At 65.5% G+C, this 220,773-nt stretch carries 218 protein-coding genes, 5 pseudogenes and 1 riboswitch (2 of these 224 only partly in view); of the genes and pseudogenes, 107 read left to right on the forward strand and 116 right to left on the reverse strand.

What is annotated here, in order from left to right; all coding sequences use genetic code 11:
- A protein-coding gene (locus ACG10_RS11910; protein WP_089168380.1) for a glycosyltransferase family 2 protein crosses the window boundary here: on the forward strand, window positions 1-13 show its end. Its footprint begins 974 nt before the window's first position; the window shows 13 of its 987 coding nt (coding positions 975-987); its start codon lies beyond the left edge, outside the window; the stop codon is at window positions 11-13.
- Between the two features lie 38 nt (window positions 14-51).
- Here the strand turns inward: ACG10_RS11910 and tnpB are convergent, their stop codons facing one another.
- Window positions 52-237 (reverse strand): IS66 family insertion sequence element accessory protein TnpB, encoded by a 186-nt coding sequence (tnpB, locus tag ACG10_RS24895; RefSeq protein ID WP_408608414.1) that lies wholly within the window; start codon window positions 235-237, stop codon window positions 52-54.
- A 385-nt stretch (window positions 238-622) separates the two neighbouring features.
- Between tnpB and ACG10_RS23715 the strand changes: the two genes are divergently transcribed.
- A complete protein-coding gene (locus ACG10_RS23715) occupies window positions 623-1,882 on the forward strand; it encodes a hypothetical protein (RefSeq protein ID WP_157731440.1) in 1,260 nt (419 codons plus the stop codon).
- A 56-nt stretch (window positions 1,883-1,938) separates the two neighbouring features.
- Here ACG10_RS23715 and ACG10_RS11925 read toward each other — a convergent pair whose 3' ends face one another.
- The gene (locus tag ACG10_RS11925) at window positions 1,939-3,300 is read right to left on the reverse strand and encodes an IS701 family transposase (protein ID WP_089168382.1); all 1,362 of its coding nucleotides are present in this window, start codon (window positions 3,298-3,300) and stop codon (window positions 1,939-1,941) included.
- A 271-nt stretch (window positions 3,301-3,571) separates the two neighbouring features.
- Between ACG10_RS11925 and ACG10_RS11930 the strand changes: the two genes are divergently transcribed.
- The 20 genes and pseudogenes from ACG10_RS11930 (at window position 3,572) to galU (ending at window position 30,225) form a co-directional block, all read left to right on the forward strand.
- A complete protein-coding gene (locus ACG10_RS11930; protein ID WP_089168383.1) occupies window positions 3,572-4,321 on the forward strand; it encodes a class I SAM-dependent methyltransferase in 750 nt (249 codons plus the stop codon).
- 355 nt (window positions 4,322-4,676) lie between these two features.
- Window positions 4,677-5,828, forward strand: coding sequence for a polysaccharide biosynthesis/export family protein (locus ACG10_RS11935; protein WP_089168384.1), 1,152 nt, complete (start codon window positions 4,677-4,679; stop codon window positions 5,826-5,828).
- A 1,085-nt stretch (window positions 5,829-6,913) separates the two neighbouring features.
- Window positions 6,914-8,125 (forward strand): outer membrane beta-barrel protein, encoded by a 1,212-nt coding sequence (locus tag ACG10_RS11940; protein ID WP_232487095.1) that lies wholly within the window; start codon window positions 6,914-6,916, stop codon window positions 8,123-8,125.
- Between the two features lie 68 nt (window positions 8,126-8,193).
- The gene (locus ACG10_RS11945; RefSeq protein WP_089168385.1) at window positions 8,194-8,733 is read left to right on the forward strand and encodes a polysaccharide biosynthesis/export family protein; all 540 of its coding nucleotides are present in this window, start codon (window positions 8,194-8,196) and stop codon (window positions 8,731-8,733) included.
- A gap of 93 nt (window positions 8,734-8,826) precedes the next feature.
- The gene (locus tag ACG10_RS11950) at window positions 8,827-11,061 is read left to right on the forward strand and encodes a GumC family protein (protein ID WP_089168386.1); all 2,235 of its coding nucleotides are present in this window, start codon (window positions 8,827-8,829) and stop codon (window positions 11,059-11,061) included.
- Window positions 11,062-11,137: 76 nt separating this feature from the next.
- A complete protein-coding gene (locus tag ACG10_RS11955) occupies window positions 11,138-11,863 on the forward strand; it encodes a tyrosine-protein phosphatase (RefSeq protein WP_089168387.1) in 726 nt (241 codons plus the stop codon).
- 117 nt (window positions 11,864-11,980) lie between these two features.
- Window positions 11,981-13,528, forward strand: coding sequence for an undecaprenyl-phosphate glucose phosphotransferase (locus ACG10_RS11960; RefSeq protein WP_089168388.1), 1,548 nt, complete (start codon window positions 11,981-11,983; stop codon window positions 13,526-13,528).
- Between the two features lie 90 nt (window positions 13,529-13,618).
- Window positions 13,619-15,097, forward strand: coding sequence for a hypothetical protein (locus tag ACG10_RS11965; RefSeq protein ID WP_198318934.1), 1,479 nt, complete (start codon window positions 13,619-13,621; stop codon window positions 15,095-15,097).
- Complete coding sequence (locus ACG10_RS11970; RefSeq protein WP_089168389.1) at window positions 15,094-16,356, forward strand: oligosaccharide flippase family protein; 1,263 nt, start codon at window positions 15,094-15,096, stop codon at window positions 16,354-16,356. The genes ACG10_RS11965 and ACG10_RS11970 overlap by 4 nt, the downstream gene beginning before the upstream one ends.
- Before the next feature lie 14 nt (window positions 16,357-16,370).
- Entirely contained in the window at window positions 16,371-17,288 is a 918-nt protein-coding gene (locus ACG10_RS11975) for a glycosyltransferase family 2 protein (protein ID WP_089168390.1), read from the forward strand.
- 124 nt (window positions 17,289-17,412) lie between these two features.
- Window positions 17,413-18,549 (forward strand): glycosyltransferase family 4 protein, encoded by a 1,137-nt coding sequence (locus ACG10_RS11980; protein WP_089168391.1) that lies wholly within the window; start codon window positions 17,413-17,415, stop codon window positions 18,547-18,549.
- A gap of 88 nt (window positions 18,550-18,637) precedes the next feature.
- A complete protein-coding gene (locus tag ACG10_RS11985) occupies window positions 18,638-19,693 on the forward strand; it encodes an acyltransferase family protein (RefSeq protein ID WP_157731441.1) in 1,056 nt (351 codons plus the stop codon).
- 119 nt (window positions 19,694-19,812) lie between these two features.
- Complete coding sequence (locus ACG10_RS11990) at window positions 19,813-20,964, forward strand: glycosyltransferase (RefSeq protein WP_089168393.1); 1,152 nt, start codon at window positions 19,813-19,815, stop codon at window positions 20,962-20,964.
- 163 nt (window positions 20,965-21,127) lie between these two features.
- On the forward strand, window positions 21,128-22,537 hold the full coding sequence (locus tag ACG10_RS11995; RefSeq protein WP_089168394.1) for a mannose-1-phosphate guanylyltransferase/mannose-6-phosphate isomerase: 1,410 nt from the start codon (window positions 21,128-21,130) through the stop codon (window positions 22,535-22,537).
- Between the two features lie 83 nt (window positions 22,538-22,620).
- Window positions 22,621-23,640 carry an NAD-dependent epimerase/dehydratase family protein gene (locus ACG10_RS12000; RefSeq protein WP_089168395.1) on the forward strand — a complete coding sequence of 340 codons (1,020 nt, stop codon included), beginning with the start codon at window positions 22,621-22,623 and terminating at the stop codon, window positions 23,638-23,640.
- A 101-nt stretch (window positions 23,641-23,741) separates the two neighbouring features.
- Window positions 23,742-24,854 carry an acyltransferase family protein gene (locus ACG10_RS12005; protein ID WP_157731442.1) on the forward strand — a complete coding sequence of 371 codons (1,113 nt, stop codon included), beginning with the start codon at window positions 23,742-23,744 and terminating at the stop codon, window positions 24,852-24,854.
- 152 nt (window positions 24,855-25,006) lie between these two features.
- A pseudogene (locus ACG10_RS24980) lies at window positions 25,007-25,986 on the forward strand (glycosyltransferase family 4 protein).
- 79 nt (window positions 25,987-26,065) lie between these two features.
- A complete protein-coding gene (locus ACG10_RS12015) occupies window positions 26,066-28,123 on the forward strand; it encodes an acyltransferase family protein (protein ID WP_089168397.1) in 2,058 nt (685 codons plus the stop codon).
- A 134-nt stretch (window positions 28,124-28,257) separates the two neighbouring features.
- Complete coding sequence (gene galE / locus ACG10_RS12020; RefSeq protein ID WP_232487096.1) at window positions 28,258-29,280, forward strand: UDP-glucose 4-epimerase GalE; 1,023 nt, start codon at window positions 28,258-28,260, stop codon at window positions 29,278-29,280.
- 111 nt (window positions 29,281-29,391) lie between these two features.
- A complete protein-coding gene (gene galU, locus ACG10_RS12025; protein WP_089168398.1) occupies window positions 29,392-30,225 on the forward strand; it encodes a UTP--glucose-1-phosphate uridylyltransferase GalU in 834 nt (277 codons plus the stop codon).
- A 65-nt stretch (window positions 30,226-30,290) separates the two neighbouring features.
- Here the strand turns inward: galU and ACG10_RS12030 are convergent, their stop codons facing one another.
- On the reverse strand, window positions 30,291-32,024 hold the full coding sequence (locus ACG10_RS12030; protein WP_232487097.1) for an endo-1,4-beta-xylanase: 1,734 nt from the start codon (window positions 32,022-32,024) through the stop codon (window positions 30,291-30,293).
- 255 nt (window positions 32,025-32,279) lie between these two features.
- Window positions 32,280-33,959, reverse strand: coding sequence for a long-chain fatty acid--CoA ligase (locus ACG10_RS12035; protein ID WP_089169870.1), 1,680 nt, complete (start codon window positions 33,957-33,959; stop codon window positions 32,280-32,282).
- A gap of 307 nt (window positions 33,960-34,266) precedes the next feature.
- Between ACG10_RS12035 and ACG10_RS12045 the strand changes: the two genes are divergently transcribed.
- Window positions 34,267-34,737, forward strand: a complete 471-nt coding sequence (locus ACG10_RS12045) for a MaoC family dehydratase (RefSeq protein ID WP_039803644.1) — start codon at window positions 34,267-34,269, stop codon at window positions 34,735-34,737.
- Window positions 34,738-34,914: 177 nt separating this feature from the next.
- Here ACG10_RS12045 and ACG10_RS12050 read toward each other — a convergent pair whose 3' ends face one another.
- Complete coding sequence (locus tag ACG10_RS12050) at window positions 34,915-36,060, reverse strand: RNA-guided endonuclease InsQ/TnpB family protein (protein ID WP_089168400.1); 1,146 nt, start codon at window positions 36,058-36,060, stop codon at window positions 34,915-34,917.
- A 131-nt stretch (window positions 36,061-36,191) separates the two neighbouring features.
- On the opposite strand from ACG10_RS12050, the gene codA reads away from it, so the two are divergent.
- Window positions 36,192-37,430: a cytosine deaminase gene (codA, locus tag ACG10_RS12055; protein WP_089168401.1), complete on the forward strand. Its 1,239-nt coding sequence runs from the start codon at window positions 36,192-36,194 to the stop codon at window positions 37,428-37,430.
- A gap of 373 nt (window positions 37,431-37,803) precedes the next feature.
- Window positions 37,804-38,712 carry a response regulator transcription factor gene (locus ACG10_RS12060; RefSeq protein ID WP_089168402.1) on the forward strand — a complete coding sequence of 303 codons (909 nt, stop codon included), beginning with the start codon at window positions 37,804-37,806 and terminating at the stop codon, window positions 38,710-38,712.
- Window positions 38,713-38,767: 55 nt separating this feature from the next.
- Here ACG10_RS12060 and ACG10_RS12065 read toward each other — a convergent pair whose 3' ends face one another.
- Window positions 38,768-39,556 (reverse strand): hydroxypyruvate isomerase family protein, encoded by a 789-nt coding sequence (locus ACG10_RS12065; RefSeq protein ID WP_089168403.1) that lies wholly within the window; start codon window positions 39,554-39,556, stop codon window positions 38,768-38,770.
- Between the two features lie 170 nt (window positions 39,557-39,726).
- Between ACG10_RS12065 and ACG10_RS12070 the strand changes: the two genes are divergently transcribed.
- From ACG10_RS12070 to phnE, 5 genes are all read left to right on the forward strand, one after another.
- Complete coding sequence (locus tag ACG10_RS12070) at window positions 39,727-40,113, forward strand: diacylglycerol kinase (RefSeq protein ID WP_039803636.1); 387 nt, start codon at window positions 39,727-39,729, stop codon at window positions 40,111-40,113.
- Between the two features lie 291 nt (window positions 40,114-40,404).
- Window positions 40,405-41,256, forward strand: a complete 852-nt coding sequence (locus ACG10_RS12075; RefSeq protein WP_089168404.1) for a putative selenate ABC transporter substrate-binding protein — start codon at window positions 40,405-40,407, stop codon at window positions 41,254-41,256.
- Window positions 41,253-42,053 (forward strand): phosphonate ABC transporter ATP-binding protein, encoded by an 801-nt coding sequence (locus ACG10_RS12080; protein ID WP_089168405.1) that lies wholly within the window; start codon window positions 41,253-41,255, stop codon window positions 42,051-42,053. The genes ACG10_RS12075 and ACG10_RS12080 overlap by 4 nt, the downstream gene beginning before the upstream one ends.
- Window positions 42,047-42,877: a PhnE/PtxC family ABC transporter permease gene (locus ACG10_RS12085; RefSeq protein WP_089168406.1), complete on the forward strand. Its 831-nt coding sequence runs from the start codon at window positions 42,047-42,049 to the stop codon at window positions 42,875-42,877. Before ACG10_RS12080 ends, ACG10_RS12085 begins: the two co-directional genes overlap by 7 nt.
- Window positions 42,874-43,641 (forward strand): phosphonate ABC transporter, permease protein PhnE, encoded by a 768-nt coding sequence (gene phnE / locus ACG10_RS12090; RefSeq protein ID WP_089168407.1) that lies wholly within the window; start codon window positions 42,874-42,876, stop codon window positions 43,639-43,641. Before ACG10_RS12085 ends, phnE begins: the two co-directional genes overlap by 4 nt.
- Window positions 43,642-43,744: 103 nt before the next feature.
- Here phnE and ACG10_RS12095 read toward each other — a convergent pair whose 3' ends face one another.
- Window positions 43,745-44,062 (reverse strand): DUF2288 domain-containing protein, encoded by a 318-nt coding sequence (locus ACG10_RS12095; protein ID WP_039803627.1) that lies wholly within the window; start codon window positions 44,060-44,062, stop codon window positions 43,745-43,747.
- Window positions 44,063-44,236: 174 nt separating this feature from the next.
- Here ACG10_RS12095 and ACG10_RS12100 point away from each other — a divergent pair, with 174 nt between their 5' ends.
- The 5 genes from ACG10_RS12100 (at window position 44,237) to ACG10_RS12120 (ending at window position 49,134) form a co-directional block, all read left to right on the forward strand.
- Window positions 44,237-45,358: a branched-chain amino acid ABC transporter substrate-binding protein gene (locus ACG10_RS12100; RefSeq protein ID WP_089168408.1), complete on the forward strand. Its 1,122-nt coding sequence runs from the start codon at window positions 44,237-44,239 to the stop codon at window positions 45,356-45,358.
- A gap of 137 nt (window positions 45,359-45,495) precedes the next feature.
- Window positions 45,496-46,419, forward strand: coding sequence for a high-affinity branched-chain amino acid ABC transporter permease LivH (livH, locus tag ACG10_RS12105; RefSeq protein ID WP_089168409.1), 924 nt, complete (start codon window positions 45,496-45,498; stop codon window positions 46,417-46,419).
- A complete protein-coding gene (locus ACG10_RS12110) occupies window positions 46,416-47,672 on the forward strand; it encodes a high-affinity branched-chain amino acid ABC transporter permease LivM (protein ID WP_089168410.1) in 1,257 nt (418 codons plus the stop codon). Before livH ends, ACG10_RS12110 begins: the two co-directional genes overlap by 4 nt.
- Window positions 47,669-48,433 carry a high-affinity branched-chain amino acid ABC transporter ATP-binding protein LivG gene (gene livG, locus ACG10_RS12115; RefSeq protein WP_408608415.1) on the forward strand — a complete coding sequence of 255 codons (765 nt, stop codon included), beginning with the start codon at window positions 47,669-47,671 and terminating at the stop codon, window positions 48,431-48,433. Before ACG10_RS12110 ends, livG begins: the two co-directional genes overlap by 4 nt.
- Complete coding sequence (locus ACG10_RS12120) at window positions 48,433-49,134, forward strand: ABC transporter ATP-binding protein (RefSeq protein ID WP_039803621.1); 702 nt, start codon at window positions 48,433-48,435, stop codon at window positions 49,132-49,134. The genes livG and ACG10_RS12120 overlap by 1 nt, the downstream gene beginning before the upstream one ends.
- A 14-nt stretch (window positions 49,135-49,148) precedes the next feature.
- Here the strand turns inward: ACG10_RS12120 and ACG10_RS12125 are convergent, their stop codons facing one another.
- Complete coding sequence (locus ACG10_RS12125; RefSeq protein ID WP_039803620.1) at window positions 49,149-49,511, reverse strand: DUF5064 family protein; 363 nt, start codon at window positions 49,509-49,511, stop codon at window positions 49,149-49,151.
- 148 nt (window positions 49,512-49,659) lie between these two features.
- Here ACG10_RS12125 and ACG10_RS12130 point away from each other — a divergent pair, with 148 nt between their 5' ends.
- Window positions 49,660-50,331, forward strand: coding sequence for a COG3650 family protein (locus ACG10_RS12130; RefSeq protein WP_198318937.1), 672 nt, complete (start codon window positions 49,660-49,662; stop codon window positions 50,329-50,331).
- 1 nt (window position 50,332) lies between these two features.
- Here the strand turns inward: ACG10_RS12130 and ACG10_RS12135 are convergent, their stop codons facing one another.
- The 7 genes from ACG10_RS12135 to ACG10_RS12165 all read right to left on the reverse strand — a co-directional run bounded on the left by ACG10_RS12135 (window position 50,333) and on the right by ACG10_RS12165 (window position 56,853).
- A complete protein-coding gene (locus ACG10_RS12135; RefSeq protein WP_039803617.1) occupies window positions 50,333-50,659 on the reverse strand; it encodes a Na+/H+ antiporter subunit G in 327 nt (108 codons plus the stop codon).
- Window positions 50,660-50,672: 13 nt separating this feature from the next.
- Window positions 50,673-50,942: a K+/H+ antiporter subunit F gene (locus tag ACG10_RS12140; protein ID WP_039803615.1), complete on the reverse strand. Its 270-nt coding sequence runs from the start codon at window positions 50,940-50,942 to the stop codon at window positions 50,673-50,675.
- Complete coding sequence (locus tag ACG10_RS12145; RefSeq protein ID WP_089168411.1) at window positions 50,927-51,430, reverse strand: Na+/H+ antiporter subunit E; 504 nt, start codon at window positions 51,428-51,430, stop codon at window positions 50,927-50,929. Before ACG10_RS12145 ends, ACG10_RS12140 begins: the two co-directional genes overlap by 16 nt.
- Window positions 51,427-52,929, reverse strand: a complete 1,503-nt coding sequence (locus ACG10_RS12150) for a monovalent cation/H+ antiporter subunit D (RefSeq protein ID WP_089168412.1) — start codon at window positions 52,927-52,929, stop codon at window positions 51,427-51,429. Before ACG10_RS12150 ends, ACG10_RS12145 begins: the two co-directional genes overlap by 4 nt.
- Entirely contained in the window at window positions 52,926-53,255 is a 330-nt protein-coding gene (locus tag ACG10_RS12155) for a Na+/H+ antiporter subunit C (RefSeq protein ID WP_039803610.1), read from the reverse strand. The genes ACG10_RS12150 and ACG10_RS12155 overlap by 4 nt, the downstream gene beginning before the upstream one ends.
- 1 nt (window position 53,256) lies before the next feature.
- Window positions 53,257-56,049 carry a monovalent cation/H+ antiporter subunit A gene (locus tag ACG10_RS12160; RefSeq protein WP_039803609.1) on the reverse strand — a complete coding sequence of 931 codons (2,793 nt, stop codon included), beginning with the start codon at window positions 56,047-56,049 and terminating at the stop codon, window positions 53,257-53,259.
- A 339-nt stretch (window positions 56,050-56,388) separates the two neighbouring features.
- Complete coding sequence (locus ACG10_RS12165) at window positions 56,389-56,853, reverse strand: outer membrane lipoprotein (RefSeq protein ID WP_039803608.1); 465 nt, start codon at window positions 56,851-56,853, stop codon at window positions 56,389-56,391.
- Between the two features lie 153 nt (window positions 56,854-57,006).
- Here ACG10_RS12165 and ACG10_RS12170 point away from each other — a divergent pair, with 153 nt between their 5' ends.
- Entirely contained in the window at window positions 57,007-57,243 is a 237-nt protein-coding gene (locus ACG10_RS12170) for a hypothetical protein (protein ID WP_089168413.1), read from the forward strand.
- 3 nt (window positions 57,244-57,246) lie between these two features.
- Here ACG10_RS12170 and ACG10_RS12175 read toward each other — a convergent pair whose 3' ends face one another.
- The 9 genes from ACG10_RS12175 to ACG10_RS12215 form a co-directional block, all read right to left on the reverse strand.
- Window positions 57,247-58,263, reverse strand: coding sequence for an ABC transporter substrate-binding protein (locus ACG10_RS12175; protein WP_089168414.1), 1,017 nt, complete (start codon window positions 58,261-58,263; stop codon window positions 57,247-57,249).
- Between the two features lie 62 nt (window positions 58,264-58,325).
- Window positions 58,326-59,084 (reverse strand): SDR family NAD(P)-dependent oxidoreductase, encoded by a 759-nt coding sequence (locus tag ACG10_RS12180; RefSeq protein WP_089168415.1) that lies wholly within the window; start codon window positions 59,082-59,084, stop codon window positions 58,326-58,328.
- Window positions 59,085-59,197: 113 nt separating this feature from the next.
- Window positions 59,198-60,064, reverse strand: coding sequence for an ABC transporter permease (locus tag ACG10_RS12185; protein WP_089168416.1), 867 nt, complete (start codon window positions 60,062-60,064; stop codon window positions 59,198-59,200).
- Window positions 60,065-60,226: 162 nt separating this feature from the next.
- Window positions 60,227-61,057, reverse strand: coding sequence for an ABC transporter ATP-binding protein (locus tag ACG10_RS12190; RefSeq protein WP_089168417.1), 831 nt, complete (start codon window positions 61,055-61,057; stop codon window positions 60,227-60,229).
- A 4-nt stretch (window positions 61,058-61,061) separates the two neighbouring features.
- Window positions 61,062-62,093: an ABC transporter substrate-binding protein gene (locus ACG10_RS12195; RefSeq protein WP_089168418.1), complete on the reverse strand. Its 1,032-nt coding sequence runs from the start codon at window positions 62,091-62,093 to the stop codon at window positions 61,062-61,064.
- Between the two features lie 119 nt (window positions 62,094-62,212).
- A complete protein-coding gene (locus ACG10_RS12200) occupies window positions 62,213-63,100 on the reverse strand; it encodes a TauD/TfdA dioxygenase family protein (RefSeq protein WP_089168419.1) in 888 nt (295 codons plus the stop codon).
- A gap of 273 nt (window positions 63,101-63,373) precedes the next feature.
- A complete protein-coding gene (locus ACG10_RS12205) occupies window positions 63,374-63,796 on the reverse strand; it encodes a hypothetical protein (protein WP_089168420.1) in 423 nt (140 codons plus the stop codon).
- Window positions 63,797-64,120: 324 nt separating this feature from the next.
- Entirely contained in the window at window positions 64,121-65,704 is a 1,584-nt protein-coding gene (locus tag ACG10_RS12210) for a rhodanese homology domain-containing protein (RefSeq protein ID WP_089168421.1), read from the reverse strand.
- Window positions 65,701-66,309 (reverse strand): cysteine dioxygenase family protein, encoded by a 609-nt coding sequence (locus ACG10_RS12215; protein WP_089168422.1) that lies wholly within the window; start codon window positions 66,307-66,309, stop codon window positions 65,701-65,703. The genes ACG10_RS12210 and ACG10_RS12215 overlap by 4 nt, the downstream gene beginning before the upstream one ends.
- Window positions 66,310-66,407: 98 nt before the next feature.
- Between ACG10_RS12215 and ACG10_RS12220 the strand changes: the two genes are divergently transcribed.
- Window positions 66,408-67,319, forward strand: a complete 912-nt coding sequence (locus tag ACG10_RS12220) for a LysR family transcriptional regulator (protein ID WP_089168423.1) — start codon at window positions 66,408-66,410, stop codon at window positions 67,317-67,319.
- A 339-nt stretch (window positions 67,320-67,658) separates the two neighbouring features.
- On the opposite strand, the gene ACG10_RS12225 is transcribed toward ACG10_RS12220, so the two are convergent.
- The 4 genes from ACG10_RS12225 to ACG10_RS23720 form a co-directional block, all read right to left on the reverse strand.
- Window positions 67,659-68,786, reverse strand: coding sequence for an HNH endonuclease (locus ACG10_RS12225; protein WP_089168424.1), 1,128 nt, complete (start codon window positions 68,784-68,786; stop codon window positions 67,659-67,661).
- Between the two features lie 33 nt (window positions 68,787-68,819).
- Window positions 68,820-69,959, reverse strand: a complete 1,140-nt coding sequence (locus ACG10_RS12230) for a PDDEXK-like family protein (RefSeq protein ID WP_089168425.1) — start codon at window positions 69,957-69,959, stop codon at window positions 68,820-68,822.
- 187 nt (window positions 69,960-70,146) lie between these two features.
- The gene (locus tag ACG10_RS12235) at window positions 70,147-70,425 is read right to left on the reverse strand and encodes a helix-turn-helix domain-containing protein (RefSeq protein WP_089168426.1); all 279 of its coding nucleotides are present in this window, start codon (window positions 70,423-70,425) and stop codon (window positions 70,147-70,149) included.
- Complete coding sequence (locus ACG10_RS23720) at window positions 70,422-70,562, reverse strand: hypothetical protein (RefSeq protein WP_157731444.1); 141 nt, start codon at window positions 70,560-70,562, stop codon at window positions 70,422-70,424. Before ACG10_RS23720 ends, ACG10_RS12235 begins: the two co-directional genes overlap by 4 nt.
- A 250-nt stretch (window positions 70,563-70,812) precedes the next feature.
- Here ACG10_RS23720 and ACG10_RS12240 point away from each other — a divergent pair, with 250 nt between their 5' ends.
- The 12 genes from ACG10_RS12240 (at window position 70,813) to ACG10_RS12295 (ending at window position 83,459) form a co-directional block, all read left to right on the forward strand.
- Window positions 70,813-72,003: an acyl-CoA dehydrogenase family protein gene (locus ACG10_RS12240; RefSeq protein WP_089168427.1), complete on the forward strand. Its 1,191-nt coding sequence runs from the start codon at window positions 70,813-70,815 to the stop codon at window positions 72,001-72,003.
- 51 nt (window positions 72,004-72,054) lie between these two features.
- On the forward strand, window positions 72,055-73,119 hold the full coding sequence (locus tag ACG10_RS12245; protein ID WP_089168428.1) for an ABC transporter substrate-binding protein: 1,065 nt from the start codon (window positions 72,055-72,057) through the stop codon (window positions 73,117-73,119).
- The gene (locus ACG10_RS12250; protein WP_089168429.1) at window positions 73,100-74,095 is read left to right on the forward strand and encodes an ABC transporter permease; all 996 of its coding nucleotides are present in this window, start codon (window positions 73,100-73,102) and stop codon (window positions 74,093-74,095) included. Before ACG10_RS12245 ends, ACG10_RS12250 begins: the two co-directional genes overlap by 20 nt.
- Window positions 74,089-74,880 (forward strand): ABC transporter ATP-binding protein, encoded by a 792-nt coding sequence (locus ACG10_RS12255; protein ID WP_089168430.1) that lies wholly within the window; start codon window positions 74,089-74,091, stop codon window positions 74,878-74,880. Before ACG10_RS12250 ends, ACG10_RS12255 begins: the two co-directional genes overlap by 7 nt.
- A gap of 167 nt (window positions 74,881-75,047) precedes the next feature.
- Window positions 75,048-75,308 carry a hypothetical protein gene (locus ACG10_RS12260; protein ID WP_089168431.1) on the forward strand — a complete coding sequence of 87 codons (261 nt, stop codon included), beginning with the start codon at window positions 75,048-75,050 and terminating at the stop codon, window positions 75,306-75,308.
- Between the two features lie 424 nt (window positions 75,309-75,732).
- Window positions 75,733-76,824 (forward strand): LLM class flavin-dependent oxidoreductase, encoded by a 1,092-nt coding sequence (locus tag ACG10_RS12265; protein WP_089168432.1) that lies wholly within the window; start codon window positions 75,733-75,735, stop codon window positions 76,822-76,824.
- Window positions 76,825-76,960: 136 nt separating this feature from the next.
- Window positions 76,961-78,286, forward strand: coding sequence for an LLM class flavin-dependent oxidoreductase (locus tag ACG10_RS12270; protein ID WP_089168433.1), 1,326 nt, complete (start codon window positions 76,961-76,963; stop codon window positions 78,284-78,286).
- On the forward strand, window positions 78,287-79,465 hold the full coding sequence (locus tag ACG10_RS12275) for an acyl-CoA dehydrogenase family protein (protein WP_089168434.1): 1,179 nt from the start codon (window positions 78,287-78,289) through the stop codon (window positions 79,463-79,465).
- A gap of 9 nt (window positions 79,466-79,474) precedes the next feature.
- A complete protein-coding gene (locus ACG10_RS12280; protein WP_089168435.1) occupies window positions 79,475-80,446 on the forward strand; it encodes an ABC transporter substrate-binding protein in 972 nt (323 codons plus the stop codon).
- Between the two features lie 11 nt (window positions 80,447-80,457).
- On the forward strand, window positions 80,458-81,231 hold the full coding sequence (locus ACG10_RS12285; RefSeq protein WP_089168436.1) for a class II aldolase/adducin family protein: 774 nt from the start codon (window positions 80,458-80,460) through the stop codon (window positions 81,229-81,231).
- A 16-nt stretch (window positions 81,232-81,247) separates the two neighbouring features.
- Window positions 81,248-82,231 carry an ABC transporter substrate-binding protein gene (locus tag ACG10_RS12290; RefSeq protein ID WP_089168437.1) on the forward strand — a complete coding sequence of 328 codons (984 nt, stop codon included), beginning with the start codon at window positions 81,248-81,250 and terminating at the stop codon, window positions 82,229-82,231.
- Window positions 82,232-82,514: 283 nt separating this feature from the next.
- Window positions 82,515-83,459: an ABC transporter substrate-binding protein gene (locus ACG10_RS12295; protein ID WP_089168438.1), complete on the forward strand. Its 945-nt coding sequence runs from the start codon at window positions 82,515-82,517 to the stop codon at window positions 83,457-83,459.
- A 150-nt stretch (window positions 83,460-83,609) separates the two neighbouring features.
- Here the strand turns inward: ACG10_RS12295 and ACG10_RS12300 are convergent, their stop codons facing one another.
- Complete coding sequence (locus tag ACG10_RS12300) at window positions 83,610-84,704, reverse strand: NADH:flavin oxidoreductase/NADH oxidase (RefSeq protein ID WP_089168439.1); 1,095 nt, start codon at window positions 84,702-84,704, stop codon at window positions 83,610-83,612.
- An 89-nt stretch (window positions 84,705-84,793) separates the two neighbouring features.
- On the opposite strand from ACG10_RS12300, the gene ACG10_RS12305 reads away from it, so the two are divergent.
- The gene (locus ACG10_RS12305; protein ID WP_089168440.1) at window positions 84,794-85,096 is read left to right on the forward strand and encodes an ArsR/SmtB family transcription factor; all 303 of its coding nucleotides are present in this window, start codon (window positions 84,794-84,796) and stop codon (window positions 85,094-85,096) included.
- Window positions 85,097-85,162: 66 nt separating this feature from the next.
- Here ACG10_RS12305 and ACG10_RS12310 read toward each other — a convergent pair whose 3' ends face one another.
- The 5 genes and pseudogenes from ACG10_RS12310 to ACG10_RS12330 all read right to left on the reverse strand — a co-directional run bounded on the left by ACG10_RS12310 (window position 85,163) and on the right by ACG10_RS12330 (window position 90,591).
- Complete coding sequence (locus tag ACG10_RS12310) at window positions 85,163-86,389, reverse strand: MFS transporter (protein WP_232487098.1); 1,227 nt, start codon at window positions 86,387-86,389, stop codon at window positions 85,163-85,165.
- Window positions 86,390-86,607: 218 nt separating this feature from the next.
- Window positions 86,608-87,501: a LysR family transcriptional regulator gene (locus ACG10_RS12315; RefSeq protein ID WP_089168441.1), complete on the reverse strand. Its 894-nt coding sequence runs from the start codon at window positions 87,499-87,501 to the stop codon at window positions 86,608-86,610.
- A 287-nt stretch (window positions 87,502-87,788) separates the two neighbouring features.
- Window positions 87,789-88,409 (reverse strand): isochorismate family cysteine hydrolase YcaC, encoded by a 621-nt coding sequence (gene ycaC / locus ACG10_RS12320; protein ID WP_039803561.1) that lies wholly within the window; start codon window positions 88,407-88,409, stop codon window positions 87,789-87,791.
- Between the two features lie 320 nt (window positions 88,410-88,729).
- A pseudogene (locus ACG10_RS12325) lies at window positions 88,730-89,005 on the reverse strand (hypothetical protein); the annotation flags it as partial.
- Between the two features lie 149 nt (window positions 89,006-89,154).
- Window positions 89,155-90,591, reverse strand: coding sequence for a purple acid phosphatase family protein (locus ACG10_RS12330; protein WP_232487100.1), 1,437 nt, complete (start codon window positions 90,589-90,591; stop codon window positions 89,155-89,157).
- 344 nt (window positions 90,592-90,935) lie between these two features.
- On the opposite strand from ACG10_RS12330, the gene ACG10_RS12335 reads away from it, so the two are divergent.
- The 7 genes from ACG10_RS12335 (at window position 90,936) to ACG10_RS12365 (ending at window position 98,608) form a co-directional block, all read left to right on the forward strand.
- Window positions 90,936-92,210, forward strand: coding sequence for an SfnB family sulfur acquisition oxidoreductase (locus ACG10_RS12335; protein WP_089168442.1), 1,275 nt, complete (start codon window positions 90,936-90,938; stop codon window positions 92,208-92,210).
- A gap of 7 nt (window positions 92,211-92,217) precedes the next feature.
- Window positions 92,218-93,426, forward strand: a complete 1,209-nt coding sequence (locus tag ACG10_RS12340; RefSeq protein WP_089168443.1) for an SfnB family sulfur acquisition oxidoreductase — start codon at window positions 92,218-92,220, stop codon at window positions 93,424-93,426.
- Window positions 93,426-94,817: an LLM class flavin-dependent oxidoreductase gene (locus ACG10_RS12345; protein ID WP_089168444.1), complete on the forward strand. Its 1,392-nt coding sequence runs from the start codon at window positions 93,426-93,428 to the stop codon at window positions 94,815-94,817. The genes ACG10_RS12340 and ACG10_RS12345 overlap by 1 nt, the downstream gene beginning before the upstream one ends.
- Before the next feature lie 33 nt (window positions 94,818-94,850).
- Window positions 94,851-95,669, forward strand: a complete 819-nt coding sequence (locus tag ACG10_RS12350) for a MetQ/NlpA family ABC transporter substrate-binding protein (RefSeq protein WP_089168445.1) — start codon at window positions 94,851-94,853, stop codon at window positions 95,667-95,669.
- Complete coding sequence (locus tag ACG10_RS12355) at window positions 95,666-96,823, forward strand: methionine ABC transporter ATP-binding protein (RefSeq protein WP_089168446.1); 1,158 nt, start codon at window positions 95,666-95,668, stop codon at window positions 96,821-96,823. The genes ACG10_RS12350 and ACG10_RS12355 overlap by 4 nt, the downstream gene beginning before the upstream one ends.
- Complete coding sequence (locus ACG10_RS12360; RefSeq protein WP_089168447.1) at window positions 96,807-97,457, forward strand: methionine ABC transporter permease; 651 nt, start codon at window positions 96,807-96,809, stop codon at window positions 97,455-97,457. The genes ACG10_RS12355 and ACG10_RS12360 overlap by 17 nt, the downstream gene beginning before the upstream one ends.
- 116 nt (window positions 97,458-97,573) lie before the next feature.
- Entirely contained in the window at window positions 97,574-98,608 is a 1,035-nt protein-coding gene (locus ACG10_RS12365) for an IS630 family transposase (protein WP_089168448.1), read from the forward strand.
- 17 nt (window positions 98,609-98,625) lie between these two features.
- Here ACG10_RS12365 and ACG10_RS12370 read toward each other — a convergent pair whose 3' ends face one another.
- The 3 genes from ACG10_RS12370 to ACG10_RS12380 all read right to left on the reverse strand — a co-directional run bounded on the left by ACG10_RS12370 (window position 98,626) and on the right by ACG10_RS12380 (window position 101,853).
- Window positions 98,626-98,916: a DUF2790 domain-containing protein gene (locus ACG10_RS12370; protein ID WP_089168449.1), complete on the reverse strand. Its 291-nt coding sequence runs from the start codon at window positions 98,914-98,916 to the stop codon at window positions 98,626-98,628.
- 322 nt (window positions 98,917-99,238) lie between these two features.
- Window positions 99,239-100,219, reverse strand: a complete 981-nt coding sequence (locus ACG10_RS12375) for an IS5 family transposase (RefSeq protein ID WP_089168450.1) — start codon at window positions 100,217-100,219, stop codon at window positions 99,239-99,241.
- 212 nt (window positions 100,220-100,431) lie between these two features.
- Window positions 100,432-101,853, reverse strand: coding sequence for an OprD family outer membrane porin (locus ACG10_RS12380; RefSeq protein WP_089168451.1), 1,422 nt, complete (start codon window positions 101,851-101,853; stop codon window positions 100,432-100,434).
- Between the two features lie 425 nt (window positions 101,854-102,278).
- On the opposite strand from ACG10_RS12380, the gene ACG10_RS23725 reads away from it, so the two are divergent.
- Window positions 102,279-102,416 carry a hypothetical protein gene (locus ACG10_RS23725; RefSeq protein WP_157731445.1) on the forward strand — a complete coding sequence of 46 codons (138 nt, stop codon included), beginning with the start codon at window positions 102,279-102,281 and terminating at the stop codon, window positions 102,414-102,416.
- Window positions 102,417-102,530: 114 nt separating this feature from the next.
- Here ACG10_RS23725 and ACG10_RS12385 read toward each other — a convergent pair whose 3' ends face one another.
- Window positions 102,531-103,868 (reverse strand): OprD family porin, encoded by a 1,338-nt coding sequence (locus ACG10_RS12385; protein WP_039803545.1) that lies wholly within the window; start codon window positions 103,866-103,868, stop codon window positions 102,531-102,533.
- A gap of 369 nt (window positions 103,869-104,237) precedes the next feature.
- Here ACG10_RS12385 and ACG10_RS12390 point away from each other — a divergent pair, with 369 nt between their 5' ends.
- On the forward strand, window positions 104,238-105,212 hold the full coding sequence (locus tag ACG10_RS12390) for an aliphatic sulfonate ABC transporter substrate-binding protein (protein ID WP_089168452.1): 975 nt from the start codon (window positions 104,238-104,240) through the stop codon (window positions 105,210-105,212).
- Between the two features lie 55 nt (window positions 105,213-105,267).
- On the opposite strand, the gene ACG10_RS12395 is transcribed toward ACG10_RS12390, so the two are convergent.
- Both ACG10_RS12395 and ACG10_RS12400 read right to left on the reverse strand, forming a co-directional pair.
- On the reverse strand, window positions 105,268-106,197 hold the full coding sequence (locus ACG10_RS12395; RefSeq protein ID WP_089168453.1) for a sigma 54-interacting transcriptional regulator: 930 nt from the start codon (window positions 106,195-106,197) through the stop codon (window positions 105,268-105,270).
- A gap of 114 nt (window positions 106,198-106,311) precedes the next feature.
- The gene (locus ACG10_RS12400; RefSeq protein WP_089168454.1) at window positions 106,312-106,893 is read right to left on the reverse strand and encodes an RBBP9/YdeN family alpha/beta hydrolase; all 582 of its coding nucleotides are present in this window, start codon (window positions 106,891-106,893) and stop codon (window positions 106,312-106,314) included.
- Window positions 106,894-107,136: 243 nt separating this feature from the next.
- On the opposite strand from ACG10_RS12400, the gene oscA reads away from it, so the two are divergent.
- From oscA to ACG10_RS12425, 5 genes are all read left to right on the forward strand, one after another.
- Complete coding sequence (gene oscA / locus ACG10_RS12405) at window positions 107,137-107,322, forward strand: sulfur starvation response protein OscA (protein ID WP_039803539.1); 186 nt, start codon at window positions 107,137-107,139, stop codon at window positions 107,320-107,322.
- A 170-nt stretch (window positions 107,323-107,492) separates the two neighbouring features.
- Window positions 107,493-108,491 carry a sulfate ABC transporter substrate-binding protein gene (locus tag ACG10_RS12410; RefSeq protein ID WP_039803537.1) on the forward strand — a complete coding sequence of 333 codons (999 nt, stop codon included), beginning with the start codon at window positions 107,493-107,495 and terminating at the stop codon, window positions 108,489-108,491.
- Window positions 108,492-108,582: 91 nt separating this feature from the next.
- Window positions 108,583-109,401 (forward strand): sulfate ABC transporter permease subunit CysT, encoded by an 819-nt coding sequence (gene cysT, locus ACG10_RS12415; protein WP_039803535.1) that lies wholly within the window; start codon window positions 108,583-108,585, stop codon window positions 109,399-109,401.
- Window positions 109,402-109,411: 10 nt separating this feature from the next.
- Complete coding sequence (gene cysW / locus ACG10_RS12420; protein ID WP_089168455.1) at window positions 109,412-110,284, forward strand: sulfate ABC transporter permease subunit CysW; 873 nt, start codon at window positions 109,412-109,414, stop codon at window positions 110,282-110,284.
- 3 nt (window positions 110,285-110,287) lie between these two features.
- On the forward strand, window positions 110,288-111,259 hold the full coding sequence (locus ACG10_RS12425) for a sulfate/molybdate ABC transporter ATP-binding protein (RefSeq protein WP_089168456.1): 972 nt from the start codon (window positions 110,288-110,290) through the stop codon (window positions 111,257-111,259).
- 126 nt (window positions 111,260-111,385) lie between these two features.
- On the opposite strand, the gene ACG10_RS12430 is transcribed toward ACG10_RS12425, so the two are convergent.
- A complete protein-coding gene (locus tag ACG10_RS12430) occupies window positions 111,386-112,306 on the reverse strand; it encodes a bestrophin family protein (RefSeq protein WP_039803531.1) in 921 nt (306 codons plus the stop codon).
- A gap of 955 nt (window positions 112,307-113,261) precedes the next feature.
- Here ACG10_RS12430 and ACG10_RS12435 point away from each other — a divergent pair.
- The 3 genes from ACG10_RS12435 (at window position 113,262) to ACG10_RS24445 (ending at window position 114,405) form a co-directional block, all read left to right on the forward strand.
- On the forward strand, window positions 113,262-113,501 hold the full coding sequence (locus ACG10_RS12435; RefSeq protein WP_089168457.1) for a hypothetical protein: 240 nt from the start codon (window positions 113,262-113,264) through the stop codon (window positions 113,499-113,501).
- Between the two features lie 21 nt (window positions 113,502-113,522).
- Complete coding sequence (locus ACG10_RS24130) at window positions 113,523-113,894, forward strand: hypothetical protein (RefSeq protein WP_198318938.1); 372 nt, start codon at window positions 113,523-113,525, stop codon at window positions 113,892-113,894.
- 97 nt (window positions 113,895-113,991) lie between these two features.
- Window positions 113,992-114,405, forward strand: coding sequence for a YgaP family membrane protein (locus tag ACG10_RS24445; RefSeq protein ID WP_232487101.1), 414 nt, complete (start codon window positions 113,992-113,994; stop codon window positions 114,403-114,405).
- A 476-nt stretch (window positions 114,406-114,881) separates the two neighbouring features.
- Here ACG10_RS24445 and ACG10_RS12450 read toward each other — a convergent pair whose 3' ends face one another.
- From ACG10_RS12450 to ACG10_RS12460, 3 genes are all read right to left on the reverse strand, one after another.
- Window positions 114,882-115,268, reverse strand: coding sequence for a hypothetical protein (locus ACG10_RS12450; protein WP_157731446.1), 387 nt, complete (start codon window positions 115,266-115,268; stop codon window positions 114,882-114,884).
- 509 nt (window positions 115,269-115,777) lie between these two features.
- On the reverse strand, window positions 115,778-116,392 hold the full coding sequence (locus ACG10_RS12455; protein WP_089168459.1) for an alpha/beta fold hydrolase: 615 nt from the start codon (window positions 116,390-116,392) through the stop codon (window positions 115,778-115,780).
- A gap of 332 nt (window positions 116,393-116,724) precedes the next feature.
- Window positions 116,725-117,501, reverse strand: coding sequence for a polysaccharide lyase family 7 protein (locus ACG10_RS12460; RefSeq protein WP_089168460.1), 777 nt, complete (start codon window positions 117,499-117,501; stop codon window positions 116,725-116,727).
- 351 nt (window positions 117,502-117,852) lie between these two features.
- On the opposite strand from ACG10_RS12460, the gene ACG10_RS12465 reads away from it, so the two are divergent.
- The 3 genes from ACG10_RS12465 to ACG10_RS12485 all read left to right on the forward strand — a co-directional run bounded on the left by ACG10_RS12465 (window position 117,853) and on the right by ACG10_RS12485 (window position 120,917).
- Window positions 117,853-118,263, forward strand: coding sequence for a hypothetical protein (locus ACG10_RS12465; protein WP_039803525.1), 411 nt, complete (start codon window positions 117,853-117,855; stop codon window positions 118,261-118,263).
- 35 nt (window positions 118,264-118,298) lie between these two features.
- Window positions 118,299-119,570, forward strand: a complete 1,272-nt coding sequence (locus tag ACG10_RS12470; RefSeq protein ID WP_089168461.1) for a cation:proton antiporter — start codon at window positions 118,299-118,301, stop codon at window positions 119,568-119,570.
- Between the two features lie 951 nt (window positions 119,571-120,521).
- Window positions 120,522-120,917: a hypothetical protein gene (locus tag ACG10_RS12485; RefSeq protein WP_089168462.1), complete on the forward strand. Its 396-nt coding sequence runs from the start codon at window positions 120,522-120,524 to the stop codon at window positions 120,915-120,917.
- A 162-nt stretch (window positions 120,918-121,079) separates the two neighbouring features.
- On the opposite strand, the gene ACG10_RS24740 is transcribed toward ACG10_RS12485, so the two are convergent.
- From ACG10_RS24740 to ACG10_RS24825, 3 genes and pseudogenes are all read right to left on the reverse strand, one after another.
- Window positions 121,080-121,202 (reverse strand): hypothetical protein, encoded by a 123-nt coding sequence (locus ACG10_RS24740; RefSeq protein ID WP_269768793.1) that lies wholly within the window; start codon window positions 121,200-121,202, stop codon window positions 121,080-121,082.
- 11 nt (window positions 121,203-121,213) lie between these two features.
- Window positions 121,214-121,501 carry a NadS family protein gene (gene nadS, locus ACG10_RS12495; RefSeq protein WP_012701743.1) on the reverse strand — a complete coding sequence of 96 codons (288 nt, stop codon included), beginning with the start codon at window positions 121,499-121,501 and terminating at the stop codon, window positions 121,214-121,216.
- 5 nt (window positions 121,502-121,506) lie between these two features.
- Window positions 121,507-121,614: pseudogene (locus ACG10_RS24825) on the reverse strand (type II toxin-antitoxin system RelE/ParE family toxin); the annotation flags it as partial.
- On the opposite strand from ACG10_RS24825, the gene ACG10_RS12500 reads away from it, so the two are divergent.
- Genes ACG10_RS12500 through ACG10_RS23735 form a run of 3 tightly spaced genes read left to right on the forward strand, consistent with a single transcriptional unit; the run spans window position 121,586 to window position 122,267 of the window.
- Window positions 121,586-121,798, forward strand: coding sequence for a type II toxin-antitoxin system HicA family toxin (locus ACG10_RS12500; RefSeq protein WP_232487272.1), 213 nt, complete (start codon window positions 121,586-121,588; stop codon window positions 121,796-121,798). The pseudogene ACG10_RS24825 and the gene ACG10_RS12500 overlap by 29 nt on opposite strands.
- Window positions 121,795-122,127 carry a type II toxin-antitoxin system HicB family antitoxin gene (locus ACG10_RS12505; protein ID WP_089168464.1) on the forward strand — a complete coding sequence of 111 codons (333 nt, stop codon included), beginning with the start codon at window positions 121,795-121,797 and terminating at the stop codon, window positions 122,125-122,127. Before ACG10_RS12500 ends, ACG10_RS12505 begins: the two co-directional genes overlap by 4 nt.
- Window positions 122,124-122,267, forward strand: a complete 144-nt coding sequence (locus ACG10_RS23735) for a hypothetical protein (protein ID WP_157731448.1) — start codon at window positions 122,124-122,126, stop codon at window positions 122,265-122,267. The genes ACG10_RS12505 and ACG10_RS23735 overlap by 4 nt, the downstream gene beginning before the upstream one ends.
- 287 nt (window positions 122,268-122,554) lie before the next feature.
- Here ACG10_RS23735 and ACG10_RS23740 read toward each other — a convergent pair whose 3' ends face one another.
- The 4 genes from ACG10_RS23740 to ACG10_RS12520 all read right to left on the reverse strand — a co-directional run bounded on the left by ACG10_RS23740 (window position 122,555) and on the right by ACG10_RS12520 (window position 124,902).
- The gene (locus tag ACG10_RS23740; protein WP_131252938.1) at window positions 122,555-122,797 is read right to left on the reverse strand and encodes a hypothetical protein; all 243 of its coding nucleotides are present in this window, start codon (window positions 122,795-122,797) and stop codon (window positions 122,555-122,557) included.
- 864 nt (window positions 122,798-123,661) lie between these two features.
- The gene (locus ACG10_RS12510; RefSeq protein ID WP_089168465.1) at window positions 123,662-124,120 is read right to left on the reverse strand and encodes a holin family protein; all 459 of its coding nucleotides are present in this window, start codon (window positions 124,118-124,120) and stop codon (window positions 123,662-123,664) included.
- A complete protein-coding gene (locus tag ACG10_RS12515) occupies window positions 124,117-124,605 on the reverse strand; it encodes a hypothetical protein (protein WP_089168466.1) in 489 nt (162 codons plus the stop codon). The genes ACG10_RS12510 and ACG10_RS12515 overlap by 4 nt, the downstream gene beginning before the upstream one ends.
- 60 nt (window positions 124,606-124,665) lie before the next feature.
- On the reverse strand, window positions 124,666-124,902 hold the full coding sequence (locus tag ACG10_RS12520) for a hypothetical protein (RefSeq protein WP_089168467.1): 237 nt from the start codon (window positions 124,900-124,902) through the stop codon (window positions 124,666-124,668).
- A 304-nt stretch (window positions 124,903-125,206) separates the two neighbouring features.
- Between ACG10_RS12520 and ACG10_RS23745 the strand changes: the two genes are divergently transcribed.
- Window positions 125,207-126,652: a hypothetical protein gene (locus ACG10_RS23745; RefSeq protein WP_157731449.1), complete on the forward strand. Its 1,446-nt coding sequence runs from the start codon at window positions 125,207-125,209 to the stop codon at window positions 126,650-126,652.
- Here the strand turns inward: ACG10_RS23745 and ACG10_RS12525 are convergent.
- The 5 genes from ACG10_RS12525 to ACG10_RS12545 all read right to left on the reverse strand — a co-directional run bounded on the left by ACG10_RS12525 (window position 126,646) and on the right by ACG10_RS12545 (window position 133,857).
- Complete coding sequence (locus tag ACG10_RS12525; protein ID WP_089168468.1) at window positions 126,646-128,394, reverse strand: hypothetical protein; 1,749 nt, start codon at window positions 128,392-128,394, stop codon at window positions 126,646-126,648. The genes ACG10_RS23745 and ACG10_RS12525 overlap by 7 nt on opposite strands.
- Window positions 128,394-129,080, reverse strand: coding sequence for a hypothetical protein (locus tag ACG10_RS12530; RefSeq protein WP_157731450.1), 687 nt, complete (start codon window positions 129,078-129,080; stop codon window positions 128,394-128,396). Before ACG10_RS12530 ends, ACG10_RS12525 begins: the two co-directional genes overlap by 1 nt.
- A 66-nt stretch (window positions 129,081-129,146) precedes the next feature.
- Window positions 129,147-130,127: a hypothetical protein gene (locus ACG10_RS12535; RefSeq protein ID WP_089168470.1), complete on the reverse strand. Its 981-nt coding sequence runs from the start codon at window positions 130,125-130,127 to the stop codon at window positions 129,147-129,149.
- Window positions 130,127-133,669, reverse strand: coding sequence for a hypothetical protein (locus ACG10_RS12540; RefSeq protein ID WP_089168471.1), 3,543 nt, complete (start codon window positions 133,667-133,669; stop codon window positions 130,127-130,129). The genes ACG10_RS12535 and ACG10_RS12540 overlap by 1 nt, the downstream gene beginning before the upstream one ends.
- 86 nt (window positions 133,670-133,755) lie before the next feature.
- The gene (locus ACG10_RS12545; protein WP_089168472.1) at window positions 133,756-133,857 is read right to left on the reverse strand and encodes a PAAR domain-containing protein; all 102 of its coding nucleotides are present in this window, start codon (window positions 133,855-133,857) and stop codon (window positions 133,756-133,758) included.
- Window positions 133,858-134,018: 161 nt separating this feature from the next.
- Here ACG10_RS12545 and ACG10_RS12550 point away from each other — a divergent pair.
- Window positions 134,019-134,767 (forward strand): IS5 family transposase gene (locus ACG10_RS12550; protein WP_232487102.1). Its coding sequence is split into 2 segments (ribosomal slippage): window positions 134,019-134,739 and window positions 134,739-134,767, totalling 750 coding nucleotides; the frame shifts between segments, so codons are not numbered across the junction.
- Window positions 134,768-134,931: 164 nt separating this feature from the next.
- Here the strand turns inward: ACG10_RS12550 and ACG10_RS12555 are convergent.
- Both ACG10_RS12555 and ACG10_RS12570 read right to left on the reverse strand, forming a co-directional pair.
- The gene (locus ACG10_RS12555) at window positions 134,932-137,064 is read right to left on the reverse strand and encodes a TonB-dependent siderophore receptor (RefSeq protein ID WP_089168473.1); all 2,133 of its coding nucleotides are present in this window, start codon (window positions 137,062-137,064) and stop codon (window positions 134,932-134,934) included.
- A gap of 660 nt (window positions 137,065-137,724) precedes the next feature.
- On the reverse strand, window positions 137,725-138,966 hold the full coding sequence (locus tag ACG10_RS12570; protein WP_089168474.1) for a BRO-N domain-containing protein: 1,242 nt from the start codon (window positions 138,964-138,966) through the stop codon (window positions 137,725-137,727).
- A 487-nt stretch (window positions 138,967-139,453) separates the two neighbouring features.
- On the opposite strand from ACG10_RS12570, the gene ACG10_RS23750 reads away from it, so the two are divergent.
- The 3 genes from ACG10_RS23750 to ACG10_RS12580 all read left to right on the forward strand — a co-directional run bounded on the left by ACG10_RS23750 (window position 139,454) and on the right by ACG10_RS12580 (window position 141,252).
- Window positions 139,454-140,551, forward strand: a complete 1,098-nt coding sequence (locus ACG10_RS23750; RefSeq protein ID WP_157731452.1) for a hypothetical protein — start codon at window positions 139,454-139,456, stop codon at window positions 140,549-140,551.
- A 184-nt stretch (window positions 140,552-140,735) separates the two neighbouring features.
- On the forward strand, window positions 140,736-140,981 hold the full coding sequence (locus ACG10_RS12575) for a type II toxin-antitoxin system Phd/YefM family antitoxin (RefSeq protein ID WP_089168475.1): 246 nt from the start codon (window positions 140,736-140,738) through the stop codon (window positions 140,979-140,981).
- Window positions 140,971-141,252 carry a type II toxin-antitoxin system RelE family toxin gene (locus tag ACG10_RS12580; RefSeq protein WP_089168476.1) on the forward strand — a complete coding sequence of 94 codons (282 nt, stop codon included), beginning with the start codon at window positions 140,971-140,973 and terminating at the stop codon, window positions 141,250-141,252. Before ACG10_RS12575 ends, ACG10_RS12580 begins: the two co-directional genes overlap by 11 nt.
- Window positions 141,253-141,313: 61 nt before the next feature.
- Here the strand turns inward: ACG10_RS12580 and ACG10_RS12585 are convergent, their stop codons facing one another.
- From ACG10_RS12585 to ACG10_RS12655, 15 genes are all read right to left on the reverse strand, one after another.
- Window positions 141,314-141,706: a hypothetical protein gene (locus ACG10_RS12585; RefSeq protein WP_089168477.1), complete on the reverse strand. Its 393-nt coding sequence runs from the start codon at window positions 141,704-141,706 to the stop codon at window positions 141,314-141,316.
- On the reverse strand, window positions 141,707-144,997 hold the full coding sequence (locus tag ACG10_RS12590; RefSeq protein WP_089168478.1) for a tape measure protein: 3,291 nt from the start codon (window positions 144,995-144,997) through the stop codon (window positions 141,707-141,709).
- Between the two features lie 143 nt (window positions 144,998-145,140).
- The gene (locus ACG10_RS12595) at window positions 145,141-145,446 is read right to left on the reverse strand and encodes a hypothetical protein (RefSeq protein ID WP_089168479.1); all 306 of its coding nucleotides are present in this window, start codon (window positions 145,444-145,446) and stop codon (window positions 145,141-145,143) included.
- A 242-nt stretch (window positions 145,447-145,688) separates the two neighbouring features.
- Window positions 145,689-146,441: a phage tail tube protein gene (locus ACG10_RS12600; protein WP_089168480.1), complete on the reverse strand. Its 753-nt coding sequence runs from the start codon at window positions 146,439-146,441 to the stop codon at window positions 145,689-145,691.
- Between the two features lie 15 nt (window positions 146,442-146,456).
- Complete coding sequence (locus ACG10_RS12605; protein WP_089168481.1) at window positions 146,457-146,894, reverse strand: hypothetical protein; 438 nt, start codon at window positions 146,892-146,894, stop codon at window positions 146,457-146,459.
- Window position 146,895: 1 nt separating this feature from the next.
- On the reverse strand, window positions 146,896-147,165 hold the full coding sequence (locus ACG10_RS12610) for a hypothetical protein (RefSeq protein WP_232487103.1): 270 nt from the start codon (window positions 147,163-147,165) through the stop codon (window positions 146,896-146,898).
- Between the two features lie 31 nt (window positions 147,166-147,196).
- A complete protein-coding gene (locus ACG10_RS12615) occupies window positions 147,197-148,204 on the reverse strand; it encodes a major capsid protein (protein ID WP_089168482.1) in 1,008 nt (335 codons plus the stop codon).
- Window positions 148,205-148,262: 58 nt separating this feature from the next.
- Window positions 148,263-148,610, reverse strand: a complete 348-nt coding sequence (locus ACG10_RS12620) for a head decoration protein (RefSeq protein WP_089168483.1) — start codon at window positions 148,608-148,610, stop codon at window positions 148,263-148,265.
- A 3-nt stretch (window positions 148,611-148,613) separates the two neighbouring features.
- Window positions 148,614-149,738, reverse strand: coding sequence for a S49 family peptidase (locus tag ACG10_RS12625; RefSeq protein WP_089168484.1), 1,125 nt, complete (start codon window positions 149,736-149,738; stop codon window positions 148,614-148,616).
- A gap of 2 nt (window positions 149,739-149,740) precedes the next feature.
- Window positions 149,741-151,324, reverse strand: a complete 1,584-nt coding sequence (locus tag ACG10_RS12630; RefSeq protein WP_089168485.1) for a phage portal protein — start codon at window positions 151,322-151,324, stop codon at window positions 149,741-149,743.
- 2 nt (window positions 151,325-151,326) lie between these two features.
- Complete coding sequence (locus ACG10_RS12635; protein WP_089168486.1) at window positions 151,327-151,539, reverse strand: hypothetical protein; 213 nt, start codon at window positions 151,537-151,539, stop codon at window positions 151,327-151,329.
- Window positions 151,540-151,547: 8 nt separating this feature from the next.
- Window positions 151,548-153,494 carry a phage terminase large subunit family protein gene (locus tag ACG10_RS12640; RefSeq protein WP_089168487.1) on the reverse strand — a complete coding sequence of 649 codons (1,947 nt, stop codon included), beginning with the start codon at window positions 153,492-153,494 and terminating at the stop codon, window positions 151,548-151,550.
- Between the two features lie 4 nt (window positions 153,495-153,498).
- Window positions 153,499-154,077 (reverse strand): terminase small subunit, encoded by a 579-nt coding sequence (locus tag ACG10_RS12645; protein WP_089168488.1) that lies wholly within the window; start codon window positions 154,075-154,077, stop codon window positions 153,499-153,501.
- 137 nt (window positions 154,078-154,214) lie between these two features.
- Window positions 154,215-154,988, reverse strand: a complete 774-nt coding sequence (locus tag ACG10_RS12650) for a hypothetical protein (protein ID WP_089168489.1) — start codon at window positions 154,986-154,988, stop codon at window positions 154,215-154,217.
- Window positions 154,989-154,991: 3 nt separating this feature from the next.
- Complete coding sequence (locus ACG10_RS12655; protein WP_089168490.1) at window positions 154,992-155,330, reverse strand: phage holin family protein; 339 nt, start codon at window positions 155,328-155,330, stop codon at window positions 154,992-154,994.
- 147 nt (window positions 155,331-155,477) lie between these two features.
- Between ACG10_RS12655 and ACG10_RS12660 the strand changes: the two genes are divergently transcribed.
- A complete protein-coding gene (locus ACG10_RS12660; RefSeq protein ID WP_089168491.1) occupies window positions 155,478-156,365 on the forward strand; it encodes an EamA family transporter in 888 nt (295 codons plus the stop codon).
- A 618-nt stretch (window positions 156,366-156,983) separates the two neighbouring features.
- Here ACG10_RS12660 and ACG10_RS12665 read toward each other — a convergent pair.
- The 4 genes from ACG10_RS12665 to ACG10_RS12680 form a co-directional block, all read right to left on the reverse strand.
- The gene (locus ACG10_RS12665) at window positions 156,984-157,355 is read right to left on the reverse strand and encodes a PA0613 family protein (RefSeq protein WP_089168492.1); all 372 of its coding nucleotides are present in this window, start codon (window positions 157,353-157,355) and stop codon (window positions 156,984-156,986) included.
- The gene (locus ACG10_RS12670; RefSeq protein WP_232487104.1) at window positions 157,352-159,586 is read right to left on the reverse strand and encodes a VapE domain-containing protein; all 2,235 of its coding nucleotides are present in this window, start codon (window positions 159,584-159,586) and stop codon (window positions 157,352-157,354) included. The genes ACG10_RS12665 and ACG10_RS12670 overlap by 4 nt, the downstream gene beginning before the upstream one ends.
- Complete coding sequence (locus ACG10_RS12675) at window positions 159,579-160,100, reverse strand: phage regulatory CII family protein (RefSeq protein WP_169531069.1); 522 nt, start codon at window positions 160,098-160,100, stop codon at window positions 159,579-159,581. The genes ACG10_RS12670 and ACG10_RS12675 overlap by 8 nt, the downstream gene beginning before the upstream one ends.
- Before the next feature lie 339 nt (window positions 160,101-160,439).
- Window positions 160,440-160,679, reverse strand: a complete 240-nt coding sequence (locus ACG10_RS12680; RefSeq protein WP_332460659.1) for a transcriptional regulator — start codon at window positions 160,677-160,679, stop codon at window positions 160,440-160,442.
- A 75-nt stretch (window positions 160,680-160,754) separates the two neighbouring features.
- Here ACG10_RS12680 and ACG10_RS12685 point away from each other — a divergent pair, with 75 nt between their 5' ends.
- The 12 genes from ACG10_RS12685 to ACG10_RS12735 all read left to right on the forward strand — a co-directional run bounded on the left by ACG10_RS12685 (window position 160,755) and on the right by ACG10_RS12735 (window position 167,957).
- Window positions 160,755-161,750, forward strand: a complete 996-nt coding sequence (locus tag ACG10_RS12685; protein ID WP_269768823.1) for a LexA family transcriptional regulator — start codon at window positions 160,755-160,757, stop codon at window positions 161,748-161,750.
- 267 nt (window positions 161,751-162,017) lie between these two features.
- Window positions 162,018-162,755, forward strand: a complete 738-nt coding sequence (locus ACG10_RS12690; RefSeq protein ID WP_089168494.1) for a DUF4145 domain-containing protein — start codon at window positions 162,018-162,020, stop codon at window positions 162,753-162,755.
- Between the two features lie 78 nt (window positions 162,756-162,833).
- Entirely contained in the window at window positions 162,834-164,492 is a 1,659-nt protein-coding gene (locus tag ACG10_RS12695; RefSeq protein ID WP_089168495.1) for an RNA-directed DNA polymerase, read from the forward strand.
- Between the two features lie 290 nt (window positions 164,493-164,782).
- Window positions 164,783-164,965, forward strand: a complete 183-nt coding sequence (locus tag ACG10_RS12700; protein WP_089168496.1) for a hypothetical protein — start codon at window positions 164,783-164,785, stop codon at window positions 164,963-164,965.
- Entirely contained in the window at window positions 164,965-165,564 is a 600-nt protein-coding gene (locus ACG10_RS12705) for a hypothetical protein (protein WP_089168497.1), read from the forward strand. The genes ACG10_RS12700 and ACG10_RS12705 overlap by 1 nt, the downstream gene beginning before the upstream one ends.
- A 10-nt stretch (window positions 165,565-165,574) precedes the next feature.
- Entirely contained in the window at window positions 165,575-165,865 is a 291-nt protein-coding gene (locus ACG10_RS12710) for a phage antirepressor KilAC domain-containing protein (protein WP_089168498.1), read from the forward strand.
- On the forward strand, window positions 165,855-166,010 hold the full coding sequence (locus tag ACG10_RS24135) for a hypothetical protein (protein ID WP_165494357.1): 156 nt from the start codon (window positions 165,855-165,857) through the stop codon (window positions 166,008-166,010). The genes ACG10_RS12710 and ACG10_RS24135 overlap by 11 nt, the downstream gene beginning before the upstream one ends.
- Window positions 166,007-166,345 (forward strand): pyocin activator PrtN family protein, encoded by a 339-nt coding sequence (locus ACG10_RS12715; protein WP_089168499.1) that lies wholly within the window; start codon window positions 166,007-166,009, stop codon window positions 166,343-166,345. The genes ACG10_RS24135 and ACG10_RS12715 overlap by 4 nt, the downstream gene beginning before the upstream one ends.
- A gap of 45 nt (window positions 166,346-166,390) precedes the next feature.
- Window positions 166,391-166,882: a hypothetical protein gene (locus ACG10_RS12720; protein WP_089168500.1), complete on the forward strand. Its 492-nt coding sequence runs from the start codon at window positions 166,391-166,393 to the stop codon at window positions 166,880-166,882.
- Window positions 166,879-167,319, forward strand: a complete 441-nt coding sequence (locus tag ACG10_RS12725) for a hypothetical protein (RefSeq protein ID WP_232487105.1) — start codon at window positions 166,879-166,881, stop codon at window positions 167,317-167,319. The genes ACG10_RS12720 and ACG10_RS12725 overlap by 4 nt, the downstream gene beginning before the upstream one ends.
- Window positions 167,312-167,659, forward strand: a complete 348-nt coding sequence (locus ACG10_RS12730; protein WP_089168501.1) for a hypothetical protein — start codon at window positions 167,312-167,314, stop codon at window positions 167,657-167,659. Before ACG10_RS12725 ends, ACG10_RS12730 begins: the two co-directional genes overlap by 8 nt.
- Window positions 167,660-167,690: 31 nt before the next feature.
- Window positions 167,691-167,957, forward strand: a complete 267-nt coding sequence (locus ACG10_RS12735; RefSeq protein ID WP_089168502.1) for a pyocin activator PrtN family protein — start codon at window positions 167,691-167,693, stop codon at window positions 167,955-167,957.
- Here the strand turns inward: ACG10_RS12735 and ACG10_RS12740 are convergent.
- Window positions 167,937-169,091 carry a site-specific integrase gene (locus tag ACG10_RS12740; protein ID WP_198318940.1) on the reverse strand — a complete coding sequence of 385 codons (1,155 nt, stop codon included), beginning with the start codon at window positions 169,089-169,091 and terminating at the stop codon, window positions 167,937-167,939. The two genes, ACG10_RS12735 and ACG10_RS12740, sit on opposite strands and share 21 nt — an antisense overlap.
- Before the next feature lie 190 nt (window positions 169,092-169,281).
- Between ACG10_RS12740 and dusA the strand changes: the two genes are divergently transcribed.
- Window positions 169,282-170,220 carry a tRNA dihydrouridine(20/20a) synthase DusA gene (gene dusA / locus ACG10_RS12745; RefSeq protein ID WP_232487273.1) on the forward strand — a complete coding sequence of 313 codons (939 nt, stop codon included), beginning with the start codon at window positions 169,282-169,284 and terminating at the stop codon, window positions 170,218-170,220.
- A gap of 142 nt (window positions 170,221-170,362) precedes the next feature.
- Window positions 170,363-171,289 (forward strand): transaldolase, encoded by a 927-nt coding sequence (tal, locus tag ACG10_RS12750; protein ID WP_089168504.1) that lies wholly within the window; start codon window positions 170,363-170,365, stop codon window positions 171,287-171,289.
- 55 nt (window positions 171,290-171,344) lie between these two features.
- Here the strand turns inward: tal and rssC are convergent, their stop codons facing one another.
- The 3 genes from rssC to ACG10_RS12765 form a co-directional block, all read right to left on the reverse strand.
- Entirely contained in the window at window positions 171,345-171,827 is a 483-nt protein-coding gene (gene rssC, locus ACG10_RS12755) for an anti-sigma factor antagonist RssC (protein ID WP_089168505.1), read from the reverse strand.
- On the reverse strand, window positions 171,824-173,008 hold the full coding sequence (gene rssB / locus ACG10_RS12760) for a two-component system response regulator RssB (protein WP_089168506.1): 1,185 nt from the start codon (window positions 173,006-173,008) through the stop codon (window positions 171,824-171,826). The genes rssC and rssB overlap by 4 nt, the downstream gene beginning before the upstream one ends.
- Window positions 173,009-173,290: 282 nt before the next feature.
- Window positions 173,291-173,995: an MlaA family lipoprotein gene (locus tag ACG10_RS12765; protein ID WP_089168507.1), complete on the reverse strand. Its 705-nt coding sequence runs from the start codon at window positions 173,993-173,995 to the stop codon at window positions 173,291-173,293.
- A 462-nt stretch (window positions 173,996-174,457) separates the two neighbouring features.
- On the opposite strand from ACG10_RS12765, the gene ACG10_RS12770 reads away from it, so the two are divergent.
- The gene (locus ACG10_RS12770) at window positions 174,458-174,721 is read left to right on the forward strand and encodes a DUF4404 family protein (RefSeq protein WP_089168508.1); all 264 of its coding nucleotides are present in this window, start codon (window positions 174,458-174,460) and stop codon (window positions 174,719-174,721) included.
- Window positions 174,722-174,887: 166 nt separating this feature from the next.
- The gene (locus tag ACG10_RS12775) at window positions 174,888-176,282 is read left to right on the forward strand and encodes an adenylate/guanylate cyclase domain-containing protein (RefSeq protein WP_089168509.1); all 1,395 of its coding nucleotides are present in this window, start codon (window positions 174,888-174,890) and stop codon (window positions 176,280-176,282) included.
- A 264-nt stretch (window positions 176,283-176,546) separates the two neighbouring features.
- On the opposite strand, the gene ACG10_RS12780 is transcribed toward ACG10_RS12775, so the two are convergent.
- From ACG10_RS12780 to recQ, 5 genes are all read right to left on the reverse strand, one after another.
- On the reverse strand, window positions 176,547-177,602 hold the full coding sequence (locus tag ACG10_RS12780; RefSeq protein ID WP_089168510.1) for a glycosyltransferase family 4 protein: 1,056 nt from the start codon (window positions 177,600-177,602) through the stop codon (window positions 176,547-176,549).
- The gene (locus ACG10_RS12785; protein ID WP_089168511.1) at window positions 177,599-178,420 is read right to left on the reverse strand and encodes a UDP-2,3-diacylglucosamine diphosphatase; all 822 of its coding nucleotides are present in this window, start codon (window positions 178,418-178,420) and stop codon (window positions 177,599-177,601) included. Before ACG10_RS12785 ends, ACG10_RS12780 begins: the two co-directional genes overlap by 4 nt.
- A gap of 106 nt (window positions 178,421-178,526) precedes the next feature.
- Window positions 178,527-178,811 carry a SelT/SelW/SelH family protein gene (locus ACG10_RS12790; protein ID WP_089168512.1) on the reverse strand — a complete coding sequence of 95 codons (285 nt, stop codon included), beginning with the start codon at window positions 178,809-178,811 and terminating at the stop codon, window positions 178,527-178,529.
- Window positions 178,812-178,907: 96 nt separating this feature from the next.
- Complete coding sequence (locus ACG10_RS12795) at window positions 178,908-179,354, reverse strand: MarR family transcriptional regulator (protein WP_089168513.1); 447 nt, start codon at window positions 179,352-179,354, stop codon at window positions 178,908-178,910.
- A 127-nt stretch (window positions 179,355-179,481) separates the two neighbouring features.
- Window positions 179,482-181,605: a DNA helicase RecQ gene (gene recQ / locus ACG10_RS12800; RefSeq protein WP_089168514.1), complete on the reverse strand. Its 2,124-nt coding sequence runs from the start codon at window positions 181,603-181,605 to the stop codon at window positions 179,482-179,484.
- 237 nt (window positions 181,606-181,842) lie between these two features.
- On the opposite strand from recQ, the gene ACG10_RS12805 reads away from it, so the two are divergent.
- Together ACG10_RS12805 and ACG10_RS12810 are read left to right on the forward strand one after the other, a co-directional pair.
- Window positions 181,843-182,430: a UPF0149 family protein gene (locus ACG10_RS12805; protein ID WP_089168515.1), complete on the forward strand. Its 588-nt coding sequence runs from the start codon at window positions 181,843-181,845 to the stop codon at window positions 182,428-182,430.
- A 9-nt stretch (window positions 182,431-182,439) separates the two neighbouring features.
- The gene (locus tag ACG10_RS12810; RefSeq protein ID WP_089168516.1) at window positions 182,440-182,844 is read left to right on the forward strand and encodes a YbaN family protein; all 405 of its coding nucleotides are present in this window, start codon (window positions 182,440-182,442) and stop codon (window positions 182,842-182,844) included.
- Window position 182,845: 1 nt separating this feature from the next.
- Here ACG10_RS12810 and ACG10_RS12815 read toward each other — a convergent pair whose 3' ends face one another.
- From ACG10_RS12815 to cysK, 3 genes are all read right to left on the reverse strand, one after another.
- Entirely contained in the window at window positions 182,846-183,451 is a 606-nt protein-coding gene (locus tag ACG10_RS12815; protein WP_089168517.1) for a tRNA-uridine aminocarboxypropyltransferase, read from the reverse strand.
- A gap of 80 nt (window positions 183,452-183,531) precedes the next feature.
- Window positions 183,532-183,669 carry a PA1414 family protein gene (locus tag ACG10_RS24140; protein WP_165493812.1) on the reverse strand — a complete coding sequence of 46 codons (138 nt, stop codon included), beginning with the start codon at window positions 183,667-183,669 and terminating at the stop codon, window positions 183,532-183,534.
- A gap of 195 nt (window positions 183,670-183,864) precedes the next feature.
- On the reverse strand, window positions 183,865-184,842 hold the full coding sequence (cysK, locus tag ACG10_RS12820; protein ID WP_089168518.1) for a cysteine synthase A: 978 nt from the start codon (window positions 184,840-184,842) through the stop codon (window positions 183,865-183,867).
- Between the two features lie 169 nt (window positions 184,843-185,011).
- On the opposite strand from cysK, the gene ACG10_RS12825 reads away from it, so the two are divergent.
- Both ACG10_RS12825 and ACG10_RS12830 read left to right on the forward strand, forming a co-directional pair.
- Complete coding sequence (locus ACG10_RS12825) at window positions 185,012-185,857, forward strand: AAA family ATPase (protein ID WP_039803479.1); 846 nt, start codon at window positions 185,012-185,014, stop codon at window positions 185,855-185,857.
- 25 nt (window positions 185,858-185,882) lie between these two features.
- Window positions 185,883-187,061, forward strand: coding sequence for a vWA domain-containing protein (locus ACG10_RS12830; protein ID WP_039803477.1), 1,179 nt, complete (start codon window positions 185,883-185,885; stop codon window positions 187,059-187,061).
- Window positions 187,062-187,091: 30 nt separating this feature from the next.
- Here the strand turns inward: ACG10_RS12830 and ACG10_RS12835 are convergent, their stop codons facing one another.
- Both ACG10_RS12835 and ACG10_RS12840 read right to left on the reverse strand, forming a co-directional pair.
- Window positions 187,092-187,865: a class II glutamine amidotransferase gene (locus ACG10_RS12835; RefSeq protein WP_089168519.1), complete on the reverse strand. Its 774-nt coding sequence runs from the start codon at window positions 187,863-187,865 to the stop codon at window positions 187,092-187,094.
- A 33-nt stretch (window positions 187,866-187,898) separates the two neighbouring features.
- Window positions 187,899-188,345, reverse strand: coding sequence for a hypothetical protein (locus ACG10_RS12840; RefSeq protein WP_089168520.1), 447 nt, complete (start codon window positions 188,343-188,345; stop codon window positions 187,899-187,901).
- Between the two features lie 107 nt (window positions 188,346-188,452).
- Here ACG10_RS12840 and ACG10_RS12845 point away from each other — a divergent pair, with 107 nt between their 5' ends.
- Window positions 188,453-190,483, forward strand: a complete 2,031-nt coding sequence (locus ACG10_RS12845; protein WP_089168521.1) for a S9 family peptidase — start codon at window positions 188,453-188,455, stop codon at window positions 190,481-190,483.
- Between the two features lie 3 nt (window positions 190,484-190,486).
- Here ACG10_RS12845 and ACG10_RS12850 read toward each other — a convergent pair whose 3' ends face one another.
- The 8 genes and pseudogenes from ACG10_RS12850 to rnd form a co-directional block, all read right to left on the reverse strand.
- A complete protein-coding gene (locus ACG10_RS12850) occupies window positions 190,487-191,356 on the reverse strand; it encodes a YihY/virulence factor BrkB family protein (protein WP_039803466.1) in 870 nt (289 codons plus the stop codon).
- A gap of 94 nt (window positions 191,357-191,450) precedes the next feature.
- Window positions 191,451-191,900 carry a bacteriohemerythrin gene (locus tag ACG10_RS12855; protein WP_039803464.1) on the reverse strand — a complete coding sequence of 150 codons (450 nt, stop codon included), beginning with the start codon at window positions 191,898-191,900 and terminating at the stop codon, window positions 191,451-191,453.
- A 218-nt stretch (window positions 191,901-192,118) separates the two neighbouring features.
- The gene (locus ACG10_RS12860; RefSeq protein WP_089168522.1) at window positions 192,119-193,357 is read right to left on the reverse strand and encodes a hypothetical protein; all 1,239 of its coding nucleotides are present in this window, start codon (window positions 193,355-193,357) and stop codon (window positions 192,119-192,121) included.
- A 74-nt stretch (window positions 193,358-193,431) separates the two neighbouring features.
- Window positions 193,432-193,881, reverse strand: a complete 450-nt coding sequence (locus tag ACG10_RS12865; protein ID WP_039803460.1) for a YcgN family cysteine cluster protein — start codon at window positions 193,879-193,881, stop codon at window positions 193,432-193,434.
- 161 nt (window positions 193,882-194,042) lie between these two features.
- The gene (gudD, locus tag ACG10_RS12870) at window positions 194,043-195,395 is read right to left on the reverse strand and encodes a glucarate dehydratase (RefSeq protein WP_089168523.1); all 1,353 of its coding nucleotides are present in this window, start codon (window positions 195,393-195,395) and stop codon (window positions 194,043-194,045) included.
- Window positions 195,396-195,471: 76 nt separating this feature from the next.
- Window positions 195,472-196,671 (reverse strand): annotated as a pseudogene (locus ACG10_RS12875) (MFS transporter); the annotation flags it as partial.
- 101 nt (window positions 196,672-196,772) lie between these two features.
- The gene (locus tag ACG10_RS12880; RefSeq protein ID WP_089168525.1) at window positions 196,773-197,072 is read right to left on the reverse strand and encodes a YcgL domain-containing protein; all 300 of its coding nucleotides are present in this window, start codon (window positions 197,070-197,072) and stop codon (window positions 196,773-196,775) included.
- The gene (gene rnd, locus ACG10_RS12885; RefSeq protein ID WP_089168526.1) at window positions 197,069-198,196 is read right to left on the reverse strand and encodes a ribonuclease D; all 1,128 of its coding nucleotides are present in this window, start codon (window positions 198,194-198,196) and stop codon (window positions 197,069-197,071) included. Before rnd ends, ACG10_RS12880 begins: the two co-directional genes overlap by 4 nt.
- Before the next feature lie 704 nt (window positions 198,197-198,900).
- On the opposite strand from rnd, the gene ACG10_RS12890 reads away from it, so the two are divergent.
- Complete coding sequence (locus ACG10_RS12890) at window positions 198,901-200,592, forward strand: glycoside hydrolase family 32 protein (RefSeq protein ID WP_198318941.1); 1,692 nt, start codon at window positions 198,901-198,903, stop codon at window positions 200,590-200,592.
- A gap of 283 nt (window positions 200,593-200,875) precedes the next feature.
- On the opposite strand, the gene ACG10_RS12895 is transcribed toward ACG10_RS12890, so the two are convergent.
- A complete protein-coding gene (locus tag ACG10_RS12895) occupies window positions 200,876-202,462 on the reverse strand; it encodes a glycoside hydrolase family 68 protein (RefSeq protein WP_198318942.1) in 1,587 nt (528 codons plus the stop codon).
- 132 nt (window positions 202,463-202,594) lie between these two features.
- Between ACG10_RS12895 and ACG10_RS23755 the strand changes: the two are divergent.
- The 4 genes and pseudogenes from ACG10_RS23755 to ACG10_RS12915 form a co-directional block, all read left to right on the forward strand.
- A pseudogene (locus tag ACG10_RS23755) lies at window positions 202,595-202,696 on the forward strand (IS5/IS1182 family transposase); the annotation flags it as partial.
- A gap of 150 nt (window positions 202,697-202,846) precedes the next feature.
- The gene (locus ACG10_RS12905) at window positions 202,847-203,701 is read left to right on the forward strand and encodes a sulfurtransferase (RefSeq protein WP_089168528.1); all 855 of its coding nucleotides are present in this window, start codon (window positions 202,847-202,849) and stop codon (window positions 203,699-203,701) included.
- Between the two features lie 241 nt (window positions 203,702-203,942).
- Complete coding sequence (locus ACG10_RS12910) at window positions 203,943-204,422, forward strand: hypothetical protein (RefSeq protein WP_039803444.1); 480 nt, start codon at window positions 203,943-203,945, stop codon at window positions 204,420-204,422.
- Between the two features lie 83 nt (window positions 204,423-204,505).
- Complete coding sequence (locus tag ACG10_RS12915) at window positions 204,506-204,841, forward strand: four-helix bundle copper-binding protein (protein ID WP_089168529.1); 336 nt, start codon at window positions 204,506-204,508, stop codon at window positions 204,839-204,841.
- Between the two features lie 12 nt (window positions 204,842-204,853).
- Here the strand turns inward: ACG10_RS12915 and ACG10_RS12920 are convergent, their stop codons facing one another.
- The 13 genes from ACG10_RS12920 to ACG10_RS12980 all read right to left on the reverse strand — a co-directional run bounded on the left by ACG10_RS12920 (window position 204,854) and on the right by ACG10_RS12980 (window position 217,726).
- Window positions 204,854-205,585, reverse strand: coding sequence for an adenosylcobinamide-GDP ribazoletransferase (locus ACG10_RS12920; RefSeq protein ID WP_089168530.1), 732 nt, complete (start codon window positions 205,583-205,585; stop codon window positions 204,854-204,856).
- 2 nt (window positions 205,586-205,587) lie between these two features.
- Window positions 205,588-206,157 (reverse strand): alpha-ribazole phosphatase family protein, encoded by a 570-nt coding sequence (gene cobC / locus ACG10_RS12925; RefSeq protein ID WP_089168531.1) that lies wholly within the window; start codon window positions 206,155-206,157, stop codon window positions 205,588-205,590.
- The gene (gene cobT / locus ACG10_RS12930; protein WP_089168532.1) at window positions 206,154-207,212 is read right to left on the reverse strand and encodes a nicotinate-nucleotide--dimethylbenzimidazole phosphoribosyltransferase; all 1,059 of its coding nucleotides are present in this window, start codon (window positions 207,210-207,212) and stop codon (window positions 206,154-206,156) included. Before cobT ends, cobC begins: the two co-directional genes overlap by 4 nt.
- Window positions 207,209-207,730, reverse strand: a complete 522-nt coding sequence (gene cobU / locus ACG10_RS12935) for a bifunctional adenosylcobinamide kinase/adenosylcobinamide-phosphate guanylyltransferase (protein WP_089168533.1) — start codon at window positions 207,728-207,730, stop codon at window positions 207,209-207,211. The genes cobT and cobU overlap by 4 nt, the downstream gene beginning before the upstream one ends.
- Window positions 207,731-207,958: 228 nt before the next feature.
- Entirely contained in the window at window positions 207,959-209,416 is a 1,458-nt protein-coding gene (locus tag ACG10_RS12940) for a cobyric acid synthase (RefSeq protein ID WP_089168534.1), read from the reverse strand.
- On the reverse strand, window positions 209,413-210,480 hold the full coding sequence (gene cobD, locus ACG10_RS12945; protein ID WP_089168535.1) for a threonine-phosphate decarboxylase CobD: 1,068 nt from the start codon (window positions 210,478-210,480) through the stop codon (window positions 209,413-209,415). Before cobD ends, ACG10_RS12940 begins: the two co-directional genes overlap by 4 nt.
- Window positions 210,473-211,381 (reverse strand): adenosylcobinamide-phosphate synthase CbiB, encoded by a 909-nt coding sequence (gene cbiB, locus ACG10_RS12950; protein ID WP_089168536.1) that lies wholly within the window; start codon window positions 211,379-211,381, stop codon window positions 210,473-210,475. The genes cobD and cbiB overlap by 8 nt, the downstream gene beginning before the upstream one ends.
- On the reverse strand, window positions 211,378-212,028 hold the full coding sequence (gene bluB, locus ACG10_RS12955) for a 5,6-dimethylbenzimidazole synthase (protein WP_089168537.1): 651 nt from the start codon (window positions 212,026-212,028) through the stop codon (window positions 211,378-211,380). Before bluB ends, cbiB begins: the two co-directional genes overlap by 4 nt.
- Before the next feature lie 27 nt (window positions 212,029-212,055).
- Entirely contained in the window at window positions 212,056-213,348 is a 1,293-nt protein-coding gene (locus tag ACG10_RS12960) for a cobyrinate a,c-diamide synthase (protein WP_089168538.1), read from the reverse strand.
- Between the two features lie 145 nt (window positions 213,349-213,493).
- Window positions 213,494-214,105 (reverse strand): cob(I)yrinic acid a,c-diamide adenosyltransferase, encoded by a 612-nt coding sequence (gene cobO / locus ACG10_RS12965; protein ID WP_039803421.1) that lies wholly within the window; start codon window positions 214,103-214,105, stop codon window positions 213,494-213,496.
- Window positions 214,102-214,686: a hypothetical protein gene (locus ACG10_RS12970; RefSeq protein WP_089168539.1), complete on the reverse strand. Its 585-nt coding sequence runs from the start codon at window positions 214,684-214,686 to the stop codon at window positions 214,102-214,104. The genes cobO and ACG10_RS12970 overlap by 4 nt, the downstream gene beginning before the upstream one ends.
- Before the next feature lie 47 nt (window positions 214,687-214,733).
- The gene (gene btuB / locus ACG10_RS12975) at window positions 214,734-216,587 is read right to left on the reverse strand and encodes a TonB-dependent vitamin B12 receptor (protein ID WP_089168540.1); all 1,854 of its coding nucleotides are present in this window, start codon (window positions 216,585-216,587) and stop codon (window positions 214,734-214,736) included.
- Window positions 216,588-216,681: 94 nt separating this feature from the next.
- A riboswitch (cobalamin riboswitch) is annotated at window positions 216,682-216,912 on the reverse strand.
- A 79-nt stretch (window positions 216,913-216,991) separates the two neighbouring features.
- On the reverse strand, window positions 216,992-217,726 hold the full coding sequence (locus ACG10_RS12980; RefSeq protein WP_089168541.1) for an SIR2 family NAD-dependent protein deacylase: 735 nt from the start codon (window positions 217,724-217,726) through the stop codon (window positions 216,992-216,994).
- 104 nt (window positions 217,727-217,830) lie between these two features.
- Here ACG10_RS12980 and ACG10_RS12985 point away from each other — a divergent pair, with 104 nt between their 5' ends.
- The gene (locus tag ACG10_RS12985; protein WP_089168542.1) at window positions 217,831-218,538 is read left to right on the forward strand and encodes a glutamine amidotransferase; all 708 of its coding nucleotides are present in this window, start codon (window positions 217,831-217,833) and stop codon (window positions 218,536-218,538) included.
- A gap of 11 nt (window positions 218,539-218,549) precedes the next feature.
- On the opposite strand, the gene ACG10_RS12990 is transcribed toward ACG10_RS12985, so the two are convergent.
- The 3 genes from ACG10_RS12990 to ACG10_RS13000 form a co-directional block, all read right to left on the reverse strand.
- Window positions 218,550-219,065, reverse strand: coding sequence for a C40 family peptidase (locus ACG10_RS12990; RefSeq protein WP_089168543.1), 516 nt, complete (start codon window positions 219,063-219,065; stop codon window positions 218,550-218,552).
- A 139-nt stretch (window positions 219,066-219,204) separates the two neighbouring features.
- Entirely contained in the window at window positions 219,205-219,822 is a 618-nt protein-coding gene (locus ACG10_RS12995; RefSeq protein ID WP_089168544.1) for a C40 family peptidase, read from the reverse strand.
- Between the two features lie 348 nt (window positions 219,823-220,170).
- Window positions 220,171-220,773, reverse strand: partial view of an NAD-dependent deacylase gene (locus tag ACG10_RS13000; protein ID WP_089168545.1) — the 3' portion only. 165 nt of this gene lie beyond the right edge of the window; 603 of the gene's 768 nt are visible here — the last part of the coding sequence; its start codon lies beyond the right edge, outside the window; the stop codon is at window positions 220,171-220,173.

Below are 220,773 nucleotides of genomic sequence, written 5' to 3' on the forward strand. Positions count from 1 at the left end.
TCTGCGCATGTAGCGGGGCCCGAAATGCCCACCAACCCACGCCCTGCGCTGTCAACGCGACTGACGAACACGTACGCTTCGGAGCCGATCTGGACCACTCTGGATGGTCCTGCTCTGGTCGCGATAATTCAACTCCTGAGTCGTCAGGACAATGGCTTTGCCGCCGGGTTCGGGCAATGTTTTGAACCGTTCGGATTCGAGGCGCTTGAGCCAAAGGCAAAAGCCGTTGCGCTCCAATACAATATCTTCACTCGATTACGCTGGCGATTAGAGGTGGCTTTCTGGCAAGGAAATAAGTTTAGCAGCTTGGCGTAAATAATTGACCACCAATAACAAAAGCCATGATAAGACTTAGTAGAGCCTATCAATATTCTTGAAATAACGACAAGCATAGGCATGGTCTCGGCAAGCATTCGTGGAGCATTTTCAAGTACTATCCTGGCTTCGAAGATTTTCAGGCCAGGAGCCACATCCATAGTCATCCCGTAATTGCCCCACTGAATAGCAACAATTGTGGACATTTCGCCCCACCTGAAACCCCTTCAACTTTATTCTACTTCTACTCAGCATCAACTGACAGAGACAAACACTAGCAGAACATCTTGAACCTTGAGAGGGTTTCATGAAAAAACTTTCCAAAAGGGAATTTTCACTTCTGTACTTATTGACATATGCAACAGTAGCAATGTTTTTCTTCGTGTTCGATCCTCAAGGAACGAGCTCTACATATTATGGATCAGGCGGTGGACGCTATGCCGACAGGGTAGACTCATTTTCTGAATACATTGTAAGGAACACTATAAAAAGAAACGTCTTGAACAACGATGAACTCAGCCTCCTACCGATCCTTACTAAAGGCTATAACAACAAAGACTACAATTATTATCCCGATGGCTATCAAAAATATTATTCCAACCCTATCTTGCAAACCATTCCCGCGACTTTTATTGCCAAAATTCTCAAACTCAACACCGAAAAAAAGCTCGATATTTTCTTTAATTTGCTACGACTGACTAATGCCTTTCTGCTTGCCATCTCAGTGACCTGCTTATATTTTATTTTTTGTAGAGCTCACGGATTGAACATGGAATTTATGGCCCCGCTACTGGCTGGCTGCAGTTCAGGATTTATATTATTCTCTCAGAATCTATATTTCGCTTCTTTTTTAATTATTGCTCCTGCCCTGCTAGCCGCCACACAACTAACGACCCGAGGCAACTTCAATAAATCAATGATTGCCTTTCTAGGAGTTCTTTATTTCTTGAGAGGGTATGAGTTCGCAACAATATTAGCTCTTCTGACAGCATTTTCCATCGCCATATTCACCCCAGGCGACATTCAGACGAAAGCAAAATCCTCTGCCTTGGGGTTTATGATGATCTGTCTAGCATTTCTTATTTCCATAATGTTACATATGGCTTTCGTTTGGGCAGACGATCGATCTTGGTCATTAATTGATGTAGCCAGACAGACTTTTGCCAATGTCCGCCATAGAACCGCCAGCACCTCTGGAGTTCCCTTTCCATTTAGCACCAAGTTCTTGGCGACCATGAACGAAAGATGGGAGCACTCGGCTTTTTCAATAAGCTCTGGCGGACTCATAATTAGCGAATTTACTATAATCATGCTCATGATGACAGGGCTAATCATTCGCCTTGGAAAATTGAGCATCACTGAGAAGTTAATATATCTATATGGCTTTTTAGGATATGCATCATGGTATATATGTGCATACCAGCATATAATGTGGCATCACATGTACGACTGGTACATATTTTCCTTGACAATAGGCATCTCATTTAGCCTGCTCCTGCTCCTTTATGGGTCCTTCGTGACCCAGCACATCCATTCCATGTATTTAAGCTTTCAGAAGAAAGGCTAATCTTACTGTGTCATAAGCGTGGATGCCCCAGACCTCCATACAAGTCCCGGCAATACTCAAGCATCAGGAAGACACCCAGTTGGTGACGCAACGTCGTGATCGAGTCCGCCACGTGCCGCTGCGCTCGCTGGCCGACCGCGGGGGCGGTAATCCGCGGGAATCGCAGGCACCGTGCAGGCCATGAGGTTTTTTTTTCCTTGGCCATCCGGTCCGGACATAGCCCCACAGCGCAGGCGCTGCCCGAGCAGAAAACCGTAGGCGGCGATGCTCAGGCTGGCATGGTGGTGGAATCCCCGCCAACCGCGTCCCTCGTAATGTCCCAGCCCCAGGTCCTGCTTGAGATCCTGATAGTCGCGCTCGATACGCCAACGCAGGTGGGCGATGCGCACCAGTTCCGATAGCGGCGTGTCCTCCTCGAGGGTGGACAACCAGTAACGGGTCGGCTCGGCCTGCGTGGGGGGCCATTCGATCAGCAGCCATTGCTGCGGGTGCAGCCGCTGTTTTGCCGACATGCTGCCGGCAATGCGTACCCGTACGGCAGCGAAACGCCCACTCAGCGGCTCGTTGGTTCCCTGGCGCCAGGTGAGCTCCATGAACACCTCGGGCGGCAGCGACTGGGCCAGCTTCTTCACCGACAGTGGTCGATGCTCCGGCGAGCGCCGCGTGGCTACCGGCGGACGCCCCTTGCCCGTCCAGGGCTTGGGCGGCAGCGGCTGCTGGCCGGGTGGCCATACCCGCACGACCGAGGTTATCCCAACCACATAGGGCAGCCCCATGGCCGTCAACCCCTGGCGAAAAGCGCTGTCCACGCCGTAACCGGCATCGGCCACCACACAATGATGCGGCTCCCCGGCTTCGAGCAATGCCCGCAACTGCGAAAGCGCTATCTGGGGCTTGGTGGCAAAGCGGACGTCCTCGGGTACGCCGGCTTTGCGGCGCCGCCCGGCATCTTCGGCCCATTCCCGGGGCAGGTACAGGCGCCAGGCCACCGGCAGGCTGGCCTGTTCGCAGGCCAGCGAGACGCTGACCGCCACCTGGCAGTTGTCCTGTTTGCCCAGCACCCCGCAGTACTGGCGCGCCACGCCCACCGAGTGCCGCCCCTTCTTCGGGAAACCGGTGTCGTCCACGAGCCAGTAGCCGCCTGCGGACAGATCCACTGTCGGCAGGACCCAGCGGGCCACGCGGCGCAGCAGTTCGGTATCCGACCAGTCGGCCTTGGCCACGAAATGATGTAAGGCCTGGTGCCGGGCGCTGGCATGCAGGGGGTCGAGGTGTGCCGCCATGGGTTCCACGCTCTTGCGCGCCAGGGGCAGCATCAGGCCGGAGCAATAGCCGCGCAGCCCGGCTTCCCGGTCGGCATGCCCCAGACCTGCCGCCAGATGCGCCAGGTACTCGTCGAAGCGGATCATGGAGTCCATCGTCGATCTTCCTCGAACTGCAGAAGATCTACTCACAATAGCTCAATTTAATGACACAGTAAGACTAAGGATGGTCTGAAAAAGACTTTTTCTGAAAGTCACAAGCCAGTAACTATGCGGCTTACAGGGCATGCGGCCTTGTGAACATGGGGCTTTTTCAGTGTTCCCTTAAGCGCGTGATGCCCAACAAGTCATTCCAGCGGACCGTTAAAAAGCTGCGCTTTTTGCCGTCCGCTGAATTTCAACGTTAGCCATACATAAGGAGCCAAACATGAGAATGCTTCTGCCCAAGCTGACAAGGTGGGCCAAAACCCCTCTGCGACGCACAAGAAATATTATAAAAGCATTGTCGCATTATGGAAAAGGAAGATACTGCCCAGTGTGCGGCAAGTCATCGCGCCGATTCAAACCATTTGGAAGAGTGGTGCGTGAAGATGCTCAATGCGCTCACTGCGGCGCTCTCGAACGCCATCGGTTTGTATGGCTTTTTTTTCAAAAAAACACGAACATATTTGATGACAAGCCCAAGAAAATACTCCACGTAGCACCAGAGCCGTGCTTTGAGTCAATATTCAAGGATCGGCTGGGCAGCAATTACTTGACCGCTGACTTATTCAATCCCCGCGCCATGATTAAAATGGATATTTGCGATATTCAATACCCCGACAGGTCATTTGATGTTATTTATTGCAGCCATGTGTTGGAACATGTCCTCGATGACAAACGGGCGATGAGGGAGCTCTTTCGAGTTCTCAATAGTAATGGCTGGGCGATACTAAACGTTCCGATAAGTAGCGAAAAAACATTTGAGGACCCATTAATAGTTGACCCTAAAGAACGACTAAAAGCTTTTGGCCAGGAAGATCATGTTAGGCATTATGGGCCAGATTATGTTGAGCGGCTTCGTGATTCAGGATTTACTGTAGAAATCACCAAAGTAGCTGATTTGGCCAGTAGCGACGACGCAGTAAGAATGGGTTTAACTCAAGCTAGTGGCGAAATTTACTATTGCACAAAATAATCTAGGAGCCTGTCCGGGCGCCAGAAGAAAAACCGCTTTCCGGTTTGCAGCCCTCTGCGACACCGCCTAGCCTTTCGTAGCCCACGTTGTGTGAAGGGCTCTCCTTTTCCTGCGATGGAGCCTGAAGCATGAAAGCACTCCCCCCCAGCCTGTTGCCGAGTCTTCCCGGCCAGGCCATTGCCGGCAAGGCAGCCGCTGCAACCCTCGGCCGCCAGGGCTCGACGGACACCGGGAGCCCCCCATAGCGGGAGCGACCAGGCCGGTCGGTTGTGGCATCCGCGTGTGCCGGTCGCCCGGCTCCACATTTCCCCATCGATCATCCGAAACAGGTCTTCATCCCCGCGCACCACGGCCCATGGAGGGATTTGCCTTGTCCGTCCTGCATACCGGCAGCTCGCCGGCGCACCGCACACTCGCCGTCATACTGGCCGCTACCGTCGGCCTCCAGGGCTGCATGTTCTCCCCCGGGCAGCACCTCGACACTTCCGACCTTCCGCACAAAGGCCCGCCGGACAGCCCCCGCTTCGAGCTGGTGCCCATCACCCCGAGGCTGGTGGCGACCCAGAAGGCGGCCCGCATCGTCGAGACACTGCCTGCCGAACTGACCAGCTACGCCCCCGGCCCCTACGTGATCGGGGTCGGCGACGTGCTCAGCATCACCGTCTGGGAGCACCCGGAACTGACCACTCCGGCCGGCGCGCAGCAGGCACCCGACGCCAACGGACGCCCGGTGCGCCCCGACGGCCGGCTGTTCTATCCCTACATCGGCGAGATCGAGGCTGCCGGCCTGACCATCGAGGAACTGCGCAACAGCATCGCCGAGCGGCTGGCCCGCTATATCGAAAGCCCGCAGGTGGACGTCGCGGTGATCCGCTTCGGCGGCCGCCGGGTGATTCTCACCGGCGCCTTCGGCACCACCGGCCCGTTTCCCCTGACCACCGTCCCCATGACGCTGCCGGCGGCCGTCGGCCAGGCCGGCGTAGGGGGGGGAGCCGACATTGCCAGACTGATCTTCAAGCGTGACGGCCAGGAGTACCGCCTCGACCTCGACGCCCTCAACCGCGGCGGCGCGGAGCTGGACCGCATCTACCTCAAGGACGGCGACCAGCTGCACCTGCCCAGCAGCGACAGCCGGCGGGTCTTCGTCCTGGGCGAGGTCAACTCGCCCGGACCGCTATCCTTCAGGAGCCGCAACATGAACCTGACCGAAGTGATCGGTTTGGTCAGGGGCCTGCGCCAGGAAACCTCCGACCCACAGGCCGTCTACGTGATCCGCGGCGTGCAGGATCCCGAACGGGACACGGCTCAGATCTTCCAGCTGGATGCCGACTCGCCGGTCTCCATGGTGCTGGCCGCGCACTTCCAGATCGAGCCCCAGGACGTGGTCTACGTCGGTGCGGCCGGCATCACTCGCTGGAACCGCTTCATCAGCCAGCTGTTCCCCTCGGCCAGCTTCCTCAGCACAGGAGTAGGCGTGAGAGACGACATCGATGCGATAAACGAATGATTCCGCCCGGCAAGCATGGCGGCCAGCCGGGTACGCCTGCGGGCCGAATCGCGAATCGCCGACCGCCTCCGGGGGGGTGCCGGCCTCGGTACGCGCCCCTCCTCCGTCCCCGTTTCCAGCGGCAGCCGGACGCGGGACAGCCGGCAGTTCAGGGTCGCCTCCACGGCCACCCGACCCTCCCTCTCCGTGGCCAGCCACGGACATATCCCCGCCTTTTCGCCCCCCATGCCCGGCATCCCTGCAGCCGGAGCAATGCCGCCCGACCACCACCCTCTCCAGATCCATCCCTTCGCCATGACGGTCCGTCCGGGTGCGATTTTCCGACAAACGGTGCCATCAGATGTCATTTTGCCGCACCCCTATAGGGTCCGGCATCTCTAAACCACCAATAACAACTTGATTTTATTGAATTTTTATTAAAGCCACGGCACTCGTAGCGAGCTCCAGAATCCAGGCTCCCGCAAAAAACAATGGGCCCAGAGCATAAAAACTCGATTTTTCAACGGAACTTTAAAGCCCCTCGCAAATCCCTATGCTCCTTCATGTTTTTTGACACTCCAGACGCAAGAGAAAGAGATTCGTCAAAAAACCGGCATAAAAAAGCGCCAGAAGCTTCAAGAAAAGCGAAGGACCGCGTAGTTCGAAGTAGAGCCTGCCCGACAGGCCCATGAGCCCAGACTCCCCGAAACAAGCCCCCTTCTTCCTTGTGGCATCCGGATGCAGCTCCTCTCCAGGGAGCCACTGCAGGCTCTCGCCTGCGCGAAAAACAGTGTTTCCACGTCCTCAGGATCGAACGCCAAATCCTGGGGCGGTAGCGTGCCTGAAGGCCCGTCCATGCCATTCAACGAGGATGTTCGACATGCAAACCCTTTCCAGCCTGTTCCCCGCGCAGCGCCCGGCCCTCGCGGCCGGTACCGCTGCCGAGCCGAGCCAGCGCGACCAGCGACGCGCCGGGCAGCGCTGGAGGCGGTGAGGCCGCAACGACCTGAAGCACTCGACCGAACCGCATTGCAGCAGTGCATTTTCCGCCCGAAGCCATGCATCTCCTTCCCCGGCACCAACCAAGGAAAGGCCACAGGGTCCCCATGAGCCAAAGACATCACTTCCACGGACTGGCGGTCGCCATCTCGGCAGCGACCAGTGTCTGTACCGCCTGGGCCGTCGAATCGCCCAGCATCGAACTGGCCGATGGCGTGCGTTTCACGCCCAGCCTGCAAATCCACGAAAGGTATGACGACAACTTTCGCGCCGTCGAAGATCACGTGGAGTCTTCCTGGATCACCACCGTCAGCCCCACGTTCATCCTGAAGGCGGAAGGCCACAAAAGCCATTTCGAGCTGAAGTACCGCTCGGACAGCGAGATCGTTCATTCCAGCCATGACGACGACAACACCGACCACTACCTGACGGCCGAGGCGGCCCTGCAGTTCGACGTCCGCCATCGCCTGAAGCTGAATGCCGGCTACCAGCGGATCGAGCAGATCGACTCCGAGAACTCGGACAACTACGCAGGCGACCGCTCCAGCAACACCTCGAACGACGAGAACGACAAGTACAGCATCATCAGCGCCGGCGCCCTGTACAGCTTCGGCGCCCGTGGCGCGCGGGGCCAGATCGATCTGGGCGCCAAGCACGAGAGGCTGCGCTACCAAAACCGCAATCACGTCAACGACGATCTGGAGCGCGAGTCGACCACCCTGAACAGCGTCTTCTACGTCCGGGTGGCGCCGAAGACCCGCGCCCTGATGGAGGCCCGCTACACGGACCACAACTACCTCTCCTACGACGCGCGCAACAGCGAGAACCTCGCCCTGCTCGGCGGCCTGACCTGGGAGGCCACGGCCAAGACCACCGGCACCGTCAAGATCGGCGGCGAGAAGAAGCGCTTCGAGGAGTCCGGCATCGACGACATGTCGACCTCCATGTGGGAAGTCGGCATCGACTGGAAACCGCGCAGCCGCTCGACCTTCAGCCTGGCCACCCGCCAGGCCATCGACGAGAACTACGAGTCGGGCATCGGCGCTTCCGCGGTCAAGAGCACCAGCACCACCTTGGACTGGAAGCACGACTGGAGCGCGCGCCTGTCCTCCAAAACCGCCTACACCCGCAGCGAACGCGAGTACCAGGACTACGATCGCGACGACGACTTCGACGCCTTCGAGCTCGGCCTGACCTACAAGCTGCGCCGCTGGCTGAACGTCGGCATCGGCTACAAGTACGCCAGCAACGACTCCAGCCGCGTGGGCGAAAGCTACGACCGCAACATCTACCTGTTCAGCATCACGGCCGGCCTCTGACAGCCTGCCGCACGCCACCGCAGGCGCGTGCGGCATCCGCCGGCACAACTCGAGAGAAACCAAGCTTTATGGTCATCCGCCACTTCCTCTATCCGATACTGGGTTTTCTGCTGCTCAATGGCAGCCTGGCCCTGGCCGAAGGCAACGCCACCTACCGGCTGGCCTCGGGCGATGTCATCCGCATCAACGTGTTCGGCGAACAGGACCTCAGCATCGAGGAAATCCGCCTGACCGACGCCGGCTCCTTCTCCTATCCCTTCATCGGCGAGGTCCAGGCCAGGGGCAAGACCGCCGCCGAACTCGAACAACTGCTGACGGCCAAACTCAAGGGCGACTATCTGATCGACCCGCGCGTCTCGGTCAGCGTCCTGAAATATCGCGAGTTCTACATCAGCGGCGAGGTCAAGCTGCCCGGCGGCTACCCCTACCAGCCCGGCCTCACCCTGCGCCGGGCGATCGCCCTGTCCGGCGGCCTCACCGAGCTGGCCTCGACCGGACGCATCAGCATCATCCGCGAGCAGGACCCGAGCCGCACCCCGGAAAAGGCCAGCCTGGACACCCCGGTCCATCCCGGCGACAGCATCACCATCGATCAGGGGTTCTTCTAGGCCGCTTCCCGGCCGGGAAAAGCGACAGCAGCCGCCAGAGCGCTCCTCGGAAGCCGCTCCCGGCCTGCCCACTATCTTCAAGAGTTTTCAAGCATGGACATGAACGCCCAGATCCCCGCACGGCCCTGGCTCGCCCGGAGCCAGGCCGACGACGACGAAACCGATCTGCAGCAACTCTGGCGGACCCTCTGGCGCCGCAAATGGAGCATTCTCTCGCTGGTCGTGGTGGCCGTGACGCTTGCGATATTCGCCGCCCTGGGCATCACCCCCGTCTACCGTGCCGGCGCCACCCTGATGATCGAGGAGAAACAGGCCAAGGTGGTCTCCATCGAACAGATCTACGGCCTGGATGGCACCGGCAGCGGCTACCTGCAGACCCAGTTCGAGCTGCTCAAGTCGCGCGCCCTGGCCGAACGTGTGGTGCGGGAACTCAGCCTGACCAGCCATCCGGAGTTCGATCCGCGCCAACAGCCCGAGCCGCTGCTCGACATCCGCGGCCTGCTCGCCGGTGTCCTCGGCAAGATCGCTCCCGGGCCCCAGCCGGAAGACCAGGAAGAAAGCCCCGAGTCGGCAGAACTGCGGATCTTCAGCGAGGTCACCCGGGCCCTCATGGCACGCATCAACATCGAGCCGATGGGCAAGAGCCAGATGGTCAGGGTCCAGGTCGACATGGCCGACGCCCGCCTGGCCGCCCGCGCCGCCAATGCCCTGGCCACCGGCTTCATCGAGAGCCAGATGGAGGCGACCATGAAAATGTCCGCGACCGCCACTGCCTGGATGAACAGCCGCCTCGGCGAACTGCACAACGAGCTGAAGGAGGCCGAGGAGCGCCTGCAGGCCTTCCGCGAGAAGGAGAACCTGGTGGACGTGGGCGGCGTGGCCACCATCAGCGCCGCGGAACTGTCGGCCACCAGCGACCGCATGATCGACGCCCGCCGCCAGCGCGCCGAGGCCGAAAGCCTCTATCGCCAGGTCCAGGCCAGCCGCGGCGCCGGCTGGGAACACCTGGCCAGCATTCCGGCGGTCCTCGGCGACCCGCTGATCCAGCAGTTCAAGGCCAACGAAGCCCAGGCACGGGCCAAGGTCGAGGAGCTGGCCAAGCGCTACGGCCCCCGCCATCCGACCATGGAGGCCGCCCAGACCGAACTCGCTGCCGCCTCCGCCAGCCTGCACGGCCAGGTGGAACAGGTGGTCGCCGGCATCCAGCGCAACTACCAGATAGCCATCGCCAACGAAGGCTCGCTGCGCGCCTCGGTGGAGACCAACAAGGCGCAGATCCAGAACATCTCGCGCAAGGAGTTCAGGGTGCGCGAACTGCAGCGCGAAGTGGAAGCCAACCGCGCCCTCTACGAAACCTTCAGGACCCGTCTGAAGGAAACCACCGCCACCGCCGACCTGGAAACCGCCAACGCACGCGTGGTCGACCTGGCCTCCGTGCCGAGCATCCCGATCAAGCCGAAGAAATCCCTGATCGTCGCCATGGCCGGTCTGCTTGCCCTGTTCGCCGGCATCGGCATCACCCTGCTGCTGGATGCGCTGAACAACACCTTCAAGTCCACCGAGGACGTCGAGAACAAGCTCTACATGCCGGTACTGGGCATCCTGCCGCTGATCAGGAACAAGCAGCGCAGCCAGCTGGCCCACCTGTACGGCGACAACGAGGAGAAAACCTTCTCCGAAGCGATCCGCACCATCCGCACCGGGGTGATCCTGTCCGGCATGGACCGGCCGCACCGGGTCCTGGTCATCACCTCCTCCATCCCCAATGAAGGCAAGAGCACCGTGGCCAGCAACCTGGCCTTCGCTCTCGGCCAGATGGAGAGAATCCTGCTGATCGATGCCGACCTGCGCCGCCCGACCCTGGCGAAGAACTTCGCCTTCCCGGTCGGCACGCCCGGCCTGGCCAACCTGATCGCCGGCACCGCCCGACTCGATGAATGCATCCGCCACGTGGAGGGCATCGACATGATCGCTGCCGGCGCCGTCCCGCCCAATCCGCTGGAACTGCTCTCCTCGCCGCGCTTCGCCAAGGTCATCGAGGTGCTGAAGAGCAAGTACGAGCGCATCGTCATCGACTCGCCGCCGACCCAGGCGGTCAGCGATGCCACCATCCTCGCCACCCAGGCCAACGCGCTGATCTACGTGATCAAGTCCGAAGCCACGCCGATCCCCCTGGCGCAGAAAGGTATCGGCCAGCTGCTGCAGAGCAACACGCCGATCACCGGCGTGGTGCTCAACCAGGTCGATGTGCAGAAGGCGCACCGGCACGGCTACAGCTACGGCGGCTACTACGACTACTACGGCTACAGCAAGAACCAGCAAGCCTGAGCCGACCGGTTTTCCCCTCTGATCGCTCCCTCGCTTCCGCGCGGGAGCGCAACTTGCCCATACCCTGACCACCGACATGATCGACCTGCACAATCACCTGCTGCCCGGCCTCGACGACGGCGCAACGGACCTGGAAAGCGCCCTGCAACTGGCTCGCCTCGCCGTGCAGGATGGCATCAGCCACGTCGTCTGCACCCCGCACATCCATCCCGGCCGCTACGACAACAGCCCGGCCGGCATCGAAACCGCGCGGGCGGGACTGGCTGCGGCCCTGGAGCAGGCTGGCCTGACCCTGCGGCTGGCTGCAGCCGCGGAAGTCCGTTTCGGCCTGGAAGTGATGGACAGCTTCAGCCGCGGCACCCTGCCATTCCTCGGCGAATGGCAGGGCAACCGGGTCCTGCTCCTCGAGTTTCCCCCCGGCGAATTTCCCTTCGCCGCCGAACGCCTCACCCAGTGGCTGCTGGAGCGCAAGGTCGTGCCCATGATCGCCCACCCCGAACGCAACAAGGCCCTGATGCGCAGCCCGGCCAAGCTCAAGCCCCTGCTGCAACAGGGCTGCCTGTTGCAGGTCACGGCGGACTCCGTCGCCGGACGCTTCGGTCCCGCCGTCCAGGCGTTTTCCCATGCCCTGCTGGAGCAGGACCTGATCAGCGTCCTTGCCAGCGACGCCCACGACCCGCGGCACCGCCCGCCGCGGCTGGGCGAAGGCCTGGAGCACGCCGCCCGCCTCGTCGGAGAGGCCCGGGCCGAACGCCTGGTGAAGCACATCCCCTGGCAGATCGCCCAGAGCCACTTCGCATGAGCGGCGGCCTCGCAAGCCAGCCGACCCGGGCCGCGTAGAAGCGCCCCCACAGATTCGCAGCCCGGCAGTACTCCGTCGCAGACGGAACGCCCTTACCCAGAAAAGGCAGGTTTCAGGATGACAGCCGACAACTTCACAGCAGCCCCCGCAACCGGCAAGGCATACCCCCACAGGACCGCCTCCGGCGAACCCCATGCGCGCACCACGGCCAGCGTCTCGCTCCGGCGCGCCCAGGGAAGCGCCGGCGCGGGCGGCCGCCCGCTCGGTGCCCGCCACATCGCCAGCCACCCCGATCTCGCCCTGCCCGGCGGCCGCGGCCTGACCTTCTGGGGACAATGGCTGGTGGCCGCCACCCTCGCCACACTGCTGCTGTGCAGCCTCGCCCAGCTCAAGAACGGCGAACTCGACACCCCGTACCGGATCCTCGCGGTCATTGCGGTGCTGGCCTCGGTGCCGATCTACTCGCTGCTCGGCGTCTACCACAAGCAGCACGGCTACCTGAGCGGCCTCGCCCGCCTGTGCGCCGGCTGGCTGCTGCTGCTCGCCGCCCTCACGCTGCTCGCCTTCGTCACCAAGACCAGCGAACTCTATTCCCGCGAGGTCATCGTGACCTGGGCCCTGGCCGGCCTCGCCCTGCAGGCCGGCACCTTCCTGCCGCTGCATCGCCTTTCCCGCCGCTACCACCGCAGGCTGCAGGGCGAGCGCACCTCGCTGATCGTCGGCACCAGCGAACTGGCCCTCGACCTGGCCGAGCGGCTGAGAATCAACAACGAGCCGCTGCTCGGCCTGGTCGCCCCGATCGGCAGCGCGCGGCCGGGCCACAGCCTCCATCCGATCATCGGCGACACGACCCAGCTGCGCGAGCTGATCGCCGAGCACGACATCCGCCGTCTCTATATAGCCCTGCCGCTGGCCGAGGCCGAGCAGATCAAGACGCTGTACATCGACCTGCTCGACGCCAGCGTCGACGTGGTGTGGATACCCGACCTGGCCAGCCTGATGCTGCTCAACCACTCGGTCGGCGAGATCGACGGCCTGCCGGCCATCCACCTCAACGAAAGTCCGCTGACCGCCTACCCGACCGCGGCCCTGACCAAGGCGGTGATGGACCGCACCCTGGCCCTGCTGGCGATCCTTGCCTTCAGTCCGCTGATGCTGGTCATCGCCATTCTGGTCAAACGCTCCTCGCCGGGGCCGATCCTCTTCAAGCAGCAGCGCCACGGCTGGAACGGCCAGATCATCAAGGTCTACAAGTTCCGCTCGATGCGCCTGCACGCCGACGCGCAGGTCAGGCAGGCGACCCGCGAGGACCCGCGCATCACTCCGATCGGCCGCTTCATCCGCCGCACCTCGATCGACGAGCTGCCGCAGTTCTTCAACGTGCTGCAGGGGCGCATGTCGCTGGTCGGCCCGCGCCCCCACGCGGTGGCGCACAACGACTACTACACCGGCAAGATCGACGCCTACATGGCCCGCCACCGCATCAAGCCCGGCATCACCGGACTGGCGCAGATCAGCGGCTGCCGGGGCGAGACCGAGACGCTGGACAAGATGCAGCAGCGCGTCGAGCTGGACCTCGCCTACATCAACAACTGGTCGCTGTGGCTGGACATCAGGATCCTGATCAAGACGCCCCTAAGCCTGCTCTCCAAGGACATCTACTGAGCACGCCGCAGGGCGCTGGCGAGCCAACGGCCAGCCAGCAACCGAAAAGCGCCAAAGCATTCGCACCCCACGGTAAAGATCCTCGAAATCATGGAAGCCATCCCTATCGCGCTGTTCTGGGGACTCGCCCTCCTGGGCCTGTCCGGCAAGAGCCATGTGCTGCTGTATCTGTTCTTCGGCACCATGCCATTCGGCGCCTTTGCGGTAATACCGCCGGCGCTGACCGGTGGCCTGACCCTGACGCCGACCCCCATGCTGGCGCTGCTCATCATCATCCGCAGCCTGTGCAGCTGGGGCGGCCTGAAGTTCTTCGCCGCGGCGGCATATTCACGAAAACGCCTGCTGCTGCTGTTTCTCTTCTGGCTGGTGGCGATAGTGACCACGATCTTCATGCCGCGCTTTTTCGCAGGCGAGGTCTCGATCATCCCGGTGCGCCTGGAGCAACTGGTGGTCGCCACCACCGGCGAGCCGCTCAAGCCGACCACCCAGAACTTCTCGCAGCTCGCCTACCTGACGATCTCGATTTTCGCGGTGTTCGCCTTCGCCCGCATGCTGCGTGATCCCGTCCAGCGCCAGCACGCCCTGTCCGCCATGTACCTCGGGGCGGCGCTGACGGTGTTTACCGGCCTTCTGGATTTTCTGTCCCAATATGTAGCGCTCGATGGCCTGCTGAGCCCCTTCCGTACCGCGACCTACGCGCTGATGACGGAGGCGCAGACGCTCGGCGGCAAGCGGGTCGTCGGACTCATGCCGGAAGCCTCCGCCTATGGCGGACTGTGCATTTCCTTCCTGTGCCTCATTTATTTCCTCCGCTATGCCATGACGGACCGCTGGCTGCGCGAGCGCGCCTCTCCGGCACTCGCTGCGCTTCTGGTGCTGTTCATCTGGCTGTCGACCTCCTCCGGCGCCTATGTGGGGCTGGCCGTGTTCGGCCTGATTGCGGCGATGGAGTGGGCGTGGCGGAAAAATTCGAAGTCTGCGGATACCTTCGCGCGCAGGAGGCTCGGTTTCGAATTCTGGACGGCCTTTTCGGCGCTACTGGGTTTGAGCCTCGTACTCCTGGTCAATCCGTCCCTGCTCGATCCCATCGTCGGGAAGATCGATGAGATGGTGCTCAGCAAAAGCCAGACCCGCTCCTATGAAGAGCGCAGCATGTGGACCGCCGTAGGCTGGCAGGCGCTTGCCGATACCTGGGGCCTGGGCGTGGGCATCGGCAGTACCCGGACCTCGAACTTCGCCGCCGCGGTGTTCAGCAATACCGGCGTGATCGGCGGCCTGCTGTATTTCGCCTTCGTATTGCAGACGCTGCTGAGCAGGCTGCCTTCGGGCGCCGACGGAGTCAGCCGGGCGATGCTCAGGGGCGTTCATCTCGCCTATATCCCGGCGTTCATCATAGGGCTTCTGGCCGGCACCACCGCGGACTTCGGCAGCTACAACGCCTTTCTCTACGGCGTTTCCCTGGCGCTCACGATAAGCGCCGCCAAACAAGGCAATCGCCACCTCGAGAACCCAGGCAGCGCCACAGCCATCAACCCGCCCTTCAACCTGCGCTACAGACTACAAAAATGAGCAGCCTGGAACTCACCGACAGCCGGCAGTCGCGCGCCGACTTTGTCTTCGTCTATATCGCCTACGCGCTCCGCTACCTCTATCTCCTGCTGCTGATCCCGTTTTACGGGCGAGTGCTGGGTGTCGAGGGGTACGGATTGGTGCTCGCCGCCATGTCCCTGATGAACATGGTCTGGCTCTTCGTCAACTGGGGTTTCTCGACGACGGGTACACGCGCCATCGCCACCGCGGCTCCTGCACGCTATGCGGAACTGTTCGGCGAGCATTTCATGGCGCGCGCGATCCTTGGCGTCATTGCCGTGCTCGGCGCTGCCATCGCCATCGCCTTGTCCCCCGTCCTGTCGGCGGACCCGCTGACCGCCGTCCTGGCCCTGGCGCTGGGAATAGTGTCGGCCTTCAACCTGGGATGGTATTTCACCGGCAGTGGCCGCCCGCGCAGCTCGGTGAAGCTGGAGGTCCTGGGATTCGCCATCAGTCTTCTGCTGATATTGACGCTGGTGCGAAACCAGGACGATGCCGATCTGGTCCTCGCCTCGCTGCTGTGCTCGGGGCTCGCGGCGCTTGCCGTTGCGCACTGGTGGATAAGGGACGAGATCGCACGGCCGCCGTTCGAGCTGAAAGCGGGTCTTGAGCTGATCCGCTCCTCCAGCACGATCTTTCTCTACAGCGGCAGCTCCGTGCTGCTGATCGCCTCTTCGACCTATCTGCTCAGCATCCTCTCCACCCAGGCGGAGGTCGGGGCTTTCGGTGCGGCAGAACGCCTGGTCGCGGTCGGCTTGAGCATGATGGGACCCGCGGGTCAGATCTTCGTCCCGCGCATCACGGCCATGTTCCTCCAGGATGCGAATGCCGCCTATGGCCTGGTCAGAAAGGCCATGTTCCTTCTGGTCGGCATAGGGCTTTGCGGTCTGGCCTGCAGCCTTCTGCTCGGCCACTGGATCGTGCCGCTGATCTTCGGGGCAGGCTTCGAGAGAAGCGTGCCGATCCTTCAATACCTGGCCTTCGTATTCCCGCTGAGCGCCATTAGCCTAGTATTGAGCAGTTATGTACTGATTCCGCTTCACAAGGAAAACATGCTGGCCAAAGTTGCTCTTTTTGGCGCAGCCGTGAACTTGCTATGTGCGATCCCGCTGGGCATTGCTCATGGCGCCCTGGGCATGGCCATCGCCCGGATAGCCGGGGAGCTGGTCGTCCTGGTCGGCCTGATCTACTCATGCCGGAAAATGGGCATCCTCGCCCGCCTCTTCGACTTCAGATAAATGGACGTTCTCCAATGAAAGCATTCGTCATCGTCGCCACCAAAGGGCGCGCCAGGGAAACCTATGTCCTGCTCGACTATCTGGCCCGCCAGACGCTCATGCCCTCGCATATCATCGTGGTCGGCAGCGAACCCAGCGACATTCAAGGCCTGGATAACCATCCGCTGACCGCCGATGGGCAAGTGAGCCTGCTGCTGGCGCGCGCCAGTGCGACCACCCAGCGCAATGCCGGACTGGATGCCCTGCTGCCCCATGTGGATGCCCTGGCGCCGAACGACTGGCTCGTGGCGTTCTTCGACGACGATTTCCGGCCCGCGCCGAACTGGCTGGAAACTGCCGCGACGGCGATGCAGGACTGGAAGGAGCTGGTCGGCCTCACCGGCCATGTGCTGGCCGACGGCATCAAGACCGAGCGCGGGATTCCGGAACAGGATGTGCCGCACTATCTCGGCGGAACCAGACAGCCGGAGCCGCACTGGTCCAACTCGACCGAAACCCGGGTTCTCGAGGGGCTCTATGGCTGCAACATGGCCTTTCGCGGAATCGTGGCCCGTGACACGCGATTCGACGAAAACCTTCCGCTTTATGGCTGGCAGGAGGACTACGACTTCGCCAATCGAGCGCGGCGCCATGGCGTAGTGGCGCTGGTACCTGCCTGCAAGGGGGTTCACATGGGCGCCAGCTCCGGCCGCACGAGCGGAGTGCGCTTCGGATACTCGCAGATCTCCAATCCGATCTATCTCGCCAGAAAAGGCACCATGTCCTGGCGCACGGCGGTCACGCTCATGGCGAAGAACATGCTCTCCAATCTGCTGAAAACCCTGACGGGGGTGCGCATCAAGGACTTCCCCGGACGCCTGCGGGGCAACCTGCGTGCCTGCCTCCATCTCCTCTCGGGAAAACTCGATCCGCTGCGCGTGCTGGAGATATGAAAACCGCAGGTTGCGCATCGAACCCGAACCTTTGCAATGCCGGTATGGAACGCCAATTCCGGGTTTCGCCCACAACACACGAAGGACAAGCAAATTGCATCAGCGTCTGACCGCTGGCGGAAACATGTCCGCCGCCACAGCATCGCGTCGATCGCTGCCCCTGAGCAGAGTGGGGATCGATGGCGATGCCCTGCGCACGCCGCTCTCCGGGGTTGGCCAGTATGTGTTCAACCTGTGTCGTGAACTGGATCGCCTGTTGCCGGACGTACAGTTCTTCGTCTACACGCGCCTTGCCCCCGAACAGATCGCCCTGCCCGCCGCGCGCTGGATAGTGCGCCGCGAGCCTTCGCCGCTCGCCCGCAAGCTGCCCTCATTCCTCTGGCTGAAAACCCGCGGAGCCGAAATGGCGCGCCGGGACCGGCTGGACGTGTTCTGGGCCGGCCGGACCATTCATCCGGGGCGGCGAGTCGCCCGCCGCGTGGTGGCGACCGTGCACGACCTCAATCACCGCCTCGTGCCGGAAACCATGGAATGGGCGACCCGCTTGTCGCACATGGTCTGGTTCGACCGCGACGTGCGCAGCGCCGATGCCATCCTGGCGAATTCCCAGGGCACTTCGAATCGCCTGCTGCGCTGGGCCGGCAGGTCGGCGGACGGCATCGTACGCCCGGGCGTCCGGGCGGAGTTCCGGCCGCTGGACGCAGCCGAACGCCAGGCGGCGCAGATCGCCCTGGCGCCGCTGGGCATCGAGCCGCCCTACGTGCTGGCGGTATCGACGCTGGAGCCGCGCAAGAATATCGGTGCGCTGGTGGACGCCTTCGTGCAGCTCAAGCAGCACGGCAGACTGGCCGGCCACAAGCTGGTGCTGGTCGGCGCCCGCGGCTGGCAGAACCGGGAGCTGGCGCGCCGGATCGCCGAAAATCCGGCAAACGACATCGTTCTGCCGGGCTATGTACCGGACGAACTGATGCCGGGCGTGTTCGCCCTGGCCGACGTGCTGGTCATGCCCTCCCTGTACGAAGGCTTCGGCATGCCGGTTCTCGAGGCCCGCGCCGTGGGCACGCCGGTGATCGTCTCCAATGTGCCCGAGCTGAAGGAAGCCGCTGCCGGCCAGGGCCAGGTAGTGGCTCCGAATGCCGAAGAAATCGCCAGGGCACTGGTGCAGATCTTGGCAGTTTCGCCCAACGAGCGGCCGAGCACTCCGGGCAAGGTCCAGAGCTGGTGCATGTCGGCTCAGCTCATGGCGAAAGCCCTGAGCTAGGGCCGCTTTCGTGAGAGGCTGCCGATCAGCCAATTGCATTTTCATGGCCCCCGCCCAGGCAACGAAAAATACTTCGCAGGAATAAATAGTGACTTCCAGTCCCCCCTCGGCACGCATCGAGTGGCTGGATGCTGCCAAAGGCGCATGCCTGATATTGGTAGTGCTCTACCACACGGTCGTTTATATCTTTCTGAACTCCCCCCTGTCCGACACAATCAGCTTTCAGGCGTGGAAAACGCTTGTTGTCGGACTGGGCTGGCTGCGTATGCCGCTGTTCTTTCTTATTTCCGGCTTTCTGGCGCACTCGGCCGTCTTCAATCGCAACTGGCGCGATGTCTTTCAGCCACGTATCGCCACCTTTCTGTGGATCTATCTGCTGTGGATGTCGATTGAACTGGGCTTTCGCGCCTTTTTGATAGCGAACTTCGATCCGGCCCTGGTTCCCGGCAATGTTCCCTTTCCACTGGGGCTCGATGACATCGTCCGGCACGCCCTCGTCGGGGATACTCCCATTTGGTATCTCTATGCCCTGGTCATCTACTTCGTGGTCTGCAAGCTCGGCAGTCGCCATATCGGGCTGACGTTCGCGCTCATCGCCCTGCTGGCCGTCTTCTATAAGCAAGTCATTCCGACGCAACACTGGAACCTGCTGAGCCTTGCCGGCAACGCCATATTCTTCGCCGCCGGATGCTACGGCAAAGCCTATGTCGAACGGCTTGCCAGCCAGTTCAACGGGATGCGTTTCTCGCTGGCCTGCGTGAGCGCCATAGGGCTATTGGCACTTGGCCGCCACTACGATGCGATGGGCCTGCCCGGCGCCAATCTTGTGCTCGCCGCCTGTCTGGTAATCGCCGCCATCGACTTCTTCACGCTGCTGGCGCGGCGTTACCAGCTGAAGCTGTTGTGCACGCTGGGTCGCCATACGCTGTCCATTTACCTGCTCAGCTTTTTCATCATCAATATTGCCGCCCAGCTTATTTCACCCTTGCAACTTCCTGTACTTTTCGCGGAAGCCTTTGTCCTCTTTGCGCCACCGGCACTTGTCGCGCTGAATGCAGTGTTGTGCATCCAGATTTACTCCCTGCTGAACTGTCATCTTGGACGCATCCTGTTCAGCCTGCCGTCGCGCGCCCTGACAAAATAAAAACAGCCCCGCTCGTTCCAGAGCGCCTTCAAACACTTGAAGAAAAGCGCTGCACAAACATCAATCTTTACAACCGATCGATATTTATCACCCCCTGTTCACTCAATAAGGAAATCCCCATGAAAGTCGCAATTGTCCACTACTGGTGGCTCAGCAATCGTGGCGGCGAGGCCGTTTGCTCTGCGCTTGTCGAACTGTTCCCGGAAGCAGACCTCTTCATCCATGTCTGCAATGAAAAGATGGTACGCCAGTCACTTCCTGCAAACTTCCGGGGACAGATCCACACGTCCTTCATCTCGCGCCTGCCAGGCGCCAGAAAGCACTACCAGAAGTACTTGCCCTTGATGCCGCTTGCTTTGGAGCAACTTGATCTCAGCGAGTACGACCTGGTGCTCAGCAGCGAGTCCGGTCCGGCCAAGGGCGTCATCACCCGTCCGGACGCCCTGCACATCTGCTATTGCCACTCGCCCATGCGTTATGTGTGGGACATGTACCATGAGTATCAAGCTGGCGCCGGGCGGATCGTTCGCATGCTCTTTCCGTGGATCGCCCATTGGCTGCGGGCCTGGGACAGGCTTTCGGCAGATCGCGTGGACCACTTCATCGCCAACTCGGAATTCGTCGCCTCGCGCATCAAGAAGTTCTACCACCGCGAGGCCGAGGTCATTTACCCGCCGGTCAATACCTCCGACTTCAGCCCTGACGCCCAGCGTGGCGACTTCTACCTGTGCCTTGGGCAACTGGTCGCCTACAAGCGTGCGGACCTGGCCGTCGAGGCCTTCAACAGGCTCGGCCTGCCGCTGATCGTGATTGGCGAGGGCGAACTCTTCGACAAGCTCAAGGCCCAGGCCCAGCCCAATGTGAGACTGATGGGACGCCAGCCTTTCCCGGTCATCAAGGACCTGCTGCAACGCTGCCGGGGCCTGGTCTTCCCGGGGATGGAAGACTTCGGGATCGTTCCCGTCGAGGCCATGGCGGCGGGCGCTCCGGTCATCGCCTACGGCAAGGGTGGTGCGCTGGAGACGGTCATCCACGGCAAGACCGGCATCCTGTTCAAGGAGCAGAGCGTGGAGGCCCTGGTGCAGGCCGTGCAGCAGCTGGAAAACGGCGAATACAAATTCGCCCCGGCGCTCCTGCATGAACATGCCGCCACCTTCGACAAGAGCGTTTTCAAGCAACGGATCAAGAACTTCATCTTTCGCCAGGAGTACTTCCAGACCACCACTCAGGACTCCCAGAACAGCCGCCTGAAGGATCTGAGCCTGGTATAGGAGCGGATTCATCCGCTCCCAAAACAACAAACCCCGCTATTGGCCTTCCTTCAGCTTCACGCACCTGCCCTGACTTTATCGATAGCCCCGCTCGCTAAACCAACTCCATTTTTCAGCCTTGCACAGTCAGTCCGCTGACTGCCGAATACAGGATGTGTTCTCCATGCTTTTTCCCGTCATCATGGCCGGGGGCTCAGGCTCGCGCCTGTGGCCGCTGTCCCGCCAGCTCAACCCCAAGCAGTTCCTCGCCCTGGCCGACGCCCAGCTGTCCATGCTGCAGGCCACCCTCCTGCGTCTGCAGGGCCTGCAGGTGGCCGCACCCTGCCTGATCTGCAACGAGCAGCACCGTTTTCTCGTCGTCGAACAGTTGCGCCGGCTCGGCCTGGAACAGGCGCCCCTCCTGCTCGAGCCGGTCGGCCGCAACACCGCCCCGGCGATCGCCCTGGCGGCGCTTCAGGCCCTTGGCCAGGCGGACGACCCGATCCTCTTGGTGCTGGCCGCCGATCACCTGATCCAGGACGTGGAAGCCTTCCATGCCAGCATCCGCACCGCCCTGCCGCTGGCCGAAGCGGGCCGGCTGGTGACCTTCGGCATCGTCCCCACCCATCCGGAGACCGGCTACGGCTATATCGAGCGCGGCGCGGCGCTGGAGGCGGGCGGCTTCGCGGTCGGCCGCTTCGTCGAAAAGCCCGACCCGGCCACCGCCCACAGCTACCTGATCTGCGGCGACTACTTCTGGAACAGCGGCATGTTCCTGTTCCGCGCCAGCCGCTACCTCGAAGAGCTGGAACGCTTCCGTCCGGACATCCTGGCGGCCTGCCGCGCGGCGCTGGACGTCGCCCCGCAGGATCCGTGCTTCGTTCGGGTCGATCCCGGAGCCTTCGCCGCCTGCCCGGAAGACTCCATCGACTATGCGGTGATGGAGAAGACCGCCGATGCGGCCATGGTGCCGCTGGACGCCGGCTGGAGCGACATCGGCTCCTGGTCGGCGCTCTGGGAAGTCAGCGCCAAGGATGCCGAGGGCAACGTGTTCCGCGGCGACGTGCTCATCCAGGACAGCCGCAACACCTACGTGCACGCCGACAGCCGCCTGGTCGCCACCCTGGGGGTCGAGGACCTGGTGATCGTCGAAACCAAGGACGCCCTGCTGGTGGCGCACAAGGACCGGGTCCAGGACGTGAAGAAGATCGTCGAAAGGATCAGGGAGTCCGGGCGCCAGGAGCACCTCAACCACCGCGAGGTGTACCGGCCCTGGGGCGTCTACGACTCCATCGACAACGGCCAGCGCTACCAGGTCAAGCGCATCACCGTGCAGCCCGGCGCCAAGCTCTCGGTACAGATGCACCACCACCGCGCCGAGCACTGGATCGTGGTCAGCGGCACGGCGAAGGTCACCAACGGCGAAAACACCTACCTGGTGGCGGAGAACCAGTCCACCTACATCCCCGTCGGCCAGATCCACGCCCTGGAAAACCCCGGCGTCATCCCCCTGGAGCTGATCGAGGTGCAGTCCGGCTCCTACCTGGGCGAGGACGACATCGTGCGCTTCGAGGATGTGTACGGGCGGATCTGACCTCCCGACTTTCGGGGCCTGAACGGCCATCGACCACGGAACCCGAGTCGCAAGACTCCCTTCATGCTTGAGGAATTTATCGGATGAGCTGCGCTGTCATTTTCGGAGGCTCCGGCTTCATTGGCGTCTTCTTCGCTAAACAACTGCTCGCCACCGGCGATTTTGCAAAGGTCTACCTGTTCGACAAGGAACAGGTGGCCGGCAAGCCCTTCCCCTATCGCACCCGGCTGGTCCGCGAAGAGGCGGGGATCGTCGAGGTCAAGGGCGATGTCCGTCAGGAAATCGCCTGGCAGCCCGAGGAGCCGGTTGCCCTGATCGCCAACTTCGCCGCGGTGCACCGCGAGCCGGGTCACGAGGATTTCGAGTACTACGAGACCAACCTGCTCGGCGCCGAGCACGTCTGCGCCTGGGCCGAGCGCGTGGGCTGCCGCGACCTCGTCTTCACCAGCTCCATTTCGCCCTATGGCCCGAGCGAGCAGCAGAAGGACGAGCGTTCCCTGCCGGTTCCGGTGACCGCCTACGGCGGCTCCAAGCTGGCCGCGGAGAAGATCCACCAGGCCTGGCTGGCCGCCGACCAGGCGCAGCGTCATCTGGTCATCGTCCGTCCCGGCGTGGTCTTCGGCCCGGGCGAGGGTGGCAATGTCTCGCGCCTGATCAAGGCGGTGCTCAAGCGCTACTTCTTCTATATGGGCAACCGCGACACCCGCAAGGCCGGCACCTATGTGAAGGAGCTGTGCGCGGCCATGTGGTGGGCCCTGCAGCGCCAGAAAGAGCGGGGCGAGCATTTCACGCTGTTCAACATGTCGATGAACCCCGGCCCGTCGATCCAGGAATACGTGGAGGCCGTCTGCAAGGTGGCCGGCGTCCGCCGCAAGGTACCGGCCATTCCCTACCCGCTGCTGCTGAGCGCGGCCTACGGCATCGAACTGATCGCCCGGCCGCTCGGCATCAGGCACCCGTTCAGCCCGGTGCGGATTCGCAAGCTGGTGCGCTCGAACAACATTCTCCCCGGCTTCCTGGTAGAGCACGGCTATCCGTACCAGTACCCCCTGGAGTCGGCATTCGCCGACTGGAAAGTCGACTGTCCGGAAGAGTGGCGCTGATTTCGCGCCATTCATTCGGCACGGTCGTCGATCATTTTGCTTTGGGCCACTCCAACCTCATCAGGCAAAACCCAACCATGCTTCACACGGAAAGATTTCATGTGCTGGACAGCTTCAGAGGCCTGTGCGCCCTGTCCGTTGTCCTCTATCACCTGCACGTTCCGCAAAGTCTCACGGAACTTGTCTTCTTTCGTAACGCGGAACTTTTCGTCGACTTCTTTTTCGTGCTCAGTGGCTTTGTCCTGGCACACAGATATGGCACGAAGCACAATATCGACCTCAAGAAGTTCCTCATCTCGAGAACCTTCAGGATATTCCCTCTGCATATAGCGATGCTGCTGGTCTTCATCCTCCTGGAGCTGGCAAAACTGCTTGCCTACCGCAATGGGGTCTCTTTCGGCGAGGCCCCATTCACGGAGAACAGGGCCGTCTCGGAAATCCTGCCCAACCTCCTGCTCGTCCAGGCCTGGACCGATGCAACGAACAAGCTGTCCTTCAACTACCCCTCCTGGAGCATAAGCATCGAATACTACATGTACTTATTCTTTGCCGCCCTGACGCTCTGTGGAACAAGGCCGAGATACATTGCCTGGACAATTATCTCCGCATCGATGTTTCTCGCCCTGTATGCGGGCAGCGAAATCTTCACCGAAGCGGCCATGCGGGGATTGTCCAGCTTCTTCGCAGGCGCCCTCGCCTATCTGGTCTTCGTTTTCGTCAAGAACAACGCCCCACCGGGCAGGGCACTGACAATGGCGCTCGAACCGCTCCTGCTGGTCGCTGCCTGCTGGCTCGTCACGGCGGACATCGACCACAAATCGATCCTGACCAGCCTGGTGTTCTGCTGCATCACGGTCATCTTCGCCTTCGAGCAGGGAAGAATATCCGACCTGCTGAGAACTCCGCTTCTGACCACGCTGGGCAAACTGTCCTACTCCATCTACATGACCCATATTGCCGTTATTTTCTGCGTCATAGCATTCTCCATCGTCCTGCAGAAACTCCTCGGAAAAGAGTTTTCCTACATGGTGGGCGATGCACGCTATCTGGACTTTGGAAACCTCGTCCTGAACAACCTCCTCGTGTTCGCCGTCCTGGCGGCAGTCATCCTCTGCTCGACCTTTACATATAAATACATAGAGGCGACCGGGCAGGACATCGGCAAGCGCATCCTCAAAGCAAGGCCATCGCCCGAGAGAAACCTTGCCCTGTAACACATGAGCATCGAAAGCAATCATTCGGCTTTTCCCGAACCGATCAAGAAAGGACCTTCAGATTGGTATATGTAAACGCCCGCTTCCTGACGCAGCCCATAACCGGCGTGCAGCGTTATGCATTGGAGATCAGCAGGCAACTGGTCGAGCTAATGCCATCCATCAAATTCGTGGCCCCGCAGAACATTCTGCATCAGGAAACTGCCAGAGCCCTGGGCGTCGAAGTGATCGGCAGCCGTACCGGACACGCCTGGGAGCAGATCGACCTTCCGGCATTCCTGAAAACCCGGAATTCGCCATTGCTGATAAACCTGGCGAACACCGCTCCGCTTCTGTACCGGAACAAGGTATCGACGCTGCACGACATAGCCTTCGAGAAATTCCCGGAAAACTTTTCCTGGCAATTCCGCACGGCCTATCGACTGGCCATACCCTGGATGATGAAAACCTCACTGAAAGTCCTGACCGTCAGCGAATTCTCCAAAAGCGAAATCTGCACGGCCTACCAGCTCCGTCCCGAAAAGGTTTCCGTCGTCCCCAACGCTGTTTCCAGCGCATTTCGGGAAACGCCGGCACCCGCCAGCGAGCGCTACATACTGGCGGTTTCCTCGATAAGCCGGCAGAAGAACTTTCACGGTCTTGTCGAGGCATTCGGCCTGCTCAGGCAGGACACCCACAAGCTCTACATTGCCGGAGCGATGAACAAGATCTTTGCGGACTCCGAGCTGGCCAGAAAAATCGAATCGAACCCCCGAATAAGACTGCTCGGCAGGGTTTCCGACGACGAGCTGGCCAACCTGTACAGCGGGGCCGACGCCTTTGTATTTCCGTCCTTCTACGAAGGCTTCGGCATTCCCCCCTGGAAGCGCAGGCCTGTGGCTGCCCGGTCATCGTATCGGATGCGGCAAGCCTTCCGGAGGTCTGTGGAGACTCGGCCCTGTATTGCTCGCCATACGACGTCAACGACATCGCCGAAAAGATAGGCCTGCTCATTTCAACACCGGAGCTGGCCAGAACACTCCGGGAAAAGGGCCGTGCAAATACTGGGCGCTACAACTGGAGAACATCCGCCATGCGACTGCTGGAAGCGATAGGAAAACTTCAATGCCAGCCACAGGCATCCACAGCGTAGCGCTGATGCACGCTCCTCCTCGGCAGGCAGAGGACAACCTTACGGCATTCCTACAATTTTCGTAGCAAGCGACCATCACATGACCATCACGGGCAAGAGTTTCAGAGAAGACATAAACGGTCTGCGCGCCTGGGCCGTACTGGCGGTGATCCTCTATCACTTCGGGATCACAGAATTCTCCGGCGGATTCATCGGCGTTGACGTTTTCTTCGTCATCTCCGGCTTTCTAATGACTGGAATCATCGTAAGCGGCCTGGAAACATCCGCAAAACAGGGAGGAGCCCGCCCGGCATTTTCCCTGGTCGGTTTCTACCTGTCGCGCGCCAGGCGAATCATCCCGGCCCTGCTTTTTCTGGCCAGCGTCCTGATGATTGCAGGATGGTTTTTCCTGTCCGATCTCGAGTACAAGGAGCTCGGCACACACATCATCAGCGCGCTCGGCTTCTTCTCGAACATTAAACTCTGGCGTGAGGTGGGCTACTTCGACGCGGCATCCCACGAGAAACTGCTGCTGCATACCTGGTCGCTGTCGGTCGAGTGGCAGTTCTATCTGATCCTCCCGCTGGTTCTGATTGCGATCTGGAGGATTCGTCCCGGTCGAGTGCCTCTAACCGCGACGCTCGCCCTGGGTCTGCTGCTGTCCCTGTTGCTTTCCGTCCTCGTTTCGCCCGTCGAGCCGACGTTCGCCTTCTATCTGTTGCCGACACGGGCCTGGGAAATGCTGGCCGGCGGCCTGGTCTATCTGCTCGCCAATCCGCTACGGCTTTCTGCGCGGACACAAATCGCCCTCGAAACGGGCGGCTTCAGCCTGATCATCGCCGCCATCCTGCTGTTCGATGCCAGCAGCAACTGGCCAGGCTGGCGAGCCCTGGTTCCAGTCACGGGCACCCTGCTGGTGCTGATCGCCGCTCGCCAGGGCTCGCCCTGGACCGGCAGCCGGATCGCCCAATGGCTGGGCGACTGCTCCTATTCGCTGTACCTGTGGCACTGGCCATTCGCCGTCGCACTGTCCTATCTGCATCTGCAGGATCATGCGGGCGCCATCATCCTGGGATTGGCGCTGACCCTGGTATGCGGCTGGCTGTCCTATCGGCTGGTCGAAACGCCGGCCCGCACCACGCTGACCCGCATGCCGCAGTGGGCGGGTGCAGGAGCCTTGCTGGCGGCCATTTGCGTCGTGGCGCTTCCAAGCCTGCTGGTTCGCTTGCAGCAAGGCATCCCTGGACGCCTGCCCGCCCAGATCAGCGCGGTGTTCAACGAGGCTGAAAACAAGAATCCCCGAATAAAGGAATGCCTCGCCTTCAGCCTCCCTGTCCCCGAGTGCACTTATGGCGGCGACAAGCTGGGGGTCATCGTGATCGGCGACAGTCATGCCGGAGCCATGATCCGCTCGGTCGAAAAGGCACTCCCCGATCGGGCGCTGAATGTTCTGGATTGGACGCTGGCCAGTTGCCCAACGATTCTGGGCATAAAGAAAGCCGGGGAACGCGACTATCGCTGTGACGAGTTCCTGACTCAGGCGGTGAACAAGCAGAAAAGCCTGCCGGGTGACGTTCCCATGCTAATCATCAATCGGTCCGCCGCTTACATCAGCGGCCCGAACGAGCCCGATCGAACGGACGAAGCCAAAGTGCCGCTTTTTTACATTGGCTCACCCGAACAATCCCGCACGCGGGAGTTCTTTCAGGCCATGCGCGATGGAATGATAGAAGCAGCCTGCGAGTTCGCCAAAACCCGGCCCGTCTATATGGTGCGTCCGACACCGGAACTGAAGATCGACGTCCCCAAGACCATGGGGCGTGCGCTGATGCTGGGCCGGCCAGCCGAGGTTTCGATCTCTCTGAAAGAGTACCGGCAGCGCAATGCCTTCGTCTTCGAAACCCAGGATATGGCGGCCGAACGCTGCGGCGTGAAGATACTCGACCCCATTCCCTATCTATGCAGCGATAGCCGTTGCCGGGGTGATGTAGGGGGTCAGCCCATCTACTTCGACGACGACCACCTGAGCGAACGTGGCGGGAGTCTGCTGATTCCGATGTTCCGCAAGGTTTTCGAGGACACCTCCAGGCCAAACGAAGCGATTGTCCGGCAAGGGCTGACAGAGGCGAAGGAAAAACAGGCCTCCAGCTCTCCCTGACCATTACCTCTCGCGGCCCGGCTTCCAGGCCTGCCGCACTTCATCAGCGACGCCTCATCACACACTCAACACTGGACCGTCCGCGCACAGCCCAGCGTAAGGGCCTGTGCTCTGGATCTGGAGAGGGAACTCCTGTGACCGAGAAAATTCTGGTAACCGGTGGAGCCGGCTATATCGGCTCGCACACCACCCTTGCGCTGCTCGAGAGCGGTTTCGAGATGGTGGTGCTGGACAATCTTTGCAACAGCTCGCCCAGCTCTCTGCGGCAGCTCGAGGCCATTTGCGGCAAACGCCCCTTGTTCGTCGAGGGCGACATTCGCGACCGCGATCTGCTGGACGGGCTTTTTCATCAGCACCGCATATCCGCAGTGCTGCATTTTGCCGGTCTCAAGGCCGTGGGCGAGAGCGTGCAAAAGCCGCTGGAATACTACGAGCACAACGTGGCCGGCAGCCTCGCGCTGTGCCAGGCCATGGCCCGCGCCGAAGTGTTCCGCCTGGTATTCAGCTCCTCCGCCACGGTGTACGGCGAACCGGCGCAGATGCCGATCCGCGAAGACTTTCCGACCGGTACGCCGACCAATCCCTATGGCCGCTCGAAGCTGATCGTCGAGCAGATCCTGCACGACCTGGCCGCCTCCGATCCGCGCTGGAGCATCGCCCTGCTGCGCTATTTCAACCCGGTGGGAGCTCACGAAAGCGGGCTGATCGGCGAAGACCCCAACGGCGTGCCCAACAACCTGCTGCCCTATATCAGCCAGGTGGCCATCGGCAAGCTGAAGGCGTTGTCGGTATTCGGCGACGACTACCCGACCCGCGACGGCACCGGCGTGCGCGACTACATCCATGTGGTCGATCTGGCCAAGGGGCATCTCAAGGCGCTGAATGCCCTCGTACGGCAACATGCCGTGCACGTCTGGAACCTCGGCACCGGTTGTGGCTACAGCGTGCTGGAGATGGTGCGGGCCTTCGAGGAGGCTTCCGGCCAGCCGGTTCCCTACCGCATCGCCCCCCGCCGTCCCGGCGATATCGCCGAATGCTGGGCCGACCCGGCCAAGGCCGCCCGCGAACTGGGCTGGAGGGCCGAACGCGGCCTGCAGGCCATGATGCGCGACACCTGGCACTGGCAGTCGAAGAATCCGCAAGGCTATGCGGAGTAAGGCGACAGCCCGTTTCATCCTGCGGGCCAGCGGCCCGTACTTCCACCCACAGGGCTCTCGCTTCCAGAGCCAGAACCTTCAATAACACCTGATCCACTTGCAAGGACGTCCATGATCCGCAAATGCCTGTTCCCCGCTGCCGGCTACGGCACCCGTTTTCTCCCGGCCACCAAGGCGATGCCCAAGGAGATGCTGCCCATCGTCAACAAGCCGCTGATCCAGTACGGCGTCGAGGAGGCGCGCGATGCCGGGCTGCAGCACATGGCCATCGTCACCGGCCGCGGCAAGCGCGCGCTGGAGGACCATTTCGACATCAGCTACGAGCTGGAGCATCAGATCCGCGGCACCGACAAGGAGAAGTATCTGGCCGGCACGCGCGAACTGATCGACCAGTGCACCTTCTCCTACATCCGCCAGGTGGAAATGAAGGGCCTGGGTCACGCCATCCTCACTGGCCGGCCGCTGATCGGCGACGAGCCCTTCGCGGTGGTCCTGGCCGATGACCTGTGCCTGAACCTCGGGGACGACGGGGTGCTGGCGCAGATGGTCAAGCTGTATCGCCAGTTCCGCTGCTCGATCGTCGCCATCCAGGAAGTGCCGCGCGACCAGACCAACAAGTACGGGGTGATCGCCGGCGAGATGATCCGCGACGACATCTACCGGGTCACCTCCATGGTCGAGAAACCCAAGCCGGAGGACGCGCCGTCGAACCTGGCGATCATCGGCCGCTACATCCTGACCCCGGACATCTTCGAGCTGATCGCCGATACCGAGCCGGGCAAGGGCGGCGAAATCCAGATCACCGACGCGCTGATGAAACAGGCCCAGAGCGGCTGCGTGCTGGCCTACCGCTTCAAGGGCCGGCGCTTCGACTGCGGCAGCGCCGAGGGCTTCGTCGAGGCGACCAACTTCTGCTTCGGGCATCTGTACCAGCAGGGGCTGTAACCCGCCCCATCCCTGGCGGAATGCCGGACAAGGAATGTCCGGCTCCAGCACCCAAGGCCATTGCGCTATTTGAATGGCTGGGTGCTGACCTCGACCTTGCCCAGGACGAAGGGGACCGACTGTTCCGGCCGGATGCTGAAGTCGTAGCCCCACATCTTCGAGAAGGACGCATCGCTGACATGCCAGGTGTATGTCTGCCAGCCGCTGTCCTGCGAGGCACCGAACCATTTCCCCCGGTTCACGTAGGGCGTGCGCCCCTGACTGTCGGCGACCTCGTAGAGCAGGTTCATGCCGACATTGCCCGAGCCCAGGCGGCGGACCGCGACGCGGATGTAGTAGTCCCGGGTCTGCGGCGAGGCGAACGAGGGATGGACGTAGAAGTTCGCCGGATGCTCGATATCGCCCTCCATCTCGACGCCCGACGAGCCGTCCGCGAAATCGAACCGGCGTCGCTCGCCCTCGCCGAGCAGGAAGACCCCCTTGTCCGCATCCGCCGTTCCGGGCCGGATGCTCACCGTAGTGGCATCCGCATGATCGCCCCCCCAGGGAAAGCGCTTGCCGGCATTGAGCCTGGCCTGATCGCGCAGCTCGGTCGGCAAGCCGGCCACCAGGACAGGAGCCTCGGTCAACTCCAGAGCCTGATTGGCCTTGAGCGTTCTGCTCGTGCCGTTCGACGGATCGATCACCTTCACATCGCTGGCGAACGAGAGCGACTTGTCGGTCAGCCCTTTCGGCATCCAGGCGACCAGTACGGGATAGCTATGCCCCTGGAAGACGAAGCCATAACCCCGGCCATTGCCGCCCAGGGTCAGCCAGCCCTGGTACGCCGGCTTCGCGCCGAGCGCTTTCTTCAGTAAGGCCAGCGTCTGGTAGGCGTCGCGGGCCGTGCCGTCCTGCTCCAGCAAGCCGAATCCCTGATCCTCCCCCTGCGGGGCCTGCGCCTCGAACCACTGGACCCGCGCGATGCCCTGGGCGATGGACATCGTGTAGATCTTGACGAGTGCCTTCGCGGCATCCGCCTCGCTGACGGTGCGCTCGTTGCGCGTGCCGATCCAGCGGCCCACCTCGGTGATCCAGATCTCGGCGTCGCTGTGCTCCGGTGCGCTGTCCTTCAGCATGTCGCGCAGAAGATGGCTCATCCACAGGAAAGGAATCTCGCCGTCGACGTCGTTGGAGATGCCATCCGCCACCTCGTAGGGGTGGACGCATAGATAGTCGAAACTGTCCGGCTTGCCCGCCTTGGCCATGGCCAGGATCGCCTGGTTGAGATAGGGAAGGTCGAAGCTGGCGACCGTCAGACCGACCTGCGCCTGCGAGTTGGCCCGCTTGGCCGCCTCGTAGCTGGCGATGGCGAGCTTCGCATAGTCTGACGTGGTGTTGCCGCCATCATTGAAGGAGCCGTTGCCCTCGTTCCACACTTCCCAGTAGCGGATCTGCTCGCGGTAACGGCCGGCGACCGCCGAGACGTACTCGGACCAGTCGTCCAGATCGTCCATCGGGAAGGCATGGGCGGTTTCCGCTCCCGGCGAGGAGCCCAGCAGGAGTCCGCTGATCTTGAGACCGTTCTGGGTGGCGGTGCCGACCAGCGAGTCGGCGGCATCCCATTGCCAGGTTCCGTCCTCCGGCTCTATCGCCCGCCACTCGGGGAACAGCCGAACCGTGGCGACGCCCGCCTCCGCCATTTTCGGGAACCACTGCGGGTGGCTCCGGAACGAGCTCCCCGACGAACTGGCGCCCCAGGGGCTGGCGGGCGCATCTGCCGCCCGGGCCGTGGCGGAATGAAGGCCGGCGGCTGTCATGCCCGCCAAGCATACGGTGGTGCAGAACAGGATCCGGACTCTGTCCATGAAGCGTCTCCCGAATGGAAATTGTCGGTGGGATTGCGGGGAGACATCCTGCTGGCGCAGGAAACGCCCGAACGGAACGTCTTTCCCTGGACCAGACAGCCGGACTGGTATGTGGCGCAACCTGTGCATCGACCGCCGGCAGGCGCAGAGGTTCCGCGCTGGCGGGCTCGGCGGCAGGCGCTGCCGCCTGCCAGCGGCCGCACCGGCTCAGGAGCCGGCCCGCTCCTGGTCACGCAGCTCACGGCGCAGGATCTTGCCGACGTTGGTGGTCGGCAGGCGGTCGCGGAACTCGATGTGTTTCGGACGCTTGTAGCCAGTGAGGTTGTCGTGCATGTGGCGCATCACCTGCTCCTCGGTCAGGGTCGCGCCAGGCTTGACCACCACGAAGACCTTGATGGCCTCGCCGGTGCGCTCGTCGGGCACGCCGATGACGGCGCACTGCAACACCCCCGGCAGGCTGGCGAGGACCTCCTCCAGCTCGTTCGGATAGACGTTGAAGCCGGACACCAGAATCATGTCCTTCTTGCGGTCGACGATGCGCAGGTAGCCGTCGGGCTCGATCAGCGCGATGTCGCCGGTGCGCAGCCAGCCGTCGGCGTCGAGCACCGCGGCGGTGGCCTCGGGGTTCTGCCAGTAGCCCTTCATCACCTGCGGGCCCTTCACCCAGAGCTCGCCACGGCTGCCGGGCGGCAGCTCGTTGCCCTCATCGTCGCGCACCTGGCAGAGGGTCGAGGCCAGCGGCAGGCCGATGGTGCCGGGGCGGATGTGCCCGCAGGGGTTGCCGGTCACCACCGGGCTGGTTTCGGTGAGGCCATAGCCTTCGAGGATCTCGCAGCCGGTGGTGGCCTTCCAGCAGTCGGCGACGGCCTGCTGCAGGGCCATGCCGCCGGACAGGGTCAGCTTCAGCGCGGAGAAGTCCAGGCGGCGGAAGCCCTCGTCGTGGCACAGCGCGGCGAACAGGGTGTTGAGGCCGACGAAGCCGCTGAACTTCCACTTCGACAGCTCGCGGACCATGCCCGGCAGGTCGCGCGGATCGCTGATCAGCAGGTTGTGGTTGCCGAGGAGCATCATCGCCATGCAGTGCAGGGTGAAGGCGTAGATGTGATAGAGCGGCAGCGGCGCGACCAGGGTCTCGCAGCCCTCGCCGAGGACGCCGGCGACCAGCGCCCGGCACTGCAGCATGTTGGCCACCAGGTTGCGGTGGGTGAGCATGGCGCCCTTGGGCGTGCCGGTGGTGCCGCCGGTGTACTGCAGCACGGCGACATCGCCGGGCGCCGCCTCGACCTCCTGCAGCGTCCGGCCGCGGCCTGCGGCCAGGGCGGCGCTGAACTTCAGCGCCTGCGGCAGGTGGTAGGCCGGAACCATGCGCTTGACGTAGCGCACCACGCCGTTGACCAGCACGCGCCTGAGCGGCGGCAGCAGGTCGCCGACCTCGGTGACCACCACGTGCCGGATGCCGCTGCGCGGCAGCACCTCCTCGGCCAGATGGGCCTTGTTGGCCAAGCAGACCAGGGCCTTGGCCCCGGAATCCTCGAACTGCTGGAGCATCTCCCGGGCGGTGTACAGCGGGTTGGTGTTGACCACGATCAGCCCGGCGCGCAGGGCGCCGAACACCACCACCGGGTACTGCAGAAGGTTGGGCAGCTGCACGGCGATGCGGTCGCCCGGCTGCAGGCCCTCGAGCCCTTGCAGGAAGGCGGCGAAGGCGCCGGACAGCGCGTACAGCTCGCCATAGCTGAGGGTATGGCCGAGGTTGCTGAACGCCGGCCGGTCGGCGAAGCGCTGGCAGGAGGCCTTCAGCACGGCGGGAATGTTGGGGTACAGGTCGGGATCGATGTCGCGGACGAGGCCGGCGGGGTGATGGTCCTTCCAGGGGGTCTCGGTCATGCAATGCCACTCCACTTCATGCATCGGCACAGGTTGAATTCTTGTTGTCCGCTGGCAGGCAGGCGGCCCGAGAGTAGCAGGCAGGCCCGGCGCCCGGAAGGCTCGCACGCCGCGGGCTTGCCCCCGCCAGACGGGCGCGCTCGGTGCGCGAAGTTCAAGCCTGTGCGAATCGGCCTTCCTTTCCGTGAAAACCACGGCGCCCGGCACTACAATGCGGACTTTTCGCAACGAATCCGAATCTCCCCCTCTCCCATCGCCCCGATGGGGATTCCTTTTCCCCTTATAGACAGAACACCAAGGAAACTGCATGAGCCAGGTTACCAACGTCCCCTATGGCGATCTCGAGGTCGGCCAGCAAGCCAGCTACAGCAAGACCGTGGAGGAAAAGGACATCCAGCTGTTCGCCGCCCTCTCCGGCGACCACAACCCGGTACACCTGGATGCCGAGTTCGCCGCCCGCAGCCCGTACAAGGAGCGCATCGCCCACGGCATGTTCAGCGGCGCGCTGATCAGCGCCGCGGTGGCCTGCACCATGCCCGGCCCGGGCACCATCTACCTCGGCCAGACCATGCAGTTCACCCGCGCGGTGAAGCTTGGCGACACCCTCACCGTGCGCCTGGAAATCCTCGAGAAGCTGCCGAAGTTCCGCGTGCGCATCGCCACCCGCGTCTACAACCAGCACGACGAACTGGTGGTCGACGGCGAAGCGGAAATCCTCGCCCCGCGCCGCCAGCAGAGCGTCGAACTGACCCAGCTGCCGCCGATCAGCATCGGCTGATCGCCTCTCCCCGGCCCCCCGCCCCCACGGCGGGGCCGCACCTCCAGCCCGCCCCTCGCCAGATCCGCTGCCAGCTGCTTGAATGGTCCGGCCCGCCGGACCGGCGGCCATCTCCGCACAAGCAGAAGGAAGCTTCGCCTTGACTGCTCCCCTCCCTAAAAGAAGGGGACTCCCAATTCACCGAGGACAGGACACGGATACTTGACCCATGCCGCTTACGTTCTCTCCAAGGGCTAACACCGCCAGCCCGGCGGCTTTAATGTTGATCGCCGCATTCACATCGCGATCGTGTTCGGTTGCGCATTCCGGGCAGGTCCAACTGCGGACCTCCAGGGGCAGGCGCCCGAGGATATGCCCGCAGCAGGAGCAACGCTTCGAGCTGGGGTACCAGCGGTCGATCTGGACGATCTGCCGACCGGCCCACCCGCCCTTGTATTCCAGCTGGCGAACGAATTCGCTCCAGCCTGCATCGGCGATGGCTTTGCTCAACTTCGGATTGCGCAGCATGTTCTTCACGGCGAGGGACTCGATACAGACGACTTGGTTCTCGTTGATCAGCCTGCGGGACAGCTTGTGGAATCTGTCCATCCGGCAATCGGAAATCTTGGCGTGAATACGGGCCACTTTCCGTCGAGCCTTGGCGCGGTTCTTCGAGCCGAGCTGCCTCTTGCTCAGCCGGCGTTGGGCCAGGGCCAGACGGGAGGCGTATTTCGCGGTGTGGCGGGGATTGCCGAATCGTTCGCCCTCGCTGGTGACGAACAGGTCTTTCAGCCCCAGGTCGATACCGAGGGTCTTCGGCACGACCGGAAGGGTTTCGGGCTCGAACTCGCACAGGCAGGACACGAAGTACCGCCCTGCGGAGTCCCGGGAAATCGTGACCGTGGAGGGCTCGCTCGGAAGCGGACGACTCCAGCGGATGTCCAGCGGCGCATCGCACTTGGCCAGGAACAGTCTCCCGCCCCGGTAGCGGAACGCCGAGCGGGAGAACTCTGCCGACTGCCGGTGCTTCTTGCTCTTGAAGGATGGATAGCGGGCTCGCCCCTCGAAGAAGTTCTTGAAGGCCGCCTGCTGGTGGCGAAGGCATTGCTGCAGCGGTACGCAGGAGACTTCGTTAAGGAAGGCCAGCTCCGGCTGCTTCTTGATCGCCGTCAGCCGGGCACTCGCCTGCACGTAGCCCACCTTCTCCTGCCGCTGAAAGAACGCATCGGTTCTCCAGCGCAGCACCGCGTTGTAGACAAACCGCACGCAGCCGAACGTCCGAGCCAGAAGTTCCACCTGCTCGGACGTCGGGTAAAAGCGGTATTTGTACGAACGGCTAGCCATACGTCACACTTTGACTCAATCAATGTGAAGATAGCCGCCGCCCAAAGGAGAAGCGAGAGACAGGGGCGCTCTACGAGCGCCGCGCTATCCCTCCCCGCACTAAAAGCACGGGGTTTCTCGCGCAAAATCAGATGAAGATCGTCAACGCCCGCCTGCGCGGCCGCGAAGGCCTCCACCGCATCGAACTGGACGGCGCGCGCATCGCCGCGATCGTCGCCCAGCCGGCGCCCGCCGACGCCGGCGGCGACGAGCTGGACGCCACCGGCAACCTGGTGGTGCCGCCCTTCGTCGAGCCGCATATCCACCTGGACGCCACCCTCACCGCCGGCGAGCCGGCCTGGAACATGAGCGGCACCCTGTTCGAGGGCATCGAGCTCTGGGCCGAGCGCAAGGCGCTGGTCACCCACGAGGACACCAAGACCCGGGCGAAGAAGGCCATCGACATGCTGGTCGAGCATGGCATCCAGCACGTGCGCACCCACGTCGACGTCACCGACCCGACGCTCGCCGCGCTCAAGGCGATGCTCGAGGTGCGCGAGGAAACCCGCCGGCTGATCGACCTGCAGATCGTCGCCTTCCCGCAGGAAGGCATCGAGTCCTACCCGGGCGGCCGCGAACTGATGGCCGAGGCCATCGCGCTGGGCGCCGACGTGGTCGGCGGCATCCCGCACTTCGAGAACACCCGCGAACAGGGGGTCAGCTCGATCAAATTTCTCATGGACCTGGCCGAGCGCACCGGCTGCCTGGTCGACGTGCACTGCGACGAGACCGACGACCCGCAGTCGCGCTTTCTCGAGGTGCTCGCCGAGGAGGCGCGGGTGCGCGAGATGGGCGAGCGGGTCACCGCCAGCCACACCACGGCCATGGGCTCCTGGGACAACGCCTACTGCTCCAAGCTGTTCCGCCTGCTCAAGCTGTCGCGGATCAACTTCGTCTCCTGCCCCACCGAGAGCATCCACCTGCAGGGGCGCTTCGACACCTATCCCAAGCGCCGCGGCCTGACCCGGGTCGCCGAACTGGACCGCGCCGGGCTGAACGTCTGCTTCGGCCAGGACTCCATCGTCGACCCCTGGTACCCGCTGGGCAACGGCAACATCCTGCGCATCCTCGAAGCCGGCCTGCACATCTGCCACATGCTCGGCTATGCCGACCTGCAGCGCGCCCTCGACCTGGTCACCGGGCACAGCGCCAGGACCCTGCAGCTGGGCGAGCGCTATGGCCTGGAGGTCGGGCGGCCGGCCAACCTGCTGATCCTCTCGGCGGCCAGCGACTACGAGCTGCTGCGCAGCCAGGGCCATGCGCTGGTCTCCATCCGCCACGGGGAGATCCTGATGCGCCGCACCCCGGCGCGGATCGAGCGCCGCTCCTGAATCGGCACGCCGGCGCCCGCCCCGGCACAGGGGCGGCGACCGGGCGCCGCGGAAGACGCAACGGAGAGGTGGCAGCCTTGGCCGGCCCGATCCGGCGCCTGCGGCAACAGGCCCGGCAGCGCGCTACCGTCGCGGCCCGCGCCGACCAATGGCGCAATTTGCCACTATCCGCTCATGGCAAATTGCCAAGCATTTCGCTATAAAGCCGCCCGCCGATTGCCGAACGCCTTTCTTCGCTTTTGTCTTCGAACGCGACCCATTTCATGGAAACAGGACTTATTCCCTTAAAAAAGCATGCTTATAAGGAAATAATCCCGCCCACAATAGCCATTGGCTACCATCAAGACAGAAAAGGACGTACCGGGCGATTTTCATGATGAATGCCTGCTCTCCCATCCCTCACCTGCTGTGGTTCGACCTCACGCAGGAAGACTCCAGCGACGATATCCCCGGACAGTTCGCCGACAGCTGCCGGATCAGCAGGGCGCCGGGTGTCAGCCTGACCGGACTGGACCTGCGACTGCGCCCCGACATGATCTGCCTGCAATACGACAGCCCCGATGCCCTCGGCCTGAACCGGCTGCTGGCGATCAAGCGGCAGGCACCGTCCATTCCCGTCACCATGCTGACCGTGCAGCACTCCGAGGAGCTGGCGATCTGGGCCTTCCGCTCCGGCGCCTGGGACTATCTGGTGCTGCCGCTGGCCAACGCGGAGCGCCAGCGCTACCTGCGGGCCCTGCGCCAGCTCTGCGAGCTGCGCCGCAACCCGCCGAGCGGCCGGCAGAAGCGCCCCCTGGAGCGCTCCCAGGAGTTGCCGGAAAGCGTGCGCCTGACCGCCAGGGCGCAGAAGCAGCAGCCGCTGGAGCGGGTCATGCAGCACATCCAGCAGCATTTCCACGAGCCGCTCGACCAGAAGTCCATGGCCGACCTCTGCAACATGACGCCGATCCGCTTCAGCCGCGCATTCAAGGACGTCTATGGGGTCGGCTTTCTCGAGTTCGTCCAGAGCAAGCGCATGGAACATGCCCATGACCTGCTGCTGAACAGCCAGATGCCGGTTTCCAGCATCGCCTATGCCAGCGGCTTCAAGGACCCGTCCTATTTCACCCGCGCCTTCCGGCAGCACTACGGCCTCAGCCCCAGCGAGTTTCGCAGCCGGAATTCGATCGCCGGCCTGAAGCTGCCGGTGCTGCCCAAGACCCGGGAGGCGGAACGGGGCTGGAGCGAGCGGCTGGCTCTCCCGATCCTGGACATGACGGGACTTGCACTGCCGATCGAATAGCCTCTCTCCAGCGGGGCGCCTGTCGCCCCGCGCCCAGGCCTACGCCCTCCGCGCCTTACCGATAATCGCCGGCCCGCCAGCGCGCCAGCCAGCCCAGGCTGTCGCGGGTCGCGCCGGCCGGACGGTATTCGGCGCCGAGCCAGCCCCGATAGCCACTCGCCCGCAAGGCCGCCAGCGCCGCGGCGAAATCCACCCCGCCGCTGCCCGGCTCGCCCCGTCCCGGACAATCGGCGAACTGCACGTGGCCGATGCGCCCGGCCAGGCGCGCGATGCAGGCCGGAAGATCCAGCCCCTGGCGGGCCATGTGGTAGAAGTCCAGCTGCGCCAGGCAGTTGGGGTGATCCACGCGGCGCAGCAGCGCGTCCAGCTGTTCGGCGTCGCTGATCAGAAAGCCCGGCATGTCCAGCGGGTTGATCGCCTCGCAGACCACGCTGATCCCCAGCACCGCGAAGGCCTCGGCGGCCCTGGCCAGGTTGGCCTCAAGGGTCGCCAGCGCCTGCTCCCGGGTCACGCCCTCGGCGAGCCGGCCCGGCAGGACGTTGACGCAGTCCGGCCGAACCATCGCGGCATAACTCAGCGCCAGCTGCAGCGCGGCATCGAATTCGGCCTGGCGCTGCGGTACCGCCGCCAGTCCGGGGCCGCCCTGCAGAAAATCGGCGGCCGGCAGGTTGATCAGCGCCAGCGGCAGCCCGGCGCGCTCCAGTTCCTCCTTGAGGCGGATGGCCGGAACCTCGTAGGGAAACTGGATCTCCACGCCGTCGAAGCCTGCCGCGGCAGCGGCGACGATGCGCTCGATCAGTGGTTTTTCGCTGAACAGCAGGGAAAGGTTGGCGGCGATCTGCATGGGTCGGCTCCTTGGGTCGAAGTCCGAAGACTATAACCAGCCATCGTTTTCCGAATTGAAACAATTGATGACGGCCCCCCTGGAACTACGCTTTTTTCACCCCATTCTGAGTACCATCGTCCATCGCAACGGCCGTGCAGCGCTCCCCCATTCGCCACAGAGACATCCCCATGCCATCCAATCTGCTTGACAGTCGGGCCCTCAAGGGGCAGCGAGGATTCCGCCGGATCCTCAATGCCACCAGCTATTCGCTCGCCGGCCTCAAGGCGGCCTTCGTCGGCGAGGCTGCCTTCCGCCAGCTGGTGATGCTGAATCTGCTGCTGATCCCCGTCGCCTGCCTGCTCGACGTGAGCCGGATCGAACGCGCCCTGCTGATCGCCGTGGTGCTGCTGGCGCCGATCATCGAGCTGCTCAACTCGGCCATCGAAGCCACCGTCGACCGCATCTCGCTGGAGCTGCACCCCCTCTCCAAGCGGGCCAAGGACATGGGCAGCGCCGCCCAGCTGCTGGCCCTGGTGCTGATCGCCGCGGTCTGGGCGACGATCCTGCTGTCATAATCGGCCGGATAATAGCCCCATGAGACCCGGCCAGACGCCCGGGCATCTTCGGGTGGAAAATCGCTGCGCGAGTTTTCCACGGGGTGGCCATCCACCCTACGCGCACAGTCGGGCTCCGTAGGGCGGGTGAAACCCGCCAATTCCGGTGCAGGCCTCTGCCACGCCTGGCGGGTTTCACCCGCCCTACAAGGCTCTCGCTCGCCTCCGATTCGCTATCACGCCCCCTTCGCAGCCGGCGCGCTTCCTCTATAATCCGCCCGCCTTTTTTCCGCTATTGAACCGGAGAACCCCATGCTCAAGCGTACCCTGGCGCTCGCCGCCGGCTTTGCCCTGTCCCTGTCCAGCGTTTTCTCCCAGGCTGCCGACGTGCTCAATGTCTCGGCGATTCCCGACGAGGCGCCCACCGAGCTGCTGCGCAAGTTCAAGCCGCTCGGCGCCTACCTGGAAAAAGAGCTGGGCATGCCGGTGAAGTTCGTGCCGGTAGCCGACTATGCCGCGGTGGTCGAGGCGCTGGCCGCCGACCGTGTGGACCTGGCCTGGCTGGGCGGCTTCACCTTCGTGCAGACCCGCCTGAAGACCGGCAACGCCATTCCACTGGTGCAGCGCGAGCAGGACGAGAAGTTCACCAGCAAGTTCATCAGCGCCGACGCCAACGTGAAATCCCTACAGGACCTCAAGGGCAAGACCTTCGCCTTCGGCTCGGTGTCCTCCACCTCCGGCAGCCTGATGCCGCGCTACTTCATGCTCAAGGACGGCATCAAGCCCGAGGAGTTCTTCAGCCGCGTGGCCTATTCCGGCGCCCACGACGCCACCGTCGCCTGGGTGCAGTCCGGCAAGGTCGACGCCGGCGTGCTCAACGCCTCGGTATGGGACAAGCTGGTCACCGCCGGCAAGGTCGATACCGCCAAGGTCAAGGTGTTCGCCACCACGCCGACCTACTACGACTACAACTGGACGGTGCGCGGCACCCTGGATCCCGAGCTGACCGCGAAGATCAAGAAGGCCTTCCTCGCCCTCGACCCGGCCAAGCCGGAGCACAAGGCGATCCTCGACCTGCAGGCAGCCAGCCGCTTCATCGAGACCAAGCCGGAAAACTACCAGGGCATCGAGGAAGCGGCGCGCGCCGCCGGCCTGCTGAAGTGACCCTGAACCTGTCCGGCGTGGGCCTGACCCACGCCAACGGCCAGGTTGCGCTGAGCGATATCGAGCTGCAAATCGCCCCCGGCGAACGGGTGGCGATCATCGGGCCGTCCGGGGCCGGTAAGACCAGCCTGCTGCGCCTGCTCGCCACCGCCCAGCAGCCCAGCGCCGGCCGCATCGAGGTGCTCGGCGCCGATCCCTGGCGCCTGTCCGCCGCGGCCCGCCAGCGGCTGCGCGCGCGCATCGGCCTGATCCACCAGGCGCCGCCCCTGCCGCCGCGCCAGCGGGTGGTCACCGCAGTGCTGGCCGGCAAGCTCGGCCGCTGGTCCCTGGGCCGCAGCCTGCTCAACCTGCTGCATCCGCTGGACACTGCCGGGGCGGCCGCCGCCCTGGCGCGCCTGGACCTGGCCGAGAAGCTGTTCGAGCACTGCGACCAGCTTTCCGGCGGCCAGCTGCAGCGGGTCGGCATCGCCCGCGTGCTCTACCAGGAGCCGGAGCTGATCCTCGCCGACGAGCCGGTTTCGGCCATGGACCCGGTGCTCGCCGGCCACACCCTGGGCGTCTTGAGCGAGGAAGCCGGGCGCCGCGGCATCACCCTGCTCGCCAGCCTGCATGCGGTGGACCTGGCGCTGGCGCACTTCCCGCGCATCCTCGGCGTGCGCGCCGGACGCCTGGTCTTCGACCGCCCGGCCGCCGCCCTGACCCGGGCCGAGCTGGACGCGCTCTACGCCAACGAACAGCTGCAACAGCCGGCCATGCCGCCGGCTGCGCCCCACGTACTGCACATTCCCCGATGCTGACCCTCGCCGTCCCCCGCGATCCCGCCGCCCTGCCGCGCCTGCTGCTCACTGTGTTGGCGCTGACCCTGCTGTGGCCGGGGCTGTCGCTCAGCGAGCTGGACCTGGGCGTGCTGCTGCACGGCGACAGCGCCGCGACCATGGGCAATTTCGTCGCCGCCTTCTGGCCCCCGGAACACGGCCGCGAGTTTCTCGACCTGCTCGGCCGGGCGACCCTGGAAACCCTGGCCATCGCCACCGCCGGCATGAGCCTGGCGCTGCTCGTCGCCCTGCCCGCCGCGCTGCTCGCCAGCCGCGCCCTGTCGCTCTCCGCGCTGCACCGCGGCGGCCGGCCGGCCTGGTGGGGCGCCCTGCTGCGCTGGCCGGTGCGCGGCCTTTTGATCGTCCTGCGCAGCGTGCCGGAGATCGTCTGGGCGCTGCTCTTCGTGCGCGCCGTGGGCCTCGGCCCGAGCGCCGGGGTGCTGGCCATCGCCATCACCTACGCCGGCATGCTCGGCAAGGTCTACGCGGAGATCTTCGAGTCGGTCGACCCGCGCCCGGCGCGCGCCCTGCTCGGCAGCGGCAGCCCGCGGCTGGTCGCCTTCCTCTACGGCATCCTGCCCAACGCCGCGGCGGAGATGCTCTCCTACACCGTCTACCGCTGGGAATGCGCGATCCGCGCCTCGGTGGTGATGGGCTTCGTCGGTGCCGGCGGGCTGGGCCAGCAGATCGATCTGTCGATGCGCATGTTCGCCGGCGGCGAGGTGGCCAGCATGCTGCTGACCTTCTTCCTGCTGGTGCTGCTGGCCGACCAGCTGAGCCGCCTGCTGCGCGGGAGGCTGACATGAGGCGCCCGGGCAACGCCCTGCTCCTGCTGGGCCTGCTGGCGGCCGTCGCGGCCTCCTTCATTTGGCTGGAGATCGACCTCGGCGCGCTGTTCGGCGCGGACAGCCTGCGGCAGATGGGCGACTACGCCGGCGGCTTCCTCAGCCCCGACCTCTCCCCGGCGCACCTGCAGGCCACCGGCCGCGGCGCCCTGGAGACCCTGGCCATGTCGGCCATCGGCACCCTGCTCGCCGCCGGCCTCGGCCTGCTGCTGGCGCTGCCCGCCAGTGGCCGCTGCGGGCTGCTGGCGACCAGCGTCGCACGCCTGCTGCTCAATGCCCTGCGAGCGATTCCGGAACTGGTCTGGGCCGCGCTGATGGTGCTGGCCGCCGGCCTTGGCCCGAACGCCGGCACCCTGGCGCTGGCCCTGCACACCGCCGGGGTGCTCGGCCGGCTGTTCGCCGAGGCGCTGGAAAACACTCCCGGCGAACCCGCCGAAGCCGTGCGCCTGGCCGGCGGCGGACGGATCGCGGCGTTCTGCTACGGCACCCTGCCGGGGGTCTGGCCGCAGCTCCTGGCCTACACGCTGTACCGCTGGGAGAACAACATCCGCATGGCCAGCGTGCTGGGCTTCGTCGGCGCCGGCGGGCTGGGGCAGATGCTCTACCTGAGCCTCAGCCTGTTCCAGGAGGCCCAGGCTTCCACGGTGATCCTCGCCATGCTGCTGCTGGTGCTGGGCGTCGATGCGCTGAGCGGCTGGGGCCGCCAGCGCTGGGTAAGCGCCTAGCGCGGGACGTTTGGGTAGGAGCGAATTCATTCGCGATAGCAGTGCCTGGCCATACGCCCGCGGCCAATCGCAGATGAATCTGCTCCCACCCAGGCGTTGCCGGTCAGTGCAACGGCGCCCCCTCGGCACGCTCCTGCACCAGCACCCAGGGCGCCACCACCACCGCCCAGAGTTCCGGATCGCGGGCGAGCAGATCCTCGGCGCGGGTCTCCTCCAGCTTGGCCAGCTGGCCGCCGGTCAGCCAGGCGGCCACGCTGGCCTGATCGTCCTCGGCGACGGCCAGCGCCACCGCCACCAGATCCGCCTCGGCGGCGACCCAGAGCAGGGCGCCGCGGGCGAAGAAGGGCTGCAGCTCTTCCCAGCTGATCCGGGCCGTTTCGCCGAGCAGTTTGGCGTAGAGGGGATTGGTAGTGTCTGTCATGGCAAATTCACCGGGCGGAAGGGGCGCCATCATAGCGGCGCGGCCGGGCCAGGCAAGTGCCGCCCGGCAAGGTTCCCAAGCGGCGAAGCAGCCCCTTAAACTGTGCCCAAACGCCCTGCGCAGAAGAGGGCCGGGCCGAGCGCCCCCCGCAACGACAGAACAATGAGGAGTACCATGCACAAGGCCACCCGACATCTCTCCCGGCTGTTCGCCGCCCTGGCGCTCGCCGGAGCCACCTTCCACGCGGCCGCCGCCGAGCCGGTCCGCATCGCCCTGGCCGGACCGGTCACCGGGCCCGTGGCGCAGTACGGCGACATGCAGTTCATCGGCGCGAAACTGGCCATCGAACGGATCAACGAGGCCGGCGGAGTGAACGGCCAGCTCCTCGAGGGCAGCGTCTACGACGACGCCTGCGATCCCAAGCAGGCCGTCGCGGTGGCCAACAAGATCGTCAACGACGGCATCGCCTTCGTCGTCGGCCACCTCTGTTCCAGCTCGACCCAGCCCGCCGCGGACATCTACGAGGACGAGGGCGTGCTGATGATCACCCCCGCCGCGACCAGCCCGCAGATCACCGCCCAGGGTTATCAGCTGATCTTCCGCACCATCGGCCTGGACAGCCTGCAGGGACCGACCGCCGGCGCCTTCATCGCCGAGCGGATCAAACCGCAGCGTGTCGCCGTGCTGCACGACAAGCAGCAGTACGGCGAGGGCATCGCCACTGCGGTCAGGAAGACCCTGCAGGAGCGCGGCGTCGAGGTGGCGCTGTTCGAGGGCCTCAACGCCGGCGACAAGGACTTCTCGGCGATGATCGCCAAGCTCAAGCAGGCCGGCGTCGATTTCGTCTACTACGGCGGCTACCACCCGGAGCTCGGCCTGCTGCTGCGCCAGTCCGCGGAGAAGGGCCTGAAGGTGCGCTTCATGGGGCCGGAAGGGGTCGGCAACAAGGAGCTTTCCGCCATCGCCGGACCGGCCTCCGAGGGGCTGCTGCTCACCTTGCCGCGTGCCTTCGACCGGGACCCATACAATCAGGTGCTGGTCGAGGCCTTCAAGGCCAAGAACCAGGACCCCAGCGGCCCCTTCGTGTTTCCCGCCTACGCCGCCGTGCAGCTGATCGCCCAGGGCATCGAAAAGGCCGGCAGCAGCGAGCCCGAGGCGGTCGCCGAAGCCCTGCGCGGCAACACCTTCGACACGGTGACCGGCACGCTCGCCTTCGACGACAAGGGCGATCTGAAGGACTTCGGCTTCGAGGTCTACGAGTGGCACCGGGACGCGAGCAAGACCCGCGTCGAGTAGGTCGAGCCCCGCCCGTCTGCGAAAGCGGCACCTGCGGTGCCGTTGGTGGGTTACGGCCGTTGGCCTAACCCACCCTACGACTGGCTCCTACATCCTGCCCCATTGCCGGCCCTGCGCGGGCTTCGAGGAACCAGGCCATGCCCGAGCTCTACCACTACCTGCAACAGCTGGTGAACGGCCTGACGGTCGGCAGCACCTACGCGCTGATCGCCATCGGCTACACCATGGTCTACGGCATCATCGGCATGATCAACTTCGCCCACGGCGAGGTGTACATGATCGCCTCCTACGTGGCCTTCATCGCCATCGCCGGGCTGTCCATGCTCGGCCTGGAGCAGCTGCCGCTGTTGATGGCCGCCGCCTTCGCCGCCAGCATCGTGGTCGCCAGCGCCTACGGCTACTCCATCGAACGCGTCGCCTACCGCCCGCTGCGCGGCGGCAACCGGCTGATTCCGCTGATCTCGGCGATCGGCATGTCGATCTTCCTGCAGAACGAGGTGCTGCTCGCCCAGGACAGCCGCGACAAGGCGATCCCCAGCCTGCTGCCGGGCAACCTGGTGATCGGCGAAAGCGCCATGCACGGCGTGGTGATCTCCTGGACGCAGATCCTGATCTTCGCCATCACCCTGCTGGTGATGCTCGGCCTGACCCTGTTCATCTCCCGCTCGCGCCTCGGTCGCGCCTGCCGCGCCTGTGCCGAGGACCTGAAGATGGCCGGCCTGCTCGGCATCGACACCCACCGGATCATCGCCCTGACCTTCGTCATCGGCGCCGTGCTGGCGGCAGTGGCGGCGGTGCTGCTGGGCCTGCAGTACGGGGTGATCAACCCGCAGATGGGCTTTCTCGCCGGGATCAAGGCGTTCACCGCCGCGGTGCTCGGCGGCATCGGCAGCATCCCCGGCGCCATGCTCGGCGGCCTGCTGCTCGGCGTCGCCGAGGCCTTCGGCGCCGACCTGTTCGGCGATGCCTACAAGGACGTGGTGGCCTTCAGCCTGCTGGTGCTGGTGCTGCTGTTGCGTCCGACCGGCATCCTCGGCCGTCCGGAGGTGGAGAAGGTATGAGCACCCGATTAAGGACCGCCCTGTTCAGCGCCCTGCTGGTGCTCGCCGTGGCCTGGCCGGTGCTAGGCCTCAAGCTGACCACCGTGGGCATCCGCCTGGAAGTGCACAACGCCAGCCCGGCGATGCTCTGGAGCATCGCCGCCGCAGCCCTCGGCATGTTCTGCTGGCAGCTCGGCCGCGACCGCCTCGCCGCCCTCTGGAGCGGAGCGCCGTCGCGGCCCGCCGTGCCGGGGCGGGTGAAGGAGGTCCTCAGCCTGCCCGCGACCCAGCGCTGGGGCCTGCTCGCCCTGCTGGTGCCGGCCCTGGTCTGGCCGTTCTTCGCCTCGCGCGGCGCGGTGGACCTGGCCACCCTGATCCTCATCTACGCCATGCTCGGCCTCGGCCTGAACATCGTGGTCGGCCTCGCCGGCCTGCTCGATCTCGGCTACGTCGGCTTCTATGCGGTCGGCGCCTACACCTACGCCCTGCTCTCGGAGTACTGGGGCCTGGGCTTCTGGACCTGCCTGCCGATCGCCGGGGCGATGGCCGCGCTGTTCGGCTTGCTGCTCGGCTTTCCGGTGCTGCGCCTGCGCGGCGACTACCTGGCCATCGTCACCCTGGGCTTCGGCGAGATCATCCGCATCCTGCTGCGCAACCTCACGGACATCACCGGCGGCCCCAACGGCATCGGCGGCATCGACAAGCCGACCTTCTTCGGCCTGACCTTCGAGCGCCGCGCCGCGGAGGGCCTGCAGACCTTCCACGGCTTCTTCGGCCTGCCCTACGACCCGGCGGACAAGGTGATCTTCCTCTACCTGATCGCCCTCGCGCTGGTGCTGCTCACCCTGTTCGTCATCAACCGCCTGCTGCGCATGCCGATCGGCCGCGCCTGGGAAGCCCTGCGCGAGGACGAGATCGCCTGCCGCGCGCTGGGCCTCAATCCCACGGTCATCAAGCTCTCGGCCTTCACCCTGGGCGCCTGCTTCGCCGGGTTCGCCGGCAGCTTCTTCGCCGCCCGCCAAGGGCTGGTGACGCCGGAATCCTTCAGCTTCATCGAGTCGGCGGTGATTCTCGCCATCGTCGTGCTCGGCGGCATGGGCTCGCAGCTGGGGGTGATCCTCGCCGCGGTGGTGATGATCCTGCTCCCCGAGCTGATGCGCGAGTTCAGCGAGTACCGCATGCTGCTGTTCGGCGCCCTGCTGGTGCTGATGATGGTCTGGCGGCCGCAGGGCCTGCTGCCCATGCAGCGCCCGCACCTGGAGCTGAAATCATGAGCGCCCTGCTTGAGGTGCGCGACCTGGCCATGCGCTTCGGCGGCCTGCTGGCGGTCGATGGCGTGAGCCTGAGTCTCGGCGCGCGGCAGGTACTGTCGATGATCGGCCCCAACGGCGCCGGCAAGACCACGGTGTTCAACTGCCTGACCGGTTTCTACCGGCCCAGCGCCGGCGAGATCCTCCTCGACGGCGAGCCGATCCAAGGCCTGCCGGGGCACCGGATCGCCCGCAAGGGGATCGTGCGCACCTTCCAGAACGTCCGCCTGTTCAGGGAGATGACCGCGCTGGAGAACCTGCTGGTGGCCCAGCACCGCCACCTGAACACCAACTTCTTCGCCGGCCTGCTGAAGACCCCGGCCTTTCGCCGCAGCGAACGCCAGGCCCTGGAATTCGCCCACCAGTGGCTGGAGCGGGTCGGGCTGGCGGACTGCGCCAACCGCCTGGCCGGCACCCTTGCCTACGGCCAGCAGCGCCGCCTGGAAATCGCCCGCTGCATGATGACCCGCCCGCGCCTGCTGATGCTCGACGAGCCGGCCGCCGGCCTCAACCCGCGGGAAACCGAAGACCTCAAGGCGCTGATCGGCCTGTTGCGCGACGAGCACGGTCTCGGCGTGCTGCTGATCGAGCACGACATGCCGCTGGTGATGGGCATTTCCGACCGGATCGTCGTCATTAACCAGGGCCGCCCGCTGGCCGAGGGCACGCCGGCACAGATCCGCTGCCATCCCGAGGTGATCAAGGCCTATCTGGGAGAAGCCTGATGCTGACTTTCGACAACGTCTCCACCTGCTACGGCAAGATCCAGGCGCTCCACGGGGTGAGCCTGGAGGTGCGCGAGGGCGAGATCGTCACCCTGATCGGCGCCAACGGCGCCGGCAAGTCGACCCTGCTGATGACCCTCTGCGGCACGCCGCGGGCCAGCGCCGGGAGCATCCGCTACCGCGGCGAGGAGCTGGTCGGCCAGGACACCGCCGCGATCATGCGCAAGGGCATCGCCGTGGTGCCGGAAGGCCGGCGCATCTTCGCCCGCCTGACGGTCGAGGAGAACCTCGCCATGGGCGGCTTCTTCGCCAGCCGGGAGGAAGTCGAGGCGCGCCTGGAACGGGTGCTGGAACTCTTCCCGCGGCTTGCCGAGCGCTACGCCCAGCGCGGCGGCACCCTCTCCGGCGGCGAGCAGCAGATGCTCGCCATCGGCCGCGCGCTGATGGGCAAGCCCAGCCTGCTGCTGCTCGACGAACCCTCGCTGGGCCTGGCGCCGCTGGTCATCCGGCAGATCTTCGCGATCCTCGAGCAACTGCGCACGGAAGGCGTGACGGTCTTTCTGGTCGAGCAGAACGCCAACCAGGCGCTGAAGCTCGCCGACCGCGGCTACGTGCTGGAGAACGGGCGGATCGTCATGCACGGCAGCGGCGAGGAGCTGCTCGGCGATGCGCGGGTGTGCGAGGCCTACCTGGGCGGCTGAGCCGCCGCGAAGGACTACCGTCCGGGCAGATGGCCGAGGTCGACCGGCTCGCCCGGCTGCAGTTCCAGCTTGTGGCGGATGTCCTCGAACATCGCGTCGTATTCGTCGTGCTCGCGCAGGATCGGCCCGAAGCGCGGATGCAGGCCATGGCGCACGGCGATCCGGGTCAGCGCGTTCATGAAGTCGAAGGCCAGGTCGCGCGGCAGCTCGCAGTCCTCCGCGAAGGGCTGGCCGTCGATTTCGCCATCCATGTGCAGGTGCAGCACCCGGCTCTTTTCCGGCGCCTCGCGCACCTCGTAATGCACGTCGTAGACGAAGGTCTGCGGGTTGGACTTGTCTGGCAGCTGCTCGCGATGCAGGTGGCCCGGCTTGAACATGGGAACCTCCTCGCCGGGGGCAAGCCCCCCGGACTCCACCCTGCTCAGTGTAGACAGCACGCGGCTGCGCCCGCCCGGCGAGTCGTCGCCGGACTTGTGATCGACCGCCCCGCTGGTTAACGTGGGCGCCCCTTCCAGGAGACCGCCGATGCGCCTTGCCCGCCCCCTCTTGTACTGCCTTCTGCCGCTGTTCACCGCCAGCCTGTCGTTCGCCGCAAGCAAGGACGCGTCCAAGGCCGAACAGGTCCGTCTGCAGGGCGAGCTGAGCGTGCGCGACGGCGAGCTGCTGCTGCGCCCGTGCGACGAGCAGCGCCGTTTCGTGCTGGTCGATGCCGGCGAGCTTGGCCTGAGCGAGGAGGTCCGCGGCCTGCAGGGCGGCGGCAGCGACCCGCTGTTCGCCGACCTGCGCGGCACCCTCGGCTCCAGCGACAGGCCCGGCGTCGACGGGCGTTTCGAGACGAGCAAGATCTATCGCCTGGAACTCGGCGGGCGCAGTTGCCAGGACCCGGACTTTCCCCGGATGCTGCTGCGCGCGGCGGGCCACGAGCCGTCGTGGAGCATCAGCGTCGGCAGCAAGGGCCTGCTGCTGCAGCGCCCCGGCCAGCCGCCGCTGGCCCTGCCCTATCTGGAGGAACAGTTGCCCGGCGGCAGCCTGAACCTGACCAGCGAGGCCGATGGCCAGCGCCTGGAACTCTGGGTGGCGCCGCAGCACTGCATCGACTCGATGAGCGGCGCGATCCGCCATATGAGCGCCGAGCTGCGCCTCGACGGCCAGGTGCAGCGCGGCTGCGCCTACTTCGGCGGCGGCCGCGACGACTGAGTCACCAGGGCTTGCCGCGGGTCCGCTCGGCCAGCGGCAGCTTCTTCTGCATCGCCGCCTTGGCCAGCATGTGCGCGCTGACCGGTGCGGTGATGAACAGGAACAGGGTGAGCAGCAGCTCGTGCAGGCTCGGCCCTTCCGGCCGGCCGGCGAAGAACAGCATGGAGGCGATCACCATGCCGCCCACGCCGAGGGTGGTGGCCTTGGTCGGGCCGTGCAGGCGGGTGTAGAAGTCCGGCAGGCGGTACAGGCCGATGGCGCCGACCAGGGCGAACAGGCTGCCGAGAACCAGAAACAGACTGACCAGCGCTTCGATCCAGAAGGGCATGAATGACGACTCCTCAGTCGATGATATCGCCGCGCAGCAGGTACTTGCCGGCCGCCACGGTGCCGACGAAGCCCATCACCGCGATCAGCAGCGCCGCCTCGAAGAACAGGTCCGAGCCCAGCCAGATGCCGAACAGCACGATCAGCGCCAGGGCGTTGATGTACAGGGTGTCCAGGGCCAGGATGCGGTCCGGCAGGCTCGGCCCCTTGACCAGGCGAACCAGGTTGAGGGCCAGCGCCAGGCCGATGACCACCAGGCAGAAGGGAATCACGTAGGCGAGCATTGGAAGATCTCCAGCAGGGGCGCCTCGTAGCGGCGCTTCACCTCGGCAGCCAGCTGCCCGGGGTCCGGCGCGTCCAGGGCATGCAGCAGCAGGGTCCGGCGATCCGCGCTGAGATCGGCGGACACCGTGCCCGGCGTCAGGGAAATGATGCTGGTCAGCACCGCCAGAACGAATTTGTCCTCGATGGCCATCGGCACCTCGACGAAGGCCGGATTCAGCCGCTCCGTCGGCCCCAGCACCAGCTTCGCCACGGCCAGGTTGGCGACGAGGATGTCGCCGAACACCTTGAGCACGAACAGGCCCAGCTGCAGCGGCCGGCGCACCCGCGGCACCTCGATCAGGAAGTCGCGGCAGAGCAGCGGGATCGCCCAGCCGAGAAAGGCCCCCAGCAGCAGATGGCCGAAGCTCAGGGTGTTCACCAGCATCAGCCAGATGACCGTCAGCAACAGGCTCAGGACCGGATGCGGCAAGCCGCGCAGTGCCTTCATGCAGCACCTCCCGTGCCGATCTGCAGATAGGGCGAAAGATCCAGCAGCTGGCGTGCCGTGGCCTGCACGTAGGCCTGCAGCGGCGCAGCCGCCAGGACCATCAGCAGGCTGCCGAGCAGCAGGCCGGCGCAGGCCAGGATGCGCAGGTGGTCGGCTCCGGCCTCGGCCACCGGCGTCCCGGAGGTGCGCCAGAACAGGGTGCTGCCGGAACGGCTGAGGGCGATCAGCAGCCCCAGGCCGCCGATCAGCAGCACCGACCACATCAGCAGCGCCGGGGAACCGGCCGGTACCGCACGCAGCAGCATCAGCTTGCCGAGGAAGCCGGACAGCGGCGGCAGACCGGCCACCGAGATCGCCGCGAAGAAGAACAGCCCGCCGAGCAGCGCCGGCTGGCGCAGGCTGGGCCCGTGCTGCAGCTCGCCGCCCAGCTCGCCGCGCTGACGGGCGATCAGGTCGGCGAGCAGGAACAGGCCGCCGCTGACCAGGGTGCTGTGCAGCAGGTAGTAGAGTGCGGCGGCAAAGCCTTCGGCGGTGCCCAGGGCGATGCCGACCAGCAGGGTGCCGACCGACACCACCACCAGGTAGGCCAGCTGCATCTGCAGGTTGCGCGCCGCCAGGACGCCGAACACCCCGCCGGCGAGGGTCATGGCGGCCAGCGGCCAGAGCCAGGGCTGCGCCAGATCGGCCAGCTCGCCGGCCCCGCTGCCGAAGATCAGCGTGAACACCCGCAGGATGGCATACAGGCCGACCTTGGTCATGATCGCGAAGAGCGCCGCCACCGGCGCCGTCGTCGCCGCATAGGCGCGCGGCAGCCAGAAGTACAGCGGCAGGATCGCCGCCTTGAGGCCGAACACCAGCAGCAGCAGGTAGCCGGCAGCCGCCAGCAGCGGCGCCTGTGTCGCATCGGCGCTGGCCACCTGACGGGCCAGATCGGCCATGTTCAGGGTCCCGGTCAGGCCGTAGAGGGTGCCCACGCCGATCAGGAAGAACGACGAACCGAGCAGGTTGAGCAGCACGTAATGCATGCCGGCCCGTACCCGCGCGGCGCCGTTGCCGTGCATCAGCAGCGCATAGGAGGCGATCAGCAGGATCTCGAAGAACACGAACAGGTTGAACAGATCGGCGGTCAGGAAGGCGCCGTTGATGCCGAGCAGCTGGAACTGGAACAGGGCGTGGAAGTTCGGCCCCCGCTCGTCGTCGCCGCGCACCGCGTAGAGCGCCGCGAAGCCGGCCAGCAGGGCGGTGAGCAGCAGCATCAGCGCGCTCAGCCGGTCGAGCAGCAGGACGATGCCGAAGGGCGGCGCCCAGTCGCCCAGCGCATAGACGCGCAGCTGGTCATCTCCGGCGAGGACCAGCAGCCAGACGGAGAGCGGCAGCAGCGCCCAGGTGGCGGCCAGGGACAGCCGGCGCTGGACGCCGCGCCCCAGGCGATGGCCGAGCAGCAGCAGGCTGCCGGCGAACAGCGGCAGGAGGATCGGCAGGATCGGTGCGTGCATCATTGGTCCGGCTCCCGTCCGTCCACGTGGTCGCTGTGCACTTCGCCCAGGCCGCGCAGGGCCAGCACCACCACGAAGGCGGTCATGGCGAAGCCGATGACGATGGCGGTGAGCACCAGGGCCTGCGGCAGGGGGTCGCCATACTCGGCGCTCTTGCCGAGCACCGGTGCGACGCCGGTGCGCAGACGGCCCATGGCGAAGAGAAACAGGTTCACCGCATAGGAAATCAGGGTCAGCCCCATCACCACCGGGAAGATCCGCGCGCGCAGCAGCAGATACACGCCGCTGGCGGTCAGCACGCCGAGGGTGATCGCGAACAGCGCTTCCATCTCAAGGCACCTCCTTGCTCGACTCGTCCTGACTGACGTGGCCGATGTTGGACAAAATCAGCAGGGTCGCGCCGACCACCACCAGATAGACCCCCAGGTCGAAGAGCATTGCCGTGGCCAGCTCGAACTCGCCGACCAGGGGCAGGCTGAAATGGCCGAACGCCGAGGTCAGGAAGGGTCGCCCGAAGGCCCAGCTGCCCAGCCCGGTGAGGGCGGCGATCAGCACCCCGGCGCCGGCCATGGCGTGATAGCTGAAGCGCAGGCGGGCCTGGGACCAGGACACGCCAAGGGCGATGTACTGCAGGATGAGGGCCACCGCGGTGATCAGTCCGGCGATGAAGCCGCCGCCCGGCAGGTTGTGGCCGCGCAGGAAGATGAACACCGAGATCAGCAGCGCCAGGGGCAACAGGGCGCGCGCCAGCTGGTCGAGGATCAGCGGATGAGGATCGGCGGACCAGGGCCGGCCCTGCAGATCGCGCTGCGGATGTGGCAGGCGCAGGCCGTGCAGCAGGGCGAAGACGCCCGCCGCGGCGATGGCCAGCACGCTGATCTCGCCCAGGGTGTCGAAGCCGCGGAAGTCCACCAGGATCACGTTGACCACGTTGCTGCCGCCGCCGCCGGTCAGGCTGTTCTCCAGGAAGAAGGCGGCAATGCTCTCGTAGGGACGGGTCAGCACCGCATAGGCGAGCAGCGCCACCAGGATGCCGCTGCCGGCCGCCAGCAGCAGGTCGCGGACCACCCGCAGGCTGCTCGACTCGGCCGGGGAGCGGTCGGGCAGGAAGAACAGCGTGAGCAGCAGCAGGATGATGGTCACCACCTCCACCGACAGCTGGGTCAGCGCCAGGTCGGGTGCCGAATAGCGGGCGAAGGCCAATGCCACCATCAGTCCGCTGCCGCTGAGGATCATCAGGGCGACCAGGTGGTTGCGGTGGAACACCGCGCTGAGCAGGGCGGTCAGGGCCAGTGCGGCGAGGCCCAGCACGGTGATGCCGTCCATCGGGGTCAGCGCCACGGGGCCGTCGATATCGGCCAGCGGCGCCAGGGCGAACGCCGCCAGCAGCAGGGCGCTGCCCAGCATCAGGCCCAGGTAGCGCTGCAGCGAGCCGTTCTCCAGCAGCCCGGTCAGGTCGCGGGAGAAGTCCACCAGCACGCCGGCGCAGCGGCGGAAGATACCTTGCGCGTCCAGCTCCGGCAGGCCCTCGTACCAGCGGAACAGCGGCTGGCGCAGGACATAGACCAGCACGCCGCCGAGCAGGGCGACGATGCTCATCGCCAGCGGCAGGTTGAAACCGTGCCAGATCGCCAGGCTATAGGCCGGCAGCTCGCCGCCGAGGCTGGCCGAGGCCGCGACGGCCAGCAGCGGCGCCACGGTCCAGCCCGGCAGCATGCCCACCAGCAGGCAGAGGAACACCAGCACCTCGACCGGAATCTTCATGTAGCGCGGCGGCTCGTGGGGTTTGGCCTTGGGCAGGTCGACCGGCTCGCCGTTGAAGAACACGTCGTGGATGAAGCGCAGCGAATAGGCCACCGAGAACACGCCGGCGATGGTCGCGGCGATCGGCAGCAGCCAGTGGAAACTGCCCAGCAGATTCTGCTGGAGCGTCTCGCTGAAGAACATCTCCTTGCTCAGGAAGCCATTGAGCAGCGGCACCCCGGCCATCGCCGCACTGGCCACCATGGCCAGTGCGGCGGTGTGCGGCATGTATTTCCACATGCCGTTGATGCGCCGCATGTCGCGGCTGCCGGTTTCGTGATCGATGATGCCGGCGGCCATGAACAGCGAGGCCTTGAAGGTGGCATGGTTGATGATGTGGAACACCGCCGCCACGGTCGCCAGGTCCGAGCCGAGACCGAACAGCAGGGTGATCAGGCCCAGGTGGCTGATGGTCGAATAGGCCAGCAGGCCCTTGAGATCGTGCTGGAACAGCGCCGTCACCGCGCCCAGCAGCAGGGTCGCCAGGCCGCTCAGGCTGACCAGGTAGAACCACCAGTCGCTGCCGGAAAGGGCCGGATACAGGCGGGCCAGAAGGAAGACTCCGGCCTTGACCATGGTCGCCGAGTGCAGATAGGCCGACACCGGGGTCGGTGCCGCCATCGCCTGCGGCAGCCAGAAATGGAAGGGGAACTGCGCCGACTTGGTGAACACGCCGAGCAGCACCAGGATCAGCGTCAGCGGATAGAGGCCGTGGGCGCGGATCGTCTCGCCGGCGACGAGCACCTCGCTCAGCTCGAAGCTGCCGACGATGTGGCCGATCAGCAGCACACCGGCGAGCAGCGCCAGCCCGCCCCCGCCGGTCACGGTCAGGGCCATGCGCGCACCGCGGCGGGCATCCGAGCGGTGGTGCCAGAAGCTGATCAGGAGGAACGAGGAGAGACTGGTCAGCTCCCAGAACATCAGCATCAGCAGCAGGTTTTCCGAAAGTACCAGCCCCAGCATGGCGCCCATGAACAGCAGCAGGAAGGCGAAGAAGCGCCCCATCGGCTCATGCCTGGCCAGGTAGTAGCGGGCATAGAGGATGACCAGGATGCCGATGCCGAGAATCAGCAGGGCAAAGAGAAACCCAAGGCCGTCCAGACGCAGGCTGAGGTTCAGGCCCAGTTCCGGCAGCCAGGCGACACTGCTCTTGACGACCATCCCGGAAAACACTTTCGAGCTTTGGGAGAACAGCAGGATCAGTCCCAGCAGCGGAACCAGCGCAGCGGCCGCCGCGCACAGCGAACGCCCTCGGCGAGCTGCCAGCAACGGCAGGCAGGCGCCGAGAAACGGCAAGGCAATGATCAATGCAAGCGTCATCGGCACGTCCTTTTCTGAGTCCGGGCCTGCAACCGGCCCTGTGGCGCCAGGGCTTCCATACGGCGGACGCGGACTCGCGACCCCGCATAGCCCCCTGCCGATTGCCGGCCCGAACGAACCTGGTTTCAGCGATTGTCCATATCTATCGGAAGATCATCTTGAATTGAATTATTCTTTAAAAAGGAAGCTTCAGATCTCCATTACAGGCATGAATCAAGCGTGACTGGCACAGGCATGGCACAGGAAGGAGGCGCCAGACAAGCTATCCGGAAGCCGGCCAGCACGGATCGGTCGTACCGACTTCCGGGAAAGACGACCGATCGCTCAGCAAAACGGCATTCAGTGGGCGACGCGACTGGTGCCGTCGACGGTCAGGATGCGCACCCGCTCGCCGACCCGGAACACCTGGTTCGGCTGCACTTCCTGCACATAGGCCCGCATGCTGCCGTCATCCTCGCGCACGGTGATCTCCACGCCCTGGGTGCGGGTGACGCCCTCCTCCGCCGCGGCGCCGAGCAGGCCGCCGGCCACCGCGCCGATCACCGCCGCCACGGCGCTGCCCCGGCCCTCGCCGACGCCGCTGCCGGCCACGCCGCCGACGATGCTGCCGGCACCGGCGCCGATCGGCGTCTTGGTGCCCTCGATGCGCACCGGACGCAGGGTCACGATGGTGCCCATGCGCACGGTCTGCACGCTACGCGCCTCCCCGCGCGAATAGGATTCGCCGGTCAGGCTGGAGGCGCAGCCGCCCAGGGCCAGCATCACGGCAGTGAAAGAGGCGATCAACAGAAGGGGCTTGCGCATTGCAGTTACTCCGCAGAAGTCATGACAAACATTTAACTCCCGCCTCCCGTCCTTGTCACGGCGCCCCGCGACGATGCCCGCGCCGAACGGCCGGCGCCAGCCCACTTTCCGCCTGCCAACGGATCGGCTAGGGTGGCGGCGCGGAGGAACGCCATGGACTACTTCATCATCTTCATCACCACCGTGAGCGGGCTGTATTTTCACTGGTGGCTGTACGTACGCATCAAGCGCTGGATGGACCGCGACCTGGCCCTGTCGCTGGCCGGCTCCGACGATGCCCGGCGCGCCTACATGCTGGAGCGCCTGGCCGAGGCCGGGCGCCAGGGTGTCCGCCGCCGCGACCTGGCGCAGTGGCTGGAGCGGGCGGCGGCGGAGTATCCCGCGCCCTGAACTTCAGCTCCCCTCGGCGCCGTGGGCTTCCTCGAAGAAGTAGTCCTTCCAGGAAGCCGCCTTGTTCTTCAGCACGCCCAGCTCGTGGAGCTTCTCGGCATAGATGAAGGTACGCTGCGGGACGATGGTGAAGTCGTTTTCCTTATCCTCGACGATCTTCTCCACCAGTGCCGGCGCCAGCCTGGAGTTCTCCACGCGGATGTAGGTCTGCGCCGCGGCGCGCTTGTCGGCCTTGACGATCCGCTCGGCCTCGGCCAGGGCGGCGTAGAAGGCGCGGTAGGTCTTGGGATTCTCCTTGTGGAACTTCTCGGTGGTGTAGAGCACGTTGAAGGTCGCCGGTCCGCCGAGGATGTCGTAGGAGCTGATCAGCTTGCGCACCTTCGGGTTCTCCAGGGCCTGGTAATAGAAGGGTGCGCTGGAGAAATGCGCGCTGATCTCCGAGACGCCGGAGGTCAGGGCCGCGGTGGCGTCGGGATGCGGCAGGCTGACGCTGATGCCGTCGAAGCGCTGGAAGTGCTCCTTGCCGAAGCGCTTGGCCGCCTCGATCTGCAGGGTCCGCGACTGGAAGCCGACGCCGGCGGCGGGCACCGCGATGCGGTCCTTCTCGCCCAGGTCCTCCAGGGACTTCACCGCCGGGTTGCTGGTCAGCAGGTAGTTGGGCTGCGAGCCCAGCGCGGCGATGGCCTTGACGTTCTGCCGGCCGCGGGTGCGGTCCCACATGGTCAGCATCGGCGGCACGCCGGCCGACACCACGTCGAGGGCGCCGGCCAAGAGCGCCTCGTTCATCGCCGTGGCGCCGGAGATGCTGCGCCACTCCACCTGGATGTCGATGCCCTGCTCCTTGCCGTGCTTCTCGATCAACTTCTGGTCACGGACCACGTCGAGCAGCAGATAGGCGATGCCGAACTGCTGGGCGATGCTGATGCTGTCCTCGGCCTGGGCGAGCAGCGGGCCGCTCAGCAACCCGGCGAGCACGCCGGCGGCCAGTCGGGCGGGACGGAAAAACGGTTTTTTCTGCATGGGAAACCTCGGATGAACCCGCGCGAGGCTCGCGCGGGCGAAAAGCAAAACGGCGCGGCGGATCAGTCGCGATCCACGGCGAACGGCAGCCAGGCCTGACGGGTCGGCATGACCTCCAGGCGGTTGATGTTGATGTGCGCGGGCAGGCTCGCCACGTAGAAGATCTGCTCGGCGATGTCCTCGGCAGTCAGCGGCGTGGTGCCGCTGTACAGCCGGTCGGAGGCGACCTGGTCGCCCTTGGTGCGGACCAGGGTGAATTCGGTCTCGGCCATGCCGGGGGCGATGTCGGTGACCCGCACGCCAGTGCTGAGCAGGTCACAGCGCAGGTTGTAGGAGAACTGCTGGACGAAGGCCTTGGTCGCGCCGTAGACGTGGCTGCCCGGATAGGGCCACTGGCCGGCGACCGAGCCGAGGTTGACGATGCTCGCCCCCGCACCGCTGGCGATCAGGGTCGGCAGCAGCGCGTGGGTGACGTTGACCAGCCCGGTGACGTTGGTGTCGATCATGGTGTGCCAGTCGGCCAGCTCGACCTGCTGCGCCGCCTGCGGCGCCAGGGCCAGGCCGGCGTTGTTGATCAGCGCCCCGACCTGGCGGAAGGCTTCCGGCAGTTCGCCGACCACCTGCCGCACCGCGGCGGCATCGCGCACGTCGAGCGCGGCGACATGCACCGGCACCCGGCCGCCGAGTTCGTTCTGCAGCGCCTGCAGGCGCTCCAGACGGCGGCCGGTGAGGACCAGGGACCAGCCGGCGGCGGCAAAACGGCGCGCCGCGGCGCGGCCGAAACCGGAGGTGGCGCCGGTAATGAAGACGATGTTGCTCATCTGCAATGCTCTCGTTGCGACTACATGAAAGGGAAAAACGAAGGTTTCCGGGCCGTGTGAAAACGTAGCGAGCGAAGGCATGGCCGAGCGCAGTAGTTTTCACACAGCCTGCATCAGCGCTGCATGCCCCAGCGCTTGACGGTGCAGCGCTCGAGCAGGGCGAAGACCAGGCTCTCCACCAGCAGGCCGATGAGGATCACCACCACGAGGCCGGCGAACACCTTGTCGGTGTACAGCTCGTTGCGGTTCTGGAAGATGTACCAGCCGAGCCCGCCCTTGCCGGACGAGGCGCCGAACACCAATTCGGCGGCGACCAGGGTGCGCCAGGCGAAGGCCCAGCCGATCTTCAGGCCGGAGAGGATCGACGGCAGCGCGGCCGGGACCAGGATCAGGGCGACGAAGCGCAGCCCGCGCAGGCCGTAGTTGCGCCCGACCATGCGCTGGGTTTCCGGGACGCCGAGAAAGCCGGCGTAGGTGTTCAGCGCCAGCGACCAGAGCACCGAATGCACCAGCACGAAGATCAGGCTGCCCTCGCCCAGGCCGAACCAGAGCAGCGCCACCGGCAGCAGGGCGATGGCCGGCAGCGGGTTGAACATCGCGGTCAGGGTCGACAGCAGGTCGCGGCCGAGCTGGCTGGAGACCGCCAGGCTGGTCAGGACGAAGGCCAGCAGGATGCCGATCAGGTAGCCCTGGACCAGCACCGACAGGGAGATCGCCACCTTCTCCAAAAGCTCGCCGCTGGCCAGGCCCTCGGCCAGGGCACGGGCGACCTGCAGGAAGCCCGGCAGCAGAAGATCGTTGCCCTGCAGGCGGGCGAGCACCTCCCAGAGCAGCGCCAGCGTGGCGAGGATCAGCGACTTGCGCAGCCAGCCCTGCTGCCACAGGCGCTGCGCCAGCGACAGCTCGCGCTCGAGCGGCAGGTCGGTCAGGGGTTGCAGGGCGATTTCGTATTCCGGTCGCAGCGGCGGGATCTGGCTCATGGCGTGTTTTCCGTAGAGTCTTGGGTGAAAACGGGAAGATGCGGGAGCCGACCGCGTAGGGTGGGAAACGGCCGCAGGCCTTTCCCGCCAGCGGCATGGCCATGGTGGGCAATCGCTGCGCGAGTTGCCCACCCTACCCGGCTATCGCCAGCAAGCTGGCTCCTACGCGGCATGCACGGCGGCGGGGCTTTCCCCTTCCTCGAAGAGCAGCCGGTGGATGCGCCGGGCGGCGTGCTGGAATTCGGCGCTGCCGCTGCTGTGCAGGTCGAAGGCATGGCTGGCGACCTCGGCGCGGACCCGTCCCGGGTGCGGCGAGAGCAGCAGGATGCGGTTGCCGACCACCAGCGCCTCCTCGATCGAATGGGTGACGAACAGCAGGGTGAACTTCACCTCCTGCCAGAGTTCGAGCAGCTCCTCCTGCATCCGCCGCCGGGTCAGCGCATCCAGCGCGGCGAAGGGCTCGTCCATCAGCAGGATCTTCGGCTGCATGGCCAGGGCGCGGGCGATGGCCACGCGCGCCTTCATGCCGCCGGAGAGGGTGTGCGGGTAGGCGTCGGCAAACCTGGCCAGGCCGACCTTGTCCAGGTAATGCAGGGCGCGCGCCTCAGCCTCACGGCGGCTCAGGCTGCGCGTGGCCAGCAGCGGGAACATCACGTTCTGCCTGACCGTCTTCCACGGCGGCAGCTGGTCGAACTCCTGGAACACCGCAATGCGGTCGGGCCCCGGCTCGCGGACCTCGCGGCCGTCCAGGCGGATCGCGCCGTCGCGCGGGCGGATGAAGCCGGCCACCGCCTTGAGCAGGGTCGACTTGCCGCAACCGGAAGGCCCGAGCAGGACGAAACGGTCGCCCGGATCGACCTCGAAGCTGACCTCGTGGGTGGCGCGCACCACCCGCTCGGCGGTGCGGTATTCGAGGCTGACGCCCTCGACCTGCAGCAGCGGCTGGAAGGCCGTCGCCACGGCGGGCGCGGAATTCTGGAGAAAGGCGTTCATCGTCTCAGCTCCCCTGGGCCAGCCTGGGATCGGGGAAGAAGTAGTCCTGCCAGGACGCCGGCTTGTGCTTCAGCGCGCCGACCCGATGGAGGAACTCGGCCAGCGGATAGGTATTCTTCGGCGTCACGCTGAATTCGAACTTCTCGTTGTCGATGATCTTCAACAGCGCGTCCTTGTCGATCTTCGCCTTGGTCACGCGGATGTAGGTGTCCGCCGCGGCGGCCTTGTCCTTCTGGGCGAAATCGGCCGCCTCGGCCAGCGCGTCGACGAAGGCCCGGTAGGTCTTCGGGTTTTCCTGGCGGAATTTCTCGGTGCTGTACAGCACGGTCGGCGAGTTCGGCCCGAGCAGTTCGTAGGTGTCGAGCACCACGTGCACGTTGGGGTTTTCCAGCGCCTGGTTCTGGAACGGCGGGTTGGAGAAGTGGCCGGTCAGCTCGGTGGCGCCGCTGGTCAGGGCCGAGGTGGCCTCCGGGTGCGGCAGTGCGACCGTGTACTTGTCCAGCCGGTTGTAATCCTTGTCGCCCCACTGTCTGGCGGCGGCGTACTGCAGGAAGCGCGACTGGATGGAGACACCCACCGCCGGCACGGCGATGCGGTCCTTCTCGCCGAGGTCGGCGATGGTCTTGACCTTGGGGTTGTTGCTCAACAGGTAGTACGGGAAGTTGCCCAGCGAGGCCACGCCCTTGACGTTCTGCCTACCGTGGGTGCGATCCCAGACGGTCAGCAGCGGGCCGATGCCGGCTCCGGCGATGTCGATGGTGCCGGCCAGCAGCGCGTCGTTGACCGCCGATCCGCCGGACAGCTGGTTCCAGTCGACCTGGATGTCGAGGCCCTGCTCCTTGCCGTGCTTCTCGATCAGTTGCTGGTCGCGCACCACGTTGAGCAGCAGGTAGACGATGCCGAACTGCTCGGCGATGCGGATCCGGCCTTCGGCGTGAGCCGCCGCCGGGGTCAGCAGGCTGCCGGCGAGGCCGAGGCCCAGGGCGATGCCGCCGGCGAGGCGGCGAATCGCGGGAAAGCGTTTGCCTGGAAACATGGGAAGCTCCATAGATGAGTGACGAACAGGGATAGAGAGTCAGAGTCTGTTCATGCGCCGGTGCGACCGGGAACGCACGGGCGCGAGCGGCCAGCGGCGCACTCGTGCCCCGCACAGGGTCAGAACGGCGCGTCGCCCTGGATGGTCGTGCGATGCATCCGCCGCGGCAGGTGGTTCGGGCAGCCGGTGGCCAGGTGGATCAGCGCGCGGTTGTCCCAGAACAGCAGGTCGTGCTCCTGCCAGCGGTGGCGGTAGGTGAATTCGGGCCGGACGCTGTGGGCGAACAGCTCGGCGAGCAGCCGGCGGCTCTCGTCTTCCGGGACATCGAGGATGCGGGTGGTGAAGTTCTCGTTGACGAACAGGCCCTTGCGTCCGGTTTCCGGGTGGGTGCGCACCACCGGATGGACGACCTCCTTCACCTCTTCCAGCTGGGCCCGGGTCAGCGTCGGCCGCTGGATGCCCTCGAACACCTCGTCGGCATAGTGCGCGGTGTAGGAATGCACCGCGCGGCGTCCTTCGACGGCCTTGCGCAGCGCCTCCGGCAGGGTCTCGTAGGCGAGCTGCTGGTCGGCGAACAGAGTGTCGCCGCCCTCGGCCGGCAGTTGCCGGGCATGCAGCATGGCGCCGAGGCTGGGCAGCTCCTTGTACGACAGGTCGGAGTGCCAGAGCTTGCCGGCGTCGCCCAGACCGATGGGCCTGCCGTTCTCGACGATGTTGGAGATGATGAAGACCTCCGGATGACCGGCCAGCAGGAACTGCTTGAGCACATGGATCTGCAGCTCGCCGAAGCGGCGGCTGAAGGCGATCTGCTGCTCGGGGGTGATGTGCTGCTCGCGGAACACCAGCACCCGGTGGTCCAGGAAGGCTTGGTGGATACGGGCGAAATCCTCCGGATTGACCGGACGGGACAGGTCCAGACCGAGGACTTCGGCACCCAGCACGCCGTCGAAGGGACGGACGTCGAACGACTGGGCAGGAACGGACAACAAGGATTCAACCGCTGACATGGGATCTCCAAACGCATGATCGGGCATGACCCGAAGAAACTGGCGTGGATGCGAATGGCGCATCCATTTCTCTTCATGCGGCTCGGCGGTTGACCGGCAAGTACGCGACAGGTGCAATCTAATGGAATATAGAATTTTGTTTAAATAACTTTTTTGCCTAAGTTAATGACCGCTCCTTGCGGCGAGCGGGCGCTTCGGCAAGAGCGTCGGCCAGGCGGGGGACCGACGCCCGGCAGCCACCCCCAACGGAGGGCGGCTGCACTGCGAACGGCGTCAGTCCTTCTCGACCGGCTCGCCCATGGGCTCCGGGATCAGCATCAGCTTGCCGCCCATGTCACGACAGATGCCGGAGCGGGTCCTGCCGTCCGGCGCGGTGAAGGAGCCGGTGTCGCCGGCCTTCTTGCCTTCGCAGGCCTTGGCGGACCCTGCCGCCGAAGGCGGCGGACCCTTCCGCTCATGCTCCGGCATCACGGCGAGCTTGCCGTGCATGTCGCGGCAGATGCCGGTCATGGTCTTGCCGCCGGGACCGGCGAAGGACGCCGTGTCGCCGGCCTGCTTGCCTTCGCAGGCGGTGAAGGCGGCGGCCGGCGGTCCCATGTGCCCACCGCCCGGATGACCGGCAGGCGCTTCCCCGGCGGCGATCGCCAGGGGCGAGGCCAGGCAGGCCAGCAACGCGATATGACGGATGTACAGCATGTTTCACCTCTCTGGGGTAATGCGGGGGTGCCCATCAGAGCATAGCTACCCGTCGAGCGGTGACTCTTTACGCTTTTGATACAGTCCCTCGCCCGGTGCGGGCCGCTCAGATCCAGCCTTTCAAAGTCCTTGCATAAACTCCCCCGTGCAACGGGCCCACGCAGGAGCGTGGGCACGATCACCCCCGTCGTTGATGGCTCCCACGCTCCTGCGTGGGAGCCCAGGGCCGGGCGATCCGGCGCCGCAGGGATCCAGGAGCGCCCACGCGTAAGCGCGGGCACGATCAAAACCTCGAAAAGCAAAAGACCTTGAAAGGGCTACCGCTCAGATCACGAAGAAGCCGTGGGTGCCATCGCGGCCCAGTTGCTCGACCAGACCGAACTCCCAGTCCAGATAGGCCTGCATGGCCTCGCGGGGATTGTCGGTACCCTCGTAGGGACGCCGGTAGCGGTCACTGCGCGGCACCGCCAGGGCGGTCTCGCCCTCCTCCAGCGCCAGGCCGGCAGCGATCCAGGCCGCGGTGCCGCCGGCCAGGACGAACACCGGCCTGCCGGTCAGCGCCTGCAGCTCGTCCACCGCATAGCGCGCCAGCAGGCTGCTGCCGCAGGTGACCACGTAGCGTCCAGCCGGCGGCAGCTTCTCCAGGGCCTGCGGCAGCTGCGCGCGCAGCGCCCACCAGGCGCCGGGAATGTGCCGCCTGACGTAGTTGGCGCTGGTGGTGAAGTCCAGCACCCGGGTGTCGCCCTCGGCCAGCCAGGCCTGCAGGGTCTCGGGGGCGATGTCCTCGCTCTGCGGCGCAGGCGGCACCGGCGCCGACCAGCCGCCGCGCTCGGCGAACTCCGCAGCGCCCAGGCCGTCCAGCACATGCACCTCCCAGCCCATCTGCGCCAGCCAGGAAGCGCTCATGTTGGCGCGCACGCCGTCGTCGTCGGCCAGCACCAGGCGCGCGCCGCGCACGCTGGCGAAGTAGTCGGTTTCCTGGACCAGCTGGCCGCCCGGCGTGGAGCGCGCGCCCGGCAGGTGGCCGGCCTCGTATTCCTCCGGGGTGCGCACGTCGAACAAATAGGTGGTGCGCCCGGCCTCGCCCTGCCAGCGCGCCAGGTCGGCGCGGCTGGCGCGACCGACCCCGGCCTTGTCGGCCACCGCCCGGGCGGAGGCGGCGGCCAGCGCGCGGTTTTCGGCGGAGACTTCGGGGAATCTGCGGTTCTGCCCGTGCTCCAGCTGCTGGCCGGCCAGGGTCCAGCCGATGGTGCCGTTGCGCAGCGCCGCCACCTCGTTGGGAATCCCGGCGTTGACCAGCGACTGGGTGCCGATGATGCTGCGGGTGCGTCCGGCGCAGTTGACGATCACCCGGGTTGCGGGATCCGGCGCCAGCTCGCGCACCCGCAGCACCAGCTCGGCGCCGGGCACGCTGATCCCGTCGGGAATGCTCATGGTCTGGTATTCGTCGAAGCGCCGGGCGTCCAGCACCACCACGTCGGCCTTCTCGTCCAGCAGCGCCTTGACCTCCTCGGCGGCCAGCGACGGCGTGTGGCGCTCGGCCTCGACCAGCTCGCCGAAGGCCTTGCTCGGCACGTTGACGTCGATGAACAGTTCGCCGCCGGCGGCGCGCCAGCCGGCGAGGCCGCCCTCCAGCAAGGCGACGTCGCGGTAGCCCAGCGCCAGCAGGCGCTCGGCAGCCCGCTCGGCCAGGCCCTCGCCGTCGTCGTAGACGGTGACCGGCGTGCTGCGCCGTGGAACCCGCGCATAGACCTCGATATCCAGACGCGATAGCGGGATGTTGGCGGCGAACAGCGGGTGACCCTCGGAGAACGGCGCTTCCTCGCGCACGTCGAGCAGGGCCACTTCCTCGCGCGCCAGCAGGGCGGCGCGGATGTCGGCGAAGGAACGGGTGGCGATACGGCTCATGCGGGGACACTCTCCCTGGACAGATCCCAGATATTGGGTAGGACTTGGTTGGAATAACCGGAGATGAACGGCTTCTGGCTGCCGTCCGGCAGGTAGACGGCACGCCGCACGGCACCGATGTTGGCGCCGTAGACGTGGATGCTGATCGACGGCTGGTCGGCGCTGGCGTTGAACACCCGGTGGATGTCGCCGATCCGTGGCGACACCGCCTCGACCTGGCCGGGCAAGAGGCGCAGCGGATCGCCGAGCGGGCGCAGGCCCTCGGCGCTCACCTCGAAGTGCTGGGCGTCCTCGGCGCCGCGCAGCATGCCGATCAGGCCCCAGACCCGGTGATCGTGCACCGGCGTGGTCTGTCCCGGTCCCCAGACGAAGCTGACCACCGAGAAGCGCTGGCGGGAATCGGCGTGCAGCAGGTACTGCTGGTAGCGCTCCGGGTCGGGCCGGGCGAAGGCCTCCGGCAGCCAGTCGTCGTGAAGGACCAGTTCGCGCAGCAGCAGCCGGCCTTCGCGCAGTACGCTCTCCTCGTCGTCGTGCCGGTCGAGCAGCTCGCCCAGGGCACCGACGAAATTGCGCAGGCGGTCCAGGCGCAGGGGGGATTGACTCATCGTCGCTCATCCATTGTGTGACAAGATGGCGCCACGTTACCAAGCGCCATATCATTATCAAAATGCACTTTATTCATAAGCTAATATGCTAATAACGCATGAAAACAGATGACATCGAAGCCTTCGTCGCCGTCGTCCGCTGCCAGTCGCTGAGCCTGGCCGCCGACAGCCTGCAACTGACCCAGTCGGCGATCACCCGCCGCGTGCAGAATTTCGAGGACGACCTCGGCACCCTGCTGCTCGACCGCAACACCAAGCCCCTCAAGCCGACGGCCATGGGCCTGCGGGTCTACGAGCAGTGCCGCGAGGTGCTGCGCAGCATGGACGTGCTGCGCGAGATCGTCGCCCGCGACGCCCCGCCCAGCGGCACCCTGCGCCTGGGAGTGCCGCAGACCATCGGCGACGTGGTGCTGCTCGACACCCTGGAGCAGTTGAGGAACACCTATCCCGACCTGCAGACCCAGGTCTCCAGCGGCTGGGGCAGCACCCTGCTCGAACGCCTGGAGAACCTCGAACTGGACGCCGTGGCGGCGCTGTTTCCCGCCAGCAAGAGCTTTCCCGAGGGCATCGCTGCCACCTCCCTCGGGCGCCTGCAGCTTTTGGTGGTGGCCGCCCGCGGCAGCTTGGAAAGGCGCGGCGGCAAGCTCGCCGACTGCTGCGAACGCGGCTGGGTGCTGAACCCGGAAGGCTGCGGCTTTCGCGCCGGCCTGCAGCACGTCCTGGCCGAACAGGGCCTGAAGCTGCAGATCAACCTGGAAACCTTCGGCAGCGAACTGCAGCTCGGCCTGGTGGCGAAAAACCTCGGCCTCGGCCTGGTTCCCGAACCGCTGCTTTTGGCCAGCCGCTACCGCGAGCAGCTTGAAGTCGTCGCCCTCGCCGACTTCAAGCCGACGGTCGACCTCTGGCTGCTGCAGCCGCGCTTCGTCGGCAACCTGCACGGCGCCATCGAACTGTTCGGCAGCCTGGTGGCCCGCCACCTGGCCTCGCCGCCGACGGTGGGTGGCGCTTAAACGGGGGCGGACTCATTCGTGGCGGGTGGTGCCCTGTAGGGTGGAAAACGACCGCAGGTCTTTTCCACCGGGCATGGCGGGAGGAACGCCGATTGGTAGAAAACGCGGTGCGGTTTCCAATCAGTCTGCGCTGGCGGCAATCGACCCAAACCTGCCGGTCACGTCAGGCAACAAGCGGCCAAATGCGGTCATCCGATTCGTTACTGCCTGCGGCTCATTTGTGCTTACCGGCAGCCCAGTCAGCTTCAAATCTGATGCGGAATTTGGCCTCGTTAGCCTGGAAAACCAGCGCTCTTAACTACCTGTCCACCAGCTCCGGAACAGACCACATTTCCGCGTTCAGTCGCACCATCCACACTGGTTCCAGTGCCAATCCAAGGCCTCTGGGCTTACTCGGTGAGAATTTTGTTTTGGGTGGCGAAGCGGGGAACCATTCAACTTTCCGTACTCGGTACCTTCCAGTTTTGGTGACACCCGTACGACCATCGTCTTGGACTCGATGGCGATCAGCCCTAGATCGAACAAGGTATGGATGTCCGCCCGTAACAGCAGCCCATTGGATACAACGTTGGTGTGGTCGCCCTTATAAGGGTGGACATGCGCGGCCTCGAGCACGGCGGGTAGGTTGCACCCTGTAATGGCACAGGCGTCACCATAGGCGTCCATTAGAGCTTTGCGAAAAGCGGGTTGCCCTCTGCGACGGATGATGTCAGCGGTTACGCGCTTTCTGGCATCGGCTACGTCTGTGGGATCAAAGGTGGCTGTTTGCTCAGCAGCATCCTCGGCGACTGCTAGTGCTTCCTCGACAGGATTCGAAACCCGTCGAATAGAGACGCCAAATCGGCTCCCCGATGATGCGTCGGGGTAAATTTCCCAAATGCCATGCTGAGCCGAATCGTAAATCTCAAAGATGCCCTCGCCGACCTTGAACAGCCTGTCGTAGCGGTTGCCCTGATCAGTCCTCCGAGGCTTTTTATTTTGCGAGTAGCCAGTCCGGGCAGGGGCATTAACTGCCATCATGTAGAGGTCTGCCAGGTTCTTGGTGTTGTACCCCGGATCACGGGCGATGATCCAATCTTCGACCTGCTTTCGACTGGCGGTGCCCCCAAGTTGAGTTACTGCAGCAAGGGCTTTCTCCCAGGTGCGACTGTCTTCGAGGTTGCCTAAACCTGTGTCTTTTTCGGGAGTTTTGCCTTGAATGAGCTGGATCAGCCTGACCTTCATGTCCGTACCAACATTCACGGCAGGCTTAAGGCCAGGTATCCACGGCAAATCCAGTTCATCGAGCACTGCTGAGATGTTCTGCATTCGGTACTCGAATGCCTTCGTGGTGCGATCAAACTGAGCGGCCAGTTCCTGATAGACCTGTTTCTTTGAGTAGCTAACTCCGGCCTCTTGCTTCTCTGCCATTCGGCGGTAGGCCTCGACAGAGGCGAGAAGCTCTTCGTTGCTCCAGCCCTTGGCCATAGTTAGTCCTCCCTTGAATGCTATGTCTGGCGTTTAGGCGAACTGCTGCTGAGCGCGCTGCCACAGTTCGTGCGCGTCATTGATTAGGCTGACGGCAATCGACTCCCTCGTCTCCGGATCTCGAAGGAGCGCCAGGTCCTCATTGGAAGGGGCGTTGAGGTTCACATTGACCTTCGGGTACTTCCAGAACAGGTAGCCCGAATTGCGAGTGCTGGGTGCGATCTCTCGACTCAGCACCAATAGGCGCTCCCGGTCTTCCGGGAACTGCTCGCCGTCACAGTAGTAGCCACAGTAGAGACGGTGGTTGAGCTCAATGTACACGCCACCCTTCATAAAGTTGAAGGGGAAGTGGATGCCGATGAATTTGCTGTTTTTGGTCTTCTTGTAATAGGCGGAAATCGCCTCCTTCGTGGCCGTAATTTCGGGTTTGCCGAGGTGCGGATACTGGCTCGCTTGGCAAGCCGTCATGCGCTCCCAAATATCGAACTGTAGGTCGGCCAGTACGGACTTGAATGCATGGTTGATGTCGGCGATCAGGAAGAGGTTCTCGCCATGCAGGATCTGTTCTTTCAGCTTGCTCATGTAGATCTCGCCCTGGTCACTGGATGTCAGCTTTTGGAGTAGTTCGATGTATTGGAAAACGCTTTCCCGCACGCCGGGCTCGCGGGCAACCAGTGGGATGCAGTCCTTCAGCCAAGCGATGATCTCAGCTTCGTAGCTGAGAAGAATTACAGGCAGGGACTTGCGACTCTGTTCACTGGGCTCGGCACCATCCAGGGTGAGGTATGTTGTCCAAATCTTGCGGTAGCCTTCCGCCTGCATTCGCAGATGGTAGCGCCAGAGCTGCTCGTCCTGGTCGCTAGCATAGATCTTGTTCTCGATGATCACTGCCTGCCCGGATGGGTTACGGACCAGGATGTCGATGTTCTGGTACTCGACCTCGACAATTGCGTTCTCTGAATCGAAGTCCTGGATGCCAAGTCTCTTCAGCAGGAGATCCAGCAGTGCTGTTCCCTGATTGTGGGCAGCATTAGGGGCGAGCAGGAAGGCGAGGAAGCGCGAGTGAAGCCGAACCTCGTCACTTGAACTGCGGAGTACAGAGAAGAGATTGAAGCCTGCCGGGCGATGATACCTCGCACGCAGCAGAGCCACAGTTGGCAAAAATTCGTCCATAAGAGAGGATCCCTGATTAAGGCCGAGTTACAGCGCGCAGTATCAGGCAAACCACGCCCTGCTGTAATGGCTATTTGATTCCGTATGGATACCAGCCACTCGGGGCGCCATACGGCCAAGCAAGTCTCCCTCGTTCAGTTCCTGCAGCATCTGCCCGAGAGCAACGGGGAGCCGATCATGATCCCCTTCACGTCCCCCTCCTCCTCACCACCACAATCCCCACCCGCATCCCGAACAACCTGAACACGCTGTCCAGGGTCGCCACCGTGGGGTTGCCGGCGTCCTGTTCGAGCTGGCGCAGGGTGCGCAGGGAGAGTTTGCACATGCGGGCGAAGTCGGTCTGGTTCAGGCCGGTGACGCGCAGGCGCAACTGGCGGATCGCGCCGCCGAAGCTCAGGGTGCCATCGGCCAGTTGCTGGCGGATTTCGTCGAGCACCGCGCCGCGATCCTCTTCCGGCTTTTTCATAGCAGTCCCCAGCGGCGCAAGGTGGCTTCCAGGCGGCCCGGCAGGATGGTCGGCGCCTTCCAGGTCTGTTCGGGCAGGTCCTGCAGCAGCAGGCCGATGGCGAAGCCGAACGAAGGTGGATGGCTTCGGCCATCCACCCTACCCAGTCCGAACCCACGCGGCACGCATGAAAACCACCCACAAAATGCAAATAAGGCAAATTAACGGCAGTAAAATTTAAAACCTAGGAATATTAATTTATAAGAAAATCGAATTTCAGATTGCTCTCTTATGCATGCAGTATTGGGCCACCACTTCCTGCAGGCCCATGAACCGGCGCTACAGATGGCTGGCCCACCGGACCACCGGACGACTCGGCATCGTGACAGTCGCCCCAGGTGCATTCCGATGAGCATCACTCCACTTCGCAACCCTTCCCGGGCAGCCGCGGGCTCGCCCATCCGCCCCGGCAGCCCGGGCTTCTCCGCGCTGCTTGAACGTCTCGGCGAGGAATTCGCCGGGCGTGCCGCCGACTACGACCGCAGCGGCGAGTTTCCCCAGGAAAACTTCCGCCGTCTGCATCAGGAAGGCCTGCTGGCCCTGACCATTCCCCTGTCCCAGGGCGGTCTGGGCGGCGGACTGGCCGAGGCCGTCGAGGCCATCGGCGCGGTGGCCAAGGGCGATCCGTCCACCGCGCTGATCCTGGCGATGCAGTACCTCCACCACAACCGCCTGCAGGACAACCCGCAATGGCCGGAAGCGCTGCGCCGGCGGGTGGTCCGCGAGGCCGTCGAGGACGGCGCGCTGATCAACGCGCTGCGCGTCGAGCCGGCGCTCGGCTCGCCCTCGCGCGGCGGCCTGCCGGCCACCGTCGCCCGGCGCACGCCCGAGGGCTGGCGGATCAGCGGCAGCAAGCTCTACTCCACCGGCAGCCACGGGCTGACCTGGTGCAACGTATTCGCCCGCAGCGACGACCCCGACCCGCTGGTCGGCGTCTGGCTGGTGCGCAAGGACAGCCCCGGCATCCGCATCGTCGAGGACTGGGACCACCTGGGCATGCGCGCCACCTGCAGCCACCGCATCGACTTCGACGAGGTGCTGGTGCCGCTGGAGCAGGCGATCAACGTGGCGCCGGCCAGCCGCCGGAGCACCGATACCGAACTCGACGCCGAGGGCCTGCTGTGGATGGGCGCCCTGCTCGGCGCCCTCTACGACGGCGTCGCCCGCGCCGCCCGCGACTGGCTGGTCGACTGGCTGAAGCAGCGCACGCCGAGCGCGCTCGGTGCGCCGCTCGCCAGCCTGCCGCGCCTGCAGCAGCTGGTCGGCGAGATCGACAGCCTGCTGCTGGTCAACCGCAGCCTGCTGGAGACCGCCGTCGCCCGGCGCCTGCCGCCCGAGGCCAGCGGCCAGCTCAAGCACCTGGTCACCGACAACGCCATCCGCGCGGTGGAGCTGGCCCTGCAGGCCTCCGGCAACCACGGCCTGAGCAGGAACAATCCCCTGGAGCGGCACTACCGCGACGTGCTGTGCGGACGCATCCACACGCCGCAGAGCGATGTCGTGCTGGTCAAGGCCGGCCAGGCCGCGCTGGGCCTCTAGCACATCCACTGCCCCCGAACCCATTACCCGACTCTCACGGAAGCGATTCGCATGACCTTCAACTCCAGCCTCTCCCGCCGTCGCCTGCTCGGTCTGGCCGGCACCGCCGCCGCGGCGGCCGCCGTCGGCCGCTTCGCCTGGGCCGCCGATCCGCATGCCCACGCCGGCCACGCCGCGCCGGCGCAAAGCTTCGCACTCGACGCCAAGGGCTGGGCGCTGCCGGCGCCGCGCAAGCTCAAGCTGGCGACCAACCTCAACGCCATCTGCCTGGCCCCGGTCGCGGTGGCCGACAGCCAGGGCTTCTTCCGCAACCACAACCTGGAGGTCGAGTTCGTCAACTTCGGCCACTCCACCGAGGTGCTGCTCGAATCCCTGGCCACCGGCAAGGCCGACGCCGCCACCGGCATGGCGCTGCGCTGGCTGAAGGCGCTGGAGCAGGGCTTCGACGTCAAGCTGACCGCCGGCACCCACGGCGGCTGCCTGCGCCTGATCGCCCAGGAGAACGGCCCGCGCCGCTTCGAGGAACTCAAGGGCAAGACCATCGGCGTCACCGACATGGCCAGCCCGGACAAGAACTTCTTCTCGCTGATGCTCAAGCGCCACGGCGTCGATCCGGTCCGCGACGTGAACTGGCGGACCTACCCGATCGACCTGCTCGGCACCGCCCTGGAGAAAGGCGAGATCCAGGCGGCCAGCGGCTCCGACCCGATGATGTACCGCCTGCGCAACCAGCCGGGCAAGCGCGAGCTGTCCACCAACCTGGTCGAGGAATACGCCAACCTCAGCTGCTGCGTGGTCGGCGTCGGCGGCAATCTGGTGCGCAAGGAAAAGCCGGTCGCCGCCGCCGTCACCCACGCCATCCTCCAGGCCCACGCCTGGGCGGCGCAGCACCCGGAAACCGTGGCCCAGGACTTCCTCAAGTTCGCGGTCAACACCAATTCCGAGGAGATCCACGCCATCCTCAACGAGCACACCCACGCGCACTACTCGGTGGGCAAGGCCTTCGTCGATGAGATCGCCGTCTACGCCCGCGATCTGAAGGCCGTGGAAGTGCTGCGCGCCAGCACCGATCCCCGGAAATTCGCGGAGAGCATCCATGCCGACGTATTCAGCTGAATTGCCGCGGCGGGCCGCCGCCCGCCCCTTCGCCGTGTGGAAGACCGGCCTGCTGGCGGCCGCCGGCTGGCTGGCCTTCGCCCTCTACAGCAGCGAGGCGCCCAACGCCATCCGCGACTGGCCCTATACCCGCGAACTGGCCAACCTCTCGCTGGCCATCGCCGCCCTTTTGGCGCTGATCGCCCTGCTCCCCGGCCCGACCGCCCGGCTCGCCGAGCGCCTGCGTCCGGCCGGCCCGTGGCTGCTCGCCCTGCCGCTGCTGCTCGGTTTCTGGCAACTCGCCACCGCCAAGCTGGGGCTGCTGCCGGTGCCCTTCTTCGCCCCGCCGCAGGCACTGCTGGAGGTCTACGCCGAGGACTGGCCGCGCCTCGCCGAGAGCCTGCTGCACTCCTTCTGGCTGCTCGCCAACGGCGTGCTGCTCGGCTCGGTGTTCGGCTTCCTCGCCGGGGTGTCGATCGGCTGGTCGCAGCGCATCGGCTACTGGCTGCACCCGGTGCTGCGCATCCTCGGCCCGGTGCCGTCCACCGCGCTGCTGCCGATCTGCTTCTTCATCTTCCCCAGCAGCTGGGGCGCCAGCGTGTTCCTGATCGCCCTGGCGACCTGGTTCCCGGTCACCGTGCTGACCTGGTCGGGCGTCGCCAGCGTCGACCGCGCCTACTACGACGTGGCGCGCACCCTGGGCGCCAGCGAGCGCTTCCTGATCTTCCGCGTGGCGATCCCGGCGGCCCTGCCGCACGTCTTCGTCGGCCTGTTCATGGGCCTCGGTGCGTCCTTCTCGGTGCTGGTGGTAGCCGAGATGATGGGCGTCAAGGCCGGCCTCGGCTGGTACCTGCAATGGGCCCAGGGCTGGGCGGCCTACGCCAACATGTACGCCGCGCTGCTGGTGATGGCGCTGCTCTGCTCGGGGCTGATCACCGCGCTGTTCCTGATCCGCGACCGCGTCCTGTCCTGGCAGAAAGGAGCCGTGAAATGGTGAGCGCCAGCCTGAAGACCGCAGCCCCGGCGCGGGGCCTGCACCTGGAAGTGAAGAACCTCAGCCACGCCTTCGACCTGGGCAAGACCAGCCTGCCGGTGCTCAATCAGGTCGACCTGAGCCTGCAGCCGGGCGAGAGCGTCGCCCTGCTCGGCCCCTCGGGCTGCGGCAAGTCGACCCTGCTGCGCCTGGTCGCCGGGCTGGAGGCGCCGCTGTCCGGGCAGATCCTGGTCGACGGCCAGCCGATTGGCGCGCCCGATCCGTCGCGCATCCTGGTGTTCCAGGACCCGACCCTCTACCCCTGGCGTACCGTGTGGGACAACGTCGCCCTCGGCCTGCAGGCCCGCGGCCTGATCAAGGACCAGCGCGAACGGGTCGACGCGGTGCTGGCCAAGGTCGGCCTCGGCGAGTTCCGCGACGCCTATCCGCGCCAGCTTTCCGGCGGCATGGCCCAGCGCGCCGCGCTGGCCCGCGCGCTGGTCAACGAACCGCGCCTGCTGCTGCTCGACGAGCCCTTGGGCAAGCTCGACTCGCTGACCCGCATCGCCATGCAGGGCGAACTGATCCGCCTGTGGCAGCAGCAGCGCTACAGCTCGCTCCTGGTCACCCACGACGTGGAGGAAGCCCTGCTGCTCTGCGACCGGGTGCTGGTGTTCAGCAACCGGCCGGCGCGCATCCTCGCCGAGCTGAAGGTCGAGCGCCTCTACCCGCGCCACCGCGACGACCCGCACCTGGTCGAGCTGCGCCAGCAGGCGCTGGAGCTGCTCGGGCTGGGCAGCAGCTGGTAATCGAGACAGCTCCCCCAGGGCAATGCGGCCCCCCGACACGACGCCCCGATGGCCGGGCTGGTACTCTTGCCGCATCGACTTCGACTTCCCGCGAGCGGATGCGGCCTGCCGCTCCGCTCGCGGGGCCGGGGCAAGACGTTCAACCGTTCGTTGTGGGGGGAAAGTGAATGCCTTTACTGGCCGGAATTCTCAGCGCTCTCGCGCTGCTGCTGGCTGTAGCCACCATCGTCGGCGTGATCGCGCCGTCGCTGTTCAGGAACAGGAAGACCGGGCAGGTGCCGAAGCGCCTGTCGGTGCTGGTCTGGGGATGCATTGCCGTACTCGTGGCCATGATCCTCGCCGGCAGCCAGGTACCGCCGCCGCCAGCTCCCCCGGCCGCGGCCGGAACGCCGGAGGCCGCTTCCGCCCGGGCAGCGCCGCCGGGCTGAAAGCCCCTCCACCGCCGGACCGCCTGCACGCCGCCCGGCGGCCTTCCCCGGGCCGCTGCGGATAGCCGCCGGACAACCTTCCGCAACCCCTCCCATTTCAGCCGCTAGGCTCCCTCCTCTCTCGCCCGCCGACGACTGTAGTGGTCAATTAATTCTGGACACAGTTTCAGGAGCTCAGGCCGCCAGCGCCTCCATGGCCCGGTCGGCTTCGGCGTCGACGTCCTCGGCCTCTATTCGCAGAAGCTCGACGGCGGGCCCGGCAATACATTCGTATTTAGCATATTAGAATATGCAAAAAATGAATTTCCATCATCAAGAAACGCTCTGTAGCCTTCTAAGCAACCAGCCGGACAAGATCCTTTTCTTATAAGAGAAGAACAGGCCCTTGTCCTATCCAACCCTCGTACAGGCAGGAGCCCGGCACATGAGCGTTCAGATTCTCGGCATGATCGGCCATCGACTTTCCTCGGAAACCATCGCCCCGGTGGGGCCGGTGTTCGACAAGAACTACATCCGCAACTTCGCCCAGGCGCACGAGAACGCCGGCTTCGACCGCATCCTGGTCGGCTACTGGTCCGATCAGCCCGACGGCTTCCTGGTCACCGCCCTGGCCGGCCTGTCCACCAGCCGCATCGGCCTCTTGCTCGCGCACCGCCCGGGCTTCGTCGCGCCGACTTTGGCCGCGCGCAAGCTGGCCACCCTCGACCAGCTGCTCGACGGCCGCCTAGCGCTGAACGTGATCAGCGGCGGCAGCGATACCGAGCAGCGCAAGGACGGCGACTTCCTCGACCACGACCAGCGCTATGCGCGCACCGACGAGTTCCTCGAGGTGGTGCGCAAGACCTGGACCGCCGGGCAGCCGTTCGACCACCAGGGCGAGTTCTATCAGGTCGAGCAGGCCTTCTCGGCGGTCAAGAGCGAGCAGAAGCCGCACCTGCCGGTGTATTTCAGCGGCGCCTCGGACGCGGCCATCCGCGTCGCCGGCAAGCACGCCGACGTCTACATGCTGTGGGGCGAATCCCTGCAGCAGACCCGCGAACTGGTCGAGAAAGTGCGCACCGAAGCCGCCAAACACGGCCGCCACATCGAGTTCAGTGTGTCCTTCCGGCCGATCGTCGCCGCCACCGAGGACGCCGCCTGGGCCAAGGCCGAGGTCATCCTGAGCCGCGCCCGCGCGCGCCATGAAGTGGCCCGCCCGGAACTCTCCCTCAAGCCGGAAAGCATCGGCGCCCAGCGCCTGCGCGCCACCGTGGCCCAGGGCGAGCGGGTCGACAAGCGCCTGTGGACCGGCATCGCCGGACTGGTCGGCGGCGGGCACAACTCCACCGCGCTGGTCGGCACCCCCGAACAGGTCGCCGACGCCCTGATCGACTACTACGACCTGGGCATCCGCAACATCCTGATCCGCGGCTTCGACCCGCTCAACGACGCCGTCGACTACGGCCGCGAGCTGATCCCGCTGATCCGCGCCAAGGCGGCCGAACGCGACCTGCAGAACAGCGCCCGCCGCGCCTGACCCTCTCCCACGCCGCACCATCCGGCGCGACCGCACCAGCGGAGCGCTCCACACCCTTTTGTGGAGACCGCTTGATGACCGATCCGCTGCTCGCCCCGGCGAGCCTCCTTCCCCTGCCCGACCGCGAGACCGACCGATGAGCCGCCAGATCCACCTGGCCGGCTTCCTGCTCGCCGGCCCCGTCGTCCACAGCCATGCCGTCTGGCGCCACCCAGACACCCTCGGCGACTACCTCGATCCCGAGTACTACGCGCGCAGCGCCCGGGTACTGGAGGAAGGCCTGTTCGACCTGCTGTTCTTCGCCGACCGCTTCGCCATCGGCGACCAGTTGGGCGGCTCCCGCGAACTCGCGCTGCGCTACGGCGCCCAGGACGCCACCCGCCTCGACCCGCTGCCGATCCTCTCCTACCTGGTCGGCCAGACGCGCCGGCTCGGCCTCGGCGTCACCCGCTCGACCACCTACTACGAACCGGCCCACGTGGCCCGCGCGCTGGCCACCCTCGACCACCTGTCGCGCGGACGCGCCGCCTGGAACATCGTCACCTCGATGAACGACAGCGAGGGCCGGCTGTTCGGCAAGGACCGCCATCTGGAACACGACCTGCGCTACGACCGCGCCGACGAGTTCATCGAGGTCGCCCTGAAGCTGTGGAGCAGTTGGGCACCGGGCGCGCTCAAGCTCGACCGCGAACGGGGCATCCTCGCCGACCCGGCCGGGGTCCGCGACGTCGCCCACCACGGCGAGTGGTTCAAGGTCGAAGGTCCGCTGAACATCCCGCGCAGCCCGCAGGGCCGCCCGCTGCTGATCCAGGCCGGCTCCAGCGGCCGCGGCCGGCGTTTCGGCGCGCGCTGGGCCGAGGCGATCTTCAGCATCCACGGCAACCTGCCGGCCATGCGCGCCTTCCGCGACGACGTGCGCCGGCAGGTGGTCGCCCAGGGCCGGGCGGCGGACCAGTGCAAGGTGCTCACCGCGGTGATGCCCTTCATCGGCGGCAGCGAGGCCGAGGCGCGCGCCAGGCGCGACCGCCACAATGCCCTGGCGCGCCCGGAGATCGGCCTGGCGACCCTCGCCGCGCAGCTCAACTTCGACTTCTCCGCCTTCCCCCTGGATACCCGCCTGGAAGCGATCGCCGCACAGCCCGGGACACCGCCGGCGGTGGCCGAGAAGCTGCGCGCGCTGGGCGCCTCGCTGAGCCTCGGCGAACTCGCGCAAAGCTTCGCCAGCAGCGTGCGGGTGCCGCAGCTGGTGGGCACCGGCGTGCAGATCGCCGAACAGCTGGCGGAGATCTTCAACGCCGGCGGCTGCGACGGCTTCGTGATCTCCCCCGGCTACCTGCCGGGCTCCTTCGCCGAATTCGCCGAGAGCGTGGTGCCGCACCTGCAGCGCCTGGGCCTTTACCGCCGCGCCTACGAGGGCACGACCCTGCGTGAACACCTGGGCCTCGGCCCCCTGGAGGCCTGAATGGGCACCCCCACGACCGCCGAGGACTGGCTGGCGCTGGCCCGCGAGATCGGCGAGGAATTCACCCGCGACATCGCCCGCCGCACCCGCACCCGCGAACGCCCCGACGCCCAGCTGCGGCGCCTCAAGGACAGCGGCCTGACCAACCTGGCGATCCCCCGCGAGCTGGGCGGCGCCGGCCAGCGCTGGTCGCTGATCGTCCGCACCATCCGCGAACTGGCTGCCGGCGACGGCTCGGTCGGCATGCTCTACGGCTACCACCAGCTCAACCTGGTCAACCTGCGCCGCGAGCCGCAGCCGCGCCGCGACCGCCTGCTGGCGGAAATCGCCGAACGCCGGCTGTGGCTGGCCGGGGTGGTCAACCCGCGCGACGGCGACATCCTCGCCACGCCGGACGGCGAGGGTTTCCGCCTCGACGGCCGCAAGGGCTTCTGCAGCGGCGCGGCCTTCGCCGACCTGCTCAGCGTCAGCGCGCGGCATGCCCGCGACGGCCGGCGGCTGATGGCGCTGATCCCCGCCGATCGTCCCGGCCTGCACTACGCCGACGACTGGGACCACTTCGGCGTGGAGCGCAGCGACAGCGGCAGTTTCGTCCTCAGCGAGGTGCGCGCCGAGCCCGGCGAAGTCATCGCCAACGACCTGGAGGACGGCGACGACTTCTCCGCGGTGATCCGCACCCCGGTCAACCAGTCCGCCTTCACCCAGTTCTACCTCGGCAACGCCCTCGGCGCGCTGCGCGCGGCGCGCGCCTACGTGCACCGCGAGGGCCGCGCCTGGCTGCACGCCGGGGTCGACAAGGCCCATCAGGACCCACTGCTGGTCAGCCAGTTCGGCGAGCTGTGGATCGCCCTGCAGGGCGCCATCGCCCTGGCCGACCGCGCTGCGCTCAAGGTCGACGAACTGCTCGCCGCGGACGAGGCCTTCAGCGCCGAGCTGCGCGGCGAGGCCGCCGTCGAGGTGGCCAGCGCCAAGGTGCTCGCCGCCCGCACCGCGCTCGACGTCACCAGCCGGGTGTTCGAGGTGATGGGCGCGCGCGCCACCCACAACCGTTACGCCTTCGACCGCTTCTGGCGCGACACGCGCACCCACAGCCTGCACGACCCGCTCGCCCACAAGCTGCTGGAAGTCGGCGAATACGCCCTGAACGGCCAGTACCCGCCGGTGCGGGCCTACACCTGAGGACACGCCATGCCCGGAAAACGCTTCAAACGCCTGCTCGGCGCCGCGCTGCTCGGCAGCTCCCTGCTCGCCGGCGTCCAGGCCTTCGCCGCCACCCTGGTGGTCGGCGACCAGAGCTTCAACAACCGCACGGTCATGGAGGCCGCCGGGGTGCTCGCCGGCCTGCCCTACGAACTGGAATGGAAGCAGTTCACCGCCGGCTCGCCGGTGGCCGAGGCGCTGAACACCGGCAGCCTCGACGTGGGCCTCCTGGGCGACGCGCCGCCGCTGTTCCTCGGCGCACTGGGCGCGCCGATCAAGGTGATCGGCGTCAGCACCCAGAACCTCGACGGGGTGGCCATCCTGGTCCGCAAGGATTCGCCGATCCACAGCCTGGCGGACCTGCGCGGCAGGAGCGCGGCGATCTGGAAGGGCTCCTGGAGCCAGCAGCTGCTGTTCACCGCCCTGGAGCGGGCCGGGGTTTCCCCCGACGAGGTGCAGCTGCGCTACCTCGGCGCGCTGGACGCCTCCCACGCCCTGGAGGGCGGCGCCGTGGACGTGATCGCCACCTGGGAACCCTACGTCACCCAGCAGCTGCGCAACGGCGCGCGCATCCTGAGCACCGCCGAGGGCCTGATCCCGGCGCAGAGCTTCGTCGTCGCCACCGACAAGGCCATCGCCGACAAGCGCGAACTGCTCGGCGACTTCCTGCGCCGCCTGCAGCAGGCCCGCGACTGGGTCCGCCAGGACCCGGCCAACAGCGAGAAATACGCCGACACCTGGGCCGAGCTGACCCGCGCCGAACGCGACATCGCCCGCCGCTGGTTCTCCGGCGCGGCCATCCGCGTGCGGCCGATCGACGACCAGGCGGTCGCCGAAGCCCAGAAGACCGTGGATTTCTTCAGCCGGATCGGCCTGATCAAGGGCTACCCGGCCGGAAGCCTGTTCGACGCCTCTTTCAACCGTTACCTGCAGTCGCCGCCCGCGCAGGCGGCCCGTTAAGGAGATTCTTCATGAACGCCATCACCCAGATCGCCCCGGTCAAGGAGCGCGTCAGCGCCGCCGAATGGGAGGCCCGCGTCAAGCTGGCCGCCGCCTACCGCCTGGCCGCCCGGCTGCGCTGGACCGACCACATCTACACCCACTTCTCGGTGCGCGTGCCGGGGCCGGACCGGCACTTCCTGATCAACCCCTACGGCCTGGCCTTCGACGAGATCACCGCCTCCAGCCTGGTCAAGGTGGACATCGACGGCACCCTGCTCGACGACCCCACGGGCCTCGGCATCAACCGCGCCGGCTACGTGATCCACAGCGCCATCCACGGCGCCCGCGAGCACACCCACGCGGTGCTGCACACCCACACCACGTCCGGCATCGGCGTATCGGCGCAGCAGGACGGCCTGCTGATGATTTCCCAGCACGCCATGCGCTTTCACAAGCGCCTGGCCTACCACGACTACGAAGGCATCGCCCTGGACCTGGACGAGCAGCAGCGGCTGATCGCCGACCTCGGCGAGCACGACGCGCTGATCCTGCGCAACCACGGCCTGCTCACCAGCGGCCGGAACATCGAGGAAGCCTTCTACAACCTCTATTTCCTGGAGCGCGCCTGCGCCGCCCAGCTGGCCGCGCAATCCGGCGGCGCGGCGCTGCACTTCCCGCCCGAGGCGGTGGCGGAAAAGGCCGCGCGGGGGTTCGAGCTCGCCATCGCCCAGGGCCGCCCGCAATCCCACTGGGACGCCTACCTGCGCCAGCTCGAGCGCGACGATGCGGGTTTCGCCCTCTGACGCAAGGAGCCTCGTGATGAAAAGCACCGCCCTGGCCGCACTGGCCGCCGCCCTCTTCCTGCATGCCTTCCAGGCACAGGCCGCCGAACCGCCGACCCTGCGCATCGCCGACCAGAAAGGCAACATGCGCGCCCAGCTGGAGGCGGCCGATGCGCTGAAGGATCTGCCCTACGTCATCCAGTGGTCGGAATTCCCCGCCGCCGCGCCGCTGGCCGAAGCCCTCAACGCCGGCGCGGTGGACGCCGGGATCATCGGCGACGCGCCGCTGCTGTTCAGCCTGGCCGCCGGCGCCCAGGTCAAGGCCATCGCGGTGAACAAGTCCAACCCCTACGGCACCGCGCTGCTGGTGCCCAAGGACAGCCCGCTGCAAACCGCCGCCGACCTCAAGGGCAAGCGCATCGCCACCGGGCGCGGCTCGATCGGCCACTTCGTCGCCCTCAAGGCGCTGGAAAAGGCCGGGCTCGCCGAGCAGGACGCGGAGTTCCGCTTCCTCGGCCCGGTGGACGCGAAGATCGCCCTGGCCAACGGCTCGGTGGACGCCTGGGCGACCTGGGAACCCTACACCGCCCTGGCCGAAAGCAGCGGCCAGGGCCGGGTGCTGGTCGACGGCCGCGGCCTGTGGGCCGGCAACAGCTACCTCGCTGCCACCGACCGGGCGCTGGCCGACCCGGCCCGCCGCGAGGCCCTGCAGGACTATCTGCAGCGCCTGGACGGCGCCCAGCGATGGGCCTACGCGCACCTCGACGACTACGCCAGGACCCTGGCGCGGATCATCGGCTTCCCCGAGGACGCGGCCCGCCTGTCCTTCGCCCGCCGCGAACTGCGCTGGCAGGCGGTGGACACGGCGACCGTCGCCCAGCAACAGGCGACCGCCGACTTCTACCAGGCCCACGCCCTGCTGCCCAGGCGCCTGGACGTGGCGCCGACCTTCGACCACGGCTTCCGGATCGGCCCGCCCGCGCAGGCGGCAAGCCTGGCCCCGCAGCCGGCCAAGCCCTGAACACTAGGGTCTGTTGACGTTTTGGCGTAGGCCGCGACGGAGGCCCGTCTGGCGCAGAACAAGGAACGAGGAGAGAAGTCTGGTCATTCCAAATGAACGACGAGAGACACCGTGCTGCGCCAGACGGGCCCCGTCCCTTCGGGTTGCGCGGCAAATGCCGCCATGCGGCGTTGCGGGGCTTGGCAAGGGAATGACCATTGCCGGCGCCCCGCGCCTTGCCTGGCGGCATTTGACGCGGCAACGCGGCTCACGCCAAAACGTCAACAGACCCTAAGGAGTATCCATGAAGCTTTCGCGTTTTCTGCGTAACGGCCTCGCCACCCTGCTGCTGGCCGCGCCCCTGAGCCAGGCCGCCGACAGCGTGCTGCGCATCGGCGATCAGAACTACTACAACGTGCGCGCCTCGCTGGAGGCCTCCGGCGCGCTGGAAGGCGCGCCCTATCAAGTCGAGTGGAAACACTTCCAGTCCGCCGCGCCGCTGGCCGAGGGGCTGGACGCCGGGGCGCTGGACCTCGGCTTTCTCGGCGACTCGGGATTCATCTTTCTCGCCGCCAAGGGCGCACCGGTCAAGCTGATCGGCGTTTCCCGGCAGAACCCGGACACCATCGCCCTGCTGGTGCCCAAGGACTCGCCGGCCAAGACCATCGAGGACCTCAAGGGCAAGAAGGTCGCCTACTGGCCAGGTGCCTGGAGTCAGCAGCTGACCCTGCGCGCCCTGCAGAAGGCCGGCCTGCCCGGCGACTACGTGGAGTTCGTCAAGCTGATGCCGATCGACGCCGCCGCCGCGCTGCCGCAGGGCAGCATCGACGCCTTCCCGGTGTGGGAGCCGTACATTTCCCAGCAGATCCTCTTCTCCGGCGCGCGGCCGCTGCTCACCGCCAGGGGCCTGATGCCGGGGCTGTCCAGCATCGCCGCCAACGCCGCCGCCCTCGAGCCCAAGCGCGCCGCCATCGCCGATTTCCTCGGCCGCCTCAAGCGGGCGCGCGCCTGGGTCGAGGCGCACAAGAGCGAGTACGCCGAACTCTGGGCGCAGAAGGCCAACCTCGACCCGGCGGTGTCCCGCCACTGGATCGGCCAGGCCAACATGACCGTCGCCCCGGTGGACGCGCAGGCCGCCCGGGACTACCAGGAGACCGCCGACTTCCTCAAGGAAACCGGCGCCCTGCCCAAGGCCTTCAAGGTGGATGAGGTGATCGACACCTCGTTCGCCGAGGCGCTGCAGCCCTGAGTCGCCGCCTACCCCTCGGCAGGCTCTCTCCGGTGCAGACAGCCATGCGGGAGCGCCCCTTGCCGGGACGCTCCCGCACTCGTCATGACTGCACTGCTGCGCGCCCGGCGCGGTCTGTGCCAACACGTCGAAAGACCCCGGAGGCCGATTTCAGTGGTGGTAGCGCTCCAGCCAGTGGGCATAGGACGCCGGCAGTGTCCAGGCCGGGCGCTCGATACCCAGCTCTTGGGCCGCGGCATACGGCCAGTGCGGGTCGGCCAGGTGGGCGCGGCCGATCATGGCGAGGTCCAGCTGGCCTTCCCTGACGGCCCGCTCGGCGACCTGCGGGGTGCCGAAGCCCCAGGCCGACGCCACCGGGATGCCCACTTTGCGGCGGACCCGCTCGGCGATCGGCCCCATGAAGCCAGGTGCCCAGGGAATATTGGTGTCCGCGATGGTGAAGCCGATGCTGACGCTCAGCAGGTCCAGGCCGGTTTCCTTGAAGCGACGGGCCAGTTCGATGGATTCGGCGAAGGTCTGTTCGTCCCGGCCGTCGAACTCGATCACCCCGAAGCGGGCGGTCAGCGGCAGATGTTCCGGCCATACCTCGCGGACCGCCGCCAGCGTCTCCAGCAGGAAGCGGCAGCGCTTGTCGAAGCTGCCGCCATAGGCATCGGTGCGCTGGTTGGAATGTTCGGAGAAGAAGCTCTGGGCCAGGTAGCCGTGGGCGAAATGCAGCTCCAGCCACTCGAACCCGGCGTCACGCGCCCGGCACGCCGCGGCGACGAAATCGTCCCGCACCCGGGCGATGTCCTCCAGGGTCATCGCCTTGGGCACTTTCGGCAGGTGGCGGCCGAAGGGAATGGCCGAGGGGGCGATGGTCTGCCAGCCGCGCGGATCGTCCTCGGCGATATGGTCGTCGCCTTCCCAGGGACGGTTGGCGCTGGCCTTGCGGCCGGCGTGGGCGATCTGGATGCCGGGCACGGCCCCCTCGGCCTTGATGGCCTGGACCACCGGCACGAAGGCCTGGGCCAGCTGGTCGTTCCAGATCCCGGGACAACCGGGGGTGATGCGCCCTTCCGGCGAGACGGCGGTGGCCTCGACGATCACCAGACCCGCACCGCCGCGGGCGATCGAGGCCAGATGCACCTTGTGCCAGTCGTTGATCAGGCCGTCGTTGGCCATGTACACGCACATGGGCGGGACGGCGATGCGGTTGCGCAGGGTGACATCCTTCAGCGTGTACGGCTGGAACAGAGCGGACATGGAGCTTCCTCGTGCGGTGAGATTGAATTCTGTAGTTCGATAATATTCGAACAATGGATGACGGACAATCCCTCCGGTATGATTCCGCCATGCGCCCCTTCAAGCACCCCGCCGCCAGCGAATTCGTCCTCGAGCGCGTTCTCTACGCCCTGAGCGATCCGGTGCGCCTGGAGATCGTCCGCCGCCTCGCCGCGCTGGGCGAGGCCAGCTGCAGCGAGCTCGACGGCGGCCGTCCGAAGTCGAGCGTTTCCCATCATTTCCGCGTGCTCCGCGATGCGGGCCTGGTCTGCACCCGCAGCGTCGGGACGACCCATATCAACTCGCTGCGCCGCGAGGAGATGAACGCGCGCTTCCCGGGTTTGCTCGAGGCGATCCTCTCGCAGCGCGAGTGAACCGTGCCCTGCGCAGGGCATGGCAGGCCACCTGAAAGCCGCCCGCTCAGGGCGCACGTCTCCCGGCTAATCGGCCCGGCACAGCCCGCGCTTCGCGCCCGGCGCGGCCTGCGCCCAAGCGAAGGCGAGCAGCGCGACCAGCGAAAGGGCGCTGCCGAGCACGGCGATGCCCAGCCAGCCCGTGTGCGCGTAGAGCACGCTGGCCACCGAGGAGCCCGTGGCGCCGCCGACGAAGATGCTGGTCATGTACAGCGCATTGAGGCGCCCGCGGCTGGCCGGGTCGAGGCTGTAGACCGCGCGCTGGCCGAGCACCATGTTCATCTGCACGGCGAAGTCGAGGACGATCCCGGTGATCGCCAGCCCGACGACCCCGAGCGGCAGCGGAACGACACCCGGCAGAAAACTCAGGATACCGAGCGCCATGGCCAGCGCGGACATGGAACGGGTATGGCCGGCGTCCGCCAGCCGCCCGGCGATGGGCGCGGCGACCGCACCGATCGCGCCGACCAGGGCGAAGAGCGCGATCTGCGACTGGGACAGGCCGTACTCGCGCGACAGCGCCAGCGGAGCCGCCGTCCAGAACAGGCTGAACGCGGCGAACATCAGCCCCTGGTACAGGGCGCGCTGGCGCAGCACCGGCTCGCGCCGGAACAGTTGCCCGAGCGAGAGGAGCAATTGCGCGTAGGTCGCCCGATGGTCGGGCCGGCGGCTGGGCAGCGTGGTGGCGACGACCAGGGCGATAAGCAGCATCGCCGCCGCCGCGCCGAAGAACACCGCCCGCCACTGGAAGTGGTCGGCGATCAGGCTGGAGACCGGGCGGGCCAGCAGGATGCCCAGCAGCAACCCGCCCATGATCGCGCCGACCACCCGGCCCCGGGTTTCCTCGGGCGCCAGATGCGCGGCCAGGGGAATCAGCATCTGCACCGACACCGAGCCGAAACCGATCAGCAGCGAGGTCACCAGCAGGACGCCCGGCCCTTCGCTCAGCCCCGCGCCGATCAGGCTGGCGACGGTGACCGCGAGGGTGGCCAGCATCAGCCGGCGGTTCTCGAGCAGGTCGGCGAGCGGCACCAGGAAGAACAGCCCCAGCGCGTAGCCGACCTGGGTCAGCGAGACGATGAGGCTCGCGCCGCCGGCGGAAAGGCCGATGTCCGGGGCGATCAGCTCGATGATCGGCTGGGCGTAGTAGATGTTCGCCACGATGACGCCGCAGCAGAAGGCGAACAGCAGGACCAGTCCCCTGCCCATGACCCCGGCGCCCTGCGCAGGGGCGAGCGTTGCCGGGCGGCTCATGGGCGTGACTCCCCTGCAAGGGTCCGGGCGAGCGACGCCCTGGCGAGGCGCGGCTCGAGGGGGAAAGGGACAGGCGGGATGGCGAGAAAGAGTGGCTGGGGCATGGCGGTTCTCCACGGCAGGTTGTCTGGCCGCAACCTTAGGCGCTGCCGGCAACCGGGAGAATCCGCCGGCGGCGCAACGCGGCGTTGCGCCCGGCGCAATGGCGCGCGGGCACCTCAGAGAATCCGCGCCATGAACGCCAGGAAGGCGTCGATCCGCGTCGAGCCGCGATGGTTGGGCAGATACCGCGCGCTGATGAGCGGACGGGTGTTGTCGGGATCGACCGAGAAGGCGTCGAACAGGCTCGTCAGCCGCCCGCCCGCCAGGTCCTCGTCGACGATCCAGTCCGGCAGGAGCGCCACGCCGAGGCCGGCGCGCGCCACCTCGTGCAGGGCTTCGACATTGTCGCTCCTGAACCGCCCGTGGACCGGCACGCGAATGACTTCGTCCTGCGCCTGGAAGGTCCACACCTGCCGGGCGCTGCCGTAGTTGAAACGCAGGCAGTCGTGCGCGAGCAGATCCATCGGCCGCTCCGGCACACCCCGGTCCCGCAGGTAATCCGGACTGGCCACCACGCGCCGCCAGAACCGCCCGAGCGGGCGACTGATCACGCCGTCCATGGGCGCCGCCGCGCCGAGCCGGATCGACAGATCCACCCGCTCGGCCAGCAGATCGACGATTTCGTCGCTCAGGGAGATGTCCAGTTCCAGCCGGGGATACTGGCGCAGCAGATCCCCCAGGTGCGGGCAGATGCGCGCACGCCCGAAGGCCATCGGCAGCGAGACGCGCAAGGGGCCGGCAGGCTCGTCGCCGCGGTCCCGGATCGACGCGTCGGCCTCCTCCAGTTCTTCCAGAATGCGCCGTGCGCTCAGGTAGTAGGCGGCTCCGGCCTCGGAGACCGTGACTTGGCGGGTCGAGCGGTTGAGCAGGACGCTGCCGAGCTCCTGCTCCAGCGCATCGACCATCCGCGTGACCGTGGAGGTCGCGACCTCCAGCCGGCGGGCGGCCGCGGAAAATCCCCTGGCGTCCACCGTGGCGACGAACATCTTCAGAGCGAGCAACTTGTCCACGCGATCTCCCGCGCTCCATGCAGCCAACAGGCCGGGTGGGCCCTATGGTCTCACGACTTCGCCCCGAATCTCGCCCGGCAAGGATGCGGCCGGGATCAGGGATATTGGCGAGACGCAGGGCGATCGCATGAAATGCCCGCCGGATAGCGGACTGGCAAGACTCATGATCGTGCCCACGCTCCTGCGTGGGCACGCTGCGGCGCAGAAGCGCTCCGCCCTAGGCTCCCACGCAGGAGCGTGGGAGCCATCAACGACTTCACTTCGCCCCGCGAAGGCCGGCGCCGGGATCAGCCCTGGCTGGCGGCGTAGCTCTGCATCAGGTTGGCGTAGGCCGGCAGGTGACTGCCAAGCAGCCCGCCGAACCCCTCGACGTCGTTGCGCCAGTCGCGGTGCAGCTCGCAGCCCACGGCGAACCAGTTCATCAGTTGCGCGCCGGCCTGGCTCATGCGGTTCAGCGCGGCCTCGCGCACCACCGGGTTGAAGGTGCCGGACGCGTCGGTCACGACGAACACCTCGAAGCCCTCCGCCAGCGCGGACAGGGTCGGAAAGGCCACGCACACGTCGGTCACCACCCCGGCGATGATCAGCTGCCGGCGCCCGGTGGCCTTGATCGCGCTTACGAAGTCGGCGTTGTCCCAGGCGTTGATCTGGCCCGGCCGCGGAATGTACGGCGCATCCGGGAACATGGCCTTGAGTTCGGGCACCAGGGGGCCGTTGGGGCCCTTCTCGAAGCTGGTGGTGAGGATGGTCGGCAGCTGGAAGAACCTGGCGATATCGGCGAGCGCCAGCACGTTGTTCTTGAACTCGTCAGGCGTGAAGTCGCGTACCAGCGACAGCAGGCCGGCCTGATGATCCACGAGCAGCACTACGGCGTTGTCCTTGTCCAGTCGGTTGTATGGGCGGGCCATGGCAGTTCCTCTCGGGTGGGTGAGTAGCGGTGCGGCTACGGTCCCGGCAGGTGTCCAGGCGAACGGAAGAGTGCTGCCGCTTCGATACGCCGCGCGGCGCGGGCTCTCGCTGTCCTGAACCGGAATAAGGGAAAAGGGCCCCTTGCGCCGGTCCGTGGCACGCCCATCGAGCATAGCCCGCCGGGAAGCCGCGGCCTTCACGCGGGCGATCAGGGGTATGGACGGTACGAGACGGGAACGGCGGAAGCGCCGCGGGCGGGGCCCGGAAACGAAAGGCCCGGCGCAAGGGCCGGGCCTGGGGACGCTGTGCTCTACGCGGATCAGTCGCGGTAGCTGTAGGCGCTGCCGTAGGTGCGGTCGTCGGCCAGGGCGGCGGCGTCGTAGACGCGGTTGCCGCGGGTCTCGACCTTGTCGCCGACGGCGAACTCGCGGTTCGGCGAGCGCAGCTCCTTCACGTCGCCCTCGGCGGTGCGGACCTTGTAGGCGCGGTCGCTGAGGCCGGCGGCGTCCTGGGCCTCGCCGCCGAACAGGGCGCCGATGCCGGCACCGATCAGGGCGCCGACCGGGCCGCCGACGGCGCCGATCATCATGGCTGCCCGCCAGGCACCGTTTCGGGCACCTGCCCGGCAGACAGCGGACAACAGGCTCCGCCGAGGCAATCGGCGCAGAAACTGCGGCTCTTGCCATGAGTGACGGAAAACGCCGATCCAGTACCTGCATCGGCTGCGAATCCCGTCGCTGTCTCTCACGGCGCGATGGAGGAATGCAGGTTGCTCACCGCCGTGCAGGGCAGATCATCGGGCCCACGCTCACCACTACAGGCGCGCTCGGCCGGTAATTTCGAGACGGGCTCGACCAGGTGCTTGCCGCCCGTCTCGTCGCGCAGCAGGTCGAAGGCATCGTAGAGCCGGCCACTGGCCGTATAGGTGCGAACGGCGAGGCGCTGCGACTCGACCTCGACGGTCTCGTAGAGCTGGGTGTCTTCGGCGGCCCGGTCGGGCTGGCGGTGAGCCCTGTCGTTCAGCCGGTACATCTTCGAGCCGGCGACGGACACCATGTAGACCGGCCCCTGCATGGAGCCGGCCGCCTGTGCGGCGATCGCCGCCTCGTGCCCCGCCTCGGCGGTGAGGCGGCTGTAGCAATGGTCGTGTCCCTGCAGCACGAGATCGACGTTGTATCTTTCGAAGATCGGTTTCCATGCCGCCTTGAGGACTTCGGTGTCCTTCGCCCGGGCGCAGGTGAAGATCGGCTGATGCTCGATCACGACGTGCCAGCGCGCCGCACTGCTCCGCAACGTCTCCTCGAGCCACTGCTTCTGGCTCTCCAGGGCATTCAGGTGCAACGCGGCCGTGCCGTCCAGCACGATGAAGCGAACCCCCTGGAAATCCACGTAATAGGTGGTGCCTTCGACGCCCCGCGCGCCATTGTCCGGCAGGGCGAACTGCAGCGACCAGTACGGGCTCGAGTGGCGCCCCTTGCCCGCGATGGGGTTCCACGTCTTGAGGTATTCATGATTGCCGATGGCGGGCAACTGCGGCACCTCCGCATAGTAGAAGCCGCCCGCCTGGTTCCATTCGCCCCATTCGTCGTCGTGGATCAGCGCCTCGCCCTGCTCGACCATATCGCCCGCGTGAACCACCAGGGAGGGGCTGGCAGTGGAGAGGAAAGCCTGGCGGATGGTGCGCGCGCTCAGGGTGAGGATGTCGTCCTGGACATCGCCCAGATAGATGAAGCGAAAGGGTTTGAAAGCCGCGGCCGCGGTATGGAACTGCAGCCATTCGCTCCAGCCGTCCGCGCCCTTGACCCGGTAGAGATAGGCGGTATCCGGCTGCAGGCCGGTGAAACGCACCTGATGGTAGTAGGCGTCGCCGTTCTCCGTGGAGAGGAGCCGGCTGCTGCCACCCAGCAGACGGGCGCGCTCCTCCAGGCGGGGGCCGTCCAGCGCTGGGGCCAGTTGCACCTCGGCGCTGGTCTGGCGGCTGTCCGTGCGGTAGGCCACCGCCAGTTCGCGGGCCGGATCGGCGCCCGGCGTGAGCACGATGCGGTCCGGCAGGCCCGTGGCGGCATAGTCCGAGCCAGGCGAATGGTGCGGCCTTTCGCGTGCACTGACGAGAACGCCAGCACCGAACAGGCAGACGGCCAGGGCCGCACAGCACAAAGTCAGACGAGATCGGCCGAGCATGATCGGTCTTTTTCCTTAACGGGATTGTGGGAGGGGAAGTGCGCGCCCAGCCCAGTAGCCAGCCACGCGCGCCATCCTCAGTCTGCTCGGGGCCGCGTGAGCCTTCGGTCAAAACCTCGTGAAAAATATGTCTACGGCGGCACGGCCGCCCCGATCCCCTGCCCGACGCGCCCCGCGTCCTGCCGGATGTCTATTTATATATTCCAAAAAGCTATTTATTTTTTTCAATTTCTTCAATCAAGATATATACACCGGACCACCGGAGCATCGCTTTCCAGCGCCGATCTCCAGTGCCTCCTCTTCCGGGGCCCCGTGCGGCGCCCCCCTGAAGACGAGGTGAGGCAATGACCAGTCCGTTACTTTCCCAATCCCGGCATCCCGACCAGCCGGAATTCGAGGCCACGTCCAGCGATCTGGACAGCCGCCCCCCGCTCACCCCCGCCCGCCTGCTGCAGAGCGACGGCGAAGCCCTCGAAGCGGCCCGCGTCCTGGCGCGCCAGGCGCTGGCCGGCGCCGCGCAGCGCGACCGCCTGCGCCAGTTGCCCTGGGACGAGGTCGACCTGTTCAGCGCCAGCGGCCTGGGCGGCATCGGCATTCCCCGCGCCTACGGCGGACCGGGCCTGTCCTTCGGCACCGTCGCCGAGGTGTTCCGCCTGGTCTCCACCGCCGATCCTTCGGTCGGGCAGATCCCGCAGAACCAGTTCGGCATCCTCGGCCTGCTCGAAGGCAGCGCCACCCGCGAGCAGAAGGAGCGTTTCTACAAGGCCGTGCTGCGCGGCGAGCGCATCGCCAACTCCGGCCCCGAGCGCGACACCCGGCACACCCTCGACGTCCGGGCGCGCCTGGTGCGCGACGGCGACGGCTACCGGCTGAGCGGCGAGAAGTTCTATTCCACCGGCGCGCTGTTCGCCCACTGGATCACCGCCAAGGCCGTCGACGACAAGGGCCGCCTGGTGATGGCGCTGATCCCCCGCGGCGCGCCGGGGCTGCGCATCCTCAACGACTGGTCGGGCTTCGGCCAGCGCACCACCGCCAGCGGCACGGTACTGCTCGACCGGGTGCCGGTGGCCGCCGAGAACCTGGTGGACGTCTGGCGCCTGGCGGAAAAGCCCAATATCCAGGGCGCCGCCTCGCAACTGATCCAGGCCGCCATCGACGCCGGCATCGCCCGCGCCGCGCTGGACGACGCCATCGCCTTCGTGCGCCAGCGCGCCCGGCCGTGGATCGACGCCAACGTCGAGCGCGCCGCCGACGACCCCTACGTGATCGCCGAGATCGGCCGCCTGCAGATCGACCTGCACGCCGCCGAAGCGCTGCTGCGCCGCGCCGGCCGGGTGCTCGACCAGGTCAACGCCGCGCCGATCGATGCCGACTCCGCCGCCCGCGCCTCCATCGCCGTGGCCGAAGCCAAGGTGCTGACCACCGAAATCTCCGTGCTGGCCGGCGAGAAGTTGCTGGAGCTGGCCGGCAGCCGCGCCACCCTGGCCGAGTTCAACCTCGACCGCCACTGGCGCAACGCCCGCACCCACACCCTGCACGACCCGGTGCGCTGGAAGTACCACGCGATCGGCAACTACCACCTGAACGGCGCCAAGCCGGCGCGCCACTCCTGGATCTGAGGTCGCCATGTCCGTCCACCAAGGTTTCCCGCGCAACCACGCCGCGCTGATCGAAAACGACGCCCAGGCCCTGCAGGTCGCCGACGAGCTGGCCGCCCAGTTCGTCCGCGAGTCCTCCCTGCGCGACCGCGAGCGGCGCCTGCCGCATGCCGAGCTGGAGCTGTTCTCCCGCACCGGCCTCGGCGCCATCACCGTGCCGCGCGCCTATGGCGGCGCCGGGGTGTCCAGCGTCACCCTGGCCCAGGTGATCGCGCGCATCGCCCGCGCCGACGCCTCCCTCGGGCACATCCCGCAGAACCATTTCTACGCCCTGGAGGTGCTGCGGGTGAACGGCAGCCCCGAGCAGCGCCGCCGCCTCTATGGCGAAGTGCTGGCCGGCGCGCGCTTCGGCAACGCGCTGGCCGAGATCGGCACGCGCACCGCCCAGGAGCGCAGCACGCGGCTGCGCCGCGAAGGCGATGGCTACCGCATCCACGGGCGCAAGTTCTACGCCACCGGCGCGCTCTACGCCCAGCGCGTGCCGACCCTGGCGATCGACGACGACGGCGTCCAGCAGCTGGCCTTCGTCGACCGCCGCGCGCCGGGGCTGGAGATCGTCGACGACTGGGACGGCTTCGGCCAGCGCACCTCGGCCAGCGGCACGGTGAACTTCGACGGCGTGCCGGTCGCCGCCGAGGACGTGGTGCCCTTCCAGAGCGCCTTCGCTCGGCCGACCACCGTCGGCCCGCTGGCCCAGCTGCTGCACGCCGCCATCGACGCCGGCATCGCCCGCGCCGCCTGGGAGGACACCCTGGCCTTCGTCGCCCGCCGCGCCCGTCCCTGGATCGACTCCGGGGTGAACCGCGCCGCCGACGATCCGCTGACCCTGCAGAGCATCGGCCGGCTGACCAGCCGCCTGCTCGGCGCCGAAGCGCTGCTCGAGCGCGCCGGCGAATTCGTCGACCGCGCCCAGGCTGCGCCGGACACGGAAAGCGTGGCGGCGGCCTCGATCGCCGTCGCCGAGGCCCGCGCGGCGACCACCGAGGTCGCCCTGGACGCCGCCAACCGCCTGCTCGAACTGGGCGGCAGCCGCGCCACCCTGGCCGAGCACAACCTCGACCGCCACTGGCGCAACGCGCGCACCCACACCCTCCACGATCCGGTGCGCTGGAAGTACCACGCGGTGGGCAACTACTACCTGAACGACGCCCTGCCGCCGCGCCGGGGGACCATCTGATGAGCCGTAAGCAGATCCTGCTCAACGCCTTCAACATGAACTGCGTGGGCCACATCAACCACGGCCTGTGGACCCACCCGCGCGACCGCTCGACCGAGTTCAACACCCTGGAGTACTGGACCGAGCTGGCCCGGCTGCTCGAGCGCGGGCTGTTCGACGGGCTGTTCATCGCCGACATCGCCGGGGTCTACGACGTCTACCGCCAGTCGCTCGACCTGACCCTGCGCGAGGCCATCCAGCTGCCGGTCCACGACCCGCTGATGCTGGTCTCGGCGATGGCCGGGGCGACCCGCCATCTGGGCTTCGGGGTCACCGCCAGCCTGAGCTACGAGCCGCCCTACCTGCTCGCCCGGCGCCTGTCGACCCTCGACCACCTGAGCCGCGGGCGGGTCGGCTGGAACATCGTCACCGGCTACCTGGAAAGCGCCGCGCGCGCCCTGGGCCTGGAACATCAGGTGGAGCACGACCGCCGCTACGACCAGGCCGACGAGTACCTGGAAGTGCTCTACAAGCTCTTCGAGGGCAGCTGGGAGGACGGCGCCGTGCTCGAGGACCGCGCCGGCCGCCGCTACGCCGATCCGGCGCGGGTGCACAAGGTCGAGCACCACGGCGAGTTCTACCGGGTCGAGGGCTACCACCTGTGCTCGCCCTCGCCGCAGCGCACCCCGCTGCTGTTCCAGGCCGGCACCTCGGAGCGCGGCCGGCGCTTCGCCGGGCGCCACGCCGAGGGCGTGTTCATCACCGGGCAGAACCCGCAGGGCGTCGCCGAACAGGTGCGCCAGGTGCGCGCCGAGGCCGTCGCCGCCGGCCGCCCGGCGGATGCCGTCAAGCTGTTCATGGGCCTCACCGTGATCGTCGCGCCGAGCGAGGCCGAGGCCCGCGACAAGCACGCCGAATACCTGCGCTACGCCAGCCCCGAGGCGGGCCTGGCGCACCTGTCCAGCTCGATCGGCATCGACCTGGCCGCCTACGGCCTCGACGAGCCGATCCGCTACCAGAAGACCAACGCCATCGAGTCGGTGGCCAGGACCTTCACCGCCGCCGGCAGCGGCTGGACCAAGCGCAAGCTGCTGGAGCAGCACGCCCTGGGCGGCCGCTACCCGACGCTCGTCGGCTCGCCGCAGCAGGTCGCCGACGCCCTGGCCAACTGGATCGAGCAGACCGACCTGGACGGCTTCAACCTGACCCGCACGGTGACCCCGGAAAGCTACGCCGACTTCATCGACCTGGTGGTGCCCGAGCTGCAGAGCCGCGGCCTGTACAAGACCGCCTACGCCGCCGGCAGCCTGCGGGAAAAACTCTTCGCCGCCGGTCCGCGCCTGCCCGCCAGCCACCCCGGCGCGGCCTGGCGCGACCTGTCCCGCGCCGCCGAACGCGCCCTGCGCGCCTGAATCCACAGCCCATCCCGCACAAGGAAACCTTTCATGCCGTTCCCCTCCCTCTCCCGCCGCCACTGGCTCAAGACCTTCGCCGGCGCCGCCCTGCTCGGTTTCTCCGGCCTGACCCTGGCCGCCAGCGACGCCCTGAAGATCGGCACCACCGCGGCCTTCGCCCCGCCGCTGGAAGTGGCCGCCGCCGAAGCCGCCAAGGAAGGCCTCAAGGTCGATCTGGTCGAGTTCAGCGACTGGATCTCGCCGAACACCACCCTGGCCCACGGCGACATCGACGCCAACTACTTCCAGCACATCCCCTTCCTGGAGAACGCCAGGAAGGAAGGCGGCTACGACCTGGTGCCGGTGGCGCCCGGCGTGCTGAACAACGTCGGCCTCTATTCGAAGAAGTACAAGAGCTTCGCCGAGCTGCCCGAGGGCGCCAAGGTGGCCATCGCCAACGACCCGGTCAACGGCGGACGCGGCCTGCAACTGCTGGAGAAGGCCAGGCTGATCAGCCTCAAGCCGGGCGTCGGCTACAAGGCCACCCTGGAGGACATCACGTCCAATCCGAAGAAGCTTAAGATCATCGAGCTGGAGGCGGTGCAGCTGGTGCGCGCCCTCGACGACGTCGACCTGGCCCAGGGCTATCCCCTCTACATCCGCCTGTCCAACGCCGTCGACCCGCATTCGGCGCTGCTGTTCGACGGCCTGGACCACCCGGAATACGTGATCCAGTTCGTCACCCGCCCGCAGGGCAAGGACGACCCGCGCCTGCGCCGCTTCATCGACATCTACCAGCACTCGCCCGCGGTGCGCGCCGCCCTCGACAAGGCCCTCAGCGGCCTCTACGTGCCCGGCTGGGAGAAATGAACATGAGCAGCCTGACCTCGGAATACCGCTACTTCGACGACGCGCCCGGCCAGGACATCGAAGCCGCCGCCCCTGCCGCACGGGCCGCCGCCGGCAACGATGCGCTGCACGGCCACCTGCGCTTTTCCGCCCTCGGCAAGCGCTACGACGGCACCCAGGGCGAGGTGCGCGCCCTGCAGGGCATCGACCTGACGGTCCGCCGCGGCGAGATCTTCGGCATCATCGGCCGCAGCGGCGCCGGCAAGTCGTCCCTGCTGCGCACCATCAACCGTCTGGAGCGGCCCAGCGAGGGCCGCGTGCTGATCGACGGCGAGGACATCGGCGGCTACGACACGGACCGCCTGGTCGCCCTGCGCCGGCGCATCGGCATGATCTTCCAGCACTTCAACCTGCTGGCCGCGAAGACCGTCGGCGAGAACGTCGAGCTGCCGCTGCGGGTCGCCGGGGTGCCGCGCGAACGGCGCCAGCGCAAGGTCGAGGAGGTGCTGCGCCTGGTCGGCCTGGAGGGCAAGCGCGACGCCTACCCGGCGCAGCTCTCCGGCGGCCAGAAGCAGCGCGTGGGCATCGCCCGCGCGCTGGTCCACGACCCGGAGATCCTGCTCTGCGACGAGGCCACCTCGGCGCTCGACCCGGAAACCACCCAGTCGATCCTCGCCCTGCTGCGCGAGATCAACCGGCGGCTGAAACTGACCGTCGTGCTGATCACCCACGAGATGGAGGTGATCCGCGAGATCTGCGACCGCGTGGCGGTGCTGGAGCGCGGCGAGCTGGTGGAACAGGGGCCGGTCTGGCAGGTGTTCGGCGCGCCCCGCCATCCGGCCACCCGCACGCTGCTGGCGCCGCTGCAGCAGAAGCTTCCCGAGGACCTGCTGGGGCAACTGCAGGACGGCCGCCGGCAACCCAACGACCGCCTGCTGCTGGAGCTGCGATACACCGGGGCGAGCGAGCGCGAGCCGGACCTGGCCGGTTTCGGCATGCGCTTCGGCGGCCGGGTGACCCTGCTGCAGGGCGGCGTCGAACGCATCCAGGGCCGCACCCTGGGACAGTTGCTGCTGGCGGTAGCGGATTCGCCGCTGGCCGCGGAAGCATTGCGCCGGCAGGCGCTGGAAGTGGCCGATGGCGTGGAGGTGCTGGGTTATGTCGCCGCTGCTTGATCGTCTCTGGCAGGCCCTGCTCGACACCCTGCTGATGGTCGGGGCTTCCGCCCTGCTCGCCCTGCTGCTGGGTATCCCGCTGGCGGTGCTGCTGGTCACCACCTCGCGCGGCGGCCTGTTCGAGGCGCCGCAGCTGAACCGGGTGATCGGCTGGCTGGTCAACCTGTTCCGCTCGGTGCCCTTCCTGATCCTGATGGTCGCGCTGATCCCCTTCACCCGCCTGCTGGTCGGCACCAGCTACGGCGTCTGGGCCGCGGTGGTGCCCTTGACCATCGCCGCCACGCCGTTCTTCGCGCGGATCGCCGAGGTCAGCCTGCGCGAGGTCGACCCCGGGCTGATCGAGGCCGCCCAGGCGATGGGCTGCCGGCGCCGGCACATCGTCTGGCACGTGTTGCTGGCGGAGGCCCGTCCGGGGCTGGTCGGCGGCTTCACCATCACCCTGGTGACGCTGATCAACGCCTCGGCGATGGCCGGCGCCATCGGCGCCGGCGGCCTCGGCGACCTGGCCTACCGCTACGGCTACCAGCGCTTCGACAGCCAGACCATGCTCACCGTGATCGTCGTGCTGGTCGCCCTGGTCTGCCTGCTGCAGTACGGCGGCGACCGCCTGGCCAGGGGCCTGAGCCGGCGCTAGAAGGAAGCGGCCGGGTTGCCGGCACGGGCCTTAGCCGTTCTCGCTCTGGCAACCGTAGCCCACGACCTGATACTAAGTCTATCGAAAGTATTGTCATATTGAGAGACAATACCCCGATGAAATGCAAACGAAACTCCGATGGTCGGGCAATCGACCACCACTCCCTCCAGGTCATGCGTCAACAGGCGATCAAGGCCGTTCGCGAAGGGCAGACCGTCCAAAGCGTGGCGGCCGCCTTCGGCGTCAATATCCGCAGCGTCTTTCGCTGGCTGTCCGACTTCGCCAATGGCGGACAGAACGCCCTGCTCGCCAAGCCGGTTCCCGGACGTCCGCCCAGGATCAGTGCCGAGGAAGTGCGCTGGCTGGCACAGGCCGTTCGGGATCACTCGCCGCTGCAATACCGCTTCGAATTCGGCCTGTGGACCCTCTCGCTGATTGCCAAACTGATCCGCCGCCAGTTCGGCAAGACGCTGTCACTGTCCGCCGTGAGCCGAGTCATGAAGCTGCTCGGCTTCACCGCGCAAAAACCCTTGTATCGCGCCTGGCAGCAGGATGCAGCGCTGGTGCGCCAGTGGGAAAACGAGACCTACCCGGCGATTCGGGCCGAGGCCCGTGCAGCGGGGGCAAGGATCTACTTCGCGGACGAGTCGGGCCTGCGCTCCGACTACCATGCCGGCACGACCTGGGCACCGCAGGGGGAAACGCCGCTGGTCGAGGTGACCGGCCGACGCTTCTCGGTGAACATGCTGTCGGCGGTCGGGACGCGCGGCGAGTTCCGCTTCATGCTGCACGACGGGACGGTGACGGCCAGCGTGTTCCGCGAGTTTCTCAAGCGCCTGCTGATCGGTGCCGAGCAGCCGGTCTTCGTGATCGTCGATGGCCATCCGGTGCACAAGGCCCGGCTGGTCAGGGCGTTCGTCGAAGAACAGGCGGGACGCCTGAAACTCTTCTATCTGCCCCCGTACTCGCCACAGCTGAACCCGGACGAGCAGGTCTGGGGGCACGTCAAGCGCAGTGTGTCCAGGCGTCTTGTGCAGAACCGGGAGGAAATGAAGAAGTTGGCCCTGGGCGCGCTGCGCAGAATCCAGAAGTTGCCGGAGTTGGTGAAATCGTTTTTCCGCCACCCGGACTGCCGATCTACAGCAGCATGACATTACTTTTTAAAAGATTAGTAACGCATGATGTGCAACTCGCCATGGGAGTCCTCGTAGGTCATGACCGCCGGCGTTACACCACAAGCCGTCGAATTGCTTTCGATGGAAATGATCTTGTGAACATCCAGTTCATCACTGTATCGGTAGTCATGAACATCGGTAGTTTCTTCATTGTCCGACTGATCGGGGACAACAAGCTGGATATCGGCAGTCAGGGGGTCGGGCTCCTCCTGCGCGGCATCGACCACAGTGCTCATGGCCATAAGGGGAACCACGGCCATCATCAGGGCAGCCAAACGTTTCATGGTCACTTTCCTATTTCATCGGGCAAGCCGGTCCCTTCGCTGGGTTTTCCCGGCGATGCCCGTTTGGATATATGGGATATTTTCGAGGGGCTTTTTTCGTCTCTCTGGAAGTTATTCTAGGAGTTCGATGCCCCTTGAATAAGCGCCATTGTGTTTATTCATTATTGAGCATTAGGGATGGTCTGAAGTAGTCATGTATTTCTGGCTGACTTCAGCCCCCGCCGACTTTGAAAGCGGAGAATCGATCAAAAACGATCGGATCACCCGCTCGTTTCTGCGTTTTTTAGCCACCGCGAGCACGTCGCAGCGACCGTTTCCCGCATTACAGGCGCACCTCTCCTGCATTCGCCAGTAAATGTCGGCGCGCCATCCACAGGTTCGACAGCGCGAAAAGCGTCACCAACTGCGCGGTGTTCTTGGCCAGGCCCCGGAAGCGTACCTTCACGTAACCGAACTGGCGCTTGATCACCCGGAACGGATGCTCGACCTTCGCTCGTACCTGCGCCTTGGCTCTCTCGATCTTGCGGATCTGCTGGTAGAGCACGCTGCGCTTGCCATGTTTCTTGTAGGTACTGCGCCGAGCCGCGACCTGCCAGATGACCTGACGACCTTCATGCTCGGGGCGCTTTTCGACCCCGGTATAACCGGCATCGGCACAGACCACGTTTTCCTCGCCATGCAGCAGTTGGTCGACTTGGGTGACATCTGCCACATTGGCCGCCGTGACCACCACGCTGTGCACCAGGCCCGATTCATCGTCGGCACCGATGTGCGCTTTCGCGCCGAAGTAGTACTGGTTGCCCTTCTTCGTCTGGTGCATCTCGGGGTCGCGCTTGCCGTCCTGGTTCTTGGTCGAGCTCGGCGCATGGATCAGCGTGGCATCGACGATGGTGCCCTGGCGCAGCGACAGGCCCCGGTCACCCAGGTAGCCATTGATCACCGCCAGAATCCCAGCCGCCAGCTCATGCTTCTCCAGCAGACGACGGAAGTTGAGGATGGTGGTTTCGTCAGGGATACGCTCCAGGCTCAATCCGGCAAACTGGCGCAGGAGAGTGGTCTCGTACAGCGCCTCCTCCATCACAGGATCGCTGTAACCGAACCAGTTCTGCATCAGATGCACGCGCAGCATCGCCATCAGCGGATACGCCGGACGACCGCCTTCACCCTTCGGGTAATGCGGCTCGATCAGGGCGATCAGCCCAGACCACGGCACCACCTGATCCATCTCGATCAGGAACAACTCCTTACGGGTCTGCTTGCGCTTGCCGGCGTACTCGGCATCGGCAAAGGTCATCTGCTTCATCGGGAAACTCGGGCAACGGGATCGGCGTATTTCACCAGATTCAGAAAGTCTTCTTCAGGGTTTCCTTAGGACAATATGGCCATGCATCAACTGCTCTCGATATTCAGGAATAAACCCCGAACAACGCCTTGAACACGAATGGCGAATAAACACTGGCGGGCGGCGCAATGAGTGCCGGAATCCGGCGCGCCTTCGGTCGAGCCGGCAGTCGCTCAGAACAGCGCCAGGCTGTAGCTGAGCATGATGCGGTTTTCGTCGCGATCGACCGTCCCCGAGTCGTTGCCGCGCCAGCTGCCGTTGCGCCAGTCGATGCCCAGGCCCTTGAGCGGGCCGCTTTGCACCTTGTAGCCCAGGGTGATGTCGCGCGCCCACTCCTCGCTGTTGCCCCTGCGGCCATCGACGGTGTCGTCGATGTCGCTGCCGCTGTAGTAGGTGGTGCTGAACGACAGGCCGGGGATGCCGATCTGGCCGAAGTCGTAGGCATAGCCGACCACCCAGGTCTGCTCGCCCGCACTGGCGAATTTCGCCGCCTGGATGTTGGTATTGGTGATCAGGTAGAGCGAGCGGCCCGTGCCGGAATCCGGGGCCAGGCTGGGGAAATCGCTGTGGCCGGTGACTTTCTGATAGCCGGCCTTGATCGCGTGTCCGGCCAGGCTGTAGGTGAACAGGGCGCTCCACAGCTTGTTGTCCACTTCGTAGCGGTCGGCGTCGTTGCCGGACCACCAGCCCTGCGCGCGATAGCCTTCGGCCCGGCCGGAGGCGGAGGCGGAGGCGGAGGCGGAGGCGGAGGCGGAGGCGGAGGCGGAGGCGGAGGCGGAGGCGGAGGCGCCCGTGGAAGAGCTGTCGTAGTAGCGCAGGTCGGTCTTCAGGGCGCCGACCGGCAATGCCCAGTTGTGAACCAGGCCGACGAAGTGCTGCTTGTAGAAGTCCTGCAGTTTGCCAAAGTAATAGCTGACGATCAGATCCCTGTTGAGCCTGTAATCGAAGCCGCCATACAGGAACTGGTTGCTGAACTGGCCTGTCTTGCGGTTGTTCGAGCCCTGTATGGACAGGCTGTCGCTGTTGCTGGAGTTACGCTCGGTGGAGTGTTCGAGCTTGCCGGCAATGAAGGTCAGGTCCTTTATTTCCCGGGAGGTGACCTGATACCCCTCGTAGGTTTGCGGCAGCAGGCGCCCGTCGTTGTAGGTCACAACCGGCAGCCTGGGTTGCAAGGTGCCCACATGCAACTCGGTTTTCGAGTAGCGCATCTTGCCGGTCACGCCGACACGGCCGAAGTCGCGTTTCGACTTCCCGTTGCTTTCCAGCGGGAACATGCCGGCACTGCCCGGCGCCCGGTCGATGTCCGTCTTCCCTGCACGGCCGCCATCGTCCAGACGGATGGCATAGGTGCCCAGCACGTCCAGACCGAAGCCCACCACGCCTTCGGTATAGCCGGACTTGAAGTCGAGCAGAAAACCCTGTCCCCATTGGTCGAGTCGGGGAACATCCGCATTGCGGGTGTCCTGGTTCAGGTAATAGTTGCGCAGGGTGAGCGTGGCTTTGCTGTCCTTCAGAAACTCCGCGCTGGCCTCCTCGACAAACAATCCCCCGGCAATGCCAAGCAACAGGCCTATATTGGAAAACGATCGGTTCATATTCATTGTGCGAAAGCACCCGTGAAAGCATGCCAGAGCATCTTCCAGGCTTTCCCGCTTGCTCCTGTATATAAAAAGTCGTGGTGTTTTACGGTCGGCAACTGATCGAGTTTGCCGTGTCATGAATACGGATGGCTCGCGACTCGAAAGTAGCTCGTAATTTTTCTATATAAATCCTGCCCTAGAAAGCGACAGCCTGGCGTGCCTGCGATACGGAAGAATTGGGACAAGCCGGAATTGGCCGCGATATTTCCGACACTTACTGTTCATTTCCAAAACGGCATGTTCCAGACATCGCCCGGCACCGGCATGGGTTGCATCGGTGCAAGGCAGGATTTCTCTTTTCGACTTATGGACCAGCTCTTTCGCTGTCACAAAATTGAAATAAATATAGATTTTTTTATATTACGATGAAATATAAAATAATGAATTTGACTTTGTACTTTAGTGCAACAATCAAGGATGCACTGCCTGAAGCGCAAAAACCCTGGGCGGCGGGCCGGGCTCAACGTGAAAAGTTGTTCCTTGCCAACGGGCAGCAGCGCGACGGTGTAGCGCAGTGAGGACCACAGCGCCCGGAATAAAAAAGGCCGGCCCTTGCGGAGCCGGCCAAGAGGTCGAAATGACCCAGCCTTTTGGTTATTCGGGTTACGCCTGCAGCGTGGCTCGGATCGCCATCAGAGCAGCGGCAGGCTGTAGGTGACGTAGAAGCGGTTTTCGTCGAGGCTGCGCTGCGTGGCCACGTCGCTGCGCAGCGTGGCGTGCCGGTAGGAGAAGCCGACGCCCTTGAACAGGCCGCCCTGCACGACGTAGTCCAGGCGCAGGTTACGCTCCCATTCGCTGGCGTCGCTACCATTGGTGTCGATGTTGTCGCCCGACAGGTAGACCGCCGAGGCCTTCAGGCCCGGCACGCCGAGCTTGGCGAAGTCGTAGGCGTAGCTGGCCCGCCAGGTGCGCTCGCCGGCACGCAGGAACTTGTTGATCTGGCTGTCGGTGATCAGGTAGGCGGTGTAGCCGTCGCCCTGGTTGAGCACCGGGAAGTCGCTGTTGCCGGACAGCCGCTGCACGCCGAAGCTCAGTTCGTGGGCGTCCAGCAGGTAGGTGAACTTGGCGCTCCAGGCACGGTTGTCGACCTCGCCCCGGTCGCGGTCGCCGGCCGACCAGTAGCCGCTGCTGCGATAGCCCTCGGCACGTCCGGAGGCACTGGCGTTCTTGCCGTCGGAGTCGCTGTTGAAGTAGCGCAGGTCGGTCTTCAACAGGCCCACCGGCAGCTTCCAGTCGTGCTGCAGGCCGACGAAGTGCTGCACGTAGAAGTCCTCCAGGTTACCGTAGTAGTACTGCAGCAGGAGGTTCTTGCCGACCTTGTAGTCGGCGCCGGCGAAGTAGAACTGGTTGCTGAACTGGCCGGTCTTGGCATTGTTGGCGCCGGCGATGGACAGGCTGTCGCTGTTGGTCGAGCTGCGGCCCTTGGCGCGCTCGAACTTGCCGCCGGTCAGGGTCAGGTTGGAAATCTCGTTGCTGGTCACCTGCGCGCCCTCGAAGGTCTGCGGTAGCAGGCGGCCGTCGTTGTGGGTCACCACCGGCAGCTTGGGCAGGAAGGTGCCCAGGCGCGCCTCGGTCTTGGAGAAGCGCACCTTGGCGGTCAGTCCCAGGCTGCCGTATTCGTGCACGGCGCGGCCGTCGCTTTCGGTGGGGAACAGCTGGCCGCTGTTGTTGGCGCTGGTCGGGTTGTAGTGAGTGCCCTTGCCGGAGTCGAGGCGGACGCCGACCAGGCCGAGGGCGTCGACGCCGAAGCCGACCGGGCCCTGGGTGTAGCCGGACTTGTAGTCGAGGATGAAGCCCTGACCCCATTCCTCCTGCTTGGACGGGGCGGCGGCGCCGTCGCGGTTGTCCTGGTTGAAGTAGAAATTGCGCAGCCCCAGGGTGGCCTTGCTGTCCTCGAAGAACCCGGCAGCGCCCGCTTGCTGCGCAGCCCCGCCGAGGACGACCGCCAGGGCCAGGTAAGACTTGTTCATGCTCGATGCTCCAGATGCCTGTTCGAAATTCTTGGAATGCATGGCTGGGGCTCGGGCCGGCGAACGCTGCGAGGAGGTTGCTGGTGAGAGGGGAGCCCCACGATCGGGCTCGGTGCGGTGATCCGCTGTCGGCTGGGGGTGCAATCTAAGGGAAATCTTTTATCCCTAAAAAGAATTATTTTTCACTTTATTATAACCAAACAATCGAGCAGTGCCGGCATAACTCAATTCCATAAAGGTATTTGCAGACAGCTTTTTAAATCATCTAGTTTTCAACGACCGGACCACCGGACTTCCCGCATTTCCCTTATCGAAGTTCAGTCGTTCCGGTTCCTCGCGGTGGCCGGAAGCGCATCCACGAGGTCTGTCATGCCCCCTTTCATCCCCCTCAGCCGCCGCGCCCTGCTCGGTCTCGGCCTCGCCCTGGGGCTGTGCGCCGCCCTGCCCGTCCAGGCGGAAACCGAGCTGCGCATCGGCTACCAGAAATCCTCCACCCTGATCGCCCTGCTGAAGGCCCGCGGCACCCTGGAAAGGGCCCTGGCCGCCCAGGACATCCACCTCAGCTGGCACGAGTTCGCCAGCGGCCAGCCGCTGCTCGAAGCACTCAACGTCGGCAACCTCGACCTGTCCGCCGACGTCGCCGACACCGTGCCGGTGTTCGCCCAGGCCGCCGGCGCCCATCTCGCCTATTTCGCCCAGGAAGCGCCGTCGCCGGCCGCCCAGGCGATCCTGGTGCGCGGCGACGCGCCGCTGCGTGGCCTGGCCGATCTCAGGGGCAAGAAGGTCGCGGTGACCAAGGCCGCCGGCAGCCACTACCTGCTGCTCGCCGCGCTGGCCAGCGCCGGCCTGAAGTTCTCCGACATCCAGCCGGCCTACCTGACCCCGGCCGACGGCCGCGCCGCCTTCGAGAACGGCAAGGTGGACGCCTGGGTAACCTGGGAGCCGTTCCTCAGCGGCGCCCAGCGCCAGCTGTCGACCCGCACCCTGGCCGACGGCGACAAGCTGGCCGCCTACCAGCGCTACTACCTGACCAGCGAGCGCTTTGCCAAGGAGCATCCGCAGGTGCTGGAAGTGGTGTTCGCCGAACTGGTCAAGGCCGGCGACTGGCTGCGCACCAACCCCCGGGAAGCCGCGCGGATTCTCGCGCCGCTGTGGGGCAACCTGGACCCGGCGATCGTCGAGCAGGCCAATGGCCGGCGCAGCTACCGGGTGCGCCCGGTGCAGGCGGAGAGCCTGGCCGAGCAGCAGAAGATCGCCGATGCCTTCTTCGCCGAGGGCCTGCTGCCGAAGCGGGTCGATGCCCGCGACGTGTCGATCTGGCAGCCGCAGACGGCCGCCCGCTGAGTCCGCTTTCCCCGGCGGCACCCGACGCGCCGGGGATTTCCCTTCCTGTCTGCCGTCAAGCGCCTGTCTGGGCCAGCAGGGCCTGCAGCTGCGCCCGCTCCCGGGCGTCGAGCCGGGCCAGCTGTTCCTCGATGATGGTCAGCGGCGCGTACGACGGCGCGGCAGCGCCCGGCAGGTTGAGGTGGGCCGGGAGGATCTCGTCGCCGCTGCAGACCAGCAGGGCGAAATGGACGACGCTCTCCAGCTCGCGAGTGTTGCCCGGCCAGGCATGCCGCTCCAGGGCAAGCTGGGCCTCCGCGCCGAACTGCGGAAGATCCAGGCCCAGGCGCTGGGCATAGACGCCGAGAAAGTACTCGGCGAGCGGCAGAATATCCCCCGGCCGCTCGCGCAGCGCCGGCAACTCCAGGCGTCCCTCGTCGAGATAGCGGTAGAGCCGCTCGCTGAACTTGCCGGCGGCTACCGCCTGGGCCAGGTCGACGCTGCTGGCCGCCACCAGGCGCACGTCCACCGGCGTCGGCTGCTGCGCGCCGACGCGCAGCACCTCACGGGTTTCCAGGGCGGCGAGCAGCTTGCCCTGCAGGCCGAGCGGCAGGTCGCCGATCTCGTCCAGGTAGAGGGTGCCGCCGTTGGCCGAACCGAACCAGCCGGCCCGGCTGCAGGCCGAACCGGCATAGGCGCCGACGGCATGGCCGAACAGCTCGGCCTCGGCCCAGGTCGGGCTGAGCGCGCCGCAGTTGACCGCGACGAACAGGCCGCCCCGCCCGCTTTCGCGATGGATCTGCCGGGCCAGCAGCTCCTTGCCGGTACCGCTCTCGCCGCGGATCAGCACCGGCAAGTCGGTCGCAGCGAGGCGCTCCACCTCGCCGCGCAGTCGGCGCGAGCGGGGATCGACGAACACCAGCGCCTTGGCACGAATGCTCAGCGGGCTCTTGTCGGCGTCGGGAAAGGTCAGCAGCGGCTGACCGGGCGGAAGATGGCGATTCATGGGGGTTCTCCTGACCGGGCCTCCGGACCGGCCAGGCCCGGGACTATCGGCGGTTGTCGGGTGAGGCAAGGCGGCGCCCCGGCATGCGCCGGTTTTCCCTGGCGCACGGGCGCGTCATACGCAGCGCCGCTCCAGTCGCTCGATCTGTCGCTGCAGGCGGTAGAGATGGGCGAAACCCTGCTCCCAGCGGTGGTGTCCGGAATTCACATTGATGTGGCCGGCGCCGGGCAGGATGGTCGGCAGCGAGCCCCAGTCGCGGGCCAGCTCCAGGGCGCGAGCCGGCGTGGCGGTCGGATCGTTGTCCGAGCCGACCAGCTGGCTGGGAAACGGCAGGCGCCCGCGGGAAATCGGCGCGAAACAGCGCAGAGGCTCATGACAGGTCGGGTGCTCGACATCCGCCGGCGCCACCAGCAGCGCCCCTCGCACCCGCCCCAACGAGGCCGGCGTGGCCTGGGCGGCCCAGCGCGCCACGGTGACGCAGCCGAGGCTGTGGGCGATCAGGATCGCCGGGGTGCGCTCGGCGGCGATTGCGCGCTCCAGCGCGGCGACCCAACTGAAGGGATCGGGATTGTTCCAGTCGGCCTGCTCGACCCGCACGGCATTCGGCAGCGTGCGCTGCCAGTGGCTCTGCCAGTGCTCGTCGGGCGAGCCGTGCCAACCCGGCAGGATCAGGTAGCGAAGTGTCTGGCTGGGCATTGCGGGCCTCCTCGTGTGGGCAACGGAGACCAGTCTAGGGCAACCTTTTAAATTCTAAAAAAGAATAAAAAATTATTTATTTATTCCAACAATCTTATGCAGCAGAGCAGTAATAAATAACTATTAAATATATAAAAATCACTAAATAGTATTTTTAAGAATATTCGATTCCCCCCTAATATCCGCTCCACGCCGCCGGACCAACGGGCTCGCCGGCACATTACATCCAAGGAGAGCACAGCCATGAGCGCCCCCCTCAGAAGCTTCGAAGGCCAGGACGAAGCCAACATCCTGCGCGAAATCCACGCCGCCCTGAAGAACCTGCGTTTCGGCGCGGTGGAAATCACCGTGCACAACGGCCAGATCGTGCAGATCGAGCGCAAGGAGAAATTCCGCCTGCAGGCCCAGAACACCAGCAAGACCCCCTGATTTACCAGGGCGAACGACCCGACTGGACGACCGGAGGGTGTGAATGAAGAAAAAGCCGGGCACCCGCCCCACTGGGCAGGCAGGGCACGAGCCACCTGCACCAGCGCACACCAACGCCGACCCTACACACAACTAGAACGCATCCCCCGATACATCCAGGAGTCGTATCCATGTCCATCCGTCGTTTCGCCCTCGCCGCGCTGGCCGGCCTGAGCCTGAGTGCCACCGCCCAGGCGCAGACCCTGCTGCTCAACGTGTCCTACGATCCGACCCGCGAGCTGTACAAGGAGTACAACGCCGCCTTCAACAAGCACTGGCAGGCCGAGGGCAATGATCCCGTGACCATCCAGCAGTCCCACGGCGGCTCGGGCAAACAGGCCCGCGCGGTGATCGACGGGCTCAAGGCCGACGTGGTGACCCTGGCGCTGGCCGGCGACATCGACGAGCTGTACCGGCTCGGCAAGCTGATTCCCGAGGACTGGCAGAGCCGCCTGCCGCAGGCCAGCACGCCCTACACCTCGACCATCGTCTTCCTGGTGCGCAAGGGCAACCCGAAAGGCATCAAGGACTGGGACGACCTGGTCAAGCCGGGCGTGGAAGTGATCACCCCGAACCCGAAGACCTCCGGCGGCGCACGCTGGAACCTCCTCGCCGCCTGGGCCTGGGCGCAGCAGAAGTACGGCAGCGAGGACAAGGCCAAGGCCTTCGTCGAACAGCTCTACAAGCAGGTGCCGGTGCTGGATACCGGGGCGCGCGGCTCGACCATCACCTTCGTCAACAACAACATCGGCGACGTGCTGCTGGCCTGGGAGAATGAGGCCTTCCTGGCCCTGAAGGAACAGGGCGGAGAGAACTTCGAGATCGTCGTGCCCTCGCTGTCGATCCTCGCCGAACCGCCGGTGGCGGTGGTCGACCGGAACGTCGACAAGAAGGGTACCCGAGAGGTGGCCACCGCCTACCTGAACTACCTGTACAGCGAGGAAGGCCAGCGCATCGCCGCGAAGAACTTCTACCGGCCGCGCAACGAGAAGGTCGCCGCCGAGTTCGCCAAGCAGTTCCCCCGCCTCAAGCTGGTGACCATCGACAAGGACTTCGGTGGCTGGAAAGCCGCCCAGCCGAAGTTCTTCAACGACGGCGGGGTGTTCGACCAGATCTACAAGGTGAAATGAGCACTTGACCCAACAAGCCAAGCCACAAGCCGGACATGCCGAACTCCGCTTGTGGCTTTCGGCTTTCTGCCAATCCGATAGAGAGATGTCCATGTCCCGCCGCATATCCCCCGTCATACCCGGCTTCGGGCTGACGCTGGGCTACACCCTGGTGTATCTCAGTCTGTTGGTGCTGATTCCCCTGGGTGCCATGTTCGTCCACGCCTCCCAGCTCAGCTGGGGAGAGTTCTGGGCAGTGATCTCCGCACCGCGGGTGCTGGCCGCGCTCAAGCTCAGCTTCGGCACCGCGCTGGCCGCCGCCCTGCTCAACGGGGTGATCGGCATCCTGCTGGCCTGGGTGCTGGTGCGTTATACCTTCCCCGGACGCAAGCTCATCGACGCGATGATCGACCTGCCGTTCGCCCTGCCCACCGCGGTGGCCGGCATCGCCCTGACCGCGCTCTACGCGCCGGCCGGGCCGGTCGGCCAGCTCGCCGGCGAGTTCGGCCTGAAGATCGCCTATACCCCGCTGGGCATCGCCCTGGCGCTGACCTTCGTCACCCTGCCCTTCGTGGTGCGCACCCTGCAGCCGGTGCTGGCGGACATCCCCCGCGAGGTCGAGGAGGCCGCCGCCTGCCTCGGCGCCAGCCCCTGGCAGACCTTCCGCCACGTCTTGCTGCCGGCGCTGCTGCCGGCCTGGCTGACCGGCTTCGCCCTGGCCTTCGCCCGCGGCATCGGCGAGTACGGCTCGGTGATCTTCATCGCCGGCAACATGCCGGGCAAGACCGAGATCCTGCCGCTGCTGATCATGGTCAAGCTGGACCAGTACGACTACACCGGCGCCACCTCCATCGGCGTGCTGATGCTGGTGGTGTCCTTCGCCCTGCTGCTGCCGCTCAACTTGCTGCAGCGGCGCATCGCAACGCCGTAAGGAGGCCGCCATGTCGTCCACAACCCTGAGCGCGGCCGCCTCCGCCAATGCCGCCCGCCGCGGCAACACCCTCGGCCGCCGCCTGCTGATCGCTGCCGCCTGGCTGACGTTCGCCGTATTCCTCCTGCTGCCGCTCTACGTGGTGCTGAGCGAGGCCCTCAAGCTCGGCTTCGGGACCTTCTTCGAGGCCCTGCTGGAGCCCGACGCCCTCTCCGCCCTGAACCTGACCCTGCTCGCCGTGGGCATCTCGGTGCCGCTCAACCTGGTGTTCGGCCTGGCTGCCGCCTGGTGCGTGAGCAAGTACGAGTTCCCCGGCAAGAGCCTGCTGGTGACCCTGATCGACCTGCCGTTCTCGGTCTCGCCGGTGATCGCCGGCCTGATCTACGTGCTGCTGTTCGGCGCCCAAGGGGTCTTCGGCGAGTGGCTGACGGAGCACGACATCCAGATCGTCTTCGCCCTGCCCGGCATCGTCCTGGCGACCATCTTCGTCACCCTGCCCTTCGTCGCCCGCGAGCTGATCCCGCTGATGCAGGAACAGGGCACCCAGGAAGAGGAAGCCGCGCGCCTGCTCGGCGCCAACGGCTGGCAGATGTTCTGGCACGTCACCCTGCCCAACATCAAGTGGGGCCTGATCTACGGCGTGGTGCTCTGCACCGCCCGCGCCATGGGCGAGTTCGGTGCGGTGTCGGTGGTCTCCGGACACATCCGCGGCTTCACCAACACCCTGCCGCTGCACGTCGAGATTCTCTACAACGAGTACAACCACGTCGCCGCCTTCAGCGTCGCCAGCCTGCTGCTGGTCCTGGCGCTGATCATCCTGCTGCTCAAGCAGTGGAGCGAAGCCCGTCTGTCCCGCCTCAAGTCCAATGCTGCCGAGGAGTAAGCCATGTCCATCGAAATCCGCAACGTCAGCAAGCGCTTCGGCGCCTTCCAGGCCCTCAACGACATCAACCTGGACATCCACAGCGGCGAGCTGGTCGCCCTGCTCGGCCCCTCCGGCTGCGGCAAGACCACCCTGCTGCGGATCATCGCCGGCCTGGAAACCCCGGACAGCGGCAGCATCGCCTTCCACGGCGAGGACGTCTCCGGCCATGACGTGCGCGACCGCAACGTCGGCTTCGTGTTCCAGCACTACGCGCTGTTCCGCCACATGACGGTGTTCGACAACGTCGCCTTCGGCCTGCGCATGAAGCCCAAGCGCGAGCGGCCGAGCGAGCAGGTCATCGCCGCGAAGGTCCACGAACTGCTGACCATGGTGCAGCTCGACTGGCTCGCCGACCGCTATCCCGAGCAGCTCTCCGGCGGCCAGCGCCAGCGCATCGCCCTGGCCCGCGCGCTGGCGGTGGAGCCGAAGATCCTGCTGCTCGACGAACCCTTCGGTGCACTGGATGCCAAGGTGCGCAAGGAGCTGCGCCGCTGGCTGGCGCGCCTGCACGAGGAAATCAACCTGACCTCGGTGTTCGTCACCCACGACCAGGAGGAAGCCATGGAAGTGGCCGACCGCATCGTGGTGATGAACAAGGGGGTGATCGAGCAGATCGGCGCGCCGGGCGAGGTCTACGAGCAGCCGGCCAGCGACTTCGTCTACCACTTCCTCGGCGACTCCAACCGCCTGCATCTGGGCGAGGAACATATCCTGTTCCGCCCCCACGAGGTCCTGCTGTCCCGCGAGGCGGTGGCCGAATACCACGGCGCCGAAGTGCGCGACATCCGCCCGCTCGGCGCCATCACCCGGGTGACCCTCAAGGTCGACGGCCAGAACGAGCTGGTCGAGGCGGAAGTGGTCAAGGATCACGACAGTCTGGTCGGCCTGGCGCGCGGCGAACGGCTGTTCATCAAGCCGAAGGCGAGCGCCTGAAACGCCCTGCCCGGCCCGAACATGCGGGCCGGGCGGGAGTTCTTCGAACTCCTGGAAGCACGACGGGCGGGGTAAACCCCGCCCGTTCTTTTCATGTCGCAGCGAGCCGCCCTTTCCGGGCGGACCTCAGAGGCGCTTCATCTCGCCGCCCACCGGAGCCAGCTCGGGCGAGCGCTCCGCGGTGGCATCGCGCAGCATCGACTCCAGATTGCGCTCGATGTTCTGGCACAGGGCTTCGGTCTGGATGCGGTGCTCGCTGTTGCGGAAGGGGCTTTGCAGATCCGTGCCGACCCGTTCGATGGCCAGCAGCATGAAGCCCGCCACCGTCGACACCAGCGGCGTGTACCAGCCCAGGGTTTCCACCAGGCCGATCGGCATGATCAGGCAGAACAGGGTGATGAACAGGCGCGGGAAGTACACGTAGGGATACGGCAGTGGCGTGTTGGCGATCCGCTCCATGCCGCCCTGGCAGTCGGACAGCACCACCATGGTGGACTCCAGTCGCGACAGGCGCATGCTGTCCAGCCGACCGGCCTTGTATTCCTTGGCCAGCAGGGCGGCCGAGCCGTTGAGGATGTCGTTGGGAAAATTGTTGGTGTGATGACGGCGGTCGAACTCCTCGGCCGGGATCAGCGCCTGGACCTCATCGCCGCAGGGCGCGCCCTTCAGGTGCGCCGACAGAGCCTTCACATAGGCCACATGGCGGCGCAGGAGAATGGCCTTGACCGGATTCATGCCATAGGCGTCATCGATCAGGGTGAGTACCTGGCGCGCATAGCTGCGCGAGTTGTTGGTCATGGTGCCCCACAGGGTCCGCGCTTCCCACCAGCGGTTGTAGGCACTGGAATTGCGGAAGCTGGTCAGCACCACCAGCGCCGAACCGAGCAGCGTCAGGGGCATCGAGGGGAGGTTCCAGCGTGGACTCACAAGAAGCATGTAATCCACGGTGATGAAGATATCCCAGAGCAACAGCCAGAACAGCGACCAGCCAACATAGGTGAGGGTTTTGATCAGGTATTGGCTTTTTCGGATAAAGGCGTTCGACACGGGCGCATCTCGACTAGGGGAGTAACGGGGATTCGACCATCGAACGGTAGTTCGATATCACTGCAACCCCATGAATCTCGGGTTATCCGATGGATGGAGCTATTAATGATTAACCACCTGAGCGCGTCAAGGATGCCATCTGCGACTTATGCAGCGACTCGCGCGCTCGAACCCGTGCCCATCGGCAAGCGAATACCTCATCCAGTTCGGTTCGATCTTTGAAGCAACATCTTCCAAAAACCCATCTACAACCAGCCAAATCCAAGGGTATCCCGGCTTTCCTTAGCAAATATCGATGCCCCGCAGACGAAGCCTGTTATGGCTTGTCCATAGCGGACACTACGACGAAGAAGTTGGCGATACAGACTTCCGGTGGACACATCTGCAAACAATCTCGCGCCTGCGAAACCCACCCCGGCAACATCCCAATCAGGGCAGCGGGCCAAGGCACGAAAGACAATCCGCATGCTGTCCATCACCATGCAGCGCACTGTAACAGGCGTCCGCATTCAGTAATGCCAATTAGACATTACTCAATAAGAAATACATATTTTGAAATATCTTTTGACCCCGCCTTGAACAGCCATGCCTGCTGTCCTTATCCATTCCACGAACCTTCGGCATCCCTCTGCTGGAGCAAAGCCAGCCATTCCAGATTTTACCCAGCGCCCGCTCCAAGGAACAGGAGCGCCATTCCGCTCAAGTCGATCTGCACTGACGCAAGCCATGCAAATGACGCCCTCGATGAGCAGTCTGCATTACTTGACCCATTCCCCTTAAAAAGATGATGACTGTTCTGAACATGGATGTTCGAATAGCGGTGGATCTGCAAATGCAAATAGCCGGAAATCCTCTCTCGCAATCGCAACTGCCGACCATGCAATGACAGTGCACCAGTACACGACAGGTCATCGCATCTGGATCGGATGGAACGCATTCACCAGAAGGCTGGCCAATGACCAGGCTCTTTCATGCTCATTCGCATACAGCACTCAACGTCGGCGACCTGGTCATCGATGACTTCGCAGGCGGCTTCGCCTCGACCGCTATCGAGCCAGGCCGCGGACGGCAGGAGAATACTGCTGCCCTCGCCTCGCCGGTCATCCGCTACGCGACCATGACCAAATTCAAGAGCCTCATGCTCGAAGCAGAGAGAGGTGGCAGCAGAGGATGCCTGCTGCTAATGCTTGGCTAGCCTGTCGATCAGAGCGCGGCAATGCTGGAACCCTGCCTCACGCGCCGCATCGAGGCCACAGCAGCAATAATCGACATCGGTCTTTCGGGAGGTAAACACTTCTTTATCGCGACGTACGCTGGCTCGGATAATCCACTTCTTTCCCAGCTCGGAGCGGTACGGCTCAACCGCCATATCGAACCCCTTGTACTTCTGCACGTATACAGCAACATCGGCACTATTATTATTCATATTGTCTCCGTGATTGTGATGTTGGCCTGTCGAAACAGGCTGCTCGGCACTTACAGCAGAAAAATCCTGCACCAACTAACGTTTCGTGGCAAGCGCACCGTAACAAGGCACAGCGCCATCAAGCTGCTGGATCTGGTCTGCCAAACTGCGCAAGTGAACTGACCCCGGAGCCGCCAGATCCGACTCCCGCCGCCTGGTCCGCACCGAAGGCACTCGCCTGCGATCGAAGGCCTGGCTTTGCTGATAGGCTGATTCGTCCTTGCGCCTCAAGCTCAAAACCCAGCAACCACGTGCCCTGAGCCATCCCGCCGTTTACGAAGTTATTAAGCATTGGCCTGCGCCAGGATTTGCCTTGGAAAGTATTTTTCAGACAGACTCTGGCAGAACTTCGGGCTGCCTATTGAGCCCGGAGGTGAACCCGAAAAAGACGTACCGCTATAACACTGCTACAAAACATTACTACCCCGTAAAGAGACAACCCATCGTGCAAAAAAACATTGGCAGCATCGAAAAAATCGCTCGCATCGTGATCGGCATTGCACTGGTCATCTGGGCCATCGCAGGAGGTCCGCTCTGGGCTTGGGCTGGAGCAATGCTCCTGGCTACCGGGCTGCTCAGCTGGTGCCCTGCTCGCATGCTCTTCGGCGGCCGCAGCTGTTCCGTGGAAAAATAACGCCACCTTTTCATGCCCGGTTCGGCCCCTCCCGGCAGACACTGATCACCGGCAACGCGCCGTCTCGGCTGTTTGGTCTGTCCATACTCGATGGACAGACCAATGCAGGAACCCTCGTTGCACAAAGGCTCCTGTTTCGCCCCTTCATACCCATACCGCCTCCATCTCAACTCCACTCCTCCATCCGCCACAAGCACTCCACCCGCATCGTGTAGCACTGCTCATCAGCTCCCGCCGCGCATGCCCCGGGCGGGCGAGATCGGGACGCTGGCGAGGCGCATGGCGCTCCAAGCTCAGCGGCAAAAGCTGAGCTGCCGGGAGTGAAGCGGATGGTGTCAGGGAGAGAAGGCGTGGCGGCACTGCGAGTACGCGGTTGCCGCCGGGGGAAGATGTGCAACTCGGGACCTGTCAGCCCGTCGCGGGGATCAGTGGCGGCGGGCAACCCTGGCGTCGCCCCCTACCCGCCAGCTGAGCCGTTAGCCGTTATAGGGAAAGGATTCGGCAGTTTCGGGCGTCCAGCCAAGCGGGCGCGGACGGTTGCCGTGGATCACCACCTTGTCGCCGGGGACGAAGACGTAGTTCGGCGAGCGGTACGTCTTCAGTTCGCCGCTGTCGGTGCGCACGATGTAGGCGCGGTCGCTGCCGCCCAGTGCCTTCTGACCGGAACCGCCGAGCACCGCGCCAAGTCCTGCACCGACCACGGCACCGATCGGACCGCCCACGGAACCGGCCATCATGCCAGTCATACCGCCCGTGGCCTGACCGGAAGTTTCGTCGCCCACTTCGCTGACGATTTCAGCGGCGTAAACATTGCTGACGGTGAGCATGCCGATGGTCAGAGCCAGAATGCCGAACTTTTTCATGGCGGTTCCCCCGAGGACGAGATAAGCGGTCGTGGCCAGTCGATTCCTGTTACTGAGGCGCTGTCTGCGCCGTTTCGCTTCCCTTGGTGAGGAAACTAACCATTTGGTTGACATGGATCAATAAAATAATTGCCATCTCATGCTTAAGGAGGGGGTGCTTCATGATGGCCGACCAAGCCGCGACTCCAGCCGCACTCTTCACAGACGAATTCCAAGCAACTGATTTACAAGGAAAAGATTATCATGACGGGAGTTGCAGACACCCCCAAGCCTGAAGGGAGACCGTTCGTCGCCCTTCTCCGAGCGAGCCGGAGATGGTGAATGCGGCAGGCATGCCGGCGCCCTCTGGCCGTGAACAGCATCGCCAGCAACCGTCTTCAGGGAAGAAATGCCGTCAGCTTCGCGTCCTGCCGGAGCCTGCTTGAGGTCGAGCGATTCGGCGCCGGTAGCTGGGCGGCGAGGCTGTGGGGATCGCGCTCGCCGCCGACCAGGAGAGGGAAATCAGGTCATCAGCCCTTGGCCAGATGCCTGTCGATCAGCGGCGCCACCTCGGCGGCGAGGATTTTGGCCAGGCGGTGGTCGCCGCCGGGGAAGACGTGCAGCTCGGCGCGAGGCAGCAGCGCGGCGAGGCGCTGGCCGACACTGACGGGACTGACCGGGTCGTCGTCGCCCCACAGCAGCAACGTCGGCGTCCGCAGTTCCGCCAGCCGGGGCGTCAGGTCTTCGCGATAGTCGATGAACCACTGCGGCACGAACAGGTTTGCCTCCGCGAACATGGGGCGCCAGTCCTGCGCGCCCAGGCTCTCCATATCCACCCCGCCCGAGGTCGCGGTCAGCACCAGATGAGTGACCAGCTCAGGCCGCTCAAGCGCCGCCAGCATGGCAATAACCCCACCCATCGACTGCGCCACCAGCGCCGCGGGCTGGTCGATCTCGACCACGACACGCGCCACCAGATCGGCAAAGCGGGTCACGCCCGGATCGGCCGGTGTCGAACCCAGGCCAGGCCAGCCGACATGGACTTTCTGCGCCGGGTGAACGAGCAGATCGGCAGCCGGCCGCCAGAACCGCGTGCTGCCGGAGGCACCGGGGAGGAACAGGAGTTTGGAGGGGGAGGAATACACGGGGTCAGCCCTTGCAGGTGTTGTTTGAGTGGAGCGACGCCATAGTAATGCTGGACAGGCGAAGCGTTGTCCACCCTATTTGCCGTCAAGCAGCACAAAAAATGCGGCCGGAGAAAAGCCCGGAACTCCAATAAATACAAGGGCTCCGGGCTTTTCTGTTTCAGTCGCCGCTAGAGCCGTTTCACTGTACCCGGGCTCAAGGAGTGCCCGGACTTCTCCCCTATCCCAGGCATGGGAGAGACGCGAAACTGGCTGACCGAGGTTATGACTTTCCTTGCCTTCGCATAAGAAGGATTCGGCTCACGAAGCACTCCTGGAGCCTATCGAATACATCACAGCTGAAGCTCCCCGGAAGGTCGTCCAGCAGATCCTCGAACAGGGACAAGTGCTCCCGGATTTTGCCGATGACGCTCCTGGCTTTCCGCCTGCTGCACTACTTCGGACGCTTCCGTCCTGTCGCTGTGCGTCATGCTCAGCGAATGGAAGGTAGCCTTCCCGGCCCCCGCTCCGCCGATCTCCTGCTGGCTGTACATGCCGGCTTTGGCGTACCACCTGTCGCCCCGGTACGAAGCCACGTCGAACTGGTATTTCCTGACTTCGCCGTTGACCGTGACGGTCAGTTCCCCGTCGCTGGTGACTGCCGCCGAATAAGCCAGTCTGTTGCCAAGCTTGTAGCCCGTGAGGATGGGATCTTTCTTTTCCTCGCCGTTGTATTGCGGCCGGTATTGCACATAGATGGTGCTGCCGGTGATCTGCAATTTGAACGGCGGTTTCGTGCTTGCACCGTGGAACTGGCCGATGATCGCTTTTTTGCTGGCAGCCAAGGCGTCGACTGTAAGCGTTGCGCTCAGACGGTGGACCCTGGCGCTGCCAAGACGCCAGTTGGCCTCCTTGTCGGCACCGTCGGGCAGCGTCTCGCGGAGTTCGGAGCGCGGGTAAATGCTGTTCGGCGTGCTTCTGATGCCTGCCCCGGAGGAAGGCGCATAGAAGGTGATGGAGCCATCGGTGTTGCGGGCAAACCACTTCGACTCATACGTCTGAAGCTGTCTGGTCTGAATGATCGTGGCCCCAACAGGAATGGTCAGATTCCAGTGCGAAAGATCAACCACTTCACGGCTCCTAGCACGACAGGTTTTTGATGGCATCATTTTGCCGCCATTCTGATATTACCTGTGTGCTATCGCACGCATTCTTCAGCCGCTTGGCCGTCCATGCGGAACCATCGTCCGACATGGCGACTCCCGCACGCCGTCTTCCGTCGCATTGCATCGAGGACGTCGATCAATGTTGGCGCACGTCAAGAACTCCGCTGTTCCAGTGCCATAAGGTGCCGGCTGGGCGGCCTTGTCCTGAATGTGTCTGACCTTTTCTGGTCCGTGGTAGCGCAACGAAACCCAGCGTGAGCCGCCTCCCTTGCTCGCCATGCCACCCCATCAAGCCAGGTTGGAGACACACATCTGATGAATGGAGCTTTGACGCTCACGCTCGCCGCTCTGGTCTATCTGATCCTTGCCGCCATGGTGATGGACCTTCTCATGGAGCTGATAGCCCAGCTTCTGCAAAGCCGGACCACTTCCGATCCCAAAGAGGACTTGAACAGCCACCACCCGGTCCCGTCACAAGATGAACAGATGCAGGAAATCCCTTCAGCGCTCGCACCCGGCACGCAACAGGACGACGGCCCTCGTCCCCCTCCAGCTTCCGGGCCTCCAGATCCAATCCCCATGTCCGCCTGGCTATTCCCCCTCTCCGACTACGCTCTCGGCGTAATTGCGGTAACCCGCTTCCAGCGCCCGGCCATCCTGCCTGCCCGTTCCGGGCCGTTTCTTTATCTGATCTGCCGTCGAAAACCCCATGAACATATGGAGTAATCTGTAGCAAGCTATCAAACAGAAGGGTTTTTTCGATGCTGGATCTTGCCGCGGCGTTCATCGCGCTGACGACGCTTTTCACCTACCTCAACTACCGCCTGATCCGCCTTCCTCCGGCCATCGGAGTCATGATCGGGGCCCTCCTTCTCTCGCTGCTCGCTTATGGCCTGTCGGCGCTGGGCTATCCGGTACTCGAGCTGGAAATCCAGGAGATGATCCGCCGGATCGATTTCTCCGACGTTCTGATGACCTGGTTCCTGCCCGCGCTGCTGTTCGCCGGCGCCCTGCATGTCAATCTGGACGACTTGCGCAGCTACAAGTGGCCGATCACCTTTCTCGCCACGGGCGGCGTGCTGATCGCCACTTTCGTGGTTGCCGGCCTGGCCTATTACACCTTTGCCCTGTTCGGCTGGCAGGTCAGTTTCATTTACTGCCTGCTGTTCGGCGCGCTCATCTCGCCGACCGACCCCATCGCGGTAATGGGCATCCTCAAGAGCAGTGGCGCTCCCAAGCCGCTGCAGACCACCATCGTCGGCGAATCGCTGTTCAACGACGGAACCGCCGTGGTGATGTTCAGCATTCTGCTGGGCGTCCTCATGATCGGCCATACCCCGACGATTGGCGAAGTGAGCCTGCTATTCCTCAAGGAAGCCGTCGGCGGGATTATCTTTGGTCTGCTGCTGGGCTATGTCGTCTACCTGCTGCTGTCCAAGGTCAACGAGTTCCAGCCATCGGTCATGCTGACCCTGGCCCTGGTCTTCGGCGGTGCGTCGCTGGCGGCGAAGCTGCACGTTTCGGCACCGATCGTGATGGTGGTTGCCGGCCTGATCATCGGCAACCACGGTCGTCACCATGCCATGTCCGAAGAAACCCGCCGCTACGTGGATAACTTCTGGATCCTGATCGACGAGATTCTCAATGCCCTGCTGTTTGCCCTGATCGGTCTCGAACTGCTGGTGCTGCCCTTCACCTGGCCGCATGTGGCTGCAGCGATCCTGCTTGGCGGGGCCGTCCTGGTAGCCCGGGTACTGACCGTCGGTCCTGGGATCGTCCTGATCCGCCAGCTGAAGTCCGCTCAGCTCCAAGTGGCCCCTGGAACCGTCCGCATCCTGTCCTGGGGGGGCCTGCGTGGCGGGGTTTCGGTGGCCCTGGCCTTGGCGCTGCCCCTGGGCCCGGAGCGCGATCTGCTATTGGCCCTCACCTATATCGTGGTGCTGGTCTCGATCCTGGTGCAGGGGCTGACCATCGGACCGCTGGTGAGGTCGCTGTATGGCAGCAATCCTGTCGAGGCTGAAGAAGCCCACTGAGCGCTGTATCCGAAAACGCCCCATGGATGGGGCGTTTATCTCCCACCTGAGCACTATCCATTGCGCTTCAAGCTCATCGGCTCGGCGCGATCGCACTCATCCGCTTCCATCGATCCGCTGATCGCAGCGTTCCGAGCCCCAGCATCGGATATGGCGCGCTATCTGAATGCGCAGCACCAGAAGGCAACAGCGGAGAACGACAAGCCACACGACCGAGCGATTCGGAAAGCCGGTTGAACCACAGGGGCCGCTTGCTTCCGGCCGAAGGTCTGGCTTTCTTGGTAGACTCACTCGCCATCGCGCATGATCCTGATCTGCGCCGTATAACCGGTGGTGCCATCCTTGCAGCGCCGCAATGTAACCGTGCCCATTTTCAATTTGCTACATGATGTTTTTGGGTTGCTACATTGCAGCAACGACCTCCCCAAAATAAGCAAAAACAGGCGAGAACGGCATCAACTCAGGCGTCCGAAAATGCTACTGAAATCAAGCTCAAACCCAGCAAGCACGCGCCCTGAGCCTTCCCGCCGCTTCTGCGTGGCGCCGATGATGGATTGGACGTATTTTTATTGAAAGCCCCTATACTCAAGGCTTACAGAGCGCTTGCACAAACCGCTTACCACTTTTTTACCACCAAGCTTTTCTAAGTCAGCGCGAAAGTAACGACGAGTGAGATCGTCGCCCTGCGCAAATGGGAACAGGACAAGGCCAAGCCGAACGCCCAGGCCGCCGTTCTCATCAAGCTGGTCGAGCAGTACTCCCGACTGGCCGAAAGACTGGCCGCGATCTGAGGCGCAATCCGGTAGGGTGACAACTCGCGCAGCGATTGCCCACCGTTTGCATCGATAGACAAGGCTGCACCGTTGTCTACCCTACGCGCTCGCTCTCTTGATACACCGGCGACCGGTGGTGAATAGTGGCCGCCCTCTTACACTCGACGAAGACATACCCATGCAATTGATCAGAAGTATTCCCCTGCTGTTGTTCGTTTTCCTGGCTTACAACGCGGTCATGATGACCGGCACCGGCAACCTCGATGGCGTGCTGTTTCAAGGGACTTTGCTGTCCGGCGCACAATGGCTTTTCACCACTTCGGACTTGCTGTTGACGCTGGCCTTGGTCGCTTTGGGCGGCGAAGTAGTCAAGTCCACCCGCTCCGGCAATGCCTCGATCATCGACCATGCCCTGTCCATGCTGCTGTTCGTGGCCTTCCTGGTGGAATTCATAGGCTATAGCGCGGCGGGGACTACGACGTTCTTCCTCATGACCCTCATGTCTTTCATCGATGTGCTGGCTGGATTTACCGTCACCATTTCCTCCGCCCGGCGCGACGTAGGGTACAACTAACGGAAACCTGCTCCTGCCAGCGCCACCTTCCCCCGCTGCCGCCAAGTCGGCAGCCTGGGGAAGTTCCGAGGCAAACTCGCTCAGCGATTACCCACCGTTTGCATCGGTAGACAAGGCTGCGCCGTTGTCTACCCTACTTGCTGCATGCCCCGGTGGCTTCGGTCAGGGCCACACGATGCACGGCACCATGGCGCCCGGCTTGACGTCGACGATGGCGGCCAGCAGTTCCTCGCCGATATTGCGCTTGACGTCACGTTCGAGCAGCTCTTTCTCGGTCAGGGACATGGTTGTGACCCTTAACCCGCCAGCGCTCGAATGACGTGCTCCGGGTCATTGTGGATGGCGCGCAACAGAGCCTTGGCCGGGCCGGTCGGTTCGCGGCGGCCTTGTTCCCAGTTGCGCAGAGTGCCCACCTGCACATCGATCATCGCGGCAAACTTGGCCTGCGAAAGACCGGTGGCCTTGCGGATCTGCTTCACCTGCAAGGCATCCACGGTGAACTCGCGGGACGGCTGGCGTTCGCCGCGAACGATTTCGTCCATTTGCACGACGCTTTCCATGAGGTCGTCGAAAAACTTACTCATGATGGTTACCTCCACGTCTCGATGATGCGTTTGAGCGCTTTGCGCTCGTCGGCAGTCAGGTCATCCTTCTCGTTCTTCGGGTAGATCAGCAGCAGGGCGCCCCTGGAGTGGGCGCGGATCGAGTCCCTATTCGTGGCGGCTGGTGCCAAGGCCGTCGAAGGAAACGGATCGCGAGTCCGCTTCGAGCTGAATGGTGTGATCGCCACCTTTCATCGACCGCACCCGGACAAGGAGGCCAAGCCATACCAGGTGCGCGACGCAAGAGCCTTCCTCGAGAAAGCAGGGATAACGCCATGAACGTGATGAACTACAAGGGCTATTCGGCCCGCATCGAATACAGCGACGAGGATAAACTGCTCGTCGGACATATCGTCGGGATCAACGATGTCGTCGGCTTTCACGGCGAGTCCGTCCCGGAGCTTCGCGGCGCATTCGAGGAGGCGGTGGACGACTACCTTGAAACCTGCGCCAAGCTGGGTCGTGCCCCGCAAAAGCCATACTCCGGCAAATTAAGCCTGCGCATGGCCCCGGAGTTACACGCCTCCATCTCGGCCAAAGCCATGCTCTCGAACAAAAGCATCAACCAGTGGGTTGTCGACGTATTGGATCGAGAGGCGCACGCGTGAATACCAGCCGTCGAGGGGTCGACGCCTTCACCCCCGAATCGCTGCTGAACTGGATCCGCAACCCCTTCGGCGCCCACCGCGACTTCCTGCCGACCATGCTGCAGGCCATCGGCGAACGCCTCTCCACCTCCCACCGCTGAGTCGCGGGCACAAAAAAAGAGCCCCTGCCGAGATGGCAGGGGCTCCAGCTCCCGGAGCTGGACGTTGAATCCGGCCGCAGGGCAATAGCATTCAAACGGATCAGGCAGGGCATTGCGCCCTATTGGTCACAAGCAGCGAAAGCATTATCGAGGTGACCCGGCCAGCTTCGGTGCTTGTCGTTGTGTCCGGTTTGAAAAAAACAATGCTTGAGTGCCGACAAGAAGGGCGCTCAACGAGCGAAGAAAGCTGGCAAGCGCAAGGAGTGCCATGCATTATTCGAAGATTTTCAAAAACTTATCCTTTCTTCCAACTTTAAATGCCTGCCAGCCGCATAGGACTTCCAAATAACATTGGACTCTAACGCATTGACCCTGACAGGCACGACATCAACGCTGCTTCTTATTACACGCAAATCCGCATCCAAGGCATTTAATCTATTTTGCGAATTAATCTTCACATCTCGAAAACAATTATCAGAATACAATGTTGTTATTAATAGCAAAATATAATAAATCCATCCTTGATTCATGACACACTCCACCAATTAATACTGAGTCTGTATAAATCAGCCCGTCATATTTTCCATCCTTTTTTTATTCTTTTTTTGCCGTGATCCTCCAGAAAAGCACAGGGCCAGCCGGCGCACCCAACCCTTAGGTGCCTGGCTACAAATTATCCAATCATGACCAAAATGTTGTCAATACAATATCATTTTGTGTCACAAATGACATTATTTTGATATTAATTAGCCATTTCTTATTACATTAACGTCATCACAATTCCTGATCGAACGAGCCTTCCATCAAATTCATATAGTACTTATACTTGATCTATATAGGTGTTCTACCAATCACTTCTGTATCTATCTGTCTGTAGTGGTAGAGCAACGCTCCGCTCAACTCCTACTGCACACTGCCACTGGCAGGATTGCCTTGCAATCGATCGTTAAGTATTGGTTTATATCAATAAGCCTGTCGACATTGTGCCATAAGGTTCCGGCTCGGGGCGCCCTGTATCTAGCCCGTTGATGAGATTCGTGGCAGCGCAAAAACAAGTATCAGCAGCCTTCCCTGCTCATACGCCACCCAATTTATCCAAGCTTGAAGGCGCACACATGATGAATGGGATTCTGATACTCACGATCGCTGTTCTGCTCTACCAGATCCTGTCCGCCGCGGTGATGCTCCTTCTCATAAGACTGATGTCCCACGTACTGCAAGGTCGGGCCGACTACGGAACGAATGACGACTCGAACAGCCTTCAGGCTGTCTCTCCGCAAGACGAGCAGGCGCGGACAATCCCTTCCGTGCCCGCCCGCACGCAACAGGACGGGAATCCCTGTCCCCCTCCACCTTCCGGGCCTCCCCCCGAATCCCTCTATCTCCTTGGCTATTCATCCTCCCGTCCAGGTACTGGATGTAACTGCACTCACCCGCTTCCACCGATCCGCCGTCCGCAGAGCGCCGAGGCCGAGCATCCCGAACACCAGCTCGAACAGCACCGCATCGAGCGAGGGCAGCGGCGGGACATCGGCGACGCCGGCCACGGTCAGCAGCCACGGCAACAGCGGCCTGACCAGAAACTCGTAGGCCAGGCCCGCCACGCAGACATAACCCGCCAGCGGCCGCCAGCCGGCCTGGAAGCCGGACTGGCTCGCCGCCTCCACCTCGTTGATCTTCGCCTGGGCCAGGTTGATCTGCAGGGCTGCGTCCAGATCCTTGAACGCACCTTCCTGCTGGAGCCTGAGCAGCTCGAGCTGGGCCCTGGCCTTCTGTTCGGGGTCTGGGATCAGTTTGTCGAGCAGGCCGGCGACGGTCGGTAGCAGCGCCGTGGCGGTGGCAAGCAGGCTCATACCGGCACCTCGCCCGCCAGCGCATCCATGGCCTGCGCGTAGCAGACATCCCAGCGGTTCCTGTGTGGTTTGCCGGGCCGCCACGTCCTGACATACAGGTCCCAGCTTTTGGCCACCTCGCCCACCGCCGGCAGCGGCGCCGGATCCCTCCACAGCAGCAGGCGGGCGAAGGCGGCGGCGAGGATGTCGTCGTGCTCGAGCGCGGCATACACGGCGGCAGCCGATGGCTTGACGTTGTGGGCCTCGCAAGCCGCCAACGCATGCTGCCGACTCAGCGGGTGCAGCAGCACGCCGCGCACGCCGCCGCCCTGCTCGAACTGCCAGAGGCCACGGGCAGGCCCGCCGACTTGCCGGCGATGGGCAAGGCCGGACTCCTGCAGCCCGATCGCCAGCAGCATGGCCTCGGCCTGGGGGCTGCTCATGCGCGCAGGCAGCAGCGCGAGCGCCGGGGCGATGGCCGCGGCGCGGATTTCGGATAGCGTCATGGAATCTCCAGAAACGAAAGAGCCCGCACGCGGCGGGCTCGGGGTGGGATGGGGTTACGCTCAGACTTCGATGTCGTACTGCGGCAGCTCCGGCGCCGGGCCGGTGATCTGGCCGTCGACGACGAAGGCCCTGCTGCCCACCGCCATGCCGGTGCCGCGGGCGGCGATCGACACGCCGTTGCGCAGCTCGACGGTGCTGGTGCCGCTGGCGATGTCGACGGCGGTCACGGTGCCGACGGCGCGCACGCCGCCGGGCAGCAGGCCGATGAATTTCTTCCAAGGGTTGACGGTGGCCATTTCAGTTCCTGCGATTGGCAGGTTGCACCTGCCCTACAGGGCGGGTGCAACCTGCCGGTCAATGGTGGAGCTCGAGGCGCACGGTCTGGGTGATGCGGACCACACCGGTGCTGCTGAACAGGTCGTCGTAGACGTCCGGTGCGGGCTCTCGCCAACGGCGCTTACCAGAACAGGAAAGCTCCTTTCAAAACTCCCCAAAATAGAAAGTTAACTATAATCCTCTTGGAAGATTGAGCAGTAAAACAATCGGAAATCATGCAGTACTCAAAAATAAGGAACATGCCACCTCACACAGGGAACCACAATGAAAAAACAAGTAATAACACTCAGCACCTTACTATTGCTGCACGGATGCTCGGGAAATGAAGTAAAGCCTTCACCTCCCCCAGCCAGAGCGATGAGTGATTACGACATAAACACCATCTACCCGCCACGCGAGGATATTTTCATAGGCGATATATACGCAAACATTTACACTCCAAACTGCAATGCAACTCTGGATAACAATGAATGCACCTTTACGTCAATAAGAATCGCCAGGATACCTATCGACAACATTAGTAAAATGATCCCCAACCAGCACGACAATACCCAGCCACTTGCCCCAGAAGAAAATGGATGCCAACTCAAGGAGATAAAAGAAACAGACCAGAAAGACAACACAAAAAAATATCTACCATCAAAAGAGTGCTTCACAAGAGACACTATCGACCCATCAGACTCATATCAACACTTAAAGCAAATAGCCTTCCCTAACTTCTACAAGCACACGGGGAACTCGTCACAAGCCTCAACTGCAATCCTGGCCAAAATTCTCCCCAAGGCAGGCATAGGCATAAACAACATAAAAGAATATAGCGTAGCGATCCCCACCGCACGGTACTATTCGGTCAACCCATTTGAAATACTTGATGCACTACAAAACCTTCCACCCGAGCAAAGTCAAAAACTGCAACAAGTAAAAGACTACAAGGAAATGGTCTGCAGCCAGTGCAAGACAAAAATATTCATCCCATATCAAATATATTACACAAGAGAGCTTGACATCACCTACAAGGGAGAGTTCTTTACCAATAGAAAATACAGCCAAACAAGAAGCCCCAACGAGCCCAGGGTATTATATACACCACCAACAGACACCAACGACAGTACAAACACATCAAGCGCAGCACTTATCGAAGAGAACAGCTTTGGCGTAACAACAACCCTAAGCCACGCTTCAACGGGAGACATAGGCGTAAGGCAGGTTTTCGATACTCCAATGGCGATTGGTTACAAAGGATTTGTCTACGACGATCATGAGGAAATAAAAAATAGACTGGCGGCCCACCACAAAAACTCCTACGAGCAACCTACTGTAACCGCATCCGAAAAATCCCCCCCATCCAGCATTTTTGAAGAGCGCTCGGATGAATCATTCAAAGCCGCTGACGATGCCTACTTCGCTGACAGTGGCGACGGTACGGACACATCCCCCCCATCCAGCGTTGTTGAAGAGCGCTCGGATGAATCATTCAAAGCCGCTGACGATGCCTACTTCGCTGACAGTGGCGACGGTACGGACACAGCCGGACAGGAAGCGGCTGACGCAGATCACTCAAGATCCGTTACCGACGGCGCAGACACCACCGAACAGGGAACGGCTAACGCAGATCACTCGGAATCCGTTACCGACGGCGCAGATACCGCCAAGCAGCAGACCGATAAACTCTTTTCCGGAACTGGTGATGCCCATGCCGCTTCTCAGTGATGCCGCTCCAGGCGCACGGTCTGGGTGACGCGGGCCGCACCCACGCCCTCGGCGGCAATCTCGGTGGCCAGGCACAGGCCGCGCCAGGTGCCGTCGATGTCGCGCACCTCGCAGAGCATGGCCGGCTCGATCAGGCCGGGGGCGGTGGCCTCGGGGAACAGCGGCAGGCTGAGGGTGACGATTTCCTGATTTCCGCCCTTGGCCAGCTCGGCGATGCCCCGCGAGCGGGCCGCGTCGGTGCCGGTGATCAGGTCGTCGTAGACGTCCGGGGCCGGCTTGTCGCCGGCGGTGCCGGTGCGCCGCACGTCCACCGCCACGCCATGGCTGGTGCCGCTGACATAGCAGCTGTTCCACTCGGGCTGCGGGCTCCATTCGCTGCCCCACTCGCCGACAATCTCGGCCGGGATGATCCGCTCCATCACCTCGCCGGCCCAGGCCCAGGGCGCGGCCCGGTAGCGCGGGATCACGCTCAGGGCGTCGCTGTCGCGGGCCGGCTTGACCACCGCGCCGATGGCCTCGGCGACGCGGGCGATCACCTGCAGGGCGGTCTGCTCCTGGTAGCTGAAGGCGCCCGCCGGAATCGTCCAGTCCGGCGGGTACTGGTTGGCGACATCCCAGGTCAGGCTGAAGCCGGTGTTGGTGAGCTGGTCGGCCGCCACCTGCTGGGCGTTGATGTCCACGGCGTTGACCGCCGAGCGCCTGGGCGCGTACGGCTCGGCCAGCAGTTGGGTGCGGGACACGCCGCCGATGGTGAAGCGCTCGGCCGGGAACTTGCCTTGGCTGCTGTAGCGCTCGATCAGGAATACCCAAACGTGGCCGTTGATGGTCAGCTCGACGGTCTTCGGGCCGCCGGCGTCCGGGCGCACCAGATTGAGCGAGGTGCGGCCGAGCAGCTGGGCGCTGAATTGCCAGCTGTAGGCGTCGATGTCGCGGCCGACGCTGAGGCCGGTGGCCTCCAGCGGCGTGCGCTCGGGCAGCACTACCAGCTGCACGCTGTTGGCGATCATGTAGGTCTCCAGGATGTCGGGCTCGACGGCCGGCTCGATGGCGATCACCGGGCCGTCGTAGTCCGGGTAGGCGATGCCGACGCCGGCCGGGTCCTGCGGCTGGCCCGGCCCCCAGCGCAGGGCGCGGCGCAGGTCCAGGCGGCGGGCCGACTGCCAGCGGTCGGCGCTGCCGCTGTCCACCGGCTGGATGGCGCGGATCGGCGCGACGTAGACGAAGTCGAAGAACACCTCGGGCGTGCTGCCCGGGCTGTAGCGCTCGCCGGCGAAGTCGAAGGCCAGCGGCAACGTGCCGGGCAGGTAGACGCTGCGGCGCAGGGCCTCGGCGGCATCGATGCGCGGGCCGAACTCGTCGCAGCGCTGGAAGACCTGGGCCGTGCCCAGATCCTTGCGGGCCGGCTGCGGGTTGTAGAGCAGGCGCAGGCGCACCTCGCGCGGGCGGATGCTGCTGTCCCAGCCGCCGGCGGCGGCGTGGTCGCGCGGCGGGACGGCATTCCAGGCGCTGGCCGAGCGGGCCTCGGCCGGCGGCGCCTCGCCCCAGGGCAGCCGCCCGGACGGGTCGCGGGCCGGGATGGCGCTCCAGGGCGCGGCGCTGTCCCGCTCGCGGGGCTGGCCGGGTTGCCAGGCGCCGGCCAGCGCCCGATTGCGCGCCGGCGTCCGGCTCCAGGGCGTTGCGGTCACGGGATCGCCGGACGCGCGGGTGCGGCGCCATCCGGCGCCGATGTCGGCTGTCAGCATCAGGTCATCTCGACGGATACGGGGCCATGGGCCAGGGGACGGTGGTAGCGCACCACCTCGGCACGGGCGCTGCCGAGGTCCTGCGGGCCGGTGAGGTTGCCATCCCACCAGTCGGGCTCGCTGGCCGGCAGGGTGCCGGCCTGGGTGATGCGGTAGAGCCAGCCCTTGAACAGGGTAGGACGGATCATGTCGTCCACCGCCACGGCGAGGTTCGGCTGGTAGAGGGTGCCGTAGTCGTCGATGGCCAGGGCGTAGACGGCGCCGCCACTGACGCTCAGCTCGAGGGTGCCCTCGTCAAGGCTGGCACTCCCGGCGATGCGCCACTGGCCGTCCGCCTGCCGCTCAACGGCGACCACCTCCCGCACCGCCGGCAGGCCGTCCAGCCGCACCAGGGCGCCGACCGTGGCCGGCGAGCCTGCTGCGCTGCCGCTGCCGTCGTTGAGGTCGACGGCCAGGGCGGCATCCTCGCTGACGACGAGGTAGCGGGCATTGGCGCGCTTTGGCAGCACATCGTCGATGGCCACCAGCAGGTACTCGTTGCCGTCCACCGCCGCCGCCACGAAAGTCTGGCTGCTGGCATAGCCATCATGGGCGACGAACACTGCCTGAAGGGCCAGCGAATAGGGGTGCAGCAGGCGGGCCACCTTCACGCTGCTGGTCTGCTGGCCCTCACGGGTCATGTTCACGACGAGGGTCCGCATGGCGATGGGTGACGGGATGGCGAATGTTTCCGCATTGGACCCATTCATGCGTCAACCCCAATCCGCCGAGTCCAGACTGACGAAATAGCCCATGTCCCCGGTGTTCGGCCAGCAGGGCACCAGTTGCTTGCCGCCGGCCAGCGTGATGGGCTGGATTCGTCCCTGCCATGTATCCGCGACACCGAACAGGGACAGCGCCTTTGAGGCGTAGACATGGGTCAGCACGGGATCAGTCATCAGCCCGCGCAGGCGTCCGCAGGAGCAGGCCAATGTCACACTGGACGATCCAACGAGGGTTGTCCCGTAGCCCCAGACCCGCGAACGGACCAGCGTCAGCTCGTTGAGCTGATACTGTGCCAGAGAAACTACCCCACCGCTGACGAAACAGGCGCCCAAGGCCGCATAGAGTGCGTCCGAGCCCTGATCCACGAGCCCCGTGTAGGGGTTGCGCAAGACCATCCCCGAATAGCCAAACAGGCGGGTTCCGGTAGAGGTTGAACTGGTATTCGCCCCACCCATCGAGCAGAAGTCCTCCTGCCCGAGGTCCGTGACATAGTTGCCGAAATAGTGAGCCGCGCAGTAGGACGGCGAGCCGTCTAGCGTCGACTGGAAAGACCCCCACATGAAGATACAGGTCTTTTCGTCGGCGACGACGTACCAATGCGGGTTGGTCTGAGTGTAGAAGCTCGATGTGTAGAACTGCTGGCGGGCCGTTGTGGCCGCCCCGTCATACCATGATCCGCTGCGCCGGTTGACCCCTCCCGCCAGCGCCGTAGAGCCATCGGTGATGGCCTCCATGATATAGGCGGTGTAGGTCTGCGCGCCGTTGGCGACGAGGTTGATATAGCCAGTGCCGTTGAACAGCGAGAAGCCGTCGGCATGCTCGTGTCCAATCGACCAGCCGGCGGCCGGCTTGCTGCCATAGCCGTTCACCAAACAGGCTTTCAGGATGGCCTTCACATAGTCTATGGTCCGCGATCCCTGCTGGGCCGGCGCCCCGGTGTCGAAGCTCGAATAGAAACGCACGGTCATCAGTCCGCATCCCCCCTGATCTGAATCCGAAATTGGTCATCCTCGACCGTGCCCTGCCCGCTCAGCACGGTGCGCACGATCCACAGCGGGCCGAGGCAGGAATCGGTATTGAAGCGCACGGCATTGCCGGCGGCCCAGCCCGAGCCCCAGCCGGCAGCGAGGATGGTGAAGTACGGCACCCCGGTCGCCGGGTTGGTCGGCGCGCAGTCGCTGCTGGTGGTGCCGGTGGTGATCACCCCGAGCTTTTCCTCGACCACGTTGAAGGTGGTCGTGCCGGTGAACACGATGGCCCACTTGCCGGCGATGGCGCCCTTGTTGGTCACCACCGGCGGGTAGTTGAGGCTGTTGTAGTTGCTGGTGGTGCTGTCGCCGCTGGGACTGTCGGTCCAGTTGGGCGCTCCGCTGTTCCAAGTCTTCTGGGTGTACCAGGTGTGCAGGCGCGCCTGCAGGTCGCCCCAGGCCACGGCGCTGGACACCTGGGTTTCGCCGGCCGGCAGGTCCCAGGGCAGCGGCGCGCCAATGCTCAGGGCGCCGGAAATCTGCACCTCGCTGCATACCGCCATGTGCTCGACCCGGTCGCGGATGGTCAGCGGCAGGCTGAGCGGGTTGGTGTCCACGTCCTGCAGGATCAGCGGGTTGGCCCAGGTGACAGTGCCCAGCTCGCGGTCGGCCGTGTACTGCGCCGGGTCCAGGGCGATGCCGGCGGCGTCCACCACCTCGATGGCGGCCTGCTGGGCGCGGGCCAGGGTTTCCGTGGTGCCGGCCAGCGGGCTGGCGATCACCGTCTCAGCCGTGTGGTGGATCACCAGCACGTCGCCCTCGCGGTAGATCGGCACCCGGCCGTCGGCCGGCAGGCGCACCGGGTCCAGGCCGATCAGCTCGGCATTCAGCGGCAGGCTGCTGTAGAGCACGGCGTTGTAGCGCAAGAGCGCCGGAATCACCGGAATGTCGCTCGCGCCGCTGGTGTCGTCCGGGTCCGCGGTGAACTTCAGGCGGACGATGCCGGTTTCCACGTCCACCGAGCCCCAGATCACCGGACCGGCGAAGGTGCCGTTGGTGTCCGCCGTGGCACTAACCACCGCGGCGGTGTCGGTGCGCACGGCGGTCAGCTGCAGGCTGGCCGGGCGCAGCGGCGCGCCGGGCGTGCGAAAGGTGACGTCGACCACGGCAAAACCGCTGTTGCTGGTCAAGCAGCCCTGCACGTCGATACTCGCCGTCTTGCCGCTCGGGTAGCTGCTCAGGGTGGCGGTGCCGCCGGCGTAGTCGACGGCGCCGACCGCGCTGCCGGCGTTGGTGCTGCTGCTGATGCCCTTGTAGAGCACGCCGTCGCGGTCGACGTAGGTGTCGCCGCCCCAGGCCAGGATCAGCGAGCCGGGCACGATGGGCTCGGCGATGTCGGGCAGCAGGTCGAAGGACAGCGGCGGCGCGGTCTGGCTGTCGGCCTGCGCGCCATAGCTGACCCCGGCCGGCTGGGCGCGGGCGACCAGGGTGCCGCCGTACTGCTCCTGCAGGCTGGTGGTGGTGCTCTCCAGCTCGGTCGAGGTGAAGGGCCAGCCGCCGGTCTGCTTGTAGGTGTACTCCTTGTAGTCGTAGCTCTCCTCGACGCGCAGGGTGAAGGCGCCGGTGGCGTAGTCGAGGGTGCCGGTCACGCCGACCCAGCCGCCGCTGCCGTTGTCGGCCACCGCGCGGTCGAGGACGAGGGTTTCCTCGTAGGTCGACTCGGTCGCCGACGAGGGCACGGCCTGGCGCTGCAGCACCGACCAGCTCATCTGCACACTGCCCGGCTGCAGCGGCGCGCCGGGGATGGTGCCGGACACGGTGCCGGCGGCATCCGGGGTCACGCTGAGCACGTTGTCGGCGACGCTGCCCTGCTGGTAGCTGTAGCTGATGGCGCTGCCGCTGTCCGGGGTGGCGGTCAGCTCCATGTCCAGCTCGCCGGTGGCATAGACGATGGTGCCGCTGGCATCGCCGCTCAGGGTGCCGGCGCCGGTGTCGGTGATGGTCTTGGTCAGCCCGCCGACCAGATAGGTGGCGGTCAGGCTGCCCGGTTGGATGCCGTCGTGAGGCAGACGGTGGCGGATGCGCGCCTTGGCCGCCACGCTCGCCCCGGTGCGCTGGGTGTAGGCCGCGGCGTTGTCGCCGACGTAGCTGTAGATGAGCGACGAGCCGACATCCGGCAGCGCCGCCAGGGTGATCGAGACGCTGCCGCTGGCGAAGTCGACGGTGCCGCTGCCCTGCCCGCCCAGTTCGCCGTTGCCGGCGTCGCTCAGCTCCTGCCAGTTGCCGAGGGCCAGGTAGCTGACCGTCAGGGTGCCGGTCTTGGGCTTGGCGTTGGCCAGGTTCAGGGTGTAGACGTAGCCGCGGCTGGACAGGTCGACGGGAATCTCGCCGGTGACGGTTTCGCCGGTCACCGCGGCGGCCGGGGTGTAGCTTGAGCTGGCCGAGCCGGTGAAGGTCGTGGCCTTGTAGGCGTCGATCTGCCCGGTGACGTAGTCGACGGTCAGCTTACTGAAGGTGTTGCTGCCGCTGACGAAGGCGAAGCCGCCTTTCTTGTCGTCGGCATAGACCCCGCCGTTGACGGTCAGGGTGATCGAGCCGGGCAGCGCGCCGGTGCCGAGGAAGGACCGCGACTGGCCGCTGACCACCTGGGCGAAGGTCAGCGCCGGCGAACGGGCGGCGCCGCAGGCCAGGTACTGGCGGCGGCTGTAGCCGGCCAGTTGGTCGAGCAGCGCGGTTTCCTTGTTGGTGCTGGGCACCAGGGCGGCATAGACCGACTCGACCTTGAGGGTCAGGTCGCCCTGGGCCACGGCCTCGGCCAGCGGGCTGATGCCGTAGTACTTCGCCGCATCGGCCACCTGGGTGGACAGCACCGTGGCCTTGGCCTGGCTGGCGGCGTTGGTAGCGGTGGTGCCGGCCGGGTTGACGCTGCCGCCCGGGTAGGTGGCCAGCAGCGCAGCGCTGATGCCCAGCTGCAGGCGCCGGCGCGGCAGGGTCAGGAACTGGCCGGACGAGTACTCGTAGATGAAGTTCTCCAGCGTGGCCTCGACGCTGACGAGGCGCACGTACTGGCTGCTGGTAGTGCCGTTGACCAGCTGGTAGACCTCGCCGATTTCCGGGAGGCGGTGCTCCTCGCGCTGCACGCCGGCGATCGAGCGCTGGCCGGCCAGCTGGTTGCCGAGCAGCTCGAAGGGCGCGGCGGTGGCCGGCACCACATAGTTCTCGATGGCGCTCCGGGCGTCGTCGCGCTCGTCGGTCTGGCTGCCGGAATTGAACAGCAGCACCGAGACGCGCGGATCGGCCGGGGCCTGGGTGAGGATGCAGTGGGCGCCCAGGTAGGCGTCGGCGTTGTCAGTCAGCACGCCGGCGAAGCCCTTGCGCAGGTTGATGCGGCCCAGGGTGCGGTCGAGGCGGCTGATGTCGGGGAACAGGTTGTTGACCTCGCCGTCGACCACGGGGGTGCCGGTGGCGCGCCCGCCGCCGTCAGCCTCGTCGGTCAGGCGCTGGGATTTGAGCAACTTCACGTCGCTGGCATTGATGGTCATGCGGAACTCCGGGCATGAAAAAGCCCGCACGGGGCGGGCTGGTGGGTCGAAGTCGTCGATGGGCCCATGGGCTGGCCATGAATCGATCATCCGGCGAAGACGTCGGGCAAACTTTCAGCCACGGTCGATCCGCAGTCGACCGGATCGCCGATGCGGCCGAGCGGCAAGCCGTTGGCGAAGACCGTCATGCTGCTCTGGGCCAGCACGCCGGCATGACAGGACGACAGGTCGCAATGGATGTCACAGGCATCGCCCTAGGGCCTGTTGACGTTTTGAGCCGGAGGGGGCGATGAGGACGGGCAAACCTGCAAAATCGAGGTTCCCACACCGCTCCCTCCGCAGGCTGGCAATGCCCCGATTGATGCTCAGTGATGAACTCTGGTCGAAGCTGGAAAAAGTTCTGCTTCAGCAAGCCATCTACCAAAAGCTGAATCTGCGCATGACGGTCGAGGGCATGCTCTACCGGATGCGCGTGGGCTGCCCCTGGAGAGACCTGCCCAGCGCCTTCGGATGCTGGAACTCGGTCTACAAGCGCTTCAACGCGTGGTCGTCGGCCGGCAAGTGGCTCAAGGTTTTCCAGGCGTTGATCGAGGAGCCCGATCTTGAGTGGGCCTTCATCGATGGCACCTATGTGAAAGCCCACCAGCACAGTGCCGGTGCTGCCAGCGATCGCCCCGAAGCCATCGGCAAAAGCCGCGCGGGACACACGAGCAAGATCCATCTGGCCGTCGATGCGCATGGCTTGCCCGTGGCGTTCGAGATCACCGGGGGCGAGGTCAATGACTGTAGCTCGGCCCCCGAGCTGATTGCGCAGCTGCCGTCTGCCGAAGCGATCGTGGCCGACAAGGGCCATGACAGTGAGCGCATCCGCGAACAGATCGAAGCGCAGGGCGCACGGGCGGTCATCTCCCGAAAGCGCAACTCGATCAAGGGCAATGGCGACCTGGACCGGGGGCTGTATCGCTACCGGCATCTGGTCGAGAACGCCTTCGCGCGGCTGAAGCATTACCGTGCTGTGGCGTTCCGCTATGACAAGCTGAAGCGAAATTACGAGAGCATGGTGGCCATGGTTGTGGGTTCCTGTGGCTACCCATGTGATCTATGGTCACCCCTGTTTTTCAACAGAATCGATCGTTAGCTGCCGGTCATGTCTGGAAGCTAATAACCCATAGCAGCCCGTTATCAGTATCGTTCCGCCGATGCTTGAGCAGCAGTTCTCCCGCACAGCCCGATGCCACCGTCATTTCGCGTAACAGCAACCATCAGAAGGTATAGGCCACGCCTGCCTGCACCGTCCGTGGCGCGCCAGGATAGGCATAGGTATTGAAGGCCCCTTCGTCATATCCCTCGTTGAAGACGTTCTTCACATCCAGGTTCAGGCGCACATACTCGTTGACCTTGTAGTAGCTGAGCAGGTCGACAACGCTGTAGCGCTCCATCGTATAAGTGACGGCCTCGGTCTGCCCCTTTCGGTCATCCACGTACTTTAACCCTACGCCCAGCCCAAGGCCCTTGGCGAAGCCGTCCTGGAACTCGTAGGTGTTGAGCAGGCTAAAGCTGTTGCGGGGGATGTTGGCCAGGCGCGTGCCGGAAGGCAGGCGGTTGTCCTTAGTCACTTCGGCGTCGACATAGGCATAGCCGCCAATCATCCGCCACTCAGGGGTAATGTTGCCGGCGACATTGATGTCCAGCCCCCGGCTGCGCACCTCACCGGCCGCTAGGCTATAGGTGGGGTTGGCCGGGTCCAGGGTCAGCACGTTTTCCTTGACGATGTGGTAGATCGCCGCATCAACGCTCAGCTGGCGATCGAGAGCTTCCCATTTCATGCCCAGTTCGTACGACTTGCCCTTTTCCGGATCGAACCCACCGCCGGCGGCAGGTGTGCCACTGTTGGGCTTGAACGAGCGAGCGGTATTGGCATACACCGCAACGGTGTCGGTCACGTCGTAGATCAAACCGAACCGAGGGGTAACGCCGTTTTCAGCCTTGGTGAAATCACCGGCATTGTTGAGCTTGTTGTCATAGTCGTGCTCGAACCGCTCGAAGCGCACGGCGGCCAGGGCCGTCAGGCGCTCAGTCAGGGCCACCTGATCCTGGATGAAGACGGCCCAAGTCTGCAGGTTCTCTTTGTCCCATGTAGTAGTGCGGGTCAGCGCCGGTCGCGGCTGGCCGAGCACAGGGTTGTAGATGTCAATGGGATAGGTGCCGTTAGCCGCCGACGAGCGCTGGATGATCGAGTTGTAGTCGTAGTTCTCGTACTCGACGCCGGTGAGCAGTGTGTGGTTGAACGCGCCAGTGTCGAAATGCCCCGTGAGGTTGAGCTGCCAGTCTCGGTCGGTCCACTCCAGTTTGCGGTAGTTGAAGTTGCGCTGAAGGGTGCGGCCGTCGGCAGGCGCACCGTTGGCCTCAACGGCATTGCCCTTGAGCGAGCCGTCGAGGAACTGGAAACCGACGCCCAGCGTCCAGTCGTCGTTGAGCATGTGCTCGAAGCGCACCTGAGCCATGTTGTTGTCGTTGTGCAGCAGGTTGTCGCTGCCTTTCTCCCAGATATAGGTGTCGCGCGACGCGCTACCGGTCTGAGTGGTGTAGCGGGTCAGACCACGATCCAGCGGATGGTTGTTGCGCATGAAGTCACCTTCGAAGATGACCTTGGTGCTGTCGTTGACTTGCCAACTGATAACCGGCGCCACGTCGTAGCGCTCGCTTTCGACATCGTCACGGAAGCTTTCGCCGCCTTCCCCAAGCACGTTCAGGCGATAGGCCAGCGAGCCATCTTGATTGAGCGGCCCGGTGGCATCGAGCGTCGCGCGGTGCATGCCTTGATCGTCGAACTGGCTGCCCAGGGTGACCTTCGGTTCGGGCAGCGGCTGTTTGCTGACCACGTTGAAAGTGCCGCCGGGATCGCCGCGGCCGTACAGGCTAGTGGCCGGGCCGCGCAGCACTTCAAGGCGCTCGACGGTATTGGCGTCAGGCGCGTTGGGGTAACCGCGGTTGATCGGGAAGCCGTTGCGGTAGAACTCGCCAGTGGTAAAGCCCCGTACGGTAAAGGTGGTCAATCCCTGACCGCCGAAGTTGTTGGCCCGCCCTACTCCTCCGGCATAGTCGAGAGCGTCCTGCAGACGGGTAGCCCCGGTGTCTTCCAGAACGTCCTTCGGTACCACGCTGACCGATTGCGGTGTTTCATGCAACGCGGTATCCGTGCGCGTGGCGCTGGCTGAACGGGTGGCACGATAGCCCTCCACCGGCCCGTCGGCGCGCTCGTAGTCACCGGCCTCGGCACTGATATTGACGGCTTCGAGCTGGATGCCAGAGCCAGCATCGAGTGGTGATTGCACGGCCCAGGTCATAATTGGAACAGCTTGCAGCAGGCACAGCGAGACGATCGAGCGACGCATCGATTTTGTGATCCTAACGAAAAAACGAGATGGTATGAAAGCGCGTCGAAATCCTATATGTTAATGCTTCCTATTATCAACTATTCGGCTACCACAGCTGATCGGTTGCCCAGTTAGGGCCTGTTGACGTTTTGACGTAGGCCGCGACGGAGGCCCGTTTGGCGCAGAACAAGGAACGAGGAGAGAAGTTTGGTCATTCCAAATGAACGACGAGCGACGCCGTGCTGCGCCAAACGGACCTCGTCCCTTCGGGTTGCGCGCCAAATGCCGCCATGCGGCGTTGCGGGTCTTGGCAAGGGAATGACCATTGCCGGCGACCCGCGCCTTGCCTGGCGGCATTTGGCGCGGCAACGCGGCTCACGCCAAAACGTCAACAGGCCCTAGCGGTGGGCGGCGATACCGCTGACGAATACGTTCGGGCTGGCAGCGACGGACGGGCGCGGTGGAAAGGCTCCGTGCCCGGTGCACCGATCGCCCAGGCGGGTGACGGCGGGCATGGAAATGTTCTCAAAGGAGCATCCCCGCGGGTGCGGGGAACGGCAGGCGGCCGGCGGCGAATTCGGCCAGGGCGTCGGTTCATCCCCGCGTACGCGGGGAAATTCCCTCGCTGCCGGCGACGGAGGCCGACCTGACCGGTTCATCCCCGCGTGCGCGGGGAAATCATATCTTGTGCCCCTTCACGCCAACGAATTTCTGGAGGCGCCGACGATCCTGCTCGAAGCCTTCTATTGCCTGGCGCGCATTGCCGACCATCAGCCGGATGGCCATGTCCATCTGGAGCATCAGGTTCTGATAGGAGCGCAGCTCGTAGAAGGCGCCATCGATGCGATAGCCGGCGTTGTGCAGCTTGTCCAGCAGGTCGCAGCAGGGGGAATAGTCGCTCGACAGCAGATCCCCATAGCCGACCACCAGATCCGGGCTGTTCGGGTTGTCGTGGCGGAACTGCTGCGGGTTGCGGGCCTTCCAGTCCTCGATGGGGTAGTCGATATCGAGCCGGCCCACCACCTTCGGCGCCTCCGGCTCCAGCAGCTCGCCCTCCAGCACGATGCGCGCCACCAGACTCACTGCCTCGGTGAACCGCTCCGGCGCGATCTCCTTGTAGCCGCAGCCGAACTTGGACTTGAGCGCCGACCAACAGCGCGTCGCCGCCCTACCCCGCTCCAGCTCGGGCAGCGCCTCGATGCGTGCCGCCACCAGCGCTTTGAGCACGCCCTGCTGCTCCCCGGACAACCCACCCGGCAATGCACGCGGTGCCGGCGTGCCGGTCACGAACTGCTCCAGCGTCGCCTCCAGCCACAGCCGCAGCGGCTCGGCCCGCGCCGGGCTGGCGTGATGCAGGGCCAGCTCCAGCCCGGCCCGGTCGATTAGGCTAAGACGCCGCTGGCCGACCTGCCGCTGCGCCTTGTGCTCGCTGCGCAGATGGCGAGTGAGGCAGTGGCCGTCGCGCATGTCCAGGGCGCGAGCCACATCGACGGCGACGAACCACAGCGCCGCGCCCTCGGGGACGATGCGGAACGGGCGGTCGTTGTAGGTGAGGTGGATGGGTTCGGTCGAAGTGACCGAACTGTTGGGGGCGGAGTCCTGCGCGCTCAGACCGTCCAGCACATCGAGCACCCAGCGACGGAACTCCTTGGCGACCTCGGTGCGAGCGAACATCGCCAGCAGGTGGGCGCCGCGGAGGGAGAAGATGCGGACCTCCTTCTGCAGATTCCCCGAGACGGTCAATTTGACCGTCTCGGTCATGCACGGGGTGAACTCGTCAGCATTGCGGCGGTAAATGCGGCTGATGGCATCCTCGCTGGCATAACCGAGTGCGCAGGCGATCTGCGCGCCTTGCAGCCACGGCTGGCCATCGCGGTCGGTGATATCGAGCTGGGTGTCGCGGAAGGTGAGCGCTTGCATGACGAAACTCCTACGAAATTGATGGAGTTCCGCGCCCATCCGCCAAGATGGGTGAGCGGAACCGTGCGGGTTGGCGGACCTGTCGTAGGGCAGGCGGAGCCCGAAAGCTCCCCACACACGGCCCGCCCATAACGGGTGTAGCCATGCTGCGGGCACAAAAAAACCGCTCTGACGGCGGTTGTGTCCGCCTACGAATCCGGGCCGCCAAGCCCAGGCTGCCGATTTGGCGGCAGCGGGGGGACCTTAGCGGGAGAAGCTGATGGGAGTCAACTGGGAGGCTGTCAGCGCTTTGAGGAGCCGACGAAGACGGGGCTACCTGGTGTATAAGGCCGACGAACGGTCATCAATGGACTTGAAAACCGACGTGCAAGCCGGAAGTCGGACGATGAAAAGGTATGCTGCCCCAATACCATTTTATTCGGTAGCGTACACATATGTAATTTCACTCAGGTGCACAAGTTTTCTGAGGCTGTATTCTGGAGCAACAATGGCAAGGCTTTGCATTTTTTGCGGCGAGATCCCTGAGGGGAAAAATAAAGAGCATGTGATTCCTCAGTGGTTGATAAAGGCGACAGGGGATCCTAGCAGGCAAGCAGTTTTCGAAACCGACTTCTGCCTAGCAAATGGAAGAAAAAGGCAGTTTGCTTTTGATCAGTTTACATTCCCTGCATGCGAAAGCTGTAACTCTGCCCACTCTGTCCTGGAGGATAAGGCGAAAGCGACTTTAGAGCGAATTCAGCGCGGGGATGATGTTAACGGGGAACAATTTTCGACTTTTTTGGATTGGCTTGACAAGATTCGCGTTGGTCTTTGGCTTGGCCTGCAAATGCTGGACAAGAACCCACTAGAAGCCAATCCAAAATTCCACATTGCAGATAGAATCGGACAATATGACAGGGGTGTAATAATTAGAAGATCTACATCTTCCAAGTCAAAAATAAACATGATGGGTATTAACTCTCCATCATTCTTCATAATGCCTAGCGCCTTTAGCTTGGTCATTGACGATCTTTATATAACAAACATCTCAACTGCGTTTCTTTGCTCTAGGCGATGTGGATTCCCCTATATCACCGACCAAGCTCTAGCACCGGATGACGCGGGCAACTTTGTGATCCATGGCGAATTCAAGCTTGGACAGGAAAGAGTTATGAGCCCAATCCTAAGAAGAGGGCTACCTAGTGATGCGAGAGCTTTCTTTCAGCCCATGTTTGGAGATCGCCTAAGAAGTGAAACCAACATCTATGAAAATGCATATGTCAGAAATCATAGCATTTGTTTTGATCGCGGGATTGGCAACATTTTTGAGCAGAAGAGCCATAGGTTTGTTGAGCACTCCTCGCTTGACAACTTCAAGGCCGCACCAACTGGCATCTTTCCGGATTACCAACTATTTTGCAGCGAAACCATTTCCATTTATGAGTGGCAGAATTGGCTGTACGAAAATTCTCCCCCAGTGAGCCCTCTATACAAAGATGAAGCCGAGGCTCATAAAAAAGTGGGACGACTGTTACGGAAGCAAAATCGAGATTGGATACAGCATACTCGTGGAATTATGAAAAAAATGGGTATTGAAGTCGTTTAAGCAGCAAGTAGGATAGACAACGGTGCAGCCTTGTCTACCGATGCCAACGGTGGGTAATCGCTGCGCGAGTTACCCACCCTGCCAGCTTCTCCATCAGCCACCTGAGGGACCAGCGGCCCCCTCGCTGTATTGCTTGACTCCGGCAAAAAAGACCAGAATAAAGACCTGAAAAGGAGTCTTTCCCATGCAAAACGTACTGGCCGACAAGGCCGTCAGTGTGTCCGAGCTGAAGAAGAACCCGTCTGCGGTGATCGGCAGCGCCAATGGCGGGCCGGTGGCGGTGCTGAATCACAACCGGGTGATGGGTTACATGGTGCCGGCCGAAGCGTTCGAGGCAATGGTCGAGCGGCTGGAAGACTTGGAGCTGGCCGAACTCGCCCGCTCTCGCGCCGGCGAAACACCCGTGCCGGTGAATCTGGATGACCTATAGCCTGGAGTTCCTGCCGTCCGCGCTGAAGGAATGGGAGAAGCTGGAGCACACGGTGCGCGAGCAGTTGAAGAAGAAACTGCGCGAGCGTCTGGAGCTGCCCAAGGTGCCGGCCGACGCACTGCGCGAGATGCCGAACCACTACAAGATCAAGCTACGCGCCTCGGGCTATCGGTTGGTGTACCGAGTGGAAGACGAGCGCGTGGTGGTGGTGGTGGTCGCCGTGGGCAAGCGCGAGCGCAGCGCGGCCTATGAGAAGGCGAAGGGGCGGTAAAGGCTGCGCAGCCTTGTCCATCGATGCCAATGGTGGGTAATCGCTGTGCGAGTTACCCACCCTACGCCGCCGGCGGGGCGACGGTGATCAGGCGCAGGTTCACCTCATAGGGCCAGTCGTCCGGCGGGGCGACCCGCCGTTCGAGCGGCACGGCCTCCAGCGCGGCGCCGTCGGCGCGGTTGAAGATCACGCTGAAGGCGCGACCGTCCGGCAGGGTCAGGGCCATGACCTTGTTCGGGATGTCGCGCAGTACTTCCAGCGAGCGCACCACCGACAGCGGGGTCCAGACCCCGCCGTTGCTTTTCAGGGTGATCGGGCGGCCGTAGAGCTTGACGCCCTCCTGAATCAGCAGCGCGCCGCTGACCGAGCGTTCCTGCTCCTGGGCCACGGCATCCCATTCGAACTCGTCCACCCATTCGAACTGGTCGTCCAGCTCCACCGAGTCGAGCATCATTCACAGCGTCCTCAGGCCGGCGTCGGCCAGTATGTCGAGCAGTTGGGTCTGCTGGCCCGCCGGCACCTGCACGTCGACCCGGCGCCCGCGGGGGCTTTCCAGGCGGATGACGGTAGCGGGCTGGGCCTCGGTCGTGGCCGGCGCCGGCGCGGCGGCCTGCTGTTGGGCCTGGGCCTGCTGCTGCTCGCGCAGGCGCCGGTTGGTGGTTTCCGCCTCGATTTCCTGCAGGGTGGCCAGCGCGCGACTGAGGTCCGCCACCGCCTGGCCGTTGCCGGCGGCACGGGCCTCGGCGCGCTGCGCCTCCAGATCGCGGCGGCGGTTGGCGAAGGCGCGCCGGTCGACCTCCTCCTGATCGCCGCGCAGCTGGGCCAGCTCGCTCTGCAGGCCGTCGAGGGTGTTTCGGCTGGAGTCGCCGAGCGCCCGCATCTGCTGCTCGGCGGCGGCCAGGGCGCTTTTCAGGCCGGACAGGTCGGAGCTGTCCAGCAGGCTCAGGCCACGCTGGGCGCGCTCGGCACGGCGGATGAAGGCCTCCAGGCTGATCGAGCCGTCCTCGTAGCCTTCCATCAGCGACTGCAGAGCCTTTTTCTGGCCCAGGTACGACACCTGCAGTTCGTGGCTGCGGATCAGGGTTTCCATGGCCCAGATGCCGGCGTTGGTGTGCGGCAGGGGCTTGGCCAGCTCGATCTTGAGAAAGGCCAGTTGCTCCTGGGCGCCGCGCAGGGATTCCCGGGTGGCTTCCAGGCTGCCGGTGTCGATCCCCCAGTCGACGTTGTTGATGCCTTGCAGGGCGTCGAAGGCCTTGAGCGCCGCATCGCTCATGCCGGCCAGCGGTTCGCGGGCCTGGCTGAGGATGCTGCCGAAGAAGTCCAGCCCCGCCCCGGCGTCCTCGGCGGCGCCGCCGATCCAGCGCAGGGAGCCTTCCGTCTCGGCGGACGCGTCGGCCATGTCGGCGGAGGCTTTCTCGACGCTGCGGCCGGTCGAGACGGCGGCCTTCTTCACCTCGTCCATCCGTTCGGCAAGGGCGGCCTGAGCCTTGGCGAAGTCCTCGGCGCTGATCGCCCCGTCGCCGTAGGCCTTGCGCAGGCCCGTGCGGATCTGGCTGAAGTCCACCTCGTTGGCCGCGCGACCGATCTGCCCCATGATCGACTCGAGGCTGGCGAACTTGTCCTCGAGGCCGGCGAACTCGCCGGCCGTGGCACCGGCCCCGCGCTGGAGCTGCCGCAGCTTCTCGTTGAGCACGCCGGACGCGCGGGCGTAGTCCTGCTGGCTGATGGCCCCGGACTGGTAGGCCTCGCGCAGGGCATCGCGCAGGCCGTCGAGCTTGGCGGTCGCGCTGGCGGCGTCGATCAGCTTGAGGGCTTCGGCCATGCTGCCGATGGCGGCCGTGCCCTCGGCGGCGGCGGCCACGGCAGCATCCTTGGCCTTCTTCTGGTTGGCGATCAGCTCGTCGGCATAAGCCTGGTCGAGCATGCGTTGCTGCTCGACCTTGGACTTGACGGCGGCGGTCTGGGCGGCGGCGCTCTCGGCGGCATGCCTGGTGGTCACGTCCCAGGCCGCCCGGATGTCCTTGCCGTCCTGCTCGATCTGCGCGGCGAAACCCTCGGTCAGACCGTTGAGCACGCCGCGGGCCTCGGCGATCTGGGTGCGCAGCGTGTCGCCGCCGAGTATGTCCGGCACGAAGTCGGCGACCTGTCCGAGGCTGCGCAGCACCAGGTCGGCGAAGCCGGTGACCGCCAGCCCGGCCAGCGACAGACCGGAGGTGACGCCGTTGAACAGGGTGCGGAACGGCGCCACGAACAGCTGGACGCTGGTCGTGGTCTGGTCGAGTTTGGCGCCGAAGTCGTTCAGCCATTTCGTGCTGTCGTCGGTCAGCTTCTTGAAGTCGGTCCCGAGCAGCTTCCTGCCGAACTCCTCGACCCGCCTGGCGCCGTCGATGAACGCCGTGCTGAGCGACTTGGCCAGCCTGTCCAGCCGGCCGTCGCTGTCCATGGCGCGGATCGTGGCGAGCAGCTCGTCGAGCTTGCCCTTGACGTAGTCCAGGGCGCCGGCCTGGGCGATGCGGTCGTAGAAGTCCTGGGCGGCGTTTTTCAATTGGCTGAGCTGGCCGGACAGCCGGGACATGGCTGAGAGCGCCTGACCCTCGGCGCTCTTGCCCAGCTCGGCGATCAGAGCGGCGATCAGAGCGGCGATCACGTCGCGGCCGAGCCGCCCCTCGGAGGACAGCTCCTGAAGCTGCGCGACCGTCTTGCCGGTGGCCTGTGACAGCAACTGCCAGGCCGGGATGCCACGCTCGACCAGTTGCGTGATTTCCTCCGCCTGCAGCTTCTCCTTGCCCCAGGCCTGCCCAAGCGCGATCACGATGCCCTGCAGGCGGTCCATCTCGCCGCCCAGTTGGGCGTTCTTGTCGACCAGCGCCTGCAGGCTGCCATCCATCGGATCGAGTCCGAAGCCCTTGAGCAGCGCGAAGGCATCGGTCACCTCCGCAATGGTCATCGGGGCGGTCTTGGTGAAGTCCTTTATCCAGGCAATGGCCTTCTCGCCCGCATCAATGCTGCCCATCAGCGACGTGATGCGGGTCTCCAGCCCCTCAATCTGGTCACCGGTCTTGAGCATGTCGACGATGCCGGTGCGGATAGCACCGCTCAGGCGACCGACCATGCCGATCGCCGCATCGACACCGACGAAGGCGCCGGCGAAGGCCAGCACCCGGCGGGTCGCGCCGTCCAGCGCTTCGCGCACGGCGGCCAGGCGAGAAGCGTGCTCGGCGGCGCCCCGGGCCGCCGCAGCTTCCTGCCGCTCCAGCTCGCGCAACTGCTGGGTGTGTCGAGCCAGGGCCTGCTTGCCGTCGTCCACCGCCTGGGCGAGACGGCGCTGCTCGTCGGCCAGGTTGTTCGTGTCGATGCCGGCAGCCCTGGCGGCCTGCTCCAGCTCGCCCAGCTGGGCGCTGGCCCGGTTCAGCTCGCGAGTGGCGCGGGCGGCCTCCCGCTCCGCTTCGCGCAGGGCAACGACCAGCCCCTCGCTCTCCGGGTCCTTGTCCAGCGCCTTGCGCAGGTCGTCCGCGCGCTGCTCGGCCCGCACCAGGCTGCCACGGGCCTGCTCGGCGGCACGCCCGGCGGCAGCCAGGCTGGCGGCCAGACCACGGGCCTCTCTGGCCTTGTCCAGCGCCGTACCGAGACGCTCGCCTTCCCGGCGCAGCGCTTCCAGGGCGTCGGCGCCCTGCTCCGCTGCGGGCGAGAGCTCGTCGCGCCCGCGCAGGACGAACTGGATCAGGCGGTCCTTGATGCCGGCCATGGGGTTTTCTCCAGGCAATAAAAAACCCCGCCGAGGCGAGGTTCCAGTGTTCGGGATGCTGTCATCCGATCGGTAGTAAAGCCTTCAAGCCAAGCCGTATCGGTTCATTTTTGGTTGCGAGGCTCAGCGAAACGAGTCCTTCATCAACTCTTGTCGCCCTCCTTGACCGCACCTGAAAGACCGCGAAGGGTCGCTTGCCGGTAGCCTCCCTCCAGAAGTGGCTGGCTCACTTCCAAGGCTTGGCAGGCTTTCTGCCCGGCGGTGATCAAGTGATGGCCGACGTCCTCAGCTTGCGTCGGACTCAGGCGAACCTCGACCGGGCCTAACCAGAGGACGACCATATTCTCCTCGACACAGACTCGGACACTGTAGTCGGCAACCATGCCGCCACTGAACAACCCAGCTGCTTGATAGTTATCCGTTCCAGTCAGCAGGTACAGCTTGTTCATAGTTCCTCTCCTCGAACTGTTTCAACGTCTCGTCACCAAACCATAACGGAAGCAAGAGCTATAAAGCACAGCAATCGTTCATCTTTACAACTATCGGTTGAATAGCTGCTGTTCGATGCAGAAAGCCGACGTTACATCGGCTTTGGCTTATGGAGCCTCCGCTTGTTGGGGTAGCCTTGACGGTTCGCTGCGCCACCCCACAGCTTGCGAATCAAATCCGCCTCACTCCTGGCCTATCCCCATCACGCCACCTTCTTCAACAGCTGCATCTCGCAGAACTTGGAAATGCCGGGCTCGGTGACCAGGTCGTCGGCCAGCAGCTCGGCCGGCGCCTCCAGACGCAGGTACTCGGTGCCGAGTACCGGAATTTCGCTGGCAATGCCGAATTTGACACGACGGGCGCGCAGGGCAAAGGGCTCGCCGGACTGGGCGTCGTTGAGGCCGGCAATGTACAGCTCCAGTTCGACCTGGGAGCCGGCCAGCATCTGCACCGCGTCGGCCGCCAGCTTGGTGTAGGTGGCCTTGATTCCGGCGGAGGTGATCAGGCTGTCGGCCAGGACGACGATGCCGTGCGGGGTCAGCAGGTAGTCGGTACCAGCGGCCAGCGCGGCATCGGCCGCGGTGACGACGGTGACCGGCTGGCTCATATCCGGCAGGCTCTTGAACGGGACCAGCTCGCCCTCGACCCCGGCGCAGCCCAGCGCCTCGGCAGTCACGGTGCCGGCGGCGATCTCGGTGATCACCGCCTTGGTGACGCGGGCCAGGTTGGTGGCGGTGATGTCGAACATGCCGATGGTGGCGGTGACGTCGGTCACCTGCTCGCGCACGTTGCGGTTGCCGCCGCCGCCGCGGTAGTTGGGCAGCGTGGTGCGGTTGGTGGCGAACGACAGGTTGAAGGTGTCGCAGTTGCCGATGTCCAGCAGCGGGTCGGCGGACTGGTAGGCGCGGGCGTAGACGATGCCCTCGCCCACGAAGGAACGGTCGATCTGGCTCATGGAAGGCTCCGGGGATTACTTGAGCGGTTGGATGTAGGTGATCTGCAGCGGCATGACGTGCGCGGCCCAGCGCCGGCCCTCGCCGGGTGGCATGGGGCTTTCCGGTTGGAAGGCAGCCTGTTGCACGCCGGTGACGGTCAGGCCGGCCTTGGCACCGGGCAGCGCGACCTTGACGGCCAGGCGCGCCGCGCGCAGGGCCGGGGCGAACTGGCGGCGGCGGGTCATGGCGGTGATGTTGAGGGTGACGCGCTCGCGCACGCTGCCCTGGCCGATGCGCTCGACCTCCTCGGTCTGGCCCGGCTGGACGACGATCAGGTCTTCCGGCAGGGTTTCGTCCTCGGCGTCGAGGATGCGCAGCACGCTGTCCTCGAGGACCAGGGCGCCGAACTCGGACACGTCTGCCAGGCGCGCGAGCAGCTCCGCGACGATGGCGGATTGCAGGTCGATGGGCATGTCAGGGCACCACGTAGAAGGTGATCAGGTGGCCGTCGTCGCTGGCAATGCCGTCGATGTGCCAGGTCTTGCCGTCGAGCAGGAGGGCGCCCTGGCGGTCGAGGGGCTGCAGCAGGTGCTTCCGGACGGTGAGGGTGACGCTGCGGTCGAGGGCGCCGCTGGCGAGGTCGAGGCGCTCGACGTTGCGGTCGAGGATCAGCTCCAGGCCGCTGGCCAGCACGACGCCGGCCGCGGACAGATAGTCGCCCTGGCCGTCGTTGAGCGACGCCATGACGGCTGCGTCTATTTCGGCGCCGAACATCTCAGGCCTTGGTCAGCTTGATGATCGCCCGCGGACGGGTGCAGATGGACAGCGGGTTGGACTGCGCTTCCAGGTCGATGCCCTTGTTGTGGGGCAGCGGCTCCTGGCTGGCGTAGAACTTCTGCCCCATGGTGTTGACCGTGTCCATGTAGTCCGCCGGGGCGTACTTGGTGACCAGGAGGCCGTCGACGCCGAGCGGGATCAGGTAGGCGTCGTCGCTGCCGATGAACTCCACGCCGCCGACCTTGCCGTAGAACTCCTGCCACTCGACACCGCCGAACTGGAAGCCGGTCGGGCGCAGGTCGTTGCGCAGGAACTGGCCGTCCTGAAAGCGATCCCAGGCGTCGGTGGTGGACGTGTGGCCGGTGAAGGCATCCCAGAAGCCTCGGCCGCACACGGCCAGCCAGCCGCTGATGATGCCGCTGTCGGCGATGGCGTCCTCGGCCTTGCGCTTGGCCTCGACGATCTTGGCGAGCACCTTGGTGGTGTCGTTGCCGAGCGCCATGGCGTGGCTTTGCTGTTCGATGCCGAACTGCTGATGCAGGTCGAGCAACAGGCGCTGGCCGTCGGCATCGTAGATCTTGCCGGTGACGGCGCCGGCCCGCTGGAAACGGATGGTCGCCTCGAGACGGCGGCGCTGCTTCAGCAGGCGCTTGCCGACCAGCCCCATGACGGTTTCCAGCTCGCTTTCCGAGCCGAAGGCGCGGACGCCCTGCACCTCGTCGGCGCGAATGGTGGAGCGGGTCGGCAGGTGCAGGGTCCTGAACGGGACGGCGTCGCGCTGCGCGCCGGTGGTGACCCCGGCGGGCGCGCCGCGTTCGCCGGCCGGCACCAGGGCGAGGCTGTCGTTTTCGCGCTCGATGAACACGGAGGTGGTGTTGACCCCCTCCTCCTCGAACAGGGAATCCAGCAGCGCCGGCACGCGCTGGCCCTCCGGGCTGGTGTTGATGGCGTTGGTCAGGCTGACGGCGCCGAAGGCGTCGCCGTTGAAGATGTCGAGGCTGGGCATGTGGCTCTCCTGAAACGAAAAAACCGCCACGCGGGCGGTTTCGGAATGGGTGCTGGGGTTAGCGGACGACGATGCCCAGGGCGAGCAGGTCGGCGGTGGCGTCGGTATCCAGTCCGGTGAGCTTGGCGCCGACCACTTCGGCATCGCGCATCACGACTGCGGCCGGCTGGGCTGCGGCAGACACCGGCGCGGCCGCGTAGAGGATGGCGACGGCGGTTTCGGTGCCGTCGGTGGCTGCGGCGCTGTAGGGCGCATATTCGCCGCTGGCGGTGACCTTGCCCAGCAGCTGGCCGGCGGGCAGAGCCACGGCGGTGATGGCGAGGGTGACCTCTTCGCGGGAGCGCTGGCCGTTGGACTCGCTCAGCAGGAACTCCGCGGTGCGCTTTCCCTGGGTCAGGATGGTCATGGCTTAGCCTCCGATCTTCTTCATGGTGCGGCTCCAGGCGGCCGCGCTGTTGGCTGTGTTGGCGGCGCCGGCAGCCGGCGGCGTAGCCGGAGCGGCGGCGGTGGCGTCGCGCTTGATGGCGGAGAGGTTGATGCCGCGGTCCTGGGCGGCCTTGAACAGGGTCAGGGCAGTGGCCTCGACGGAGGCGCCGCTGTCGATGCCGTCGACGTCGACCGGCTCGGCGGCGGCGATCTGGATGGTCTGCGGATCGGTGCCGGCGGCGATGGCCGCCTGCAGCTCGGCCGTGGTGCGGACGATGGTCATGCTGGGTTTCCTCTGGGTGGCGGCCGGGCTGGCCAGTTCGGTGAGCAGGGATTCGAGCGAGCCGAGGCGATGGGCCAGGCCGGCATCGACGGCGGCAGCGCCGACCTTGAGGCCGCCGAAATCGCCCATGACGGGCACGTCCTCGGGGTCGACGGCGAGATTGCGGGCGACCTTGGCGACGAACACCTCGGCCAGGGCGTCGATGCTCTTGGCGACCTCGGCGCGGCCCTGTTCGGTGTCGAGATCCGGGCGCTTGTTGGGCGCGTTGCTGCTGGTGATCGTGTAGCGCTTGATGCCGTCGGCCTCCTTGCGGATGGCCACCTCCACCACCACGCCGATGGAGCCGAGCAAGGCAGTGTCGTCGACCACCACCTCGTCGGCCGCGCTGGCGATCCAGTAGGCGGCGCTGGCTCCGGTGCCGCCGACGTAGGCCTTGATCGGCTTCCTGCCGCGGGCGGCGTGGATCATGTCGGCCAGCTCGTTGATGCCGGTCGCCTCGCCGCCCGGGCTGTCGACGTTGAGGACGATGGCCCGGACCTTGGGATCGTCGAGGGCGGCCTGCAGGTCGGTGGCCAGCTCCTGGGTGCTGGTCGCCCCGCTGATGCGGGTGAACAGGTTGGCGTAGCGCATGATCGGCCCGGTGACCGGAATCACCGCCACGCCGTCGCGCAGGCTGACGGCGCGAGTGTTGTCCAGCGGCTTGCCGAGCCGGGCCTCGAGGGCTTCGGGGTCGCCCTGACGATCGGCGATGGCCATCAGGGTGTCGAGGGCGTCGGGCAGCATCAGCCAGGGCCGCGAGGCGGCCAGCTCGAAGGCGCGGGGCATGGTCATTCCTCGGCGGGTTGCGGGGGTTCTTCGGGTTGCGGCGGCGCGTTGCTGAGGCCGTCGCGGCGGCGCTGGTCAAGCTCGCGCTTGCGCTGGCGGTAGATCTGCTGCCAGGTCTCGCCGGTCATGGCGGCGGCCTCGATGGTTTCGTTGCTGACGCCGATCTCGATGCGCTTGCCGGCGGCGTTGGCCTCCTTCAGCTCGTCGATGGCGCCCCTGGCCGGGCCGATCCAGATCGCCCGGGTGTAGGCGCGGCGAAGGGCCGGATCGCCGTAGCCGGGCGCCCGGATGCGGCCACGGGCGACGGCCTCGTCGATCAGTAGCTCGTAAGAGGGCTGGCAGAAGTCGCAGACCAGCCACCAGCGGCGCATCTGGTAGGCGCGCCAGGCCTGCAGCATGCCGGCCCGGGCGGCGCTGTAGCTGCTGGAGTAGTAGAGCATCAGCTCTTCCATGGGCAGCTCCAGGGCGGCGCCGATCTCCTTGACGATGCTGGTGAAGAACGGGTCGAACTGGGCATTGGGCCGCGCCGGGTTGGCGATCACCGGCTCCTCGCCCGGCGCCAGGTCGACCACGGCGCCCTCGCCCAGCTCCACGGGCGGCTGGTCGAGGGCGTCGTGACCGCCCGTGCCGTCGCCCAGGGCCGACAGCGGCAGGTTGCCCTGCTCGAAGGCCTCCCCCTTCTTGAGGAACACGGTGAACATGGCCGAGATGATGGCCGCCATGAGCTCGGCGCTGCTGTAGCGCTCCAGCTTCTGCAGGGGCTCGAGCACCGGCGCGAGGTACGGGGCTCCGCGCTTCTGGCCGGGGCGGTCCTTGTCGCACCAGATCTGCAGCACCCGGCGGCGGCCCGTCTCGGCGCCGAAGACCGGGATACGCTGCCATTCCAGCAGCTGGCCGGCGACGGGCTCGCCCGGATAGCCGGTGCAGATGTGGAAGGCGACCGGGGCGCCGTGCGCGTCGAACTCGACGCCATTGACCAGGTTCGTGCTGTCGGGCATGCCGTGCGGGTTGCCGACCCGGTCGGTTACGATCAACTGGATGCGTGTGCTGTAGAGGGTTCCGGGGCGCTCGATGTCCGGCGTGGTGGCGAAGGCATCGCCGCCGACCAGGGCGGAGACCAGGGCCAGCGCCTGCAGTTGGTAGTGGTTGAGCGTGGCCTCGGCGTCGCACTCCAGCGGGTTCTCGGCCCACAGGGTCCATTCGCGCTCCAGCTGGGCGTTGAGCCGCTCGCCCTCCTCCTCGTCGATACCCAACGCTTCCCAATCCACCTGCGGCCGGCAGATGAGGCCGGTGCCGACCACGCTGGTCCGGTTGCGGACGATGGCGGCGCGGGCGATCAGGTGGTTGCGCATGGCATCGCGCGAGCGGGCGACCAGGGTGGAGCGCTCGGAGGTGTTGAGGTCGCGGCGCGGGCTGCCGAGACCGGGCACCCAGCTGGCCATCGAGCGCAGCACGCGGGAGGCGCCCCGCCAGCGGGTTTCCACCCCGCCACCGCCGCCCTGGGCGCTCGGGCGCAACTGCTGGCCGGCGAGCTTGACGGCTTCGGCCAGCAGGCGCTCTTCGGGAGACTTGCGGAACAGGCCCATGGTCAGATCTTCACGTAGCTGATGCGGTTGCGGGCGCCTCGCTGGGCGAGTTGCTCGGCGGCGACGTCCCTGACGTATTGGGCTTCCAGCGCGCGCAGGGAGCCAAGATCGGCGCGGCGCAGTTCGCGGCCATCCTTGCGGACGGACTGGCCCTTTTCGAGGATGTCCTTGATCGCCGCCCGGACGTCGGCCAGGCGCTGTTGTGCTTCGGTCATGGGGTGCCTCAGTAGGTGGCTTTGCTTCGAGTGCCTCGACGAGGCATCAGGCGGCGTGGTGGAACTGGCGTTTGCGCCTTTGGCGCGGGCTCTTCCCCGGCCGCCGACTGCTGGGTGCGCTCGGCGAAAAGACTGCCCTGCGACACTGCCGAGCGGAGCTTCGCCCAGTCCTTTTCCTGATAACGATGCAGGCCGATGTAATGGGCCATGGCCAGGTTGTAGACCAGCAGGTCGAGCGCCTCGTTACGGTCGGCCTTGCCCTTGACCCACTCGATGCGCTTGTGGCCCTTCACGTAGCGGGCGATCTTGCGCTCGGCGACGGCCTGGTCGTAGAAGTCGTCCGGCAGATCCTGCGAGAAGTGGATCGCGCCGGGACCTTCGCCCAGGCCATAACGGTTGTAGATCCAGTCCTTCGCCGTGTCGGTGCCGATCATCCAGAGTTCGGAGCCGCCCTTGTGGACGGTTCCCTTCCAAGTGACGTCGACCTTCGAGGGGCGCTGGGCAATGACCGGACGTCCTGGCCGGCTGGCCCCGCGGATGGCCAGAACATTTCGCCAGCGGCGCAGACGGGTGAACTGGTAGACCTCGTCGGTATGGTGGCCACCGGAGTCGATGGCGACCGCACAGATCGCCAGCTCGACACCCGAGTCGTGGTGGTAGCGGGCCTTGAGCTTCTCGTCGAGCAGTGCCCAGGTGCGCTCGTCGGCCGGATCGCCCATGACGACCTGGTGGTCGACGACCCAGCGCTCCATGCCCTCGCCCCAGCCGATCACCAGCAGTTCCAGGCGGTTGTGCTGGGTATCGACGGCCGCGGTGAGGATCAGCGCGCCCCGGGGGGCGCTGCCGAGCGGGTAGTCTTCGGCGCGGGCCTTGAGCTCGCTGGCCTTGGTCATCTCCTGGGCGGCATCCCACAGGCGCGCCAGGCGGGTGTTGTAGAACACCTGCATAGGCTCGAGGTCGCCCTTGTCCTGGGCGGCCTTTGCCTTGTCGTATTGCTTGGCCAGGCCGAGCCAGCTTACCCAGCCCAGCGGGGCGTACAGCGCGTTGAGGGTGAAGCCGACGGTCTCGCCGTCGCCTTCGGCATGGCCACGCCATTCCCCACGGGCCAGCATCTCGCCCTTGTGATGCTCGTCGATCAGGCAGCCGCAGGTGCAGCAGAGGTACTGCACCAGGCTGTAGTCGTCGCTGTACTTGAGGTTCTCCCACTCCAGGGTCTGCATCTCGCCGCAGTGCGGGCAGGGCACGTAGTAGTGGCGCTGGTCGCTCTGGGTGAACAGGTCGGCGATCCGCGAGGCGCCCTTGATGGTGGGCGAGCTGGAGAAGTAGATCTTGGCGTTACGCCCGAAGGTGCTGGCCCGGGTCTCGGCCAGTTCGATCGGGTCGCCTTCGTTGTCGACGTCGACGTCCCAGCGGTCGACCTCGTCGCCGTAGATGTAGCGCGCCGCCAGCTCGGCCAGGTTGGAGGCGGAGCCGGCGGTGGTGGCGTACAGGGTGCCGCCCTCGAACTCCTTGGTGTCCATGGTGTTGCGCGAATCGCGCGAGCGCGGCGAGGCGACCCGTTCGCGAAGCACCGGGGTGGCGTCGATGGTCTTGCCGACCCGGCCGCTGACCCGCTTGGCCAGGGCCAGGCTGGGCAGCAGCATGAGGATGTTGGCCGGGGCCATGTGGATGCAGCCGCCGATCCAGTTGAGGGCGATCTGCGTCTTCATCAGCTGCGAGGCGACCATGGTCACCACGCGCTTGGCCGGGTGGCTGGGCGAGAGGCAGCGCATGGGCTCGCGGGCGTAGGGGGTGCGCTCCGTGCGGTACGGGCCGGGCTCGGCGGCGCCGGTCTCGCGGGGGATGCGCATGTATTCGTCGGCCCATTCGTCGACCCAGAGTTCCGGGTCGGGCTGCAGGCCTCGCAGGTAGGCCGAGCGGTACTGCTCGGCACCGTCGGCATACCGTTGGTTCATGGCGTCAGCTCGGCGGCTTGATGGCGTGTTCGAGGTCGGCGGCGCTCAGGCGGTTGGCGTCCTCGAGGGCGCGGCGCAGGCCGGCGGTCAGCCGACGTTCGAGCTCCCAGGGATCGCTGATGGCGGCCAGCTCGGCGCCGATCTGCTTTGGCAGGCCGAGCAGCAGGTCGCGCAGCAGACGGCCGGTGGCGAAGGCGGCGTTCTCGACGGCCTCGCGCTCGACCAGTTCGCCGTCGCTCTTGCGGGCCTCGTTCTCGGCGAGACGCGCCAGGTAGTGCTCGCGTCGGGCGCGGGCTTTCTGGAAGTCGATGCCCTCGTCTTCGGAATCCGGCGGCGACTCCAGTGGCGGAGCGGTGGGTATCAGGTGGGCGGTCACGCCACGCTCGACACGCTCGCGCTGATGGCGTTCGGCGACGCCAGTCTTGCTCGGATCGGCAGTGCGCTGCAGCAAGGCTTCGGTCGCTGCGACGTCGACCTTGCCGTCGGCCGTCATGGCCAGCCGGCCCTGCTTGGCCAGCTTCGAGACGTAGGGCTTCGACCAGCCCTTGTGCGCCGCGAATTCGGACTTGCTCAGTGCAATCATGACGACACCTGTTAACTGTTTACCGGCAATCGTTAACCCGTTAACCCCCGTTAACTAACTTCCAGACCCAGCCGCTACCGTGTAAACGCGGTTCGAATTACCCGTGTAGGGGGCCGGCCCCGGGGGAGGACCCACTCTCACCGGGGCCAAGCCTGCGGCCGGCGCCTGAAATTGGTCGGCAGTCTGCCGGCCAAGGCATCGGTGACGGCCTTGTCGACGTTGGTCGCCAGCCGCTCGTCCACCACGCGCCGGACGATCCCATGGAAGTCCAGCCGCCGCCGGTAGCTGGGCTGCCCGACAAAGGCCAGGACCATCTGCATGGTCCTGCCCCGCCGCTCCGCGATGCCGATCGGCACCTTGCCGCGGCGCATAACGAAGAACGCCCTGGCGTGCCCCTTGCGGAACGACCGCCAGTTGTTCGAAGCGTCGCCCGTATAGCCCGGCCGGTTCAGCAGCCGCAGCCCCGACAGGATCTGCAGCATGTGCCCCCGGCTCATGTTGCCGTAGGCATCCAGACGCGCCCCCTCGGCCGGAACGACGAACCGCCCGGCCGGCAGGATGCCCCGCCGCCTGAGCAGCATCTCGCTCTTCTTGTCGACGCGCGGCCCGCCGAACACCTGCGGCGCGACCCAATCCTCGGGGGCCTGGCCCTTGGCGTTGTTGTCCTTGTCGTCCTTCACCCAGATCGCCGCCTCCAGCGAATCGGGCCTGGCGTTGAGGATGCGCAGCGCATTCAGGGTGAACAGCGTCGGCCGGTCGAACACGCTTTCCATCTCGGCCCGCAGCGCGATCCGCGCCTGGTTGGCCGTGTGGTTCAGCGCATCGGCCAGCGCCCGCTTGGGCAGATCGCCGGCCAGCCGATCCAGCGCGGCGAACGCCTCATCGAGGCCGGAACGACCGATCGAGAACACGGCTCACGCCTCCCGATCCGCACGCGGCAAGTCGCCCAGCCCCGCCCGCTTCGCCAACCACCGCGCATACAGCCCGCCGGCCACATCCGCGCCGATCACCCCGACCACGATGCCCAGCCCGCCGGCGATCAGGTGGTTGCCCCACAGCGCCACGGCGAACAGCATCGAGGCGATGCCGAGCAGCGCCGAGGCAGAGAAGCGCAGCACCACCCGCAGCAGGATCTGGCCCAAGGTCAGGTTGCCCCGGGACGCCCGCAGCATCTCGCCGGACAGTCCGGCCATGGAGATCAGAACCAGCATCCAGAAAGGCATGTCAGCCAGCGTGTGCTGCTCGGTCGACATCCGCGCTCCTTACCGATCAGACGGAAATGAAAACCCCACCGAAGCGGGAACGGTCGCATCGGCACTTGCCCTGGACGGCCTGCCAGCGGACTTGACGCCCGAGCGAATGAGCCAGACCCTGTGCCGTTTTTGCACGCGGGTCTCTCTATGCTCTGGATCCCCTTCACCCTGGCCGCCGCCTTCACCCAGGCACTGCGTAACGCCCAGCAGAAGCAGCTCAGCCGCGAAGTGAATGCGCTGGGCGTGACCCTGGCGCGCTTCATCTGGGCCTTGCCGCTGGCCGTGCTCTACCTGGTGGTGCTGTACGCCAGCGCCCCCGCCGAACTGCCGCAGTTCAGCGGCCGTTTCGTCTTCGACGTAGCGGCCGCCGCCTTCGCGCAGATCTTCGCCACCGCCCTCATGGTGCTGCTGTTCCAGCGCCGCAGCTATGCCACGGGCGTCGGCCTGGCCAAGAGCGAAGCCTTGCTGGCCGCGGTACTGGGCTCGATCTTCTTCGGCGCCCTGCTCGGCCCGGTCGGCTGGCTGGGCGTCATGGTCGGCTCGGTGGCCGTCTGGCTGATGAAAGGGCGCAGCGAACCCGGCACGCTGGACCTCGCGACCCTGCTGCTGGGCCTGGCGAGCGGCTTGTGCTTCGCCCTGACCACCCTGTGGGTGCGCGATGCCTGCCACCAGTTGCAGCTGCCCTTCATGCACACCGCCGCCTGGGCGCTGGTGTGGACCATCAGCATCCAGGTCGCCGCGCTGACCGGCTGGCTGGCCCTGCGCGACCCGCAGACGCTGGGGAAGCTGTGGAAACGGCCCTCGCTGGTCTTCCGCATCAGCCTGTCCAGCTCCATCGCCTCCCTGTGCTGGTTCACCGCAGTCAACCTGGAAGACGTCGGACTGGTGAAGACCCTGGGCCAGATCGAGGTGTTCTTCACCCTCCTGCTGTCGCATCACTGGCTCAAGGAGCAGGTCTCCCACCGGGAAAAACTCGGGCTGCTGCTCATCGTCGTCAGCGCCGTGCTGGTCATCCTGCCGGCGCTGTCGACCTGAACCCAGGCCGGCCGCAGTAATAGGTGCCGGCTTGCGCCGGCGCGGTGCTGGTGACCAGGGCGGGGAACCCAACAGCACCGGGGAAACGAAAAACCCGGCGCGATGGCCGGGTTTGCTGGATCGGGTGAGGCGCTTGCTGCGCTTGCACCTATACAAGAATGACGACTTTTTACCCCTCGATTCCCATGGCAGCAAGCCCTTTTCACTGCCATACCCTCAATATCCCTGTTACGTCCGGCGAACGTCCCCTGTACGTCGGTAATTCTCCCTGTCTGGATTTCGCTTTTTCCTTTCCACCCCATTCGTCCTATTCGAGAAAATCAGATAGGGCACCACAAATTATTGATTTATATAGAAATGTCCCATGTCCCATTGATATCTGAAGTCTATATATAGGGGGGGTGGTGGGAAATACACGCTGCGCGCCTGCGCGCATTTGCTCGTGCGCATACATGCGCGGGCGTGTATGCGATGGGACACGGGACAAGCCCACTAACGGCGAGCCCTGCACTTGTCCCATTGCCTTTGGCGCAATGGGACAGACGGGACAGGCACAGGCGCAACGAGGCGCCGGCTCGTCCAGACCGATGCCCCCGAAGGCGGAAGACGAGCGCCCCCTCACGCCGCCCTCCTCTTCACCAGCGCCGCCCGCACGTGCTCATGCGCCGTCCCCAGTGCCCGGTAGTAGGCACTGGTGCCGGAATAGCCCAGCGCCCGCGCCTTCTGGGCAGGCGTGCTGAGCGGGTTGCGCAGGTAGTGCTCGTAGACCAGCCGGTTCAGGTCGTGCCGCAGGGCGTTGACGATCAGTTCGGTCACCGGGAAGCGCGGGTCGTCCAGCCCGCGCGAGCGCTTGGTGGCCGGAATCACCACCCCCTGGCTGTCGATCAGGGTGCCGATGGTGCAGCGAACGTTGCCGGGGCCGGGGAAGGCCTCGCGGATGGCCCGCTGCTTGGCCCAGCCGTGCAGCAGCTCGTCGATCTCCTTGATCAAAACGCCGTCTCCCTGGCCTTGGCCGCCGCTTCGGCCGCCTCGGCGGCGGCCGCCAGCTTCCAGCTTTCCGGCCGCCGATAGCCCCAGGGGCGGATGCCGCTCTTGCGCGAGGCCGCCAGCCGCTCCCGTCGCCAGCCGAGGCGCTGCATGATGTGACCGACGCGGATCTGCTCCGGCCGGCCCCAGTGGCCATAATCCAGCTTCAGGGCATCCTGCAGGATGCGGTCGGAGGTGACGGTCTCGCCCGAGGCCGGGTCTTCGAGCCATTGGCGGATCGGGTACTCCCAGGCATCCACCGTATAGCGGGCATCCTGCTGCTCCGCGAACTGCTCGGCCTCTTCCCGTGCCACCCACCAGCCCTCGCCGGCCTGGAAGCGGAACACCGCCTCGGCCCACAACTGGTCGCGCAGCTCGCGCAAGGCCTCCAGCTCCACCTTCTGGCAGGTCACCGGCCAGTAGCGGCGGTTGCCGGTGGTGTCCTTCAGGTACTCCTCCTGGTTGGTCGTGCCGGCGAAAACACACTGGCGTGGCACGTCCAGCACCCGGCGGCCGTAGCTCTCCCGGTAGGTATCGACGGACGCCGAGAAGAATTGCTTGGCCCGCGTCGACTCGGCCTTGTTGAAGCTGTCCAGCTCGCCCAGCTCGACGATCCACTTGCCGCGGATCACCTGGAAGCCGTCCTTGTCGCCCAGGTTGAACGGCGTATCCATGAACCACTCGCCGCCCAGGATCGACAGCGCCGTGGACTTGCCCGCGCCCTGCGCGCCCTCGAGGATCAGCACCGCATCCGCCTTGCAGCCCGGCCTCATCACCCGCGCCACGGCCGAGATCAGCCAGCGCTTGCCCACCTTCATGCTGTAGGGCGACATCGGCACCCCGAAGATCAGATGCAGCCAGCTCTCCAGACGCGCCACCCGGTCCCACTCCAGCCCCTGCAGATACTCCCGCACTGGGTGGAACGCATGATCGTTGGCGACCACGCTGACCGCCTCGACCACGCTGGGCGCCTTCACCCGCAGGTTGTACTGCTCGGCCAGCCACATCACCACCCGCGCATCGTCCAGGTCGCTCCACTCTCCCGTTTCGCTGCCATAGGGCGGCGAACGGCGCTTCACGATCTTCGAGCTGAAGGCGTTGTAGCCGATCACCCCGGCCCAGCGCTCGTCGTTCCCCAGGATCAGCGCCACATTGAAGGCATGGGCGATCAGCGCGCCGGATTCGCTGCGCTGCAGCTTGTCTTTCCAGCCCCCGGCCGCAGGCGGGCGAACCACCGCCAGCACCTGCCGGCGCACCGCATCCAGCCCCTCGGCGACGTGCAGATCGTTGAAGTCGGTCCACTTCTCCTCGCGCCCGGCGCCGAACACCGGCACCACCGCCTGGCCGCCGAGGATGGTGGCGGCATTCGAGGCCTTCTCCACGCCCGGATTCCACGGCTCGCCGTTCGGGCGGGTGGTCTTCCAGTCGTCGTCCGCGCAGAAGATCAGCGGCCGGCCGGGAAACTGCTCCCGCATCGTCTTGCCCACCGGCAGCAGGTTGCCCGCGTCGAAGGTGATCGCCACGGCACAGCCGGTCGCCATGTGCAGGCTTGCGCCGGTGGCGTAACCCTCGCACACCAGCAGCGGCTCGCCCGGCTCGGGATGCGGGCCGATCAGATGGAACGCCCCCTCCTTCGCCATGCCGGCCGGCCAGTAGGTCTTGTCGCGGCCCAGTTGCTCCTGCTTCTGCGGGTAGATCACCTGCAGCCCAGCCAGCTCGCCGCGGGCGGTACGCATCGGCACCAGGACCGCTCCGCTCCTCGGCGCATAGCGCACCCCGAAGCCGACCACCTGCTTGCGCTGCAGATAGGCGCTCGCGCCCTTCTCCGCCATCCTCGGCCACAAGGCCGCCGCCCGCCTGGCCGCGCGCCGCGCAGCGTGCTGTTGCGCTTCCGCGGCGCGACGCTTGGCCTCCTCCTGGCGGGCGCGCATCAGCTCGCGCTCCTCGTCGGTCAGCCGCACGCCCTTGACCTTGATCTTCTCCGACGCCCCCAGACGCCAGTTGCCGTAGGCGCCGAAGATCAGCGTCTCGCCCTGCTCGGTCCGGTACTCGTGGGCGATGTACCAGCCCGTGCGGGCCTTGCCCTTGTCGCCCTCGGCCTTCACCCGGGTCAGCTTGCCGAAACAAAGCGGCAGCTCGACCGCCAGGCCGAACTGCCGGAACTGCTCCAGAACGTCATCCATGCGTTCAGCCATGGAATCCCTCCACCGCCCGCTCCAACATCCGCTCCAACGCCAGCAGCGCGCCCTGGGTGCGGCGCAGGTGCAGCTTGCACTCGGCGAACTCCTCCCGGTCGATGCGCCCGTCGTCGGCCAGGTGGCGGGCGACCGAGTCGGTCAGCGCCGACTGGCGCTGCAGGGTTTCCCCCACCGCCTTCAGCACGCCCGGCAGGGCCTTGTCGTGGTCGAAGCCCTGCAGCAGCTCGCGCAGGTCCACCCAGGCCGCGTCGCCATAGGCCTCCATGATCGAATCCACGATGCGCGGGTCGCGCGTGGCGGCGATCACCTCCTCGATCTCGTCCGGATTCGGCGAGTGGGTCGGCTGGGTCGGGCTCATCTTGTGCTGGAGGGTGGTCGGGTTGCGACCGTAGATGGCGGCAATCGCCGCGGCACCGCCGGGGAAGTCCCGGCAGGCGTGGTACAGCGAAAAGCGCAGCGCCAGAATCTCGCGCTGCGCCCGCTCGGAGCGGCCCGAATCGGCTCGGCTCATGGCAGTAATCCCCAAAGTCTGCCAGTGCCGCGGCGCAGGGGCTCTGGTAAAGTCGCGCCGTGGTCACTGAAAGGTGGTCGCATCGGCAGGCGGTTGCTCTGTGGTGGAAATTCCGCCTGCCACCTCTGTGGCGAGGCGCCCGCTCCGCGAACGCCCCGCCCCTACAGCCAGCGGCTCTGTGGTGGAAAGGCTGGCAACCCAGGGCATCCGTGCCCTGGTAGGTGCCCGAACCCGACGTGTGTATTGGTGTGCTCCCGTCAGGCTCGACGCACCGCCCGACGCCCTTGTGGTGAGGGCGCCGGGCAGACCGGGCGGCTGGTTAAAGGCCGCCCGGTTTTTTTATGCGGCAGCGACCGAATCGGTCGGCACCGGGAAAAGCTCGGGTAGATCGGGGCGCAGCTCGTGGGCCTGAACGGCGCCCTCGGTGGCGCGGACCACGGCGGGGACGCGCTCGGCGGGAACGCCCCGCTTTTTCCATTGAGAGACAGCCATCGGGCTCACCCCCAGCTTGCGGGCCAAGGCTCGTCCGCCACCTGCGGCCCGGATCGCTCTCTCCAAGGCTGAATCGCTCATAAACATTCCGATTATCGTGGGAACCTGCGTACACCTTACGTTTATTTATACGGGATGTCTCCCCCCGTAAACTCGGTGTTTATGAATATTTCAGGAAAACGCCTTCGCGAGCTCCTCGACGAACGAGGCATCGCTTACCGGGACTTCGCTACAGCGATGGGCGTCGAGCCCCAGCACGTCAACAACTGGTTCAATCGGGGCATTCCCAAGGCCCGAATCTTCAAGGTCGCCGACTTTCTCCAAGTCAATGCACGGTGGCTGGCCGATGGGGAGGGAGATAGCGCCCCCGATGAGCCACAACCTTCAGCAACCGTTGATGGCAACGCCAAACGGTTCGAGGAAGCCCTATCCCTTGCGGGCATCACGGGGGCCGAGCTGGCTCGCCGCCTTGGCTTGGAAAACGAGCAGAACATCACGAACTGGAAATCCAGAGGGGTTCCCGCAGCCAAGGTCTCGGCGGTTGCCACTGCGCTGAACGTTTCCAGAGACTGGCTGGAGTCCGGCCAAGGTGAGCCACGACCAGCCACAGGTGCACCAGGCAATAGCGCGAGCAGCAAGGACCAAGGAATCATGCCGTGCCATCTGGAGCCGCTGCACCCATGGGATAACAGCACGCCCCTCGATGACGATGAGGTAGAAATCCCCTTGTACAAGGAAGTCGAACTTGCGGCCGGCAGCGGCCGCACAGCCGTACGGGAAGTAGAAGGCCGCAAGCTCAGGTTCTCCCATGCCACCATGCGCGCAGCCGGCGTGTGTCCATCCCAGGCCGTGTGCGCCACCGTCTCAGGTAACAGCATGGAGCCCCTGATCATGAACGGCGCCACAATCGGCCTAGACCGTGGCACCACTCACGTCATTGACGGCGAGATCTACGCCCTGGAGCACGACGGCATGCTGCGGGTGAAGTTCCTCTATCGCCTGCCCGGCGGCGGTATCCGCCTGCGCAGCTTCAATCGGGAGGAGCACAAGGACGAGGACTACAGTCTCCAGCAGCAGCAGGACCAGAACATCCGAATCCTAGGCCGGGTGTTTTGGTGGTCGACCATCCGCCCGTTGAAGTCGGCGCCGCTGATTTGATACAGCGCTTCACCTAGGAGGCACTCTTCATAACGTCATCACGGGGTATATCACTGATGACCGCATACAAACCAAAAATTACGCATGTGTCTTAGTGTTCATAGTTAATCAGGATACCGAAACCTGAGTAACTAAAGGGGAGAAGATATGGCATTCACACTGTTACGCCCTAACTCATAACAAAAAAAAACTTGCCAAATGGGTTCATTAGATCGAACAGCATCTGCAGTGATGCACAAAATTCTCAAAGTATCCTGAGGAGCTCACATGACGGACATAGTTAAAGCTCATTGCCCAAGGTGTAGCGACGAAAGAAGATGCGAAGTCCATGGCTCATTAGAAAGCCCTTGGGACTGGACCGATGGCACGCATAACGTATATGGTCAAACCGATCATAAATTACTTCGATGCTGCGGATGCGAACTAGTTTTCTATCACATAGAGAGCTGGAACTCTGAAGATTGGGATGAGCGCTTCAGTTCAGAAACAGGACAAAGGGAGATATACTTTCCGTGTACTATTAAAACATATCCCTCATCAGAAAATCAAAGCGAAAAACCCGATTGGATATGGAGCATTAATAAAGTTGATCCACAACTCTATGCGATTCTAGATGAAATGTATCTAGCATATAAAATGGACTTGCTTATTCTTGCATCAATCGGACTTAGGACAGCACTTGATCGCTCAACAGAAATCCTTAAGCTTGACCCAGGCGAGTTTTTAGCATTGAGACTAAGAAAACTCAAAGAACAAGGGTTTATCGGTAAAGCAGAGGCTGAAACGTTAGAAGTTGTAACCGAAGCCGGTAACGCTGCGGCTCATCGTGCATGGGCGCCCAGCCGCGATGAATTTAAATCACTGCTTTTGGCTTTAGAGCACTTTATTCAGCGAAATATCGTAAGCGAAAAGGTAGCTCTTAAGATTTCCATGAACATCCCACCTAAGCCCTCTCGCTCAAAGCAACCCAAACAAATCAATAATAAAGGGGCGGAAAGCGAATAAAAATTCCAGCACTAAATCTTGCAGCAATTGACATTCCGAAGCCCCCCTTAAAAACTTGAAATCCAAGCTGGAGAACGCATGGATGCCATAGAGTTTAGGAAGATTGAGCGAGCTATTAAGCTTGCAATCTCACACATCATAAGAAAAGGCTGCGACGATATCTTCAAGCCTCCTATTTTTTCCTCATCAATTGAACATCAAATCATCACTACAAATATTGAAGAGTTCGAAAAAAAAGCTTTCAAAGACACTCTTAATTTCATCAAGCAGGCCGAACTTACTCAATATAGGATTGGTGGAATCCACAACAGCCTAGTTGTCAAAGACAACAATTCATTCCGCCAAGTAGCCTGGATAGACCCTTTTGACTCTGTCAAGTATCTTGCGGTTTGTATTTTACTATACGAAAAGATAGAACCCGCAAGGATATCGAAAGAAAAAAAATATATTCACTCTCATAGATTATCTGAGTCAGATGGCGAGTTATTCGACCCAAGCTTTGGGTATGATAGTTTTAGGGCTAGATCTAGTGAGCTTTCAAGAGAGCACATCGGAAAATGGAAAATAGCTACAGATATTTCCAATTTTTTTGATCGCATTGGCAATCACTCTCTTGAAAATCACTTACTGGATATAGGATGTAACAAAAAATATGTCACTCTGCTTCGAGAAATGCTTTTGTTTTGGGCGGGAGACAGAAGAAGCTTCGGAGTTCCTGTAGGATCTGACGCAAGCAGAGTCATATCTGAAGCCATACTTATTGATATAGATAAAAAACTACTTGACCACAATATTGTCTTTGTTCGATATGTAGATGACTATCGAATTTTTTCTAAGACGAGAGCCGAAGCCTATAGTGCAATACAACTATTAACCACCCTTCTTGCAGATGAAGGCTTGTCAATTAATAGCAAGAAGACTCATATTTTCCAAATAAGCGAGCACGAAGATCAACACCCTGAGAACAAGCCACTTCAGGGACTTGAGCACGAACCAATCAATATCGAAGAAAAAATTGAAGTCAGATCAACAAGAAGAGCAAGCGGTCGCTCTAGCTTTTCCAAATATTATCGAGAGCCAGGAAAAGAAGCATTAGAAAAAATACAAAAACTCTCAAAGAAAGATGTTTTAAGCTCGCTTCAAACATCTCCCCCCTCCCAAGAAGAGGACCAAATAAAGCTAGTAGTTAAATACTTTATTTATGCAGAGCAAGACATATCCATCCTAAATACCCTCATTGACCACAAAATTACCTCTATATTTTACATCTGCGATGCTCTCATTAAAGAAAGAAAAAGATTTTCAAAAGAGCTTCAGGCCGACATAAGCAAATCAATACTTAATCATATTGACTGGAAACACTGTGCCTACCCATACCAACTTCCAATACTGAGACTGACATCAACAGATGGCTTTACAGATTACTCATTAGCACGTCACATTGTAGACAATCATAAATACACTGATAATGCTATTTTTTTTCGAGAGGCTATTTCCCTCTCATATGCATGCCTTGACAGAGCTCGAATGCGAAAACTTAGCCTAGAGGTTTACCCTGTCGTGCCACGGTTTGTGCAAAGAGCTATTTACTATGCTGCTAGCAATCACCCCAATCTTTCTAAAGATGAAAAGCGCCCTTTACTAAAAAATATGAAACAAAGCGCAGATGATTGGTTTATAGATCTAATAGAAGAAAAATTTTGCACCGAAAAAGAAACAGATACAGCTGAGGCATAAATATAATGTGCATAAAAAATTATTAAGGCTTGCCCCTCCTAACCAACTTCTACGGGAAATCTTTACTTCCCAAATATTAGTTTGAGTCGAAAGAACGCGCATATTTATTAGCCTCCGGCTCGGATACAGTTTATACAGCAATGTTTTTCACCTGACCCAGGCCTCAGGCCTCAGGCCTCGCTCTGGCGTTTTTCGTGCATTCAAGCAGAAAAATAAACATAACACGTTGACCGCTCCATAAACTGTATGTTTAATTGCCTCGTCTCTCCACCACAGAGCCGAGGCCCACCATGCACACCACCGCCACCCTGCACGTCCACCCGACGTGCGCCTCCAACCGCCGGCTGATCGAGCAGCTCCAGGCCGACACCAAACGCCTTGTAGTCATTCACGGCGGCAAGCCCAAGCTGGTCAGCCGCACCAAGGCTACTGCGCCCTCCTCCGACTATCCCTCCGGCGGAGACGCGGCCTGATGAACACCTTCACCCTCAGCGACCAGACCCTGACCCTGCTCGCCGCCCAGCTCAACCTGAACGGCAGCTTCAACCACACCTGCCGCTCGGCCTTTTCCCGGCACAGCATCATGTTCCGCCTGAAGGTCGAGCGCGGCCCTTCCAGCACCGAGGCCACCGTCGAACTGGGCGGCCAGCGTCACAGCCTCACCCTGCCCCACGGCGAGCCGCACCCGGCGCACCTGCTGGCCGACTTCGTCGAGGCCATCGCCAACGGCCGCCTGGACTCCGCCGAGCCGGCCCCGGCCCGCGTGGTCGCCGTCCTCCCGCCGGAGGACGAGCCGCTGCTCGACAGCGACCAGGAACGGCAACTGCGTCACGTCGTGCAGCGCGGCGGCTTCCTCGAACTGCATCTGGGCCACGCCCACCCGATCCGCGTCGCCATCCACCGCAACCGGCCCCGGCCGGGCGTCACCGGCATCCTGGCCATCGGCGAGTCGCGCCCGCGCACCATCCTGCTCGCCAACTACGAGGGCAGCGAGAGCAAGGTCTATGCGCGGATCGTCGAGGCCGTCGAGCACCTGTCCCTCGCCGCCACGCCGGCGGCCATCGCCGCCTGAGAGGTCCGCGATGGCCCACACACTCGCCAACGCCGCCGCGCGCCTCGGCATCAGCCGCCCGCAGCTGATCAAGCGGATGCGCGCCGCCGGCCTGCTCGACGCCGACAACCTGCCGGCCCACCCGGAACGCGACCGCCTGCACCTGAAGGTCCACGAGGGCCACTGGTATCACCCGACGCTGGGCATGCAGTACAGCCGCTCCACGCGGGTGACGCGGGCCGGCCTGCACTGGCTGGCCGCACAACTGGATATCGACTTGCCGCCGCCTCCGCTCGAGCAGGAAGGCCGCGATGTCGCCTAGGCAATACGCCGCGCAGATCCTCGCCCTGCGCACCAAGGAAGAACGCCAGCAGGCGCTCGCCGAGGTGCCGGAGGAACTGCGCGAGCTGGTGAAAGATCACGTCGAGTCAGCCTGGAACCTCCGGGCAAGGAAGAAGAAGCCGTGAGCAAACCCAACGACCACCTCCAGCCGCCCCTGCGCCTGACCCTCGCCCCGCCGCCGGATGCCATCGAGCGGCTGTTCCGGGTCTTCGGCGACGAGCTGATACCCCTCGAACAGCTGCGCGCGCGGTACTTCCGCAACATGAACGCGGAGACGTTCAAGGCCGCCATCGGCACCGAGCGCATCCCGCTGCCGCTCACCACCGTGGTGACCAGCAACAAACGCCAGCAGTACGTCCACCTCCGCCACCTGGCCGCCTACATCGAGGAGCGCGCCTGGCTGGCCGACGAAGAACTCGCCCGCCGGCTGTCGCCACCGGACGGCGGCGAACAGGAATAACCCACGCCAGCCACCACCTGGCCTCGCCACACCCTGAAGCACACCATGGACATGACCACCGCCGCCCTGATCGGCATCACCCTCGGCACCGGCATCGCCACTGCCGGCTGCTACCTGACCGGCCACGCCGCCGGCATCCGCCTCGGCCTGCAACGCGCCCACCGCGACGGCCACGACGCCGCCCGCGAGCAACTCGCCGCCGAGCTGCTCGAATCCGGCCAGCGCCTGACCAGCGCCGAACGTATCCTCGCCGCCACCCGGGCCGAACTGCGCCAAGTGCAGAACGAACGCGCCCGCGAACGCCGCCAGACAGCCGAAGCCCTGGAGGAAGCCACCCTGCGCCTCGACGAAGCGCAGGGCCTGAACGCCGAGCACGCCGCCCTGCTGCGCCAAGCCTCCACCAACCTGGAACTGGCCGCCGCCACCTGGGACGCCATGACCGCCACCCGCAAGGCCCGCGACGCCCGTACCGTCGCCCACCAGTTGCGTGAACTGGCTGCGGCCCTCGGGCCGGAACGGCGGGAGGTGGCGGCATGAAAGACAGCATCCAGCCCTATGCCTGGCTCGGCGCGGCGGGCGTCTATCGCTCGAAACTCAACGGTGCGGCCAACGGCGAACAGTCGCTGACGCCTCTTTACACCAGCCCCTTCCCCGAGGCTGCCAGCCTTGCGGCCCGCGACGTGCTCACCGAGCGCCGCCGTCAGATCGAACAGGAACAGTGGTGCCCCGAGCACGACGACAAGTACACCCATGGACAACTCGCCAGCGCCGCCGCCAGCTACGCCACCTCGGCCTACTGGCACGCCATCGGCCACGACACCTACGAGCCGCCGCCACGCTGGCCATGGAGCGAGTCCAACTGGAAACCCACCACCGCCCGCCGCGATCTGGTGAAGGCCGGGGCGCTGATTCTGGCGGAGATAGAAAGGCTGGACCGGATGGAAAGCGGGAAGCGGGAGGCTGGCCATGCTTAACCTCAACACCATCCGCGAGCAGGACAAACTCCGTCAGCAGCTCGCCCTGGCCACAGCCGACTATCTCGCCGCCGGCGGCACCATCACCCGTCCGGACGGCATCACCGCCGGACTGACCCCGGCCCACTGGCGCGATAACCCGCAGAACGGAATCCCCGGCACCCGCAAACGCCCGCTCGCCGTGCAGGAGCTGAACTTGGCCGACCGCATCCGCGCCTGCGTCTCCCTCGGCATGACCGAACGCCAGATCCGCGCCAAGACCAGCGTCAACACCGCCACCTTGCGCAAGATCGCCAAGCGGCACCGGATCGCCCTGCCAAAAGGCAGGGAGGCGGCATGAGGCGGGACGAAAACAAGGGAGGGAAGCGCCGGTGAATACCGCATTCCTGCTGATGGCCCAGTACAACGGCCAGGCGATCATTCCTCTCGAACGGGTCTGCCGCGACTATTTCAACCTGACCGCCGATCAATTCCAGCGCAAGGCGCTGGCCGGTCAGATCAGCCTGCCGATCGTGCGCATGGAGGGAGGGCAGAAAGCTGCGAAAGGGGTCCACCTGACCGACCTGGCGCAGTACATCGACGCCAGGCGCGCCGACGCCGTTCGTGAGTGCGAAACGCTAAACCGCCGCCGCGCCTGACCGCTTGCGCCGATCAACCCACTCCCCGAAGGTCACCGGCATGGCGATGACCTTCGGCAACCACTCCCAGCCAGCATACTTGTCGCCCTGCTCGTGCAGGTGCGTGTATCGCCTCAGAGACGTCCAGTTACGGTGCCCGCTCACACTCGCGGCTCTCGGAATATCCCAGCCCATCTCGAACAGCCGGCTGACGCCTTCGTGGCGAAGATCATGGAAGTGCAGATCCTCGACACCACAGATCTTGCACGCCCGGCTCCACGCCCCCTGAATGGCATCTGCCGTGTACGGGAAAATCTCAGGGTAGGTGCGTGGCATGCTCTGCACGATTGCCCAAGCTTCGTCCGGCAGCGAGCACCACACGTCGTTTCCCCACTTGTCGCCAGGGTTCTTCATGTCGCGCACCAGCACCCGCTGCCGTGCTTCGTCCAAGTCATCCCAGCGAATCCTGGTGATCTCTTCCTGACGCCGCGTCGAGAACAGCGCGAATACCACCACCTTGGTCATGGCCAGACTGGTGGGGCGCGACGCCTGCACTGCCACGAACTGCTGCAACAAGGAGCCCAGCTCGTCGATGGTCGGGCGGCGATCGCGTTCGCGCGACTTGGTGTTGTAGCCAAGCTTCTTGATCACCCGCCGCGCATCGGCCATCGCACCCGCGTCAACCTCATAGCCCCAGGCCGGCCGCGCGATGGTCAGCACAGCGCCTATGTGCGACAAGTCGTTTCCAGCGGTCTGCGGCTTCACACTGCCGCCCTCCGGACTCATGCGCCACAGCGCATAGTCGACCAGGGCCTGACTTGTGAGCTCGCACTCGAGCAGACCTCCCAGGTGGCTAGCAGCCACGGCACGCAAAGTAGCCTCCTTGGTCTTGCCGAGCGGATTTTTAGGGTCGCGCTCACCGATATAGCGGTCGATCATCTCCGCCAGAGTGACCCTGCCACCGCGCTGCTCGCGCTCCAATGCGCCAGGCTCGCTCAGCTCGGTCTCCCGTCGCTTCGCCCAAGCCTCGGCCGCCTTCCGGCGACTGAAGCTCGCGCTCTCCTGATAGACTTGGACGCCATCGCGCTTGATCCTGATCTGCGCGGTGTACATCACGGAGCCGTCCTTGTTCTTCCGGGTACGGATGGTGGCCATGGTGGAAAACCCTTCGAGGTCGGTGGTAAATCTGATTTACCGGGTGGTAAATTTTACCACCGACCTTTTAGAAACACCCGAAAACACCAGAAAATCCACATAAATGCACACTGCCGAAAGCCCGACGAAAACCAGCCAGAACCCAGCAACCACGCGCCCTGAGCCTTCCCGCCGCTTCTGCGTGGCGCCGATGATGGACTGGACAGATCGGCATTGCCGCTTCTTTCTCCGGCAGTTGTCGCAACATGCCCTCCTTTATACCGAGATGGTCACCAGTGGCGCACTGCTGCATGGCGATGCCCGGCGCTTCCTGCACCATGATCAGATGGAGCATCCTCTGGCACTGCAGTTGGGCGGCAGCGTGCCTGCCGAACTGGCTGCCTGCGCGAAACTGGCCGAGCAAGCCGGCTACGACGAAGTCAACCTGAATGTCGGCTGTCCGAGCGACCGCGTGCAGAACAACCTGATCGGCGCCTGCCTGATGGGTCACCCAACGCTGGTGGCCGATTGCGTGAAGGCAATGCGCGATACCGTGGCCATTCCGGTCACGGTCAAGCACCGCATCGGCATCGACGGCCGGGACTCCTACGCCGAGCTCTGCGACTTCGTCGGCCAGGTGCGTGAAGCGGGCTGCCGGAGCTTCATCGTGCATGCCCGCATCGCTATCCTCGCCGGGCTGTCGCCCAAGGAGAACCGCGAGATTCCGCCATTGCGCTATGAGGTGGCTGCACAGCTCAAGCGGGATTTTCCCGATCTGGAGATCATTCTCAACGGGGGGATCAAGACCCTCGAGGAGTGTCGGCAGCAACTACAGACCTTCGACGGCGTGATGCTCGGGCGCGAGGCCTACCACAATCCTTATCTGCTCGCCCAAGTCGACCGGCAATTGTTCGACAGTCCTCTCCCCCCGATCAGTCGGCGCGAGGCGCTGGAGCGCCTGCGCCCCTATATCCAGCGCCACCTGGTCGAAGGCGGCGCCCTGCACCACATCACGCGCCACGTGCTGGGCCTGGGACAGGGCTTTCCTGGAGCGCGCCGCTTTCGCCAGTTGCTGTCGGTGGACATTCACAATGCCAGCGATCCGCTGGAGCTGTTCGAGCAGGCGGCAGCCCTGCTCGAAGGGCGCTGAAGGCAGTTGCAGGGAACGTTGCGCCGCAACAGGCATCGAAGCGCTAGCCGTTCCACGACCCTCCCGCACAGGCCAGCGACTTGCCCATTGAGAGCGGTCCGGTGCTCGGGTAAGGTCAGGCAATCGCAAAAGGACAGAGCCCATGACATCCAAGCTGGAGCAACTCAAGCAATACACTACGGTGGTCGCCGACACCGGCGACCTGGACGCCATCGCCCGCCTGAAGCCGGTCGATGCCACCACCAACCCCTCCCTGCTGCTCAAGGCCGCTGCCCTGCCCCGCTACGCCGGGCTGCTGGAACAGGCGGTGGCAGGCTGTACTGGCGACCTCGGACTGGCCTGCGACCGCTTCGCTGTCGCCGTGGGCCAGGAGATTCTCAAGGTAATTCCCGGGCGCATCTCCACCGAAGTGGACGCGCGCCTGTCCTTCGACAGCCAGGCCACCATAGACCGGGCCGAACGGCTGATCGAACTCTACGGGCAGGCCGGTATCGCTCACCAACGCGTGCTGATCAAGATCGCCGCTACCTGGGAGGGTATCCGCGCAGCCGAACGACTGGAGCAGGCCGGCATCCAGACCAACCTGACCCTGCTGTTCTCCTTTGCCCAGGCCGCCGCCTGCGCCGATGCCGGGGTATTTCTGATTTCTCCCTTCGTCGGCCGCATCTACGACTGGTACAAGAAGGCGGAGGGACGTGACTTTGCCGGAGCGGAGGATCCTGGCGTGCAGTCGGTCACGCGCATCTACAACTATTACAAGGCCAACGGCTACGGAACCGTGGTGATGGGCGCGAGCTTCCGCAACCTGGGGCAGATCGAACAGCTGGCCGGCTGCGACCGCCTGACCATCAGTCCCGAACTGCTGCAACAACTGGCCGAGGAGGAAGGCCCAGTGGAGCGCAGGCTGGCTCCCGGTACCAGCGGGGAAGCCCGCCAGGTGCTGGATGAACAGGCCTTCCGCTGGGCACTCAACGAAGATGCGATGGGCACCGAGAAGCTGGCCGAAGGCATCCGCCTGTTTGCCCGTGATCAGCTCAAGCTGGAGGCACTGCTGGGCGGAAAGGTCTGACACGCGAGGCGGGCGGCGCTACCGGGTCGCCGCCCCGCCAGCCGAAGATCAGGGGTTATTGGCGCTCGAGAGCACTGACCAGATCATGGAAGGCTTCTCGATTGGACTCGTTGAGTCCCATCAGGATGCGGTGTGCCTCCAGCACCTTGGCCTTGACCACTTCCTCCGACTGATCCTGGGAAGGCAGCTCGGAAAGGCACTCCGGACAGGGAATCGGTCGGTCGACAATGTTGAATACCTGATCGAAGCCCATCGACTGCAGCAGACGGGTAATGTCCGGATGGGTCGTCACCACCGTCGGCAGCATGCCGACCTTCTGTCGGGAGAGGATCGAGAGCTTGGCCAGCAGCCCCAGCGTGGTGCTATCGATGCTCTGCGTCTCGGTCAGGTCGATGACAATGGCGGAGAAATTGAGGGCAGCGAAGATCCGCTCAATGGTGTCATCCAAGGCCGAACACAGGGTCAGCCGGATTTCTCCGATGAACTTGAGGACGAAGGTGCCGCTTTGCTCGGCGAACTGGATTTTCCCGGTACTCATGCAAGGTTCCTGTTCAACACCAGCAAGGCGATATCATCTGGCATTTCGCCCAGCTGGGCCAATCCCAATACCTGACGCAATCCATCCAGGCTGCCACCTGCGGCTCTCACACGCTCCGGCAGGACGGCTTCCTTTTCTTTGAGCGTCTCACCCGGCAAAAGATCCAGAACTCCGTCTGACACCAACGTCAGACTGAAGGATGCCGGCAGCTGCAGTTCATAGTTCTCATAGCTGGCATCCTGAAACAAACCGACCGGCAGTCCGCGCCCCTTCAGGTAGGTGGCCTCGCCATTGCTGTAAAAGACGGGCAACGGCAGGTGTCCTCCCACGCAATAGGTCAGCCGGTCAGCGCCCAGATCGATCAGTCCGCCGAGCATGGTCACATGCTTGCCCAGCTTGCAGTTGATCAGGCCGCGGTTGATGTGAGCGAGCACATCGGATGGCTTGAAGTCGGGGAAAGCGCCATTACGCCGGAATTCATAAAGCAGGCGTGTGGTCATGAACTTGAGCAGTACGGTGACGAAGGCGGAAGAGGCACCATGACCGGAGACATCGGCCAGATAAAAGCCTAGACGGCGCTCATCGATCCGAAAGTAGTCGACGAAATCGCCCGAAAGGTACAGCGACGGGATGATCTTGTGGGCAAAGCACAATCCATCCACTTCCCAGGGCGTTTCCGGCAACATGTTCAGCTGTACCTGACGCCCGGCATTCTGATCCTCCTGCAGGAGGCTCAAGCTAGCCTGAAGCTCCCGATTGGCGACCTCCAGCTTTTCCCGATAGCGGCGGTTTTCCAGACGAAGACGCGCCCGGTCGAGCGCCCGGCGCACCGAGTGCTCAAGTACGGCAAGGTCTTCCAGCGGCTTGATCAGATAGTCGGCAGCCCCAAGGCGCAAGGCCTCGACCACATCGTTCATGACGCCCGCACCGGACATGACGATGACCGGGGTCTCGCTCTGCTGCTCGCCCATCCGTCGAATCAACTCCAAGCCATCGATCTGCGGCATGCGCAGATCGCAGATGACCAGGTCGGGCTCCTCTGCCTCGAAGACTTCGAGCCCCTGCAGGGCGTTGCCGGCCTGCAGGACCTGGAAACCGCTGTCCTCCAGGTAGGCCGCAAGACTGGCACGGACGACTTTGTCGTCATCGATTATCAGCAGCTTGGCACTGGAATTGTGCATGGGGTATCCGGGCTGACTGCGCCAGGGATCGGGTTCGCGCACACCTCCGTCCCTTGCCAAAGCGCTAGTAGTGAGTTCGCTTCACGGCGCAGACGGTACTCCCATCCGCTTGGCGATTCAAGCATGCACTGGTAACCATATTTGCCATTACCGCAGAAATGACAAGCCACCATAAAAAGCACGACTTGCCACGTTCAACTTGACGAGTTTGGGGGAAACTGCAAAAGCAAAAATGCCAGTCAGGAAAGACTGGCATCGGATTGGCGCCTCAAGACAAAGGGCTTAGAAATCGTCCTCCACCTTGCCATCCTGCACCTTGAACTCGCGGTTCTGCAGGTAGGCGTTGCGGATGAACACATATTTGTCGCCGGTGATGAGCTTCTCCGCCGACAGCAAACTGGCGCGGGTGTCTACGACATTGAGACCGAACATGATGTTACGGGTCCGGATATCGTCATCCATGTACGGGTAGGGTTTGGTGTAGGAGTCCACAAGCAGTCCACCGGCATCGCGCACTGTACTTGGCCCGAAGAACGGCAGAACCACATAGGGACCACTCTGCACGCCCCAGGCCCCCAAAGTCTGCCCGAAGTCTTCGTCGTTACGGTCAAGCCCCATCTTGGTCGCTACGTCGAAAAACCCCAGTACCCCCATGGTGCTGTTGAGCAGCAGCCTGCTGCTATCGACACCTGCATCATGAAACTTGGCCTGCAACAGATCATTGGCCAGGTTGCCGACATCACCGATGTTGCGATAGGCGTTGTGCACGCCATCCTCGAAAAACTGGGGGGTAATAGCTTGATACCCCTTGGCCACCGGTTTCAGAAAATAGGTGTCCAAGGTGTCATTGAAACGGAATATCGCCCGGTTGACACCCTCCCAAGGGTCCTCTTCGGCAACCGCTGTCATCAGGGGTAGCAGGGCCAGTCCGGCACACACTAGTGAACGGCCCAAACGTTTGGTCCGGTCGGCGGCAATCACACGCATTGCAGGTACCTCCTCCGCGAAAAATTATTCAATAGTGGCCGAGTATATAGTCTGCTATGCATTCAGGCAGCAGCAGAACCGCAGTTGCAGATAAAACCAAAGTCATAGTCGGTCACAGGCTCTTGCATTCAGGCTGGCACCAGAGCCTCGCCGGTCATCTATATGTCACACATCGCCACTATCTTGGCTGCGCTGAAGCCAGCCCCGCGTTTTCGGGCTTTCTGGCGGCCGGTAGGACATCGGCTCAACACAAGGCCTTTCCGGCCGTGTGGCATCTCGGCCAGGATGAGGGGGGAAGCGGTGCATCTATCCGAGAAGCGAGGCTCTGGCGCTCCAGCGGATCAGTTCCCTGCCGGCAAAGACAGGAAAAATCCGAAACCCTGCCCCCCTTTGATCAAGATCAAGCAGGCACTTCCTGCCTGATCTATTCTTTACAAGGAAATTTCATAAGGGGGATTTGTCATGCCCGAAAATCTGCAGCGACATTTACAAGAACTGCGTGATCAACTGGCACAAAATCCGCCGATGAGCGCCGATGAGCGCGCCAGGCTAGCCTCTCTGATCCAGGACCTCGAACTGCAACTGGCCCGAGATGCAGGCGGTGTACCAGACGACAACCTGGTGGACGGCATCAACCTGGCCGTGGAACGCTTCGAGGTCGAGCATCCGACGCTCGCCGCAACCCTGCGCAACATCCTACAAAGTCTGGCCAGCATGGGCATCTGACCCACGCACCGACAACCAAAAACGCCTCATCACATGTGCCTGCTCGTGCCCGAAAGTCTCATGCCTATCTTTCAGCGCATGATTGTAACCATTGCAGCTAAAGCATAAGCTCCTGCGCCATAACAAGCATAAGCTCCAGCAGTAGCAGCAAGGAAGGCTCCTCCCCATGAAAGACGTAAGTAGTAGCTGTCAAGACGGACTTCCCGCTTCTTCGTACTCACTGCGCCAATACTACTCGCGCATGCTGGCCTATATCTCCGCCGCTGCGAGCGTCGCCGCTGGCACCTATGCGCACTATTTCAGCTACGACATTCTCTGGCTGGTGCCCTACGCCCTGCTCTATCCCCCCTTAGCCTATCACCTCAGCCAGAGCTATCGCCTCGACTATCCGCAACAGACCGGCCAGGTCCTGCTGTTTATCGATGCAATGCATGTCGGGTTGGCGGCAGTGCTCCTGGGTTTCTCGATCGTGCCCAGCCTGATGCTTCTGCTGACCCTCAGCTTCAGTGCCCTCATGACAGGCGGCACACGCAATCTGGCACTTGCCGTGCTGGTGGCCCTGAGCACAACGCTACTGGCCAACATGCTGCTCGCACCTACCTATAGGGGCTCCGCACCCGATCTGGTTTCCCTGGTGAGCGTTGCCTTCACCATGTTGTACGTCTGCATCACCGCCTGCTTCGTCCACCGGCAAAGCCAGAGGCTGATCCAGATGCGTGGTGAAATCAAGCGGGAACAGGAAAAGTCTGCCCAACTGGCCAGCAGCCTGGCCAAGTATCTGTCGCCCCAGGTATGGGAATCGATCTTCACCGGCAGGAAGAGCGTGCGCCTGGAAACCCAGCGCAAGAAGCTCACCGTGTTCTTCTCCGACATCAAGGGCTTTACAGAACTATCCGAGGAGCTCGAGGCCGAGGCGCTGACCGACCTGCTCAACAACTACCTGAACGAAATGTCGAAAATCGCCCTGAAGTATGGTGGGACCATCGACAAATTCGTCGGTGACTCGATAATGGTTTTTTTCGGTGACCCTACCACCGAGGGCGCCAAAAATGACGCGGTCGCGGCAGTGTCCATGGCCATCGCCATGCGCAAGCACATGAAGGTGCTGCGCCAGCAATGGCGCGCCCAAGGCATTACCAAGCCGCTGGAAATCCGCATGGGCATCAACACCGGCTATTGCACGGTCGGCAACTTCGGCGCCGACACACGGATGGACTACACCATCATCGGCCGCGAGGTAAATCTCGCCAGCCGCCTGGAAAGCGCGTCGGATACCGGGGAGATCCTCATCTCCCATGAGACCTATTCCCTGGTGAAGGACGTGATCATGTGCCGCGACAAGGGTCAGATCACGGTCAAGGGCTTCAGCCGACCGGTGCAGATCTATCAGATCGTCGACTTCCGTCGCGACCTCGGTGCCGTTTCCAGCTTTATCGAACACGAAATGCCGGGCTTCTCGATGTATCTGGATACCAACGACATCCAGAACTTCGACAAGGAACGGGTCATCCTGGCGCTGCGCCAGGCGGCGGAAAAGCTCAGAGACAAGGTGACCGTCTAGTCAAGAACGACGTACCTCGCAGACCAGCGGACCTCCGCTGCCAGAAAGGCCAGGGATGGCCTGCAGACCGGATGGAGCGAATCCGGCGCGAAACTCAACAAGCCACCTCAATCCCTCCCAAGCCCTGTCGAAGTATCGGGATAGCCATTTGCCTCTACCCGTGGAGCGGCCCTGCCCGAGGCTCTCCCAAGAACGAGCCGGAATCCTCGCCATGGCGTGATGGGGAACGCACACTAGGCGGAGCAGGCGGTGCTCGCAACAAAGCTAATCGACCAGGGCATCCACCCGGAATTCCGTGTGCGCCTGTGCTTGGCTACATGGTTCGCCAGTCAGCAGCACCTGATGAGCCAGGAACTCGAGTGCCGAAGCACGCCAGGACTGCCGGCCCGCCAGCTCGGCACAATGCGCGCGATCCAGCGCCAGTGCGGCCAGACAGGCCTTGCCGAGATCCTCGTCGAGCATGCCGCTCACACCCGCCTCCACCACGTCCAGCGGCCCCGGCACCGGAAATGCCGCCACAGGAGTGCCACAAGCCAGTGCCTCCAGCATCACCAGGCCATAGGTGTCGGTACGTGAGGGAAATACCAGCACGCCGGCCTCGGCGTAGGCCGCAGCCAGTTCCCGGCCATGGCGATAGCCGAGAAAGTGGACCTCGGGATAACGCGCTTGCAGTTCTGCGCGCTGCGGCCCGTCGCCGACCACCCGTTTTTCGCCCGGCAAGTCGAGCGCCAGAAAAGCCTCCAGGTTCTTCTCCGGAGCAATGCGCCCGACATAGAGAAACACCGGCCGCTCCGCTACGAGCCGCTCCGGCTGCGGAAAGAACAGGCGAGTGTCCACGCCCTTGCCCCAGATGACCAGACGCGGCAGACGCCAATGCCTGAACTCCTCGCGCAGACGGGCGGTGCTCACCAGTACCGCGCGGCTCGGCCGGTGGAAGGCGCGCAACAGGGCATAACCCCAGCTCAGCGGCAGCCATGGCCATCGGGTATGGACGTACTCCGGGAAGCGGGTGTGGATGGCCGTGGAGAACGCCATCCCGCGCTTCACCAGCCAGTGCCGGGCGGCCCAACCGAGGGGGCCCTCGGTGGCCAGGTGCACGCAATCCGGCCGAAACGCGCGGATTGCCGGCCCTACCCGCCAGAGATCCCAGACCAGCGGAATTTCCGGATAGGTCGGACAGGGCCGGGAGCGGAATTCGCCGGGCGACAGCAAGCGCACCTCATGGCCCAGCTCGCGCAACTCGCCGATCAGGGACTGCAGGCTGGTGACCACGCCGTTGACCTGTGGCAGCCAGGCGTCGCTGACGATCAGGACCCTCATGCGGCTGTCTCGACGACATTCGCCAGCTCGGCACCCTGCCGCACCAGGAGCGCCTGCTTCTCGGCCAGGCGATAGAGCTCGATGCTGCCATCCCAGTGCTCGATCAGCGCCGTGCAGGACTCCACCCAGTCGCCGCAGTTGAGGTACTCCACCTCGCCCAGGCGGCGGATCTCCGCATGATGGATGTGCCCGCAGACCACGCCATTGAAGCCGCGGCGCTGGCATTCATGGGCGATGGCCTCCTCGAAATCGCCGATGAAGTTCACCGCCGTCTTCACCTTGTACTTGAGAAAGGCCGACAGCGACCAGTAGCCGTAGCCCCAGCGCTCGCGCCAGTGGTTGAGCCAGCGGTTGAGGACCAGGGTGACGCCATAGGCGGAGTCGCCGAGGAAGGCGAGCCACCTGTGGCAGCGGGTGACCACGTCGAACTGGTCGCCATGGACCACCAGCAGCCGCCGGCCATCGGCCGTGACGTGCTCGGCCTCGTCGACCAGATGGATGTTGCCCAGTATCAATGCCGAATAGCGACGCAGGAACTCGTCGTGGTTGCCGGTGACATAGATCACCGTGGTGCCGCGCTTGCTCATGGTCAGCAGGCGGCGGATGACATTGGTATGTGCCTGCGGCCAGTAGATGCCGCTGCGCAATCGCCAGCCGTCGATGATGTCGCCGACCAGATAGAGGGTATCGGTGCGATAGCGCTTGAGAAAGCTCGCCAGATGCTCGGCCTTGCAGTCCCGCGTACCAAGGTGCACATCGGAAATCCAGAGCGTACGGACGGATTGCTTGTCGGTCGGCTGAAAGTGGGCGCTGCTCATCGGCAATCTCCGGCGGGGTTTAACCGATCTTCCGCACCGGGGATGAAGACGCTGTGACGGCGCCGGGTCGATTCAGTGACAGCGCGCCCTGACGCAACCGCAAAACTCAGGGGCGGTCGTTGTGGCCGAGATCGCGGCCCGGAGCGATCAGGTCACGCACGCGCTGCTTGAGCACCTTGGCTTCGGGAAAGCCGCCATCGGCCTTGCGCTCCCAGATCTGCACACCGTCGCAGGTGATGCGGAACACCCCGCCGCGGCCCGGCTCCAGGCTGACCCGGGCGAGATCCTCACCGAAGGTGCTGAGCAGCTCCTGGGCCAGCCAGGCGGCACGCAGCAGCCATTGGCACTGGGTGCAGTAGGTGATGAGAATTTCCGGCCTGGCCGCAGTCATGGCGCCTCCGGGAAACTGTGACGGGCTAGTTACCATGATAGCGCTGCAGACCGGGCATGAGCCCCGCCGGCCTGCGACGGAGCCTGGCACGGCGCTTCAGCGCTTCTCCAGGTTGGCGAGGATCCGCGCATGTACCTGCTGGCAGAGACGCAGCTCCTCCGGATCGATCCCGGCGAAGAGTTCCTGGCGCAACTGGGAGGAAATCGCCTCGATCTGCTCGATCAGCGGCACCGCCACCGGGTTCAGCACGATCCGCTTGGCCCGCCGGTCCTCCACCACCGCCTGGCGGCTGACCAGTCCCTGCGCCTCCAAGGTATCCAGCAGCCGGGCCAGGGTCGGCCCCTCGACCGCCACGCTCTCGGCCAGCTCGCGCTGCGTCGGCCACTTCCCGACACGGGCCTCGAAGCGGGCCAGATGTAGCAGCACCAGCCAGCGCGCCTGCGACAGGCCCATTCCGGACAGCCGGCGGTCCAGCTCGGCACGCCAGGCACGCGACAACTGGGCAAGTTGCATCGCAAAGCGATGCTGATTCAAGTAGGACATGGGAAAAAGCTCGCACTAGTACTTGGACTAATTATTAGTTAGCTAACCGTAACCGCAAGCTGAACAATACGCCACGCGACTTTTCGTCAGAAGATGTAAATAAAGCAGCTCGGATGCAAGCCGTCGGTCACGGATCGAGTTCGGCCTGCAAGGCTGCACGCACGCAGTGCAGCACCCCCTGCGGTACCCGCCCAGCGAACTGCTCGGCCAGCGCCGCGACCGGAGGCAGCTCGCCATCGCCGTCGAGGAAGGCATCGTGGATTTCGCCCAGCAGTTCCTCGGGCAGGTCCAGCGCCTGCTCGAGGATGAGCTGACGGCGACCGATGGCCTCTGCCAGCAGGCTATAGACGTTCTTTTCGGTACAGTCCAGCTGGCAGGCGATCTGCGCCGGCGTCATGCCGGCGCGGGCCAGGCTGACCAGCTCGTGGCGCAGGTCGGTCACCGGCTTCGGCGCCTCGCCAGCCTTGTTGAGCACTTCGAGGAAGGCCTCGCCATAGCGCTCCAGCTTGCGCGCGCCGACGCCGCTGACCCGCGCCATCTCGGACAGCGAGCGCGGCTGGCTGCGCAGCATTTCCAGCAAGGTGGCGTCGGGGAAGATCACATAGGGCGGCACCGCGTGCTCCTCCGCCAGCTTGCGGCGCAGCGCACGCAGCGCCTCCCATTGCTCGCGCTCGTCGTGGCGGACCAGCTGGCTGGCGGCGCTGGCCGCAGGCTTCGGCGCCTGTGGCTTGAGATCGCGGCGCAGCTCCAAGCTCATCTCGCCGCGCAGCAGCGCCCGGCAGCTCTGGTTCAGGCGCAGGCCGCCATAGCCATCCAGATCCACATCGGCCAGGCCGCGGGCGACCAGCTGGCGGAACAGCGTGCGCCACTCCCCTTCGCCGTGCGCCTTGCCGACGCCGAACACCGACAGGTGCTGATGGCCCAGGCTGCGCACCTTGTCGTTGTCGCGGCCGAGCAGGATGTCCACCAGATGACCGACGCCATAGCGCTGGCCGCTGCGGTAGATGGTCGACAGCGCCTGGCGGGCGGCTTCGGTGGCATCCCAGGTCTGCACGCCGTCGACGCAGTTGTCGCAGTGGCCGCAGGGCTTTGCCAGCTCCTCGTCGAAATAGGCCAGCAGCGCCTGGCGGCGGCAGCGGGTTTCCTCGCACAGCGCCAGCATGGCGTCGAGCTTGTGCTGCTCGACGCGCTTGTGCCGCTCGTCGCCCTCGGAACTGCTGAGCATCTGCTTGAGAAAGATGACGTCCTGAAGGCCGTAGGCCATCCAGGCGTCCGCCGGCAGGCCGTCGCGCCCGGCCCGGCCGGTTTCCTGATAGTAGGCCTCTAGCGATTTGGGCAGGTCGAGGTGGGCGACGAAGCGCACGTTGGGCTTGTCGATGCCCATGCCGAAGGCGATGGTCGCCACCATGATCAGCCCCTCCTCGTTGAGGAAGCGTTTCTGGTGGAGGGCGCGCAGTTCGTTGGACAGTCCGGCGTGGTACGGCAGCGCCGGAAAACCCTGCTCGGAGAGGAAGGCCGCGGTTTCCTCGACCTTCTTGCGCGACATGCAATAGACGATTCCGGCGTCGCCGCGACGCTCGGCAAGAAAGCCCAGCAGCTGCTTGCGCGGCTGATCCTTGGCGACGATGCGGTAGAAGATGTTCGGCCGGTCGAAGCTGGAGAGAAAGCGCTCGGCGCTTTCCAGATGCAGGCGCTGGACGATTTCCTCGCGGGTGCGCTTGTCCGCCGTGGCGGTCAGGGCGATGCGCGGCACTTGCGGGAACAGCTCGGCGAGCTGGCCCAGCTGCAGGTATTCGGGGCGAAAGTCGTGCCCCCACTGGGACACGCAATGCGCCTCGTCGATGGCGAACAGACCGATCGGCAGGCGCTGCAGGAAGGCCAGCATGCGCGGCTGCACCAGGCGCTCCGGGGCCAGATAGAGCAGCTTGATCTCGCCCAGACGGATCCGCTCGGCGATCTCGCGCTGCTCGTCGGCACCCAGCGTGGAGTTCAGCGCCACCGCCGGCACCCCCAGCTCGTCGAGGGTGGCGACCTGGTCCTCCATCAGTGCGATCAGCGGCGAAACCACCACTGCCAGCCCGTCGCGCAGCAGGGCCGGAACCTGATAGCAGAGCGACTTGCCGCCGCCGGTCGGCATCAGCACCAGGGCGTCGCCGCCGCGGGCGACGCGCTCGATGATTGCCGCCTGGTTGCCACGGAACGCGTCGTAACCAAAGACGTCCTTGAGAATGCGCTGAGCCTGTTCGAGCATGGACACTCCAAGCGGAACAACGAGACCGGGCGGCCTGTCGGATTGAATCGGCTGCACGGCTCCGGACGGAGCCGTATGAAGCGGCGCATTATACGTGAGGAAGCCGGCTATCAGTCCCGCTCCAGCCGTGGCCGAATGCCCCCGTGCGACTGCCCACGAAAAAAACCGCGCCGCGGCACGCCGCCGGGCGTTATCCGGGCTAAAATCCAGCCTCCCAACCCTCAAGGTAGTCGCGCCATGTCCTTCGCCGAGCAATTGTCCCGCCTGCAAGCCTTTCTCGACGCCGACGATCTGCATGAAGAGGCGTTGGACTATGTCGCCGCCCACGGCTATCTGACCGCGCTGTCGATCTGCCCGGAACCCGTGCCCGAACACGAATGGATCGACGCCCTGTTTGCCGAGCCGCCGCACTACCGCAGCGACCTCGAGCGGGAGGAAATCGAGTCCACGCTGCTCCAGCTCAAGGCGCATATCGGCCGCCAGCTGGCCAGCGACGAGGATCCCGAGCTGCCCTGCGAGCTCGACCTGGGCGAGGCCCCCGACGACTCCGACCTGCGCGGCTGGTGCATCGGCTTCATGGAGGGAGTCTTCCTGCGCGAGGAAGCCTGGTTCGAGGACTCCGAGGAGGAGGTCAGCGAGCTGCTGCTGCCGATCATGATCGCCTCCGGCCTGTTCGAGGACCAGCCGGACTTCGCGGAAATCGCCCACGACCGCAAGCTGGTGGACGAGATGATCGAGCAGATTCCGGACCTGCTCACCACGCTGTTCCTGCTCTGCCATGCCCCCGAGGAAAAACCCGCGCTGCTCAAGCCGCGTCCTCACTGAGGGGGCGGAATGGCGCGGACCGTCCGCGAAAGCCGATCCCGCCTGGTGCGCCACGCCCTGCAGGCGGCCGGCCTGCTCAGCCTGGCGCTGGGGGTGATCGGCATGTTCCTGCCGCTGCTGCCGACCACGCCCTTCCTGCTGCTGGCCGCCGCCTGCTTCATGCGCAGCTCGCAGCGCTTCTATCTCTGGCTGGTCGGCCACCCCTGGCTGGGCCCCTGGATCCGCGACTACCTGGACGGCGAAGGCATTCCCCTCAAGGGCAAGGTCTACGCCGTCGGCCTGATGTGGACGAGCATCCTGCTGTCCTGCTACCTGATTCCGCTGCTCCCCGTCCGCCTGCTCATGCTGGCCAGCGCCGCGCTGGTCACGGTCTACATTCTCAGGCAAAAGACCCGGCCAATACGGGCCGACTGATCTATCCCGCCGGATCGCCGCCATGATTGCGCCGGTAGACCGCCTCCCCCATCGCCGCGATCTGCCCCTCGATCAAGGCCTCGAAGGGCCGCAGCATGGCATCGAAGCGCCCAGCCCCCTCGAGGATATTCAGGGCGCAGACGATCGCCTCAAGGGTCGACAGCGCCCCGGCCATGGGCGCCTTGCGCAGCCGGTAGCGCGACGACAGGCCCTCGGGCAGGGCGACCCGCGGCAAGGCCGCCAGCGGCGGATTGAGATGAAGTATCCGGCGCGCCTTGCGCCAGGTGCCGTCCGGCACGATCAGCTGCAGGGGCGGCCCGTCCTGCGCCAGCTCGGCCAGCGGCATGGCCTCTGCGCCGGGAAACAGCAGGCAGCTGCGCCAGGTGCCGTGCATCAGCTCCGCTGCCAGCTCGGGGAAGGTCTCACCGACCCGCAGCTCGCCATTGCTCAGAGCCAGGCCGGCCAGGCGAGCGGTATTCAGGGCATGGGATACTTCGGCAGGGTGCTGCAGGATCAGCACCCGGGTGCGGCTGGCTAGTCGGGGGACAAGTGCGCACAGGCAATGGCTCAGCGGACGCGCACAACGGGAACAGCAGGGACGTGACATGGACTCTCCTCGGCGGAGCAGTCTGCCACAGGGGCGGAAAACGAAACAGGGCGCCCGCGGGCGCCCTGTCAGAGCAGCAGTCAGCGGCGGCGTGCGCGCTCCTCGGCCAGACGACGGCGTTCGTCGCTTTCCAGAGGAATGGGCTGCAGGCGCCCGGCGGCATCCAGACCGAACAGGGTAGCGAGATCGGCGAGCAAACGATTGAGCCAAGCGTTCATGACCAGTTCCTCCGGTTACGACCAAGTGGGGCATTCAGGCAGCAGTCGCACGGGCAATCTGCGCCATCCTTGTTTTCAGGATAGCCCCAGTTTTCGCCCAACGGCCTGACCCGAATCAAAAAGGCATGGGGCGAACCGCGCAGTGCGCGCCCGCAAGCGCAGCGGAAACAGGCTCCCGCCACGCTCCAGCGGCCTTTACTGGAGCAATTCCTGCTCGCTGAACAGCCCCTCGAACAGCATGCTCGACAGGTAGCGCTCGCCGGAGTCCGGCAGGATCACCACGATGGTCTTGCCCTGCAGCGACGGCTCGTGCTCGGCCAGACGCACGGCGGCGGCCATGGCTGCGCCACAGGAAATCCCGCAGAGAATGCCCTCCTCGCGCATCAGGCGCAGGGCCATGGCCTTGGCCTCGTCATCGGTGACCCGCTCGACCCGGTCGACCAGCGACAGGTCCAGGTTCTTCGGCACAAAGCCGGCGCCGATGCCCTGGATCTTGTGCGGCGACGGCTTGACCTCCTCGCCGGCCAGGGTCTGGCTGATCACCGGCGAGCCGGTCGGTTCCACCGCCACCGAGAGCAACGGCTTGCCGCAGGTCTGCTTGATGTAGCGGGAAACGCCGGTGATGGTGCCGCCAGTGCCGACCCCGGCGACCAGCACATCCACCGCGCCGTCGGTATCGTTCCAGATTTCCGGGCCGGTGGTCTTCTCGTGGATCGCCGGGTTGGCCGGGTTGTCGAACTGCTGCGGCATGAAGTACAGCTCGGGGTTCGAGGCGGCGATCTCGGTGGCCTTCTCGATGGCGCCCTTCATGCTCTTGGCCGCCTCGGTGAGCACCAGCTCGGCGCCCAGGGCCTTGAGCACCTTGCGCCGCTCCAGGCTCATCGACGCCGGCATGGTGAGGATCAGCTTGTAACCGCGCGCCGCGGCGACGAAGGCCAGGCCGATGCCGGTATTGCCCGAGGTCGGCTCGACCAGGGTCATGCCGGGCTTCAGGCGTCCGCTGGCTTCGGCCTCCCAGACCATGTTGGCGCCGATCCGGCACTTGACCGAATAGGCCGGGTTGCGCCCCTCGATCTTGGCCAGGATGGTCACGCCCTGGGGCGCCAGGCGGTTGATCTTGACCAGCGGCGTGTTGCCGATGGATTGTGCGTTGTCGGCATAGATGCGGCTCATGGCGCGTTCCTTGTTGGTGTATGCGCGAAAGAAGGGCAAGCCTAAGTCGCCGCACACACGCCGTCCAGAGCCCGGCATTCCTGTGCCGGCGCCTGCACGTTATAGTCGGGCGCAGGTCCAACCACGACAGGCCGGCGCACACCGGCGCCACCCCACGCGAGGATTCACGATGAAGTTCCAGGGCACCGCCACCTACGTGGCCAGCGACAGCCTCAGGCTCGCCGTCAACGCCGCCATCACCCTGCAGCGCCCGCTGCTGGTCAAGGGCGAGCCCGGCACCGGCAAGACCCTGCTCGCCGAGCAGCTGGCGGAGTCGCTCGGCACCCGGCTGATCGCCTGGCACATCAAGTCCACCACCAAGGCCCAGCAGGGGCTCTACGAATACGACGCGGTGAGCCGCCTGCGCGACTCGCAGCTGGGCGTGGACAAGGTCCACGACGTGCGCAACTACATCCGCAAGGGCAAGCTGTGGGAGGCCTTCGAGGCCGGCGAGCGGGTGGTCCTCTTGATCGACGAGATCGACAAGGCCGATATCGAGTTCCCCAACGACCTGCTGCAGGAACTCGACCGCATGGAGTTCTTCGTCTACGAGACCGGCGAGACCGTCAGGGCCCGCCAGCGACCGATCGTGGTCATCACCTCGAACAACGAGAAGGAGCTGCCCGACGCCTTCCTGCGCCGCTGCTTCTTCCATTACATCGCCTTCCCCGACCGCGAGACGCTGCAGAAGATCGTCGACGTGCATTTCCCCGGTATCAAGGGCCAGCTGGTAGCCGAGGCGCTGGACCTGTTCTTCGAGGTGCGGGAGATCCCCGGCCTGAAGAAGAAACCCTCCACCTCCGAGCTGGTCGACTGGCTGAAGCTGCTGCTGGCCGACGACATCGACCTTGCGGCGCTGCGCGAGCGTGACCCGACCAAAGCCATTCCGCCGCTGGCCGGCGCCCTGGTGAAGAACGAGCAGGACACGCAGCTGCTGGAACGCCTGGCCTTCATGACCCGCCGCGCCAACCGGTAGCTCGGAATCCCACGGGAGCCTGTTCATGCTGCTCAACCTGTTCAATGAAATGCGCGCGGCCAAGGTCCCGGTCTCGCTGCGCGAGCTGCTCGACCTGATCGAGGCGCTCGAGCAGCGGCTGGTGTTCGCCGACATGGACGCCTTCTACTTCCTGGCCCGCACCATCCTGGTCAAGGACGAACGGCACTTCGACAAGTTCGACCGGGCCTTCACCGCCTACTTCCAGGGCTTGGAAAACCTCGACGCCCTGCTCGAGGCGCTGATCCCCGAAGAATGGCTGCGCAAGGAATTCGAGCGCCTGCTGAGCGACGAGGAAAAGGCGCAGATCCAGTCCCTGGGCGGTCTCGAGCAACTGCTCGAGACCTTCAAGAAGCGCCTCGAGGAGCAGAAGGAGCGGCACGCCGGCGGCAACAAGTGGATCGGCACCGGCGGCACCAGCCCGTTCGGCTCGGGCGGCTACCACCCCGAGGGCATCCGCGTCGGCGAGGCCGGGGCGCGCCAGGGCAAGGCAGTCAAGGTCTGGGAACAGCGCGAATACCGCAACCTCGACGACCAGGTCGAGCTGGGCACGCGCAACCTGAAGATGGCGCTGCGCCGCCTGCGCAGCTTCGCCCGCGAAGGGGCCGCCGAGGAACTCGACCTCGACGCCACCATCGCCCATACCGCGCGCGACGCCGGCCTGCTCAACATCCAGCTGCGCCCGGAACGGCACAACAGGGTGAAGCTGCTCCTGCTGCTGGACATCGGCGGCTCGATGGACGCCCACGTGAAGATCTGCGAGGAGCTGTTCTCCGCCTGCCGCAGCGAGTTCAAGCACCTGGAGCACTACTACTTCCACAACTTCGTCTACGAGAGCCTGTGGACCGACAATCGCCGGCGCCATTCCGAGCGCATCGCGACCCACGACCTGCTGCACAAGTACGGCCCGGACTACAAGGTGGTGTTCGTCGGCGACGCCTCCATGTCGCCCTACGAAATCCTCCAGCCCGGCGGCAGCGTCGAGCACTGGAACGAGGAAGCCGGCCTGGCGTGGATGCAGCGCTTCACGGAAACCTACCGCAAGCTCATCTGGATCAACCCGTCCCCCGAACGCACCTGGAACTACGGCAGCTCGATACAGATCGTCCGTGAACTGGTGGGACAGCACATGTACCCCCTGACCCTCGGCGGTCTCGAAGAAGGCATGCGCTTTCTGGCCAAGTGAGGCCGGCCGGGCCGGGGGAAAGGTAGCAGCTCAGGCCTCGCCGCGGGCGATGCACTCGCCCAGTCGCCAGAGCGTCCACTCGCCCGGCCGGTGGGCGATCCAGGTCTCGTTGGCGGTCAAAGGCTCGGTGGCCAGCACCGTCACCACGTCGTTCGGGGTCGTTTCGGCCTGGAAGTCCACCGTCAGCTCGGCGTCCTTCAGCCGCGCCGGACCGAAGGGCGCACGGCGGGTGATCTGCGCCAGCTTGGTACTGCAGAAGCTGAACAGCCATTCACCGTTGCCCAGCAGGCAGTTGAACACGCCCCTGGCGCGGTACTCGTTGCAGGCCGCCACCAGGATCGGCAGCAGCGCCTGCGCCTCCACCGGCTCGGGAAAGGCCTGCCGCACCCGGTTGAGCAGGTCGCAGAAGGCCCGCTCGCTGTCGGTGTCGCCCACCGGCCGGTAGAAGCCCGCCGGCGGCTGGAAATCCGCCAGCTGGCCGTTGTGGGCGAAGCACCAGTTGCGGCCCCAGAGCTCGCGCACGAAGGGATGGGTGTTGGCCAGGCAGATCCGCCCAACGTTGGCGTGGCGGATATGGCCGATGACCAGCTCGCTCTTGATCGGATAGCGCTGCACCAGCCGGGCCACCTCGGAGTCGGCGCTGGCCGCCGGGTCCTGGAACAGCCGCACGCCGCGGCCCTCGTAGAAGGCGATGCCCCAGCCGTCGCGGTGCGGGCCGGTGCGCCCGCCGCGCTGCATCAGGCCGGTGAAGCTGAAGACGATATCGGTCGGGACGTTGGCGCTCATGCCGAGCAGTTCGCACATCGCGGGGCTCCTCGCAGGCGGCCTGCTCCGGTTTCAGGGACGCGGGCCGGCACGCAGGCCCTGCGGCCCGCCGAACTCGCCGCGGGCCATCCGCTCGCGCAGGGTCGGTTCGTTCCCGTCGCTCGCCGGCGACGCCTCGACCAGGCCCCGACGGCGCCAGAGCAGCCAGCGCAATCCGGCCGCCAGCAGATATACGGTCATGGCGATCATCCCGTAGAGCGCCAGGTCGGCCACCGCGCGCCAGGCGTTGTTGCCGACGCCGAACAACAGGTCGAGGGCGGTGATGGCGATGGCCGGAGCGAACAGCTCCTTGCCCGGATCGACGACGGTCGGAGTCAGCAGCAGCACCGTCATGGCCACCCGCAAGGGCTCGCACAGCCAGCGCCACATCCAGCGGGTCAACCGGAACCAGACCAGCAGGCAGCCAAGCGCGGCGATGCCGTAGACGGCCCAGGCAAGCAGATAGTCGTTTTCGATCATGGCGGTGTGAGACTGGCGGAAGGGTGCTTATCATAACGACATTTCCCCACCGCGACGCCACTGCCGGAAGTCGCGCCGTCGGACGCCAGCCGCCGCCAGGAGCCACCATGCACGCCCCCATCGCCCGAATCGAAAGCCATTGTGCCGATCCCTACCGCTGGCTGGAGCAGCGCGACGACCCGCAGGTGCTCGCCTACCTGGAGGCGGAGAACGCCTATCTGGAGGCCCGGCTCGAGGATGTCGGCGCGCTGCGCGAGAGCCTGTTCCAGGAGATCAAGGGCCGCATCCGCGAAACCGACCTGTCCCTGCCGGTTCCCTGGGGAGCGTACCTGTACTACCAGCGCACCACGGCCGGTGACGAATACCCGCGCCACTACCGCTGCCCGCGCCCGACGGACGGCTCGCTGCAGACCGACGAGCGCCGCGAGGAACTGCTGCTCGACCCCAATGCCCTGGCCGACGGCGGCTACCTGTCGCTCGGCGCCTTCGAGATCAGCCCCGACCATCGGCGCCTGGCCTACAGCCTGGATACCAGCGGCGACGAGATCTACCGGCTGTTCGTCAGGGAACTGGACAGCGGCGAGTTGCACGAGCTGCCCTTCGAGGACTGCGACGGCAGCATGACCTGGGCCAACGACAGCGAAACGCTGTTCTTCGCCGAGCTGGACGACACCCAGCGGCCGCACAAGCTGTACCGCTACCGGCTCGGCGCCGACGAGGCCGAGCTGGTGTTCAACGAGCCGGACGGACGCTTCTTCATCCACTGCTACCGCGCCAGCTCCGAGCGCCAGCTGGTTCTCCTGAGCAACAGCAAGACCACCTGCGAAGCCTGGGCGCTGGATGCCGAACGCCCGCAGGCGGCCTTCGTCTGCCTGGCGCCGCGCCAGGAGGGTCACGAGTACTACCCCGACCACGGGCGCATCGACGGCGACTGGGGCTGGCTGATCCGCACCAACCAGGACGGCATCAACTTCGCCGTCTACCAGGCGCCCGAAGGCTCGCCCAGCCGCGAGCACTGGCGGCCGCGGATCGGCCACGACGCAGCGCGAATGATCGAGGATCTCAGCCTGAATGCCGGCGGCTTCGTTCTCAGCCTGCGCGAGCAGGGCCTGCCGATCGTCGAGGTGCACCCGGCCGAGGCCACGCCCTATCGCGTCGAGCTGCCGGACGCCGCCTACAGCCTGGACGTGCAGGACATCCTGGAGTTCGACAGCCCGGCGATCCGCCTGCGCTACGAGGCGCTCAACCGCCCGGCGCAGATCCGCCAGCTGGACCTGGCCGGCGGCGCCCAGCGGGTGCTCAAGGAAACTCCGGTGGAGGGTCCGTTCGATGCCGACGACTACCTCAGCCTGCGGATCTGGGCCGAGGCGGCCGATGGCGCGCGCATCCCGGTCAGCCTGGTCGCCCGCCGCGACACCCTGGGCCGGCCCGCCCCGCTCTACCTCTATGGCTACGGCGCCTATGGCGAAAGTCTCGATCCCTGGTTCTCGCATGCCCGGCTGAGCCTGCTGGAGCGCGGCTTCGTCTTCGCCATCGCCCACGTGCGCGGCGGCGGCGAGCTGGGCGAGGCCTGGTACCGCGCCGGCAAGCTGGAGCACAAGGAGAACACCTTCGGCGACTTCATCGCCGTGGCCGAACGGCTGATCGCCGAAGGCTTCACCTCTGCCGACCGCCTGGCGATCAGCGGCGGCAGCGCCGGCGGCCTGCTGATCGGCACCGTGCTCAACCGGCGCCCGGAGCTGTTCGCCGCGGCGATCGCCGAGGTGCCCTTCGTCGACGTGCTGAACACCATGCACAACCCCGAGCTGCCGCTGACCGTCACCGAGTACGACGAATGGGGCGATCCGCGCGACCCGGAAGTCCACGCCCGGATCAAGGCCTACGCGCCCTGCGAGAACGTGCGTGCCCAGGCCTACCCGGCGATCCTCGCGGTGGCCGGCTACCACGACAGCCGGGTGCAGTACTGGGAGGCGGCGAAATGGGTGGCCAGGCTGCGCGCCAGCAAGACCGACGGCAACCTGCTGCTGCTGAAGACCGAGTTCGGCGCCGGCCACGGCGGCATGAGCGGCCGCTACCAGGCGCTGAAGGACGTGGCGCTGGAATATGCCTTCATCCTCAAGGTGCTCGGCCGCACCTGAATCTCAAAGCTGCTTCTCGCCAGGGTCCTTGCCTTCGGGGTGACGATGCTCGATCACCGCATTCATCTCCGCGCCAAACAGCAGCACCGCCGCGGAGATGAAGAAGTACAGCAGCATCACGATGATCGCCCCGACGCTGCCGTAGGTGGCGTCGTAATTGGCGAAATTGCGCACGTAGAAGCCGAAGCCGAGCGAGGCCGCGATCCACACCAGCACCGCCAGCACCGAGCCAGGGGTGATGAAATGGAAGCGCTGCTCGACGTCCGGCGCCACGTAGTAGATGGTCGCCACGACCAGGATCAGCAGCAGCACCGCCAGCGGCCAGCGCAGCCAGGTCCAGAGGATGACGATCAGTTGCTCCAGGCCCACCCAGCCGGCCAGCCAGCCCATCACCTGCGGGCCGACGAGCATCAGGGCGGCCGCGCTCAGCAGCATCAGGGCGATACCGATGGTATAGAACACCGACAGCGGAATGCGCTTCCAGGCCGGGCGGCCCTCCTTGACGTCGTAGGCCTTGTTCATGGCGAGCATGGTCGAGCGCACCCCGGCCGACGCCGTCCACAGAGCGGCCAATATCCCCACCGAGAACAGCCCGACCCGCTCGGTCTGGAATTGGGCGATGACCGCGTTGACCGTGTCCATCGCCTGCGCCGGCAGCAGCAGGGCCGCCTGCTGCTGCAGCCAGTCGAAGAACTGCTGCAGGTCGAGAAAACCGATCAGGGCGATCAGGAACAGCAGGAAGGGAAACAGGGAAAAGAGCATCTGGAAGGCCAGAGCCGAGGCATAGGTCGGCATTTCGTCGGCCATGAAGTCCTTCGCCGCACACCTGAGGATCTCGGCCAGACCCATCCCCCGCAAATCCAGCAGACGCATGACGCCCCCTCCTGCTCCACATTTTCAGGGATAGACGTGCCGGATCGGTATCGGTGCCGGCCGGGCCGACCAATGGCGAGCTCGGCCCGGCGGCTCACTGGAAGAACTTGGCCAGCATGCGCGAGACGAAGCTGCCCTCGAGGCTTTTCTTCACATCGCTCACGTAGTGCTTGTCGTCGCGCTTGATGTGGTTGGTCAGCCACAGTCCGATGTCGCTGCGCACCTCCCGCGCCAGACGGATCGGATCCTCGCCCTTCTCGAAGCGCGTACCGTAGCCATGGGCGCGCTCCTTGAAACGCTCGTGCACCTGGTGATGGGCCTCGAGCAGCGGATAGCCGGCCCTTTCCATCAGGCTTTCCTCGAAGGTGTTGTGGGAAATGGAGTAGTCGATGATCGCCTTGATGACCCGCTCGATCTCCGGAACCGAGCGCAGGGCAATCGCCTGGTCGATCTCGTTCAGGTAGTCGAAGATACGCTTGTGCTGATCGTCGATGATGTCGATGCCGGTTTCGAACTCGGCCGACCAGTTGATGTTGTAAGCCATTTTTATGCACGCACCTTGGCAAGACAGAAAGCAGGCGGTAACGCCTGCCGGAGTCCTGCAATTCACATGCCGCGTAATGTCATTTTAATGTCACACGAATAATGGCTGCTCTGGAAAGATTTCTTGACACCCAGGCGGGTCATCCAACCTGCATGACTGGTGCAAAGATCACAAAAGCGGGCGCTTTTGTAACGAATCGCACAAAAGCGAGCGTTTTCTCACGGCCTTTTTTCGAGCGCCAGCAAGGGCGTATCCAGCACCTGCGACTTGCCGCCCATGAGGTTTTCGCTGATCGCGACGAAGTCGTCGGTACTGACCCGCTCCATGCGGATCAGCCCGCTCACCACATCGTCCAGCGAATGGCGATTCTCGCTGCGGGCGCGGATCTCGGCGTCGAGCGCCTGCAGCAGGAGCACGGCACGGGCGGTTGCCGCACCGCTGACCCGCTCGCCGCGCAGGCTCTCGACCTTGCGGCTCCAGCGGGTCAGCTGCTGGCGAACCCGCTCGTAGCGATCCTCGCCGAGCCCGCCGGCGCGGCGCAGCAGCTCGATGGCGTAGTACTCGGCCAGCCCCTCGCTGATCCAGTCGCTTGCGTCGGTGTCGCGAATCCGCGCGAACACGTGCACCAGCTCGTGCAGCAGGGAGCTGGTGCCGTTCTCGCTGACCAGCGGGCGGTCGGCGTGCAGGTACAGGGAGCTGGGCGCCGACAGGCCGCCGCGCCACATCGGGTTGCCGGCGCCGACCACCAGCAGCTTGTCCGGCTCGCGCAGGAACACCGCCCGGTATTCGTCCCAGACGAAGGTCAACAGGGTCAGGATGTCCATCCGCCGCATCTTCTCGCCGAGCGGCGCCGCCACACTGACCTCGCTGTCGCCCAGGGTGGCGCGCCGGGTTCCGAGCCGGCCGGCGATCAGCCAGCCGGTCGGCCGGTCGAAGCGGCGCGCCGGGTTGTCGATGCGGAAACGGTTCTTGCCGATCCGCGGCCAGCCGGTCTCGACGCCCCGCCAGCCTTCGGGCAGCTCGAACTCCAGGCGCGCCACCAGTTCCACAGCATCCTGCTGCACCAGATGGGCGCTGGGTACCAGATCGTCGCCGCGCAGCAGCGCCCAGTGCTCGGTCATCCGCGCATCGAAGCGCCTCGATGCCCGCGCGTGGCTGACCTGCACCCGGTAGCTCAGGCTGCTCTTGCCTTCCGCAGGCCGCCAGGTACCGCTGCCGGGCTCATCCTGCTGCCACTGCCCGTCGGTCTGGAAATCGCTGTAGCGGCCCTGGTCGCCCAGCTCGAAGCGCAGGCTGCGGACCGCACTGCCCCGCTCCAGGGTCAGACGCACCTCGGCCTGGTCGCTCTCGGGTAGAAAACGCACGTGGTAGTCCAGATCGACCTTGCTCGCCGCCCACGCAGGGGCGGTCGCGAACAGCAGGACGACACAGAACGGCAGCTTCGGGCGGACGGGCATGGGCAGGCTCCTTGGCGGGACGGACGGGGCAAGTGTGCCGGCTGGCCGGGCGCGGTGGGAAGTGTCCGAACGGATCAGCCGGCGCGGAAGATCAGGTAGTCTTCCCAATCGTCCTCGGCCACCGCCGTTTCGCTGAGCATGCGTCCGGCCTGGGAAATCCGCTCGCGATGCACCGCCTGGGGATCGCCGCAGACCAGCGGGTGCCAGAGCGGCAGATCCTTGCCCTCGGAGAGCAGGCGATAGGCGCAGGTCGGCGGCAGCCACTGGAACTCGCCGGCCTGGGCGGGGGTGAGCTGGATGCAGTCCGGCACCGACTGGCGGCGGCTGGCGTAGTCGCGGCAGCGGCAGGTTTCCAGATCGAGCAGGCGGCAGGCGATGCGCGTGTAGTAGACGCCGCCGTCCTCCTCGTCCTCGAGTTTCTGCAGACAGCACAGGCCGCAGCCGTCGCACAGCGACTCCCACTCCCCGGCGTCGAGCTGGTCGAGGGTCTTGCGCTTCCAGAAGGGTTCGACTTTCGCCGCCATGGGAACTACCGCCACCTGTGCCGAAAAGGGCGGGCAGTCTAGCCACTGGCGGAGCTTCGGCCAAGAGCGGCGCGGCAAGCGGTCGGAGCCCGCAGGGCGGCTGCCGCTGCGCGCGCGGCGACCGCCCTCCCCGGATCGGAGGATGCCGGCACTTCGGCCGGTCAGCGGACCAGACAGGGCTTCTTGTTATCGAAGGTCCAGCCGGGGATCAGGTACTGCATGGCGACGGAATCGTCGCGCGCGCCGAGGCCCATGCCCTTGTACAGCTCGTGGGCCTTGTTCAGCTGGTCCAGGTCGATTTCCACGCCGAGGCCCGGCTTCTGCGGCACCCTGACCTTGCCGCCGACGATCTGCAGCGGTTCCCTGGTCAGGCGCTGGCCATCCTGCCAGATCCAGTGGGTGTCGATGGCGGTGATCCTGCCCGGCGCCGCCGCGGCGACATGGGTGAACATGGCCAGGGAGATGTCGAAGTGATTGTTCGAGTGCGAGCCCCATGTCAGGCCCCACTCGTGGCACAGCTGCGCCACCCGCACCGAGCCCTGCATGGTCCAGAAGTGCGGGTCGGCCAGCGGGATGTCCACCGACTGCAGCTGGATGGCGTGGCCCATCTGCCGCCAGTCGGTGGCGATCATGTTGGTCGCGGTGGGCAGGCCGGTGGCGCGGCGGAACTCGGCCATCACCTCTCGCCCGGAGTAGCCGTCCTCGGCGCCGCAGGGGTCCTCGGCGTAGGCCAGCACGCCGTGCAGGTCGCGGCACAGGCGAATGGCGTCCTTGAGCAGCCAGCCGCCGTTGGGGTCGAGGGTGATGCGCGCCTCGGGGAAGCGCTCGGCCAGCGCGGTGACCGCCTCGATCTCCTCCTCGCCGCGCAGCACGCCGCCCTTGAGCTTGAAGTCCTGGAAGCCGTAGCGCGCCTGCGCCGCCTCGGCCAGGCGGACCACCGCCTCGGGGGTCAGGGCCTTCTCGTGACGGACGCGGAACCAGTCGTCGGCGGCCTCGGGCTCGCTGCGATAAGGCAGGTCGGTCCGCTGGCGGTCGGCGACGTAGAACAGGTAGCCGAGCATCTCCACCTCGTCGCGCTGCTGGCCCTCGCCGAGCAGGGCCGCCACCGGCACCTCGAGGAACTGGCCGAGCAGGTCGAGCAGCGCCGCCTCCAAGGCGGTCACCGCGTGGATGGCGATGCGCAGGTCGAAGGTCTGCAGGCCGCGGCCGCCGGCGTCGCGCCCGGCGAAGGCCTGGCGCACCTGGTTGAGGAGCTTCTGGTAGCTGCCGATCGGCTGGCCGATCAGCAGGCTGCGGGCGTCCTCCAGGGTCTGGCGGATGCCTTCGCCGCCGGGGACTTCACCGACCCCGGTGTGCCCGGCGCTGTCCTTGAGGAGGACGATGTTGCGGGTGAAATAGGGGCCGTGGGCGCCGCTCAAGTTGAGCAGCATGGAGTCGTGGCCGGCCACCGGGATGGCCTGCAGGCTGGTGATGACGGGGGCCTTGCCGGTTGCCTGGGAAAGCGGAGTGCTCATGGTGGATTCCTTATGGGCTGCGGGATGTGTCGCTCCGTCCCGCGCCCATGACGACGGCGCGGGACGGCGTTCGGTTTCAGGAGTGGGACTGGCTCAGCCTGGGGCTGGACAGGCCAGATTCATCGCTGGGAGCGGGCCGGGTGCGGGCGAAGAACACCACGATGGCCGCCAGCACCGAGGTCGCGGCCAGGGCGTAGAGGCCGCCCTGGATCGAGCCGGTATGCTGTTCGAGCAGGCCGAAGGAGGTCGGCGCAACGAAGCCGCCGAGGTTGCCCACCGAGTTGATCAGGGCGATCACCCCGGCGGCGATGCGCGTGTCCAGATAGGCCTGGGGAATCGGCCAGAACAGCGAGGACGCCGACTTGAAGCCGATGGCTGCGAAGCACACCGCGACGAAGGCGAAGACCGGCCCGCCGGTGGTGGAGACGAACATCCCCAGGGCGGCGATCAGCAGCGCCGCGGCGACCCAGGCCTGCTGGAATTTCCAGTGGGCGGCCAGCCGGGCGAAGGCGTACATGCCGATGATCGAGATCAGCCAGGGAATCGAGTTGAAGAATCCCACCTCGACGCTGCTCAGCTCGCCCATCCGCTTGATGATGCTGGGCAGCCAGAAGGTGGCGGCGTAGATGGTCAGCTGGATGCAGAAGTAGATCACGCAGAACAGGACGATCTGGTGGTCCTTGAGCAGCGCCCAGAGCGACGGCTTGACGCTGGTCGCCGCCTCGCGGGCACGCTGTTCCTCGTCGATGGCCGCGACCAGGGCATCCTGCTCGGCAGGCTCCAGCCACTTGGCATCGTGCGGCCTGGAGTCCAGCCAGAACCAGACGAAACCGCAGAGCAGCACCGAAGCCATGCCCTCGATGAAGAACATCCACTGCCAGCCGTGCCAGCCGAGCCCTTCGATCTGCAGCAGCGCGCCGGACAGCGGGCCGGAGATCAGCGAGGCGATCGCCGAGCCGCTGAGGAAGATGGCGATGGCCTTGCCGCGTTCGGCGGCGGGCAGCCAGCGGGTGAAGTAGTAGATCACCCCGGGGAAGAAGCCCGCTTCGGCGATGCCCAGCAGAAAGCGCAGGACGTAGAAGTGGGTTTCGTTCTGGATGAAGGCCATCGCCGTGGCGACCAGGCCCCAGGTCAGCATGATGCGGGTCAGCCAGGCGCGGGCGCCGACCCTCTGCAGGAGCAGGTTGGAGGGCACTTCGAAGAGGGCGTAGCCGATGAAGAACAGGCCGGCGCCGAAGCCGAAGGCCGCCGCGCCGATGCCCAGGTCGGTTTCCATCATGTGGACCCACCTGAGCAACAGCCGCGAGCGCTTCGCGCCGGACGAGTGACGGCGAAGCGCGGTCGCCTGGCGGAGCGGGTCCGCCAGGCCCGCCCGGTTCAGAGCGGGTCGTTCATCCGCAGCAGCTCGTCCGGCAGGTGCTCGATGTAGTCGTCCTCCTCTTCCGGTGGCGGCATCTGCAGGTGGTAGCCCTGCTTTCCGAGGTTCTCCAGCACCTTGTGGATGTCCTCGCGGGCGAGGGTACGCTCGGGCGAGAGCACCAGGTCGAAGGCATGCTGCGGCGCGCCGAAAGCCGCCAGCAAGGCTTCGGGCACCCGCGCCAGGGCGTCCTTCCTCTCCACGTAGAGATACATCTCCCGGCGCCGCGGACTCTTGTAGATGGAACAGATGCGTTTCATGGTCGTTCTCCGCCGAGGCAGTCGAGCAGGGCCTGGCCCATCCGCTCGCGGCGCCAGCCGCGCAGCGTGTCGGGCAGCCGGTAGGGGCCGTTGGGGAAGCCGCTTTTCAGCAGGGCTTCGAGAATCTTCTTGCGCAGCACCAGCTCCGGTGCGACCTGCAGGCGCGCGGCCTCGGCCTGGCCGACCGCCCGCAGCTTCTTGAGCAGCGCCGAGGCCTCCATCGGCAGGGGCTCGGGCAGGGGCTCGGGCCAGCTCTCCGGCGGCGTCGAGCCGCTTTCGCGGATCAGCCGGAGCAGGGCCTCGCCGTCCTGGCGCACCGTGCGCGGGTGCATGTCCTCGATGCGCCCGAGGCCGACCAGATCGGTCGGCTGGAAGCGCGCCAGCGGCCACAGGCTGTTCTCGCGCAGGATGCGGTTGCGCGGCTGGTCGCGCCGGCGCGCCTCGCGCTCGCGCCAGGCATACAGCTCGCGCAGCACGGCGAGCTGCTGGCGGCTCAGTTTCCAGGCCAGCCGGCCCTCGCGGTAGATCTCCTCGGGCGCCACCTCGCGGCGCAGGTTGGCGACCAGCTCGGCGCCGTCCTCGAGAGTCCAGGCGCGCTTGTCCTCCGTCAGCCGCGCGGACAGCGCGACGTAGAGCTCCGCCAGGTGCACGGCATCCTCGGCGGCGTAGCGGATCTGCAGCTCGCTCAGCGGGCGCTGCAGCCAGTCGGAGCGGGTCTCGCCCTTGGGCAGCTCGATGCCCAGCACCGTGTGCACCAGCCGGGAGTAGCCCATGGAAAAGCCGAGGTTCAGGTAGGCGGCGGCCAGCTGGGTATCGAACAGCGGCTGCGGCAGGCTGCCGGTCAGGCGCAGCAGCACCTCCAGGTCCTCGCTGCAGGCGTGCAGCACCTTGACCACCGCCGGGTCCGCCAGCAGCTCGGCCAGCGGCCGCCAGTCGCCGATGGTCAGCGGGTCGATCAGATAGGCGCTGCGGCCGTCGCCGACCTGCACCAGGCCGGTCTGCGGATAGAAGGTGTCGACCCGCACGAATTCGGTATCGAGGGCGACGAAGGGCAACTGCCGCCAGCGCGCGCAGTGGCTGGCGAGGCTGGCATCGTCGCGGATCCAGTGAATGTCGATGGCCACGAAGGCTCCTTGTTGAGGCCGCGGCAGCAACGCCGCGCCGGGGCGGTCCCGACGCCGGACACGGCTGGCACGGCAGCATCCGTACTGCGAAATGCGGCACAGGGCCGCCGGAGGGCATGCAGTATATCCAGCGCCCCCTGCCCCGGCCAAACGGCTTGGTACTGTCACGTTGTGCTCGGTCGGCCACACCCCAACAACGTGACAGTACCTCCTTCCGATGACCGACTTGACCCACGTTCAGGGTGGGCCCATACTGTTGTTAACGTTAACTCAAGCAACGGTTTCTCTCTCCGAACCCGTTCCAGGCCATCCATCGAACGTGTCGGAAAGTGGCCTCTTCATGTGAATAAAGTGCTCCTTTCATATGCATGGGGGTGCGAAGACACTCCGCTGTTTCCACGGCGGCGCACGGATTCAATTTCAGGCGACGGGTGTCTCGAAGCGCTCGAACCCCCGCGAGAATCCGCGGAATTCCGAGGATCCGCATCAGCGCGCAGGTGGTCGCGCGCTCAGCGGAATCCGATCCACCGAGAGCGGAGCCTCTCATTTGGCAGATCGATTTGGACCTGGCCAGCGTGGCCGGGGACTCCTCGAGTGACGCATCCGCTCCCCAGGTCCTGCCGCGAAAACGCATCGAGGGTTTCGATGAACGCCTCGGCGACAAGCCCCCCCCGCTCGGTGCTCGACACCCAACAAGGAGAATCATGAACCGCAATCCCACCTCGATGCGCGCAACTCGGCGCGCATCGGTCTGCGCGCTCGCTGCGCTGCTCGCCGCCGCGACCGTGGCGGTGTTCGTGTTCGCGCCCGCTCCGGCGACCCTGTCAGGCCCCGAGCCGTCGAGCCCGCCGCCGGCCAAGTCCTCCGAATTCTCGCGGCCGGCCGACTGGTCGCCCCACCGGCCAGCGGTGCACCTCACCCCCGCCAAGCACTGGATGAACGATCCCCAGCGCCCGATCCTGATCGACGGCGTCTGGCACTACTACTACCTCTACAACGCCGACTACCCCAAGGGGAACGGCACCGAGTGGTACCACGCGACCTCGACCGACCTCGTGCACTGGCAGGATCACGGCGTCGCGATCGACAAGTACAAGAACGGCCTCGGCGACATCGAGACCGGCAGCGCCGTGATCGACACCGAGAACACCGCGGGCTTCGGCGCCGGCGCGGTGATCGCCGTCATGACCCAGCAGCACGAGGGCGTGCAACGGCAGTCGCTCTTCGTCTCGACCGACGGCGGCTACCGCTTCAAGGCGTACGACGGCAACCCCGTCATGGACAACCCGGGCGCCGAGCACTGGCGTGACCCGAAGATCATCTGGGACGATGCCCGCGACGAGTGGCTGATGGCGCTCGCCGAGGGCGACAAGATCGGCTTCTACACTTCGCCCGACCTGAAGCGCTGGACGTACCGATCGGGCTTCGAGCGCGACGACCTCGGCATCCTCGAGTGCCCCGACCTGTTCCGCATGTCGGTCGACGGAGACCCGGCGAACACGCGATGGGTGCTCGCGGCAGGCGGGAATGGTGCCAGCAAGGGCATGACCACGGGAACCGTGTACTGGACCGGCGACTGGGACGGCGAGCGCTTCACCGCGGATCGCGACGAACCGCGATGGCTCGACTCGGGCGCCGACTTCTACGCCACCGTGACGTGGGACGACCCGCGACAGGACGACGCCGAACGCCTCGCCTCCCGCTACGCCATCGGCTGGCTCAACAACTGGGCCTACGCCACCAAGCTGCCGACCGACGACTGGCACGGCGGCGCCGACTCGATCGTGCGCCGCATCGAGCTGCGCTCGGTCGACGGCGAGCCGCTGCTCGTCTCGCAGCCCATCGACGCGCTCGACGAGCTCGCGGGTAATGCTGAGGTGCGCTCCAGGGTACGGGTGACGAAAGCCTCGGGGACGACGCTCCCCCAGCCGAAATCCGATGCCTACCGACTCCGGGTCGAGCTCGACGCGGCCTCGGGCGCCAACGAGGTGCGCTTCCGCGTCAAGGAAGGCGGCGGGCACTTCACGACTGTCGGGTACGACTTCGTGCACGGCGTCGCCTTTGTCGCGCGCGCCGCGGATGCTGCGGCCGAGCGGATGCCCGCGGTCTACCGCGAGGTTCGTACGGCCCCGGCGCCGGCGCGCGACGGCACCGTCACCCTTGACGTCATCGTCGATGCGGCCTCGGTCGAGGTCTTCGTGAACGACGGCGAGGCCGTGCTCTCGAATCTTGCGTTCGGGGCTCCCGGCGCGAACGGGCTCTCGGTCGAGTCGCTCGGCGGCGACACCGAACTGCGCTCCTTCCGGCTCACGCCGCTCGCGATCGCACCGATTGAGCGGCATATGGAGCAGGCACCCCAAGGCAACGGTGGCTCAGCTGGTAAGCCCGCAGACTGAGCGCATGACGAATCCTCATGGGCCGGTACCACGTCGCTCCATTTCCTGCTGGAGGCCGAAGCCCGGACGATGGCGCTGGCGCAGGTGCTGGCGTGGTCCGAAGACGAGGCAGTGAGTGGCGCTGTTCAAGCGGCACTGTCACGTTGTTGATGGGTGGCCGACCGGGAACGTAGCGCGAGGATGAACAGGTTGGCGACCTGAGCGTGGATCGAAGCGAAAGGCCAGGCACACACAGCGAAGCGCCCGGCTGGAAATCCAGCCGGGCGCTTCTTCGTGAAGTCCGTTACTTCTTCAGCGGCTGGCTTTGGCCGCCCGGATTCACATTGAGGTTCGCCGGGATGTCGGCCCAGCCACCCAGCCCGCCGCCGTAGGCACCGTAGGAGTAGTCGACCGCCGACGATGCCCCTTCGATGTCGATCTTCACGGTCGGTGCGAGGGTGCCGCCGCGCCGGAAGTTGCCCTCGGTGCCGATCGTGTCGATGAACGACTGCACCAGGCCGCCCGGCATTACGTAGTGCGAGTACGACTGGAAGTGGCCGAAGGGCTGGTTGTAGTCGGGAGCGAACGGGAACCCGCCGTTGAAGTTGAGGTTCGTCGGGTTGCCGAGCACCAGCCCGGATCCCTGGTTCATCGGCTGGTAATCGCTGCGGATCCCGTTGCCCACGAAGCCGTACACGCCCTCGGGGCCATCAAGGCCGGCCGCGTAGGTGCCACGGTGGCTGATGGTGAAGAGGTAGTACTTGCCGTCCTTCATGTAGATCTGCGGCCGTTCGGTCTGGTCGGTCACGCAGTTCGCCGAGAGGATCGGCGGCAGGAACTCCCACTCGGTGAGGTCGGCGTTCTTCGCCTTCGCCAAACCGATGTTGCCGATCTGGTAGGTCGCACCCGACGCGTTCACCTGCTCGACGGTCTCGGCGTAGGGGTCGCCCTCCCGGTAGCCGAGATCCTCAGCGGTGCACGCGGCGGACTCTCGCGGCATGGCCGAGTTGCCCTCGAAGACCATGAAGGTCTCGCCCGGGTGGGCCGGGTCCTCGAAGGTGAACGGGTCGCGGAAGTTGAAGTACGGGTTCTGCTCACCGGTCTGGTAGTAGGTACCGTCGGCCGACAGGAGCGGAATGACCTTGTCGAAGCCGGTGAACTTCACGCCGTTCTTGTTGGCGTGCACCTTGCCGACGCTAAGCGCGATCTTCGGGTCGTACGGTTTGATGTCTTTGCCCGCAGCGTCACGATAGAACGCGACATCCGTGAAGAACAGCTTGATCTCGCCGCCCGGGAAGATGCGCGCCGAGCCCGACCACTGCGTCTGGTGGCTGAACGACTGGTCCTCGAAGATCTGGCCGGTGACGCCCTCGTCGAAGACGAGACCGCCGTAGGTCCAGCCGCCGTTCGCCGGCCGCAGGTTGGCGGGGATGCCGGCCGGGCGGTAGAAGTAGCCGATCTTCGCGAACACGTGGCGATCGTCGAAGCCGAGGTTCCGGTCGGCGACGAGGGAGAAGATGATCTCCTGCCCGTTGACGCTGTACTGGTTCGCGTTGGCGTCGGTCAGGGGCCAGGAGTCCCACACCCAGACCTGCTCGTTCGACATGTCGGGGAAGTCCTGCGGGACGCTGGGCATGGTGTATTCCGCAGGCATCGAGCTCTGACGCGAGACGGCCCTCGGGTCCGACATCCGCTTGATCTGACGCGCGTCGGCACGAGTCCACTTCGCTGTGAAGTTGCCCTCGGGCGCGAATGCCTCCTGCGTGTGCACGGTGGGCTCGGGGCCGGGCTCCAGGGAAGCCGCAACGGCTGCCGTGGCGCTGCTGAACAGGGTCGCCGCAGCGATCCCGCTGACGAGAGAGCGCCGAATACGTTGGTCGATGAGTAACATGATATTTCCTTCGGTTTGAAAGCGGGCGCGATGCTAACATTTCATACAAGCGTTGTTAACGTTAAACACTGATTGTTAACGTTAAACGATTGACAGTTCAAAGCCCTCAGCGGGATACCCGCTACTACCGGGATGCGACATTGCCATCTCGGTGACATCAGCCGTGACCAGTTCGAGCAGGTTCGTCCCCTGCTGGAAAGTGCACGCAAGAAGACCGCCCCACGGAAAGTGGATAGGCAGACGGGTGAGGAACTGCAGGGCGATCAGCAAAGGCAGCGGCATCCTCACAGTCCCCGGCCCCGGCCAAACGGCTTGGCGTTTGCCGCGGCGGGCCGCAGACTCGCAGCCTCTGGAAATTCCTTCACCGAACGACAAGGAGCCCCCATGTCCCACGCGCAATTGCTCAGCCCTGCCCAGCTGGCGGAACGTCTCGACCAGCCGGAGCTGCGCATCCTCGACTGCCGCTTCGCCCTTGAGGACCCGGCCTACGGCGCACGCAGCTACGCCCAGGAGCACATCCCCGGCGCCCGCTTCGCCGACCTCGAACGCGACCTCTCCGGCCCGGTGCAGAAAGGCGTGACCGGCCGCCATCCGCTGCCCGACCCGGCCCTGCTGGTCGAGCGCCTGCGCGCCTGGGGCATCGACAACGCCAGCCCGGTGGTGCTCTACGACGACGGCCCCGGCGCCTTCGCCGCCCGTGCCTGGTGGCTGCTCGCCTGGCTCGGCAAGCGCGACGGCGTGTACCTCCTCGACGGCGGCCTGAACGCCTGGCGTGCCGCCGGCCTGCCGCTGAGCGCCGAGCAGCCCGCCCCGGCCGCCGGCACCTTCCAGGGCCAGCCCGACCCCGACCTGCTGGTGGAGGCGCAGCACCTGCTGGCGCGTCTCGGCGATGTGCGGCTGACCCTGCTCGACGCCCGTGCTCTGCCCCGTTTCCGCGGCGAGGTGGAACCCCTCGACCCGGTCGCCGGACACATTCCCGGCGCCCGCTGCGTGCCCTTCACCGAAAACCTCGGCGCCGACGGCCGCTTCCTGCCGGCCGGACAGCTGCGCGAGCGCTTCACCAACCTCCTCGGCGAACGCCCCCCCCAGCAGCTGGTGGCCTATTGCGGCTCGGGCGTCACCGCCTGCCACAACCTGTTCGCCCTGAGCCTTGCCGGCTATCCGCTGGCACCGCTCTACGCCGGCTCCTGGAGCGAGTGGCTGACCGACCGCTCCAGGCCGGTCGCCACGGGGGATTGAGCCGCTTCGCCGAGCATCTTTCGGCGGCCGGTCTAAGCACCGGCCGCTATATGGTTGCGAAAGCGCCGATGGAAATATTTTAAAAACAGCAGTTTACAGGCTAAAGGTCGCACTAGACTTCAAGTTGAGCGGCCAGCGGAGCGCCACGAGACTCCGCACTCCCGCTTCCGGCGAGGCGCCTCACCCGGGCCGACGATTCCTCCAGAGCCTTGCCGGACACCTTTTCCTTGCGAGACGCACCATGGGCATTGCAGCCAGTGAACTGAGCAAGCATGTGATCCGGCCGACCCTGCTCTACCTGGGACGCTCCTCCAGCGCTGCCGAAGCCCTGCTGCTGGGCATCGCGGCCAGCCAGTCGGCGCTCGGCGCGGCCCTGCACCAGCATCACGGCCACGGCCTCTATGGCATCCGCGAGGCCAGCCACCTGCAGGTCTGGGACCACTACCTGGCGCTGAACCCGGACCTGGCCAGCCATGTCCGCGGTCTGGCCAGCCAGCACGCCTTCCTGACCGCGCCGCACCTGGAGCTGACGGTCAACCTGCGCTACGCCACCGCCATCGCCTGGCTGCTGGTGGAGGCGCAGCAGCTGCCGCTGCCCGGCGCCGACGACCTGCCGGGCCAGGCACAGATCTGGTGTCAGGTGTTCCAGCCCGGCGGCCGGCCCGAGGAATTCCTCGACGCCTGGCAGCGCTGCATCGGCAGTGCCATCCAGGCCGCCTGAAGCAGCCCGGCTCCCGACAGGCACCGGCCCACTGTGCTTGAATCGATGATGCCGAGTACGGCCATCGCCCTGGGAGAAGCATCATGACCATCGTGGATTACGCGACCGGCATCCGCGCCTGCAGCGCCTGCGCGGTAGCCTGCGACGCCTGCGCCGAAGCCTGCCGGCAGGCCGCCGACCCGCAGCCCTTGCGCCAGTGCATCGAGCTCTGCCACGACTGTGCCGATGTCTGCCGCCTGACCGCCCTGCTGATGGCGCGGGAAAGCGAGTGGGCAACCGCCCTGTGCGGCCTCTGCGCCCGCCTCTGTCTCGCCTGCGCCGAGGAGTGCGCCCGGCATCCCCTGCCCCAGTGCCAGGAATGCGCCCAGACCTGCCAGCACTGCGCCGACGAATGCGAAGCGCTGGGCGAGGCGGCGTAGGCTGTTCGCCCCTCAGAGCGCCAGCCCCACCACTACCGCACACTCCACCAGCTCCAGCAGCGCCCCCGCGGTGTCGCCGGTGGTGCCGCCGAGGCGCGCCAGCAGGCAGTGGCGCAGCCAGAGAAACAGCGCCGCCGCCAGCAGCAGCGCCAGCACGCCGGCGCCACCGAACAGCAGCGGACAGGCCGCCGCCACGCCCAGCAGCACCGCCCGTCCTGCTTTTCGCGGCAGGTGTTCGGCGAGAGCCTGGCCAAGGCCGCCGGGACGCACGTAGGGGGTGGAGAGAAACAGCGCCAGCAGCGCACCACGCCCGATCAGCGGCGCCAGCAGCAGCGCCGCGACCGCGCCCTGCCCGAGCAGCGCCAGCAGCGCGGCGAACTTCAGCAGCAGCACGACGACCAGCACCACCACGGCGATCGGCCCGCTGCGCGGGTCCTTCATGATCGCCAGGGTGCGCTCGCGGTCGCCGAAGCCGCCGACCCAGGCATCGGCGCTGTCGGCCAGGCCGTCCAGGTGCAGCGCCCCGCTCAGGCCGACCCAGGCGGCGAGCAGCAGCGCCGCGTGCAGCGGCCCCGACGCATCGCCGAGCAGGCCGTGCAGGGCGACCAGCAATATCCCGAGCAGCAGCCCGACCAGCGGATACCAGAGCAGCGAGCGGCCCAGTTGCGCCGGCTCCGGCATGCCGGGCAGGCGGATCGGCAGACGGGTGAGGAACTGCAGGGCGATCAGCAGGGGCAGCGGCATCTTCAAAGCTCCTGCCAATTCGAACCGTCCAGGCGCAGGCGGTGCAGCGCGCCGTGGGCCACCGTCACCTGCAGCAGCGCGCCGCGCGGCAGGCCGCGGGCACGCGCCAGCAGCAGGCGCATCACCCCGCCGTGGCTGACCAGCAGCAGGCGGCGGCCGGCGCAGTCGCGGCGCAGCTGCTCGACGGCCTGCAGCACCCGCGTCTCGAAGGCCGCCAGCGGCTCGCCGTCCGGCGGAGTGAAGGCGTAGGGATCGTTCCAGAAGCGGCCCAGCGCCTCGGCGTCGGTCTGCATCAGCGCGGCGGCGCTGCGCCCTTCCCAGGCGCCGAAGTGCAGCTCGCGCAGGTCCGCCTCCAGCTGCAGCGGCAGGTCGTGCGCGGCGGCCAGCTCGGCGGCGAAGTCGGCACAGCGGCGCAGCGGCGAGCTGACCACGAGATCCCAGGGCCCGGCCGCGGTCGTCGCCGCCTCCATCTGCGCCCGGCCCGCGGCGGTCAGCGCATCGTCCAGGCTACCGCGAAAGCCACCGCCGCATTCGGTTTCGCCGTGGCGCAGCAGATCGAGATGCAGGGTCATCGGCCGGCGTCCGCCACCGCCGCCTCGGCGAAGGTGGCCATCTCGCCGTGCAGCCGGCAGGCCAGCTGCAGCAGCGGCACCGCCAGCGCCGCGCCGCTGCCCTCGCCCAGGCGCAGGCCGAGCTCCAGCAGCGGCTCGGCGGCCAGCGCCTCGAGCACCCGCCGGTGGCCCGGCTCGGCGCCGCAGTGGGCGAACAGCAGCCAGTCGCGGCAGGCCGGATTCAGGCGCACGGCGAGCAGCGCCGCCACGCTGCAGATGAAGCCGTCCACCAGCGCCGGCAGGCCCTCCTGGGCGCAGGCCAGGTAGGCGCCGGTCAGCGCGGCGATCTCGAAACCACCGAGGCGCAGGAGGATCTCCAGCGGCTCGCCGGCATGCGCGCCGTGCAGCACTAGGGCGCGCTCGACGACCGCGACCTTGCGCGCCACCCCGACGGCGTCCAGCCCGGTGCCCGGCCCGACCAGCGCCGTCGCCGGACGCTCCAGCAGGGCGCAGGCCAGGGCGCTGGCGGAGCTGGTGTTGGCGATGCCCATCTCGCCGCCGATGTACAGCTGCGCGCCGGCCGCCCGGGCACGCCGCACGCTATCGCGCCCGGCTTCGAGGGCGTCACGGCCCTGCTGCGCGCTCATCGCCGGCCCGCGGAGGAAATTCGCCGTACCGCGCCCCAGTTGCAGGCGGCGCACGCCGGCCGGCGGCGGCCCCAGCGGCTCGGCCGTGCCGAGGTCGAGCAGCTCCAGTTCGGCGCCCAGCTGGCGGGCCAGCACGCTGATCGCCGCGCCGCCGGCGGCGAAGTTGCGCAGCATCTGCCCGGTCACCGCCTGCGGATAGGGCGACACGCCCTCCTCCGCCACGCCGTGGTCGCCGGCGAAGATGGCGATCCACAGGCGCTCGACGACCGGCCGCTCGCGGCCCTGCAGGGCGGCCAGGTGGATCGCCAGCTGTTCCAGACGGCCCAGCGAGCCGCGCGGCTTGGTCAGTTGCTGCTGACGGATGGCGGCCAGGGTGCGGGCGGCCTCGTCCAGCGGTCGGGCGGCGGCCTGCCACCAGTCGTGGTTCATACAGGATCTCCCTTGAGGGTCATGGGCAGGCCGGCGACACAGAACAGCACCCGGGCGCAGCGCTCGGCCAGCGCCTGGTGCAGCCAGCCGGCCTCGTCCACGTAGCGCCGGCTCAGCTCGCCCAGCGGCACCACGCCGAGGCCGGTCTCGTTGCCGACCAGGATGATCCGCCCGGGCAATTGCGGCAGGCATTCCAGCAGCGCGTCGCGCTCCTGCGCCAGGCGCGCCGGATCGTCGGCCAGCAGCAGGTTGGTCAGCCACAGGGTCAGGCAGTCGACCAGCAGGCAGCGCTCCGCCCCGGCCTGCTCGCGCAGCACCCGGGCCAGCGCCATGGGCTCCTCGACCAGCGCCCAGCCGGCCGGCCGCCGCTGGCGGTGATGGACGATGCGCGCGGCCATCTCGCCGTCCAGCGCTTGGGCGGTGGCGACGTAGGTCACCGCCAGTCCGGACTCCGCGGCCAGGCGCTCGGCCAGGCGGCTCTTGCCGGAGCGGGCGCCGCCGAGGATGAGTTCATGCATCGTGATGCCTCTCGATTCGTTGTAGGGCGGGTGCAACCCGCCGGGTTCGGTGGGACCTTCGCCATGTCTGGCGGGTTGCACCCGCCCTACCAGGCTTGCGTAGGGTGGGTTAGCCGCATCGCGGCGTAACCCACCAAGGATGCCGACAGGCATCCCCATGGCCGGCCCGGCAGGCCGGTCGGTGGGTTACGGCCTCCGGCCTAACCCACCCTACGGAGGCTGCAGGCGTCATCCGGGCAACCCGCACAGCGCGCGCAGCCGCGCCGTGTCCAGATGCGCCTCGACCAGATCGGCCAGGCGTTCGATGTCGCGCTCGCGCAGGGCGTGGTAGTCGTGGGTGACGACCTCGCCCAGGCCGGCCCAGCGCAGCAGTGCGCTGCAGGCGGCGGGCGACTCGAACAGGCCGTGCAGATAGGTGCCGAGCACCTGGCCGTCCTCGCTGCAGGCGCCGTCGCTGCGCCCGTCGTCCAGCCGCACCGCCGGCCGCTCGAGCCCCGCGCCGCGGCTGACCCCGGCATGGATCTCGTAGCCGGTGATTTCCGCCTCCTCCAGCGCCAGCCGCCCGCGCACGTTGCGCAGCTGCTTCTCGGCTTCCAGCACGGTGTCCAGCGCCAGCAGGCCGAGGCCCCGAGCGCTGCCCGGCGCACCCTCCAGCCCCAACGGATCGGCGATGGTGTTGCCGAGCATCTGCAACCCGCCGCAGATGCCGAGGAGCTTGCCGCCGTAGCGCAGATGGCGGCGGATCGACTCTTCCCAGCCCTGCGCGCGCAGGAAGGCCAGATCGGCACACACGCTCTTCGAGCCGGGCAGCACGATCAGGTCGGCCGGCGGGATGCGCTGGCCGGGGCCGACGAAGCTCAGTTCCACCTGCGGATGCAGGCGCAGCGGGTCGAAGTCGGTGTGGTTGCTGATCCGCGGCAGCACCGGCACCGCCACCTTCAGGCGCTCGCCGGTCTTGGCCACCTGACGATTGTCGATGGCGTCCTCGGCCTCCAGATGCAGGTCGTGCAGGTAGGGCAAGACGCCCAGCACCGGCTTGCCGGTGTGCGCCTCCAGCCAGTCGAGACCCGGCTCGAGCAGGGCCAGATCGCCGCGGAAGCGGTTGATCACGAAGCCCTGCACCCGTGCCTGCTCGCTCGCGGAGAGCAGTTCCAGGGTGCCGACCAGATGGGCGAACACCCCGCCCCTATCGATGTCGGCGATGAGGATCACCGGGCAGTCGACCGCCTCGGCGAAGCCCATGTTGGCGATGTCGTTGGCGCGCAGGTTGATCTCCGCCGGCGAACCGGCGCCCTCGACCATCACCACCCGGTACTGCTCGCTCAGACGCCGGTGCGAGACCAGCACCGCCTGGCGGGCCACGCGCTTGTAGTCGTGGTAGGCGGCGGCGTCCATGCTGGTGACGGCGCGGCCGTGGATGATCACCTGGGCGCCGGTGTCGCTGCTCGGCTTGAGCAGCACCGGGTTCATGTCGGTGTGCGGCGCGAGCCCTGCCGCCTGCGCCTGCACCGCCTGGGCGCGGCCGATCTCGCCGCCGTCAGAGGTGACGGCGCTGTTCAGCGCCATGTTCTGCGGCTTGAACGGCGCCACCGCCACGCCCTGGCGGGCCAGCCAGCGGCACAGCGCGGTCACCAGGGTGCTCTTGCCGGCGTCGGAGGTGGTGCCCTGCACCATCAGGGTGGTCATGAAGACTCCTTGCATGTAGGAGCAGATTCATCTGCGATCATCTTCACCCGGTCGCGAATGAATTCGCTCTTACCGGGCCGCGCCGGATCGGCCAGCGCCCGGGCCAGCCGCAGCCAGCCGGCCTCGTCTGCCGGCAGGCCGAAGCGCAGGCTGGCGGGCTCATCGAAGCGCCGCACCAGAATGCCGCGGCGGGCGAGAAAGTCGTGCCACTGCACCGCGGCGGGCGTGCAGACCCACTGGAACAGCGCGGTGCCGCCGGCCGGCGTCAGCCCCTGCGCGTCCAGCAGCCCGGCCAGCCGCTGCCCTGCCGTCTGCAGCTGGCCGGCGCGTCGTTCACGCGCCGCGCCACTGGCCGGCCCCAGCGCCTGCAGGCCCAGCGCCCGCGCCGGGCCGCTGACCGTCCAGGGGCCGAGGCGCCCGTGCAGCCGCGCCAGCAGCGCCGCCTCGGCCAGCACGAAGCCCAGGCGGACGCCGGCCAGGCCGAAGAACTTGCCGAACGAGCGCAGCACGATCAGCCCCGGCCGCTGGCTGTGGACCGCCAGGCTGTATTCGGGCGTGCAGTCCATGAAGGCCTCGTCGACCAGCAGGCAGCCGCCGCGTCGGGCCAGCCGGGCCTGCCAGTCGAGCAGACGGGACGGCTCGAACCGCTCGCCGGTGGGGTTGTTGGGATTGGCCAGCACCAGCACATCGAGCTCGTCGAGACGCGCCTCGATGTCCTCGGGAACCAGACGGATCAGCCGATGGCCGGCCCGTTGCCAGGCCTGGGCGTGCTCGGCGTAGCTCGGCGCCAGCACACCGACCCTTCCTGCCGCGAACAGTGCCGGCAGCGCCTGGATCGCCGCCTGGCTACCGGCCACCGGCAACGCCTGGGCGGCGCCGTAGCAGGCGCAGGCGGCCTCGGCCAGACCGTCATCGTCCTCCGGCAGACGCGCCCAGGCATCGAGCGGGATGGACGGCATGGGCCAGGGCTCGGGGGCGATGCCGGTGGACAGGTCGAGCCAGTCGCTCAGAGGAATCCCGTAGCGCTGCGCCGCGGCGCGCAGGCGACCGCCGTGCTCAAGCATGCAGCCAGTCTCCGAGCAGAACCAGCGCCAGCCAGAGCAGCACGCCGCGCTGCAGCAGGCTCCAGGCCGCGGCGATGGTCCCGGCATCGGCCGGGCCGCCGGCGCCGAGGGTCGGGCGCTCGTGCCGCGCACCGTGGTAGACCGCCGCGCCGCCCAGCTCGACGCCCAAGGCGCCGGCGCCGGCGGCCATCACCGGGCCGGCGTTGGGGCTGTCCCATAGCGGCGCCTGATGGCGCCAGCAGGCCAGGGCGAGCCGCGTGTGGCCGAGCAGCGCGTAGGTCAGCGCGGCGAGGCGCGCCGGGACATAGTTGAGGGCATCGTCGATCCGCGCCGCGGCCCAGCCGAAGCGCTCGAAGCGCGGCGTGCGGTAGCCCCACATGGCGTCCAGGGTATTGGCCAGCCGGTGCAGCACCACCCCCGGCGCGCCGGCCACGGCGAACCAGAACAGCGCGGCGAACACCGCATCGCTGCCGTTCTCCAGCAGCGACTCGCTGGCGGCGCGGGCCACGCCGCCGGCATCCAGCGCCGAGGTGTCGCGACTGACCACCCGGCCCACGCCCCGGCGCGCCGCCTCCAGATCACCGCGCTGCAGCGCCTCCAGCACCGGCCGGGCGTGTTCGCCCAGGCTGCGCAGACCGAGCGCAGCATACAGGGCGAGCACCGCCAGCAGCTCGCCAACGAGTGGCAGTTGCGCCAGCAGGCCGGCGAGGAAGGTCAGCGGCAGCACCGCCAGGGCCCAGGCGAGCAGGCCGTCGAGGCGGCGGCCGCGCTCCGCCGCGTTGAAGCGACTCTCCAGCCAGTCGGCCAGTCGGCCGAAGCCGACCAGCGGATGGAAACGCCGCGGCTCGCCAAAGACCGCATCCAGCGCCACGCCGGCGAGCAGGCTCAATCCCAGGCTCATGGACGCACGCCCCAGCGGTTCTCGAAGAGCATCTCGGCCAGCGACCTCTCCTCGGCCCAGCCCTGCTCCACCAGCATCGGCCGCGGGTAGAAGCCCTCCACCGGGCCGAGGCAGAGCAGCGCCACCGGCTCGGCGCCAGGCGGCAGGCCGAGCAGTTCGCCGAGCGCCCGCGGCTCGAACAGCGACACCCAGCCCATGCCCAGGCCTTCGGCGCGGGCCGCCAGCCAGAGATTCTGGATGGCGCAGGACAGCGAGGCCAGGTCCATCTGCGGCAGGGTGCGGCGGCCGAAGACGTGCGCCTCGCGGCCGTCCATCAAGGCGCCGACCAGCAGCTCGGCGCAGTCGCCGATGCCCTCGACCTTCAGGCGCATGAACTCGTCGGCGCGCTCGCCGAGGGCCTCGGCGGTGCGCACCCGCTCGGCTTCCACCAGCTCCTTGATGCGCTGGCGCAAATCGGCGTCGCTGATGCGGATAAAGCGCCAGGGCTGCATCAGGCCGACGCTGGGCGCCTGGTGCGCGGCGTTGAGCAGACGCGCCAGCAGCTCCGGCGCCACGCTGCCGCCACTGAAATGGCGCATGTCGCGGCGTTCGGCGATGGCGCGGTAGACCGCGGCGCGCTCGGCGTCGCTGAAGGCGTGGGGGTTCATCGCAATTCCTGTGGGTTCACCCGCGCCTCAGGGGCGCAGCAGCGCGGCCGCCGCCTGCGGCGCCGAGGGCAGGTAGAAATGGATGTAGCTGGCGGTCAGCCGGCCGCGGCGGTAGACCGCCTCGGCGGTACGCCGGTAGTTGGGGCATTCGCCGTGGGCGACAGGCGTCAGCGCGCAGGCCATGGTGGAATGGTGGTAGCTGTGCCCGCGCAGGCGCATGCCGTCCAGCTCGACCTCCTGCATCGCCAAGGCGGCCAGCTTCGGCTGCATCCAGGCCTCGCCGGGCAGCAGACCGAGCATGGCTTCGCGGCGGCCGTCCAGATCGGTCAGGGCGTCGAGCAGGTAGAGCATGCCGCCGCACTCGGCGAGGATCGGCCTGCCGGCCTCATGGTGGGCGCGGATCGCCGCGCGCATCGGCGCGTTGCCGGCCAGCCGGTCCAGGTGCAGCTCGGGATAGCCGCCCGGCAGGTAGAGGCTGTCGACCGCCGGCAGCGCGGCGTCGTCCAGCGGCGAGAAGAACGCCAGCTCGGCGCCGAGCCGCTCGAGCAGTTCCAGGTTGGCCTGGTAGAGGAAGGCGAAGGCGGCGTCGCGCGCCACGCCGATGCGCACCCCGGCCAGCAGCGGCTCGGGCGCCGCCTGTGCGGGCGCGGCGAAGGCCACCGGCGGCGGCAGGTCGGTGCCGGCGCTGGCGGCCAGGGCCGCGGCGGCGGCGTCCAGGCGGGCGTCGAGATCGGCCAGCTCCGCGGCCTGGACCAGCCCCAGGTGGCGGCTCGGCAGCTCGATGTCGGCGCTGCGCGGCAGCGCGCCGTACCAGCTCAGGTGCGCCGGCAGGCTGTCACGGAGGATCTCGCCGTGACGGGCGCTGCCGACCCGGTTGGCCAGCACCCCGGCGAACGGCAGGTCGGTCTGGAAAGTGGCCAGGCCGTGGGCGACGGCGGCGAAGGTCTGCGCCATGGCCGCGGCGTCGATCACCGCCAGCACCGGCACGCCGAAGCGCCGCGCCAGGTCGGCGGCGGACGGCGCGCCGTCGAACAGGCCCATCACCCCCTCGATGAGGATCAGGTCGGCCTCCCCGGCCGCCTCCCAGAGCAGGCGCCGCGACTCGGCCTCGCCGACCATCCACAGGTCGAGCTGGTGGACCGGCGCGCCGCAGGCGCAGGCGAGGATCATCGGGTCGAGAAAATCGGGGCCGCACTTGAACACCCGCACGCGCCGGCCCCGGTTGACGTGATGGCGGGCCAGGGCGGCGGTGACGGTGGTCTTGCCCTGGCCGGAAGCCGGGGCGGCGATCAGCAGGGCCGGGCAGTGGCGCTCGTTCATCGGAGCCTCCCGACGTTCGGGATCGCGAACGAATCCGCCCCTGCATGGCCTAGGGCGGGTGAAACCCGCCGGGTTCGGTGGGGTCTTCGCCATGTCTGGCGGGTTTCACCCGCCCTGCACGAGCCGTATACATCCACTCGCCGCATCAGAACTCGATCCCCTTCTGCGCCTTCACCCCGGCCTGGAAGGCGTGCTTGACCAGGGTCATCTCGGTCACGGTGTCGGCCGCCTCGATCAGTCCGGGCGGCGCGCCACGGCCGGTCACCACCACATGCTGGTGCAGCGGCCGCGCCTGGATGTCGGCGAGCAGCGGCTCCAGCTCCAGGTAGCCGTACTTCAGGGCGATGTTCAGCTCGTCGAGCAGCACCAGGTCGATCGACGGATCGTCGAGCAGCTCGCGGGCCACCACCCAGGCCTCGCAGGCCTTGTCGATGTCGCGCTGGCGGTCCTGGGTTTCCCAGGTGAAGCCCTCGCCCATCACGTGGTAACGCACCTGCTCGGGAAAGCGCCGGAAGAAGGCCTCCTCGCCGGTGCTGGCGGCGCCCTTGATGAACTGCACCACACCGACCCGCAGGCCGTGGCCGAGCGCGCGGGCGACCATGCCGAAGGCTGCGCTGCTCTTGCCCTTGCCGTTTCCGGTGTGCACCAGCAAGAGGCCGTGCTCGTCGGTGGCCTGGGCGATCTTCCCGTCGACCACCGCCTTCTTGCGCTGCATGCGCGCCTTGTGGCGCGCGTCCCGTTCCGGCGACTCGCTCATCCGCGGGCTTCCTGCGCCCGCTGCGACTTCAGGCGGGCGGCGAAGCCGGCGTAAAGCGCAGTGGCGAGGCCCACGTAGAGCGCCAGGTTGGCCAGGCTGCGCGGGTAGTGGCTCAGCACGCGCTGCACGAACTCGGCGAACGCCGGCTCCGGATAGCGGCCGGAGAAGAAGTAGAAGCCGCCGCCGGAGAACAGATAGCAGACGAAAGCGCTGAAGATCACCGCCAGGCCGAGCACGGCCAGGCTGTCCAGCCGGTCCAGACTGTCGCGCTGCAGAACGGCGAAGATCCGCCCGCCCAGCCACAGCGAGCCATAGGCCGGAACCAGCAGCCAGTAGGCCGGCGACAGGCACCAGTCGCTCACGCCCATCCAGCCGGTGGCGACGAAATCGAGCAGCGTGGCTTCGAGGAACAGCGCCGGGAACACCCAGCGCGGGCTCAGCAGGGCACCGGCGAGGAAGAACACCGCCCAGGAGGCGCTCGGCAGGTTGAGGGTGGCGAAGTGCTGACCACGGGTCATGGCCATCAGCAGGGCCAGCGCCACACCGACGACCAGCTGGCTGCGGGGGGACAGGTTGAGCATGCTGCGTTCTCCTTGTGGATGGTTCCGGCCCGCCGGCCGGCGGCGCCTCACAGCGCCTGGTAACGGACGGTGAAGTACACCGCCTGCCCCGGCTGGTTGTAGCCCAGGGCGGTTTCGTAATCGGCGTTCAGCAGGTTGGCGACGCGCGCCTGCAGACGCCATTCGGGGGTGATGCGGTATTCGCCGCGCAGATCCACGTCGGCGTAGCCGGACAATTCGTTGTCGTTGGCCACGTCGTCGTAGCGCCGGCCCTCGGCGTGCAGCGTGGCGCCGACGGCGAAGTCGCCGAAGCGCCGGTCCAGCTCCAGGTTGAACATCTGCGAGGCGCGGCGCGGCAGCTCGTTGCCCTCGTTGTCGCCCGAGCCGCTGTTCTCCGGCTCCAATAGACTGTAGTTGGCGCTCCAGTCCCAGCCGAACGAGCGGCTGCCGACCTCCAGCTCCAGGCCGCGGATGCGTGCCTCGTCGATGTTCGCCGGCCCCTGGATGGAGGAATCGTAGACGATCAGGTCCTTCACCTTGGTGCGATAGGCGTTCAGCGACCAGTGCCCCCAGTCGTGCACCCCGGACAGGCCGACCTCCAGGCTGTGCGAGGTTTCCTCGTCGAGGTCGGCGATGCCGTAGAAGGGATAGTACAGCTCGTTGAAGGTCGGCGCCTTGAAGGCGCTGCCGTAGCTGACGGTGGCGCGCAGGGCGTCGGTCAGGGCGTAGCCGTAGGCGACGTTGCCGGTCTCGTGCTGGCCGAACTGCTCGTTGTTGTCGCGGCGCAGGGAGACCTGCCAGTCGTGGCGGCCGTATTCGCCGAGGTACTGGACGAAGGCGCCGTTGTTCTCGCGGGAGTCCTCGTCGTAGTCAGTGGTGCCGTTGACCTCCTCGCGCTGGTAGTCGACGCCCAGGGTGAGGACGTGGCCTTCGGCCAGGGTCAGGTCGTTCTGCCAGCTGGCGCTGTCGCGGCGGCTGTCGAAGCGCGAGTAGAAGCTGCCGTCCTGGTAGGTGTCGGACTTGTCCTCGTTGCGCCCGGCCTGCAGGGTGACCTGCCAGAACGCCAGCGGGCTGAAGCGCGCGCGGCCGCTGACCACGTTCTGCTCGCCGTCGGCGTTGGCGGAAAAGCCGGCGGTGCCGCGGCGGTTCACCTGGTCGTAGTCGTTGTGCGACTTGGCGCGCAGGAAGGTGCCCTCCAGTTCCAGGCCGTTGTCGAAGCGCCAGCCGGCGCGCAGCGCGGCCGAGTGGTTGCGGTAGCCGTCGGCGTCGTTCTCGTAGCCGCTGGTCCCGGGGCTCTTCACGTTGATGCCGTCGGTGTCCTCGCTGCTCAGGGCCAGGCTGTACCAGCCGTGGGCGTTGCCGCCGGAAACCCCGGCGCTGCCGGTGTAGGCGTCGTGGGTGCCGTAGCCGGCGGAGAAGAACGGCTTGGGCGCACCGTCACCGCCCTTGCGGGTGAAGATCTGGATCACCCCGCCGATGGCTTCCGAGCCGTACAGGCTGGAGCGCGGCCCGCGGACCACCTCGATGCGCTCGATCATCTCCACCGGCAGATCCTGCCAGGCGGCGGTGCCGGTGGTCACCGAGCCGACGCGCACGCCGTCGATCAGCACCAGCACATGGTCGGACTCGGTGCCGCGCAGGTAGACGGAGGTGGACTTGCCGTGGCCGCCGTTGTTGGCGATGGATACTCCCGGCACCCGCTTGAGCAGCTCCGGCACCGACTGCGCCTGGCTGCGCTCGATGTCGTCGCGCTCGATCAGGCTCACCGCGGCGAGGCTGTCGCGCAGGGTCTGGGCGCTGCGTGCGGCGGTCACTACGGTGGCGTCGAGGCTCAAGGGGTCGTCGGCCGCCTGGGCCGGAGAAAGGCAAAAGAGGCCCAGCAGCGCGGACGCCGCCGGCCCGAAACAGGGCTTGCGAATCAAGGTCGTTCTCCGCCGCGCCACCCGCACGGCCTGAAATCAGCGAAAGCGGGCGGGAAAGCGCTCAGGCAGAACCTGCCTGCGGCCTTCTCCGCGCCGCCAGAAATCGCGACAGGCCGGTCTCCGGGCTCACGAGCGAAGCGCCATGCGGCGGCTTCCGAAACCACGCCTTCCCGTGCCATGCGGGACACAGTGGCCTTACGGCGGTTTCGCGACTCGTCTACCGTTGCGGGGGCAGCGCCGGCCTTGTGTCGCGGATCATCGCGGCACGCACCGGCTTCCCTGTTTCACCTTTCGTGAGAAAGGCACCTGAAGCGAGGCGCGCAGGGTAGTGGAAACGCCGGCCGGGCACAATGAGACGGATCGCCCGATATCATGAGATCCGCTCATGTTGCGACAGCCGGCGCTCAGCCCTCCAGTGCGGCCAGCAGCTCTGGCAGGACGCTGCCGGCCGGGCCGTGCAGGCAGAGGTCGGCATGCCGGCTGAGCGGGGTCGGCTGCGGATTGATCTCGACCACGAAGGCGCCACGGCGCTTGGCCGAAAACGGCAGCTCGGCGGCCGGATAGACCAGGCTGGAAGTGCCGACGCTGAAGAACAGCCCGGCCTGCAGGCCGGCTTCGCTGGCCCGGGCCAGCACATCGGACGGCAGGTTCTCGCCGAACCAGACCACCGCCGGGCGCAGCAGGCCGCCGCAGGCGCAGTGCGGCAGGCTGTCGAGCGTCGCCGGCCAGTCACCGCCGTCGGCCTCGCAGCGAAAGCACTTCAGCCGGTGGAGGTTGCCGTGCAGCTCCAGCGGCGCCGGGCTGCCGGCGCGCTGGTGCAGGCCGTCGACGTTCTGGGTGATCAGCGTGACCCCGGGCAGCCGCCGCTCCAGCGCGGCGATGGCCAGGTGCGCCGGGTTCGGCTGAGCGGCCAGGCACTTCTCGCGGCGCCAGGCGTACCACTCCCAGACGGTGCGCGGATCGGCGCGAAAGCCCTCGGGGCTGGCCAGCTCTTCCGGGCTATAGCGCGCCCAGAGCCCGGTCTGGGCGTCGCGGAAGGTCGGGATGCCGCTCTCGGCGGACACCCCGGCGCCGGTGAAGAACACCACGCGGGCAGCATCGCGCAGGCGGCGGGCGAGATCGGGAAGGGCGTCGTGCATGCTGGAACTCCTCGATGGTCGTTGGCGGCCCGCCGATCTCGACAACCGGCCAGCCCTTCGCATAGGTTGCCTTCTTACACCCACAACATGGAGCCGGTACAGGCATGAAAACCGCCATCGCCATCCGCCACGTCGCCTTCGAGGATCTCGGCGTCTTCGCCCCCGTGCTGGAAGAACTGGGTTACCAGATCCGCTATGCCGATCCCGGCATCCTGGACGCCGACGAGCTGGCCGCGCTGAACGTGGAGGCGGCCGACCTTCTGGTGGTCCTCGGCGCGCCCATCGGCGCCTACGATGAAGCCACCTATCCCTTCCTGCTGGCGGAGCTGGAGCTGATCGGCAGGCGGCTGCGCAGCGGCAAGCCGCTGCTCGGCATCTGCCTGGGCGCCCAACTGATCGCCCGCGTCCTGGGGGCGAAGGTCGCACCGATGGGCGTCAAGGAAATCGGTTTCGGCGCTCTCCAACTGACCACGGAAGGCGCCGCCGGCTGTCTCGGCGCACTGGGCGACGGCGGCACCGTGCTGCACTGGCACGGCGACATGTTCCAGCTGCCGCCGGGCGCCACCCTCCTCGCCCGCACCGAGATCTGCCCGAACCAGGCGTTCATGCTCGGCAATGCCGTGCTGGGCCTGCAGTTCCACCTCGAAGCCGATCCCGCGCGGATCGAACAGTGGCTGATCGGCCATGCCGCGGAGCTGTCCGCCAGCGGGATCGACCCGGTGACGATCCGCCAGCAGGCGAAGGACGTGGGGGAAGAGCTGCGCCGGCGCGGACAGCAGGTGCTGCGCGACTGGCTCGCCGGGCTGGCCTGACGGCCCGTCCGTCAGGGCTGACGCGCCACCGGCATGCCGCGCAGCACGCGCCGGGCGCCCAGATAGCGCCCCTGCCAGTAGCCGTCGGCCAGGCGATCCAGGCGCACCGTGCCGCCGCTGGAGGGGGCGTGCACGAAACGCCCCTCGCCCACATAGATGCCGGCATGGCTGACCCGACCGCTGCCGTCGGTGGCGAAGAACACCAGGTCGCCGCTGCGCAGGGCCCCGGGACGCACGCCGGGCGCGCGCATGGCGAGCATCTCGCGGGTCGAGCGCGGCAGGCGCAGGCCCGCCGCCTCGCGGTAGACATAGCCGATCAGCCCGCTGCAGTCGAAACCGGAATCCGGGGTGTTGCCGCCCCAGCGATAGGGCGTGCCGACCAGGCCGAGGGCGCGGACCAGCACGTCCTCCGCCGCCGGCGAGGGGGGACCGGGGTCGGGCAGCTTATGGGGCATGGGAGAGCGGGCGGAGCAGGCCGCGAGCAACGCGGCGAGAAGGACCAGGGCAAGGCGGGCCTGAATGGGCATGGGCGACAGTCCGATTGTCGAATCGCCCTACTCTGCCGACAGGCGGCAGCCCGCGCAAGCCGCCGCATGGCCATTCCCCGACGCCAATGAAAAGGCCCGATCGCGTCGCCGGGATCGGGCCTTGTCGAGAGCGGAGGCTTCAGTCGTGCTGCGCAGCCAGCACCATGGGGCGACCGGCCGGCGCCTGCCTGTCGTTGGAGGCCATCACCAGGGCCCGCTTGGCCTGCAGGTAGCTGGCATTCCAGTAGCCGTCGCTCAGGCTGTCCACCCGCACGCCGCCGCCACGCCGGCTGGCGGAATGCAGGAAACGGCCATTGCCGATGTAGACGCCGACGTGACTGACCTGGCCGCGGCCACGGTTGTTGAAGAAGATCAGGTCGCCGGGGGCCAGCTCGTTGCGGGCCACGCGGGGCGCGTCGAGGGAGATCATCTCGCGGGTCGAGCGCGGCAGCTTGATGCCCGCCTCTTCGCGGAACAGGTAGCCGATGAAGCCGCTGCAGTCGAAACCGGTGTCTTCCGAGTTGCCACCGTAGCGGTAGGGCGTGCCGAGCAGGCCGAAACCGCGTACCAGAATGCTGTCGGCCAGGGCCGGCAGACGATAGCCGTCGTTCAGCGCGGCCAGATCCTTTTGGCTGGGCTCCTGGGTCAGGGATACCCGCTTGGGAGCGGAGAAGTCCTGCTGCGGAGCCTGCCCCGCGCAGCCGGTCAGGAGAACGGCGAGCGCCAGGGGCACGAGGGTTGCGAGACGATTCAGCATGGGCAAACGCTTATCTAAAGGTCTAATGGCCGGCGACTATGCCTGTGACGAGAACGATTTACAAATTCTCCCTGTGCGGATTGTGACAAAAAAGGCGTTTTCGGATGCCTGCCGCACAGGCAATGTCGCATTCCATACACACCTCCGCGGCACCCGCCAAAACCAGCCGAGCCCAGGATCTGTGCGGGCTCCAGCCTGGACCAGAGGCCTTCTCGAGGGGATTTCTGGAGCTGCCGGCATGTGTTTTCCCTGCGACAACCCGTCGCAAAATCATTTCGCCATCACGCGTGCGCTTTCGCGCTCGTTCCGGCTGGCTGTCACAGGGGAGCAGCGATAAGAGTGCGGTACTCAGCCGCGGGCAAGACGCTCCAGCAGGGCCGGCAGGATCTGGGATGCCCGCCCCGGCAGATGGATGTCGACGATGTCGCTGAGATCGGTGCGCTGCGGGTTGATTTCCGCGGTGAAGCCACCGGACTGCCAGGTGCACAGGACCGGCTCGACGATATAGGGAAAGCTCGCCGTGGTGCCCACCGCCAGCACCGCATCGAAGCCGCGGGCGAGCTGTTCGGCGAGGGTCTGGCAGGCGTGCGCGGGGAGCATTTCCTCGAACAGCACCACCGGCGGGCGGAGCACCCCGCCGCACTGCGCGCAGCGCGGCGGCAGCGGCCGCTCCAGGTGCTCGCGCAACTCGTCGCTGCGCCTGCCGCAGCGCTGGCAGTACAGCGGCGCCAGTTCGCCGTGGATCTCGATCAGCCGCTCCGGCGGCGAGCCGGCCGCACGGTGGTAGCCGTCGATGTTCTGGGTCAGCACCCAGCAGCCGGGCTTGCGCCGCTGCAGCTCGGCGATGGCCATGTGGCCGGCGTTGGGGCGGGCCGCCAGGCAGGCGCGGCCCAGCTCGGCGAGGTACTTCCAGCACAGCGCCGGGTCGCGCCGCAGCATGCCGGCGGACAG

It is taken from the genome of Azotobacter chroococcum, assembly GCF_002220155.1.
Taxonomy (GTDB): Bacteria; Pseudomonadota; Gammaproteobacteria; order Pseudomonadales; family Pseudomonadaceae; genus Azotobacter; species Azotobacter chroococcum.

Excerpts from the sequence above, each read along its gene's own strand:
- ACG10_RS23715 (WP_157731440.1), top strand. The coding sequence starts at position 623 with ATGAAAAAACTTTCCAAAAGGGAATTTTCACTTCTGTACTTATTGACA.
- ACG10_RS11925 (WP_089168382.1), bottom strand. The coding sequence starts at position 3,300 with ATGGACTCCATGATCCGCTTCGACGAGTACCTGGCGCATCTGGCGGCA.
- ACG10_RS11930 (WP_089168383.1), top strand. The coding sequence starts at position 3,572 with ATGAGAATGCTTCTGCCCAAGCTGACAAGGTGGGCCAAAACCCCTCTG.
- ACG10_RS11935 (WP_089168384.1), top strand. The coding sequence starts at position 4,677 with ATGGAGGGATTTGCCTTGTCCGTCCTGCATACCGGCAGCTCGCCGGCG.
- ACG10_RS11940 (WP_232487095.1), top strand. The coding sequence starts at position 6,914 with ATGAGCCAAAGACATCACTTCCACGGACTGGCGGTCGCCATCTCGGCA.
- ACG10_RS11945 (WP_089168385.1), top strand. The coding sequence starts at position 8,194 with ATGGTCATCCGCCACTTCCTCTATCCGATACTGGGTTTTCTGCTGCTC.
- ACG10_RS11950 (WP_089168386.1), top strand. The coding sequence starts at position 8,827 with ATGGACATGAACGCCCAGATCCCCGCACGGCCCTGGCTCGCCCGGAGC.
- ACG10_RS11955 (WP_089168387.1), top strand. The coding sequence starts at position 11,138 with ATGATCGACCTGCACAATCACCTGCTGCCCGGCCTCGACGACGGCGCA.
- ACG10_RS11960 (WP_089168388.1), top strand. The coding sequence starts at position 11,981 with ATGACAGCCGACAACTTCACAGCAGCCCCCGCAACCGGCAAGGCATAC.
- ACG10_RS11965 (WP_198318934.1), top strand. The coding sequence starts at position 13,619 with ATGGAAGCCATCCCTATCGCGCTGTTCTGGGGACTCGCCCTCCTGGGC.
- ACG10_RS11970 (WP_089168389.1), top strand. The coding sequence starts at position 15,094 with ATGAGCAGCCTGGAACTCACCGACAGCCGGCAGTCGCGCGCCGACTTT.
- ACG10_RS11975 (WP_089168390.1), top strand. The coding sequence starts at position 16,371 with ATGAAAGCATTCGTCATCGTCGCCACCAAAGGGCGCGCCAGGGAAACC.
- ACG10_RS11980 (WP_089168391.1), top strand. The coding sequence starts at position 17,413 with ATGTCCGCCGCCACAGCATCGCGTCGATCGCTGCCCCTGAGCAGAGTG.
- ACG10_RS11990 (WP_089168393.1), top strand. The coding sequence starts at position 19,813 with ATGAAAGTCGCAATTGTCCACTACTGGTGGCTCAGCAATCGTGGCGGC.
- ACG10_RS11995 (WP_089168394.1), top strand. The coding sequence starts at position 21,128 with ATGCTTTTTCCCGTCATCATGGCCGGGGGCTCAGGCTCGCGCCTGTGG.
- ACG10_RS12000 (WP_089168395.1), top strand. The coding sequence starts at position 22,621 with ATGAGCTGCGCTGTCATTTTCGGAGGCTCCGGCTTCATTGGCGTCTTC.
- ACG10_RS12015 (WP_089168397.1), top strand. The coding sequence starts at position 26,066 with ATGACCATCACGGGCAAGAGTTTCAGAGAAGACATAAACGGTCTGCGC.
- galU (WP_089168398.1), top strand. The coding sequence starts at position 29,392 with ATGATCCGCAAATGCCTGTTCCCCGCTGCCGGCTACGGCACCCGTTTT.
- ACG10_RS12030 (WP_232487097.1), bottom strand. The coding sequence starts at position 32,024 with ATGACAGCCGCCGGCCTTCATTCCGCCACGGCCCGGGCGGCAGATGCG.
- ACG10_RS12035 (WP_089169870.1), bottom strand. The coding sequence starts at position 33,959 with ATGACCGAGACCCCCTGGAAGGACCATCACCCCGCCGGCCTCGTCCGC.
- ACG10_RS12045 (WP_039803644.1), top strand. The coding sequence starts at position 34,267 with ATGAGCCAGGTTACCAACGTCCCCTATGGCGATCTCGAGGTCGGCCAG.
- ACG10_RS12050 (WP_089168400.1), bottom strand. The coding sequence starts at position 36,060 with ATGGCTAGCCGTTCGTACAAATACCGCTTTTACCCGACGTCCGAGCAG.
- codA (WP_089168401.1), top strand. The coding sequence starts at position 36,192 with ATGAAGATCGTCAACGCCCGCCTGCGCGGCCGCGAAGGCCTCCACCGC.
- ACG10_RS12060 (WP_089168402.1), top strand. The coding sequence starts at position 37,804 with ATGATGAATGCCTGCTCTCCCATCCCTCACCTGCTGTGGTTCGACCTC.
- ACG10_RS12065 (WP_089168403.1), bottom strand. The coding sequence starts at position 39,556 with ATGCAGATCGCCGCCAACCTTTCCCTGCTGTTCAGCGAAAAACCACTG.
- ACG10_RS12070 (WP_039803636.1), top strand. The coding sequence starts at position 39,727 with ATGCCATCCAATCTGCTTGACAGTCGGGCCCTCAAGGGGCAGCGAGGA.
- ACG10_RS12075 (WP_089168404.1), top strand. The coding sequence starts at position 40,405 with ATGCTCAAGCGTACCCTGGCGCTCGCCGCCGGCTTTGCCCTGTCCCTG.
- ACG10_RS12085 (WP_089168406.1), top strand. The coding sequence starts at position 42,047 with ATGCTGACCCTCGCCGTCCCCCGCGATCCCGCCGCCCTGCCGCGCCTG.
- phnE (WP_089168407.1), top strand. The coding sequence starts at position 42,874 with ATGAGGCGCCCGGGCAACGCCCTGCTCCTGCTGGGCCTGCTGGCGGCC.
- ACG10_RS12095 (WP_039803627.1), bottom strand. The coding sequence starts at position 44,062 with ATGACAGACACTACCAATCCCCTCTACGCCAAACTGCTCGGCGAAACG.
- ACG10_RS12100 (WP_089168408.1), top strand. The coding sequence starts at position 44,237 with ATGCACAAGGCCACCCGACATCTCTCCCGGCTGTTCGCCGCCCTGGCG.
- livH (WP_089168409.1), top strand. The coding sequence starts at position 45,496 with ATGCCCGAGCTCTACCACTACCTGCAACAGCTGGTGAACGGCCTGACG.
- ACG10_RS12110 (WP_089168410.1), top strand. The coding sequence starts at position 46,416 with ATGAGCACCCGATTAAGGACCGCCCTGTTCAGCGCCCTGCTGGTGCTC.
- livG (WP_408608415.1), top strand. The coding sequence starts at position 47,669 with ATGAGCGCCCTGCTTGAGGTGCGCGACCTGGCCATGCGCTTCGGCGGC.
- ACG10_RS12120 (WP_039803621.1), top strand. The coding sequence starts at position 48,433 with ATGCTGACTTTCGACAACGTCTCCACCTGCTACGGCAAGATCCAGGCG.
- ACG10_RS12125 (WP_039803620.1), bottom strand. The coding sequence starts at position 49,511 with ATGTTCAAGCCGGGCCACCTGCATCGCGAGCAGCTGCCAGACAAGTCC.
- ACG10_RS12130 (WP_198318937.1), top strand. The coding sequence starts at position 49,660 with ATGCGCCTTGCCCGCCCCCTCTTGTACTGCCTTCTGCCGCTGTTCACC.
- ACG10_RS12135 (WP_039803617.1), bottom strand. The coding sequence starts at position 50,659 with ATGCCCTTCTGGATCGAAGCGCTGGTCAGTCTGTTTCTGGTTCTCGGC.
- ACG10_RS12140 (WP_039803615.1), bottom strand. The coding sequence starts at position 50,942 with ATGCTCGCCTACGTGATTCCCTTCTGCCTGGTGGTCATCGGCCTGGCG.
- ACG10_RS12145 (WP_089168411.1), bottom strand. The coding sequence starts at position 51,430 with ATGAAGGCACTGCGCGGCTTGCCGCATCCGGTCCTGAGCCTGTTGCTG.
- ACG10_RS12150 (WP_089168412.1), bottom strand. The coding sequence starts at position 52,929 with ATGATGCACGCACCGATCCTGCCGATCCTCCTGCCGCTGTTCGCCGGC.
- ACG10_RS12155 (WP_039803610.1), bottom strand. The coding sequence starts at position 53,255 with ATGGAAGCGCTGTTCGCGATCACCCTCGGCGTGCTGACCGCCAGCGGC.
- ACG10_RS12160 (WP_039803609.1), bottom strand. The coding sequence starts at position 56,049 with ATGACGCTTGCATTGATCATTGCCTTGCCGTTTCTCGGCGCCTGCCTG.
- ACG10_RS12165 (WP_039803608.1), bottom strand. The coding sequence starts at position 56,853 with ATGCGCAAGCCCCTTCTGTTGATCGCCTCTTTCACTGCCGTGATGCTG.
- ACG10_RS12170 (WP_089168413.1), top strand. The coding sequence starts at position 57,007 with ATGGACTACTTCATCATCTTCATCACCACCGTGAGCGGGCTGTATTTT.
- ACG10_RS12175 (WP_089168414.1), bottom strand. The coding sequence starts at position 58,263 with ATGCAGAAAAAACCGTTTTTCCGTCCCGCCCGACTGGCCGCCGGCGTG.
- ACG10_RS12180 (WP_089168415.1), bottom strand. The coding sequence starts at position 59,084 with ATGAGCAACATCGTCTTCATTACCGGCGCCACCTCCGGTTTCGGCCGC.
- ACG10_RS12185 (WP_089168416.1), bottom strand. The coding sequence starts at position 60,064 with ATGAGCCAGATCCCGCCGCTGCGACCGGAATACGAAATCGCCCTGCAA.
- ACG10_RS12190 (WP_089168417.1), bottom strand. The coding sequence starts at position 61,057 with ATGAACGCCTTTCTCCAGAATTCCGCGCCCGCCGTGGCGACGGCCTTC.
- ACG10_RS12195 (WP_089168418.1), bottom strand. The coding sequence starts at position 62,093 with ATGTTTCCAGGCAAACGCTTTCCCGCGATTCGCCGCCTCGCCGGCGGC.
- ACG10_RS12200 (WP_089168419.1), bottom strand. The coding sequence starts at position 63,100 with ATGTCAGCGGTTGAATCCTTGTTGTCCGTTCCTGCCCAGTCGTTCGAC.
- ACG10_RS12205 (WP_089168420.1), bottom strand. The coding sequence starts at position 63,796 with ATGCTGTACATCCGTCATATCGCGTTGCTGGCCTGCCTGGCCTCGCCC.
- ACG10_RS12210 (WP_089168421.1), bottom strand. The coding sequence starts at position 65,704 with ATGAGCCGTATCGCCACCCGTTCCTTCGCCGACATCCGCGCCGCCCTG.
- ACG10_RS12215 (WP_089168422.1), bottom strand. The coding sequence starts at position 66,309 with ATGAGTCAATCCCCCCTGCGCCTGGACCGCCTGCGCAATTTCGTCGGT.
- ACG10_RS12220 (WP_089168423.1), top strand. The coding sequence starts at position 66,408 with ATGAAAACAGATGACATCGAAGCCTTCGTCGCCGTCGTCCGCTGCCAG.
- ACG10_RS12225 (WP_089168424.1), bottom strand. The coding sequence starts at position 68,786 with ATGGCCAAGGGCTGGAGCAACGAAGAGCTTCTCGCCTCTGTCGAGGCC.
- ACG10_RS12230 (WP_089168425.1), bottom strand. The coding sequence starts at position 69,959 with ATGGACGAATTTTTGCCAACTGTGGCTCTGCTGCGTGCGAGGTATCAT.
- ACG10_RS12235 (WP_089168426.1), bottom strand. The coding sequence starts at position 70,425 with ATGAAAAAGCCGGAAGAGGATCGCGGCGCGGTGCTCGACGAAATCCGC.
- ACG10_RS12240 (WP_089168427.1), top strand. The coding sequence starts at position 70,813 with ATGAGCATCACTCCACTTCGCAACCCTTCCCGGGCAGCCGCGGGCTCG.
- ACG10_RS12245 (WP_089168428.1), top strand. The coding sequence starts at position 72,055 with ATGACCTTCAACTCCAGCCTCTCCCGCCGTCGCCTGCTCGGTCTGGCC.
- ACG10_RS12250 (WP_089168429.1), top strand. The coding sequence starts at position 73,100 with ATGCCGACGTATTCAGCTGAATTGCCGCGGCGGGCCGCCGCCCGCCCC.
- ACG10_RS12255 (WP_089168430.1), top strand. The coding sequence starts at position 74,089 with ATGGTGAGCGCCAGCCTGAAGACCGCAGCCCCGGCGCGGGGCCTGCAC.
- ACG10_RS12260 (WP_089168431.1), top strand. The coding sequence starts at position 75,048 with ATGCCTTTACTGGCCGGAATTCTCAGCGCTCTCGCGCTGCTGCTGGCT.
- ACG10_RS12265 (WP_089168432.1), top strand. The coding sequence starts at position 75,733 with ATGAGCGTTCAGATTCTCGGCATGATCGGCCATCGACTTTCCTCGGAA.
- ACG10_RS12270 (WP_089168433.1), top strand. The coding sequence starts at position 76,961 with ATGAGCCGCCAGATCCACCTGGCCGGCTTCCTGCTCGCCGGCCCCGTC.
- ACG10_RS12275 (WP_089168434.1), top strand. The coding sequence starts at position 78,287 with ATGGGCACCCCCACGACCGCCGAGGACTGGCTGGCGCTGGCCCGCGAG.
- ACG10_RS12280 (WP_089168435.1), top strand. The coding sequence starts at position 79,475 with ATGCCCGGAAAACGCTTCAAACGCCTGCTCGGCGCCGCGCTGCTCGGC.
- ACG10_RS12285 (WP_089168436.1), top strand. The coding sequence starts at position 80,458 with ATGAACGCCATCACCCAGATCGCCCCGGTCAAGGAGCGCGTCAGCGCC.
- ACG10_RS12290 (WP_089168437.1), top strand. The coding sequence starts at position 81,248 with ATGAAAAGCACCGCCCTGGCCGCACTGGCCGCCGCCCTCTTCCTGCAT.
- ACG10_RS12295 (WP_089168438.1), top strand. The coding sequence starts at position 82,515 with ATGAAGCTTTCGCGTTTTCTGCGTAACGGCCTCGCCACCCTGCTGCTG.
- ACG10_RS12300 (WP_089168439.1), bottom strand. The coding sequence starts at position 84,704 with ATGTCCGCTCTGTTCCAGCCGTACACGCTGAAGGATGTCACCCTGCGC.
- ACG10_RS12305 (WP_089168440.1), top strand. The coding sequence starts at position 84,794 with ATGCGCCCCTTCAAGCACCCCGCCGCCAGCGAATTCGTCCTCGAGCGC.
- ACG10_RS12310 (WP_232487098.1), bottom strand. The coding sequence starts at position 86,389 with ATGAGCCGCCCGGCAACGCTCGCCCCTGCGCAGGGCGCCGGGGTCATG.
- ycaC (WP_039803561.1), bottom strand. The coding sequence starts at position 88,409 with ATGGCCCGCCCATACAACCGACTGGACAAGGACAACGCCGTAGTGCTG.
- ACG10_RS12330 (WP_232487100.1), bottom strand. The coding sequence starts at position 90,591 with ATGCTCGGCCGATCTCGTCTGACTTTGTGCTGTGCGGCCCTGGCCGTC.
- ACG10_RS12335 (WP_089168442.1), top strand. The coding sequence starts at position 90,936 with ATGACCAGTCCGTTACTTTCCCAATCCCGGCATCCCGACCAGCCGGAA.
- ACG10_RS12340 (WP_089168443.1), top strand. The coding sequence starts at position 92,218 with ATGTCCGTCCACCAAGGTTTCCCGCGCAACCACGCCGCGCTGATCGAA.
- ACG10_RS12345 (WP_089168444.1), top strand. The coding sequence starts at position 93,426 with ATGAGCCGTAAGCAGATCCTGCTCAACGCCTTCAACATGAACTGCGTG.
- ACG10_RS12350 (WP_089168445.1), top strand. The coding sequence starts at position 94,851 with ATGCCGTTCCCCTCCCTCTCCCGCCGCCACTGGCTCAAGACCTTCGCC.
- ACG10_RS12355 (WP_089168446.1), top strand. The coding sequence starts at position 95,666 with ATGAACATGAGCAGCCTGACCTCGGAATACCGCTACTTCGACGACGCG.
- ACG10_RS12360 (WP_089168447.1), top strand. The coding sequence starts at position 96,807 with ATGTCGCCGCTGCTTGATCGTCTCTGGCAGGCCCTGCTCGACACCCTG.
- ACG10_RS12365 (WP_089168448.1), top strand. The coding sequence starts at position 97,574 with ATGAAATGCAAACGAAACTCCGATGGTCGGGCAATCGACCACCACTCC.
- ACG10_RS12370 (WP_089168449.1), bottom strand. The coding sequence starts at position 98,916 with ATGAAACGTTTGGCTGCCCTGATGATGGCCGTGGTTCCCCTTATGGCC.
- ACG10_RS12375 (WP_089168450.1), bottom strand. The coding sequence starts at position 100,219 with ATGAAGCAGATGACCTTTGCCGATGCCGAGTACGCCGGCAAGCGCAAG.
- ACG10_RS12380 (WP_089168451.1), bottom strand. The coding sequence starts at position 101,853 with ATGAACCGATCGTTTTCCAATATAGGCCTGTTGCTTGGCATTGCCGGG.
- ACG10_RS23725 (WP_157731445.1), top strand. The coding sequence starts at position 102,279 with ATGAATTTGACTTTGTACTTTAGTGCAACAATCAAGGATGCACTGCCT.
- ACG10_RS12385 (WP_039803545.1), bottom strand. The coding sequence starts at position 103,868 with ATGAACAAGTCTTACCTGGCCCTGGCGGTCGTCCTCGGCGGGGCTGCG.
- ACG10_RS12390 (WP_089168452.1), top strand. The coding sequence starts at position 104,238 with ATGCCCCCTTTCATCCCCCTCAGCCGCCGCGCCCTGCTCGGTCTCGGC.
- ACG10_RS12395 (WP_089168453.1), bottom strand. The coding sequence starts at position 106,197 with ATGAATCGCCATCTTCCGCCCGGTCAGCCGCTGCTGACCTTTCCCGAC.
- ACG10_RS12400 (WP_089168454.1), bottom strand. The coding sequence starts at position 106,893 with ATGCCCAGCCAGACACTTCGCTACCTGATCCTGCCGGGTTGGCACGGC.
- oscA (WP_039803539.1), top strand. The coding sequence starts at position 107,137 with ATGAGCGCCCCCCTCAGAAGCTTCGAAGGCCAGGACGAAGCCAACATC.
- ACG10_RS12410 (WP_039803537.1), top strand. The coding sequence starts at position 107,493 with ATGTCCATCCGTCGTTTCGCCCTCGCCGCGCTGGCCGGCCTGAGCCTG.
- cysT (WP_039803535.1), top strand. The coding sequence starts at position 108,583 with ATGTCCCGCCGCATATCCCCCGTCATACCCGGCTTCGGGCTGACGCTG.
- cysW (WP_089168455.1), top strand. The coding sequence starts at position 109,412 with ATGTCGTCCACAACCCTGAGCGCGGCCGCCTCCGCCAATGCCGCCCGC.
- ACG10_RS12425 (WP_089168456.1), top strand. The coding sequence starts at position 110,288 with ATGTCCATCGAAATCCGCAACGTCAGCAAGCGCTTCGGCGCCTTCCAG.
- ACG10_RS12435 (WP_089168457.1), top strand. The coding sequence starts at position 113,262 with ATGACCAGGCTCTTTCATGCTCATTCGCATACAGCACTCAACGTCGGC.
- ACG10_RS24130 (WP_198318938.1), top strand. The coding sequence starts at position 113,523 with ATGCTGGAACCCTGCCTCACGCGCCGCATCGAGGCCACAGCAGCAATA.
- ACG10_RS12450 (WP_157731446.1), bottom strand. The coding sequence starts at position 115,268 with ATGAAAAAGTTCGGCATTCTGGCTCTGACCATCGGCATGCTCACCGTC.
- ACG10_RS12465 (WP_039803525.1), top strand. The coding sequence starts at position 117,853 with ATGAATGGAGCTTTGACGCTCACGCTCGCCGCTCTGGTCTATCTGATC.
- ACG10_RS12470 (WP_089168461.1), top strand. The coding sequence starts at position 118,299 with ATGCTGGATCTTGCCGCGGCGTTCATCGCGCTGACGACGCTTTTCACC.
- ACG10_RS12485 (WP_089168462.1), top strand. The coding sequence starts at position 120,522 with ATGCAATTGATCAGAAGTATTCCCCTGCTGTTGTTCGTTTTCCTGGCT.
- ACG10_RS24740 (WP_269768793.1), bottom strand. The coding sequence starts at position 121,202 with ATGTCCCTGACCGAGAAAGAGCTGCTCGAACGTGACGTCAAGCGCAAT.
- nadS (WP_012701743.1), bottom strand. The coding sequence starts at position 121,501 with ATGAGTAAGTTTTTCGACGACCTCATGGAAAGCGTCGTGCAAATGGAC.
- ACG10_RS12505 (WP_089168464.1), top strand. The coding sequence starts at position 121,795 with ATGAACGTGATGAACTACAAGGGCTATTCGGCCCGCATCGAATACAGC.
- ACG10_RS23740 (WP_131252938.1), bottom strand. The coding sequence starts at position 122,797 with ATGAATCAAGGATGGATTTATTATATTTTGCTATTAATAACAACATTG.
- ACG10_RS12510 (WP_089168465.1), bottom strand. The coding sequence starts at position 124,120 with ATGAGCCTGCTTGCCACCGCCACGGCGCTGCTACCGACCGTCGCCGGC.
- ACG10_RS12515 (WP_089168466.1), bottom strand. The coding sequence starts at position 124,605 with ATGACGCTATCCGAAATCCGCGCCGCGGCCATCGCCCCGGCGCTCGCG.
- ACG10_RS12520 (WP_089168467.1), bottom strand. The coding sequence starts at position 124,902 with ATGGCCACCGTCAACCCTTGGAAGAAATTCATCGGCCTGCTGCCCGGC.
- ACG10_RS23745 (WP_157731449.1), top strand. The coding sequence starts at position 125,207 with ATGAAAAAACAAGTAATAACACTCAGCACCTTACTATTGCTGCACGGA.
- ACG10_RS12525 (WP_089168468.1), bottom strand. The coding sequence starts at position 128,394 with ATGCTGACAGCCGACATCGGCGCCGGATGGCGCCGCACCCGCGCGTCC.
- ACG10_RS12535 (WP_089168470.1), bottom strand. The coding sequence starts at position 130,127 with ATGACCGTGCGTTTCTATTCGAGCTTCGACACCGGGGCGCCGGCCCAG.
- ACG10_RS12540 (WP_089168471.1), bottom strand. The coding sequence starts at position 133,669 with ATGACCATCAATGCCAGCGACGTGAAGTTGCTCAAATCCCAGCGCCTG.
- ACG10_RS12545 (WP_089168472.1), bottom strand. The coding sequence starts at position 133,857 with ATGACGGTCTTCGCCAACGGCTTGCCGCTCGGCCGCATCGGCGATCCG.
- ACG10_RS12555 (WP_089168473.1), bottom strand. The coding sequence starts at position 137,064 with ATGCGTCGCTCGATCGTCTCGCTGTGCCTGCTGCAAGCTGTTCCAATT.
- ACG10_RS12570 (WP_089168474.1), bottom strand. The coding sequence starts at position 138,966 with ATGCAAGCGCTCACCTTCCGCGACACCCAGCTCGATATCACCGACCGC.
- ACG10_RS23750 (WP_157731452.1), top strand. The coding sequence starts at position 139,454 with ATGGCAAGGCTTTGCATTTTTTGCGGCGAGATCCCTGAGGGGAAAAAT.
- ACG10_RS12575 (WP_089168475.1), top strand. The coding sequence starts at position 140,736 with ATGCAAAACGTACTGGCCGACAAGGCCGTCAGTGTGTCCGAGCTGAAG.
- ACG10_RS12580 (WP_089168476.1), top strand. The coding sequence starts at position 140,971 with ATGACCTATAGCCTGGAGTTCCTGCCGTCCGCGCTGAAGGAATGGGAG.
- ACG10_RS12585 (WP_089168477.1), bottom strand. The coding sequence starts at position 141,706 with ATGATGCTCGACTCGGTGGAGCTGGACGACCAGTTCGAATGGGTGGAC.
- ACG10_RS12590 (WP_089168478.1), bottom strand. The coding sequence starts at position 144,997 with ATGGCCGGCATCAAGGACCGCCTGATCCAGTTCGTCCTGCGCGGGCGC.
- ACG10_RS12595 (WP_089168479.1), bottom strand. The coding sequence starts at position 145,446 with ATGAACAAGCTGTACCTGCTGACTGGAACGGATAACTATCAAGCAGCT.
- ACG10_RS12600 (WP_089168480.1), bottom strand. The coding sequence starts at position 146,441 with ATGAGCCAGATCGACCGTTCCTTCGTGGGCGAGGGCATCGTCTACGCC.
- ACG10_RS12605 (WP_089168481.1), bottom strand. The coding sequence starts at position 146,894 with ATGCCCATCGACCTGCAATCCGCCATCGTCGCGGAGCTGCTCGCGCGC.
- ACG10_RS12610 (WP_232487103.1), bottom strand. The coding sequence starts at position 147,165 with ATGGCGTCGCTCAACGACGGCCAGGGCGACTATCTGTCCGCGGCCGGC.
- ACG10_RS12615 (WP_089168482.1), bottom strand. The coding sequence starts at position 148,204 with ATGCCCAGCCTCGACATCTTCAACGGCGACGCCTTCGGCGCCGTCAGC.
- ACG10_RS12620 (WP_089168483.1), bottom strand. The coding sequence starts at position 148,610 with ATGACCATCCTGACCCAGGGAAAGCGCACCGCGGAGTTCCTGCTGAGC.
- ACG10_RS12625 (WP_089168484.1), bottom strand. The coding sequence starts at position 149,738 with ATGCCCCGCGCCTTCGAGCTGGCCGCCTCGCGGCCCTGGCTGATGCTG.
- ACG10_RS12630 (WP_089168485.1), bottom strand. The coding sequence starts at position 151,324 with ATGGGCCTGTTCCGCAAGTCTCCCGAAGAGCGCCTGCTGGCCGAAGCC.
- ACG10_RS12635 (WP_089168486.1), bottom strand. The coding sequence starts at position 151,539 with ATGACCGAAGCACAACAGCGCCTGGCCGACGTCCGGGCGGCGATCAAG.
- ACG10_RS12640 (WP_089168487.1), bottom strand. The coding sequence starts at position 153,494 with ATGAACCAACGGTATGCCGACGGTGCCGAGCAGTACCGCTCGGCCTAC.
- ACG10_RS12645 (WP_089168488.1), bottom strand. The coding sequence starts at position 154,077 with ATGATTGCACTGAGCAAGTCCGAATTCGCGGCGCACAAGGGCTGGTCG.
- ACG10_RS12655 (WP_089168490.1), bottom strand. The coding sequence starts at position 155,330 with ATGTCGACCGAGCAGCACACGCTGGCTGACATGCCTTTCTGGATGCTG.
- ACG10_RS12660 (WP_089168491.1), top strand. The coding sequence starts at position 155,478 with ATGCTCTGGATCCCCTTCACCCTGGCCGCCGCCTTCACCCAGGCACTG.
- ACG10_RS12670 (WP_232487104.1), bottom strand. The coding sequence starts at position 159,586 with ATGGCTGAACGCATGGATGACGTTCTGGAGCAGTTCCGGCAGTTCGGC.
- ACG10_RS12675 (WP_169531069.1), bottom strand. The coding sequence starts at position 160,100 with ATGAGCCGAGCCGATTCGGGCCGCTCCGAGCGGGCGCAGCGCGAGATT.
- ACG10_RS12680 (WP_332460659.1), bottom strand. The coding sequence starts at position 160,679 with ATGTTTATGAGCGATTCAGCCTTGGAGAGAGCGATCCGGGCCGCAGGT.
- ACG10_RS12685 (WP_269768823.1), top strand. The coding sequence starts at position 160,755 with ATGAATATTTCAGGAAAACGCCTTCGCGAGCTCCTCGACGAACGAGGC.
- ACG10_RS12690 (WP_089168494.1), top strand. The coding sequence starts at position 162,018 with ATGACGGACATAGTTAAAGCTCATTGCCCAAGGTGTAGCGACGAAAGA.
- ACG10_RS12695 (WP_089168495.1), top strand. The coding sequence starts at position 162,834 with ATGGATGCCATAGAGTTTAGGAAGATTGAGCGAGCTATTAAGCTTGCA.
- ACG10_RS12700 (WP_089168496.1), top strand. The coding sequence starts at position 164,783 with ATGCACACCACCGCCACCCTGCACGTCCACCCGACGTGCGCCTCCAAC.
- ACG10_RS12705 (WP_089168497.1), top strand. The coding sequence starts at position 164,965 with ATGAACACCTTCACCCTCAGCGACCAGACCCTGACCCTGCTCGCCGCC.
- ACG10_RS12710 (WP_089168498.1), top strand. The coding sequence starts at position 165,575 with ATGGCCCACACACTCGCCAACGCCGCCGCGCGCCTCGGCATCAGCCGC.
- ACG10_RS24135 (WP_165494357.1), top strand. The coding sequence starts at position 165,855 with ATGTCGCCTAGGCAATACGCCGCGCAGATCCTCGCCCTGCGCACCAAG.
- ACG10_RS12720 (WP_089168500.1), top strand. The coding sequence starts at position 166,391 with ATGGACATGACCACCGCCGCCCTGATCGGCATCACCCTCGGCACCGGC.
- ACG10_RS12725 (WP_232487105.1), top strand. The coding sequence starts at position 166,879 with ATGAAAGACAGCATCCAGCCCTATGCCTGGCTCGGCGCGGCGGGCGTC.
- ACG10_RS12730 (WP_089168501.1), top strand. The coding sequence starts at position 167,312 with ATGCTTAACCTCAACACCATCCGCGAGCAGGACAAACTCCGTCAGCAG.
- ACG10_RS12740 (WP_198318940.1), bottom strand. The coding sequence starts at position 169,091 with ATGGCCACCATCCGTACCCGGAAGAACAAGGACGGCTCCGTGATGTAC.
- dusA (WP_232487273.1), top strand. The coding sequence starts at position 169,282 with ATGATGGACTGGACAGATCGGCATTGCCGCTTCTTTCTCCGGCAGTTG.
- tal (WP_089168504.1), top strand. The coding sequence starts at position 170,363 with ATGACATCCAAGCTGGAGCAACTCAAGCAATACACTACGGTGGTCGCC.
- rssC (WP_089168505.1), bottom strand. The coding sequence starts at position 171,827 with ATGAGTACCGGGAAAATCCAGTTCGCCGAGCAAAGCGGCACCTTCGTC.
- rssB (WP_089168506.1), bottom strand. The coding sequence starts at position 173,008 with ATGCACAATTCCAGTGCCAAGCTGCTGATAATCGATGACGACAAAGTC.
- ACG10_RS12765 (WP_089168507.1), bottom strand. The coding sequence starts at position 173,995 with ATGCGTGTGATTGCCGCCGACCGGACCAAACGTTTGGGCCGTTCACTA.
- ACG10_RS12770 (WP_089168508.1), top strand. The coding sequence starts at position 174,458 with ATGCCCGAAAATCTGCAGCGACATTTACAAGAACTGCGTGATCAACTG.
- ACG10_RS12775 (WP_089168509.1), top strand. The coding sequence starts at position 174,888 with ATGAAAGACGTAAGTAGTAGCTGTCAAGACGGACTTCCCGCTTCTTCG.
- ACG10_RS12780 (WP_089168510.1), bottom strand. The coding sequence starts at position 177,602 with ATGAGGGTCCTGATCGTCAGCGACGCCTGGCTGCCACAGGTCAACGGC.
- ACG10_RS12785 (WP_089168511.1), bottom strand. The coding sequence starts at position 178,420 with ATGAGCAGCGCCCACTTTCAGCCGACCGACAAGCAATCCGTCCGTACG.
- ACG10_RS12790 (WP_089168512.1), bottom strand. The coding sequence starts at position 178,811 with ATGACTGCGGCCAGGCCGGAAATTCTCATCACCTACTGCACCCAGTGC.
- ACG10_RS12795 (WP_089168513.1), bottom strand. The coding sequence starts at position 179,354 with ATGTCCTACTTGAATCAGCATCGCTTTGCGATGCAACTTGCCCAGTTG.
- recQ (WP_089168514.1), bottom strand. The coding sequence starts at position 181,605 with ATGCTCGAACAGGCTCAGCGCATTCTCAAGGACGTCTTTGGTTACGAC.
- ACG10_RS12805 (WP_089168515.1), top strand. The coding sequence starts at position 181,843 with ATGTCCTTCGCCGAGCAATTGTCCCGCCTGCAAGCCTTTCTCGACGCC.
- ACG10_RS12810 (WP_089168516.1), top strand. The coding sequence starts at position 182,440 with ATGGCGCGGACCGTCCGCGAAAGCCGATCCCGCCTGGTGCGCCACGCC.
- ACG10_RS12815 (WP_089168517.1), bottom strand. The coding sequence starts at position 183,451 with ATGTCACGTCCCTGCTGTTCCCGTTGTGCGCGTCCGCTGAGCCATTGC.
- ACG10_RS24140 (WP_165493812.1), bottom strand. The coding sequence starts at position 183,669 with ATGAACGCTTGGCTCAATCGTTTGCTCGCCGATCTCGCTACCCTGTTC.
- cysK (WP_089168518.1), bottom strand. The coding sequence starts at position 184,842 with ATGAGCCGCATCTATGCCGACAACGCACAATCCATCGGCAACACGCCG.
- ACG10_RS12825 (WP_039803479.1), top strand. The coding sequence starts at position 185,012 with ATGAAGTTCCAGGGCACCGCCACCTACGTGGCCAGCGACAGCCTCAGG.
- ACG10_RS12830 (WP_039803477.1), top strand. The coding sequence starts at position 185,883 with ATGCTGCTCAACCTGTTCAATGAAATGCGCGCGGCCAAGGTCCCGGTC.
- ACG10_RS12835 (WP_089168519.1), bottom strand. The coding sequence starts at position 187,865 with ATGTGCGAACTGCTCGGCATGAGCGCCAACGTCCCGACCGATATCGTC.
- ACG10_RS12840 (WP_089168520.1), bottom strand. The coding sequence starts at position 188,345 with ATGATCGAAAACGACTATCTGCTTGCCTGGGCCGTCTACGGCATCGCC.
- ACG10_RS12845 (WP_089168521.1), top strand. The coding sequence starts at position 188,453 with ATGCACGCCCCCATCGCCCGAATCGAAAGCCATTGTGCCGATCCCTAC.
- ACG10_RS12850 (WP_039803466.1), bottom strand. The coding sequence starts at position 191,356 with ATGCGTCTGCTGGATTTGCGGGGGATGGGTCTGGCCGAGATCCTCAGG.
- ACG10_RS12855 (WP_039803464.1), bottom strand. The coding sequence starts at position 191,900 with ATGGCTTACAACATCAACTGGTCGGCCGAGTTCGAAACCGGCATCGAC.
- ACG10_RS12860 (WP_089168522.1), bottom strand. The coding sequence starts at position 193,357 with ATGCCCGTCCGCCCGAAGCTGCCGTTCTGTGTCGTCCTGCTGTTCGCG.
- ACG10_RS12865 (WP_039803460.1), bottom strand. The coding sequence starts at position 193,881 with ATGGCGGCGAAAGTCGAACCCTTCTGGAAGCGCAAGACCCTCGACCAG.
- gudD (WP_089168523.1), bottom strand. The coding sequence starts at position 195,395 with ATGAGCACTCCGCTTTCCCAGGCAACCGGCAAGGCCCCCGTCATCACC.
- ACG10_RS12880 (WP_089168525.1), bottom strand. The coding sequence starts at position 197,072 with ATGAAACGCATCTGTTCCATCTACAAGAGTCCGCGGCGCCGGGAGATG.
- ACG10_RS12890 (WP_198318941.1), top strand. The coding sequence starts at position 198,901 with ATGAACCGCAATCCCACCTCGATGCGCGCAACTCGGCGCGCATCGGTC.
- ACG10_RS12895 (WP_198318942.1), bottom strand. The coding sequence starts at position 202,462 with ATGTTACTCATCGACCAACGTATTCGGCGCTCTCTCGTCAGCGGGATC.
- ACG10_RS12905 (WP_089168528.1), top strand. The coding sequence starts at position 202,847 with ATGTCCCACGCGCAATTGCTCAGCCCTGCCCAGCTGGCGGAACGTCTC.
- ACG10_RS12910 (WP_039803444.1), top strand. The coding sequence starts at position 203,943 with ATGGGCATTGCAGCCAGTGAACTGAGCAAGCATGTGATCCGGCCGACC.
- ACG10_RS12915 (WP_089168529.1), top strand. The coding sequence starts at position 204,506 with ATGACCATCGTGGATTACGCGACCGGCATCCGCGCCTGCAGCGCCTGC.
- ACG10_RS12920 (WP_089168530.1), bottom strand. The coding sequence starts at position 205,585 with ATGCCGCTGCCCCTGCTGATCGCCCTGCAGTTCCTCACCCGTCTGCCG.
- cobC (WP_089168531.1), bottom strand. The coding sequence starts at position 206,157 with ATGACCCTGCATCTCGATCTGCTGCGCCACGGCGAAACCGAATGCGGC.
- cobT (WP_089168532.1), bottom strand. The coding sequence starts at position 207,212 with ATGAACCACGACTGGTGGCAGGCCGCCGCCCGACCGCTGGACGAGGCC.
- cobU (WP_089168533.1), bottom strand. The coding sequence starts at position 207,730 with ATGCATGAACTCATCCTCGGCGGCGCCCGCTCCGGCAAGAGCCGCCTG.
- ACG10_RS12940 (WP_089168534.1), bottom strand. The coding sequence starts at position 209,416 with ATGACCACCCTGATGGTGCAGGGCACCACCTCCGACGCCGGCAAGAGC.
- cobD (WP_089168535.1), bottom strand. The coding sequence starts at position 210,480 with ATGCTTGAGCACGGCGGTCGCCTGCGCGCCGCGGCGCAGCGCTACGGG.
- cbiB (WP_089168536.1), bottom strand. The coding sequence starts at position 211,381 with ATGAGCCTGGGATTGAGCCTGCTCGCCGGCGTGGCGCTGGATGCGGTC.
- bluB (WP_089168537.1), bottom strand. The coding sequence starts at position 212,028 with ATGAACCCCCACGCCTTCAGCGACGCCGAGCGCGCCGCGGTCTACCGC.
- ACG10_RS12960 (WP_089168538.1), bottom strand. The coding sequence starts at position 213,348 with ATGAACGAGCGCCACTGCCCGGCCCTGCTGATCGCCGCCCCGGCTTCC.
- cobO (WP_039803421.1), bottom strand. The coding sequence starts at position 214,105 with ATGAGCGAGTCGCCGGAACGGGACGCGCGCCACAAGGCGCGCATGCAG.
- ACG10_RS12970 (WP_089168539.1), bottom strand. The coding sequence starts at position 214,686 with ATGCTCAACCTGTCCCCCCGCAGCCAGCTGGTCGTCGGTGTGGCGCTG.
- ACG10_RS12980 (WP_089168541.1), bottom strand. The coding sequence starts at position 217,726 with ATGCACGACGCCCTTCCCGATCTCGCCCGCCGCCTGCGCGATGCTGCC.
- ACG10_RS12985 (WP_089168542.1), top strand. The coding sequence starts at position 217,831 with ATGAAAACCGCCATCGCCATCCGCCACGTCGCCTTCGAGGATCTCGGC.
- ACG10_RS12990 (WP_089168543.1), bottom strand. The coding sequence starts at position 219,065 with ATGCCCATTCAGGCCCGCCTTGCCCTGGTCCTTCTCGCCGCGTTGCTC.
- ACG10_RS12995 (WP_089168544.1), bottom strand. The coding sequence starts at position 219,822 with ATGCTGAATCGTCTCGCAACCCTCGTGCCCCTGGCGCTCGCCGTTCTC.